Annotated in this window: 221 protein-coding genes, 2 tRNA genes and 1 pseudogene (1 of these 224 cut by a window edge); 124 read left to right on the top strand and 100 right to left on the bottom strand. The window is 68.7% G+C overall.

The window, feature by feature from the left end:
- The 9 genes from LVB77_RS19780 to cyoA form a co-directional block, all read right to left on the bottom strand.
- Positions 1-577, bottom strand: the beginning of a protein-coding gene (locus LVB77_RS19780; protein WP_232907908.1) for a serine/threonine-protein kinase. 1,811 nt of this gene lie to the left of the window's left edge; the window shows 577 of its 2,388 coding nt (coding positions 1-577); the start codon lies at positions 575-577; its stop codon lies beyond the left edge, outside the window.
- A 73-nt stretch (positions 578-650) separates the two neighbouring features.
- Entirely contained in the window at positions 651-1,214 is a 564-nt protein-coding gene (locus LVB77_RS19775; protein WP_232907907.1) for an ECF-type sigma factor, read from the bottom strand.
- A gap of 70 nt (positions 1,215-1,284) precedes the next feature.
- Positions 1,285-1,821: a response regulator transcription factor gene (locus LVB77_RS19770; RefSeq protein WP_232907906.1), complete on the bottom strand. Its 537-nt coding sequence runs from the start codon at positions 1,819-1,821 to the stop codon at positions 1,285-1,287.
- Positions 1,811-3,097, bottom strand: coding sequence for an ATP-binding protein (locus LVB77_RS19765; RefSeq protein ID WP_232907905.1), 1,287 nt, complete (start codon positions 3,095-3,097; stop codon positions 1,811-1,813). Before LVB77_RS19765 ends, LVB77_RS19770 begins: the two co-directional genes overlap by 11 nt.
- Positions 3,098-3,128: 31 nt before the next feature.
- On the bottom strand, positions 3,129-3,929 hold the full coding sequence (locus LVB77_RS19760; protein WP_232907904.1) for an SURF1 family protein: 801 nt from the start codon (positions 3,927-3,929) through the stop codon (positions 3,129-3,131).
- Positions 3,926-4,318: a cytochrome o ubiquinol oxidase subunit IV gene (gene cyoD / locus LVB77_RS19755; RefSeq protein WP_232907903.1), complete on the bottom strand. Its 393-nt coding sequence runs from the start codon at positions 4,316-4,318 to the stop codon at positions 3,926-3,928. The genes LVB77_RS19760 and cyoD overlap by 4 nt, the downstream gene beginning before the upstream one ends.
- Positions 4,315-4,944, bottom strand: a complete 630-nt coding sequence (gene cyoC, locus LVB77_RS19750; protein WP_232907902.1) for a cytochrome o ubiquinol oxidase subunit III — start codon at positions 4,942-4,944, stop codon at positions 4,315-4,317. The genes cyoD and cyoC overlap by 4 nt, the downstream gene beginning before the upstream one ends.
- Positions 4,937-6,916: a cytochrome o ubiquinol oxidase subunit I gene (cyoB, locus tag LVB77_RS19745; RefSeq protein ID WP_232910371.1), complete on the bottom strand. Its 1,980-nt coding sequence runs from the start codon at positions 6,914-6,916 to the stop codon at positions 4,937-4,939. The genes cyoC and cyoB overlap by 8 nt, the downstream gene beginning before the upstream one ends.
- Positions 6,917-6,995: 79 nt before the next feature.
- Positions 6,996-8,048 (bottom strand): ubiquinol oxidase subunit II, encoded by a 1,053-nt coding sequence (gene cyoA / locus LVB77_RS19740; protein WP_232907901.1) that lies wholly within the window; start codon positions 8,046-8,048, stop codon positions 6,996-6,998.
- Between the two features lie 154 nt (positions 8,049-8,202).
- Between cyoA and LVB77_RS19735 the strand changes: the two genes are divergently transcribed.
- Positions 8,203-9,516, top strand: a complete 1,314-nt coding sequence (locus LVB77_RS19735; protein ID WP_232907900.1) for an MFS transporter — start codon at positions 8,203-8,205, stop codon at positions 9,514-9,516.
- 21 nt (positions 9,517-9,537) lie between these two features.
- Here the strand turns inward: LVB77_RS19735 and LVB77_RS19730 are convergent, their stop codons facing one another.
- Together LVB77_RS19730 and LVB77_RS19725 are read right to left on the bottom strand one after the other, a co-directional pair.
- Positions 9,538-9,972, bottom strand: coding sequence for a VOC family protein (locus LVB77_RS19730; protein WP_232907899.1), 435 nt, complete (start codon positions 9,970-9,972; stop codon positions 9,538-9,540).
- A gap of 120 nt (positions 9,973-10,092) precedes the next feature.
- Entirely contained in the window at positions 10,093-11,802 is a 1,710-nt protein-coding gene (locus tag LVB77_RS19725) for a serine hydrolase (RefSeq protein ID WP_232907898.1), read from the bottom strand.
- 173 nt (positions 11,803-11,975) lie between these two features.
- Here LVB77_RS19725 and LVB77_RS19720 point away from each other — a divergent pair, with 173 nt between their 5' ends.
- Positions 11,976-12,323 (top strand): gamma-glutamylcyclotransferase family protein, encoded by a 348-nt coding sequence (locus LVB77_RS19720; RefSeq protein WP_232907897.1) that lies wholly within the window; start codon positions 11,976-11,978, stop codon positions 12,321-12,323.
- 12 nt (positions 12,324-12,335) lie between these two features.
- Here LVB77_RS19720 and LVB77_RS19715 read toward each other — a convergent pair whose 3' ends face one another.
- The 4 genes from LVB77_RS19715 to LVB77_RS19700 form a co-directional block, all read right to left on the bottom strand.
- Positions 12,336-12,629, bottom strand: a complete 294-nt coding sequence (locus LVB77_RS19715; protein ID WP_232907896.1) for a hypothetical protein — start codon at positions 12,627-12,629, stop codon at positions 12,336-12,338.
- Positions 12,630-12,699: 70 nt separating this feature from the next.
- Positions 12,700-13,620 carry a hypothetical protein gene (locus tag LVB77_RS19710; protein WP_232907895.1) on the bottom strand — a complete coding sequence of 307 codons (921 nt, stop codon included), beginning with the start codon at positions 13,618-13,620 and terminating at the stop codon, positions 12,700-12,702.
- 126 nt (positions 13,621-13,746) lie between these two features.
- Entirely contained in the window at positions 13,747-14,298 is a 552-nt protein-coding gene (locus tag LVB77_RS19705; RefSeq protein ID WP_232907894.1) for a hypothetical protein, read from the bottom strand.
- Positions 14,295-15,320, bottom strand: coding sequence for a hypothetical protein (locus tag LVB77_RS19700; RefSeq protein ID WP_232907893.1), 1,026 nt, complete (start codon positions 15,318-15,320; stop codon positions 14,295-14,297). Before LVB77_RS19700 ends, LVB77_RS19705 begins: the two co-directional genes overlap by 4 nt.
- Before the next feature lie 207 nt (positions 15,321-15,527).
- Here LVB77_RS19700 and lexA point away from each other — a divergent pair, with 207 nt between their 5' ends.
- The 6 genes from lexA to LVB77_RS19670 all read left to right on the top strand — a co-directional run bounded on the left by lexA (position 15,528) and on the right by LVB77_RS19670 (position 23,674).
- The gene (gene lexA / locus LVB77_RS19695; protein WP_232907892.1) at positions 15,528-16,136 is read left to right on the top strand and encodes a transcriptional repressor LexA; all 609 of its coding nucleotides are present in this window, start codon (positions 15,528-15,530) and stop codon (positions 16,134-16,136) included.
- Positions 16,137-16,793, top strand: coding sequence for a translesion DNA synthesis-associated protein ImuA (gene imuA, locus LVB77_RS19690; RefSeq protein WP_232907891.1), 657 nt, complete (start codon positions 16,137-16,139; stop codon positions 16,791-16,793).
- A gap of 9 nt (positions 16,794-16,802) precedes the next feature.
- Positions 16,803-18,221 (top strand): DNA polymerase Y family protein, encoded by a 1,419-nt coding sequence (locus tag LVB77_RS19685; protein ID WP_232907890.1) that lies wholly within the window; start codon positions 16,803-16,805, stop codon positions 18,219-18,221.
- Positions 18,218-21,460, top strand: coding sequence for an error-prone DNA polymerase (locus LVB77_RS19680; RefSeq protein ID WP_232907889.1), 3,243 nt, complete (start codon positions 18,218-18,220; stop codon positions 21,458-21,460). Before LVB77_RS19685 ends, LVB77_RS19680 begins: the two co-directional genes overlap by 4 nt.
- A 7-nt stretch (positions 21,461-21,467) precedes the next feature.
- A complete protein-coding gene (locus LVB77_RS19675; protein ID WP_232907888.1) occupies positions 21,468-22,064 on the top strand; it encodes an alpha-ketoglutarate-dependent dioxygenase AlkB in 597 nt (198 codons plus the stop codon).
- A gap of 62 nt (positions 22,065-22,126) precedes the next feature.
- Positions 22,127-23,674 carry a winged helix-turn-helix transcriptional regulator gene (locus LVB77_RS19670; RefSeq protein WP_232907887.1) on the top strand — a complete coding sequence of 516 codons (1,548 nt, stop codon included), beginning with the start codon at positions 22,127-22,129 and terminating at the stop codon, positions 23,672-23,674.
- A gap of 3 nt (positions 23,675-23,677) precedes the next feature.
- Here the strand turns inward: LVB77_RS19670 and LVB77_RS19665 are convergent, their stop codons facing one another.
- The 3 genes from LVB77_RS19665 to LVB77_RS19655 form a co-directional block, all read right to left on the bottom strand.
- Positions 23,678-24,766, bottom strand: a complete 1,089-nt coding sequence (locus tag LVB77_RS19665) for a serine hydrolase (RefSeq protein ID WP_232907886.1) — start codon at positions 24,764-24,766, stop codon at positions 23,678-23,680.
- Positions 24,767-24,925: 159 nt separating this feature from the next.
- Positions 24,926-25,324: a hypothetical protein gene (locus LVB77_RS19660; protein WP_232907885.1), complete on the bottom strand. Its 399-nt coding sequence runs from the start codon at positions 25,322-25,324 to the stop codon at positions 24,926-24,928.
- Between the two features lie 248 nt (positions 25,325-25,572).
- On the bottom strand, positions 25,573-26,487 hold the full coding sequence (locus LVB77_RS19655) for a sterol desaturase family protein (protein ID WP_232907884.1): 915 nt from the start codon (positions 26,485-26,487) through the stop codon (positions 25,573-25,575).
- Positions 26,488-26,672: 185 nt separating this feature from the next.
- Here LVB77_RS19655 and LVB77_RS19650 point away from each other — a divergent pair, with 185 nt between their 5' ends.
- On the top strand, positions 26,673-27,200 hold the full coding sequence (locus tag LVB77_RS19650; protein WP_232907883.1) for a hypothetical protein: 528 nt from the start codon (positions 26,673-26,675) through the stop codon (positions 27,198-27,200).
- A 62-nt stretch (positions 27,201-27,262) separates the two neighbouring features.
- Positions 27,263-28,177 carry a hypothetical protein gene (locus LVB77_RS19645; RefSeq protein ID WP_232907882.1) on the top strand — a complete coding sequence of 305 codons (915 nt, stop codon included), beginning with the start codon at positions 27,263-27,265 and terminating at the stop codon, positions 28,175-28,177.
- 9 nt (positions 28,178-28,186) lie between these two features.
- Here LVB77_RS19645 and LVB77_RS19640 read toward each other — a convergent pair whose 3' ends face one another.
- From LVB77_RS19640 to LVB77_RS19590, 11 genes are all read right to left on the bottom strand, one after another.
- A complete protein-coding gene (locus LVB77_RS19640) occupies positions 28,187-29,200 on the bottom strand; it encodes a saccharopine dehydrogenase NADP-binding domain-containing protein (protein WP_232907881.1) in 1,014 nt (337 codons plus the stop codon).
- Positions 29,197-30,084, bottom strand: coding sequence for an alpha/beta hydrolase (locus LVB77_RS19635; protein ID WP_232907880.1), 888 nt, complete (start codon positions 30,082-30,084; stop codon positions 29,197-29,199). The genes LVB77_RS19640 and LVB77_RS19635 overlap by 4 nt, the downstream gene beginning before the upstream one ends.
- Positions 30,081-30,218 carry a hypothetical protein gene (locus LVB77_RS19630; protein ID WP_232907879.1) on the bottom strand — a complete coding sequence of 46 codons (138 nt, stop codon included), beginning with the start codon at positions 30,216-30,218 and terminating at the stop codon, positions 30,081-30,083. The genes LVB77_RS19635 and LVB77_RS19630 overlap by 4 nt, the downstream gene beginning before the upstream one ends.
- 92 nt (positions 30,219-30,310) lie before the next feature.
- Positions 30,311-31,147, bottom strand: coding sequence for an AraC family transcriptional regulator (locus LVB77_RS19625; RefSeq protein WP_232907878.1), 837 nt, complete (start codon positions 31,145-31,147; stop codon positions 30,311-30,313).
- Between the two features lie 123 nt (positions 31,148-31,270).
- Positions 31,271-31,954, bottom strand: coding sequence for a glutathione S-transferase family protein (locus LVB77_RS19620; RefSeq protein WP_232907877.1), 684 nt, complete (start codon positions 31,952-31,954; stop codon positions 31,271-31,273).
- 69 nt (positions 31,955-32,023) lie between these two features.
- Complete coding sequence (locus tag LVB77_RS19615; protein ID WP_232907876.1) at positions 32,024-33,325, bottom strand: condensation domain-containing protein; 1,302 nt, start codon at positions 33,323-33,325, stop codon at positions 32,024-32,026.
- A complete protein-coding gene (locus tag LVB77_RS19610; protein ID WP_232907875.1) occupies positions 33,322-34,299 on the bottom strand; it encodes a glycosyltransferase in 978 nt (325 codons plus the stop codon). The genes LVB77_RS19615 and LVB77_RS19610 overlap by 4 nt, the downstream gene beginning before the upstream one ends.
- Positions 34,296-35,648 carry a condensation domain-containing protein gene (locus tag LVB77_RS19605; protein ID WP_232907874.1) on the bottom strand — a complete coding sequence of 451 codons (1,353 nt, stop codon included), beginning with the start codon at positions 35,646-35,648 and terminating at the stop codon, positions 34,296-34,298. Before LVB77_RS19605 ends, LVB77_RS19610 begins: the two co-directional genes overlap by 4 nt.
- The gene (locus tag LVB77_RS19600; protein WP_232907873.1) at positions 35,645-37,000 is read right to left on the bottom strand and encodes a glycosyltransferase; all 1,356 of its coding nucleotides are present in this window, start codon (positions 36,998-37,000) and stop codon (positions 35,645-35,647) included. The genes LVB77_RS19605 and LVB77_RS19600 overlap by 4 nt, the downstream gene beginning before the upstream one ends.
- Positions 36,993-40,997: a non-ribosomal peptide synthetase gene (locus LVB77_RS19595; protein ID WP_232907872.1), complete on the bottom strand. Its 4,005-nt coding sequence runs from the start codon at positions 40,995-40,997 to the stop codon at positions 36,993-36,995. The genes LVB77_RS19600 and LVB77_RS19595 overlap by 8 nt, the downstream gene beginning before the upstream one ends.
- Before the next feature lie 333 nt (positions 40,998-41,330).
- Positions 41,331-42,779 (bottom strand): PLP-dependent aminotransferase family protein, encoded by a 1,449-nt coding sequence (locus LVB77_RS19590; protein WP_232907871.1) that lies wholly within the window; start codon positions 42,777-42,779, stop codon positions 41,331-41,333.
- A 110-nt stretch (positions 42,780-42,889) separates the two neighbouring features.
- On the opposite strand from LVB77_RS19590, the gene LVB77_RS19585 reads away from it, so the two are divergent.
- The 4 genes from LVB77_RS19585 (at position 42,890) to LVB77_RS19570 (ending at position 46,699) form a co-directional block, all read left to right on the top strand.
- Entirely contained in the window at positions 42,890-43,324 is a 435-nt protein-coding gene (locus tag LVB77_RS19585) for a GNAT family N-acetyltransferase (RefSeq protein WP_232907870.1), read from the top strand.
- Between the two features lie 117 nt (positions 43,325-43,441).
- Positions 43,442-44,383: an alpha/beta hydrolase gene (locus LVB77_RS19580; RefSeq protein ID WP_232907869.1), complete on the top strand. Its 942-nt coding sequence runs from the start codon at positions 43,442-43,444 to the stop codon at positions 44,381-44,383.
- 51 nt (positions 44,384-44,434) lie between these two features.
- Positions 44,435-45,193: a hypothetical protein gene (locus LVB77_RS19575; protein WP_232907868.1), complete on the top strand. Its 759-nt coding sequence runs from the start codon at positions 44,435-44,437 to the stop codon at positions 45,191-45,193.
- Between the two features lie 135 nt (positions 45,194-45,328).
- Positions 45,329-46,699, top strand: a complete 1,371-nt coding sequence (locus tag LVB77_RS19570; protein WP_232907867.1) for an amino acid permease — start codon at positions 45,329-45,331, stop codon at positions 46,697-46,699.
- Here the strand turns inward: LVB77_RS19570 and LVB77_RS19565 are convergent, their stop codons facing one another.
- From LVB77_RS19565 to LVB77_RS19555, 3 genes are all read right to left on the bottom strand, one after another.
- Positions 46,700-48,232 carry an amidohydrolase family protein gene (locus tag LVB77_RS19565; RefSeq protein ID WP_232907866.1) on the bottom strand — a complete coding sequence of 511 codons (1,533 nt, stop codon included), beginning with the start codon at positions 48,230-48,232 and terminating at the stop codon, positions 46,700-46,702.
- Positions 48,233-48,426: 194 nt separating this feature from the next.
- Positions 48,427-50,133 carry a hypothetical protein gene (locus tag LVB77_RS19560; protein WP_232907865.1) on the bottom strand — a complete coding sequence of 569 codons (1,707 nt, stop codon included), beginning with the start codon at positions 50,131-50,133 and terminating at the stop codon, positions 48,427-48,429.
- Positions 50,134-50,307: 174 nt separating this feature from the next.
- Entirely contained in the window at positions 50,308-50,865 is a 558-nt protein-coding gene (locus tag LVB77_RS19555; protein ID WP_232907864.1) for a TetR/AcrR family transcriptional regulator, read from the bottom strand.
- A 175-nt stretch (positions 50,866-51,040) separates the two neighbouring features.
- Here LVB77_RS19555 and LVB77_RS19550 point away from each other — a divergent pair, with 175 nt between their 5' ends.
- Positions 51,041-52,036 (top strand): alpha/beta hydrolase, encoded by a 996-nt coding sequence (locus LVB77_RS19550; protein ID WP_232907863.1) that lies wholly within the window; start codon positions 51,041-51,043, stop codon positions 52,034-52,036.
- A gap of 61 nt (positions 52,037-52,097) precedes the next feature.
- Positions 52,098-52,577, top strand: coding sequence for a nuclear transport factor 2 family protein (locus tag LVB77_RS19545; RefSeq protein WP_232907862.1), 480 nt, complete (start codon positions 52,098-52,100; stop codon positions 52,575-52,577).
- Positions 52,578-52,638: 61 nt separating this feature from the next.
- On the opposite strand, the gene LVB77_RS19540 is transcribed toward LVB77_RS19545, so the two are convergent.
- Positions 52,639-53,346, bottom strand: coding sequence for a hypothetical protein (locus LVB77_RS19540; RefSeq protein ID WP_232907861.1), 708 nt, complete (start codon positions 53,344-53,346; stop codon positions 52,639-52,641).
- Positions 53,347-53,582: 236 nt separating this feature from the next.
- Between LVB77_RS19540 and LVB77_RS19535 the strand changes: the two genes are divergently transcribed.
- Positions 53,583-54,008, top strand: a complete 426-nt coding sequence (locus LVB77_RS19535) for a RidA family protein (protein ID WP_232907860.1) — start codon at positions 53,583-53,585, stop codon at positions 54,006-54,008.
- A gap of 16 nt (positions 54,009-54,024) precedes the next feature.
- Here the strand turns inward: LVB77_RS19535 and LVB77_RS19530 are convergent, their stop codons facing one another.
- Positions 54,025-54,255: a hypothetical protein gene (locus LVB77_RS19530; protein ID WP_232907859.1), complete on the bottom strand. Its 231-nt coding sequence runs from the start codon at positions 54,253-54,255 to the stop codon at positions 54,025-54,027.
- A 123-nt stretch (positions 54,256-54,378) separates the two neighbouring features.
- Here LVB77_RS19530 and LVB77_RS19525 point away from each other — a divergent pair, with 123 nt between their 5' ends.
- Positions 54,379-54,768: a putative quinol monooxygenase gene (locus LVB77_RS19525; RefSeq protein WP_232907858.1), complete on the top strand. Its 390-nt coding sequence runs from the start codon at positions 54,379-54,381 to the stop codon at positions 54,766-54,768.
- A 16-nt stretch (positions 54,769-54,784) separates the two neighbouring features.
- Here the strand turns inward: LVB77_RS19525 and LVB77_RS19520 are convergent, their stop codons facing one another.
- Positions 54,785-55,153: a GFA family protein gene (locus LVB77_RS19520; protein ID WP_232907857.1), complete on the bottom strand. Its 369-nt coding sequence runs from the start codon at positions 55,151-55,153 to the stop codon at positions 54,785-54,787.
- A gap of 156 nt (positions 55,154-55,309) precedes the next feature.
- On the opposite strand from LVB77_RS19520, the gene gnd reads away from it, so the two are divergent.
- From gnd to LVB77_RS19505, 3 genes are all read left to right on the top strand, one after another.
- Positions 55,310-56,215 carry a phosphogluconate dehydrogenase (NAD(+)-dependent, decarboxylating) gene (gene gnd, locus LVB77_RS19515; protein WP_232907856.1) on the top strand — a complete coding sequence of 302 codons (906 nt, stop codon included), beginning with the start codon at positions 55,310-55,312 and terminating at the stop codon, positions 56,213-56,215.
- Positions 56,216-56,314: 99 nt separating this feature from the next.
- Complete coding sequence (locus tag LVB77_RS19510) at positions 56,315-56,830, top strand: hypothetical protein (protein WP_232907855.1); 516 nt, start codon at positions 56,315-56,317, stop codon at positions 56,828-56,830.
- Between the two features lie 373 nt (positions 56,831-57,203).
- Entirely contained in the window at positions 57,204-57,944 is a 741-nt protein-coding gene (locus tag LVB77_RS19505) for an N-acetylmuramoyl-L-alanine amidase (protein WP_232907854.1), read from the top strand.
- 63 nt (positions 57,945-58,007) lie between these two features.
- Here LVB77_RS19505 and LVB77_RS19500 read toward each other — a convergent pair whose 3' ends face one another.
- On the bottom strand, positions 58,008-58,784 hold the full coding sequence (locus tag LVB77_RS19500) for an NAD(P)H-dependent oxidoreductase (RefSeq protein ID WP_232907853.1): 777 nt from the start codon (positions 58,782-58,784) through the stop codon (positions 58,008-58,010).
- Positions 58,785-58,868: 84 nt separating this feature from the next.
- On the opposite strand from LVB77_RS19500, the gene LVB77_RS19495 reads away from it, so the two are divergent.
- From LVB77_RS19495 to LVB77_RS19485, 3 genes are all read left to right on the top strand, one after another.
- Positions 58,869-59,762: a LysR family transcriptional regulator gene (locus LVB77_RS19495; protein ID WP_232907852.1), complete on the top strand. Its 894-nt coding sequence runs from the start codon at positions 58,869-58,871 to the stop codon at positions 59,760-59,762.
- Between the two features lie 268 nt (positions 59,763-60,030).
- Positions 60,031-61,212 (top strand): MFS transporter, encoded by a 1,182-nt coding sequence (locus LVB77_RS19490; protein ID WP_232907851.1) that lies wholly within the window; start codon positions 60,031-60,033, stop codon positions 61,210-61,212.
- Positions 61,213-61,391: 179 nt separating this feature from the next.
- Positions 61,392-61,880, top strand: a complete 489-nt coding sequence (locus LVB77_RS19485) for a hypothetical protein (RefSeq protein ID WP_232907850.1) — start codon at positions 61,392-61,394, stop codon at positions 61,878-61,880.
- A 67-nt stretch (positions 61,881-61,947) separates the two neighbouring features.
- Here the strand turns inward: LVB77_RS19485 and LVB77_RS19480 are convergent, their stop codons facing one another.
- Both LVB77_RS19480 and LVB77_RS19475 read right to left on the bottom strand, forming a co-directional pair.
- Positions 61,948-63,354, bottom strand: a complete 1,407-nt coding sequence (locus LVB77_RS19480; protein ID WP_232907849.1) for a S8 family peptidase — start codon at positions 63,352-63,354, stop codon at positions 61,948-61,950.
- Positions 63,355-63,563: 209 nt separating this feature from the next.
- Positions 63,564-64,844 (bottom strand): APC family permease, encoded by a 1,281-nt coding sequence (locus LVB77_RS19475; protein ID WP_232910369.1) that lies wholly within the window; start codon positions 64,842-64,844, stop codon positions 63,564-63,566.
- A gap of 246 nt (positions 64,845-65,090) precedes the next feature.
- Here LVB77_RS19475 and LVB77_RS19470 point away from each other — a divergent pair, with 246 nt between their 5' ends.
- Both LVB77_RS19470 and LVB77_RS19465 read left to right on the top strand, forming a co-directional pair.
- On the top strand, positions 65,091-65,696 hold the full coding sequence (locus LVB77_RS19470) for a hypothetical protein (RefSeq protein ID WP_232907848.1): 606 nt from the start codon (positions 65,091-65,093) through the stop codon (positions 65,694-65,696).
- Between the two features lie 13 nt (positions 65,697-65,709).
- A complete protein-coding gene (locus tag LVB77_RS19465) occupies positions 65,710-66,489 on the top strand; it encodes a lytic transglycosylase domain-containing protein (protein WP_232910367.1) in 780 nt (259 codons plus the stop codon).
- Positions 66,490-66,495: 6 nt separating this feature from the next.
- Here LVB77_RS19465 and LVB77_RS19460 read toward each other — a convergent pair whose 3' ends face one another.
- Positions 66,496-66,999, bottom strand: a complete 504-nt coding sequence (locus LVB77_RS19460; protein WP_232907847.1) for a hypothetical protein — start codon at positions 66,997-66,999, stop codon at positions 66,496-66,498.
- Between the two features lie 227 nt (positions 67,000-67,226).
- Between LVB77_RS19460 and LVB77_RS19455 the strand changes: the two genes are divergently transcribed.
- From LVB77_RS19455 to LVB77_RS19410, 10 genes are all read left to right on the top strand, one after another.
- Positions 67,227-67,706 carry a hypothetical protein gene (locus LVB77_RS19455; RefSeq protein WP_232907846.1) on the top strand — a complete coding sequence of 160 codons (480 nt, stop codon included), beginning with the start codon at positions 67,227-67,229 and terminating at the stop codon, positions 67,704-67,706.
- Positions 67,703-68,353 carry a short chain dehydrogenase gene (locus LVB77_RS19450; protein WP_232907845.1) on the top strand — a complete coding sequence of 217 codons (651 nt, stop codon included), beginning with the start codon at positions 67,703-67,705 and terminating at the stop codon, positions 68,351-68,353. The genes LVB77_RS19455 and LVB77_RS19450 overlap by 4 nt, the downstream gene beginning before the upstream one ends.
- A gap of 7 nt (positions 68,354-68,360) precedes the next feature.
- Positions 68,361-68,549: a CPXCG motif-containing cysteine-rich protein gene (locus tag LVB77_RS19445; RefSeq protein WP_232907844.1), complete on the top strand. Its 189-nt coding sequence runs from the start codon at positions 68,361-68,363 to the stop codon at positions 68,547-68,549.
- Positions 68,550-68,683: 134 nt separating this feature from the next.
- Entirely contained in the window at positions 68,684-69,805 is a 1,122-nt protein-coding gene (locus LVB77_RS19440; RefSeq protein WP_232907843.1) for a winged helix DNA-binding domain-containing protein, read from the top strand.
- 348 nt (positions 69,806-70,153) lie between these two features.
- On the top strand, positions 70,154-70,549 hold the full coding sequence (locus tag LVB77_RS19435; RefSeq protein WP_232907841.1) for an EF-hand domain-containing protein: 396 nt from the start codon (positions 70,154-70,156) through the stop codon (positions 70,547-70,549).
- 112 nt (positions 70,550-70,661) lie between these two features.
- Complete coding sequence (locus LVB77_RS19430; RefSeq protein ID WP_232907840.1) at positions 70,662-71,399, top strand: HAD family hydrolase; 738 nt, start codon at positions 70,662-70,664, stop codon at positions 71,397-71,399.
- Positions 71,400-71,531: 132 nt separating this feature from the next.
- Positions 71,532-72,002 (top strand): hypothetical protein, encoded by a 471-nt coding sequence (locus LVB77_RS19425; RefSeq protein ID WP_232907839.1) that lies wholly within the window; start codon positions 71,532-71,534, stop codon positions 72,000-72,002.
- Positions 72,003-72,108: 106 nt separating this feature from the next.
- Positions 72,109-72,549: a hypothetical protein gene (locus tag LVB77_RS19420; RefSeq protein WP_232907837.1), complete on the top strand. Its 441-nt coding sequence runs from the start codon at positions 72,109-72,111 to the stop codon at positions 72,547-72,549.
- Positions 72,550-72,556: 7 nt separating this feature from the next.
- Positions 72,557-73,237 carry a hypothetical protein gene (locus LVB77_RS19415; RefSeq protein WP_232907836.1) on the top strand — a complete coding sequence of 227 codons (681 nt, stop codon included), beginning with the start codon at positions 72,557-72,559 and terminating at the stop codon, positions 73,235-73,237.
- Positions 73,238-73,273: 36 nt separating this feature from the next.
- Entirely contained in the window at positions 73,274-73,765 is a 492-nt protein-coding gene (locus tag LVB77_RS19410; protein WP_232907835.1) for a GNAT family N-acetyltransferase, read from the top strand.
- A 27-nt stretch (positions 73,766-73,792) separates the two neighbouring features.
- Here LVB77_RS19410 and LVB77_RS19405 read toward each other — a convergent pair whose 3' ends face one another.
- A complete protein-coding gene (locus LVB77_RS19405; protein ID WP_232907834.1) occupies positions 73,793-74,128 on the bottom strand; it encodes a hypothetical protein in 336 nt (111 codons plus the stop codon).
- Positions 74,129-74,347: 219 nt separating this feature from the next.
- On the opposite strand from LVB77_RS19405, the gene LVB77_RS19400 reads away from it, so the two are divergent.
- Entirely contained in the window at positions 74,348-74,635 is a 288-nt protein-coding gene (locus LVB77_RS19400; RefSeq protein WP_232907832.1) for a hypothetical protein, read from the top strand.
- 30 nt (positions 74,636-74,665) lie between these two features.
- Here LVB77_RS19400 and LVB77_RS19395 read toward each other — a convergent pair whose 3' ends face one another.
- Positions 74,666-74,938: a hypothetical protein gene (locus tag LVB77_RS19395; RefSeq protein WP_232907831.1), complete on the bottom strand. Its 273-nt coding sequence runs from the start codon at positions 74,936-74,938 to the stop codon at positions 74,666-74,668.
- A gap of 636 nt (positions 74,939-75,574) precedes the next feature.
- On the opposite strand from LVB77_RS19395, the gene LVB77_RS19390 reads away from it, so the two are divergent.
- The 3 genes from LVB77_RS19390 to LVB77_RS19380 are packed head-to-tail and all read left to right on the top strand — an operon-like array spanning position 75,575 to position 77,080.
- Entirely contained in the window at positions 75,575-76,450 is an 876-nt protein-coding gene (locus LVB77_RS19390) for a DUF4760 domain-containing protein (RefSeq protein ID WP_232907830.1), read from the top strand.
- 22 nt (positions 76,451-76,472) lie between these two features.
- Entirely contained in the window at positions 76,473-76,643 is a 171-nt protein-coding gene (locus LVB77_RS19385) for a hypothetical protein (RefSeq protein ID WP_232907828.1), read from the top strand.
- A gap of 11 nt (positions 76,644-76,654) precedes the next feature.
- Positions 76,655-77,080: a hypothetical protein gene (locus tag LVB77_RS19380; protein ID WP_232907827.1), complete on the top strand. Its 426-nt coding sequence runs from the start codon at positions 76,655-76,657 to the stop codon at positions 77,078-77,080.
- A gap of 313 nt (positions 77,081-77,393) precedes the next feature.
- Here LVB77_RS19380 and LVB77_RS19375 read toward each other — a convergent pair whose 3' ends face one another.
- Positions 77,394-77,633, bottom strand: a complete 240-nt coding sequence (locus tag LVB77_RS19375; protein ID WP_232907825.1) for a hypothetical protein — start codon at positions 77,631-77,633, stop codon at positions 77,394-77,396.
- Positions 77,634-78,193: 560 nt separating this feature from the next.
- Here LVB77_RS19375 and dusA point away from each other — a divergent pair.
- The 5 genes from dusA to LVB77_RS19350 all read left to right on the top strand — a co-directional run bounded on the left by dusA (position 78,194) and on the right by LVB77_RS19350 (position 82,998).
- A complete protein-coding gene (gene dusA / locus LVB77_RS19370; RefSeq protein ID WP_232907824.1) occupies positions 78,194-79,201 on the top strand; it encodes a tRNA dihydrouridine(20/20a) synthase DusA in 1,008 nt (335 codons plus the stop codon).
- Positions 79,198-80,109: an arginine deiminase-related protein gene (locus LVB77_RS19365; RefSeq protein ID WP_232907823.1), complete on the top strand. Its 912-nt coding sequence runs from the start codon at positions 79,198-79,200 to the stop codon at positions 80,107-80,109. Before dusA ends, LVB77_RS19365 begins: the two co-directional genes overlap by 4 nt.
- 240 nt (positions 80,110-80,349) lie before the next feature.
- Entirely contained in the window at positions 80,350-80,724 is a 375-nt protein-coding gene (locus LVB77_RS19360; RefSeq protein WP_232907821.1) for a hypothetical protein, read from the top strand.
- A gap of 54 nt (positions 80,725-80,778) precedes the next feature.
- Positions 80,779-81,462: a response regulator transcription factor gene (locus LVB77_RS19355; protein ID WP_055909122.1), complete on the top strand. Its 684-nt coding sequence runs from the start codon at positions 80,779-80,781 to the stop codon at positions 81,460-81,462.
- Positions 81,463-81,600: 138 nt separating this feature from the next.
- Entirely contained in the window at positions 81,601-82,998 is a 1,398-nt protein-coding gene (locus tag LVB77_RS19350; protein WP_232907820.1) for an ATP-binding protein, read from the top strand.
- Between the two features lie 186 nt (positions 82,999-83,184).
- Here the strand turns inward: LVB77_RS19350 and LVB77_RS19345 are convergent, their stop codons facing one another.
- A complete protein-coding gene (locus LVB77_RS19345) occupies positions 83,185-83,931 on the bottom strand; it encodes a M90 family metallopeptidase (protein ID WP_232907819.1) in 747 nt (248 codons plus the stop codon).
- A 140-nt stretch (positions 83,932-84,071) separates the two neighbouring features.
- The gene (locus LVB77_RS19340; protein ID WP_232907814.1) at positions 84,072-84,329 is read right to left on the bottom strand and encodes a hypothetical protein; all 258 of its coding nucleotides are present in this window, start codon (positions 84,327-84,329) and stop codon (positions 84,072-84,074) included.
- Positions 84,330-84,466: 137 nt separating this feature from the next.
- Here LVB77_RS19340 and LVB77_RS19335 point away from each other — a divergent pair, with 137 nt between their 5' ends.
- From LVB77_RS19335 to LVB77_RS19305, 7 genes are all read left to right on the top strand, one after another.
- A complete protein-coding gene (locus LVB77_RS19335; RefSeq protein WP_232907812.1) occupies positions 84,467-86,290 on the top strand; it encodes a DegV family protein in 1,824 nt (607 codons plus the stop codon).
- 213 nt (positions 86,291-86,503) lie between these two features.
- Positions 86,504-87,166, top strand: coding sequence for a glycerol-3-phosphate 1-O-acyltransferase PlsY (plsY, locus tag LVB77_RS19330; protein ID WP_232907811.1), 663 nt, complete (start codon positions 86,504-86,506; stop codon positions 87,164-87,166).
- Positions 87,166-88,167, top strand: coding sequence for a bifunctional biotin--[acetyl-CoA-carboxylase] ligase/biotin operon repressor BirA (birA, locus tag LVB77_RS19325; RefSeq protein ID WP_232907809.1), 1,002 nt, complete (start codon positions 87,166-87,168; stop codon positions 88,165-88,167). The genes plsY and birA overlap by 1 nt, the downstream gene beginning before the upstream one ends.
- A complete protein-coding gene (locus LVB77_RS19320; RefSeq protein ID WP_232907807.1) occupies positions 88,164-88,916 on the top strand; it encodes a type III pantothenate kinase in 753 nt (250 codons plus the stop codon). Before birA ends, LVB77_RS19320 begins: the two co-directional genes overlap by 4 nt.
- Positions 88,917-89,007: 91 nt before the next feature.
- Positions 89,008-89,247 carry a hypothetical protein gene (locus LVB77_RS19315; protein WP_232907805.1) on the top strand — a complete coding sequence of 80 codons (240 nt, stop codon included), beginning with the start codon at positions 89,008-89,010 and terminating at the stop codon, positions 89,245-89,247.
- Positions 89,248-89,432: 185 nt separating this feature from the next.
- Positions 89,433-90,233 carry an SPOR domain-containing protein gene (locus tag LVB77_RS19310; RefSeq protein ID WP_232907804.1) on the top strand — a complete coding sequence of 267 codons (801 nt, stop codon included), beginning with the start codon at positions 89,433-89,435 and terminating at the stop codon, positions 90,231-90,233.
- Between the two features lie 75 nt (positions 90,234-90,308).
- Positions 90,309-90,384, top strand: a tRNA-Thr gene (locus tag LVB77_RS19305).
- A gap of 61 nt (positions 90,385-90,445) precedes the next feature.
- Here the strand turns inward: LVB77_RS19305 and LVB77_RS19300 are convergent.
- On the bottom strand, positions 90,446-91,375 hold the full coding sequence (locus LVB77_RS19300; RefSeq protein ID WP_232907802.1) for a hypothetical protein: 930 nt from the start codon (positions 91,373-91,375) through the stop codon (positions 90,446-90,448).
- Between the two features lie 228 nt (positions 91,376-91,603).
- Here LVB77_RS19300 and rocF point away from each other — a divergent pair, with 228 nt between their 5' ends.
- From rocF to LVB77_RS19285, 3 genes are all read left to right on the top strand, one after another.
- Positions 91,604-92,527 (top strand): arginase, encoded by a 924-nt coding sequence (rocF, locus tag LVB77_RS19295; protein WP_232907800.1) that lies wholly within the window; start codon positions 91,604-91,606, stop codon positions 92,525-92,527.
- Between the two features lie 158 nt (positions 92,528-92,685).
- Positions 92,686-92,835, top strand: a complete 150-nt coding sequence (locus LVB77_RS19290; protein WP_056178681.1) for an entericidin A/B family lipoprotein — start codon at positions 92,686-92,688, stop codon at positions 92,833-92,835.
- 271 nt (positions 92,836-93,106) lie between these two features.
- Positions 93,107-93,307, top strand: coding sequence for a CsbD family protein (locus LVB77_RS19285; RefSeq protein ID WP_232907799.1), 201 nt, complete (start codon positions 93,107-93,109; stop codon positions 93,305-93,307).
- A 123-nt stretch (positions 93,308-93,430) separates the two neighbouring features.
- Here the strand turns inward: LVB77_RS19285 and LVB77_RS19280 are convergent, their stop codons facing one another.
- Complete coding sequence (locus LVB77_RS19280; RefSeq protein ID WP_232907797.1) at positions 93,431-94,243, bottom strand: hypothetical protein; 813 nt, start codon at positions 94,241-94,243, stop codon at positions 93,431-93,433.
- Positions 94,244-94,409: 166 nt separating this feature from the next.
- On the opposite strand from LVB77_RS19280, the pseudogene LVB77_RS19275 reads away from it, so the two are divergent.
- The 4 genes and pseudogenes from LVB77_RS19275 to LVB77_RS19260 form a co-directional block, all read left to right on the top strand.
- Positions 94,410-95,594: pseudogene (locus tag LVB77_RS19275) on the top strand (tryptophan--tRNA ligase); the annotation flags it as partial.
- Between the two features lie 443 nt (positions 95,595-96,037).
- Positions 96,038-96,970: an MBL fold metallo-hydrolase gene (locus tag LVB77_RS19270; protein ID WP_232907795.1), complete on the top strand. Its 933-nt coding sequence runs from the start codon at positions 96,038-96,040 to the stop codon at positions 96,968-96,970.
- 137 nt (positions 96,971-97,107) lie between these two features.
- Positions 97,108-98,211 (top strand): sensor domain-containing diguanylate cyclase, encoded by a 1,104-nt coding sequence (locus LVB77_RS19265; RefSeq protein WP_232907793.1) that lies wholly within the window; start codon positions 97,108-97,110, stop codon positions 98,209-98,211.
- 135 nt (positions 98,212-98,346) lie between these two features.
- A complete protein-coding gene (locus tag LVB77_RS19260) occupies positions 98,347-98,631 on the top strand; it encodes a DUF4242 domain-containing protein (RefSeq protein ID WP_232907792.1) in 285 nt (94 codons plus the stop codon).
- A 58-nt stretch (positions 98,632-98,689) separates the two neighbouring features.
- Here LVB77_RS19260 and LVB77_RS19255 read toward each other — a convergent pair whose 3' ends face one another.
- The 8 genes from LVB77_RS19255 to LVB77_RS19220 all read right to left on the bottom strand — a co-directional run bounded on the left by LVB77_RS19255 (position 98,690) and on the right by LVB77_RS19220 (position 107,451).
- The gene (locus LVB77_RS19255) at positions 98,690-99,073 is read right to left on the bottom strand and encodes a VOC family protein (RefSeq protein WP_232907790.1); all 384 of its coding nucleotides are present in this window, start codon (positions 99,071-99,073) and stop codon (positions 98,690-98,692) included.
- 9 nt (positions 99,074-99,082) lie between these two features.
- Positions 99,083-99,460 (bottom strand): VOC family protein, encoded by a 378-nt coding sequence (locus LVB77_RS19250; RefSeq protein ID WP_232907789.1) that lies wholly within the window; start codon positions 99,458-99,460, stop codon positions 99,083-99,085.
- Between the two features lie 43 nt (positions 99,461-99,503).
- A complete protein-coding gene (locus LVB77_RS19245; protein ID WP_232907787.1) occupies positions 99,504-100,859 on the bottom strand; it encodes a dihydrolipoamide acetyltransferase family protein in 1,356 nt (451 codons plus the stop codon).
- A 60-nt stretch (positions 100,860-100,919) separates the two neighbouring features.
- Positions 100,920-101,309 carry a cupin domain-containing protein gene (locus tag LVB77_RS19240; protein WP_232907785.1) on the bottom strand — a complete coding sequence of 130 codons (390 nt, stop codon included), beginning with the start codon at positions 101,307-101,309 and terminating at the stop codon, positions 100,920-100,922.
- Positions 101,306-101,659, bottom strand: a complete 354-nt coding sequence (locus tag LVB77_RS19235; RefSeq protein ID WP_232907783.1) for an SH3 domain-containing protein — start codon at positions 101,657-101,659, stop codon at positions 101,306-101,308. Before LVB77_RS19235 ends, LVB77_RS19240 begins: the two co-directional genes overlap by 4 nt.
- A gap of 10 nt (positions 101,660-101,669) precedes the next feature.
- Entirely contained in the window at positions 101,670-102,701 is a 1,032-nt protein-coding gene (locus tag LVB77_RS19230) for an alpha-ketoacid dehydrogenase subunit beta (RefSeq protein ID WP_232907782.1), read from the bottom strand.
- Positions 102,698-103,771, bottom strand: coding sequence for a pyruvate dehydrogenase (acetyl-transferring) E1 component subunit alpha (gene pdhA / locus LVB77_RS19225; RefSeq protein ID WP_232907780.1), 1,074 nt, complete (start codon positions 103,769-103,771; stop codon positions 102,698-102,700). Before pdhA ends, LVB77_RS19230 begins: the two co-directional genes overlap by 4 nt.
- Before the next feature lie 461 nt (positions 103,772-104,232).
- Positions 104,233-107,451, bottom strand: coding sequence for a lamin tail domain-containing protein (locus LVB77_RS19220; RefSeq protein ID WP_232907778.1), 3,219 nt, complete (start codon positions 107,449-107,451; stop codon positions 104,233-104,235).
- Between the two features lie 193 nt (positions 107,452-107,644).
- Between LVB77_RS19220 and LVB77_RS19215 the strand changes: the two genes are divergently transcribed.
- From LVB77_RS19215 to LVB77_RS19190, 6 genes are all read left to right on the top strand, one after another.
- On the top strand, positions 107,645-108,520 hold the full coding sequence (locus LVB77_RS19215; protein ID WP_232907777.1) for a tryptophan 2,3-dioxygenase family protein: 876 nt from the start codon (positions 107,645-107,647) through the stop codon (positions 108,518-108,520).
- Entirely contained in the window at positions 108,517-108,933 is a 417-nt protein-coding gene (locus LVB77_RS19210; protein WP_232907775.1) for an NUDIX domain-containing protein, read from the top strand. The genes LVB77_RS19215 and LVB77_RS19210 overlap by 4 nt, the downstream gene beginning before the upstream one ends.
- A 320-nt stretch (positions 108,934-109,253) precedes the next feature.
- Positions 109,254-110,789: an oligopeptide:H+ symporter gene (locus LVB77_RS19205; RefSeq protein WP_232907773.1), complete on the top strand. Its 1,536-nt coding sequence runs from the start codon at positions 109,254-109,256 to the stop codon at positions 110,787-110,789.
- Positions 110,790-110,885: 96 nt separating this feature from the next.
- Positions 110,886-112,364 carry a peptide MFS transporter gene (locus tag LVB77_RS19200; RefSeq protein ID WP_232907772.1) on the top strand — a complete coding sequence of 493 codons (1,479 nt, stop codon included), beginning with the start codon at positions 110,886-110,888 and terminating at the stop codon, positions 112,362-112,364.
- Positions 112,365-112,416: 52 nt separating this feature from the next.
- The gene (locus LVB77_RS19195; RefSeq protein ID WP_232907770.1) at positions 112,417-112,746 is read left to right on the top strand and encodes a hypothetical protein; all 330 of its coding nucleotides are present in this window, start codon (positions 112,417-112,419) and stop codon (positions 112,744-112,746) included.
- A gap of 43 nt (positions 112,747-112,789) precedes the next feature.
- Complete coding sequence (locus LVB77_RS19190) at positions 112,790-113,047, top strand: hypothetical protein (RefSeq protein WP_232907768.1); 258 nt, start codon at positions 112,790-112,792, stop codon at positions 113,045-113,047.
- Between the two features lie 413 nt (positions 113,048-113,460).
- On the opposite strand, the gene LVB77_RS19185 is transcribed toward LVB77_RS19190, so the two are convergent.
- Complete coding sequence (locus LVB77_RS19185) at positions 113,461-114,321, bottom strand: helix-turn-helix transcriptional regulator (RefSeq protein WP_232907767.1); 861 nt, start codon at positions 114,319-114,321, stop codon at positions 113,461-113,463.
- Between the two features lie 94 nt (positions 114,322-114,415).
- Between LVB77_RS19185 and LVB77_RS19180 the strand changes: the two genes are divergently transcribed.
- Complete coding sequence (locus LVB77_RS19180) at positions 114,416-114,883, top strand: DUF6265 family protein (protein ID WP_232907765.1); 468 nt, start codon at positions 114,416-114,418, stop codon at positions 114,881-114,883.
- 221 nt (positions 114,884-115,104) lie between these two features.
- Here the strand turns inward: LVB77_RS19180 and LVB77_RS19175 are convergent, their stop codons facing one another.
- On the bottom strand, positions 115,105-115,587 hold the full coding sequence (locus LVB77_RS19175) for a MarR family transcriptional regulator (RefSeq protein ID WP_232907763.1): 483 nt from the start codon (positions 115,585-115,587) through the stop codon (positions 115,105-115,107).
- A gap of 101 nt (positions 115,588-115,688) precedes the next feature.
- Here LVB77_RS19175 and hppD point away from each other — a divergent pair, with 101 nt between their 5' ends.
- From hppD to LVB77_RS19140, 7 genes are all read left to right on the top strand, one after another.
- Positions 115,689-116,780, top strand: coding sequence for a 4-hydroxyphenylpyruvate dioxygenase (gene hppD / locus LVB77_RS19170; RefSeq protein ID WP_232907761.1), 1,092 nt, complete (start codon positions 115,689-115,691; stop codon positions 116,778-116,780).
- A 58-nt stretch (positions 116,781-116,838) separates the two neighbouring features.
- Positions 116,839-117,237 (top strand): DUF559 domain-containing protein, encoded by a 399-nt coding sequence (locus tag LVB77_RS19165; RefSeq protein WP_232907760.1) that lies wholly within the window; start codon positions 116,839-116,841, stop codon positions 117,235-117,237.
- 51 nt (positions 117,238-117,288) lie between these two features.
- Entirely contained in the window at positions 117,289-118,614 is a 1,326-nt protein-coding gene (gene hmgA / locus LVB77_RS19160) for a homogentisate 1,2-dioxygenase (protein WP_232910365.1), read from the top strand.
- Between the two features lie 88 nt (positions 118,615-118,702).
- Positions 118,703-119,329: a lectin gene (locus tag LVB77_RS19155; protein WP_232907759.1), complete on the top strand. Its 627-nt coding sequence runs from the start codon at positions 118,703-118,705 to the stop codon at positions 119,327-119,329.
- Between the two features lie 191 nt (positions 119,330-119,520).
- Complete coding sequence (locus tag LVB77_RS19150; protein ID WP_232907757.1) at positions 119,521-120,474, top strand: sodium:calcium antiporter; 954 nt, start codon at positions 119,521-119,523, stop codon at positions 120,472-120,474.
- Between the two features lie 40 nt (positions 120,475-120,514).
- Positions 120,515-121,753 carry a Na+/H+ antiporter NhaA gene (gene nhaA / locus LVB77_RS19145; protein WP_232907756.1) on the top strand — a complete coding sequence of 413 codons (1,239 nt, stop codon included), beginning with the start codon at positions 120,515-120,517 and terminating at the stop codon, positions 121,751-121,753.
- Between the two features lie 3 nt (positions 121,754-121,756).
- Positions 121,757-122,617, top strand: a complete 861-nt coding sequence (locus tag LVB77_RS19140; RefSeq protein WP_232907754.1) for a nucleoside-diphosphate sugar epimerase — start codon at positions 121,757-121,759, stop codon at positions 122,615-122,617.
- 10 nt (positions 122,618-122,627) lie between these two features.
- On the opposite strand, the gene LVB77_RS19135 is transcribed toward LVB77_RS19140, so the two are convergent.
- The 7 genes from LVB77_RS19135 to LVB77_RS19105 all read right to left on the bottom strand — a co-directional run bounded on the left by LVB77_RS19135 (position 122,628) and on the right by LVB77_RS19105 (position 127,704).
- Positions 122,628-123,251, bottom strand: a complete 624-nt coding sequence (locus LVB77_RS19135; RefSeq protein ID WP_232907752.1) for a hypothetical protein — start codon at positions 123,249-123,251, stop codon at positions 122,628-122,630.
- Positions 123,252-123,292: 41 nt separating this feature from the next.
- Positions 123,293-124,078, bottom strand: a complete 786-nt coding sequence (locus LVB77_RS19130; protein WP_232907751.1) for a hypothetical protein — start codon at positions 124,076-124,078, stop codon at positions 123,293-123,295.
- A gap of 118 nt (positions 124,079-124,196) precedes the next feature.
- Entirely contained in the window at positions 124,197-125,087 is an 891-nt protein-coding gene (locus tag LVB77_RS19125) for an EamA family transporter (RefSeq protein ID WP_232907742.1), read from the bottom strand.
- Between the two features lie 256 nt (positions 125,088-125,343).
- A complete protein-coding gene (locus LVB77_RS19120; protein WP_232907740.1) occupies positions 125,344-125,853 on the bottom strand; it encodes an Mpo1-like protein in 510 nt (169 codons plus the stop codon).
- Between the two features lie 47 nt (positions 125,854-125,900).
- A complete protein-coding gene (locus tag LVB77_RS19115) occupies positions 125,901-126,236 on the bottom strand; it encodes a multidrug efflux SMR transporter (protein ID WP_232907739.1) in 336 nt (111 codons plus the stop codon).
- Between the two features lie 211 nt (positions 126,237-126,447).
- Entirely contained in the window at positions 126,448-126,759 is a 312-nt protein-coding gene (locus LVB77_RS19110) for a hypothetical protein (protein ID WP_232907737.1), read from the bottom strand.
- Positions 126,760-126,777: 18 nt separating this feature from the next.
- On the bottom strand, positions 126,778-127,704 hold the full coding sequence (locus LVB77_RS19105; RefSeq protein WP_232907736.1) for a phosphoribosylaminoimidazolesuccinocarboxamide synthase: 927 nt from the start codon (positions 127,702-127,704) through the stop codon (positions 126,778-126,780).
- Positions 127,705-127,856: 152 nt separating this feature from the next.
- Here LVB77_RS19105 and LVB77_RS19100 point away from each other — a divergent pair, with 152 nt between their 5' ends.
- The 18 genes from LVB77_RS19100 (at position 127,857) to LVB77_RS19015 (ending at position 146,125) form a co-directional block, all read left to right on the top strand.
- Complete coding sequence (locus LVB77_RS19100; RefSeq protein ID WP_232907734.1) at positions 127,857-128,198, top strand: DnaJ domain-containing protein; 342 nt, start codon at positions 127,857-127,859, stop codon at positions 128,196-128,198.
- 89 nt (positions 128,199-128,287) lie between these two features.
- On the top strand, positions 128,288-128,977 hold the full coding sequence (rpe, locus tag LVB77_RS19095) for a ribulose-phosphate 3-epimerase (RefSeq protein ID WP_232907732.1): 690 nt from the start codon (positions 128,288-128,290) through the stop codon (positions 128,975-128,977).
- On the top strand, positions 128,974-129,447 hold the full coding sequence (gene rraA, locus LVB77_RS19090) for a ribonuclease E activity regulator RraA (protein WP_232907730.1): 474 nt from the start codon (positions 128,974-128,976) through the stop codon (positions 129,445-129,447). Before rpe ends, rraA begins: the two co-directional genes overlap by 4 nt.
- A 222-nt stretch (positions 129,448-129,669) precedes the next feature.
- Entirely contained in the window at positions 129,670-130,620 is a 951-nt protein-coding gene (gene yegS / locus LVB77_RS19085; RefSeq protein WP_232907729.1) for a lipid kinase YegS, read from the top strand.
- Between the two features lie 152 nt (positions 130,621-130,772).
- Positions 130,773-132,263: an anthranilate synthase component I gene (trpE, locus tag LVB77_RS19080; RefSeq protein WP_232907727.1), complete on the top strand. Its 1,491-nt coding sequence runs from the start codon at positions 130,773-130,775 to the stop codon at positions 132,261-132,263.
- A 437-nt stretch (positions 132,264-132,700) separates the two neighbouring features.
- Positions 132,701-132,880 carry a hypothetical protein gene (locus tag LVB77_RS19075; protein ID WP_232907725.1) on the top strand — a complete coding sequence of 60 codons (180 nt, stop codon included), beginning with the start codon at positions 132,701-132,703 and terminating at the stop codon, positions 132,878-132,880.
- Between the two features lie 178 nt (positions 132,881-133,058).
- A complete protein-coding gene (locus tag LVB77_RS19070) occupies positions 133,059-133,733 on the top strand; it encodes a response regulator transcription factor (protein WP_232907724.1) in 675 nt (224 codons plus the stop codon).
- Entirely contained in the window at positions 133,730-135,109 is a 1,380-nt protein-coding gene (locus LVB77_RS19065; protein ID WP_232907722.1) for an ATP-binding protein, read from the top strand. Before LVB77_RS19070 ends, LVB77_RS19065 begins: the two co-directional genes overlap by 4 nt.
- 396 nt (positions 135,110-135,505) lie before the next feature.
- Positions 135,506-136,087, top strand: a complete 582-nt coding sequence (locus LVB77_RS19060; protein WP_232907720.1) for an aminodeoxychorismate/anthranilate synthase component II — start codon at positions 135,506-135,508, stop codon at positions 136,085-136,087.
- Positions 136,088-136,435: a hypothetical protein gene (locus tag LVB77_RS19055; protein ID WP_232907719.1), complete on the top strand. Its 348-nt coding sequence runs from the start codon at positions 136,088-136,090 to the stop codon at positions 136,433-136,435.
- A gap of 12 nt (positions 136,436-136,447) precedes the next feature.
- The gene (gene trpD / locus LVB77_RS19050; RefSeq protein ID WP_232907717.1) at positions 136,448-137,479 is read left to right on the top strand and encodes an anthranilate phosphoribosyltransferase; all 1,032 of its coding nucleotides are present in this window, start codon (positions 136,448-136,450) and stop codon (positions 137,477-137,479) included.
- A gap of 46 nt (positions 137,480-137,525) precedes the next feature.
- Entirely contained in the window at positions 137,526-137,876 is a 351-nt protein-coding gene (locus LVB77_RS19045) for an antibiotic biosynthesis monooxygenase (RefSeq protein ID WP_232907716.1), read from the top strand.
- Entirely contained in the window at positions 137,869-139,068 is a 1,200-nt protein-coding gene (gene iadA / locus LVB77_RS19040; protein WP_232907715.1) for a beta-aspartyl-peptidase, read from the top strand. The genes LVB77_RS19045 and iadA overlap by 8 nt, the downstream gene beginning before the upstream one ends.
- Positions 139,069-139,143: 75 nt before the next feature.
- Positions 139,144-139,986, top strand: a complete 843-nt coding sequence (locus LVB77_RS19035; RefSeq protein ID WP_232907713.1) for a cyanophycinase — start codon at positions 139,144-139,146, stop codon at positions 139,984-139,986.
- Positions 139,987-139,998: 12 nt separating this feature from the next.
- Positions 139,999-142,788, top strand: coding sequence for a cyanophycin synthetase (gene cphA, locus LVB77_RS19030; RefSeq protein ID WP_232907712.1), 2,790 nt, complete (start codon positions 139,999-140,001; stop codon positions 142,786-142,788).
- Positions 142,789-144,600, top strand: a complete 1,812-nt coding sequence (locus tag LVB77_RS19025; RefSeq protein ID WP_232907710.1) for a Mur ligase family protein — start codon at positions 142,789-142,791, stop codon at positions 144,598-144,600. It abuts the gene before it with no gap.
- Positions 144,597-145,388, top strand: a complete 792-nt coding sequence (gene trpC / locus LVB77_RS19020; protein ID WP_343226211.1) for an indole-3-glycerol phosphate synthase TrpC — start codon at positions 144,597-144,599, stop codon at positions 145,386-145,388. Before LVB77_RS19025 ends, trpC begins: the two co-directional genes overlap by 4 nt.
- On the top strand, positions 145,385-146,125 hold the full coding sequence (locus LVB77_RS19015; protein ID WP_232907707.1) for a haloacid dehalogenase-like hydrolase: 741 nt from the start codon (positions 145,385-145,387) through the stop codon (positions 146,123-146,125). Before trpC ends, LVB77_RS19015 begins: the two co-directional genes overlap by 4 nt.
- 449 nt (positions 146,126-146,574) lie before the next feature.
- On the opposite strand, the gene LVB77_RS19010 is transcribed toward LVB77_RS19015, so the two are convergent.
- Together LVB77_RS19010 and crp are read right to left on the bottom strand one after the other, a co-directional pair.
- Positions 146,575-146,997 (bottom strand): GNAT family N-acetyltransferase, encoded by a 423-nt coding sequence (locus tag LVB77_RS19010; protein ID WP_305068912.1) that lies wholly within the window; start codon positions 146,995-146,997, stop codon positions 146,575-146,577.
- A gap of 53 nt (positions 146,998-147,050) precedes the next feature.
- Entirely contained in the window at positions 147,051-147,716 is a 666-nt protein-coding gene (gene crp, locus LVB77_RS19005) for a cAMP-activated global transcriptional regulator CRP (RefSeq protein WP_036148366.1), read from the bottom strand.
- A gap of 243 nt (positions 147,717-147,959) precedes the next feature.
- Between crp and speD the strand changes: the two genes are divergently transcribed.
- On the top strand, positions 147,960-148,751 hold the full coding sequence (gene speD, locus LVB77_RS19000) for an adenosylmethionine decarboxylase (RefSeq protein WP_055908890.1): 792 nt from the start codon (positions 147,960-147,962) through the stop codon (positions 148,749-148,751).
- A 203-nt stretch (positions 148,752-148,954) separates the two neighbouring features.
- On the opposite strand, the gene coq7 is transcribed toward speD, so the two are convergent.
- Complete coding sequence (coq7, locus tag LVB77_RS18995) at positions 148,955-149,599, bottom strand: 2-polyprenyl-3-methyl-6-methoxy-1,4-benzoquinone monooxygenase (protein WP_232907704.1); 645 nt, start codon at positions 149,597-149,599, stop codon at positions 148,955-148,957.
- 9 nt (positions 149,600-149,608) lie between these two features.
- Positions 149,609-150,799 carry a (Fe-S)-binding protein gene (locus LVB77_RS18990; RefSeq protein ID WP_232907702.1) on the bottom strand — a complete coding sequence of 397 codons (1,191 nt, stop codon included), beginning with the start codon at positions 150,797-150,799 and terminating at the stop codon, positions 149,609-149,611.
- A 180-nt stretch (positions 150,800-150,979) separates the two neighbouring features.
- Here LVB77_RS18990 and rplM point away from each other — a divergent pair, with 180 nt between their 5' ends.
- The 6 genes from rplM to LVB77_RS18960 all read left to right on the top strand — a co-directional run bounded on the left by rplM (position 150,980) and on the right by LVB77_RS18960 (position 154,532).
- The gene (rplM, locus tag LVB77_RS18985) at positions 150,980-151,408 is read left to right on the top strand and encodes a 50S ribosomal protein L13 (protein WP_056178849.1); all 429 of its coding nucleotides are present in this window, start codon (positions 150,980-150,982) and stop codon (positions 151,406-151,408) included.
- Between the two features lie 15 nt (positions 151,409-151,423).
- The gene (rpsI, locus tag LVB77_RS18980; protein ID WP_055908877.1) at positions 151,424-151,816 is read left to right on the top strand and encodes a 30S ribosomal protein S9; all 393 of its coding nucleotides are present in this window, start codon (positions 151,424-151,426) and stop codon (positions 151,814-151,816) included.
- 57 nt (positions 151,817-151,873) lie between these two features.
- A tRNA-Gln gene (locus LVB77_RS18975) sits at positions 151,874-151,948 on the top strand.
- 423 nt (positions 151,949-152,371) lie between these two features.
- Positions 152,372-153,361 carry a fumarylacetoacetate hydrolase family protein gene (locus LVB77_RS18970; RefSeq protein ID WP_232907701.1) on the top strand — a complete coding sequence of 330 codons (990 nt, stop codon included), beginning with the start codon at positions 152,372-152,374 and terminating at the stop codon, positions 153,359-153,361.
- 95 nt (positions 153,362-153,456) lie between these two features.
- Entirely contained in the window at positions 153,457-154,119 is a 663-nt protein-coding gene (gene maiA / locus LVB77_RS18965; RefSeq protein ID WP_232907699.1) for a maleylacetoacetate isomerase, read from the top strand.
- A 29-nt stretch (positions 154,120-154,148) separates the two neighbouring features.
- On the top strand, positions 154,149-154,532 hold the full coding sequence (locus LVB77_RS18960; RefSeq protein ID WP_232907698.1) for a hypothetical protein: 384 nt from the start codon (positions 154,149-154,151) through the stop codon (positions 154,530-154,532).
- Between the two features lie 20 nt (positions 154,533-154,552).
- Here LVB77_RS18960 and LVB77_RS18955 read toward each other — a convergent pair whose 3' ends face one another.
- Positions 154,553-154,816 (bottom strand): hypothetical protein, encoded by a 264-nt coding sequence (locus LVB77_RS18955; RefSeq protein WP_232907697.1) that lies wholly within the window; start codon positions 154,814-154,816, stop codon positions 154,553-154,555.
- Positions 154,817-154,843: 27 nt separating this feature from the next.
- Positions 154,844-155,956: a PilT/PilU family type 4a pilus ATPase gene (locus LVB77_RS18950; RefSeq protein WP_056178868.1), complete on the bottom strand. Its 1,113-nt coding sequence runs from the start codon at positions 155,954-155,956 to the stop codon at positions 154,844-154,846.
- A 130-nt stretch (positions 155,957-156,086) separates the two neighbouring features.
- On the opposite strand from LVB77_RS18950, the gene LVB77_RS18945 reads away from it, so the two are divergent.
- From LVB77_RS18945 to LVB77_RS18925, 5 genes are all read left to right on the top strand, one after another.
- Positions 156,087-156,446 (top strand): DUF4398 domain-containing protein, encoded by a 360-nt coding sequence (locus LVB77_RS18945; RefSeq protein WP_232907695.1) that lies wholly within the window; start codon positions 156,087-156,089, stop codon positions 156,444-156,446.
- The gene (locus LVB77_RS18940) at positions 156,443-157,333 is read left to right on the top strand and encodes a hypothetical protein (RefSeq protein ID WP_232907693.1); all 891 of its coding nucleotides are present in this window, start codon (positions 156,443-156,445) and stop codon (positions 157,331-157,333) included. Before LVB77_RS18945 ends, LVB77_RS18940 begins: the two co-directional genes overlap by 4 nt.
- Before the next feature lie 331 nt (positions 157,334-157,664).
- The gene (locus tag LVB77_RS18935; protein WP_232907692.1) at positions 157,665-157,883 is read left to right on the top strand and encodes a YdcH family protein; all 219 of its coding nucleotides are present in this window, start codon (positions 157,665-157,667) and stop codon (positions 157,881-157,883) included.
- A gap of 305 nt (positions 157,884-158,188) precedes the next feature.
- A complete protein-coding gene (locus LVB77_RS18930; protein WP_232907690.1) occupies positions 158,189-159,559 on the top strand; it encodes a pyridoxal-phosphate dependent enzyme in 1,371 nt (456 codons plus the stop codon).
- A complete protein-coding gene (locus LVB77_RS18925) occupies positions 159,556-160,500 on the top strand; it encodes a 2OG-Fe(II) oxygenase (RefSeq protein WP_232907689.1) in 945 nt (314 codons plus the stop codon). The genes LVB77_RS18930 and LVB77_RS18925 overlap by 4 nt, the downstream gene beginning before the upstream one ends.
- A 52-nt stretch (positions 160,501-160,552) precedes the next feature.
- Here LVB77_RS18925 and LVB77_RS21320 read toward each other — a convergent pair whose 3' ends face one another.
- Positions 160,553-161,575: a hypothetical protein gene (locus LVB77_RS21320; protein WP_305068911.1), complete on the bottom strand. Its 1,023-nt coding sequence runs from the start codon at positions 161,573-161,575 to the stop codon at positions 160,553-160,555.
- 52 nt (positions 161,576-161,627) lie between these two features.
- On the opposite strand from LVB77_RS21320, the gene LVB77_RS18915 reads away from it, so the two are divergent.
- The 13 genes from LVB77_RS18915 to LVB77_RS18855 all read left to right on the top strand — a co-directional run bounded on the left by LVB77_RS18915 (position 161,628) and on the right by LVB77_RS18855 (position 179,423).
- A complete protein-coding gene (locus LVB77_RS18915; protein ID WP_232907687.1) occupies positions 161,628-162,809 on the top strand; it encodes a cystathionine gamma-synthase in 1,182 nt (393 codons plus the stop codon).
- Positions 162,806-163,657 (top strand): ABC transporter permease, encoded by an 852-nt coding sequence (locus LVB77_RS18910; RefSeq protein ID WP_232907686.1) that lies wholly within the window; start codon positions 162,806-162,808, stop codon positions 163,655-163,657. The genes LVB77_RS18915 and LVB77_RS18910 overlap by 4 nt, the downstream gene beginning before the upstream one ends.
- On the top strand, positions 163,647-165,104 hold the full coding sequence (locus LVB77_RS18905) for an ABC transporter ATP-binding protein (RefSeq protein ID WP_232907684.1): 1,458 nt from the start codon (positions 163,647-163,649) through the stop codon (positions 165,102-165,104). Before LVB77_RS18910 ends, LVB77_RS18905 begins: the two co-directional genes overlap by 11 nt.
- 204 nt (positions 165,105-165,308) lie before the next feature.
- A complete protein-coding gene (locus tag LVB77_RS18900; protein ID WP_232907682.1) occupies positions 165,309-166,367 on the top strand; it encodes a class I SAM-dependent methyltransferase in 1,059 nt (352 codons plus the stop codon).
- A 2-nt stretch (positions 166,368-166,369) separates the two neighbouring features.
- Positions 166,370-170,095 (top strand): glycoside hydrolase family 99-like domain-containing protein, encoded by a 3,726-nt coding sequence (locus LVB77_RS18895; protein ID WP_232907680.1) that lies wholly within the window; start codon positions 166,370-166,372, stop codon positions 170,093-170,095.
- 1 nt (position 170,096) lies between these two features.
- Positions 170,097-171,002, top strand: coding sequence for an NAD-dependent epimerase/dehydratase family protein (locus LVB77_RS18890; protein WP_232907679.1), 906 nt, complete (start codon positions 170,097-170,099; stop codon positions 171,000-171,002).
- A gap of 336 nt (positions 171,003-171,338) precedes the next feature.
- Entirely contained in the window at positions 171,339-174,602 is a 3,264-nt protein-coding gene (locus LVB77_RS18885) for a glycosyltransferase (RefSeq protein ID WP_232907677.1), read from the top strand.
- 92 nt (positions 174,603-174,694) lie between these two features.
- A complete protein-coding gene (locus LVB77_RS18880; protein WP_232907676.1) occupies positions 174,695-175,741 on the top strand; it encodes an FG-GAP-like repeat-containing protein in 1,047 nt (348 codons plus the stop codon).
- A 63-nt stretch (positions 175,742-175,804) separates the two neighbouring features.
- On the top strand, positions 175,805-176,542 hold the full coding sequence (locus LVB77_RS18875) for a class I SAM-dependent methyltransferase (RefSeq protein ID WP_232907674.1): 738 nt from the start codon (positions 175,805-175,807) through the stop codon (positions 176,540-176,542).
- Positions 176,539-177,579, top strand: coding sequence for a dehydrogenase (locus LVB77_RS18870; protein WP_232907673.1), 1,041 nt, complete (start codon positions 176,539-176,541; stop codon positions 177,577-177,579). The genes LVB77_RS18875 and LVB77_RS18870 overlap by 4 nt, the downstream gene beginning before the upstream one ends.
- Positions 177,576-178,160, top strand: a complete 585-nt coding sequence (locus LVB77_RS18865) for a D-sedoheptulose 7-phosphate isomerase (RefSeq protein ID WP_305068910.1) — start codon at positions 177,576-177,578, stop codon at positions 178,158-178,160. Before LVB77_RS18870 ends, LVB77_RS18865 begins: the two co-directional genes overlap by 4 nt.
- A complete protein-coding gene (locus LVB77_RS18860) occupies positions 178,157-178,855 on the top strand; it encodes a nucleotidyltransferase family protein (protein WP_232907671.1) in 699 nt (232 codons plus the stop codon). The genes LVB77_RS18865 and LVB77_RS18860 overlap by 4 nt, the downstream gene beginning before the upstream one ends.
- Before the next feature lie 4 nt (positions 178,856-178,859).
- The gene (locus LVB77_RS18855) at positions 178,860-179,423 is read left to right on the top strand and encodes an HAD family hydrolase (protein ID WP_232907669.1); all 564 of its coding nucleotides are present in this window, start codon (positions 178,860-178,862) and stop codon (positions 179,421-179,423) included.
- 40 nt (positions 179,424-179,463) lie between these two features.
- On the opposite strand, the gene LVB77_RS18850 is transcribed toward LVB77_RS18855, so the two are convergent.
- From LVB77_RS18850 to LVB77_RS18750, 21 genes are all read right to left on the bottom strand, one after another.
- Positions 179,464-180,612, bottom strand: coding sequence for a VCBS repeat-containing protein (locus tag LVB77_RS18850; protein WP_232907667.1), 1,149 nt, complete (start codon positions 180,610-180,612; stop codon positions 179,464-179,466).
- A 173-nt stretch (positions 180,613-180,785) separates the two neighbouring features.
- Positions 180,786-181,709, bottom strand: coding sequence for a VCBS repeat-containing protein (locus LVB77_RS18845; protein WP_232907665.1), 924 nt, complete (start codon positions 181,707-181,709; stop codon positions 180,786-180,788).
- A gap of 331 nt (positions 181,710-182,040) precedes the next feature.
- Complete coding sequence (locus LVB77_RS18840) at positions 182,041-183,177, bottom strand: VCBS repeat-containing protein (RefSeq protein WP_232907664.1); 1,137 nt, start codon at positions 183,175-183,177, stop codon at positions 182,041-182,043.
- Positions 183,178-183,246: 69 nt separating this feature from the next.
- Positions 183,247-184,377, bottom strand: a complete 1,131-nt coding sequence (locus LVB77_RS18835) for an FG-GAP-like repeat-containing protein (protein WP_232907662.1) — start codon at positions 184,375-184,377, stop codon at positions 183,247-183,249.
- Positions 184,378-184,657: 280 nt separating this feature from the next.
- Entirely contained in the window at positions 184,658-185,842 is a 1,185-nt protein-coding gene (locus LVB77_RS18830; protein WP_232907660.1) for a VCBS repeat-containing protein, read from the bottom strand.
- Between the two features lie 171 nt (positions 185,843-186,013).
- Positions 186,014-187,213, bottom strand: coding sequence for a VCBS repeat-containing protein (locus LVB77_RS18825; RefSeq protein WP_232907658.1), 1,200 nt, complete (start codon positions 187,211-187,213; stop codon positions 186,014-186,016).
- 64 nt (positions 187,214-187,277) lie between these two features.
- Positions 187,278-188,474: a VCBS repeat-containing protein gene (locus LVB77_RS18820; RefSeq protein WP_232907657.1), complete on the bottom strand. Its 1,197-nt coding sequence runs from the start codon at positions 188,472-188,474 to the stop codon at positions 187,278-187,280.
- A gap of 11 nt (positions 188,475-188,485) precedes the next feature.
- On the bottom strand, positions 188,486-188,692 hold the full coding sequence (locus LVB77_RS18815; protein WP_232907655.1) for a hypothetical protein: 207 nt from the start codon (positions 188,690-188,692) through the stop codon (positions 188,486-188,488).
- A 70-nt stretch (positions 188,693-188,762) separates the two neighbouring features.
- The gene (locus LVB77_RS18810; RefSeq protein WP_232907654.1) at positions 188,763-189,956 is read right to left on the bottom strand and encodes a VCBS repeat-containing protein; all 1,194 of its coding nucleotides are present in this window, start codon (positions 189,954-189,956) and stop codon (positions 188,763-188,765) included.
- Positions 189,957-190,437: 481 nt separating this feature from the next.
- Complete coding sequence (locus LVB77_RS18805) at positions 190,438-191,619, bottom strand: VCBS repeat-containing protein (protein ID WP_232907652.1); 1,182 nt, start codon at positions 191,617-191,619, stop codon at positions 190,438-190,440.
- A 147-nt stretch (positions 191,620-191,766) separates the two neighbouring features.
- A complete protein-coding gene (locus tag LVB77_RS18800; protein WP_232907651.1) occupies positions 191,767-192,792 on the bottom strand; it encodes an FG-GAP-like repeat-containing protein in 1,026 nt (341 codons plus the stop codon).
- 791 nt (positions 192,793-193,583) lie between these two features.
- Complete coding sequence (locus LVB77_RS18795) at positions 193,584-195,944, bottom strand: FG-GAP-like repeat-containing protein (protein WP_232907649.1); 2,361 nt, start codon at positions 195,942-195,944, stop codon at positions 193,584-193,586.
- A 254-nt stretch (positions 195,945-196,198) separates the two neighbouring features.
- Positions 196,199-198,508, bottom strand: coding sequence for an FG-GAP-like repeat-containing protein (locus tag LVB77_RS18790; protein ID WP_232907648.1), 2,310 nt, complete (start codon positions 198,506-198,508; stop codon positions 196,199-196,201).
- A gap of 274 nt (positions 198,509-198,782) precedes the next feature.
- The gene (locus LVB77_RS18785; protein ID WP_232907646.1) at positions 198,783-199,721 is read right to left on the bottom strand and encodes an electron transfer flavoprotein subunit alpha/FixB family protein; all 939 of its coding nucleotides are present in this window, start codon (positions 199,719-199,721) and stop codon (positions 198,783-198,785) included.
- Positions 199,721-200,467, bottom strand: a complete 747-nt coding sequence (locus LVB77_RS18780; protein WP_232907644.1) for an electron transfer flavoprotein subunit beta/FixA family protein — start codon at positions 200,465-200,467, stop codon at positions 199,721-199,723. The genes LVB77_RS18785 and LVB77_RS18780 overlap by 1 nt, the downstream gene beginning before the upstream one ends.
- A gap of 271 nt (positions 200,468-200,738) precedes the next feature.
- Positions 200,739-202,289: a glucosyltransferase domain-containing protein gene (locus LVB77_RS18775; protein WP_232907642.1), complete on the bottom strand. Its 1,551-nt coding sequence runs from the start codon at positions 202,287-202,289 to the stop codon at positions 200,739-200,741.
- Complete coding sequence (locus LVB77_RS18770) at positions 202,286-202,705, bottom strand: GtrA family protein (RefSeq protein ID WP_232907641.1); 420 nt, start codon at positions 202,703-202,705, stop codon at positions 202,286-202,288. The genes LVB77_RS18775 and LVB77_RS18770 overlap by 4 nt, the downstream gene beginning before the upstream one ends.
- 3 nt (positions 202,706-202,708) lie before the next feature.
- Positions 202,709-203,647 carry a WxcM-like domain-containing protein gene (locus tag LVB77_RS18765; RefSeq protein ID WP_232907639.1) on the bottom strand — a complete coding sequence of 313 codons (939 nt, stop codon included), beginning with the start codon at positions 203,645-203,647 and terminating at the stop codon, positions 202,709-202,711.
- Entirely contained in the window at positions 203,644-204,603 is a 960-nt protein-coding gene (locus tag LVB77_RS18760) for a glycosyltransferase family 2 protein (RefSeq protein ID WP_232907633.1), read from the bottom strand. The genes LVB77_RS18765 and LVB77_RS18760 overlap by 4 nt, the downstream gene beginning before the upstream one ends.
- On the bottom strand, positions 204,588-205,697 hold the full coding sequence (locus LVB77_RS18755) for a DegT/DnrJ/EryC1/StrS family aminotransferase (RefSeq protein WP_232907632.1): 1,110 nt from the start codon (positions 205,695-205,697) through the stop codon (positions 204,588-204,590). Before LVB77_RS18755 ends, LVB77_RS18760 begins: the two co-directional genes overlap by 16 nt.
- 99 nt (positions 205,698-205,796) lie before the next feature.
- Positions 205,797-206,603 (bottom strand): D-hexose-6-phosphate mutarotase, encoded by an 807-nt coding sequence (locus LVB77_RS18750; protein WP_232907631.1) that lies wholly within the window; start codon positions 206,601-206,603, stop codon positions 205,797-205,799.
- Between the two features lie 134 nt (positions 206,604-206,737).
- Between LVB77_RS18750 and LVB77_RS18745 the strand changes: the two genes are divergently transcribed.
- The 3 genes from LVB77_RS18745 (at position 206,738) to LVB77_RS18735 (ending at position 209,999) form a co-directional block, all read left to right on the top strand.
- A complete protein-coding gene (locus LVB77_RS18745) occupies positions 206,738-208,150 on the top strand; it encodes a mannose-1-phosphate guanylyltransferase/mannose-6-phosphate isomerase (protein ID WP_232907629.1) in 1,413 nt (470 codons plus the stop codon).
- 283 nt (positions 208,151-208,433) lie between these two features.
- Positions 208,434-209,777, top strand: coding sequence for a hypothetical protein (locus tag LVB77_RS18740; RefSeq protein ID WP_232907628.1), 1,344 nt, complete (start codon positions 208,434-208,436; stop codon positions 209,775-209,777).
- Between the two features lie 21 nt (positions 209,778-209,798).
- Entirely contained in the window at positions 209,799-209,999 is a 201-nt protein-coding gene (locus tag LVB77_RS18735) for a hypothetical protein (protein ID WP_232907622.1), read from the top strand.
- Here the strand turns inward: LVB77_RS18735 and LVB77_RS18730 are convergent.
- The gene (locus tag LVB77_RS18730; protein ID WP_232907620.1) at positions 209,993-210,934 is read right to left on the bottom strand and encodes a hypothetical protein; all 942 of its coding nucleotides are present in this window, start codon (positions 210,932-210,934) and stop codon (positions 209,993-209,995) included. The two genes, LVB77_RS18735 and LVB77_RS18730, sit on opposite strands and share 7 nt — an antisense overlap.
- 118 nt (positions 210,935-211,052) lie before the next feature.
- Between LVB77_RS18730 and LVB77_RS18725 the strand changes: the two genes are divergently transcribed.
- Positions 211,053-211,790 (top strand): CoA transferase subunit A, encoded by a 738-nt coding sequence (locus tag LVB77_RS18725; RefSeq protein WP_232907619.1) that lies wholly within the window; start codon positions 211,053-211,055, stop codon positions 211,788-211,790.
- A gap of 56 nt (positions 211,791-211,846) precedes the next feature.
- A complete protein-coding gene (locus tag LVB77_RS18720) occupies positions 211,847-212,482 on the top strand; it encodes a CoA transferase subunit B (protein WP_232907618.1) in 636 nt (211 codons plus the stop codon).
- A 68-nt stretch (positions 212,483-212,550) separates the two neighbouring features.
- Here the strand turns inward: LVB77_RS18720 and LVB77_RS18715 are convergent, their stop codons facing one another.
- Positions 212,551-213,867, bottom strand: coding sequence for an alpha/beta hydrolase (locus LVB77_RS18715; RefSeq protein ID WP_232907617.1), 1,317 nt, complete (start codon positions 213,865-213,867; stop codon positions 212,551-212,553).
- Positions 213,868-213,979: 112 nt separating this feature from the next.
- Between LVB77_RS18715 and LVB77_RS18710 the strand changes: the two genes are divergently transcribed.
- Complete coding sequence (locus tag LVB77_RS18710; protein WP_232907616.1) at positions 213,980-215,344, top strand: PLP-dependent aminotransferase family protein; 1,365 nt, start codon at positions 213,980-213,982, stop codon at positions 215,342-215,344.
- A gap of 120 nt (positions 215,345-215,464) precedes the next feature.
- Here the strand turns inward: LVB77_RS18710 and LVB77_RS18705 are convergent, their stop codons facing one another.
- A complete protein-coding gene (locus tag LVB77_RS18705; protein ID WP_232907614.1) occupies positions 215,465-216,103 on the bottom strand; it encodes a hypothetical protein in 639 nt (212 codons plus the stop codon).
- 12 nt (positions 216,104-216,115) lie between these two features.
- Positions 216,116-217,744 (bottom strand): electron transfer flavoprotein-ubiquinone oxidoreductase, encoded by a 1,629-nt coding sequence (locus LVB77_RS18700; protein WP_232907613.1) that lies wholly within the window; start codon positions 217,742-217,744, stop codon positions 216,116-216,118.
- A 168-nt stretch (positions 217,745-217,912) separates the two neighbouring features.
- Here LVB77_RS18700 and LVB77_RS18695 point away from each other — a divergent pair, with 168 nt between their 5' ends.
- Positions 217,913-218,665, top strand: a complete 753-nt coding sequence (locus LVB77_RS18695; RefSeq protein WP_232907612.1) for a 4'-phosphopantetheinyl transferase superfamily protein — start codon at positions 217,913-217,915, stop codon at positions 218,663-218,665.
- Between the two features lie 32 nt (positions 218,666-218,697).
- On the opposite strand, the gene LVB77_RS18690 is transcribed toward LVB77_RS18695, so the two are convergent.
- From LVB77_RS18690 to LVB77_RS18670, 5 genes are read right to left on the bottom strand one after another with little or no spacing between them, the layout of a single operon-like run.
- Positions 218,698-219,372, bottom strand: coding sequence for an ABC-type transport auxiliary lipoprotein family protein (locus LVB77_RS18690; RefSeq protein ID WP_232907610.1), 675 nt, complete (start codon positions 219,370-219,372; stop codon positions 218,698-218,700).
- A complete protein-coding gene (locus tag LVB77_RS18685) occupies positions 219,369-220,295 on the bottom strand; it encodes an MlaD family protein (RefSeq protein WP_232907609.1) in 927 nt (308 codons plus the stop codon). Before LVB77_RS18685 ends, LVB77_RS18690 begins: the two co-directional genes overlap by 4 nt.
- A gap of 46 nt (positions 220,296-220,341) precedes the next feature.
- The gene (locus tag LVB77_RS18680) at positions 220,342-221,205 is read right to left on the bottom strand and encodes a CPBP family intramembrane glutamic endopeptidase (RefSeq protein ID WP_232907608.1); all 864 of its coding nucleotides are present in this window, start codon (positions 221,203-221,205) and stop codon (positions 220,342-220,344) included.
- A gap of 27 nt (positions 221,206-221,232) precedes the next feature.
- Complete coding sequence (locus LVB77_RS18675; protein ID WP_232907607.1) at positions 221,233-222,072, bottom strand: ABC transporter ATP-binding protein; 840 nt, start codon at positions 222,070-222,072, stop codon at positions 221,233-221,235.
- 2 nt (positions 222,073-222,074) lie between these two features.
- Complete coding sequence (locus LVB77_RS18670; RefSeq protein ID WP_232907605.1) at positions 222,075-223,193, bottom strand: MlaE family lipid ABC transporter permease subunit; 1,119 nt, start codon at positions 223,191-223,193, stop codon at positions 222,075-222,077.
- 102 nt (positions 223,194-223,295) lie between these two features.
- Between LVB77_RS18670 and LVB77_RS18665 the strand changes: the two genes are divergently transcribed.
- The gene (locus tag LVB77_RS18665) at positions 223,296-224,567 is read left to right on the top strand and encodes a threonine/serine exporter family protein (protein WP_232907603.1); all 1,272 of its coding nucleotides are present in this window, start codon (positions 223,296-223,298) and stop codon (positions 224,565-224,567) included.
- The last annotated feature ends 38 nt before the right edge of the window (positions 224,568-224,605 follow it).

Here is a 224,605-nt window from a genome sequence, read left to right as displayed (position 1 = left end):
TGGCGGGTTTGATGTCGCGATGCACGACCAGGTGGCCATGGGCGAACTGCACCGCTGCGCAGACCTGACGGAACAGGGCGATGCGTTGCTCCAGCGTGGCCTTGAGGCGGTCGCACCACTGGGTGATGGTGTCGCCGGGAACGTACTCCATCGCGAACCAGGGATGGCCGCCGTGGGTGAGGCCGCCGTCCAGCAACTGCGCGATATGCGGATGCTGCAGGCGCGCCAATACCTTGCGCTCGCGCAGGAAGCGCTCGGTCAGCGGCGAGAATCCGCCCCAGATCCGCTTCAAGGCCACCTGCCGCTGCCAGGCGCCGTCGGCGCGCTCGGCGAGAAAAACCTCGCCCATGCCGCCTTGGCCGATGCGCCGCAGCAGGCGGTAGGGACCGATTTCCGTTCCGCCGATCTCGTCGGTGCCGGCGTCGCCTTCGTCCAGACGCGATAGCAGCGCGCGAACGCGCTGCGCGAGTTCGGGTTGGGTCGCGCACGCCGCTTCCAGCAATGCTTCGCGCTGGTCGGCGGGGGCGTCCATCAGCCGGCGCAGCAAGGGCAGCGCCGCGGAGTCGAGAGCGTTCATCGGCGCGCGGGTCCGTTCGGTCGGAATGCGGGAGGTTGAAGCGGGTTACGGCTTACGGCCCGCTACCCTGACATCAGGTTTCCAGGCGATCGCGCAGCCAGGCGCGCGCCGCGGCCCAGTCGCGATACACGGTGCGTTCGTCCAGTTCGAGCAGTCGTGCGACCTCGGGCACGCTCAGGCCGACGAAGTAGCGCAGCTCCACCACTTTGGCCATGCGCGCATCGAGCTGTTCCAATGCCACCAGCGCGGCATCGAGGTCCGGCAGATAGGTTTCCTGAGGGATCGGCAGCTGCAGCGCCTCGGTGAAATCGTCGCGTCGCCAGGCGCCGCCGTGTTTCTCGCTGGCCGCCTTGCGCGCGCGATCGACGAGGATCTGGCGCATGATCTTCGCCGCCGCGTTGAACAGATGCGCGACGTTATCGAAGGCGACGCTTTCCTGGCCCAGCAAGCGCACGAACACGTCGTTGACCAGCGCCGTGGGCTGCAAGGTGTCGTGGCCGCGGTGCCCGCGCAACTCGCGCGCGGCGATCGCGCGCAGGTCGGCGTAGATCAGCGGCAGCAGCGATTCCAGCGCGGCCGGGTCGCCGTGGCGCCAACGCTGGATCAGAGGGTGCGGGTCCGTCGCGGGGTCTGACATCGAACTGTCTCCTTAGGCCCGCCATCCTTGTGGCGCCGTCCTCGACAGTCAAGCGGGCGCCCGGCCGCGCTTACTTGATGCGCCGCTTCTCCAGCTTGCGCGCCAGGGTGCGCCGATGCAGGCCCAGCCGGCGCGCGGCCTCGGAGATGTTGAAGTCGCTTTCGGCCAGGACTTCGTGGATGTGCTCCCACTCCAGGGTCTTGATCGAGGTGGTGCGGCCGGTCAGCTCGACCTCGGCGTCGCCGGTGGCGCGCTGGAACGCGGCCTCGATGTCGTCGGTATTCGAAGGCTTGGCCAGGTAGTGGCGCGCGCCCAGCTTGATCGCCTCCACCGCGGTGGCGATGCTGGCGTAGCCGGTCAGCACCACGATCAGCATCTCGGGGTCGAAGGCGTGCAGGTGCTTGACGCAGGACAGGCCCGACGCGTTGGCGGCCAACTTGAGATCGACCACGGCGTGGCTGGGTGCGAACTCCTCCAGCAGCGCCGGCAACCCGGCTTCGCCGGGCAGGTGGCGCACGCTGTAGCCGCGGCGCTCGAACGAGCGCACCAATGTGCGCGCGAAGGTGGTGTCGTCCTCGACGATCAGCAGCCGATGTTCATTCGTCATCGTCGTGCTCCTCGATGGCTATGGCCGACAGCGGCAGGGTCAGGGTGACCACCGCGCCGCCCTGCGGGCGGTTGCGCGCGGTGAGCCTGCCGCCCAGTGTGCGGGCGACGTTGACCGAAAGGAACAAGCCCAGGCCGCCGCCCGGGCGGCCCTTGCTGCTGTTGTAGGGCGTGCCCAGGCGTTCGAGGATCTCGGCGGAGAAGCCCGGGCCGGCATCGCTGACTTCGATCACCAGCTGACCGTCGCGGCAGTCGGCGTCCAGCGCCAGCCACGATGGCGAGGCTTCCAGCGCGTTGTCGAGCACGTTGAACACCATCTGCCGCAGGCCGTCGTCGGAGACGATACGCGGGTCGTCCTCGCAATGGCGCTGGTAGCGGAACGACTCCGGCGCGCGCGCCGCACGCCACTCCGCCGCCAGATCGTCGAGCAACTCGTGCAGCGTGGTTTCGACCGGCGATTCGCCGCGCGTCTCGCCCGCCGACAGCAGGATATGGGTGACGATGGACTTGCAGCGCGCGACCTGGGCCAGCATCTCGGCCACGTCGTGGTGCAGTTCGGTTTCCGAGGCGATGGTGGGCAGGTGCTGCCAGTCGCCTAGGATCACCGACAGCGTGGACAAGGGCGTGCCCAACTCGTGCGCGGCACCGGAGGCGAGCAGGCCCATGCGCACGATGTGCTCTTCCTCGGCGGCGCGCTGGCGCAGCTCGGCCAGGCGCGCGTCGCGCTCGCGCAGAATGCGGCCGATGCGGGTGATGAACACCACCAGCAACGCCGCCACCAACAGGAAGCAGATCAGCAGGCCCTGCACGTAATGGTCGGCCAGGCCGCGGCCGGGTTCGACCGCGATCCGCAGCGGCGTCGGCGACACCGCCAGCGCGGTGAAGCACAGGCCGGCCGCGGCGGCGATGATCCAGTTGGCCGGCGAGCGCAGCAGCACCGTGCCCAGCACCACCTGCAGCAGGTAGAGGAAGACGAAGGGGTTGGTGATGCCGCCGCTGAGGTAGAGCTGGATGCTCAGCGACAGCACGTCCACCAGCAGGCCGACCAGCATGGCGCGGTTGGAGACCTGCGCGCGGCGCTTCCACCACAGCTGGCTGCCGAGATTGAACGCGACCAGTCCCGCCAGCACCGCGCACATCGCCGCCAGCGGCAGGGCGATGCCGATGCCGTAATGGACGACGAAGATGGTGACGACCTGTCCGACCACCGCGATCCAGCGCAGCTGGATCAACTGCTGCATGTTGCGCAGCCCGGTGCGGTCCTGGGAGCCGTTCATGCCGGCGATGCGGGGCGCGTCCGCGGCGGCCTCATGGGCGCTGGATCGGGCTTGCATGACCGTGGGGGCCTCCTCGCTGCGCACGATCTTGCCGCAAACGGCGCTCCGATGCGAACAGGAAGTAGCCCGCCACCAGGGTCAGCGCGGCCAGGCCGAACCAGGTCAGCGCGTAGGACAGGTGATGGTCGCGGAACGCCACCACGGTCATGCCGCCGCGCGGCCAGGCCTGGCTGGGCGGGCCGCGTTCGGCGTCGACGAAGTAGGGCGCGACCGCGTTGGCGGGCAGCTTGCGCGCGCGCGTGATCGCGGCGACGTCGCGCGAGTACCAGCGCGCGTGCGCGGGGTCGTTGCTGCGCAGGAAGCCGCCCTTGGGCTCGCTGATGCGCAGCAGGCCCACGATCTCGACCGGGCCGGTGGGCGCCGCGGACGTGGTGGCCTGTGACGGCACGAAGCCGCGGTTCACCCATACGTAGTCGCCGCCGTCGGTGCGCAGCGGCGTCAGCACCCAGCTGCCGGGGCCCAGCGCGGTCACCGCCTGGGTGCGCGTCTCCAGCGTGGGCAGGAATCGGCCGGACACGCGCACGCGGCGGTAGCCGTCGCGTTCCTCGTCGACCGAAGGCCAGTCCGCGCGCGCGGGCGGCGCAGCGGGAGCGGCATGCACGCGCGCTTCGACGCGCGCGATCAGCGCGTGCTTCCAGCCCATGCGCTGCACTTGCCAAGCGCCCAGCGCCAGGAAGCCCACGAAGGCCACGGCCAGCGCGGCGGCGAACACGGCCAGCAGCACCGGCCGGCGGCCGGGCGCTGCCTGGGTCGCGGGCCGCGTTACGGTCACGGCGCGTTCTTGAGCATGTCCTGCATGTCGTGCAGGCTCGGCATCATGTTGGTATTCATGTGATGCATCACCCACAGCGAACCGGTCAGCACGATCACCACCAGCACCACGGTGAAGATCAGCGCCAGCACGTTCCAACCGCCCTCGGAGCGGGTGTTCATGTGCAGGAAGTAGACCATGTGCACGACCACCTGCACCGCCGCGAACGCCAGCAGCACGATCGCGATCAGGGTGGCGTTGGGAACCACGTTGCCCATCACCAGGCCGAACGGAATCGCGGTCAGCACCACCGACAGCAGGAAACCGGTCAGGTACTCGCGCGCCGAGACGTGCGGGATACCGTCCTCGAGTTGGTCGTCGTGAAGATCGTGCGCGTCGTGCTGGCTCATGGCAGCACTCCCATCAGGTAAACGAAGGTGAAGACGCCGATCCAGACGACGTCGAGGAAGTGCCAGAACATCGAGAGGCAGGCCACGCGCCGGCTGTTGGCGCGGGTCAGGCCGTGGCGCTGCACCTGCACGCACAGCACCGCCAGCCAGATCACGCCGAACAGCACGTGCAGACCGTGGGTGCCGACCAGGGCGAAGAAGGCCGACAGGAAGGCGCTGCGCTGCGGACCCGCACCCAGGTGGATCAGATGCGCGAACTCGTAGATCTCGATGCCCAGGAAGGCCAGGCCCAGTGCGCCGGTCAGCAGCAGCCAGCGGATCATCGCGCGCTTGTTGCGCTTCTGCATCGCGATCATCGCAAAGCCATACGTGATCGACGACAGCAGCAGCACGGCGGTGTTGAGCGCGACCAGCTTCAGGTCGAACAGGTCGGCGCCGGACGGGCCGGCGGCGTAGCTGCGCCCCAGCACGCCGTAGGTGGCGAACAGGCAGGCGAAGATCATCAGGTCGCTGAGCAGGTACAGCCAGAAGCCGAACAGCGTGCCGTTCTGCGGGTGATGGCTGCCGGCCGTGTCCAGGAACACGGGCGAGCCGTCCGCGCGGGTCAGGGCGATGGACTCAGACATAGGTGGCCTTCAACTGTTCGCTGCGCGCGTGCTCGGTCGCGGCGATCTCTTCGGCGGGGATGTGGAAGTCGCGGTCGTAATTGAAGCTGTGATAGATCGCGTAGCCGACGATGCCCAGCAGCGAGACCGCCGCCAGCCACCACACGTGCCAGATCAGGGCGAAGCCGCAGGCCGTGCTCAGCACCGCCAGGACTACGCCGGCGGGGGTGTTGCGCGGCATGTGCACCGGCAGGAAGCCGGTGCTGGGGCGCTGGAAGCCGCGCTGCTTCATGTCCCACCAGGCGTCGTTGTCGTGCACCACCGGGGTGAAGGCGAAGTTGTAGTCCGGCGGCGGCGACGAGGTCGACCATTCCAGGGTGCGGCCGTTCCAGGGATCGCCGCTGACGTCGCGCAGCTGCGCGCGCTTGCGGAAGCTGACGTAGATGCAGATCAGGAACGCGGCGATGCCGATCGCGACCAGCACCGCGCCGAAGGCGGCGATCTGGAACCAGATCTGCAGCGAGGGATCGTCGAAATGGCTCATGCGGCGGGTCACGCCCATCAGGCCCAGCACGTACAGCGGGGTGAACGCGAACCAGTAGCCGGCCAGCCAGAACCAGAACGAGACCTTGCCCCAGAAGTCGTCCAGCTTGAAGCCGAAGGCCTTGGGGAACCAGTGGGTCATGGCCGCGAACAGGCCGAACACCACGCCGCCGATGATCACGTTATGGAAGTGCGCGACCAGGAACAGGCTGTTGTGCAGCACGAAATCCGCCGGCGGCACCGCCAGCAGCACGCCGGTCATGCCGCCGACCACGAAGGTGACCATGAAGCCCATGGTCCACAGCATCGGTACCTCGAAACGGATGCGGCCGCGGTACATGGTGAACAGCCAGTTGAAGATCTTCGCGCCCGTCGGGATCGAGATGATCATGGTGGTGATGCCGAAGAACGAATTGACGCTGGCGCCCGAGCCCATGGTGAAGAAGTGGTGCAGCCACACCAGGTAGGACAGCACGGTGATGCACACCGTGGCGTAGACCATCGACGAGTAACCGAACAGGCGCTTGCCCGAGTAGGTGGACACGATTTCCGAGAACACGCCGAACAGCGGCAGGATCAGGATGTAGACCTCCGGGTGGCCCCAGATCCAGATCAGGTTCACGAACATCATGGCGTTGCCGCCCAGGTCGCTGGTGAAGAAGTTGGTGCCCACGTAGCGGTCCAGGCCCAGCAAGGCCAGCACGGCGGTCAGCACCGGGAACGACACCACGATCAGCACGTTGGTGCACAGCGAGGTCCAGGTGAACACCGGCATCTTCATCAGGCTCATGCCCGGCGCGCGCATCTTGATGATGGTCACCAGCAGGTTCACGCCCGATAGCAAGGTGCCTACGCCGGCTATCTGCAGCGCCCATATGTAGTAGTCCACGCCCACCCATGGACTGAACGCCGCCCCCGACAGCGGCGGATACGCCAGCCAACCGGTGGCGGCGAATTCGCCGAAGAACAGCGACAGCATCACCAGCGCCGCGCCGCTGACGGTCATCCAGAAGCTGAAATTGTTGAGGAACGGGAAGGCGACGTCGCGCGCGCCGATCTGCAGCGGCACCAGGTAGTTCATCAGGCCGGTGACCAGCGGCATGGCCACGAAGAAGATCATGATCACGCCGTGGGCGGTGAAGATCTGGTCGTAGTGGTGCGGCGGCAGATAGCCCGGGTTGTCGCCGAACGCCATCGCCTGCTGCAGGCGCATCATCAGCGCGTCGGCGAAGCCGCGCAGCAGCATCACCAGGCCCAGCACGATGTACATGATGCCGATCTTTTTGTGATCGATGCTGGTGAACCATTCCTTCCACAAGTAGCCCCACAGGCGGTACTTGGTGATCGCCGCCATCAGGGCCAGGCCCAGGATGACGGTGGCGACGAAGGTGGCCGCCACGATGGGTTCGTGCAGCATGGGCACGGCGTCCCATGTCATGCGTCCGAAGATCGGAGAGCTGGGGTAGGTGCCGCTTTCGAGGGACATCGCAGTACTTCCGGAGACGATACGGGGCGTGGCGGGGCGCGCCTTACGGCGCCTTCATGCCGGCCAGCGAGGACGGACGGTTGGCGGGCTCGACGGTGCACACGTCGGCGGACACGTAGGCGCCCAGGCGCGGATCGCCGCGGCGCGGCATGGCCAGCGAGTTCAGGCCGTCCAGGCCCAGGCCGCCGGCGGCGTCCAGCGCCATCATCTGGTCCATGCACAAGCGCTCGGAATCGACGCAGCGGTTGAGGATGGCGTTGTACAGCGTGGCGTCGACGCTGGCGTAGTGGCGCACCGGCTCGCGTTCGCTGGGCTTTTCCAGCTCCAGGTAGGCCGCGCGCGTGAGCGACTGCTTGCTCTGGCGCAGGCCGGCGATCCAGGCCTGGTAGTCGCCGTCGCTAAGGCCGTGGAACTTGAAGCGCATGTGCGAGAAACCGGCGCCGCTGTAGTTGGCGGAGAAGCCCTGGTACTCGCCGGGCGCGTTGATCACCGCGTTGAGCTGCGTCTCCATGCCCGGCATGCCGTAGATCATGCCGGCCAGGTGCGGCACATAGAACGTATTCATCACCGAGGAGGCGGTGATCTTGAAGCGCACCGGGCGGTCGACGGGCACCGCGACTTCGTTGACCGAGGCCACGCCTTCTTCCGGGTACAGGAACAGCCACTTCCAATCCAGCGCGACGACCTGGATTTCCAGCGGTTGCACTTGCGCGGGCACCGGGCGGCCGGCGGCGATGCGATCCAGCGGACGGTAGGGATCGAGCAGATGGGTGCTGATCCAGGTGATCGCGCCCAGCGCGATGATGATCAGCAGCGGCACGCCCCAGATCACCAGCTCCAGCTGCGTGGAGTGGTCCCAGTCCGGCGTGTACTTGGCGTTGCGGTTGGCGGCGCGGTAGCGCCAGGCGAACCAGAACGTCAGCGCGATCACCGGCACGATCACCACCAGCATCAGCGCCGTCGCCACCATGATCAGCTGGCCCTGGCGCGCGGCGACGTCGCCGGCGGGGTCCAGCACCACCAGGTTGCAGCCGGAAAGCAGGCCGACGAGGGCCAGCAGCGCCGCGGTCGGCAGGAGTCTGCGTGCGATGAACATGGGGGGAGGCCGGAACTGAGGCTAGATTGATGGACGCCAATGTAGTGCGCGCGCCCATTCACGAGTATTGGACGTTTTGTCCTATCGCTTCCGGCCCCGGGCTCTGTCAGCCTAGCCTCGCACCTTCCCTGCCCGACGTAGAAAGCTCCCTCCGATGGCTACCGTTCCCGGCCCCACCGCTTCTTCCCACGACCATGGCGTCAAGGCGCATGCCGACGTCGCGCCGGGCGAAATCGCCGTCGGCGTGGTGGTGGGGCGCGCATCGGAATACTTCGACTTCTTCGTCTACGGCATCGCCTCGGCGCTGGTGTTCCCGGCGGTGTTCTTTCCGTTCCTGGACCGTTTGCAGGGCACGCTGTGCGCCTTTGCCGTGTTCGCACTGGCGTTTGTCGCGCGGCCGCTGGGCACTGTGCTGTTCATGTCGATTCAGGCGCGCTGGAGCCGTGGCGTCAAACTGACCGTGGCGCTGTTCCTGCTGGGCACCGCGACCGCGGGCATCGCGTTCCTGCCGGGTTACGGCACGTTGGGCTGGATATCGATCGCGTTGCTGGCGTTTTTCCGGCTGCTGCAGGGCATCGCGCTGGGCGGTTCCTGGGACGGCCTGCCGTCGTTGCTCGCGCTCAATACGCCGAAGGAACGCCGCGGCTGGTACGCGATGCTGGGCCAGCTGGGCGCGCCGGTGGGCTTTATCGTCGCCGCCAGCGTGTTCGCGTTCCTGTACGCCAGCCTGGGCGAGCAGGACCTGCTGAGCTGGGGCTGGCGCTATCCGTTCTTCGTCGCGTTCGCGATCAACGTGGTGGCGCTGTTCGCGCGCCTGCGCCTGGTGGTGGCCGAGGAATACCAGGACAAGATGGGCGAGCTGGAGCTGGAGCCCACGCCGATCCGCGAACTGTTCAGCGCCAAGGGCCAGCACGTGGTGGTCGGCGCGTTCGCGGCGCTGGCCAGCTACGCGCTGTTCCATATCGTGACGATCTTTCCGCTGTCGTGGATCAAGCTGTATTCCGACCAGTCCATCGTCGGCTTCCTGCTGGTGCAGATCCTGGGCGGCTTCATCGCCGCCGGCGCGATCGTGCTGTCGGGCGTGATCGCCGACCGTGTCGGCCGCGCGCGCACGCTGGGCGGCCTGGCGATCGTGATCGCGATGTTCAGCGGTTTTGCGCCAACGCTGATGGCGGCCGGCTCGCTGGGCCAGGACGCCTTCATCCTGATCGGCTTCGCCCTGCTGGGTCTGTCCTACGGCCAGGCGGCGGGCGCGGTCACGGCCAACTTCGGCCGCCGCTACCGTTACTCCGGCGCGGCGTTGACTTCCGATCTGGCCTGGCTGATCGGCGCCGCGTTCGCGCCGCTGGTCGCGCTGGGCCTGTGCTCGCAGTTCGGCCTGGCCTGGCTGGGCGTGTACCTGCTGTCCGGCGCGATCGGCACGCTGGCCGCGCTGGGCATCAACCGCGCGCTGAACTACAAGAGCTGAGTCGCGCGGCCGAGGCCGCGCTCAAGCCGGTATGTCCACGGTGACCGACGCCGCGCTGCGCTTGCCTTCGCCGTGGTACACCGCCTCGATGTTGTTGCCGTCCGGGTCCAGCGCGAACGCCGCGTAGTAGCCCGGGTGATACTTGCGCTCGCCAGGCGCGCCGTTGTCGCGGCCGCCGTGAGCCAGCGCGGCGCGATGGAACGCGTCCACCGCGGCGCGGTCCTTGGCCTGAAAAGCGAAGTGGTGGCGCCCGGTGAGCTTGCCCTGCGCCGCTTCGCTGCCGGCGGTGGAGATGAACAATTCGTCGGCCCAGAAGTAGTCGTCGCCGCTGCCGCTCATCGGTATGTCCAAGGCCTTGAACACGGCTTCGTAGAACCGCTGGCTGGCTTTAAGGTCTTCCACCACCAACTGGATGTGATCGATCAGGCGGCCGCGATGAATCCGCTGCGTGTCCATGCTGCGCTCCCGGATGGATGAGGCGCCGACGCTAGCACCGGTGCGGCCAAGGGCTTGTGTACGCGGATGTGAAAGCGATGTGTCGATCCGCCACCCCGTCTTAACGAGGCCGAATGGCCGTCAACGCTGCGCCGTGGCGCCTGTGGCTTGGCTGGGAAGCGACTGCGCGGTATCGGTCGCGGCGATCCGCAGCGCCTGCAGTCGACGCAGGCGGCGATTGCTGATCGTGAATCCGTCGACGCCGCCGTCGGCATTGCGCACGAACGTGACCAGCCCACGCGAGCCGACGAACCGCTCGCCGCCCACGGCTTCCAGCGCGACCTCGAACTGGCGCGGCCAGGACAGCACCAGCTTGCCGTCGACGGCGCGCACCGTGTAGGTCATGTCGGTGTCCTCGCTGCGGTAGCGTCCCGCGAACGCCGCCAGGGCGGTGGCATCGGGCAGGGCGCTGTCCACGCGTACGAAACTGCGCGCAGTGGGCCAGAAATCCTTGATGTGCAACTGCGCCGGCATGGCGTTGGTGGCGGGCACGAAGCGCCAATGCTGCGCCTGCTCGCCGGGACGGAAATCGTTGCCGCCGATCGGCACGAACGCCGCGGGAACGCCGACCTGGCGCAGGGCCCCGTCCTTGAATTCCAGACGCACCACTTCGTCGGTCTGGCGGCTCCAGTACACGCCGGCCAGGCTGGCCGGATCGGCGTCCGAACGCGCCACCGCGGGCGCCAGCGCGGGCGCGGTCATGCGATCGCCCAGATACAGCTCGGCGATCTTGCGCGTGAGCTGATCCGGCGCGATCGGGCTGCCGTTGCATAGCACCGCGATGGCGACGCGCTGATCCGGAAACAGCAGCATGTCGCTGCGATAACCGCCGTCGGCGCCGTCGTGGCTGATCATGCGCAGCCCGCGGTAGCCGGCCAGACGCAGGCCGGCGCCGTATTGAGTGAGGGTGCCGTCGTCGAGTTTGCCGGAGGTCTGCATCCAGTCGATCAGCGTGCGCCCGCCCACTCGCGCGTCGATCAGGTTCTGCTGCCACTTGAGCAGATCGCCGACGCTGGTATGCAGGCTGGTCGAGCCGTAGTGATCGATGTTGGGCACGCTGATCCGCCAGCCGCCGCCTTCGCGCGGGCTGTAGGCCGACGCGCGTCGCGCCATGACCTGGGTATGGTCGTCGCGGAACTGGGTGTCGGCCATGCCCAGCGGTTGGAAGATGCGCGCATCGGCGAACGCGCGCAGCGACTGGCCCGACACGCGCTGCACCACGATGCCCAACAGGGTGTAGGCGGCATTGCCGTAGACGACCTCGCTGCCGGCGGCGAAGTTGGCCCGCCGTTGCCGGCTCAGCGCCCACAGGATGTCGGCCTCGGTGTAGAGATCGTCGCCGCGCCATCCGGCCAGGTTCAGCAGCTGGCCTTGCTCGCGCAAACCGCCGGTGTGGTGGATCAGGTGCGCGAGGGTGATCGTCTTGCCGTGGTCGGGAATCTCCGGCACGTAGCGGCGGATGTCGTCGTCCAGCGAGAGGCGGCCCTCCTGCGCCAGCAGGCCGATCGCGAACGCGGTGAACTGCTTGGAGATCGAGGCGCTTTGGAACACGCTGTCGGCGGCGATGGGCAGGTCGTATTCGAGGTTGGACATGCCGTAGCCGCGCGCGTAATCGAGCGCACCGTCGCGCGATATGCCCACCGCGCAGCCGGGCGCGCCGGGTTGGCTCCAGGGCGCGAAGATCGCATCGACTTGCCGATGGCGGTCGGCCGGCGCCGGCTGCGCGAGCGCGATGACGGGCGAGGCGGCGGCGATGGACGCGGCCAGGACGAGCGATCGGATGCTGCGCACGAGACGACCCCGACTTGGCGCACGGCGGCGTGAGTGCGGACGCTAGCATGGGCCTAGAGCGCGCGGCATAGGCTGGAAGTCGTGGCCGCATCGAGCCGGTGGCGTCGGGCCAGGCGAAGGCCGGCGGCGAGGTTCTACAATCGGGCGCACGACCATAGACGCGTGAGACGGCGATGATCCAGCGATTGTTCGTATACGGCACCCTCGCGCCGGGGCGCATCAATGCCCATGTGATGGCGGACATTCCTGGGCGTTGGCAGCCGGCCAGCGTCACCGGCACCCTGCTGCAGGAAGGCTGGGGCGCGGCGGTGGGCTTCCCGGGCATCGTGCTGGACGAACACGGCGCGCAGGTGGCGGGCCTGGTGTTCAGTTCGGAGCGGATGGACGAACACTGGCCGCGCCTGGACGAGTTCGAAGGCGACGGCTATCGGCGCGTGCTGACCACGGCCACGCTGGACGACGGCACGCGCGTGCAGGCCTACGTCTACAGCCTGGCCGATCCCGCGCCCGCGTCGGACTGACGGTCGCGGTGGTCAGATCTCTTCGGGCTTGGCTTCGCGCGCGCAGCAGAAGATGGTGAAGCCAGTGTCCATGCCCTTGCTGTAGACCAGGTTGCCGTAGCGCAGGTGGGTTTCGTTCTTGCAGGTGTAGGTGAACTTGGCCAGCACTTCCTTGCCCTCCGCATCCAGCTTGCGGGTCTGATGAAGCTTGTCCAACTGGCAATCCGGATACAGGCGGATCACGTCGGCGGCCACGGTGCCGGAAGTGGGCGCGGAGCAGCCCGTCAGCAGACCGAGGCCGAGCAGCGGCAAGAGAATTCGAGTCACGCCTTCCCCGATGGCCGACGCCTGCGGATGCAGACCGCGGCCAGCATACAGGCGGCGCGCATCGCGGTCCCTACAATCCCAGGCAGGCGCGCAACGCAGGCGGAATCAGCGCGGGTTGGTCGAGTTCGTAGGTATGGCCCTGGTTGAGCGGGCTGGTCGAACCTTCCTGCAGCGTCACCGCGCGCACCACGGTGCCCAATTCGTCCTCGCTCAAGGAACCCAGCGGCGTGTTGCGGGTGTAGGTCTTGCCGGGATTGTCCTTGCGCAGTTCGGCCAGGATCTTGTCGGCGTAGGCGCCCGGATCGTTGCCCTTGTTGAGCGGCGCGCCGTTGTCGGGCGGCGCGTGGGTGGCGGCGAACTGGTAGATGGAGCGGCCGGCGTTGGCGACCAGCCATTGATAGAGCGCGTGCGCGCCGGTCGGCAGGCTGGGGAAGATCGCGAAGCTCTTGCAGGTGCCGTAAGCGCCGTAGTCGGCGCGATCGGCCAGGCAGGTGAGGGCGCCGGGATTGTTGTTGCGCCAGGTCGGCTTGCCGCCGACTTTCAGCACGTCGCCGTACTTGACGTAGTCCTGGCCGTCGCAGCTGCCGACCAGCGGTTCGGGATCGCGCGGCCAGTTGCAGGCCAGGCCGTCGAGCTCTTCGCGGAATTCCTTCAGGCTCCGGTGGCAGGCGCTCTTGTCTGAGACCTTGGGAAAGCGGACGTAGCAGTTGGCGTAGGTGGTCTTGCATACGCCGCTGACGGTTTCGGCCAGTTTGCTGCAGCTGTCCGGACTTTGATGGCAGGGCACGTTGGGGCGGTCCGCGCACCAGGGCAGGTGCGGGTTGCTGTTGTCGGTGGACAGCGCGCAAATGTCCTCGTGCGGCTGTTTGGGCGGCTTGGGCGTGACCGTGGTCTCGCCGGCGCCGGCCATCGACAAGGTCAGCGCGGCCGCCAGGCCGAACCAGAGCTGGATGCGCGGACGCTTGCGGTTCGCGGCGCGGTGTCGATGCATGGCCTGCCCTCCTGGCGTGAGTCTCCTGTTGGCTCGTAACGCAAGGACGCGGGCCTGGAGGACAAGCTTGCCGTGGAGTGCGACGGCCAGGGTGGAGGGCCACCCCGGCCGAAGTCGGCGCGGCGGTCAGCCCGCCTTGCGCGCGCCGCAACCCTTGTTGAGCGTGTTGACCAGTTGCAGGTTGGCGTCGTGCATGCTGTCGGACAGGGACCGATAGGCCTCGTCCTCGCTGCTGTTCCAGTTCATCGATGCGGCCTGGGCGCGGATCACGAACGGTGCGGCGCCGTCGACCTGCACGCTGTACACCGCCACCGGTACTTTGGTGATGGTGTTCTGGCTCAGGTACAGCTGCTTGATCTGCACCGCCACGCGGCGCGCGTCGGCGTCGGCCGGCGCGTCCGCGGCGGTCATGCCCAGGCTCAACAACTGCTTGCGCACCAATGCCGGCGCGTCGTCGAGCAGGAACTGATGCGCGCCCAGGCCGCCGGCGCGATTGCCGGCGGGACGGGCGTCGACCACGTCGGCGAGCTGGTGCGCGCAGGTCAGGCGCGGCGCCTTCTTGCCGGTGGGCGTGGGCTGCAGACGGTCCTCGCGCACCACCACCTTGTGCACCTTGGTGCTGCAGGCGCTCAGCGCGAGCGTCGCGGCGATGCCCAGCGCGATCGCGGCGCGGTTCATCGGCCGCCTGCGCCGGCGTCGGCGGCGGGTGCCGGCGCGGCTTCGGCGGCCGGAGCCGGCTCGGCGGCAGGCGCGGCGGCGGCATCGGCGGGCGCGGCGACAGGCGTTTCGGCGATGCTGGGTGCGGCGACCGGCGCCACCGCGGCGGTCATCTTGCCGGCGTTGAGCGTCGCGTAGCCGGTCACGCTCTGCATCCACTGGTTGCCGCTGCGCACCCACACGTAGTCGGGCGTGCCGCGCAGCGAACGGCCGCGGTAGATGTTGCCGGCGAACGGGATCTTGTCGTTCTTGACCTTGGTCGCCGCTTCGGCGCGGCCGGCGGAGGAAAAGTCGTAGGCCAGCATGTCGGTGACCTGGGCGATGCCCTGATCGATCAGCGCGCCCACGCCGGCCGGGCCCATCGCCAGCCAGCGGCGATCGATCGCGCCTTCTTCGCCGGGATAATCCACGACCGTGTACTGGAAGGTGTAGGGGCGGTTGAAGCGCAGGGTTTCCTTGACCTTGCCGTTGCTCTTGCGCTCGCGATGCACGTAAGCGGCCTGCACGCGCACGGTCAGGCCGCCGAGGTTGTTGCTCATCGAGTAGCGCGGCGTCAGCACCAGCACGTCCTGCGGCAGCTGCGCGCTGTCCTTGGCGCTGGCGGCGTCCCAGGCGGTCGGCATCACCACCACCTGCGGATTGGGCGAGAAGCCTTCGCCGGCCAGCTTGGCGCGCAGCGCCTGTTCCATGCGCTCGTTGAAGCGGTAGTCCAGCAGCAGGTTGCGCATGTCGGCGATGCGCTTCTCGGCGGTCTTGGCCTGCGAGTTCTGCACCGCGCTGCCGATCAGGGCGCCGATCAGGCCGAACTGGGCGCCCATCGCCGAGGCGGTGTTGGGCACATCGACGGCGATTTCCTGCTGGCTCATCACCAGCTCGACCGGCAGATCCTGGGCGATGGGCATGGGCAGCGGCACCGGCTTGGCGGCGACGGCGTTGAACGAAAGGCAAAGCGCGGCGAGGGCCGCCGCGAGACGTGCGAACATGATTTTCCCCTGTATGAGTCCGTGCCGCCCCCCAGGCGGCGGCCACCGTTTCGGTGGCCGAGAGAGTGTTTCACGGGCCGGTTGCGGCCGTAAATGGTGCGCCGCGCGTTCATGCGCCCAGCCGCGGTCCGCTTGCGCCGAGGCGGGCGACGGGCGGCCGTTCCGGGGCTCGCCTCCGGTCGCCAATGAGTGTACAAATGTACACCTATGGACACGCCCGACTCCCTGCCGCCGCAACGTGCCGCCGTGCTGGCCTTCCTGCGCCGCGAACTGGCGGCCGGGCGCGCGCCCAGCCTGGCCGAGATCGCCGCCGCCTTCGGCTTCGCTTCGCGCAACGCCGCCCAGAAGCACGTGCAGGCGCTGGTCGCCGACGGCTGGCTGGCACTGGCGCCGGGCCGCAAGCGCGGGCTGAGCCTGCCGGGCGGCGGCGCCGACGTGCTGCCGCTGGCGGTGCTGGGCCGGGTCGCGGCGGGCGCGCCGATCGGCGCCGACATCGGCCTGGACCAGCAGCTGTGGCTGGACCGCCGGCTGTTTTCGCCGACGCCGGACTATCTGCTGAAGGTGCAGGGCGATTCGATGATCGACGACGGCATCCTCGACGGCGACCTGGTCGGCGTGCACCGCAGCGCCGACGCGCGCGACGGGCAGACCGTGGTCGCGCGCATCGACGGCGAGCTGACGATCAAGCGTTTGCAGCGCACGCGCCGGCAGATCCGCCTGCTGCCGCGCAACAGCGCGCATGCGCCGATCGTGGTGGAGGCGGGGCAGGACTTCGCCATCGAAGGCGTTTACTGCGGCCTGGTGCGGCTGGGCTGAGTGGGCGCCGTGGTCGCCATCGAAAGCCTGCTGGCCGCGCAGACGCTGTGGCATGCCGGGCGCAGCGCCGGCATCGCCGCCGAGGGCGAATCCTCCGGCCATGCCGCGCTGGACGCGTTGTTGCCGCAGCGCGGCTGGCCGCGGCGCGCACTGACCGAACTGCTGCTGCCCGCCGACGGCGTCGGCGAGTTGTCGCTACTCATGCCGACCCTGGTACGCATGACCCGGGCCGGCGGCACGGTGGCGCTGATCGCGCCGCCGTATCTGCCGTACGCGCCGGCGTGGCAGGCGGCCGGCGTGGACCTGGCCTCGCTGCAGATCGTCGACGCCGCGCCACGCGATGCCCTGTGGGCGTTCGAACAATGCCTGCGCAGCGGCGCCTGTGCGGCGGTGATCGGTTGGCCCGCGCAGGCCGATGCGCCGGCGCTGCGCCGGCTGCAGGTGGCCGCCGACAGCGGCGACTGCCTGGGTTTCGCGCTGCGCGACCGCAAGCACGCGGCCAATCCTTCGCCGGCCGCCCTGCGCGTGGAATACGCGCGCGGCGCCTGGCATGTGCGTAAATGCCGCGGCGGTCCCGCGCCGGCGCAATCCTATGTGCCGGGCGCGGCCGTAGCGGACAGCGCTGCATCGCTCACCGCCGTACCGGGCACGGCGTGAGGCGCGCGCATGTTGTGGGCCTGCATACTGCTGCCGCAGCTGGCGCTGGACGCCGTCCTCCGGCGTTTGCCTGATCCCGCCGCGCCGCTGGCGCTGGTGACCGGGCCGGCGCAATTGCGCAGCCTGCATGCGGTCAACGCCAGCGCCGCCGACGCCGGCCTGCGCGCGGGCATGCGCCTGACCGCCGCGCATGCGCTGCTGCCGGAATTTTCGATGGTGGAATACGAGCCGCAGGCCGAAGCGCGCTGGCAGCGCTTCCTGGCGGCGTGGGCGTATCGCCACAGCTCGCTGGTCAGCGCGCAATGGCCGGGCTGCATCGTGCTGGAGGTGCGCGCCAGTTTCCGTCTGCTGGGGCCGTGGCCGCGCATCGAAGCGCGGCTGCGCGAAGAGCTCGCCGCGCTGGGTTTCAGCCACCGCATCGCGCTGGCGCCCACGCCGCGCGCGGCGTATGTGCTGGCCGGGCTGCGCGACGGCCTGGCGCTGCCGTATCCGGGCGCGATGGCCGACTGCCTGGATCGCGTGCCGGTGCGCCGCGCGCGCCTGCCCGAGGGCGACGGCGAGCGCCTGCAACGCATGGGCGTGCGCGACCTGCGCGCGTTGCGCGCGCTGCCGCGCGACGGCCTGCGGCGGCGCTTCGGCCTGCCGCTGCTGGAGCACCTGGACCGGATGTACGGACAGGCCGACGATCCGCTGACGTATTACGCGCCGCCGGACCACTTCGATGCGCGCGTGGAAATGGGCTACGAAGTGGAAAGCCACATGGCGCTGCTGTTTCCGCTGCGGCGTTTGATCGGCGACCTGTGCACCTACCTGTCGATCCGCGACGGCGGCGTGCAGCGTTTCGTGCTGCGCCTGGAGCACGAGGGCGCGCACACCGATGTCGAAGTCGGGCTGCTGGCCGCCGAACGCGAGCCGGCGATGCTGTTCGAACTCACCCGCAATCGCCTGGAGCGCGTGCAGATCGATCAGCCGGTGGTGGCGCTGCGCTTGCTGGCGCGCGAACTACCGCCGTTCGTGCCGGCCTCGCGCGATCTGTTCGATCTGCGCGCGCAGCAGACCCAGCCCTGGCCGCAGCTGCGCGAACGCCTGCGCGCGCGTTTGGGCGACGAGGCGGTGTACCGGGTGGTGCCGGCCGGCGATCCGCGTCCGGAGCGCGCCTGGCGCCGCGTGGAGGGCGACCAGGCGCGCATCGCCGATGCGCCGGCGCGTCCGCCGCGGCCCTTGTGGCTGCTGCCGCAGCCCATGCCGCTGCGCGATGCGCAACCGCGCATCGTGTCCGGCCCCGAGCGCCTGGAAAGCGGCTGGTGGGACGGCGCCGACGCGCGCCGCGACTACTACCTGATCGAGACCGGCCAGGGCCAGCGCGCCTGGGCCTATGCGCCGCCGGGCGAGCGCGAGGGCTGGATGCTGCACGGGTGGTTCGCATGAGCTGGGACGATGCCGTGAACGGGGTCGATCGCGACACGCCCGGCGGCCGCCTGCCGCGCGCCTGGGAGGTCGCGCAGCGATTGCGCCTGCAGGCCGCCAACGACGACGCCGACAGCGGCGACGACCTGCCCGCGTATGCCGAGCTGCATTGCCTGTCCGATTTTTCCTTTCTGCGCGGCGCGTCCAGCGCCGAGGATCTGTTCGCGCGCGCGCTGCATTGCGGCTACGAGGCGCTGGCGATCACCGACGAATGCTCGCTGGCCGGGATCGTGCGTGCGCTGGAGGCCTCGCGCGCGACCGGGCTGCGTCTGGTGGTGGGCAGCGAGTTCGTGCTGGATTGCGGTCTGAAGCTGGTGCTGCTGGTGGAAACCCAGCACGGCTACGCCCAGCTGTGCCGCTTGATTACCCTGGCACGCCGCGCGGCGCCCAAGGGCGCGTACCGCCTGACCCGCGATGATGTACAGCAGGTGCTGGGCGAGGGCGAGGCCGGCGTGTTCGCGCTGTGGTTGCCCGCCTCCATGCCGGACCCGGTGCAGGGGCAGTGGTTGCGCGGCCTGCTCGGCGAGCGCGCCTTCCTGGCCGTGGAACTGCGCCGCGAAGAAGACGACGACCAACGCCTGCGCGTATTGCTGGACCTGGCAGCGCGTCTGGACCTGGTGCCGGTGGCCAGCGGCGACGTGCACATGGACCTGCGCCGGCAGCGCGTGCTGCAGGACACCATGACCGCGATCCGCCACAACACCCCGCTGGCCGACTGCGGCGCGCAGCTGTTCCGCAACGGCGAACGTCACCTGCGCACGCGCCGCGCGCTGGGCAACATCTACCCGCCCGAGCTGCTGGCCGCCGCCGTGCGGCTGGCGCAGCGCTGCCGCTTCCGCATGGACGAGGTGCAATACAAGTACCCGGCCGAGCTGGTGCCCGAGGGGCATACGCCCACCAGTTGGCTGCGCGAACTGACCGAAGCCGGAAAACTCAGGCGCTGGCCCGAGGGCGCGCCGGCCGCCGTGGTGAAACAGATCGACGACGAGTTGGAGCTGATCGCGGAACTCGAGTACGAAGCTTTTTTTCTGACCGTGGAAGACATCGTGCGCTACGCGCGCTCGTTGGACATCCTGTGTCAGGGGCGCGGTTCCTCGGCCAATTCGGCGGTCTGCTTCGCGTTGGGCATCACCGCGGTAAACCCGGCCGAGAGCCGGCTGCTGATGGCGCGCTTCCTGTCCAAAGAGCGCGGCGAGCCGCCCGACATCGACGTCGATTTCGAGCACGAGCGGCGCGAGGAAGTGTTGCAGTACGTGTATGCCAAGTACGGCCGCGAGCGCGCCGCGCTGGCCGCCACCGTGATCCGCTACCGCGGCAAGAGCGCGGTGCGCGACGTGGCCAAGGCCTTCGGCCTGCCGCCGGACCAGATCGCCCTGTTGGCCGAATGCTACGGCTGGGGCAACGGCGAGACGCCGATGGAGCAGCGCCTGCGCGAGTCCGGTTTCGACCCCGACAATCCGCTGATCCGGCGCGTGCTGGCGGTGACTTCGCAATTGCGCGGGCACCCGCGCCACCTCTCGCAGCACGTCGGCGGTTTCGTCATCAACGACACGCCGCTGTACACGGTGGTGCCGGTGGAAAACGCGGCCATGGACGAGCGCACCATCATCCAGTGGGACAAGGACGACCTGGAGACCATGAAGCTGCTCAAGGTCGACTGCCTGGCGCTGGGCATGCTGACCTGCATCCGCAAGGCGGTGGCGCTGATCGAGCGCCATCGCGGTTACACGATCGACATCGCGCAGCTGCCGGCGGGCGATGGGCCGACCTACGAGATGATCCAGGCCGCCGACACCATCGGCGTGTTCCAGATCGAATCGCGCGCGCAGATGAGCATGCTGCCGCGGCTGAAGCCCAAGAACTTCTACGACCTGGTGGTGGAAGTGGCGATCGTGCGGCCCGGGCCGATCCAGGGCGGCATGGTGCATCCGTATCTGCGGCGGCGGCAGGGCAAGGAGCCGGTGGATTATCCGTCCCCGGACATCCAGCACATCCTCGGAAACACTCTGGGTATCCCGTTGTTCCAGGAGCAGGTGATGGAACTGGTGATCCACGCCGGTTACACGCCGTCGGAGGCCGATGGCCTGCGCCGTTCCATGGCGGCCTGGGGGCGCGGCGGCGACATGGAGCCGCATCGCCAGCGCATCCGTCATCTGATGGAGGGAAAAGGGTATTCCTCCGCCTTCATCGATCAGATCTTCGAGCAGATCAAAGGCTTCGGTTCCTACGGTTTCCCGCAAAGCCACGCCGCCTCCTTCGCCAAGCTGGTCTACATCAGCTGCTGGATGAAGCGCCACGAGCCGGCGGCGTTCGCCTGCGCCTTGCTCAACGCGCAACCGATGGGCTTCTATTCGCCCAGCGAAATCGTGCAGGACGCGCGCCGCGGCCGCGGTAACCGCGTCGGTGTGGAAGTGCTGCCGGTGGACGTGAGTTGCAGCGACTGGGACAACACCCTGCAAGGCGGCGCGGTCCGCATCGGCGAGGGCGACGGCGGGCAGGCGGCGATCCGTCTGGGTTTGCGCCAGGTGAGCGGCCTGTCGGAAAACACGGCGCTCGCGCTGGTCGCCGCACGCACGCGCGCCCCGTTCGCCGATGTGCGCGACCTGTGTCTGCGCGCGGGCCTGGACGAGAAGGCCCGTCACGCCCTGGCCGAGGCCGGCGCCTTGCAGAGCCTGGCCGGCCACCGCCACGCCGCGCGCTGGGCGGTGGCCGGCATCGAGCGCCAGCGCCCGCTGCTGCCGGACAGTCCGGACGAGGACGCGATCGAACTGCCCGCACCGACCCAGGGCGAGGACGTGCTGTCCGACTACCGGGCGCTGGGCCTGAGCCTGCGCACGCATCCGCTGGCGCTGTTGCGCAAGCGCCTGCAGCAGCAGCGGGTGCTGGACTCGCGCCAGCTGCGCGAGCAGCCGCACGGGCGCGGCGTGCATGCGGCCGGCATCGTCACCCAGCGCCAGCGTCCGGCCACCGCCGGCGGCACCATCTTCGTCACCCTCGAGGACGAGCACGGCATGGTCAACGTGGTGGTGTGGCAGGACGTCGCTCTGCGCTCGCGCAAAGCCCTGCTCGGCGCGCGCCTGCTGGCGGTGCGCGGCCGCTGGGAGCAGGTCGACGGCGTGCAGCACCTGATCGCGCGCCAGATGCAGGACCTCAGCCATCTGTTGGGTGAGCTGCAGACCAGCTCGCGCGATTTCCACTGAGACCGCGATGAAAGCCTTGTGCGCCCTGGCCGACGATCTGTTCGCGAGCGATTGCCAGACCCTGGTCGACGACGCCGAGGGCGGCGTGCGCTACTGGCCCGGCTTCGCCGACGCCGCGACCGCGCAGGCCTGGTTCGACCTCCTGCACGCGCAGGCCGACTGGACGCACCTGCAGCGGCCGATGTACGACCGCATCGTCGACGTGCCGCGGCTGCTGGCCCATTACGCCTGCGACGAACTGCCCGATACGCTGCCGCTGGCGGACATGCTGCGGCGTGTGCGCGAACGCGCGCCGGCGCCCTACAGCCGCATCGGCATGAACCTCTACCGCGACGGCCGCGACAGCGTGGCCATGCACCACGACAAGCTGCACACCCTGGTGCGCGGCCATCCCATCACCCTGGTCTCGCTGGGCGCGCCGCGACGCATGCTGATCCGCGCTCAGCGCGGCGCGCGCGAGACCCTGGCCGTGGACCTGGCGCCGGGCAGCCTGCTGAGCATGAGCTACGCCTCCCAGCTCAGCCACGAGCACGGCATCCCCAAGACGCGGCGCGCGCAGGGGCCGCGCATCAGCGTGGTGTTCCGGGTGCGCACCGCGGGCTGACGCGTGCCTGCGGCCATGCCGCCCGTGTAGGATCGCGGACGCCGCTCCGCCGCCGGTCGACCGTGTCCCGACTCCAACTGCTAGACCTGCACATCGATCTGCAACGCCAGCGCGTCGAGCGCGCGGGCGCGGCCCTGGACGTGTCGGGTCTGAGCTTCCGCCTGTTCGCCTGCCTGCTCGCGCACGGCGACCGCGTGATGAGCTACGACCGGCTCGCGCAGGAGGTATGGGCGCCGGCGGTGGTCAGCGAGGAAACCATCACCCAGCGCATCAAGCTGCTGCGCCAGGCCCTGGGCGACGACAGCCGCGCGCCGCGCTACATCCGCTCGGTGCGCGGGCAGGGCTACCAGCTGTGCGCAGTGCCGCAGGCGGTGGCCGAGGCCGAGCCTGAGGCGGCCGCAACCGCGCCGCGCTCGCGGCGATGGCGCTGGGCCGGTGCCGCGGCCTTGGTCGCGGCCGCGGTGGTCGCGGCGCTGTGGTGGCGGTACGCGGCGACGCCATCGAAATCGCCGTTGCTGGCGCGTGCGGACTACTACGCCGGCATCGGCCAGGCCGACAACAACGAACGCGCGATCGCGCTGTACCAGCAGGCGCTGGCCGCCAATCCCGACGACGCGGCGGCGCTGATCGGCCTGAGCCGGCTGTCCAGCGCGCGCACCTGTCTTTACAACGGCGGCCGCGACAACGCCGAACGCGGTCTCGCGCTGGCGCGGCAGCTGCTGCGGCGCGACGCCGAAAACGCCAAGGCCTGGTCGGCGCAGGCCTACGCGCACGACTGTCTGGGCGATATCGACGCGGCCGTGAGCGGCTACGAGCGCGCGCTGCGGCTGGACCCGGACGACGACAACACGCGCGCCTCGCTGGCCTATCTGCAGATGGAGCAGGGCCAGGTCGCCGACGCCTTGCGCGGCAACATGCAGCTGCGCGGCGATCCGGCGCGGGTGCGTTTCCGCGATGTACAGGTCGCGCGCGGACTGGAGCTGCTGGGCTTCGCCGAGGCCGCGCGCCGCCGTCATCAGGCCAACTTCCGCCTGTTCCCCGACAACGTGTTCTCCAACATCGCCTGGCCGCGCAGCCTGTTCGGCGCGCGCCGCTACGACGAGGCCACGGCCGCCGTGCGCGAGGCGCTGACGCGCGGCACGCCGCATCCGGATCTGTACCTGCTGCAAGGCGAGCTGGCCTTGCAGCGCGGCGATCGCGCCGGTGCGCGCGCCGCGTTCGCGCAGGCGCTGCGGCTGCGGCCGCAGAGCTCGCTGGGCATCACGGTGAACGCGCTGTACGCCGATACCGCGCCGACGCCGACGTGGATCGCGCAGCGCCTCGCCGAGCTGCGCCCGTCGCCGGCCCAGCCCGCGCCGTGGCCGGGCCTGCATCTGGAACTGGCGATGCTGGAGCTGGCACGGCAGCGACCGGACGCGGCGGTGGCCGCGCTGGATGCGGCGGTCGCGGCCGGCTACCGCGACCGCGCCTACCTGCAAGCCTCGCCCCTGTTCGCCGCGTTGCACGGCGATCCGGCGTTCGCGCGCGTGCTGGCGCGCATCGACACCGACATGGCCCGGCAGCGTGCGCAGGTCGCGTCGGCGGCTTGGAAGCCGGCCGACCTGCCCTGAGTTTCAGCGCAGCGCCGCGAGCAGCTCGCGGAAGATCTCGCGCGAGGCGATATGGCCGTTGCGCTGGTTGTAGGCGGTGCTGGTGATCACCGCTACCAGCTGCCGCTCCGGCACCACCAGCACGTAGTTGCCGCCGTTGCCGGACATGGCCCAGGCGGCGACGTCGCGGCCAGCGACGTCGAAGTGCATGCGCCACCACTGGTAGCCGTATTCGGCCTCGTCGTTTGCCTTGGCTTGCTCGCGGGTCATCGCCGCGATGTAGGACGCCGAGATCACCTGCTTGCCGTGCCAGCGCCCCTGGTCGAGTACCAGCTGGCCGAACTTGGCCAGATCGCGGCTGCGGTAGCGGGTGCCGCCGCCGCCCATGCCGATGCCCTCGGGCGACCGGTTCCACTGACTGCGCACGATCCCCAGCGGGCGTTCCAGCGCGTCGGCGGCGAACTCCGGCAGCGGCTGGCCGACCGCGCGTTCGACCACCGCGCCGGCGACGAAGGAACCGGCCGTGCAGTAAGCGAACGAGCGGCCGTGCGGGCTGTCGGCGGGCTTGCGCATCCACGGCGCATAGCCCTTGACCGGCAGCGCCAGGGCGAAGTCCAGCCAGCGTTCGGTCACGTACATGCGCTCCTCGTTGCCGGTGGAGAACGGGTTTTCGTCGTCGCATTCCCACTGCGAGCTCATGGTCAGCAGGTCGGCCAGGGTGGTGGCGCGCAGGCGCGGGTCGACCGGGTGGCGCGCCAGGAATTCCGGAAACCGGTCGTAGACGCGGTCCTGCACGCCGGGCAGCTTGCCGCGGTCGATCGCCGCGCCGACCAGCAGCGCGGTCACGCTCTTGGTCGCCGAGCGCACGTCGTGCAGGGTGTCGGCGTCGGCGCCGTTGAAGTAGCGCTCGTACACCGGCTGGCCGCGCTGTACCACGAACACGCCGGTTAGCTGTTTGAGGCTGCCGTCGCCCAGGCGCGCGTCCAGGGCGCGCAGCCGCGCTGGGTCGAAGGCGGTATCGCCGGCGCGCGCGGCCGGCCAGCCGTCGTCGGCGGCGTGGGCGGCGGGGCTGAGCAGGGCGAGCAACAGCAGCAGGCGGTGCAGGGCGGGCATGGACGGCGCTCATCGGCGGAAGGAGCCGCGATCACAACCGCAAACCGGATGAAGTGCCTGATCGGCAAGTGAAGAATTATGAAATCGCGCGCCGGGCCGCCCTCGGGACGGTCCCGGCACGCGAATCGGACGGGCCGGCGTCCGGCCGGCCCGTCGAGCTCAGGGCAGGGTGTCGGAGCCGTTGCGCACCCGCAGGCCGTCGCACTGCTGGTCGTAGGTGTTCCATTGGAAGCTGATGTAGGAGTAGGCCGAGACCGACTGCATCATCTTCACCACCTCCTGGCGGTCGCTCCAGCACACGACCGACTCGCCGTCGATGTCGTTGGCGAAGCAGTAGCCGCGCGCATACGGCGTGGCGTTGCCGATGTCGGTGAAGCAGCCGATCGCCTGCATCTTGTCCGCGCTATGGCGGGCGGCGTTCAGCGAGCCGCTGGCCTTGTGCGCATCCATATCCACGACCACTTCCTGTCCGGGCATCACCTTGCCGGCCTGCACCGGGCCCGCCACCGCCAGCGCGGCCAGCACCGCCGCCGCCATCGTCAGACATTGCTTCCTCATCGCGATTCCTCCGTGAAAGTCCGCCCCAAGCCGGGGCGGCGCGATTCTCGGAGCCGCGCCTGCGGAAGGCAACGCGGCGGATGCGGGTTACGGCTACGGGGCCGGAGCCGACCGGGGCCGGCACGGCACGTCGATACGCGCCTCCGCCCTGCGAGGGCGGGTTCGGATCGCATTCGTGGCGCGCTTGGGAGCGCAACGCCGGATGGCGCAAGGCGGCGCGCGCAAATTGCCAGCGGCGGCCCGCGGACTCAGTCGCCGCGCCCGTGCTTGCGCGAGGACACCGTGTCGGCGTCGCCCGGTTCGCGGAACGGCAGCAGGTACATGCGCCACAGACCCGGCTCGCTGGGGCCGATGCCGGTCTGCGCCACCGGGCCCTGGCTGTAGGTGCCGAACAGGCGGTCCCAGACGATGGCGTTGCAGGCGTAGTTGCTGTTGCTTTCGGCGAACACCAACGAGTGATGGCGGCGGTGGTGCTCGCTGCAGGTGATCAGCCAGGACAGGCCGGGCGTGTGCATGCGCAGGTTGGCGTGCGCCAGCACCGCGTTGACCAGCAGCAAGATGCCGGCCGCTTCCACGGCCAGGTCGGAGGCGCCGGTGGCGGCCGCCAGCAGCACCAGCGGCAGGACCAGGAACACCGCCTCGAAGGGATGGTTGGTGCCGACGTTGAGCGCGTGCAGGTTGTGGAAGCCGTGGTGGAAGCCGTGCCCGGTCAAGCGCCACAGCGGGCCCCAGCGGTGGATCGCGCGATGGATCCAGTAATAGATGAGGTCGGAGGCGAAGAACAGCAGCGCCACCTGCAGCGCCAGGGGCCAGCTCTGCGGCCACAGCGCGTCGCCCAGGCCGGCGCGGAATCCGCTCAGGGCGGGGTTGAGCACGGTTTCGTACCCGCCCAGCAACAGCACCGACACGGCCAGCGCCAGGACGTAGACGCCGATCAAGCGCAGTCGCGTGCCCAAGCTTTGCCGCCACTGCGGCATCGCCGGCACGCGCGCTTCCAGCGCCGCGCACAACAGCAGCACCGCGATCAGCGTGATCAGGGTGGCGCCCTCGTCCGGCCGCAACGCCCACCACAGCGCGGTCGCGCCGATCAGGATCGCGGGGTGCGCGTAGCGTTCGACCCAGGCCGCCAGACGCGGTGAAGCAGCGGGAGCGGATGCGGGCATGCAAGACCTCCTGTCGGCGCCAACGGTGCATCGCCGTTTATAGGGGCAGGCGGCCGCGCGGTCCCGTGCCGGAAGGCCCGGATCGGATGCGCGGCCGATCAGGCCGGCCGCGCCGAAGTTCGGGCTCGGCCGCGCATCCGCCGTTGGCCGGGCGCACGCGGCGCCGCCTGGCTTACTCTAGGGCCATGTGCCGCTTCATCACCGCCGCCGTGTCCGCCGAAGCCGATCTGGCCGCGCTGCAGGCGATCGCGCAACGCCATGGGCGCCGCTTGCAGCCCACCTCCAACCCGAGCATCGAGCGCCAACTCGGCCCCGGGCTGCGTTACTGCCTGACCACGCCGGCGCATTGCGACTGCGACACGCCCTTGGGCTGGCGCTTGCGCGATCGCGCCAAGGATCCGGCCGAGGCTGTGCAGCGCATGCGCCGCAAGGGTTGGAGCGAAGCCAAGATCGAGCGCGCGCTGGCGCAACAGCAATCGGCGCGCGAGACGCACGCGCCCTCGCAGGATTCGTGCGCGCCGTGGCTGGAGCTCATCCGCGACCTGTTGGGCCAGCCGCGCAGCACCCGGTTCGGCTTGCTGATGTGCTGGTACAACGGTCAGTTGGACGACGACCTGGTGCTCGCGGATCGTCAAGACGTGCCGCTGGCGTCGTTGGACCTGCAGCTGCTGGCCAGCATGCGCGAGGGCGTGCTTTACGAATTCCGCCGCTGACCCGCGGCGACGATCGCGCGCGACTCGCCTACACTCGCGTCTGCTCCCAGGCTGCGATCGTCATGACCCCGATTGGTTTTCTGTCCGTATTCGCTCCGGTGTTCGCCTTGGGCGGCCCGCTGCTGCTGGGCGCGTACGGCGTTTGGCGCAGCCGCGGCCAGGCGCGGCCGCCGGTCGCGTCCCTGGCCTGGGACTGGACGCTGGTCGTCGCCTCAATGCTGCTGTACGCGCTGTGCTTCAGCCTGATCTTCTTCGTGCAGGAATTGTTCCTGGTGCTGCCCAAGGCGTTCACGCCGGGGCTGCGGCCGACCCTGTTCCACAACAACCACAACTGGGACGGCGACCATCCGCTGGCCAAGCTGTTCCAGGGCACCGGCGCGCTGGCGACGCTGATCGTCGCCGCGGCCTGCGCCTACTGGCTGCGGCGTTGCCCGCCGCGTTCGGCGTTGTGGCGTCTGTTCGCGATCTGGATGGCGTTCCACGGGTGCTATCAGGCGCTGCCGCAGTTCGTGGTGGGTGCGATCTTCCCCGGCAACGACGTCGGCATGGCGATGGAATACCTGCAGTGGAGCGCGCCGACCAAGACGGTCGCCGCGCTGTTGGCGATGGCGGCGATCGTCTGGATCGCCGTACGCCTGCTGCGGCCGCTGCTCACCCTGGCCGCGCAGCCGGAACGGATCGCCTCCGCGGGCCGGCGCAGCGCGTTCGTATTCCAGGTCGCGACGTTGCCGGGCTTGCTGGCGCTGCCGCTGATCATCGCGATGCGCGTGCCAGGCAGCCTGGACCAGGTCGCGATCGTGCCGGTGGCCGAGTACGTGATCGGCCTGTGGTGGATGCAGGCCGCGGCGTGGTTCGCGATCCCCGCGCGCGCGGGCGAGACGACGGCGGTGCGATCGGTCGCCATCCCCTTGCTCGCGTTGATCGCTCTGACCCTGGTCTTCCACCTGCTGCTGCGGCCGGGCATCGCGTTCTATTGAGGCGGCGGCTCACTCAGCCGCCGCCAACGTCCACGTCAGGTCCGGCAGCGCCGACAGAAAGTCGGTGGCGTCGAAGGCCTGGCCCGGTGCGACCACACCCGTCGCATGGCTGCGGCCGTCCAGTATCCGCACCAGCGCCTCGACGATCAGCGGCGCGCTGACCGCATAGATGTCGCGCCCCTGCGCGCTCGCGCTGCGCGTGCGCCCTTGCCGATGCACGCGCACCTCGACCGCGTAGCGTTGCGCCGACAGACCGTCCGCATCCACCGCGCTCGGCACCGGCGTATCGGGATCGCGCACATCCTGCACCGCGGTCAGATTCATGTACGAGTCCGCGCGCGTACAACGCAGGTGGCGCGCGTAACTGGCGATCTCCGAGAACGGCAGGGCCAGGGTCGGTTGCGTGCCGAACGGCGCGGGGAAGGTCCAGTCGCGCGTGGCCGCGGGCAGCGGCAGCAGGGCCAGTTCCGAATTCGCGATCACCAGCCGCGGCCGCTGGTTGCGCTGCCCGGTCAGTCGCGTGCCCATCGTCGGATGCCAGCGGTCCAGCGCCACCGCCGTTTCGATCGCATCGGCCTGCGGCCAATCGCCGAACGCGGCGGTGGCCAGCAGATCGGCCAGGCCGCCGAAGAAGGCCATGGCCGGTATCGCGATCAGGCCCGCGTCGCGCACTTGCCGGTCGTAGCCGGCGACCAGGTCCAGCGCTGCGCCTTGTTCGGCGCACAGGTCCAGGTAGGGCAGGCCGGCGCGCAGGGCCGCTTCCAGCACCGGCGCGGCGGTGTCGAGGAAGGGGCCCGCGCAATTGATCACGGCCGCGCAGCCTTCCAGCATGCGGTCCAGCTGGTGCGGCGCGTCGATCGCGGCCTGCCGGCGATCCAGGTCCGGATAGGCGTCGGCCAGCGTCTGCAGCTTCGCGGCATCGCGGCCGCACAGGCGCGGTGTCAAACCGCGCTTGCGCAACTGCGCGATCACGAAGCGCCCGGTGTGGCCGTAGGCGCCGTAGACGGCGATGGTGGGGCTCATGCCGTGGCCGCCTCGTCCGCGGCCGCGACCGAGTGCGCCTGCCAATGCGCGCGCAGTGCGCGGTTGAATTCCTGCCAACGTTCCTCCGGGAAAAAGATGCGCGCGCCGTCGAACTCGACCCGCCCGGTGGTGCCGGGAATGGTCTGCTGCAGCCAGTGCGACCAGGTCAGCGGGAAATAGACATCGTCGGTGCCCCAGGCGATCAGGGTCGGCGCCTGCAGACGGCGCAGCCCGTCTTCGATTGCCAGCGTGTGGCGGCAGTCGAAGGCGTTGACGAAGCCTTCCAGCGCGCGCAGTCGTTCGGTGTCCAGCAGCGGGCGCAGGTAGGTGTCGATGGTGGCGTCGGCGACCTGCTCGGGACGTTCGTAGGCCGGCGCCAGCGCCTCGCGGAACACCGACTTGTCGGCCAGCATGGCGCGCAGCGTGTCGCCCAGCCCGCCGGCGGCGACCATCGCCACGAACGGCTTGAAGGCTTCCGGCGGCCAATTGTCGTGGGCGTCGCAGTTGCTCAGCACCAGGCTGCGAATGCGCTGCGGGTACAGCGCCGCGAAGATCTGGCAGATGCCGCCGCCGCTGTCGTTGCCGACCAGGTCGACGCGATCGATGCCCAGCGCGTCCAGGAACTGCGCCAGCATGTGCGCGTTCGCGGTCACCGACAGGTCCTGTCCTTCGTTGGCCCGGGTGTAGCCGTGGCCCAGCAGGTCCGGTGCGATGCAACGCCGGGCGTCGCCGAATTCGGCCAGCTGATGACGCCACAGGTAGCCGTTGAGCAGCACGCCGTGCACGAACAGCGCCACCGGGCCCGCGCCGCGTTCGACGTAGCTGATCCGGCCGGCGGGCGTGGCGACGGTGCGCCGGTCGGCGAAATAAGTCTCGCCGTTCATGCGCGCACCTCCGACTCGCGCAGCTTCTGCGCGCATTCTTCGCAGCACACTTCGACGGTGCGGCCGCCCAGGCTGACCGCGATGGCCTGGTCGTCCAGCTCGCAATCGCAAGCGGCGCAGGTGTTCTCGTTCATGACGTTCTCCGTAGTGACCCGTGGATCGGGTGCGCTCAGGAGACCATCGCGGCGGACGCGCCGCTGTCGGAATCTTTAGCGATCCGCGCCGCTCAGGCGCTCTTGGCGTAGGCCGAGCGCCGGAACGCGGTGGGCGTGCGGCCGTAGGCCTGCTTGAACGCGGCGCTGAAATGGCTGTGGCTGGAAAAGCCCAGGTCCAGGGCCAAGGCCGACATGTCCGTTCGATGCGGGATCAGGTCCAGCGCGCGCGCCAGGCGCAGGCGCAGGTGATAGCGGTACAGCGGCAGGCCTTCGACCTGCTGGAAGGCCTGGGTCAGGTACACCGCCGAGCCGCCGATCTCGCCGGCGATCTCCTCCAGGCTCCAGCGCCGGGTCAGGTCCGAGGCCAACAGCACCTTGACCCGGTCGACCAGGCGCCGGCGCGCATGCGTGGCGGCGGTGGCGTGGCTGGTGCGCGGGCCCAGGCTGCGGCAGACCAGGGTCAGGGCCAGGCTTTCGGCTTCCAGCGCTTCGATCCGGCCCAGTTGCAGGCTGTGGCGCAGCAGCGCGACCAGCGCCTGCGCGCGCGCGTCGATGCGCAGCGACTGGCGCCGGAAACCCAGCTCGTCGCGCCGGTGCAGCAGGCTGTTGGGCGCCAGTTCGCGCAGCAGCGGTTGCGAAATCGCCAGCACCAGACTGGCGTCGCCGCCGAGCACGGGATGGCTGACCTGATAACCCTCGCCGGCATTGAACAGCAGCGCGTGGTTGGCATCGGCGACCGATTGGTCCTGGCCGACGTGGCGCAGGTACAGACCGCGATACGGAAAGACCAGGTGAGTCGCCGACGCGCATTCCTCGGCGCTGCGATGACGGCATTGGCCCGAACACAGCACGTCGCGCACCGCCACGGTGCCGCTGTCGAACAAACGGGCGACTGCGAAATCCGACATGGCGTACTGCGGCCTGGAAGCGGGGCGTTCGTCGCGATGATAGGCGCCGGCCTGTCTGCGGGCCATGACCTGCGAGGTCATGCCTGCGAGGTCATACTTACGAAGTCATGGCCCGACGACGCGTCAATCGCCGGTCAGGAACCGCGCCGGCATGCGCTCGTAGTAGGGAAACAGCTGGAAATAGGGCCGTGCCTGCGCCAGCACGCGCCGGTACGAGTCGCGCTGCAGCAGGCGCTCGAAGTAGGCCGACAGCCGCGGATAGGCATCGCCGAACGGGCTCAGGATGCCGGCATAGAACAGGGCCGGCGCGGCCGAGCAGTCGGCCAGGCCGAAGCGGTCGCCGCCGGCCCATTCGCGGTCGGCCAGGCGGCGCTCGATCATGCCGTAGGCGATGCCCAAGCCCGTATAGGCATCGGCCACGCCGCGCGGGTCGCGCTCGTCCTCGCCGCGCAGGCGGTCCAGCACGATCTTCTGCATCGGCACGCTGACGTACAGATCGAAGAAGCGGTCCCACAGCCGCGAGTCGAGATTGGCGTCCGGGTCGACGGGCAGCAACGGCCGCGGCCCCGGGTAGTGACGGTCCAGGTACTCGATGATGATGCTGGTTTCCGGCACCGTGACGTCGCGCGCTTCGTCGCGCAGCACCGGCATCTTGCCGACCGGCCACAGGTCCAGGAAGCGCGCATGTTCGTCGGCCGCGGCGCGTTCGATCAGGCGCGGCTCGAACTCAGTCCCGTTCTCGTACAACGCGATCAGGACCTTGTGGCAGAACGACGCCAGGGGATGCTGGTAGAGCACGAGCGCCATCGTCGCGATCCGTTCCGTGATGGCGACAGCGTAGCGGAACTCGCCCGCGTTCGCGCCTGGACCATGGGCTCAGCCCGCGCAGGTCGCGTCGCCCACCTGCACGAGCGGCACCGCCGCGGCCTGCACCCGCTCCACCTGCGCCGCCAGCACGGCCATGAACGCGTCGCGCAGGGCCTGGATGCGGTCGAACTCGATACAGGAGCGGTCGCCCATGAAGTAGAAGCGGATCTGCCCGTGCAGCGCGTACACCAGCAAGCCCAGCGCGTGTACCGAATGCGAGTGCACGTACAGGCGGAAATCCTCGAGCCGGAACGGCGCCTCGTCGCCGACCAGGTCGATCTGACCCAGGTTGGACAGGGTGATGCGGTTCCAGCTGCCTTTCAGCCCCAGCACATTGCCCAAGCGCACCAGCGCGTTCAACTGCGAGGCCGCAGGCGGCCGGATCAGGTCGCAGAAGTGGTAGCGGCTGGGGATCTCGCGGCTCTCGCGTTCGATCTGGGCCTGCATCGAGTCGTGAGCGCCGCGCACGCGCTCCCAATAATCCCTGCCGTTGTCCTGGCCGGTGCGGAACTTGAGCCCGCCGCCGCCGTAGAACAGGCGGTCGTCGGCCAGTGCCGGCACGCGGCCGCGGCGGCCGTCCATCGGGCTCTCGATCCAGGCCGGCACCTGCTCGCGGCCCAACGCGGTCAGCAACGCCTCGTCCAGCGCGACCAGCAGCGCCGCATGCACCGACACTTGCTCGCGCTTGCAGCGCTGGCGCAATGCGCTGGACAGCACCGGGCCGGCGCTCCATTCCACATGGTGTTCGCGGTTGACCGGCGCGGCCATCGGCGGCAGCAGCCGCAGCAGCAGGCCAATCGCGCGCGCGGTCCAGCGCCGGCGGCGCGGGTGCTCGGGGCGGTAGTCGCCGACGATGTCGCGGGCGGTCAGCGCCGCATACGGCAGCAGCGGCGATGCGTCGTGCAGCGCCTTGAGGGTCTCGCGCGCGACGATCAGCAGGCTCATGCCGTCGCAGATGCGGTGCGAGGCCGCGAACAGCAGTTCGTGGCGGCCCACGCCGTGCAGCCAGACCAGCCGCAATTGCGCGCATCCGCAGGCGAACGGCGTTTCCAGCTCCAGGTCGGCCTCGCGCCGGCTGTCGTCGTCGCCGCGCAGGGGCGCGACGCGCAGCGGAATCGGGCCGGCGCTGTCGTCGACATAGCGCAGCCCCGCGCCGTGCGCCCGCAGGGTGGCGCGCAGGGCCGGATGCTTGGCCTGCACGCGCGCGAGCGCCGCGCGCAGGCGGGTTTCGTCGATCTCGCCCTCCAGCCGGATCGCGTACACGATGCAGCCGTCGATCAGATGCTCGATGGTGGACAGCGGGCGGCTCATGAGGCGTCTCCGGGCAGCGCCTCGGGCTTGACGCCGGACGCGGCGGCGGCGCGCGCCTGGCCGCTGCAATAGGCGTGCAAGCGCGGATGCAATCGCTCGAACCGCCCCAGCCGGCCGCGGCGGCCGTCCCAATAACCGCAAGCGATGGCGAGCAGCTTGCGCCGCTTGTCCGGCTCGAACAGCGCCACGCACAGGCCCTGGTGCAGCGCCAGCGCGGCGCTGAGCCAGTGCAGGCCCCAGTGCGCCTTGTACAGGTGCAGGCAATGCACCGCGTTACGCGCGCCGTAGTAGCGGCGCCAGGCGACGTGGTGGGTGGTGTGGAGTTTGCCGTGACGGCGGATCTGGCCGGTGGTCTGGCGCATGGTCACGTCGGCGTTCACGTATACCGGCACGCCCTGGCTGGATGCGCGCAGGCCGTACTCGATGTCGATGTACTCGATGAAATAGTCCTCGCGAAACGCGCCCAGCCTGCGATAGGCCTGCGCGGAAATCGCCGAGCCGGAAGAGATCACGAACAAGGTGGGGAACAGGCCGCGGTCCGCGTCGGTCATGCGCCTGGGCTTGGGAAAGCGGCGGCCGGGCGGAAACGTCGGCATGTACTTGCCCAGATTGATCTCGTACACGCGCGGGCCCAGCACGAAGCCGTCGCCGTCCAGTCCGGCGCTGGCCTGCATCATCGATTCGAAGAACGAGGCCTCGATCTTGGAATCCTGGTCGAGCAGGAAGATCACCTCGCAGCCGCGCGCCAGCAGCACCTCGGCGCCGCGGTTGTAGGCGCCCGCCAGTCCGCCGCGGTTGCGGTTGACCAGCACGTCGATGCGCTCGGCATGCAGGACGGCGTGCAGGTTCGGGTCGGGATCGGGCGTGTTGTCGACCGCGATCAGATCGCTGCAGATCGCGCGCGCGCGCCGCAGGTTGTCGACGAACTCGGCGTCGGGCTGGTACAGCACGAAGATCAGGCCGTAGCGCTTCATGCGGGGCTCACCGAGGCGGCGGGAACGGAGGGGGCGGCGGTGCCGGGCTGCGGCTGCTCGGCGGTCAGCGCCAGCAGCAGCTCCATGGCGTGCTCGCGGATGCGCTGCGCCTGTGCGCGCGGCAGGGATTCCTCGTCGGAGGCCAGCGCGAAGTCGTAGCGGCCGGCATAGCGCGAGATCACCACCTGGTGCGCGGGCGTGGCGCCGACCACGCCGGAGATGCCGCGCACCGCGCGCAGATGGAAGCCGCGGTAGTCCTGCGCCAGCGACAGCCGGCCCAGGTTGCTCAGCGTGAGCTGGCGACCCTCGCGGCGCGAGCGCGCGTACACGACCATGCGCTCGAACACGTGGTGCAGGCGCTCCAGGCCGAGGAAGTTGCGGTAGACCTTGGGCGGCAGCGCTTCGATCTTGTCCTGCAGGTCGGCCTGCAGCGCGCGTGCGCGTTCCCAGAACGCGGCTGGCGCGGCGGTGCCCGCGTCGGTCTTGCCGGGGCGCAGTTCGACCGTGGGCGCGATGCCGAACAGGTCGCCTTCGCCGATGCCGGTCACCAGGCTGCGCATGTCCACCGGCGCCACGAAGCGCTGGATGCGGCGCGGCCCGCAGACCGATCGGAACGCCAGCACGAAGGCCAGGCTGATGGCGACGTAGGCGCTCACGCGTTGCGCGCGGCACAGCTCGGACAGGCGCCGGGTCGCGGCCTCGTCCAAGGTCCACAGCTCGCGGTAGATCGCGCCGTAGTGCTGCGCCGGCCGGTCGCGCACCAGCCATCGCAGCGCCAGCGACAGCGCCGCGGCGCGCCAGCGGATGCTGCGTTGCAGGCCGGGGTCGGTGCGCACGATCGCCGGCAGCAGTTCGCTGAAGCTGGGCAGGGCGTGACGCGTCTCGACGCTGCGCTCCGGCGCCTCGCACCAATGCAGAAGTTCGCCCAGCAGATGGCTCAGCGCGCGGCCGTCGCAAATCGCGTGATGGCAGACCAGCACCAGTTCGCTGCGCGTCTCGCCGCGCAGCCACAGCAGCCGCGCCAGCGGCTCGCGGCGGCCGTCGAAGCAGCGCTGCAGTTCCTGCGCCGACAGCGCCACCCAATCCTCTTCGCCGCGGCGTTCGAGCACGCGCAGCGGGATCGGCGGCGGCCTGTCCTGCAATTCGAACCACGGCCGCCCCTGGCGTTCCACCACCAGGCAGCGCAGCAGCGGATGGCGCGCCTGCGCCAGCGCCAGCGCGCGCTGCAGGGCCGCGTGCGCGATCGTGCCGTCGATGCAGGCGGTTACGCCGACGTTGCCGGGCCACAGCCCGTCGCCGTACAGCGCGCGCTCGAACAGGGCCAGCGGGCGGCCAGGCGCTACGTTCATGCCACGCTCCACAGCGATCGCGCCCGCGGCCGGACCGGATCGGCGTGCCGGTCGCCGAGCGGCGCCAGCAGGCCCCAGTCCAGCAATTGCGACAGCGCCGCGCCGATGCCGTCTTCGGCGCGCACCGTGCGGCCCAACTGCGCCGCGGCCTCGCGCATCGCCGATGCCTGCGTGGCCACGATGGCGGCGGCCAGGCGCGCGGCATCCAGCGGCTTGCGCGGTACCGCCGGCGGTGCCACACCGCGCGCATGCAGGCAGCGCGCCCAGAACGGCTGGTCGCCGTAGAACGGCACCACCACCGAGGGAATGCCGGCACGCACCGCCGCGGCGGTAGTGCCCGCGCCGCCGTGGTGCACCGCCGCGCACATGTGCGGAAACAAGGCGTCGTGCGGCGCCTGGCGCAACACGTAGCTGCGTTCGTCGCGTTGCCCTTCCTCGCCGTCCAGGCCGCCCCAGCCGGTCGCCAGCACCGCGCGCAAGCCGCTGCGCGCGAGCGCGTCCAGCACGGTGCGGGTGAACGCCGCCGCATCGCCGTTGACCATGCTGCCGAAGCCGACATAGACCGGCTTGTCGCCATCGGCCAGAAAACGGCGCAAGCCCTCGCTGGGCTGCCACGCGCTGGCTTGCGCGAACCAGTAGCCGGTGATCTGCGAACTCGCCGGCCAGTCGGCCGGACGCGGCAGCAGGCTGGGGCTGTAGCCGTTGAGGGTCTTTTCCTGCTGCGCGTTGCGGCCCAGGTGCGGGCCGTGCCAGGGGAAGCGCGCCAGGCCCAGCTGCGGCCGCACCAGATCGTTGATCGCCGGCTTCATCACGTACCAGACCAGCAGATGGATCAGTTTGTACAAGCCCAGGCTGAGCGCGCCTGGCAGCCGCTCGCGCGCGCCGGCCATCACCATCGGCGGCAGGATCCGCGACGGCGTCAGCGGTTGCAGGCGCGCGATCGCGAACGGCAGGCCGCGCGCCTCGGACAAGGCCTTGGCCAACTGGATCGCGTTGCTGACCCCGATCAGCAGGCCGGCGCCGTCGCTGGCGGCCAGGCCTTCGGCGGTCCAGTGGCGGGCCCAGTCGGCATAGCGCGCGCGGAAGGTGCGCGCCATCGCGTACAGGTTGAGGCCGCGGTCGGCGATGCTGCGGTCGGCTTCCAGCATGGCCTGAAAATCCGCGGTCAGCGGGTAATGCTCCAGGCCGGCCTCGCGCACCAGCGGCGCGAAGTTGGCGCTGGTGGCGATGCGCACCGGATAGCCCGCGCGCTGCAGGCCCTGGCCCAGGGCGACGCAGGGCAGTACATCGCCCAGCGTGCCGATGGTGAAGATCGCGATCGGGCGCGTGGCGCTGGAGGCGGCATCAGGCATGTGCGACCGCCCAGCGTTCCAGGTCGTCGTCGGCTGCGCTGACGGACGCGGGCTGCAGCAGGGCCAGGTGCTGTCTGAGCACGCGGCCGATGCGCGCGGCGGGTTGGGCGTCGAGCACTGCCTCGTGATGGCAGTCCAGCGCGTGCAGTTCGAAACGGCCGCCGACGTAGGGTCGCCAGGTTTCGGGATCGTGTTCGATCAGCGCCGAGGGATCGCCCAGGCGCTGGTTGGCGTGGAAATACACCAGGTCCAGGTCCAGCCGCCGCGGCGCGTGCCGGCGCGCGAGCGCGAGGTTGTTGCGCATTACCGCGAAGGCGTGTTCGACGAAGCGCGGATGATCGCGCGCGATTTCGCGCAACAGCGGCATGGAGCGGACGTTGTGGGCGAGCAGCGCCGGCGCGAGTTCGTCCAGGCTGCCCGGCGCCGGGCCGGGGCCGGTGGCGATGCCCAGGAAGTCCAAGGCGGCACGCGCCTCCTGCGCCGGATCGCGGGCGGGCGCTGCGGGCGCGAACAGATAACTGTCGATCATCGCCAGCAGTTCCACGCGTTCGCCCTGCTCGTGCAGCCGCGCGGCGATGGCGTGGCCGATCAGCCCGCCCAGCGAACGCCCGAGCAGGCGGTACGGGCCTTGCGGTTGCAGCCGCCGGATCTGCGCCAGGTAGTCGTCGGCGATGTCGTCGATGCTGTCCGGCAAGCGGTCCAGGCCGCGCAGGCCGCGCGACTGCAGGCCGTACACCGGCAGGGCCGGGTCCAGATGCCGCAGCAGGCCGGAATAGCCCAGGCTGAGTCCGGCGATGGGATGGATGCAAAACAAGGGACGCAGCGGCGCCGCGCGACCGGGCGGCGCCGCGCGAAGGGTCAGCATCGCGCCCAAGGGATCGCCGTGTTCGTGGTCGGTGCGCGCCAGCAGCGCGGCCAGTCCGGCGATGGTCGACGCCTCGAACAGGCTGGCCACCGGCAGGCGCTTGCCGAAGCGTTCGGGCAAACGCGCGATCAGCTGGGCGGCGATCAGGGAATCGCCGCCCAGCTCGAAGAAGTTGTCGTGGACGCCGATGCGCGGCAGCCCCAACAGCTCCTTCCAGATCGCCGCGAGTTTGCGCTCCTCGGCCGTGCGCGGAGCGACGAAACCGTTGCGCTCGCCGCGCTGCGGGGCGGGCAGCGCCTTGCGGTCCAGCTTGCCGCTGGGCGTCAGCGGCAAGGCCGGCAGCGCCATCAGGGCGCTGGGCATCATGTAGTCGGGCAAGGATTGGGCGAGGTGGCGGCGTAGCGCGTCGGTATCGATCGCGGCGCCCGCGCGGGGCACCAGGTAGGCGAGCAGGCGCATGCCGCCCTCGCCGCCGGTCGCCTCGGCGACGACCGCGGCCTCGGCGACCGCCGCGTGCCGCATCAGCTGGCTTTCGATCTCGCCCGGCTCGACGCGGATGCCGCGGATCTTGATCTGCTGATCGTTGCGGCCCAGGTACTCGAGCACGCCGTCCTCGCGCCAGCGCACGCGGTCGCCGCTGCGGTACATGCGGCCGCCCCGTGCGTCGAAGGGGTCGGGCAGGAAGCGCTGCGCGGTGAGCTCGGGCCGGTTGAGATAGCCGCGGGCGACGCCGGCGCCGGCGATGTACAGCTCGCCCGGACAACCGCCGGGCACCAGCCCGCCGCTGTCGTCGAGCACGTACACACGCGTGTTGAGCAGGGGCCGGCCGATCGGCGGCGCCGCCAGGTCCGTCGCCGACAGTTCGATCGCGGTGGAGTAGACGCTGGTCTCGGTGGGGCCGTAGAGATTGCTGACGCGGTCGGCGAGCCCGGCCAGGCGCTGCGCGAGTTCGCCCGGCAAGGCCTCGCCGGCCGCCAGCGCATGCACGCCCGACAGATCGGTGTCGCCGCTGGACAGCAGCATGCGCCATAGCGAGGGCGTGGCCTGCATGTAGCCGATGCCGTGCTCGCGGATCAGCGCGGCCAGGCGCGGCGGATCGCGCACGATGTCGGCGCCGGCGATCACCGTGCGTGCGCCGACGATCAGCGGCAGGAACAGTTCCAGCGCCGCGACGTCGAAGATCACCGTGCTGACCGCGAGGAAGCGGTCGGCGGCCAACGGCCGCAGCTGGCGGCGCATCGCCTCCAGCAGATTGCTCAGGTTGTCGTGACCGACCTCCACGCCCTTGGGCCGTCCGGTGGAACCGGAGGTGTAGAGCACGTACGCGCGCGCCTGCAACGTGGACAAGTCGAAGGCGCGCGGCGCGCTGATCGCATAGGCGCGCGCATCCGGCGCCAGCGTCGTCACCGGCGTGCCCAGTCGCGCCAGGCGCGGTGCCAGTGTGGGCGAGGTCAGCAGCAGGGTCGGCGCGGCGTCCTCCAGCATCTGCGCGATGCGCTCGTCGGGCGCGTCCGGATCCAGGGGCAGGTAGGCCGCGCCCGCGAATCCGATCGCCAGCATCGCCACCAGCAGGTTCTCGTCGCGCGGCAGCGCCATCGCGACGATGCCGCCCGGGGTGACGCCGCACTCGATCAGTCGGTTGGCCTCGTGCAGGCTGCGCACGTGCAGCTCGCGATAGCTCAGGCGGCGTTCGCCGTGGCAGACCGCGATCGCCTCCGGGCTGCGCCAGGCCTGCTCGGCGAACAAGGCCGGCACGGTCGCGGTCGGCAGCGGCGCCGCGGTGCCGTTGCCTTGCCGCAGCAGGCGCCCGCGTTCGTCCTCGCCCAGTACGTCGATGGCGCACAGCCTGGCGGCCGGATCGTCGAGGGCGGCATCGATCAGCCGCTGCAGGCGGCGACAGTGCTCGGCCAGTTCGGCGTCGTCGTACAAGGCCGGGTTGGCATCGAAGTCGAAGCGCAGGCCGCTGTCGTCGCCGCGGTCGTAGACGAACACGGTCAGGTCTTCGGCGGTTCCGTTGGACAGGTTGCGCGGCTCGCCGCTGGCGCCGCCGAAATCCAGCGCGTAGTCGAAGGGTTCGATGTTCACGCCCAGCCAGGCCACGCGCTGGCCCTGGCCGACCAGGCCGAGTTCGCGGCGCAGATCCTCGTAGCGGTAGCGTTGGTGGCGCAGGGCCTGCGCGACCACGCGCGCGACCTGGGCGATGAGTTCGGCAACGGTCTGCGTGGGCGACATGCGCAAACGCAGCAGCACGGCGTTGGCGAGCATGCCCGGCGTATGCCGCAGCTGATGATTGACGCGGCCGCTGACCGGCATGCCTAGCACCAGGTCGGCGGCGCCGGTGGCGCGGTAGTAATAAGCGGCGACCAGCGCGATCAACACCTGCGGCAGACTGGCCGCGCACTGCCTGCCCAGCTCGCGCAGGCGCCGGCTGCTGTCGGCGCTCAGGAATCCGGTGGCGCGCCGCAGGCCGCCGTCGCCGCGCGCGCTGCGCCGCGACAGCGTTACCGGTTCGGGCAGCTCGGCCAGTTGTTCGTGCCAGTACTCGCGGTCGCGCCGGCAGCGGTCGGAGGCGCGGTAGCCGTCCTCGGCTTCCAGCAACGAGGCCAGCGTATGGAAGCCGGCGGGCTCGGGTTCGCGGTTGAGCGCGTAGGCGGAGTAGATCTCGGCCACGCGTCGCGCGATCAGGCCGCCCGCGTAGCCGTCCAGCACGATGTGGTGCGCGCGGTGGTACCAGACGTGGCGTTCGTCGGCGAGCTTGAACAGCGCGCACACCCACAGCGGGCTGTCGTCCAGGTCGGCCTGCGCGCGCAACTCGCTGCGCATCCAGGCCTCGGCGGCGGCGGCGGGATCGGCCTGGTCGCTGTAGTCGAAGTAGGGGAAGGCGTCGATGCGCGTGCCGACCACGCGCTGGCGCGGAACGCCGTCGATGTCGATCAGGCGCACGCGCACCGCATCGGCCTCGGACGACACCTGGCGCAGCGCACGCAGGAACAGGCCCGGGTCGATCCAGCCGTTGATCTCGATGGCTTCGGCGAGATTGAAGTTAGCGCCCGGCCCGGCGATCTTCTGGCTGAACCACAGTCCGAGCTGGGCCACGGACAGCGGCAACGAGACTGCACGCGCATCGTTCATCGCACTGCTCCTTGTGCGCATAGCCGGAGTGGCTGCGGCTGCCTGCCGCCTCCGGTGCAATGGTGTCGTCCGTGTCGGTGAGTTCGCTGCGAACTCGCGCTCAGGTTGCCATCACCGCGAAATTCGAACTGTGATTCCGATTGTGGATTCGTCGTGCATTCGTTTTCGCATCACGCGCTCGTAACGTACGGCTTGCGAAAACCAAGCGCACACGGCGCATGCGAACTACTCCGCCTATCGGTTGCGAAATGCGGAGCGCGTTGTGTCGCCCGCGTTTTACGCTTGAGAATATTCCGAAGTGTCGGCGCAAGGCTTACGCCGGCCGGTGCGGCGTCAGCGGCGCAACGACAACGCCAGGGTGTGCAGCGCGTCGCGTATCGCCTGCGTTTCGATGCCGCCGATGCCGAACACCAGGCCCAGGCCGGGATCGGGGCGCAGCGCGAATTCGCCGATGCCGCAGCTGCCGGGCGCGTGCTGGCGCGCCTTGCTGAGCAGCCAGCCGCCCTGATCCGGATCGCGGAAGCGCGCCGACAGGTGGATGCCGGCCTCCGACGGGATCGGCGCCAGCCACGGCCGCAACTCGCCGGCGAACGCGTCCAGCATGGCGCGCCGGCGTTCGCCATAACGTTTGCGCATGCGCCGCACGTGGCGCACCAGATGGCCGTCCAGGATGAACTGCGCCAGCGCGTCCTGCAGCTGCGCGTTGACCGCGGTGTCCACGCATTGCTTGGCCGCGGCCAGGGCTTCGCGCGCCCAGGGCGGCGCGACGATGTAGCCGATGCGCAGCGCCGGGAACAGGCTCTTGGAGAAGGTGCCCACGTACAGCACGCTGGCATCGCGGTCCAGGGTTTGCAATGCATTGAGCGGCCGCGGACCGTAGCGGAATTCGCCGTCGTAGTCGTCCTCGACGATGGTCGCGCCGTGCCGGCGCGCGTGCGCCAGCAGGGCCGCGCGGCGCGCCATCGACATCGCCACGCCGGTCGGGAACTGGTGCGACGGCGTCACGCAGATCAGCTTCGCGTCCGTGGGCAAGCGGTCCACGCACAGGCCTTCCTCGTCCACCGGCACCGCCGCCAGCTGCGCGCCCGCGGCGAGCAGCGCGGCGCGCAGCGGCGGATAGCCCGGGTCTTCCACCGCGACGCGGGTCTTGCCGGGTGTGACCAGCACGCGCGCGATCAGGTCGAAGGCCTGTTGCGCGCCGGAGGTCACCAGCACGTCGTCGGGCGCGCAGGCCACCGCGCGCGCGAACGACACGTGCTGCGCGATCGCGGCGCGCAGGCGCGGCCGGCCGTAGGGGGCGTGGTAATCGAAGGCGCCGATGTGGCGCGGGTGATAGGCCCGCGACAGCAACCGGCGCCAGATCTCGAACGGAAACTCGCGATGCTCGGGCGTGCCCAGGTGAAAGCCGGGCAGCCAGGTTTCATCGGCATTGCGCGCGCGTGCCGGCGTTTGCCGCCACAGCGGATTGAGGCGGTCCTGGGCGGCGCGCGCCGTCTTGCGCGCGGGCTGGGCGCCGTGAGCGCGATAGTCAGCGACCACCGCCTTGGCGCCGCCGCGCGTGCGCACATAGCCTTCGGCCACCAGCAGGTCGTAGGCGGCAATCACGGTGTTGCGCGCCAGCCCGTAGGCGGCGGCGACGCGCCGGGTCGAGGGCAGTTCCACGCCGGCGCGCAGGCGCTGGTCGAGGATCGCCGCGCGCAGTTGCTCGTGCAGCTGGCGCAGGCGCCCGCCGTCGCCGTCGAGTTCGATCTGGAACTCGAAAACTGGTTCCACTAGGCTCATGGAAACTGGATCGTCGAAGGAACCAGCGCCAGCCTAAGCTATCGGCCGGCGACGCACCAAGCCGGTCCGGCCCGGCGCGGGCTCCCCTTCCCACCACACGAGCGAATCACATGACCGCGATGCAATGGCGACTGGACTGCGAGCTTACCGATTGGGAGGTCTTGTCCGAGCTGTACCGGATCGCGCCACTGGGCGAGAAGCCCGCGCGCGACCTGGCGATCGTGTTCGGCAACAGCCGCTACGTCTGTTTCGTCTACGACGGCGAGCGCCTGGTCGGCGCCGGCCGCGCGCTCGCCGACGGGCTGGACTGCTCCTATCTGTGCGACATCGCCGTGCACCCCGACTATCAGGGCAGCGGGCTGGGCAAGGCCATCATCGAGCGCCTGAAGACGCTGTCGGCCGGCCATCGCAAGATCATCCTGTACGCCAATCCGGGCAAGGAAGGCTTCTACCGCAAGCTCGGTTTCCTGCGCATGCGCACCGCGATGGCGATCTTCCTCAACCGCGAGCGCGCCTTGCAGACGGGGCTGGTCGGGGAGGACTGAGCGGGCCGCGGAAAATTTTTTCGTCGGGCCTGTCGATTCGCGCCGCCCCGGTTCGTCGCTCCAGTGAGACCTAGACTCCGGCGCCACTCCGGCGCCGGACCTCACCGGAGACCGAGCATGAAACTGTTCCATCTGGGCCTGTGGGCCTGCACCGCCGCCGCCGTGCTGCTGCCGCCCGTCGCCACGGCGGCGCAGACCCGTCCCGCCGTCAACATCAACGCCGCCGTCAGCAAGGGCCGGCAGGAGATCAACGGCGTCGACTATTACTACGAGATCCACGGCAAGGGCGAGCCGGTGCTGCTGCTGCACGGCGGCCTGGGTTCGATCGACATGTTCGGCCCGGTGCTGTCGCAACTGGCGGCGCACCGCCAGGTGATCGCGGTCGACTACCAGGGCCACGGCCGCACCCCGCTGGGCAGCCGGCCCTTCAGCTGCCAGGCCAACGGCGACGACATGGCCGCGCTGGTCGCCAAGCTGGGGCATCCGCAGGTCGATGTGGTCGGCTATTCGCTGGGCAGCTGCGTGGGCCTGCGCATGGCGATCCAGAAGCCGGCCAGCGTGCGCCGCCTGGTGCTGGTGTCGGGCTCGTTCTCCGATGCGGGCTATTACTCCGGCATCCGCGAACAACAGAACGGCCTGACCGCGGCGATGGCGCCGATGATGAAGGACACGCCGATGTACCGCAGCTACGCGGCGGTGGCGCCCAACGTGGACGAGTTTCCGCGCCTGCTCGACATGCTGGGCGACTTCATGCGCGGCCACTTCGACTGGTCGGCCGAGGTCAAGCAGATCAAGCTGCCGGTGATGCTGGTCTACGGCGACGGCGACATGCTGCGTCCCGAGCACGTGATCCAGTTCTACCAACTGCTCGGCGGCGGCCTGCAGGACGCCGGCTGGGGCCGCGAGAACCTGTCCAAGAACCGCCTCGCGATCCTGCCCGACCTGACCCATTACGAGATCTTCGCCTCGCCGCGCCTGGTGCCGACGGTGCTGCCGTTCCTGGACGGCACCAGCGATGTGAAGAGTTGGGCGGAGCAGGTGCCGGCTCAGTCACAGTGAGGATAGCGGCCGCCGCTCTCGATGAGGGCTGGCGGCCGCTGGGATTGCGCTATGAACCGCGCTACCCTGCTGCCAGGGGAGGGGAGCGCAGGGACGAGGCGTATGCAGGGCGAGGCGAAAGAGGGCTTCAGCTACGCGGAGTTGGAACGGCGGTTGAGGGCGCTACCCGACGGGCCGGCGAGTGTGCTTGATACGCCGCGGCCGTTCGCCATCGCCAGCATTATCGGCAATTTCGGAATCATCCTCGGCCTGCTGCCGTCGTTGCTGATTACCTTCATGGCCCCGCAAATGTGGATGGTCACGATGGCCAAGATCGGCTTGATGGTGGCGATCATCGGCTCTGCGCCGGAGTTCATCCGCTGCTTATGGGTCATTCCGCGCAGTTTGTGGCGCTGGCGCAACGAGCAAGTGGTCCAACTCGATCACGACATCGTTCAGTTCCGCAAAGTGGTCGTTTGGGTGAGCCGCTATCCGGAGCAAACGCTAAGGGAGTACTTGCACTTTGTGCGACGCACGCAGGCGCGGCTGGCATCCAAGATGGGGCTTCTGGCCGGTGGCGTGGACAAGCTCGGTGTCGCGCCGCTGCTCATAGCGTTGGGCATACAGCTCAAAGCGTTCTTGGAATTGGGGCAAACGCCTTACTGGCAGTTGCTGATCGGCCTGTTTCTGGCGATCGCTTATCTGATCGCCTTCGTAGCTCAGCTGATGCGCTTGCGGATGCAGCTGTACGAATACGTGTTGGATGAAGCGTTGGAAGCAAGCGCCGCCCCGAGTGGATTGCCTAACCCCACGGCCGGCCTGCAGTCCTAAAGCACAGCGCGTGGTTGGGTGCTCCAAGAGCCCCCCAATCCCCCTTTGCCAAAGGGAGAGGCGAAAGCCGAGGCCCCGCAACGCGGCCCGCCCTGCTGTATCGTTCCTCCTTCGTCCGCAGCAGCCGAAGTCCCGATGAACCAGACCGCCCTGTCCGTCTCCGCCGCCGAAACGCCACAAGGCGCTGCGATGAAACCGCGGCAGCTGGTGATGATGGGGCTGGGCAGCGCGATCGGCGCCGGTCTGTTCCTGGGCTCGGGCGTGGGCATCCAGGCGGCCGGTCCGGCGGTGCTGTTGTCCTACCTGATCGCGGGCGTGCTGGTGATCATCGTGATGCGCGCGCTGGGCGAGATGGCCGCGGCCAAGCCGGCCAGCGGCGCGTTTTCGGTCTACGCCGCCGACGCCATGGGCGCGACCGCCGGCGCCACCCTGGGCTGGTTGTGGTGGGCGCAGCTGGTGATCGTGATCGCGGCCGAATCGGTGGGCGCGGCCGGCTTGCTGGCGACGGTGTGGCCGGGTTTGCCGGTGGCGATGATGTCGCTGTTGTTCATGATCGTCTTCACCGCGATCAACCTGCTGGGCGTGCGCAATTTCGGCGCCTTCGAATTCTGGTTCGCGATCCTCAAGGTTGCCGCCATTCTGGCCTTCATCGCGATCGGCGCGGCGCTGCTGTTGGGCTGGCTGCCGGAGGTGAAATCTCCGGGCCTGTCGAACTTCGTCGACCACGGCGGCTTCGCGCCCAAGGGCTGGGCCGGCGTGGGCGCGGCGCTGCTGGTGGTGATCTTCGCCTTCGGCGGCACCGAGATCGTCGCCGTCGCCGCGGCCGAGACCCAGGACCCGGTGCGCAGCATCACCCGCGCCATCCGCACCGTGGCCTGGCGCATCCTGGTGTTCTACATCGGCTCGGTCAGCGTGATCATCGCGGTGGTGCCCTGGACCAGCGACGCGCTGAAGTCGCCGTTCGCGGCGGTGCTGCAGGTCGCCAACATTCCCGGCGCGGCCGCCGCGATCACCCTGGTGGCGGTGATCGCCCTGTTGTCCGCGCTCAACGCCAACCTTTACGGCGCTTCGCGCATGATCCATTCGCTGGCCGAGCGCGGCGAAGCGCCGCGCGTGCTGGCCGGCCTCGACCGCCGCCAGGTGCCGATGGCCGCGGTGCTGGCCAGCGTGGCGTTCGGCTTCTTCGCCGCCCTGCTGGAGCTGTGGTACCCCGAACGCGTGCTGCCGGCGCTGTTGAACGTGGTCGGCTCCACCTGCCTGCTGGTGTGGGGCATGTCGCTGGTCTCGCAGCTGATCCTGCGCCGCCGCGCCGACCGCGCCGGCACCCCGCTGCCGTTCCGGATGAGCGCCTTCCCCTACCTGACCTGGCTGGGCCTGGCCCTGCTGGGCGGCGTGATCGCGCTGGCCCTGCTCACCGAGGGCCCGCGCATGCAGCTGCTGTCCACGATCGCGCTGACCCTGGTCATTGCCGCGATCAGCGAGGTCACGCGGCGCGCGCGCGCCTGATCAAGGCGCCGGCTGCGCGCGCGCGGCTTCGGCCTGCCGCGTCTGGATGCGCTGCGACAGCGCCTGCATCGCCTGATCCGATTCGGCCAGCATCGCCTCGATCCGCGCCGCCGGCAGCCAGCGGCCCTGCACGAACACGCCGTCGATGCGCGCGACGTTGCGGATGTCGGCCAAGGGGTCGGCGTTCAACAGCACCAGATCGGCGCGTTCGCCGCTGCGCACCGCGCCGCTGCCGCCCTGGCGGTCGAACAGGCGGTGCGCGTTGACGGACGCGGCGCGCAGCACTTCCAGCGGCGACAGGCCGACCTCGCGCAGCTCGATCATCTCCTGGTGCACCGATACGCCGAAGGCCAGGCCCGGCAGCGGGGCGTCGGTGCCCACGGTCAGCGGCACGCCGCGCTTCCACAGTTCGCGCGTGAGCAGGCGCGAGAAGTCGTAGCCGGCGGAGAAGGTGTCGGCGCCTTCCTGATTGCGGAAGCGGTCGCTGAGGTAATTGTTGCCGGCCGGCGCCCAATCCAGGCGCGTCACCGGATCGACCAACGCGTCCCAGCCCGCGGGCGTCGGCGGGACTTCGCGCTGCACGTACATGTGCACGATCTGCTTGAGAGTGATCAGGGTCGGGGTGACGCCGATCTTGCGGTCTACGACCAGGTCGGCAAGCGCGTCGATATCGCGCGGCGCCAGATTGCTCTCGCGGCCGTAGCGTCCCAGCTCCTCGCTGTGGGCGATGTTGTCCATCGGATGGGCGAACGCGAACGCGCGGTCGGCGCACACGCCGCAGCCCAGTTCGGGCAGGTGGCCGGACGTCGCCATGCCCAGGCGCCGGCTCTCGTCGATCACGGCCCGATAGGTCTCGCGGTTGAGGAACTGGTAGGGCTTGATGAAGTCGTAGCCGCGCTCGTGCGCGGCGCGCACCGCGGCGATGCCGTCGGCGGCGGTGGTGGGCGCGGCGGGTTTGGACGCCGGCACCTCCGCCGGCCGCGGCGAGGCGACGCCGGCGCGCGGGCCGTTGATGCGCTTGGCCACGTACAGGCGCGGCCCGACGATGCGGCCGGCGGCGATCTCGTCGCGCAGCCACAGCAGGTCCTCGTCGCTTTGCACGCCGCCGCCCAGGTTGGCCGCGCCGGTCACTCCGGCCTTGAGGAAGCTCAGCAGCACGCGCCGGTCGTAGACGTGGTCCGGCCCGGGGTCCAGGCCCGACAGCAGCGGGTTCTTGCTGTCGCGCAACGCGCCTTCGGTGGCGATGTGGACATGGGCGTCGACCAGGCCGGGGATCAGGAACTTGCCGCTGCCGTCGATCACCGCCGTATCGCGCGGGGTCCGCGTCTTGCCGTGCGCGGAGATGGCCGCGATGCGACCGTCGCGCACCAGCACGTCGCGATGGGCGAGCACTTCGTCGTTGTCGGCCGGGATGACGGTCACGTCGCGGATCAGCCAGGCGCCGCGATCGTTACGCTGCGCCGTCGGTTCCGCCGCGATCGCGGGAACCATGGATGCGGCGCTCAGCACCGCCGCCCACCACCAAAGCTTCATTCGCTGCTCCACGCAGGGTCGAGATCATGATACGGCGCGCTGCCGATGCCGGCGCGCGTCCGCAGTCATGCGATGCGTGGATGCGTTGCAGGGTTTAGCCGGCGCGCCCCACGCCGTCCGTGCGGGCGTGGGACGCGCCGCCTGCCGTCACGCCCTGCGGCCCCCCGACCGCGCGGCGTCACTCGAGGCCGGGCTCAGGCGTGAACCCAGAACGCGCTTTCGGCGAAGCGCTCGTCCTTCCACCAGTTCGCGGTGCTGGTGCCATAGCGGAAGTTGCTGGCGCCGGCCTGGCTCTGCAGCGGCCGATCGACCTCGCCCGAGGCGGTGCGGTGCGCGCGCTCGGTCTCGGTCTCCGGCACCACCGGCAGGATGTGGCCGGATTTACCTTCGATCTTGCGCCGCGCCACGATCAGGGCGACGGCACCCTGGTTGGCCTCCTCCTGCAGCCGGGTCGGCGAGGCGATCTGGCGCCAGCCGAACTCGGGACCGAAGTCGCGCAGCCAGCGGAACAGATCGTTGGCGCGCATCTCGAAAATGGTGTTGCCGATCAGCGCCTCCACGGTCTGACCGGCGCGCAGCCGCTCGATCGCGCGCGCGTTCCACCACACCCGCGGCAGGTAGACGCCGGCCAGGTGGCAGTAGTCGTGCGCATAGATGTTGCAGAACGTCAGGCCCGAATGCGGTTGATAACGTTTGTGCGTGGGCTTGTCGACCGCCAGCCAGTCGATGATGCGGCCCAGATCCTCGCGCAGTTCCGGCGCGTTGGCGCCGGAGCGTTCGGGCTGGCCGTCCTCGTTGAGCGAATGCGCGCCGGCGGCGTCGCGGCGCCGCGTCACCGTGCCCGGCCGGCGCGGCATCAACACGGCGACCACACCGGTGCGCGGCGGCGTGCGCGCCGGTTCGATCACCGGGATATCGTCGATGCCGTTGTCGCGCACCAGGAAGTCGGTGGAACAGAAGCCGCGCAGCAGGGCGCCGAACAGGCTGGTCTCCACTTCCATGAAGCCGTTGACGGCGCGGCCGGTGACCGCGCGCACCGGATGGCCGTCGGGCAGTTCGCCCTTGACGTTGGCGGTGGAGGGCCGGCTGATGCGCGGCTCGCTGCGCAGGCGCAGCGTCGATACGCGGGTGTCGACGCGGAAGAACGGCCCGGTGGCGGTCACCGGACTGGGCGGCGGCACCGCGGCCTCGCCGGGTTGCGGCGTCGGCAACGGCGCCGGTGCGTCCGGCGCGGCCACGGTCTGGGCCTGGCGGATGAAGTCGAAGATCGCCTGGCCATAGAAACGCTGGCCGTCGAAATGGCCCTGTCGCAGTCCGCGTTCGGGCTTGAAGCCGCCGGTGTTGTAGACGATGGCGACCGCGGCCAGCTCCATCGTGGTCAGCGACGGGCGGTCCTGCAGGCGCAGCTTGCGCAGTCCGCGCTTGAGCTCGTCCACGCACAGGGCCAGGGTCTGCTCGAATTGTTCGTAGCGGCGTTCGAGGAAGTAGTCCGGATCGTCGCGGAAGAACTGCAGGTCGCGCTGGAACATGCCGAAGCCGTGGCAGAACTTGTTCGGCCGCGATGCCGCGCCCTGGTAGGCCTCGATGTGCGCGGCCATGTCGACCAGCGCCTTGCGCGCGATCGCGAACATCGCTTCGCCGCGCGCCACGCCCAGCAGGTCGGTCTTGGTCTTGGGGAAGGCGCTGCGCCCGGCGTTCGCGTCCAGCGTGTCGCCCACGCACAGAGCGAGTATGCGCTCCTCGCTCATCGACTTGCGCCGCAGGATCGGCCAGACCTCGCCGGTCTCCTGGCAGGCCAGGGCGGTGATCAGGTCCAGGGTGAGCGGGGTGCCGGCCAGCGCGGGCGCGATGCGCGCGGCGAAGCGGGTCTTGAACCACAGCATGTCCGCGGTGCTGGGCATGGCCAACCTCCTTGTCGGGCGACGATCCGATCGATACGAGTCCGTTCGTAGCCGGCGCTCCAGCGGCCGGTACTCATCAGCCAACGACGCGGGGAGGCGCGATCGGCCACGCCACCGACGAACGGTCGGTCGTGCGCACGAATTCTCCGGCGCGGATGCGACGCCCGCGCGCGATCAGGCCAGCAGCTGTTGCGGCAGGGTGCTCAGCATGCGGCGGAACGGCTCCGGATCGTCCAGGCCGCGCGAGAGGATCAGCGCGCCCTGGATGCGCAGCACCGCGTCCTCGGCGCGCCGCTGCGCCTCGCGCGCGGACACGCCCTTCTCGCGCGCGAGGCGCGCAAAGCCGTCGATCAGGCTGCGAAAGGACGCGCCGAGGCGGTCTTGGAACAGCGACTGCGCGTCGCCGACCACCAGGTTGCCGAGCAGGCAGGCCTCGGCGCCGCCGCCGTAAAAGCCGTCCAGCGCGGATGCCACCTTGGCCAGGCGGCGTTCCGGCGTGCCGGCGCCTTGCAGCGGCGCCAGGATCGCCTCGTGCACCCAGGCATCGACGCTGTCCAACACCGCGCGCGCCATTTCTTCCTTACCGCCGGGGAAGTAGTGGTACAGGCTGGACTTGCCCAGTCCGGTGGCCTGCGACAACTGGCCCAGCGATGCGGCGTCGTAGCCGTAGCGGCGGAACGCGCCCAGCAGGCGTTCGATCACGGCATCGCGGGAGAGCAGGGGGGCGGGCATGACGGTCGGGTCGGTTGGAACGATCGGTCCAATATCGTCTCAGAGCGGCGGCCGGTCAATGAACGCATGCGTGCAACGCTGCGTCCGCATCGGCGGCGTTGACGGGTCGGGACGGCGTTTCTATTGTACCGATCGCTCGGTACAAAAACGAACCCACCCTTTACAGGAGCCCGCCATGTCCGCCTCATCCGTCCCCACCTCGCGCTTCCTGCGCGCCGGCGCCTCGCTGCTGCTGGCCGCGACGGCCGCGTTCGCCAGCCCGGCCGTGCTTGCGCAAGACCCGCCTGTCACCGTCGCGACGCATTCGGACGCGACCGCCGTCCACTACCGCAGCGTGCGCGTCGACGGCGTGGACATCTTCTATCGCGAGGCCGGCCGCCGCGATGCGCCCGTGCTGTTGCTGCTGCACGGCTTCCCGACCTCCAGCCAGATGTACCGCGACCTGATCCCGCGCCTGGCCGACCGTTACCGGGTGATCGCGCCGGACTACCCCGGCTTCGGCCAGAGCGCCGCGCCTGCACCCGATCGCTTCGAGTACAGCTTCGATCACTACGCCGCGCTGATGGACCAGTTCGCGCGCCAGCTGGAGCTGCGCCGCTATGCGCTGTACCTGATGGACTACGGCGCGCCGGTCGGCTTCCGGTTGGCCTCGCAGCACCCCGAACGCGTGAGCGCGCTGATCGTGCAGAACGGCAATGCCTACGAGGAAGGCATCGGCAAGTTCTGGGACCCGATCAAGGCCTACTGGAACGACCACAGCGCCGCCAACGGCGAGCATCTGCGCCAGGCCGCGATGACGCTGGAGGGGACGCGCTGGCAGTATCTGCACGGCGAGCCCGACCCCAGCCTGGTCAGCCCTGATGCGTACATGCTCGATCAGGCTTACCTGGACCGCCCCGGCAACACCGACATACAACTGGCGATGATCTACGACTACCGCAACAACCTGCCCAAGTACCCGCAATGGCAGGCCTACTTCCGCAAGCACCGGCCGCCGACCCTGGTGATCTGGGGCAAGAACGACCAGATCTTCCTGGCCGCCGGCGCCGAGCCCTACCGCCGCGACAATCCGGACGCGCAAGTGCACCTGCTCGACGCCGGCCACTTCGCGCTGGAGACCCACGGCGCGCAGATCGCGCAGCTGATCCGCGACTTCCTGGCCAAGCATTGATTCGTCTTGCGGCGCTGCGACGATCCGCAGCGCCGCCTTATCCGCTCTCGAGAGACCTCCTATGGACACCCACGAAACACGCCCGCCGTTGCCGCCCTTCACCCTGGACAGCGCCATCGCCAAAGTGCGCGCCGCCGAGGACGCCTGGAACAGCCGCGACCCGGCCCGCATCGCCCTGGCCTATAGCGAGGACAGCGCGTGGCGCAATCGTTCCGAGTTCTTCAGCGGGCGGCCGGCGATCGTCGATTTCCTGACCCGCAAGTGGGCCAAGGAACTCGACTACCGGCTGATCAAGGAGCTGTGGGCCTACGGCGAGGACCGCATCGCGGTGCGTTTCGCCTACGAATGGCGCGACGAGGGCGACCGCTGGTATCGCGCCTACGGCAACGAGAACTGGGAATTCGACGCGCGCGGATTGATGCGCCAGCGCCATGCCTCGATCAACGATGTGGCGATCGAGGAACGCGATCGCAAGTTCCACTGGGATGCGTCGGCGCGGCGTCCGCTCGATCATCCGGGGCTCAGCGCTTTGGGGCTGTAGGCGTATCGCGATGAAAACGCGCCCGCCCGACCACGGCGGGCGCGATAGCAAGCCTCTGGCATCAGGGGATGTACACCAGCGTGGCCTCGGCGATGGACGGGCACGGCGCCTCGTTGTTGTACAGCGTGTCCAGGCTGGGCGCCGGCGCGGTGGCCAGGGCGGTGGCGATGCAGCCGACTTCCTTGATCACCCGCGAGTTCTCCAGCCAGTCGCACGAGGTGGGTTTGACCGCGCCGAAGCCGTGCTTCTTCCAGATCACGCGCACGCCGCCGCACTGGGTGGCGGCGGGGAAGGAGTACCACTTGCCGCCGCTGTCCTGTTTGACGTTGAAGCCGGTGCCCGTGCAGGCCAGATCGCCGCGACGGCAGACGCGCGAACACTGGTGCAACTGCAAAGGCGGCAGGTTGGACGGACAGCCCTTGCCGCCGTTTTCCAGGTTGCACTCGCAGTAGTCGTTCGGCGGGTCTTCGATGCGGGTGACGTCGTAGCGGATCGCCAACGCCTTGGACTTGGTCTGGCCGGACACCGCGACCTTGAAGGCTTTCTCGTCGGCGCCGTTGGCCTCCTGGATCGAGATCAACGGCCGTCCCGCGGCATCGACCTGGATCGTCGGCCAGGACTGGATCCGATAGACGTGAATGGTTTCGCAGGGGCTGGCGCCCGGGCACGCCGCCTCGGCGCGCGCGCTCCATCCCGCCGCCGCCAGTCCCGCCAGCCAGAACACGGCGGCCAGCGCCGCGTGAGCGTACCGGTGTGTTGCGTTGCTCATCTCGCATCTCCGCGCGTGCAGGGTAGGGTCGGCGGACGCGCACGCACGCCCGCCTGTCGATACCAACGCGGTGGAGCCGCGGCTGTGAGTTCAGGGCTGCGTTTGCCGGGGCCGGCGATGTCACGCCGGCGCGGGCCGGATCGTCGTCCCTGTGTAGTCCGGCCCGCGCGGCGCGCTCGAACGCGTGCTCGCGGTCGCCATACCGGGCCACACCTCCCCACCTCACAGGATGTTCCATGACCACGTTCCGCCAGACTTCGGTACTCACGCTTTCCAATCCCACCGGCCTGTACGACCCCGCACCCAACGGCTATTCGCACCTCGCTCGCGTCGAAGGCGCGGCGCGTTGGCTGCTGGTCGCGGGGCAGGGCGGCGAAACCGCGGACGGCCGCCTGTCGCCGGACTTCCGCGAGCAGGTGCGCCAGGCGCTGAGCAATCTGAAGACCGTACTGGCCTCGGCCGGCGCCGGCACCGTCGACGTGGCCAAGCTCACGGTGTTGATCGTCGATCACGACGAGGCGCGGCTGCAGGTGTTCGGCGCCGAACTCGCGGCCGCATTCGGCGACGGCGCCAAGCCCGCCTGCACGCTGATTCCGGTGCCGCGCCTGGCCCTGGACGGCATGCTGTTCGAAGTCGAGGCGATCGCGGTGCTGGCGGCCTGAGGCCGGCGCGGCGCCGTTAGCCGGCGACGCCGTCGTCCTCCAGCACCCAGCCGCGCGCGGCCAGCATGCCCTGGACGCGGTCCAGCGCGTGTGCGTAATCGTCGGCCGCGGCGGCTTCGAGAATGGGATTGGCGGACTGCGCGAAGCGCGACAGCACGTCGTGACGGTCGGCCTCGTGCTCGATGTCGCGCAGGCGCAGCTCGAGCGCGGCCAGTTCGGCGTCGAGTCGTTCGCGAGTCCAGGGCATACGCGCCTCCCCGTGATGGGCGCGAGCCGATGGAGGCTCGCGCCTGCGCATCATAGCGACGGGCCGTGTAGGCGCCGTCATCCCGCGACCGGCGGCGCCGTTCGGCGCGCTACCATGACCGCCATGGACCGCACCCGACGCGAGTTCGTATCGATCGCCGGCGCGGTGTTGGCCGGCGCCGCCTTCGCGCCGCTGCGCGCGAGTCCTGCAGGAGCGCCGACGATGTACGGATTGATAGGCAAGATGACCGCCACCGCCGGCAAGCGCGACGAGCTGGTCGCGATTCTGCTGGAAGGCGTGCACGACATGCCCGGCTGCCTGAGCTACATCGTCGCCCACGACGCGGGCGACCAGGACACGGTCTGGATCACCGAAGTCTGGGACAGCCAGGCCAGCCATGCCGGCTCCCTGCAATTGCCGGCAGTGCGCGCGGCGATCGCGCGCGCCATGCCGTTGATCGCCGGTTTCGATGCCGGCACGGTCACCGCGCCGGTGGGCGGGCACGGCCTCTAGGGCCGCGCCGCCGAGATCACCACAGGTTCTTGCCGTCGATCACGGTCACCGGCACCGCATCGAGGTCGAACTCGTCGAGCAGGCGGGCGTTGATGCTGATCTTGGGGTTGTCGAAATCGGGCTTGAAGTCCACCCAGCTCGGGCTTTCGCCGTAGGTGGTGCAGCCGCAGGTGGCGCAGAAGTGGTGGGCGACCATGCCGGTGTTCCAGCGGTAGGTGGCCACGTCCTCGATCGGCGTGAGCAGGCGGAACTGGTCGGGCGTGTAATAGGCCCACAAGCCGCCGCGCTTGCTGCAGATCGAACAGGTGCAGCGGACGACCTCGGCCGGGGCCTCGGCGACTTCGAAACGGGTCTTGCCGCAGTGACAGCTGCCTTGCACGGGCATGGGAAGGTCCTTGGTGGGCGTGGGATCATCATCGCGCGGGCGTGCGTCAGTTCCTGTCAGCAGCGGCCGCGCAACGCAGCGGTGCGTGAGGACGGTGTTGCGGGCCCGCCCGGCCGGCCCCATACACTGCGGCAACACTAACACCGGGAGCGCGCGATGGATCTGGGTATGGTCGGTCTGGGCCGGATGGGCGCGAACATGGCGCAGCGCCTGGTGCGCGGCGGGCATCGCGTGACGGGCTACGACCCGGGCGCCGCGGCGCGCGAACAAGCGGCCACGCACGGCATCGGCGCGGCGGCCTCGCTGGCCGAACTGGTGGCCGCCCTGCCGGCACCGCGCGCGGTCTGGCTGATGGTGCCGGCCGGCGCCATCGTCGATCAGACCCTGGCCGAGCTGCTGCCGCTGCTGGCGCCGGGCGACACCGTGATCGACGGCGGCAACTCCAACTACAAGGACACCCAGCGGCGCGCGGCCGAACTGGCCGAACGCGGCCTGCACTACGTCGACTCCGGCACCAGCGGCGGCATCTGGGGCCTGGCCGAGGGCTACAGCCTGATGATCGGCGGCGACGAGGACGCGGTGGAGCGCCTGCGTCCGATCTTCGAGATCCTGGCGCCGGCGCCGGAGCGCGGCTGGGGCCGGGTCGGACCCAGCGGCGCGGGGCACTTCACCAAGATGGTCCACAACGGCATCGAGTACGGTCTGATGCAGGCTTACGCCGAGGGCTTCGCGATCATGCAGCGCAAGCCCGGCTTCGACCTGGACCTGCACCAGATCGCGCAGATCTGGCGCCACGGCAGCGTGGTGCGTTCCTGGCTGCTGGACCTGGGTGCCGATGCACTGGGCAAGAACCCGGCGCTGGACGGCATCGCGCCCTATGTCGAGGACTCCGGCGAGGGCCGCTGGACCGTGGCCGAGGCCATCGACCTGGACGTGGCGGCCCCCGTGATCACCGCGTCCCTGCTGGAGCGCCTGCGCTCGCGCGAGAGCGATTCCTTCGCCGACAAGCTGCTGGCGGCGATGCGCAACGAGTTCGGCGGGCACAAGATCAAGGCCGGCTGAGCGCGTCCGCGGACGCGGTGCCCGCGAGAAAGTGACCTACGGCACCTGACGCCGACGGGCCCGCGGGCGCTAAGGTGCGGCATCGCCGGGAGTGCCGCCATGCAACTGACTTTGCCCGCCCTGACGCCGATCCTCGCCACCGCGGGCGTCGGCTTCATCCTGTACCGTCGTATCCGCCGCCTGTTCGGCCGCCAGCCTTATCGCCCCAAGCGCGCGCTGGCGCGCCTGATCCTGCTGGGCGTGGTGATGCTGGCTCTGATCGTGGCCGCGGTGATGCTGCCGCACGTCTGGCCGGGCATCGCCGCCGGTATCGTGGCCGGCACCGCGATCGGCGTGTTCGCGTTGCGTCATACGCACGTCGAACCCTGTCTGCGCGAGGCCTACTACACACCCAATCCCTGGATCGGCGGCGCGCTGTCGCTGCTGCTGGTCGGGCGGCTGGCCTGGCGTTGGGCCGGCGGCGCGTTCTCCGGCGGCGTGCCGACCGCGCAGGCCAGCCCGCTGACGATGGCGATCGCCGCGACCTTGATCGCGTATTACCTGACCTACGGCATCGGCCTGCGCCGGCAGCTGCGGCGACCGGCATCGCAGGCGGACGCGCCCGCGGGCGAATGAGGCGCGATCGCGCGACGGGTGGCGGTCTCCGGCCCGCCCGCCGCGCGTCCTGGCCGTAGGCCGCGACGGATCGGTGCCGAAGACCGCCGTAGTCGTGAACACCTGCGCGCTCGCCTGTGCGGCCGCCGCATGCGACGATCCGAGGCGACGCGGCTGAAGTCGCGATGCTGCGATGGTGCGATCGATGTCCGGTGGTGAAGTGTCCGCTTGCGGAGCGTGCAGTCACGATGCGCGCGGTTCGGATGCGTTCGACCCTGAAAACGTCGTGCGCGCGCGTGCTGTGAATGCGCTGCGCACGCTGTTCGCCGCTGCGCTGCTGCTGGGGCTGAGCGCATGCGCGAGCCTGCCAGCGCCGACGCCAGTGCCAGCGCCCGTGCCCGTGCCCGTCCCGGAGCCGAAGCCTGAGCGCAATCCGCTGGCGCAGTGGTACGGCTCGCCCAACTACAGCCCGCGGCGGCCGGTGCTGATCGTGCTGCACCACACCGAGATGGACAGCGCCGACGGCGCCTTGTACGTCCTCAGCCGGCCCGCGCCCGAGCGCCAGGTGAGCGCGCACTACCTGATCCACGACGACGGCCGGCTTTATCAGCTGGTGTCCGAGCAGGACCGCGCCTGGCATGCGGGCCTCGCGCGCTGGGGCGGCATCGAGGATCTCAACTCGGCCTCGATCGGCATCGAGCTGGACAACGACGGCAGCGAGCCGTTTTCCGAGGCGCAGATCCAGACCCTGCTGCGCTTGTTGCAGGACATCACCCAACGGCTGTCGATCCCGCCGCAGTTGGTGATCGGCCATGGCGACATCGCGCCCACGCGCAAGCACGATCCCAGCGCGCTGTTTCCCTGGCAGCGTCTGGCCCAGGCCGGATTCGGCCTGTGGCCGCGCGAACAGCGCCTGCCGCCGCCGCCTGGCTTCGATCCCTGGGCAGCGTTGCGCACGATCGGCTACGACCTGCGCGACCCGGCCGCAGCGCAGCGCGCGTTCCACCGTCATTACCGCGGCCAGGAAGCCGAAGGCTGGCTGCCGGGCGACGACGAGCTGCTGTTCGACCTGCAGCAGCAGCTGATGGAGTTGCCGGCCGCTGCGTTGGACGCGCCGACGGAGGACGCGCCCTAAGCTTGCCCGGCCGCAGGCGCGAATCGTCGCGCCGCAGTGGTGCTGCCATGCCGCCGCCCGCGCTCACTCCAGGTGTGCGGCGAACCCCACCCGCTCCGGCGCGATCTCCGGCTTCAGCGTCAGCGCCGGAATCTCGTAGGCGCCGCCGTTCTGGCGACGGAACGGAATCGGCGGCGTGGTCCACAGCGCGTCCAGGCGTTCGCCCAGCGCATCGCGTACCGTCTCGTAGCGGCGCTCGTCCACGCGGCTGGTGCGGTAGACCACGAACGGCGGCAGCACCTCGAAGCCGGGGTAATACAGCACGCCGTGCTGGATCGGGAACAGCACGTCGTCGATCGGTCCGTTGACGCCGCGCGCGCTGTAATGCGATTCCCAGCCGCCGGTGGTGACCACCAGCATCGCGCGCTTGCCGGCCAGCGTGCCTTCGCCGTAGCGGTCGCCCCAGCGCACGTCCGAGTGCTCGCCCACGCCGTAGCCGAAGCCATAGGCGTAGACGCGGTCGATCCAGCCCTTGAGGATCGCCGGCATGGTGAACCACCACAGCGGGAACTGCAGGATCACCGCGTCCGCCCAGCGCAGCTTGTCCTGCTCGGCGGCGATGTCGGCGCTCTGGCTGCCGCCGGCGTAGGCGCGCTTGGAATCCAGCACCGGATCGAAACGCGCGTCGGCCGGCCGGTCCAGTTGGTCGTCGCCGTCGAACGCCGCCTTCCAGCGCATCGCGTACAGGTCCGAGACCTGGACCGTGTGGCCGGCGTCCTGCAGGCGCCGCACCGAAAAATCCTTGAGCGAGCCGTTCAAGGAGCGCGGTTCGGGGTGGGCATAGACGATCAGCACGTTCATGGCGGGCTCTGCGTGAGGGAGATGCGCAGCCTAGGGCGGTACGCGGTATATTTGAAATGAATTCTCGATATTCCAGGTATATCGATGCTTAATTTAAGGCGTCTCGACCTCAACCTGCTGGTGACCCTGGACGCGTTGCTCGCCGAGCACAACGTGACGCGCGCGGCGCAGCGTCTGAATTTCTCCCAGCCCGCGGTCAGCGTGCATCTGGCCAAGTTGCGCGAAGTCTTCGGCGACCCGCTGCTGCTGCCCGGCCCGCGCGGCATGCGCCCGACCGCGCGCGCCGACGCACTGCGCGAACCGCTGCGGCAGGCCCTGGAAGCGGTGCAGCGCGCGGTGTCCTCGCCGCAGCCGTTCGATCCCGCGCGCGCCCAGCGCACCTGGCGCGTGGCCGCGGCCGACTACAGCGAATCGGCGGTGCTGTTGCCGGCCCTGGCCGGCCTGCGCGCGCAAGCGCCGGGCTGCCGTCTGGCGGTGCTGCAGATGCTGCCGCCGCGTATCGTGCGCCAGGCCGAGCAGGGCGATATCGATCTGGCCCTGCACATCACCGAAGGCGCGCCCGAGGAACTGCACCGACGCGCCTTGTTCAAGGAACGCTACGTGCTGGTCGGGCGCGCCGATCACCCGCGTCTGAAACGCCGGCCGACGCTGGCGCAGTTCTGCGCGCTGGACCATGTGCTGGTATCGCCCGACGGTGGCGGTTTCCACGGCGCCACCGATCAGGTGCTGGCGCAGGCCGGCCTGGCGCGCCGCGTGGTGCTGTCGGTGCCGCATTTCCTGTTCGTGAAATCGGTGCTGGCCGGTACCGACCTGGTGGCGATGCTGCCCTCGCGCCTGGTGCGCGGCGCCAGCGGCTTGCGCGTGCACGAAGCGCCGCTGGACATCCCCGGCTTCGAGCTGTCGATGCTGTGGCACGAGCGCTCGCACCGCGATCCCGCGCATCGCTGGCTGCGCGAGCACATCGCCGCTTCGGTGTAAGCGGCGCGGCGGTTTGGGATAATGATTCCCAGAACGCCGAATTCTCGCGAAACCTAAGCGTGGCGCCGCTTGGCGGCGATTGATCCGCTGCTGGAACGCAGACGCCGCGCCGTTCGCGTTTATCGGTACTGCGTCGCCGACTAGATTGCATCCCTGTCCCGCGGATCGCTGCGCGATCCGGTCGCCGCCACTCCCTCCCGATCATCGATCCCGTCCCGGTCGACGGCGTTCGCTGTCGTGCCTTTGTCTGCCCACTTCGGAGCCACACGTGCCGCTCTTGCCCATCTTTCTCCTGTCGGCCGCCGGTTTCACCGTGCTGACCACCGAGTTCATCCTGGTCGGCCTGCTGCCGCCGCTGGCGCGCGACCTGGGCGTCAGCATCCCGCAGGCCGGCCTGCTGGTGACGCTGTTCGCGTTCGCGGTCGCCGCCAGCGGTCCGTTCCTGACCGCCTATTTCTCGCGCTTCGAGCGCAAGCGCTTGTTCGTGATCGTGCTGCTGCTGTTCGGCCTGTCCAACCTGGTCGCCGCATTCGCGCCCAACATCGGCGTGATGGCGTTCGCGCGCCTGATCCCGGCGCTGGGCGTGCCGGTGTTCTGGGCGTTGGCCAGCGAGACCGCGGTCGATCTGGTCGGTCAGGAGCGCGCCGGCCGCGCGATCTCGGTGATTTCCTTCGGCGTGATCTGCGCGACGGTGCTGGGCGTGCCGATCGGAACCCTGGTGTCGGATGCGTTCGGCTGGCGCGTCGCGTTCGGCGCCTTGTCCGCGGTCGCGTTCGGCAAGGCCGCGCTGCTGTACTTTTTCCTGCCCGCCAGCCGCCTGGAGCGGCCGCACGCGCCGCTGGGCGAGCAGTTCCGCGTGCTGCGCGATCCGCTGTTGCTGGGCCACGTGCTGCTGTCGACGCTGCTGTTCACCGGCATGTTCACCGCCTACACCTACTTGGCCGATCTGCTGGAACGGCTGGCCGGCTTCGACGGCAGCTGGATCGGCTGGACCCTGATGGCGTTCGGTGCGGTCGGTCTGATCGGCAACAGCATCGGCGGGCGCTTGGTCGACCGCAATCCGATCGGCGCCTCGCTGTTGTTCAGTGCGCCGATGGCGCTGGGCCTGCTGGCGGTGGTGCCGGCGATCGGTTCGACCTGGGGCCTGGCCCTGGCGCTGACGCTGTGGGGCGTGACCCAGGCGGCGCTGTTCATCGTCAGCCACGTGCGGGTGATGAAGGCGGCGCCGGATGCGTCGGCGTTCGCCGCGTCCTTGAACATCTCCGGCGCCAATCTCGGCATCGGCGTGGGCGCGCTGGTCGGCGGCGGCGTGATCGATGCGATCGGCGTGGGCGCGCTGGGCTACGCGGCGGCGGCGATCGTCGCCGTGGCCATCGCCTTGTCGCTGTGGCTGATGGCGGCGCAGGCGCGTGCGGCGGCCGACAACGCCACCGCCGACGAAGCCGTCTGAGCGACTTGTCCGAATTTGGCGGAATCGCGCGCCGCCGTTTGTGCGCCGGCGCGCTCACTTAGGATCGACCGTGCCGCTGCGTTCATGCGCAGCGGCGCGGGCGACCGGGGACGCGCGCGCCCGCCTAGACACGAGACGGGCGCGACCGGTCGTCCGGCCTCTTTGCAGGCAAGGAAACCATGCGCGTACTAAGTTTGAGTTCGATATTGATCGCGGCTCTGGCCGTGGCCTCGATAGCCTCGGCCCAGGAGGCGACGGCCTTCGACGCCGCCACGACGTTGCAGCAGCAGCGTCAGATCCGCAGCGAGGTCGACGCCGGCAGCGGCCGTTACGGACGCCTGCCGACCGACGTGAAGCGCGAGCTCGTCAAGCGTCAGGACGGCGTGTTCAAAGCCTTGGAAGGGCAGGGCTACGACGGCCTGGACGAGAGCCAGCGCGCGCGGCTCGATGCCGACCTGGCCTGGATCGCCGCCGTGCCCGAGCAGGTGGCCGGCGAACGTCTGGTCTGCGAGCGGGTCAGGTCGATGGGCAGCAACCGCGTCGAGCGGGTCTGCAGGACCGCCGCGCAGCGCCAAGCCGAGCGCGAGTCGGTACGCAACAAGGCCGGCGTGGACCGCACGCTGGAACAGCGCAACGTCTGCGCCAACGATCTGTGCAGTTCGCGTTGATCGGATCGCAACAAGAAAAACCCCGGCACAGGCCGGGGTTTTTTTATGGCCGCGACCCGGCGATCGCTCAGGGCGTCGCGTCCAGCGTCTTCTTGGCGTCGATGATGCCCGTGCCGATCGGTTGCGCCGGCGCGGCGCCGAAGGGTTTGACGTTGGCCTTGAGCAGCGCCTCGACCTGCGCCGGCGTCGGATCGGTGCCGGGCTTGGACAGCATCATCGCCACCAGACCGGCCACGTGCGGCGTCGCCATCGAGGTGCCGCTGTAGGACGCATAACCGGCCGTGGTCGGCCCCTTGGTGCCCAGGTTGACCGTCGACAGGATGCTCACGCCGGGGCCGGACACGTCCACGCCAGCGCCGTAGCTGGAGAAGCTGGCCTTGGCGCCGGCCGAATCGGTCGCGCCCACCACCACGGTGTTGTTGCAGCTGGCCGGCGTCGCGCCCGACACGTTGGCGTTGCTGTTGCCGGCCGCCACCACCACGGTGGTGCCGCGCGAGACCGCGCCGTCGATCGCCGACTGCATCGCCGCGCTGCAGGCGCCGCTGCCGCCCAGGCTCATGTTGATCACGTTGGCCTTGTTGGCGCCGACCGCCGGCACGCCGGTGACCGTGCCGCCCGAAGACCAGACGATGCCGTCGATGATGTCGGCCAGGGTGCCGCCGCAGCGGCCGAGCACGCGCACCGGCAGGATCTTGGTCTGATGCGCCATGCCGGCCACGCCGGTGGCGTTGTTGGTCACCGCCGCGACCGTGCCGGCGACGTGGGTGCCGTGCCAGCTGGAGTTGGTCGGCAACGGATTGGCGAAGCCGCACTGCAGGAAGGTGGTGTAGTCGCCCGGGTCGGAAGGATCGGCGTCGCGGCCGTTGCCGTCGCCGGCGGTGCTGGAACTGCTGATGAAGTCGTAGCCGCCGGCCAGCACGTTGGCGTTGAGGTCGGGGTGCGAGGTGATGCCGGTATCCACCACCGCCACGATCTTGCCCTGGCCCAGGTAGCCGCTGTCCCAGGCGGTGGTGGCGTTGCTGCCGCCGGCGCCGGTGCCGAACCCGTATTGCGTGGAGAACTGCGGATCGTTGGGCGTGAGCACCGGGTACAGGCGGATGTTGGGCTCGATGTATTCCACGTCCGGATTGGTCGCGATCTGGCGCATCAGCGTCGCCGCCTCGACCGCGTCCAGCGCGGTGCTCACGCGCACGAGTTCGGCGCCGATGCCCAGGCTGCGCTCGCGCTGCAGGCTCAGCGGCTTGGCGCGGCCGAACACGGTCGCGGCGTTGTTGAGGCCGCGCTGCAGCGCGCCGGCGTCGGTGCGGCTGGCGCTGCCCTTGCGATAGCCGACGATGAAGCCGTCGACCGGGCCGTTCGATGCCAGGGCGCCGAGGTTCACGCGCTCGGCCGACCAGGCCGGCGCCGACAGGCAGGCGGCGGACAGGGCCAGGGCGAGGGCGGCATAACGGAAGGTGGGTTGCTGCGGGCGCATGGGTCTCTCCTGAGTGCGGAAGCGGAAGCCCGCCGGCGCCGGTGGCGCGCTCGGGCTTCGCAGACGTGGGCGCGCGTGGCGCCCGACGACCGACAGTGCCGGGCGTCGAGAAACAGGGTCAATCGGGGGAAATCCCTATGCCCGCACACGTTCCAACTGCGATTCGCGCATCGGCCGGCGCGGGGCCGCCTACGCCGCCTCGCCAAGCCTCAGGGCGCGGCCTCGGGCTTGCGCCGCAGCAGATAGACCAGCGCGCCCACCGCCAGCGCGATCGCCGCCGCGATCAGGTTCTGCACACTGGCGCTGGCCAGCAGGCCCAACGACAGCAGCGTCGCCAGAATCGGAATCAGCGGGCCGCCGGGCAGCTGCAGCGCCTGCGCGCGGTCGCCGTGGCGGCGCCGCAGCACCAGCACCGACACCGCCGTGCCCAGGTAGGTGCACAGCCGCGACACCACCGACAGCAAGGCCAGCTGCACGAACGAGCCCGACAGCGCCAACACCAGCGACACCGCGCCGATCGCCAGGATCGCGACCGCGGGCGTGCGGAAGCGCGGATGGATCGCGGCCAGCGCGCGCGGGCCGTAGCCGTCCGCGGCCAGCGCCAGCAGGTAGCGCGGCGCCATCATCACGGTGTTGTTGTTGGTGCCCAGGATCGAGACGCTGGCGCCCACGGTGAGGATCAGCGCCAACCACCAGCCGCCGAAGCGCGCCGCGGCCTCGGCCAGCGGCGCCTTGGATTCGGCCAGTCCCGGCAGCGTGCTCAGCGCGACCCATTGCACCGCGACATAGATCGCGGTGACGGTAGCGATCATGGTCAACAACGCGAACGGCACGTCGCGGCGCGGGTTGCGGTACTCGCCCGCGGCCGCGGGCAGGTTCTCGAACCCGGCGTAGGCGAACAGCAGCAGCAAGGCCGCTTCGCCGAGATTGCGCACCGGCAGTTCGCCGCCGGGCAGCGCGCCGGCGCTGTCGGCCAAGCCGGCGTCGAAATGGCCGGCGCCGATCAGCACGAACAGGAACAGCGGCAGCAGCTTGGCGATCGCCAGCACCACGCCCGCGCGCGCCGCGGTGCGCACGCCGACCAGATTGATCGCGACCAGCAGCGCCAGCGAACCCACCACCACCGCGATGCGGCCGGCGCCGTCGGCCGCGGCCGGCCAGAAGTGCGCGACCGCCGCGGCCAAACCGTTGCTGAGCGCGGCGGCGGTGGCGATGCGGGTGAGCAGCAGCATCCAGCCGACCTCGAAACCGATGAACGATCCGAAGGCTTCGCGTGCATACAGATAGCCGCCGCCGGGCTGGTCGAAATAGCTCGCCGCCTGCGCATAGCACAGCACCAGCAGGCTTACCGCGAAACCGGCCAGCAGCACCGCCCACAGGCTGGCCGGGCCCAGCAGCGCGGCTGCGGTCGCCGGCAGCAGGTAGATGCCGCTGCCGACCACGTCGTTGATCGACAGGCCCAGCAGTTGCCAACGGCTGACCGCGCGCAGGGTGGACGGGGCGGTGTCGGCGGACGGCGCGCCGCCGCGGTCGGGCGTGGACGGTTCCAAGGCATCACCGGGCGGGAGCGTGAGCGCCAGAGTGCCCCAGCCGGCGCCCGCGAATCCAGCGGCGGCGTGCCGAACCGCGACCGCCGCGGCGGTCCGGCGTCCGTTAGGCCGCCGATCACGGCGGCGGCGCTACTATCCGCACGCTCCGGCCGCCGCTGCATGGCCGACCCCAAGGAGATCGACCGAATGAGAGCGCTGATCCTGACCGCCGCCGTCGTGGCCGTGCTGGCCGCCTGCAAGCCCGCGCCCGGCGATACCGCGGCGCCCGCAGCCGCGCCGGCAAGCACGGCGGCGCCCGCCAACGCGTCCGAATCGGCGGCGCCCGCACCGGCCAGCGAAACCGCCGCGCCTGCGCAAGCGAGCCCCGCAGTGCCGGCGCCCGCGACCAACGACGAAGGCCGTGCCCAGGTCAACCAATCGATCGAGGAGGTGCTGGGCGATCCGGCCGTGTTCGAACCGGCGATCCTCGCGTTCCAGCAAGCAGTCGCCGCGCACGACGCCGAGGCGGTCGCGCGCATGGCCGCGTATCCCTTCAGCGCCACCATCGACGGCAAGCCGCGCAAGATCCAGGACGCGTCCGCGTTCGCCGCCGCCTACGACCAGATCGTGACCCCGGCGATCGCCAAGATCGTCACTGGGCAGAAATACGCCGAGCTGTTCGTCAACGGCAAGGGCGTGATGTTCGGCAACGGCGAGGTCTGGCTCAACGGCATCTGCCAGGACAAGGCCTGCAAGCAGATGGACGTGCGCGTGATCGCCGTGCAGGCCACCGAAGCGGCGGCCGCCCATTAACACCCGCCTGCCGCTGCCGTGGACGACGCTGCTGATCGCCGCCCTGGCGCTGGGTGCGGCCGGCGACGCGCAGGCGCGCAAGGTCTACCGCTGCGTCGGCCGCGACGGCACGGTGAGTTTGGCGACCGCGCCGGAACCGGGCTCGCGTTGCGAGGCGCGCGAGTTCGACGACAACGTCGCCAAGGTGCCCAACCTGTGGGGCTCGATGGGCGTGATCAACGGCACCCTCTACGAACGCCAGCAGGACGGCCAGACCGTCTACAGCACGCGCAATCTGCCCGGCTCGACCAAGGTGCTGTCGTTCACCGTCGAGACGCCGCCGGGCGAACCCGCGCACACCGGCCTGGGCCAGGTCGGCAAGCCGCAACTGGACAAGTACGCGGCGCAGTTCCGTTCCGCGGCCAAGGCCACCGGCGTCGACGACGCCTGGCTGCGCGCGATCGCCCACGCCGAGAGCGGCTTCAACGCCGCCGCGGTTTCGCCCAAGGGCGCGCAAGGCGTGATGCAGCTGATGCCGGCCACGGCGAAGGAATACGGCGTCGCCGATCCGTTCTCGGCCGAGGATTCGATCAACGGCGGCGCGCGTCATCTCAAGCAGCTGATCCGCCGCTACAAGGGCGACCTGACCCTGGTCGCGGCCGCGTACAACGCCGGCATCGGCGTGGTCACGCGCTACGGCGGCGTGCCGCCCTACCGCGAGACGCAGGCCTACATCGCCAAGGTCCAGGCGCTGCACGAGAACTATCGCGCCGCGCTCGCGCCCAAGCCCAAGCGCGCCGCCAAGAAACGCTGAGCGCGCTCAGGCCACCGCGGCCTTGTGCGCTTCGAACGGCAGCGGCGTGGCGCCGCTTTGGGCGACGATGCGCGGTTCGGCCGCGCTCAGCAGCTCCTTGCTGCCGTCCACCACCACCAGGATGCGGCCGGCCTCGATCTCGTCGTGGAACTTGCGCCGGATCGGATCCGGCAGCGACGAACCCACCAGCGCCGACGCCCAGCAACCGACCATCGCCCCGGCCATGGTCGCCGCCGCTGCGCCGGCCAGGGTCAGCGCGATCGGCGTGGCCGCGACCACCGCCAGGCCCGCGGCCAGTCCGGCCGCGCCGCCGATGCCCGCGCCGCGCAACGCTGCCGGCATCAGGTCGGTGTCGGCTTCCTTGCGTTCGTTGGGGATCGATTCCAGCTCGATGTCCGAGCGTGCGATCAACAGGATGTCGTCGTCGTGCACGCCGGCGTCGCGCGCGGCCGCCATCGCGGCCTGGGCGCTGTCGAGATCGGGCGTGCTGAACACGTGTCGGATTTTCATGCGGCCTCCTGACGAGGGCTCGTCCTGGAGCGGCGCGACGCGCATGGGTCCGGCGCGCGCGATGCGAGTGGCGGTCCGAACACGCGCCGCTAGCGGCGCTGCCCGGCCGTCGCGGCGAGCTTGGGCGCGCCCGGGTTACCGCGACGTGAGGGTGCGCGCCTGCGCCCGCGCTTAACGTCGCGGTGCTACTGTCTGCGCCATTCGATACCGCATTCACGGAGACCGCTATGCGCCGCAGTTCCGCTCATCTGTATCTGTTCGCCGCCGCCGCAGCGCTGAGTCTGGCCGCGTGCAAGCCGGCACCCGCGCCCGCGCCGGACGCGCAGGCGCCCGCGGCCACCACGCCCGCCGCGCCGGCGCCCGAGCAAGCGGCACCGGCCGAAGCGCCCGCCGCCGTCACGCCCGCGCAGTTCGCCGGCAAGGTCTGGGAGGTCAAGGACTCGTCCTCGGTCGAGAAGGGCACCACCTATGCCTTCCTCGACGGCGGCACGCTGATCATCGACGGCCCCGGCGGCACGCCGCTGCAGGCGCAATGGACCTTCGACGCCGGTCAGCTGACGATGATCGAGGAAGGCCAGAAATATCCCACCGACATCCTCAAGCTCGACGCCAACGAGTTCCGCATCCGCAGCCACAACCCCGGCGAACCGGTCGAGGTGCTGCTGGTGCCCGCCGCCGATCAGACCCTGCCCAAGGCGCAACCGTGAGCGAAGCCGCGAGCAACGCAGGCGCACGCCGCCGCGTGCTGCTGGTCGGCGCCGGCGGCGTGATCGGACGCGCGGTGGCGGCGGCGCTGGCCGAACGCCATGAAGTGATCGCGGCCGGGCGCAACTCCGGCGCGCTGCGCATCGACCTTAGCGATCCGGCCAGCATCGAAGCCGCGCTGGACCAGGCGGGGCCGCTGGACGCGGTGGTCTGCGCCGCCGGCAACGTCGCCTTCGTGCCCTTGAGCCAGATCGCGCCGGCGACGATCGAGACCTCGCCGTTCGGCATCGGCCTGCGCGACAAGCTGATGGGGCAGGTCAACCTGGCGCTGGCCGCGCAGACGCGCCTGCGCGACGGCGGTTCGATCACCCTGGTCACCGGCGTGCTCAGCGAGCATCCGATCGCCTCCGGCGCCTGCGCCAGCCTGGTCAACGGCGCGCTGGAAGCCTTCGTGCGTGCGGCCGCGATCGAACTGCCGCGCGGCCTGCGCATCAACGCGGTCAATCCGACCGTGATCGAGGAAGCCATGCCCGACTACGCGCCGTACTTCCGCGGCTTCGAGCCGGTGTCGGCGGCGCGCGCCGCGCTGGCCTTCGTGCGCAGCGTGGAAGGCCTGCAGACCGGCCAGGTCTACCGGGCCGGCTGGTAGCGCAGTCATGCAGCCCTTCGTCGACGTGTCCTGCCCCTACTGCGGGGAAACCATCGGCCTGATGCTGGACGCATCGGCGGGCGAGCAGACCTATATCGAGGACTGCCATGTCTGTTGCCGGCCTATCGTGGTGTCGGTGGGCTTCGACGAGGACGGCGAGCCGCAGGTGTCGGTCCACGCCGAAGACGAGGCCTGAACGCCAGCGGCAAGCGCGCCCGCGGTCCATCGTCCCGCGACCCATCACGGCGCTGCCGGCATCGCATCGTCGGCGCGCGCATCCGAGCCGCCGATCCGGCTATCGTTCGCGCAACGTCTTCCGATCGGCCGCCGATGCCCGCCAGTCAATCTTCCGCCGCCGACCCCTTGAGCAACCGCGCGCTCAACCGCGCGCTGTTGCAGCGGCAGGCGCTGCTGCAGCCGCTGCCGGATTCCGCGCTGGCGATGATCGAACGCCTGGGCGGCCTGCAGGCGCAGGCGCCGAATCCGCCGTACCTGGGGTTGTGGTCGCGCTTGTCGGGCTTCCGTCCCGAGCAGCTCACCGAACTGATGCAAGCGCGTCAGGTGGTGCGCGCGACCATGATGCGCGGCACCTTGCACCTGGTCACTGCGCGCGATTATCTGGCCTGGCGCGCCACCCTGCAGCCGATGCTGCGGCGCTTGTTCCTGCAAAGCGATCAGGGCCGTGCGGTCAAGGACATGGACCTGGACGCATTGAGCGCGGCCGGACGCGAGCTGCTGAGCGCGCAGCCGCTCAACGCCACCGATCTGGGCGCGGCCTTGCAGGCGCACTGGCCGCAACGCGACGCCGGCGCCATGGGGCGCTGGGTGCGCGGTGTCGAGCCCTTGATCCATGTGCCGCCGGCCGGCGTCTGGGATTCGCACCGCGCCGCGAGCTTCGCGCCGGCCGCGCAATGGCTGGGCGCGCCGCTGGCCGGCGACGACGCGTCCGAGGCGATGGTGCTGCGCTATCTGGCCGCGTTCGGACCGGCCTCGGTGCAGGACATCGCCGCGTGGTCGGGCCTGCAGGGCGTGCGCGCGATCGTCGAGCGCCTGCGTCCGCGTCTGCGCAGCTACCGCGATCCCAGCGGCACCGTGCTGTTCGATCCGCTCGACGCACCGTCGCCCGAGCCCGAACGGCCGGCGCCGCCGCGCCTGCTCGCCGATTTCGACAACGTGTTGCTCGCGCACGCCGACCGCAGCCGCATCCTCGACGAACGCCACAAAGCGGCGGTGTTCACGCGTAACGGCATCGTGCGCGCGACGGTGCTGATCGACGGCTTCGTGGCCGGCACCTGGAGCCTGGAGCGCGGCAAGGAGGCGGCGACGCTGACGATCGCGACCTTCGCGCGCGTGTCCAAGGCCGACCGCGTCGCGTTGGAGACCTTGGCGCAGGACTGCCTGGCCACGTTCGCGCCCGGACTGGCCCCCGCGGTGCGTTTCGACATCGCCTGAAACAGCGCGCCCGATCGCGGCGCGACCATCGCGCACTGGCGCATCGCGTGCGCGAACGCACACGTATGCGGCCGGACCACACGCGATTTCGTAAAGGTTGTGTTTTGTTCAGCCAATCCACGCACAGTGCGATCGGCTCGAATGCCGCCGCAGGTCACGTTTTGACGTGTTTTGCGCCTGCGCGGCCGACGCCGCCTAACGTCATTCGCCACGAGTGTGGTTAAGCGAACGTAGCTTTAACGCTTCGCGCGCGCGATCGGTTCAGACGCGCGCCGGCAAGGTGCAGTCGTGCGGTGTCCCCCAGCTTCCACCCTCCGCGCAACACACAATCTCCAGGAGAGAACCCGAATGAATACCCTGTCCCGCAAGTCCCTGATCGGTGCCTTCGCCCTCGTCGCCAGCCTGTCGGCTCCGCTCGCGTTCGCGCAGCAGGCCGAGCAGGCGCCGCCGGCCGAGCAGACCGCTCAGAGCACCGATGCCGCGGCCGCCGCCGCCACCGATGCGACCACGGCCCAGGCCAGCGAGCCGGCAGCCACCGCCGCCGCGCCGCAGAAGAAGAGCTGGAGCGACGTCGACGTGGACAAGGACGGCAACCTCAGCAAGACCGAGGCCTCGTCCGTGCCCGCGCTGGGCCAGGTCTTCGACAAGGCCGACAGCAATGCCGACGGTTCGCTGACCGCCGACGAGTACAAGGCCTATGTGGCCAAGGCCCAGAGCAGCAAGCCGGCCAAGCACGGCGGCTGAGCCCGGCCTTAGTGTGAGTTGAAGAACCCAGGGGTGTGGACTCCCCTGCGGAGGAAGGGCGGCTAGGGCCGCCCTTCCTGTTTATGCGCCGCGCGCGCGGCATAATGCGCGCATGAATCGCACGCACGCGGCCGGCATCCGGCTGGTCGGCTTCGACGCCGACGACACGCTCTGGCGCAGCCAGGATTATTTCGACCAGGCCCAGCTCGATTTCGAGCGCATCGTCGGCGCCTACGTCGACCTGCACGATGCCGGCGTGCACCAGCACCTGTACGAAGTCGAGAAGCGCAACATCGCGCTGTTCGGCTACGGCGTGAAGGGCATGGTGCTGTCGATGATCGAAGCGGCGGTCGAGATCACCGGCGAGCGCATCAGCGCCGCCGACCTGCACCGCATCGTCGCGCTGGGCAAGGATCTGCTGCGGCATCCGGTGGAATTGCTGCCGGGCATCCCCGAAGCCGTGCGCGCGATCGCCGCCGAGTACGACGTGGTGCTGATCACCAAGGGCGACCTGTTCCACCAGGAAGCCAAGGTGCGCCAATGCGGCCTGGCCGACCTGTTCCGCCGCATCGAGATCGTCAGCGAGAAGGATACGGCGACGTATGCGCGCCTGTTCGACGAATTCGGTCTGGCCGCTTCGCAGTTCGTGATGATCGGCAATTCGCTGCGCTCGGACATCGCGCCGATCCTGGAGCTGGGCGGCTGGGGCATCCACATGCCGTACCACGTGACCTGGGCGCACGAGAACGAGGCGCAGGTCGCCGCCGACGCGCCGCGCCTGCGCCGTGTCGACGGCGCGGCCGCGCTGCCGGCCACGGTGCGCGAATTGGCGCTCGCCGCGCTCAGCTGAACGCGCGACGACGGCAGCCCAACGGCGGCTGAGCGGTTCCCGGCCCGGGCAGCGAAATTGCGCGATCGTTCACCGTCGCGGTCGCATCGTCGCAGCGTGCTTGCAATGGTGCAGGCGATGAGGAGAACCGATATGACCGCACTGTCCCGATGGCTCGCCCCGGCGGTAATGACCGCCGGCTTCGGCGTGGTCGCGATGGCGCCGGCTCCGGCGATGGCGCAGAGCGACGACGATCTGGCCCGCGTGATCGTGAACGTGGCCGACGTGATCATGCGCGGCAACACGCCGTATTACCGCTACGGCAACTACGGCTACAACGATCGCCTGATCGTGGTGCGCGACCGCTACGGCCGCCCCACCTACTACCGCAACGTGCCGCGCCACGTTTATTCGCAGCCGCCTTACGGCAACGCCTACGGTTACCGCAACCAGTACAACCGTCCGGGCTACGCCAACTGCAACAAGCACGGCAAGTGCAAGAGCCAGTACTACGATCCGCGTTACGACCGTCGCTACGACGCGCGTTACGACAACCGCTACGACAACCGCTACTACGACGGCCGTTACGACCGCCGCTACGACCGCTGGCGCAACGACGACTAACGCGTCCTCCGACGGCACCGCCCCGCGCGGTGCCGTCGCCGTGTCTGCTGCCGGCCGGCGCGTTCGGTGCTAGCCTGCGGCCCTGTCCGCAAGGAGTCGTTCTCTCATGAAGTCGCTACTGCTGTGCGCCAGCCTCGCCGTCGCCGGTCTTGCCGCCACCTGGGCGCCCTCCGCGCAGGCCGCGGGCAACGTCGATTGCAAGCTGCATTTCAACCTGTCGGGCTGGTCGGTGTTCTACAAGACCTCCTCCGGCAGCGGCACCGTCACCTGCAGCAACGGCCAGAGCATGGCGGTCAAGATCAGCGCCAAGGGCGGCGGCCTGACCGTCGGCAAGTCGAAGATCGAGAACGGCATCGGCGAATTCTCCGGCGTGCACAACATCTCCGAGGTTCTGGGCACCTACGCCACGGCCGAGGCCCATGCCGGCGCGGTCAAGTCCAGCAAGGCCCAGGTGATGACCAAGGGCGAGGTGTCGCTGGCGCTGGCCGGTAAAGGCCAGGGCTGGGACCTGGGCGTGGCCTTCGGCAAGTTCGTGATCTCGCGCTGAGGCCGCGATGGACCGTAGCGCGCTACCGTCGAACCTGCCGACCCGCTCGCGACTGCGCGTGCGGGTGCTGACCCTGCTGGCTTCGGTCGCGGCCATGCTCGGCATCGGTCAAAGCTGGGCGCAGGAGTTCGCATTCGGCTGGGATCCGCGCAGCGGCGACGCCTGGGTCGATACCTGGCTGGACGACATGAACCGCTACGGCGCGCGCTATCGCGAGCCGTTCGTGGACGAGATGGTGCGCAACTACGGCGCTCCGCGCGACCTGGTGTCCGAGCTGCTGGGCGCGCGGCGCTGGGCGCCCGGCGACGTGTATTACGCCTGTGCGATGGCGCAGGTGCTGGGCCGCCCCTGCCGTTACGTGGTCGACGAATGGGAGCGCAGCCACGGCGAGGGCTGGGGCGCGGTCGCGCAGCGTCTGGGCGTGAAGCCCGGCTCGCCCGAGTTCCACCGCCTCAAGCGCGGCTTCATCCCCACCTACGACCGCTGGGGCCGCCCGATCGCGATCGATGCCGAGCTGCGCCGCGATTTCCCGAACCGCCCCAGCGTCAAGAGCAAGCGCCCGGCGCCCACGCCGGCGCAGGTGCGCGCGGCGGGCAAGGGGCATGAGGCCGGCAAGGGGGCCGAGAAGGCCAAGGGCGGCGACAGAGCCAAGGGCGCGGACAAAGGCAAAGGCCCGGGCAAGCACTGATACGCAGCCGCGCCGGCGCCGGCCTATGATGGCCGCATGAGCGAACGCGTCACCCCCGACATCCGCATCGTCGACTTCGCGCCGCGATGGCGCGCCGACTTCGCCCGCCTCAACCTGGAATGGCTGGAACGCTGGTTCGTGGTCGAGCCGATCGACCGCGAAGTGCTGGGCGATCCGGAAACCCACCTGATCGCCAGCGGCGGCCGGGTGCTGTTCGCCGTCGACGGCGACGACCGCGCCGTCGGCACGGTCGCGCTGAAGCACGAAGGCGACGGCGTCTACGAACTGACCAAGATGGCGGTGGACAGCACGCAACGCGGCGGCGGCATCGGCCGACTGCTGATGCTGGGCGTGCTGGAGCGTTTTCAGGCGCTGGGCGGGCGCGAACTGTTCCTGGAATCCAGCACCAAACTGACCCCGGCGCTCACGCTGTACGAAAGCGTCGGCTTCCGCCATTACCCCGCGCCGCGGCCGGGCTCGCACTACGCCCGCGCCGACGTCTACATGGTCTGGCATCCGCCGCAGTAAACGCCGGCGCGATCGGACGGAGCGGGCTCAGTCCTTCTTCTTGTTGTCCATCGGCCGCTCGTTGGGCGGCGCATCGTCGGCATTGGCCTTCGGCGTCGCATTGGCGCTCATCGCCTTGTGCGCGGCATCCATCTCGGCGGCGGTGACCTTGCCGTCGTGGTTGACGTCCATGCGCTCGAACATCACGCGCGCGCCAGTGGCGTGCTCCTCGGCGGTGACGATGCCGTCCTGATTGGTGTCGATCACGGCGATCTTTTCGGCCGAGGTCATCGCCTTGGGCTTGGTGGTCTCCTGCGCCAGTGCCGGCACGGCAGCCAGCGCGGCGGTGAGGCTCAGGGCATAGGCATAGGCTTGCGGTTTCATGGCGGCTTCCTGTGGGGCGGTCCCCTGCAAGCGCCAGCCTCCGCCGCGCGTGGTGATGCGATCGTGGACGCCACCGCATTCAGATGGCCGGGCGGATATTGGTTCAGCCGCGGGCCGGACACCGGTCGGGTCGGGCCGTGGGCAGACCGCGAACGACGCTGCTGCCGGGAGTAGGCTGTGCGCTGAATCCGCATACCAACAACCAACCAGGGGGCTGCAGTGGACGATTCGGACCTGAAGTTTTTGCGCATGGAAATGCACAACATGATCGCGAGCGTGCGCAAGGATTTGGACCACACGACCGGAGAGTTGCTGGCTACCCAGATGGTGCTGCACGCCGTTATCGCGAATCACCCGGACCGGCATCGGCTGTACGACGTCATAGCGAGGTCCGACATGAGGTTCGAAGACCGCGCGGCCAAAAAATCGGACGACTGCAAACGCGCCTTCAGCAGTGCCTGGTACGCGTTCAGAGATTCCTTGATAGCGGCGCCGCGCGAAAGCTGATGGACGGTATCGTCGAAGGCGTAAGGCGAGTCAGGGTTCCAGCGGCGGCGCCAGCGCACGCAGCACCAGCCGGGTCATCGGCACCAGTTGCGACAGCAACAGCAGCGCGCCGGTCCCCAGGGTCCAGTAAGGCCCGTGATTGCTGGGCATCATGTGACTGTTCCAATAGATGCCGGCCGCGCCGATTACGACCAGGATCGCGCCGAAGCCGATGAAGCCCACGCCCAGCAATACCGCCAGCCACACCGGCAAGCGCATGACGGCGAGACCCCAGGCGGCGATTACCAGCACTGCGTAGGCCATGACCGCTCCCCGTCGTGGACGATCAAAGGTATCAGTGCCGTGGCTCGCCAATAGTGCGACTCTTTGGGTCGGTGCCCGTGTCCGCACAACAGCTGACAAGCGCCCCTTCAGGGGCGCCTGCGCCGAAGCCCGCGCCAAGGCTCCGGGCTCAGTTGCCGTCTCAGCAGTTCCCGCGACCGTCCCTACCCCGCCGGCCAACTATACGTGTCTGTCGTCTCGATGATGGATTGGAGATAATTCCTTAATTTTCATGCACTTAAAATGTGTTGGAGACCTGCATGGTGCGTGTGAAGTCCGTAAGTCGCCGATAAACGGGGCGAAAAAGTGCGCTGCAGGCAGTTACGCGTACCCAAGTAGCTTGCTAGGCTGCGCTTGTGGATGAAGCTTGTCCCCCTTCGGAAGGGGAGCTAGGTCGACTTTCACGCTGTCGAAAGCTGTAGGGACGTAAACAGGCTGCACGCGTGGGTTGTCCGGAGTTGAACTGACCATACGTGTGCATAGGAGAAGCCACACAAGCATGGTTGCTTGCACAGCTGTTGGAGCGAACATATGAAGACCGGTGCCGAAGACTAAACTTGGATGAGCAAACGAAGGGCCCTTCCACGAGGGCCCTTCTGCTTTTGGGCAGGGGGCAAAATGGAATTTGTTTTCAAGGATCTGAAGGCATCCCAGTCTTGGGCGTGGCTTTCTCTCATCTTGGCTGGTGTCTTAGTTACGTTCCTTATCTCGTCATCCGCTCTATCTGATGCGGGGCAGGGTGGCATAGCCATAGCCGCTTACGCCGCACTTGCGGTGTACTTTTGGCCTTGCCTTTTGAAGGCCGCTCATGAAGATCACCGTCATCTACTGACCGTGATCATCTGGTCTTTCGTGCTCGTGATCCTCGGGATCGCGCTCTCCTTCTATGCTTTCTTCGCAATCGCGGGCGAAGATCATGTCAAGTACGACAAGTTACTCAACGTCGTCCCCGTCTTTGTCGCGATCTGGGCCGCTGCTGTCGGCTGGCTAATCCATTTCAAGTTGACGACGAAGGCGCATCGCACTAACAATGCCTTCGTGATCATCATGGAAACGCGGAAGAGCGCAGAGTTTCTGAAGCGTGTAGAGACGGTCAGCAGGCACTTCCCGCCTGGCAGCAAATCCATTCCGCCGGAGTACGAGAAATTCTTTAGCAGCCAAGCGGTGAAGGCGATTCTTAACGATCCCACCACAACGGAGGGCGATAAGCTAAAGGCGGAGGCTGTTGTTTCACTGAGATATGTTCTGAACTACTACGAATTCATGGCCGTCGGGATCAAAGCAGGTGATCTTGATGAGACTCTGATCTACGACACGATCCATCCCGCGGTGTGTGCACTCTTCGATCGATCCAAAATTCTGGTGGATTTCATTAGTAATCCAGACAATCCTGGCGGCGATAGAACCCATTTTTGCGAACTGAAGCTCCTCGTGGCGGAGTGGAAGCGGAGGCGTACGGCCGCTGACGCAAGCGCGTTGGCCGCAACCCAATAATGAGTGCAGCCAGGGGCAACATATGTTCATGCTGCTGGCAGTGGCTGGCGACGATGCAGTTGCTTGGAGCTGGGGATGGGACGCGCTCGCGGCTTTGGGAACATTAGGCGCTGTGCTGGTCGCGCTCGGCTTCCCGCTAATCGAATGGGTGCGGAACTTAAGAGAGAGAGACGTCGGCGTCGACAAGTTTTAGCATGTGCGCTAATGCATGCCACGCAGCTAACTCAGAACCACCTGCGCGCTGTGGCGACTCTCCTCAGTGACTTGCGTGCGGCGCGTGGCAGGGCTCGAGAACTGGGGCGCGCAATTGCTATGCAGCACGCAGTTCCGTTTGAGCGCCATGCCTCTCATGTTGCGGCATTACCCGCAAAGGTCGCGGCAAATTTCGCATACTGCCTGTCTTTGAGCGAGGCAATCGGCCACTTCGCGACGTGGCTGCAATCATTGGACGTGGAGCCAGACGACCGTCAATGGAAAGTTATCGACGAGAACGCGACGTTCATGGCGGAGGCTGCACGACAAGCGGCTGAGTCGTTTGCAGCTTTCGAGATTGAGCTAAAGAGGCATCTTCCGGAGGAAATTGCCGCACGCCGCTTCGCTGACTACGCGAAGTCCTCTGGGGGCGCCTAGAGGGCACCGGGTTCAAGGAAGCGCCGGCTGCGCCATAGGGCTTTAAAAGCGCGTTTGCCGCTCCCTTTGCTGCAGAGTAGGAGATGGTGGCTTCGCTCTATGAGCTTCGTAAGTATTCAGGATTCTTCGCTATCGCTTCGGCATAGCGCGCCGCCAAGCCCGCCTTAATAACTCAGACTTTTTTTGTCGACGGAATTTGTGGCAGGGAGCGGCTACCGCGTCGCGCTGCTCCGTATTCGTTCGCGGCTTACGAGCCGACAGAAGGAGCGGCACCTACGACTGCGCACATCGTAGGAGCCGTTCAGCTCTTCTGTTACTTCTTGAACGCGCCGTCGAGGAAGGCGTTCAAGTCATCGCGCTTCCATGGCGCGCGACCGTTGTACGTCTCGAGTTTGGCGCCGACAATGCGACGGTTGCTGTCCGTCACGTCGTAGCTTCGCGTCCTGAGATACGCATCGATGAAGTAACTCATTTCGTACGACTCAGTCGTCGAGACGAACACCCGGTCAATCGGGCCGCGATAGTGCTTGTTGTCATTCTGGTTCCAGCTCACGGGACATTTCTCCTTTCGTTGAGAGCGGTCGACTGACCGCCCACGACGGAAGCTACGCCCACTTTCATCGCAGCGTTGCAGATAAACCTGTGACAAAGCTGTGGATAAGCGATGTATAAAATGCCGAGTTTTCCTTGAATTTCGGAGCTTTCCGGCCGGAACCCCTCTTTTGGCTATTTTTTCACCACCCAGGCTGGCTAGCTCATTCAAGGACTTGCCGTAAGACGGATACCTTTGTAGCTCAGCGTTTCACCTTGTCGCCCAGGTTGCCTAGATCTGGTCCGGGTGGACCAGGGCAATGGTCGTATTCGCCGATCTATGCCGCCTGCGAGCGCTGCCTGTCCCACCAATCTGCTACGCCCCTGGTGTCGAACACCTCACCCGTGCGCGTAGGCTGCTGGCGCGAGGCCAGCTTGTTGCGCATGGTCTTCATGGTGGCGCTGGGATGGAAATGGGGTCAGGTTCGTAATTTTGCGCCGGATCGCTAGACCGCATTTCGCACGCCAAGTGACGAAGCGCCTCGACCCGGCGCTCAGCCCCCACCCCGTACAATGCCCGCCATGACCGCCGCACCGCCCATCCCCGCCGCGCAGCTGCGCCTGTCCGTCGCCCCGATGATGGACTGGACCGATTCCCAGTGCCGGGTCTTCCACCGCGCCCTGGCGCCGCACGCGCGGCTGTACACCGAGATGGTCCACGCCAACGCGGTGATCCACGGCGATCGCGACCGTCTGTTGCAGATGGACCCGGTCGAGCATCCGGTGGCGCTGCAGCTGGGCGGCAGCGAGCCGACGCTGTTGGCGCAGGCGGCGCGGATCGGCGCGGAGCACGGCTTCGACGAGATCAATCTCAACTGCGGCTGCCCCTCCGATCGGGTCCAGGCCGGGCGCTTCGGTGCCTGCCTGATGCGCGAGCCGGGGTTGGTGGCCGATTCGGTGGCGGCGATGGTCGCGGCCTGCGACGTGCCGGTGACGGTGAAGTGCCGGCTGGGCGTGGACGACGATCAGCATTACGAGGTGTTCCTGGCCTTCATCGAGCGGGTGGCCGCGGCCGGTTGCGGGATGTTCGTGGTGCATGCGCGCAACGCCTGGCTCAAGGGGCTGTCGCCGAAGGAGAACCGCGAGGTGCCGCCGCTGCGCTACGACTGGGCCTATCGCCTGAAGCAGGACCGGCCGGACCTGCAGGTGATCGTCAACGGCGGCATCGCCAGCCTGGAAGACGCGACCGCGCACCTGGCCCACGGCGACGGCGCCATGCTCGGCCGCGCCGCGTATCACGATCCTTATCTGCTGCACCGCCTGGACGTGGCCTGGTTCGGCGGCGAGTTGCGCGGCCGCGCGGAGCTGCTGCGTAGCCTGCGACCCTATGTCGAAGGCCAGCTCGCGCGTGGGGTTTACCTCAAGCACATCACCCGCCATCTGCTCGGCCTGTTCCATGGCGAGCGCGGCGGGCGCGCGTTCCGGCAGGTGCTCAGCGAGGGCGCGCACCGGCCAGGCGCGGACTGGTCGCTGATCGAGCGCGCGCTGGCGCTGACCGAGACGCGGGCCGACGCGGCGGACGCGGCATGATCGGGCGCGACTGCGAGGCCTTCCTGGCCTATGCGCGCGGCTGCGCGCCGGATTTCGGCGCGGCCACCGCGCGCGCCGCGTTCCTGGTCGCGCCGGACGGGTTCGCGCGCGCCGAACAGTCGGCCGGCGACAACCGCTACATGGCCGACGCCGAGGGCTTCGACCCCGGCCTGGCCAGCGCCCAGCATCGCGAACTGCAGCGCGCCTTGTCGGCGCTGCTGCCGACGGTCTGCTTCGCCGGCGACCCGGCCACCCCCGACGCGCTGTTCCCCAACAACGTCTACGCGACCGCGCCCGGTCGCACCCTGATCGGACGCATGCGCCATCCGGTGCGCCAGCGCGAGGCCGAGCGCGCCGACATCCGCGGCTTCTTCCGCGACGTGCTGGGCTACGACGAAATCGACCTGTCGACCCAGCCGCATCCCTGCGAGCTCACCGGTGCGCTGGTGATCGACCGCGCCCACGGCTTGGGCTACTGCGGCCTGTCGGAGCGCTGCGACGAGCAAGGCGCGCGCCTGATGCACGAGGCCCTGGGCCTGCGCGCGACCCTGCTGTTCGACCTGGCGCCGGGCGAGTACCACACCAACGTGGTGCTGGCGGTGCTGGCCGGCCGCGCGGCCCTGATCTGTCCGGGCGGCTTCGCCGATCCGGCCGCGGCCGCCGCCATCGCCGCGGTCTACGCACCGCACGCGATCGCGCTGGGGCCGGCCGAGCACGCCGCCTTCGCCGGCAACGCCATCGCGCTGTCGCCGGACCGGGTCTGGATGAGTGCGCGCGCCGCCGCGGCGCTGAGCCCGGCCAGCCGCGAGGGGCTGGAGCGGGCCGGCTTCGCCGTGGCGCAGGTCGCGCTGGACGCCATCGAGGCCGGCGGCGGCTCGCTGCGCTGCTGCGTGGGCGAGATCTATTGAGCCATTGACCACGGTGTCATACGGGCCGTTGCGGGCTGCCATAGGGGTAAGCCCCTACGCCGGCGGCGGGCTTGGGCACGTTCGCGGACGCTCCCTGGCCGTTGGCCGAGGTTGCCGTCCTGAATGGCGGCTGGAAGGTAAAGAAAAAGTTCAGACCGGATTCACCGCTCCATTTCGAGAATGCCACCTCATCCAGCGCCCGTGCGCTATTGTTCCGTCACGTTGTCCCGCCGAGACCCCATGAAGATCCTGTCCGTCCGCCTCATGGCTCCGTTGCTGCTCGCCGCGCTCGCGGTCTGGGCCGGCGATGCCTGGGCGCAGCAGGACCGGGGCGGCCGCGGCCAGGGCCAGGAGCGTCGCGACCGCGACGACGGCCATGACCGCCACGAGGGCCATCGCGCGTTGTCCGATGCTGTGCGCCGTGTCGAACGCGAGAGCGGCGGCGGCCAGGTCCTGAGCGCCGAGCGCGTGCCGTTCGACGGCCGCGACGTCAATCGGGTCAAGGTGGTCGATCCCAGCGGCCGGGTCCGTATCTACATGGACGACCCGCAGCAGGGCCGCGACCGCCGCAACGACGACGGCCGTACACGCCGCGACGACAACGACAACGACTAACCTCTGGCGTAGAGGTCGCGCCGTCCGGCGCGGTCGACTGATAAGGGAGTGCCCATGCGAATTCTGTTGGTCGAAGACGAAGCCCCGTTGCGCGAGACCCTGGCTGCGCGCCTGAAGCGGGAAGGCTTCGCCGTGGACGCCGCCCAGGACGGCGAGGAAGGCCTGTACATGGGCCGCGAAGTCCCGTTCGACCTGGGCATCATCGATCTCGGCCTGCCCAAGATGTCGGGCATGGAGCTGATCAAGGCGCTGCGCGACGAGGGCAAGAAATTCCCGGTGCTGATCCTGACCGCGCGTTCGAGCTGGCAGGACAAGGTCGAGGGCCTCAAGCAGGGCGCCGACGACTACCTGGTCAAGCCCTTCCACGTCGAGGAACTGCTGGCGCGCCTCAACGCGCTGGTGCGCCGCGCCGCCGGCTGGAGCAAGCCGACGCTGGAGTGCGGGCCGGTCATGCTGGACCTGGCCGCGCAGACCGTCAGCGTCGCCGGCACCAACGTCGATCTGACCAGCTACGAGTACAAGGTGCTGGAGTACCTGATGATGCACGCCGGCGAGCTGGTCTCGAAGGCCGACCTCACCGAGCACATCTACCAGCAGGATTTCGACCGCGATTCCAACGTGCTCGAAGTCTTCATCGGTCGCCTGCGCAAGAAGCTGGACCCGGACGGCGCGATGAAGCCGATCGAGACCGTGCGCGGCCGCGGCTACCGCTTCGCCATTCCGCGCAGCGGGGAGTAAGACGGACCTCGTCCGGCCGTGGCCGGGCGGGTACGTCGGGCCGGGCATGCGGGCGGACGGATACGACAACCAACATCAGCGACCGGGCGCGAACGCGATTCGCGCCCGGTTTTCGTTCGTGCGCCCGAGCCGGCCGCGATGAGCTGGGGCCAGCCGCGTTCGCTGCGCGCGCGCCAGCTGCTGGCGGCCAGCCTGGGCCTGCTGGCGTTCCTGGCCCTGGCCGGTTACGCGCTGGACCGCGCCTTCCTCGACACCGCCGAGAACAATCTGCGCGAACGCCTGCACGGTTACGCGCTGGCCTACGCAGCCAAGGGCGATTTCGACCGCAGCGGCGAGTTCGTCGAGCCCTACGAGCCGATCGACCCGCGCTTCGACCAGCCCGGCAGCGGCCTGTACGCCGAACTGGTGCTGCCCAACGGGCATTGGGACTCGCCCTCGGCGCAGGGCCCGCTGCTGCCGGCCGCGTCCATGCTCAAGCCCAGCGAGCGCCGCTTCGAGGGGCCGCTGCCGATCACCGAGATCAACGGCGACGTCGGCGAGGCCTACCGCTACGGCATCGGCCTGACCTGGGCCGCGGGCGGCGATCCGCGCGCGGAGTTCCCGTACACGATCTACATCCTCGAAAACACGACCTCGCTGAGCGGCCAGGTCGCGGTGTTCCGCGGCGCGCTGTGGCGCTACCTCGGCGGCGCCGGTTTCATTTTGCTGCTGCTGCAGGCCTTGATCATGCAGTGGAGCCTGCGCCCGCTGCAGCGCGTGATCGACGAGCTCAAGCGCGTGCAGCGTGGCCTGGCCTCGCGCATGAGCGAGCGCCATCCGCGCGAACTGGAGCCGCTGACCGAAAGCATCAACGCCTTCATCGAAAGCGAGCGCGAGAACCTGGACCGCCAGCGCAACACCCTGGCCGATCTCGCCCACAGCCTGAAGACGCCGCTGGCGGTGCTGCGCGCGCGCCTGGACGACAACGCGCCGGACACCGAGCTGCGCGAGGACGTGGACCTGCAGCTGCGGCGCATGAACGATCTGGTGTCCTACCAGCTCGCGCGCGCGGCTTCGGGCGGCCACGCGCTGTTCGCCGCGCCGGTGGCGATCGAGCCGCATGCCGAGCAGATCGTGCGCGGCCTGGAAAAGGTCTACGCCGCCAAGGGCGTGCTGTGCGAGTTCGACGTGACGCCGGGCGTGCAGTTCCATGGCGAGCCGGGCGATCTGCAGGAGTTGCTGGGCAACCTGCTGGAGAACGCGTTCAAGTGGGCGCATTCGCGCGTGCTGCTGACGGTGACGCCGGGCGAGATCGCGCCCAACCGCCGCCCCGGCCTGCTGCTGGCGGTGGACGACGACGGCCCGGGCATTCCGGCCGAGAAGGTGGCGCTGATCCTGCAGCGCGGCGTGCGCGGCGACGAGCGCGTGCACGGCCACGGCATCGGCCTGGCGATCGTGCAGGATCTGGTGCGCGGCTATCGCGGCACCTTGGACGTGGTGGCCTCGGACGAGTTGGGCGGGGCCCGGTTCGAGGTGAAGCTGCCGCCGGGGTTGTAGGCGCGGCGGCGGCTCGATCTGCTCGCTCTGAGGGGCGGCGCGAAAAGCAAATCCCCCTCAATCCCCCTTTTTCAAAGGGGGAAGACCAGCAGGGGCGTTGATGTTTCCCTTGCGTCCGTTCGAGCCATTCGAGACGGTTCCCCCCTTTGAAAAAGGGGGGCTAGGGGGGATTTGCTTTTGCCTGTCTCAAGCAAACGGCGAAGACCCATAAAAACGCCGCAACTGCGCCGCCACCGCCGGCATCTGCGCCTGCAGCAGTTCCGGATCGCTGAAGTGGTACTCGGTGGCGACCGCGAAGAATTCCTCTGGCGCCTCGGCCGCGTACGGATCGATCGCGGTGTCGTGCCCCGCGTCGACCTGCGCGCAGAAATCGTCGTAGGCCTGCTGGAATTCGCGCGCCCACTCGCGCTGCCATGGGCGCGGCAACGCCGGCGTGCCGTCCAGCAGTCCGTCCAGCGCGTCGAGCTTGTGCGCCATCTCGTGCGCGGCCACGCAGAACCCGGCGCGCGGCTGTTCGCAATCGGCGAGCACGTCGGCCCAGGACAGGATCATCGGTCCGGCCTCCCAGGCTTCGCCGATCAGCTCGTCCTGCCATTCGTGCAGCACGCCGGCCGCGTCGGTGTGGCTGCGGTTCACCCGGAACGCGTCGGGGTAGACGATCAGCTGCGACCAGCCGCGCAGGCCTTCGGCGCCGAACTCCAGCAGCGGCAGGCAACACAGCATGGCGAGCATGCAGCGCTGGCGCGGGTCGAGCGCGAGTTCGCCGATCGGGCTGATGGCCTTCTCGTGCAGGAAGCGCGCGACCAGCTCGCGCAGGCGCGCCTCGCGCGCCGCGTCCAAGGCGCGCGCCCACGGCACCGCGTCGCGCGCGTCGCGCCACAGCGGGTCGGGAATCGGCGGCGGGCGCCGCAGTCGGCGCAGGAATTCGAACACGGTGGGCGAGGGGCGGCGGGTGGTGCGACAGGCTAACCGCTGGATCGCGCACGCGCACGAACCCGCACGATGCGTGCACAGGAAGGCAGTGGAGATCGAAACCGATGCGCGCCCGAACCGCGCGCGTCGTACCGCTCAGCTCAGCGGAACATGCCCGGCAGGAAGCTGTGCCAGCGCGGCGACTGCAAACGGCCGTTGTTGGCGTCGCTGTGCACCGTGGGCTTGGCCTTGGGATCGGTGCGCGCGGGCGCGACCGCGGGACGGTTGCTGGCGCGCACCGTGTCCTTCTTCTGCGAGGCGCTTTCCGGGCAGCTTTCGTTCGGGCTCAGCTTGACCTCGCGCGCGGCGACGCTCGCGCTGGCGAGTGCGATCAGCAGGCAGAAGCAGATCCGTAGCATGGCGGAATCCTCGTGATGCCCAGCCGTGTACCGCCACCGGGCAGATTCGGACTATAGCGCGAATCCGGGCGTGCCGCGGGGGCAAGCCGTGCTGCGCCGCAGCAGCTGCGCCAGGACGGTTCGGGCAGACTCCGCGCATGAGCCCGCCGCGCCCGCCCCTGACCGCTCCGGCCCTGCGCCGGGCCCTGATCGCGGGCGCCCGCCGGGTCATCGCCGGGCGCGACACTTTGAACAAGATCAACGTGTTCCCGGTCGCCGACGGCGACACCGGCAACAATCTGGCGCACACCCTGGGCAGCTTGCTGAATGGGGCTTTGAGCCGGCGCAGCCGTCATATCGGCGAACTGCTGCTGCGCATCGGCAACGACGCCATCGACGGCGCGCGCGGCAATTCCGGGGCGATCCTGGCCCAGTTCCTGCACGGCGTGGCCGAGCACGCGCGCGGCCAGCCGGTGCTGGACGCGGCCGCGCTGGCGGCCTCGGTGCGGCACGGCGCCGACAGCGCGCGCGCGGCGCTGGCGCACCCGGTCGAGGGCACCATCCTGAGCGTGATCGGCGCCTTCGCCGACGCCCTGGACGAGGCCGCGCGCGGCACCCTGGGCGAGGGCGACCCGCGCCCCGGCTTCACCGCCGCCCTGGCCCGCGCGCGCGTCGCCCTGGCGCGCACGCCGCAACAGATGGCGTTGCTGCAGCGCGCGGGCGTGGTCGACGCCGGTGCGCAGGGCTTCGTCGATTTGCTGGAAGGCATCGCCGAGTTCGTCGACGGCGGCCCGCGCGCGCTGCGCATGCACGGCGCGGCCGCGGCCGCCAACGAGGCGCCCAGCGCCAACGAAGGCCACGCGCCGCACGAGGACGTCGATCCGCAACGCCGCTGGTGCGGCGAATGTTTGTTGCTGGGCGAGGGCATCGAGCGCGAGCGTCTGCGCGCTGCGCTGGAGGCGATCGGCGCCGACTCGCTGGTGCTGGCCGGCGGCGCCACGCGCATGCGCGTGCATGCGCATGTGGGCGCGCCGCAACGCCTGTTCGATGCCTGCGCCGCGTTCGGCGCGGTCGAGGGCATGAAGGCCGACGACATGCTGCTGCAGCAGCGCAGCGCCGAATCCGCGCAGCGCGTGGCGGTGGTGACCGACAGCGCCGCCGATCTGCCCGAGGCCGTGCTCGAACGTCACGCGATCCACGTGGTGCCGGTGCGCGTGAGCGTCGACGGGCGCGACTATCTGGACAAGGTCGGCCTGGCCACGGGCGAGTTCTACCGCCGCATGGCCGCGGCCGCCGACCTGCCCAAGACCAGCCAGCCGCCGCCGGGCGATTTCCGCCGGCCCTTCGATTTCTTGCTCGCGCACCACCCCGAGGTGGTCTACGTAGGCTTGTCGCGCGCGGTCTCGGGCACGCTGCAATCCGGCGAGCAGGCCGCCACGCGCGCCGATCCGTTGCGGGTGCGCGTATTCGACAGCGTCAACGCGGCCGGCGGGCAGGGCCTGCTGGCCTGGCGCGCGGCGGAGCTGGCCGAGGCCGGCGCCGACGTGGGCGAAATCGTGGCCGAACTGGAGCGCCTGCGTCCGCTGACCCTGACCTGGGCGATGGCGCGCGACATCTCGCACGCGGTGCGCGGCGGACGCATCCCGGCCTGGGCCGGCCCGGCGGTGCGCTACAGCGGGCTGACGCCGGTGGCGCGCATCAAGGCCGACGGCCGCCTGGGCGTGAGCGGCGGCCTGCTGGCCAGGCGCAGCGCGCCGGAGAAGTTCGCGCGCTATGTCGCGCGCCGCCTGCCGCACGGCGCGCGCTGGCGCGCCATCGTCGGCCACTGCGACGCGCACGACGACGGCGCGCGCCTGCTGGAATGCCTGCGCCGCCGCGTCGATCTGAGCGAAGCGCACCTGGTCGAAACCGGGCCGGCGATCGGCGCGCATGCCGGCCGCGGCGCGCTGCTGGTGTCGGTGCAGCCGGCGCCGGACGGCTGAGCGCGGGTCTGGGTGCGGCAACCGTCTTGCCCGCGTCGCGTTCCGTCCCTGCTTTCTGTGGGAGCGGCGTAAGCCGCGATTTCTCCACTCACGGGTAGGCGCTGCGATACGCGGTGCTGCATCGCGGCTTGCGCCGCGCCCACAGAAGGCGGGCGCGGTCGCGGAGGGCCGGGTCCGGTCGTCGCGCGGGCGGCGCTCGCGCATAATCCGCGCATGTCGCTTCCGTCCCTGTCCGCGATCGCGCCGCTGAGCTATGCGCTGATCCTCGCCGCCTATCTGCTGGGCTCGCTGTCGGGCAGCCTGTTGCTGGGGCGTCTGCGCGGCGTCGATATCCGCCAGCAGGGCAGCGGCAACGCCGGTGGCACCAACGCGTTTCGCACCCAGGGCTGGCGCTTCGCGCTGGGCGTGGTGGCGATCGACATCGGCAAGGGCGCGCTGGCGACCTGGCTGGCGCTGCGCTACGCGCCGGTGGGGACCGGCCTGAGCGTGACCGCGCACGGCTACCTGGCCGCGATGGCGGCGGTGATCGGACATGTTTGGCCGCTGTGGCACGGCTTCCGCGGCGGCAAGGGCGCGGCGACCGCGGTCGGCGGCCTGCTGGTGCTGTGGCCGTTCTGCCTGCCGCTGCTGCTGGCGGTGTGGCTGCTGGTGCTGGTGATCACCGGCTATGTCGGCCTGGCCACGGTCGTCACCGCGATCTGCCTGCCGCTGCTGGCCTGGATGGTCGAGGCCGGTGCGCAGCGGCAGTGGTTCGCGCTGGCGGCGGCGCTGCTGATCGTGTTCACCCATCGCGGCAATCTGCAGCGCCTGCGCGCGGGCACCGAATCGCGCTTCGCGCGCGCGCGCCTACTGCATCGACTGCGCGGCCGCTCGTGATGGACGAGCGCGCCTTGCTGCAACGGCTGATCGACGGGCCCGCTTCGGGCGATGCGCTCGCGCGCGCCTGCGGCCAGACCCGCACGGCGGTGTGGAAACGCATTGAGGCCTTGCGCGAGGCCGGGGTGGCGATCGAGGCCAAGCCCGGACGCGGCTATGCCCTGGCGCAGCCGCTGGATCTGCTGGACGCGCAGGCGATCCGGGCGGCCTTGCCCGCCAGCGAACGCGCGCGCCTGGCGGAACTGGACGTCGCCTGGAGCATCGATTCCACCAACAGCGAACTGCTGCGCCGCGCGACGCCGTCGCACGGCGCGTCGGTGCTGCTGGCCGAGCGTCAGACCGGCGGCCGCGGCCGCCGCGGGCGCGAATGGGCCTCGCCGCTGGCCGCGCATCTGTATCTGTCCCTGTCGCGCCATTTCAGCGGCGGGCTCGCACGCCTGGGTGGCTTGAGCCTGGTCGCCGGCATCGCCGCGGTCGAGGCCCTGCGCGAGCTGGGCTATGACGGCGTCGGCCTGAAATGGCCGAACGATCTGGTCGTGGCCGACGCGCGCGGGCTGCGCAAGCTGGGCGGTCTGCTGGTCGAGGGCGGCGGCGAGCACGCCGGCCCGGCGCGCGCGGTGATCGGACTGGGTCTCAACGTGCGCATGCCGGCCGCGGCCGCGGCGACGATCGACCAACCCTGGTGCGATCTGAGCGCGCTGAGCGACGGTGCGGCGCCCGCGCGCGACGCGGTCGCCGCCGCACTGCTGCGGCGCTTGCTGCCGGCACTGGACGAGTTCGACGCGCAGGGCCTGGCGCCGTTCCTGCCGCGCTACGCGGCGCTGGACGCGCTGGCGGGTGCAGCGATCGCGGTCCACGGCGGCGACGGCCGTCGCCAGGACGGCGTGGCCCTGGGCCTGGCCGAAGACGGCGCGTTGCGCGTGCGCCTGGACGACGGCCGCGAGCAGCGTTTCCATGCCGGCGAAGTCAGCGTGCGACGCGCGCCGGGAGCGCGCGCATGAGCGTCTGGCTGTTCGACCTCGGCAATACCCGTCTCAAGTGCGCGCCCTTGCGGGCCGACGGCCGCGCCGGTGCGACCATGTCCCTGCCGCACCGCGAAGAGGACGTCGCGGAAGCGCTCGCGCAGGCCCTGCCCGAGCGCATCGAGGTCGCCTACCTGGCCAGCGTGGCCGCGCCCGGCCTGCGCCTGGCGGTGCTGGACGCGCTCACCCGGCGCTGCGCGCGGATCGCGATCGCGCGCACCCAGGCGCGCCTGGGCGCGGTGCGCATCGCCTACGCCGATCCGCGCAAGCTCGGCGTGGATCGGTTCCTGGCCCTGCTCGGCGCGCATGCCCGCGGCGAGGGCGCGAGCCTGATCTGCGGCGTCGGCACGGCCCTGACCGTGGACCTGATCGACGCCGACGGCCGCCACCTGGGCGGACGCATCGCGCCGTCGCCGACCCTGATGCGCGAAGCGCTGCACTGGCGCGCCGCACAACTGCCCGAGGAGGGCGGCGACTACGTGGATTTCGCCGTCGACACCGAGGATGCGCTCGCGTCCGGCTGCGACGGCGCCGCGCTGGCACTCATCGAACGCAGCCTCGACGCCGCCGAGCGGCGCCTGGGCCGGCGTCCGCAGCTGCTGCTGCACGGCGGCGGCGCGAACGCGCTGCGGCCGTGGCTGGCCCAGGCCGTATCCGCGCCGAAGCTGGTGCTGGACGGGCTGGCGATCTGGGCGGCGGTCGAGCGCGCGGTGCCCGGCGCCGCCTGACCCCCGCGACGCGCCGTCTGGCGGTCCGGAACGTGTCGAGCAGCACACTTCCTGCCTAGAATCGGTGCGTAATCCGCCCGGAACCCGGCCCATGCTGCTGCGCGCCCTGATCGTCCTGCTGTTGGTGCTGAACCTCGGCGTCGCCGCATGGTGGTGGCAGCGCGATCCCGCGCCGGCCGCCACGCGCGCGGCCGTCGCGCCCGGCGTGGCGCCGTTGCGCCTGCTCGGCGAGGCGCAGCCGCGCACGGCGGTCAAGCCGGCGCTCGCGCAGGCCGCGGCCGCTGCGGTCCCCGCGGCGGCGGATACGACGGCCAGCGTCGCGGCGAACTGAGAGTCGTCGCTCGTCAGCGTGCTGCACCCGATGTGCCGAATCCTCAACTGCGGCGCACTCGTCCGCATGACGGGCGTCACCGCGACGGCGGGCCGCACGCGACGAATATGACGCGCGTCGCAACGCGCGCCTCCAAGTCCGGCCTGCGCTGGGAGCGCGCGCGGCGCAGGGCATAGAATCGCGCCATGCTGGTCCGCGCTTCGCTAGTCCTGTTGTTGATGCTCAACCTCGGCGTGACCGCGTGGTGGGGCTGGCGCACGCCGCCGCCGTCGCCGGCGACCGAATCGCAGCCGTTGGGCATCGCGCGTCTTCAGTTGCTCGAAGAACGCGATGCGCCGCCAGCGCGCGTGCGCGCCGCAGCGGGCGCACCGACTGCCGCGTTGCGCGATGCCACCGTCGCCGCGCCCGCTGTAGCCACGCCAGCCGTGACCGCACCGGTTCCGGCAACGCCCGCACCGACTGTTGCGGTCGCTGAGAAACCCGCACCGGAGCCCGCCGTCGACACCACTGCCGCTGCGCCGACCAAGGGCGAGCGTTGCTACAGCTTCGGCCCGTTCGAGAACGCCAGCCTGGCCGCGTCCGCGCGCCAGTACCTGCAGCCGCTGGCGCAGCGCCTGGCCGTGCGCGAACAGCGCACCGCGCCCGCGCGCGGCTGGCGCGTGCTGCTGCCGCAGCAGCCTTCGCGCGAGCAGGCGCAGGCGGTGGCCCAGCGCATCGCCGCGGCCGGCTTCAACGACTATTTCGTGGTCGCCGACGGCGCCGAGGCCAACGCGATCGCGTTGGGCCGCTATCGCACCGAGGATGCCGCGCGCAAGCGCGCACAAGCGCTGAACGCCGCCGGCTTCGCCGCACAGGCCGAGCCGCTGGGCGACGTTCGCGCCACCACCTGGCTGGACGTGGCCGCGGGCGAAGGCTTCGACCCCGATGCCGCGCAGGCCGCGATCGCGGTCCAGCGGCGCAGCCTGGACTGCGCGAAATGGCGCTGACCGGCGCCGCGCTCGACGTCGTCGCCGTGTCCGGCCGCTCGCGAGGCCCGCGCGCGGGCTAGAATATCCGTCTTCGCCGGCATAGCTCAGTTGGTAGAGCAACCGCCTTGTAAGCGGTAGGTCGTCAGTTCGATTCTGACTGCCGGCACCATCGTCCCGTCGATTCCGCCTGTCGTTGACGCCGCGCCACAGGCCGCAGCCCGATCCCGCGCTTACAAGGCCTGCTCGGGCGCGGTGGACTCGTCGCTCAACTCCAACTCGTCCAGGCTGCCGCGCACTTCGCTCAGCGCCTTGAGCTCGTCGCGGGCCTCGGCGATCTGCGCGTCGATCGCGGCCAGACTCTGCTTGGGACGTTCGATGGTGCCCTGCGGGGTGCTGAACTTCAGCATCCGCACGTTCACCACCAGGTCCAGCGCGGCGGCGTCCTTGAGCGGAAACTGCGCCTGCTTCCAAAGCGGCTGGCTGTGCCGGCGCGCTTCGCCGGGCATGGGATCGCTGGTGCGGTAGTCCTGGCCGGGTGCGATCACGTAATCGTCGGAGAAGGTGCCGCCGATCTGGTTGGAGGACAGCAGTTCGCCGGTGGACTTGGCGGTGATGTCCACGCTGTAGAGATGTTCGCCGACGATGCCGGCCTTGCCGGTATTGCGGAAGGCGATCTCCAGGAACGGAATGTCCTCGCCCATGAAGTCGTCCATGACGATGTCGATGCCGACGGGTTGGAAGGCGGCGAGTTGCCGGTCGATCGCGGCGGTCTGCGCGCGGTCCCGCGCCAGTTCGGCGATCTTGTCGCGCACGCGCGCTTGGTCCTTGCGGTTGGCTGCCTTCAGGTAGTCCTCGGCGATTTCGACGATGTCGTCGTAGCTCTGGCCATCGACCAGTTTCAGCGAGATCGCATTGAACGATTGCTGCCGGTAGCGCTCGGGCTGTTCCATCTTGTCGCTCATCGCCTTGAGCACGACCACACGCAGCGCCTTCTCCAGATCGATCTTCTGCGCCGGCGTGAGCGTGGCTTCCATCTCGGTCTTGGAGGCGTCGAAGGCCTGTTCGTTGGCGCCCGACAGTCGCGGCCCGCACGCGGTCAGCAGGGCGGTGCAGAGCAGGGCGGCAAGCAGAGTAACGGGGGCGGGACGGGCTGGGCTCACGTGTCGGTTCCGGTCTGGGGCGGGTGCGTGCGGCGTTGCACTATAGCCCCGGCCGGTGCCGGCGATGCGGTGCCGAAACCGGCCGCGCGCGGTAAGGATTAGAATGCCCGCATCGTCGGCGGCCGCAGCGGCCCTGTTGCGGCGATCGCGCGGTGCCGCGGGCATCGTCCGCGTTCACCTATCGATGCCGCGCGCTCACCGTCAGCCAGCGCGGCCAGAGGATCTCCTATGAGTCGTAGCTATCCCCCGGTTTCGCTGATCGGCGCCCCCACCGACGTAGGCGCGGGTCATCGCGGCGCGCGCCTTGGGCCGGAAGCGCTGCGCATCGCCGGTCTGGGCGAGGCGCTGGAAAAGCGCGGCGTCGACGTGATCGATCGCGGCAACCTCGACGGTCCGCGCAATCCCTGGCAGAAGCCGGTCGACGGCTACCGCCACCTGCCCGAAGTGGTGGCCTGGAACCGCCTGGTGATGGACGCGGTGGCGGCGGAGCTGCGCGAGGGCCGCATGCCGATCCTGCTGGGCGGCGACCACTGCCTGGGCCTGGGTTCGATCACCGCCGTCGCGCGCCATTGCCGCGAGACCGGCAAGCAGCTGCGCGTGCTGTGGCTGGACGCGCACGCCGATTTCAACACCAGCCGGGTCACGCCCTCGGGCAACGTGCACGGCATGCCGGTCGCCTGCCTGTGCGGCATCGGCCCGGAAGCGCTGACCACGCTGGGCGGCGACGCGCCGGCGATGCGCGCCGAGGACATCCGCCAGATCGGCATCCGCTCGGTCGATCCGGGCGAGAAACAGCTGATCAAGGAGCACGGGCTGGACGTGTACGACATGCGCTATATCGACGAGATCGGCATGAAGCGGGTGATGGAAGAAGCGCTGGAGGGCATGGACGACAACACCCACCTGCACGTGAGCTTCGACGTCGACTTCCTCGACCCCAGCATCGCGCCGGGGGTGGGCACCACCGTGCCGGGCGGTCCGAACTACCGCGAAGCGCAGCTGGTGATGGAAATGATCGCCGACAGCGGCCGTCTGGCGTCGCTGGATATCGTCGAACTCAATCCCGTGCTCGACAAGCGCAACCGCACCGCCAAGCTGTCGGTGGACCTGGTCGAGAGCCTGTTCGGCAAGTCCACGTTGATGCGCGACTGAACGTGGCGTTCATGCCGCAGATGAACCGCGGCGGGGCGAAAGGCAGCGATTCCACACCGGCTTCACATCCGCTCAAGTCTCATTTCTCCAAGGTCGCGCCGCCGGACGACGCGTCCGAACGTCATCAGCGACCGGTTCTACCGACCAAGGAGAATTCAATGAAGCGTCTGACTGCCCTGCTGCTGCTCGCCCTGTTCTCGATGGGCACCCTGACCGCCTGCAACACCGTTGCCGGCGCCGGCAAGGACGTGCAGAAGGCCGGCGAAAAGGTCGAAGAGAAGGCCGAGGAAGTGCGCGACGGCAAGTAATCGCGCCGCGGTTTTCGCCAGGGAAAAAGGCCGGAGCGATCCGGCCTTTTTCTTTTGCCTGCCATTCGTGTCGAATGAATCCGCATGCGTCCGCCGCGTCGTGCATTCAGCGAAACGCGGACGCCGTGCGCTGAAGCGTTCATCGCGTTCACGCACATCAATTCGCAGATAACGCTATCGCGACCTCGCGCGAATGCCGCGTTTGCGAAGCTGCACGGGCGGTACAGACCTCAGCGTGCCGCGCTCCCCCAACGAAATCGAGGACAGACTGATGAACAAAGACATCATCGCGGGCAAGTGGACCCAGCTTAAGGGCAAGGCCCAGGCCAAGTGGGGCGATCTCACCGACGACGTGTTCGACGTGGCGTCGGGCGACTCCAAGTACCTCGCCGGCAAGCTGCAAGAGCGCTACGGCTGGGAACGCGAGCGCGCCGAGAAGGAAGTGCGCGATTTCGAGAAGACCCTGAACTGACGGTCTGATCCCCTTTCGTCCGGGGCACCCTCGGCGCACGATCCGCAAGGAGTCGAGCGCAGGACGATCATGCCAAGGGCCGGGTGCGAACCCGGCCCTTCGCTTTGCCTGCAGCGCCCGCGATCACCAGCGCGGCGGATCGGCGACGAAGCCGTTGGGGAACGCCCGCGGTTCGTTGTTGCGGTAGTCGGGATAGCGCGGGTAGCGCGGCAGCACGCCGCGCGCGACCAGGGTCTGGTAGTCGTCGTAGCGCAGCTGGGTGACCTGCGTCGGCGCGCGCGAGGCGCGGTTGAAACCGGTCTGCGAGACCGGCGACCACTCGCGTTGGCCGTGGCCGGTGCCGATCGATTGCGCGGCCATGTCGGCGGCCCGCGATTCGGCGGCCGCCGGCGCAGCGGCCTTGGCGGCATCGTTGCCGCCGCGGTAGCGGCCGTCGGCCTCGCGTTCGCCGCGCGCGATCGGCGCCGGATAGTCGTAGCGGTAGACCGGTCGCGATTCCTCGAACACCGCCACGCCGATCACGCCGACGTTGTCGGGGCGGCCGGTGCGCGCGGCGTAGCTGTCGGGCAGGTCGGTGAACACGAACTGGGCCACGTCCTCCATCGACTTGCGCCAGCCGTTGATCTCGGTGCTCTGCCAGGGCTCGAGCACGTAGCCGGCCTGCGAGGGATGCGCGTTCTGGCCGGTCACGGCGTTGACGCCGTCCACCGACAGCACCACCAGCACGCGCTGGGCGCTGGTGTTGGTCAGGCGCACGGCGTAGCGATGGCCGGGCGTGCCGGCGATCCATTGCTGGCCGCGGTGCGGGTAGCTGGGCAGCCAGTCGCCGGCGTCGCGATCGATCACCGCGACATCGACCAGGGGACGCGCCGACAGCGGCGCGCAGGCGGTGGAGGCGATCAGGGCGCCGGCCAGCAGTACGAGGGAGCGGAACATGGCGGTTCTCCGGGGTGGGCACTGCTGCGAACGCACCGGCGGCGGCGGCGGGGTTAAGCGCCGGCGCCGGCCGCGGCCTTGTTGGCGGGCGCTCAGCTTCGGCGGCCCGCCACGGGCTCCGGGGTCAACGGGTAAACTGGCCGGCCATGCTCCAGCCTGACCCGCAATGACCTCGACCCGCGTCCTGACCGGCATCACCACCTCCGGCACTCCCCATCTGGGCAACTACGTCGGCGCGATCCGGCCGGCGGTGGCCGCCAGCCGCACGCCGGGCGTGGAGAGCTTCTATTTCCTCGCCGATCTGCACGCGCTGATCAAGGTGCAGGAGCCCGAGCGCGTGCAGCGCTCGACGCTGGAGATCGCCGCGGCCTGGCTGGCCTGCGGGCTGGAGCCGGACAAGGTCTGGTTCTACCGCCAGAGCGAGATCGTCGAGATTCCGGAGCTGGCCTGGTTCCTGACCTGCGTGGCCAGCAAGGGCATCCTCAATCGCGCCCACGCCTACAAGGCGGCGGTCGACCGCAACCGCGCCGACGGCGAGGACGACGATGCGGCGATCACGGCCGGATTGTTCATGTACCCGGTGCTGATGGCCGCCGACATCCTGGTGTTCAACGCCAACAAGGTGCCGGTGGGCCGCGACCAGGTGCAGCACATCGAAATGGCGCGCGATTTCGCCCAGCGCTTCAATCATCTGTACGGCGAGCATTTCGCCCTGCCGGAGGCCGCGATCGAGGAAAACGTGGCGACGCTGCCGGGCCTGGACGGCCGCAAGATGAGCAAGAGCTACGACAACACCATTCCCTTGTTCGCGCCGCGCGAGACGCTGAAGAAGCTGATCTATTCCATCGTCACCGACTCGCGCGCGCCCGGCGAGCCCAAGGACGCCGACGCGTCCAACGTGTTCCAGCTCTATCAGGCCTTCGCCAGCGGCGCGGAGACCGAGCAGATGCGCGCGGCGTTCGCCGACGGTATCGCCTGGGGCGAGGCCAAGCAGGCGCTGTTCGAGCGCATCGACGCCGAGGTGACGCCGCTGCGCGAGAAGTACGAGGCGCTGATGGCCAAGCCGGCCGAGATCGAAGCGATCCTGCGCGACGGCGCGCAGCGCGTGCGCGCGACCCACGGCGTGCCCTTCATGCAATCGCTGCGTGCGGCGGTGGGCCTGCGCGATCTGTCGCAGGCGAGCGCGGGCGAGCGCAAGAAGACGGTCAAGGCCGCCGCGCCCAGCTTCAAGCAGTACCGCGAAGGCGACGGCAAGTTCTACTTCAAGCTGGTCGACGGCGACCGCGTGCTGTTGCAGAGCGTGGGCCACGAGTCGGCGCGCACCGCCGGGCAGCTGATCGGCCGCCTCAAGCTCGAAGGCGGCGCGGCATTGCACCGCGCCGAGCTGGCGGCGGTGCACGCGGGTGAGGAGTTGATCGGGCACCTGCACGAGGGCGTGGAGCTGGCCGAGGTGGTGGAGGCGCTGGCGCAGTTCGCGGTCGAGGAAGGCTGAGACGGCTTCGCTTTGCATAGCACTGACTGCTGTATCGGCGAGTCGGCGCGGTTTGCGCCGCGACTTTCCGCTTCGCGTGCCCTCACCCCAAGCCACACCTCGGCCCGACCGCACAGCGGTCGGGCGTTCGGCGCAGCGCGAGCCAATGGCTCGCAAGCGCTGCCCCTCACCCCGCAAGCGGGAGAGGGGTTGCGGTGAGGGATGAGCGCAAAGCGCGAATGCTCTTGATCCTCGCGTCCTAGCCACGGTCCTACCCCGAGGCGGTGACGTAGACTGCCGAGAACGCAGCGCAAGCCACGCCCATGACCGATCACGGCATCACCACCATCGATACCGGCTTCCACCGGCCGGCGTTCGATGCCGCTTATCTCATCGTCGAGCAAGGGCGCGCCGCGTTCGTCGACTGCGGCACCCAGCATTCCGTGCCGGCGCTGTTGGCGGCGCTGCACGCGCAGGGCCTGGCGCCTGAGCACGTGGACTGGTTGATCCTCACGCATGTGCACCTCGATCACGCCGGGGGCGCCGGCGCCCTGATGCGGCGCCTGCCGAGCGCGCGCCTGGCGGTGCATCCGCGCGGGGCGCCGCACATGATCGATCCTTCGCGCCTGGTCGCCGGCGCGACCGCGGTCTACGGCGCCGAAGAAATCGAGCGCAGCTACGGCGAGATCCTGCCGGTCGATGCGCAGCGCGTGGTGAGCGCGGGCGACGGCCACCGCATCGATCTGGCCGGTCGCATTCTGGAATGCATGGACACGCCCGGACATGCGCGCCATCACCTGTGCCTGTGGGATCCGCGCAGCCGCAGCTGGTTCACCGGCGACACCTTCGGTCTGTCGTACCGCGAATTCGATAGCGCGCGCGGTGCGTTCGCGCTGCCGACCAGCACGCCGGTGCAGTTCGAACCCGAGGCGCTGCAGGACTCGATCCGCAGGCTGCTCGCACGCGACCCCGAGACGATGCGGCTGACCCATTACGGGCCGGTCGGCGACGTCGCGCGGCTGGCCGACGACCTGATCGCGCAGATCGACGCGATGGTGGCGCTGGCGCGCGCGGCCGACGGTCATGCCGACCGCCACGCGCGACTGGTCGCGTCCCTGGGCGAGCTGTACGCGGCGCGCGCCGCCGCGCACGGCAGCGCGCTGGACACCGCACAGACGCTGGACCTGCTGGCCGTGGACATCGAGCTCAACGCCCAGGGTTTGGAGGTTTGGCTGGACCGGGGACGGCCGACTTGACCGGATTTGGCGTCAGTTCATCGGGCTGAGCGCGCCCAGGCTTAACCGGTCCGCTACCGCCCCGGCAGCTGTGAGGTCGGTCACAAGACGGGGCTGCGGCTGGCGGTAGCCTGCAAGGGTCACTCCGGTACCCCCACATGTCTCTCGCCCGCCTGCGCGCCATTCCGGCGCCCACCGACGAGGCCCAGCGCCAGGACGCGCTCGACGCCTACGCGGTGGTAGATACCGTTTCCGAACAAGCCTACGACGACCTCGTGCGGCTGGCGGCGACGCTGTGCGACGCGCCGGCGGCGGCGATTTCGTTGATCGATCGCGACCGCCAATGGTTCAAGGCGCGCATCGGCCTGGACCAGGCGCAGACGCCGCGCGCGCTGGCGATCTGCGATCACGCCATCCGCACGCCGGAACAGACCCTGATCGTGCGCGACGTCGCCGACGATCCGCGCTTCAGCACGCGCGTGGTCAGCATCGAGGGGCGTCCGCTGCGCTTCTACGCCGGCGTGCCGCTGCAAAGTCCGGACGGGCATGCGCTGGGTACGCTGTGCGTGCTCGACAGCCAGCCGCGCGAGTTGCGTCCGGCCCAGCGCGATGGTTTGGAAGTGCTGGCGCGGCAGACCCAGCACCTGCTGGAGCTGCGCCGGTACGCGATGGAACAGCGGCGCCTGCTCAACGAGCGCGAGGCGTTCGCGCGGCGTCTCGAGGATGCGCAGGCCGATCTGCAGCGTCGCCACGACGAACTGCAGTACAGCGCCAGCCACGACGCTTTGACCGGCCTGCTCAACCGCGCCGCGCTGGCGCAGCTGCGCGAAAGCCCGCAGGCCATGCGGCGCCTGGAAAGCGCGCCCTATGCCTTGCTGCTGCTGGACGTGGATCACTTCAAGCAGGTCAACGATCGTTTCGGTCACTTGCTCGGCGATCGCGCATTGCGCGCGGTGGCCGACGCGGTCGCGTCCTCGGTGCGGCAGGGCGACATCGCCGTGCGCTACGGCGGCGAGGAGTTCCTGATCGTGCTGCCGGACGCGCGCCTGGCGCAGTCCTACGAAATCGCCGAACGCATCCGCGGCCGGGTCGCGCGTTCCTCTCTGCCGTTCGCCTTGTCGGTGTCGGTGGGCGTGGCCGCGGGCGAACCGGGCCGGGACACGCCCGAGCGCGTGTTCGATCGCGCCGACCAGGCCCTGTACCGGGCCAAGAACCTGGGCCGCGACCGCGTGGTCGCCGACGACACGCCGCTGCGCGAGTGAGGCTTGCCGGCCTGTGAGAGCGGGCGCAGACTGGGTTTGCGCACAGGCGCAGGCGGCGGCAGGCGGAGCCCGACCGCGATCTCAGTCCGCGTAGCCGGACAACGGACGTCGAGCACGCACTTGCGAGGGCGTGTCATGCCCAGATACATCATCGAACGCGAACTGGCCGGCGCTGGCTCGCTCAGGGGCGCCGAGCTGCAATCGATCGCGCGCAAATCCTGCGAGGTGCTGGATGGCCTGGGGCCGAAAGTGCAGTGGCAGGAATCGTTCGTGACCGACGACAAGATCTACTGCGTCTACATCGCGCCCGACGAGGCCAGCATCCGCCGCCACGGTGAGCTCGGCGGCTTTCCGGTCACGCGTGTGGCACAGGTGAAACAGGTGATCGGTCCGACCACGGCGGAGAGCGCTGCGGCTTGAAGCCGTGCGGTCCGATCTCGCCGCCGGCCTGCGCCGGAGGGGCGATTGCGGCCGTCGATCAGTCCCATACCTTGGGCGGTGCGCCGCGCTCGGGGTGCCTCATGCGCACGACGCAGAAGCGGTGGCCGGTGGGGGCTTCCATCACCCACCAGCGTTTGACGAACTTGATCCGTTTGGCGCCCAGGCGCTCCAGGCGCGTGGCCTCGGCGTCGATGTCGTCGGACTCGATGTCCAGATGCACGCGCGAAGGGTGGTTCACCTTCTGCACTTCCACATTCAGTTCGCCGGGGGCGTTGCGCAGGTCGACGTAGCTGGCGCCGTCCTCGTCGTAGGACTCGCCCAGAGGCAGGCCCAGGGCATTGCTCCAGAAGCCGGCGGCGCGGTCGATGTCGCCGGTTTCGCAGTCGATGATGAAGCCGGCCAGGCGGCTGCGGTGGGTCATGGCGGGTTCCTAGACGGGGTCGAAGGCGGCGATCGGCTGACCGAACTGCAGCAGATAGCCGTTGTTGTCGTAGATGGCGAACTCGCGCATGCCGTAGGCGAAGTCCTCGATCGGGTAGCACACGCGCGCGCGTTCGCGCAGGCGATGCCACCAGCCGTCGACATCGTCGGTGCGCAGGTACAACGAACCGGTGAACGCCGGCGCAACATCGCCCTCGTGCGCGTTGAGGCCGCTGAGCATGAGTTCGACGCCGTCGCGCGCGAGCGAAACCCAGCCGCCGGCGACGTCGCCGGCGCTAAGGCGGAAGTCCAGCGCCTGGGTGTAGAAGGCGACGCTGGCCGCCAGATCCGGCGTGCGCAGCATCGGCGTCAGCGCGCGCAGGCTCACAGCGCGCCCGCGTCCCTGCGTCCGATGCGCGCCGTGGCCGCGATCACATCGGCCGCGCCAGATCGTCCAGCATCGCCTTGAGGAAGCGCGCGACCTCGCCGCCGGTGCAGGCGCGGTGGTCGAAGGTCAGCGACAGCGGGATCACCTTGTGCGATTCGAAGCCGCCCATCACCGGCGTCATCTGGTGGCGGCCCTTGCCGGCGGCGACGATGGCCACGGTCGGCGGCACGATCACCGGAGTCGCATAGCGGCCGGCGAACATGCCGAAGTTGGACAGCGAGATGGTGTAGCCGCTGAGCTCGGAGGCCGGAATGCTGCGGTCCTCGACCTGCGCGCGCAGGCGGTTGACCGCCTCGCGCACGCCGCGCGCGTCCAGCACGTCGGCGTTGCGCAACGCCGGCACGAACAGGCCGTCGTCGGTGTCCACGGCGATGCCGATGTCGACGTGCGGGTGCAGGGTGCGGGTGAGCTTGTCGCCGTCGAACCAGGCGTTGAGCGCGGGCACGGCCTTGCAGCCGGCGACGATGGCGCGCACCAGGCGGCCGGTGATGTCGTTGCCCGGCGCCCAGGCGTGGATGTCGGCGTCGTCGCTGAGCGTGGTCGGCACGACCTTGGCGTGCGCGTCGGCCATCACCCGCGCCATGTTGCGGCGCACGCCCTTGAGCTGCTCCGGCTGGCCGCTGACGCTGACGCCCGGCGGCTGGGTGCGCATCGGCCGGCCGCTGGCCGACAGGGCGCTGCGCGCGGGCGCGGCGGCGGCTGCGGGGGCCGCGACCGGCGCGCGATCTACCGCGCGCGGCGCGGGCTCGGCGCCCGCGACGGCGCTGCCGTCGGCGGCGGCGCGCTTGACGTCGTCGCTGGTGACCACGCCTTCGGCGCCGGTCGCGCGCACGCGCGCCAGGTCGACGCCCAGCTTGCGCGCCAGCGCGCGCACCGCCGGCATCGCCTTGATGCCGCCCACCGCGACCGCCTGCTCGCTGCGCACGGCGTCGGAGGACTGCATGGCGCCGACCACGGTGCCGCTGTCGGCGCGTTCGGTTTCGGCGCTGGCGGCCGCTGCGGGCGCGGGTGCGGGCGCGGCGGCCGCCGGTGCGGCGTGGCCGCCGCCGTGATGATGGCCGGTGTCCTGGCCGTCGGCGCGCTGCGGCTGGCTGGGGTCGATCTCAAACTCGGCCAGCATGGTGCCGGTGATCACGATGTCGCCGGCGGCGCCGGCCAGCTTGAGCACCTTGCCCGAGACCGGCGAGGGCACTTCGACCACGGCTTTGGCGGTTTCCATCGACACCAGGGTGTCGTCGAGGCGGATCGTGTCGCCCACCTTCACCGCCCATTCGACGATGGTCGCGTCGGGCAGTCCTTCGCCGAGGTCGGGGAGCAGGAAGGTTTTGGTGTCGGTCATGGTTCGATCGTCTCGTTGGTTATGCGGTCGCCACCGGACTTGGCCGGCGGCGGTAAAGGTTCAGACCCACACGTCGTTCTTCGCGGTCAGGTCGCCGCCGGCTTCGCCGGTGTTGACCACGCCGCGCGGTTCGATGATCAGGGCATGGCATTCGTGTTCGGCGCGGGTGATGTGCTCGACACCGCGCGGGATCACATACAGCTCGCCGGGGCCCAGCTCGACGTCGCAGTCGCGGAAGCCGATCTGCATGCGGCCCTGCACGACCATGAACACCTCGTCGGTGTGTTCGTGGCTGTGCCAGACGAACTCGCCCTGCAGCTTGACCAGCTTGAACTGGTAGTCGTTCATTTCGGCGATCACGCGCGGCGACCAGTGCTCGCTGAAACGAGCGAGCTTGTCGGCGAGGTTGATCGCTACGGACGCGTGCTGGTTTTCGGCGCTTGCGGTCATGGCGATGCCTCGTCGAAGATCTCCAGCGCGCGCGCCGGAATCCAGCCTTGCTCGCCGCGCGCGTTCTCGGCCCACCACCACTGCGCCAGTTCGTAGTGCAGGGTGAGGATCTCGTCGGCCTGCGCGGCCAGTTCCTGGGTGTCGTAGTCGCTCAGCGCGGTGGCCGGGCCGTGCTCGCTGTCGAACAGCGCGGCCGGCACCCAGCCGTCGTGGCCTTCGGCCAGCACGGTCCAGACGAATTGCGGCCAGTCGCGGTCGCGGTCGCCCAGGGTCACGCGCTGGCCGCGCGCGACCCGGATCGGCGGCCGATCCGGCACGCGGTGGCCGACCACGACGCGGGCGCGGCGCATCGGCCCGCGCTCAGCCCGCCGCCATCGCGCGCTTGGCCGCGGCGACGATGCGCTCCACGCTGGGCAGGTACTTCATTTCCAGGCGGAACAGCGGGATGTGGGTGTCGTAGCCGGTCACGCGTTCGACCGGCGCGAGCAGGTCGTACATCGACTCCTCGGCCAGGCGCGCGGCGATCTCGGCGCCGAAGCCGGCGGTCTTGGGCGCTTCGTGCACGATCACGCAGCGGCCGGTCTTGCCCACCGATTCGGCGATGGTGGCGAAGTCCAGCGGACGCAGCGTGGCGACGTCGATGACCTCGGCGCTGATGCCTTCGCCGGCGAGCTTGTCGGCCGCCTCCAGCGCTTCCTTGACCTGCGCGCCCCAGCTGACCAGGGTCACGTCGCTGCCGTCGCGCAGCACGTAGCACACGTCCAGCGGCAGCGCCTCGCCGTCGTCGGCGACTACTTCCTTATACTGGCGGTAGATGCGCTTGGGCTCCATGAAGATCACCGGATCCGGCTCGCGGATCGCGGCCAGCAGCAGGCCGTAGGCGCGCGCGGGCGAGGACGGCATGACCACGCGCAGGCCGGGCACGTTGGTGAAGATGGCTTCGTTGGCCTCGCTGTGATGCTCGGGCGCGCGGATGCCGCCGCCCCACGGCACGCGCAGCACCATCGGGCAGTGCAGACGGCCGCGCGTGCGGTAACGGAAGCGCGCGGCGTGGCAGATGATGTGGTCCACCATCGGATAGACGAAGCCGTCGAACTGCGATTCGGCGACCGGCTTCATGCCCTGCGCGGCCAGGCCCACGGTGAGGCCGGCGATGGTGGTTTCGTCCAGCGGCGTGTCCAACACGCGCTCGGGGCCGAACTGCTGCTGCAGGCCGGCGGTGGCGCGGAACACGCCGCCGTTCACGCCCACGTCCTCGCCCAGCACCAACACGGTCTGGTCGGCGCGCATCTCGTAGGCCAGGGCCTGGGTGATGGCTTCGATCAGGGTGATGGCCACGGGCGCGGCCGCGGCATTGGCGGTCTCGAGCTTGGCTTTGGTATCGACGTTCATCGGCGACCCTCCAGGGCCAGCGCGGCGGCGCGTTGCGCGAGCAGATCCGGCGGCGGATCGGCGTACAGGTAATCGAACATCGCCTCCACCGGTTGCACCGGCGTTTCCAGATAGGCGTTGATCTCGATGTCGACCTTCTTGCCGCATTCCTCGGCCCAGGCCTTTTCCTCCTCCTCGTTCCACAGGCCCTGCGCGGTCAGGTAGGCGCGCAGGCGCGGCACCGGGTCGCGGGTCCAGGCGTCCTTGACCTCGGCCTCGCCGCGGTAGCGGCGCGCGTCGTCGGCGGTGGTGTGGTCGTGCAGGCGGTAGGTCATGAACTCGATCACGCTGCCGCCTTCGCCGTTGCGCGCGCGCTCGGCGGCGCGGCGCATGCCTTCCATCACCGCGATCAGGTCGTTGCCGTCCACCTGCAGGCAGTGCAGGCCGCCGGCCAGGCCCTTCTGGGCCAGGGTCTTGGCGCCTGTCTGCGCCGAACGCGGCACCGAGATCGCCCAGCCGTTATTGATCACGCACAGGATCAGCGGCAGCTGGTAGGCGCCGGCCGAGTTCAGCGCGGCGTAGAAGTCGGTCTTGGACGAACCGCCGTCGCCGCAGCAGGCCACGGCCAGGTTCTTTTCCTTGCGCAGTTTGAACGCGAGCGCGGCGCCGGCGGCGTGCAGGCACTGGGTCGAGATCGGCACGCACCAGGAGAAATCCTTCTTGGGGCCGGAGAAGTCGTTGCCGCGCTCGTCGCCGCCCCAGTACAGCAGCACTTCGCGTGGCAGCACGCCGCGCATGAACTGCGCGCCGTATTCGCGGTAGCTGGGCGCGAACACGTCGTCCGGCTGCATCGAGGCGCCGATGCCGACGTGGGTGGCCTCGTGGCCCAGGCAGGCGGCGTAGGTGCCGAGCTTGCCGGTGCGCTGCAGGGCGATGGCCTTGGTGTCGAACACGCGCACGAACAGCATCTGCTTGAACAGCGGCAGCAGTTGGCTGGCGTCGCGGAAGGCGGGCGGCAGTTCGGCGACGGGCGTGCCGTCGGGGCCGAGGTATTGCAGGTATTCGATTTCGAACGTCGCGGCGACGGTCATCGCGGGGCAGTCCTGAAGTGGGATGGGGGGATACCCGAACCTCCCCGCCCCGGATCCAGTGCCGGCGCGCGGACCGTTCAGACTGGCTGGACCCGCGGCGGGAATCGCTGGCCGCGGGTCTGGCGCTGTCGCAGCGGCCGTTGCGCTGGCCGTTGCGTGGTGCGGTCGATGATACCGAAACGGGTGTTAAGCGCCGTTGCGCGCTGCGGCATGCAAAAAATCGCGGAAGCGGCTATGCGCGCAGCGGACGCGGGCGTATGGAGGCGGCGGCTCGGATGCGCTTCGGCCTTCTGTGGGAGCGGCGTGAGCCGCGATTAACCCACGCCGGGAGAACGCCGCGAGTGCGCAGCGAATCGCGGCTCACGCCGCTCCCACAGAAAGCGAGACGGGGGCGGCGAGACCACCGCAAACAAAAAGGGCGCGGCTTGCGCCGCGCCCTTTCGTGAACCGTGTTGCCGAGATCAGCGGCGGATCTGCACGCTGATCGTGTCGCTGTTGTTGCCGGCAACCGGGTCCGGGGTCTGCGCGCTGATGTTCGCGTCGAACACCAGGTTGCTGCCCACGGCCGGGCGTTCCGGCACGACCACCGCCAGCGCGAACCACTGGGTACCGCGGTTCAGGTTGCCGTTGCGGCTGCATTCGGCGCGGAAACCGGTCGGCACCGAGGTGCGGGCGCAGGTCCAGCCGGACGGTGCGGCGACCGCCGCGGCCGAGACCGCGACGTTGCCGGTCAGCACCAGCTTGGGCTGGGCCGCGGCGTCCGGGCCGGCGTTGGTCACCGGCACCAGGAAGGTCGCGATCGCGCCCTTGCGCACCGGCAGCGCGCCGCCGGCGATCTGCACCGACAGGTCGGCCAGGGTGGTGACCACGACTTGCGCCGAGGCCTGGTTGTCGCCGTTGGCCGGGTCGCGGGTCTGCGACTGCGCGGCCACCGCCATGCGCAGCGGCGAGCCGCTGGCCAGGGCCGGCAGCACCACGTTGAGCGAGAACGTGGCCGAGCCCTGCGAGGCCAGGCTGGCGGTGGTGCAGGTGACGGTGGTGGTGGTGGCGTCCTGCACCGGCGCGGCGCAGGTCCAGCCGGCCGGGGCGGTCGCGACCGGCGCCACCAGGGCGTCGAACACGAAGGCCACGGCGGCCGAGTCGGCCGCGTTGGGACCGGCGTTGAACACGCCGGCGGTGTAGGTGACGGTCTGGCCGGCACGGGCGCTGGCGGTGCTGGCGGCGGCGCTGACGGCCAGGTCGGCGCTGCGGAAGCCCGGCACGCTCAGGACCAGGCGCACCGGGTCGTGATCGGACACGCGCAGCGGCTGGCTGGCGTCGCCGAAGCGGAACACGCCGAAGTCGGCGTTGATGCGGGCGTGGTCGACCGACAGGCCGACGTTGTCCATCACCAGCGCTTCGTTGACCAGCACGTGGTCCAGGGTCTGCGCGTTGCCTTCGAACACGTACGAGTAGCGCTGGGCCGGATCGGCGATCAGCTGCGAACCGTCGACGAAGATCGAGGTCAGCGGGCTGTCGACGTAGGTCAGCACCTGGTCTTCGGCGGCTTCCTCGCCCTTGATGATGCCCAGCACGTCGGTGTAGCCGTCGTTGAACTCGAACGCGTTGAAGTCGCCGACCAGCACGATCTTTTCGTTCGGGTTGGTCTGCTGCATCTGCTCGATCAGGCCGGCCAGATAGGCCGCCTGCGCGCCGCGCTTGGCGCGCACGCGCGCGCCCTCGGTGGACCAGCCGTTGCCGCCGGCGGCGACGTCGTCGATGCCGTTGAGCGAGCGCAGGTGGTTGGCGATCACCGTGATCGGATACGACGCGCCGTTGTCCTGGTGCACGATCGCGCGCAACAGCAGCGGCGGGCGGTCGTTGAGCAGGGCGGTGCTGCCGTTCGGATTGGCGAAGGTCGCGTCCTTGCCGTACTGCACCACCTCGACCACTTCCACGCGCGGCTGACCGGCGCCGCTGTCGCGGGTGGCGACCAGGAAGCCGACGTTGATGCCGCCCGGATCGTTGCCCGAGACCAGGTAGGGCACGTAGCCCGGCGCGCTGGCGCAGGTGCTGTTGATGCGGTCGGCCAGGCGGCCGAGGATGCTGACGTTCTCGACCTCGACCACGCCCAGGATGTCGGGCGTCTTCAGGTACTGGCAGATCGCCGCCGAAGTCTTGCCCAGACGCTTCTCCACCGCTTCGGGCTTCAGCGTCGGCGCGCCGTTGCTCTCCGGCACTTCGTCGAAGAAGCGCAGCAGGTTGAAGCCGCCGATGGTGATGTCTTCGTAGGCCGCGTCGGCCACCGCTTCGGGCTGCTTGCCGCCGGCGAAGGTCGGCGGGGTCGCGGTGTCGGGCAGCAGCGCCCAGGTGCCGGCGAAGTAGTCGAGCACGCCGAGCAGGCCGGAGATAGCGGCCTGGCCGTCGACCGACAGCGGCAGCGCGCCGATCTGGCCGCGGCTGCGCACCATCAGGCGCTCCTGGTTGGTGTCGAAGCGCGGCGGATTCTTGCCGGCCGGGATCGGGATGGTGTCCATGATGCCGATGCCGGGCTCGCGGAACGGCACCGCCACTTCCGGCAGACGCACGTAGAACACGCCGTCGCTGGAGGAGTTGGCGTCGTCCTCGTCGATGCTGCCGTCGCTGCCGGAGACCGCCACCGACTGGGCCACGCTCACGCGCATCGCTTCCAGGCGTTCCAGCGTGCCCGGAGTGGCGTTGGCGCCGAGTTCGGCGGCGGTCAGTTCGACCGCGGCGGGCAGGGCCACGCCGGTTTCCAGCAGCTCCACGGTCGGCGAGACCAGTTCGGTGATGCTGAGCTGGTTCGGGTTGGACGGCGGCGTGAACTCATCGACCTTGGCGGTCACGCGCACACGGTTGCCGACCGCGGCGCTGGCCGGCGGCGCCGCGCCGGTGAACACGAACACCGCCTCGGAGGTGGCCGGGTTGCCGTCGTCGTTGGCGGCCTGCAGGAAGAAGCCGTTGTTGAACTTGCGCGCGGTGACGATGCCCTCGGTGACCACCAGCTTGTCGTCGTAGGCCGACAGCAGGCCGTCGCCCTGGATCTGGGCGATGGTCAGCGCGACCGGCGGATCCGGCGGGTTCGGCGGCGCGGTGCCGGTGTTGCGCGGCGTCGGCGCGCCGGTGCTGAAGTCGGCGCTGTTGTTGCCGGTGTCGGTGGCGCCGTCGTTCTTGCGCAGCGCCGCGGTGGAGTTGGTCAGCGTCGCGGTGGGCGCGGTCTCCGAGCAGTTGGCGGCGGTGCCGTAACCGACGAAGTCGATCACGGTGGCGCCGCCGACCGGGCAGGCGCCGCTCAGCGAAACGTTGTTGTTGACCAGCGCGACCTTGCCGGCGGTGCCGGCCATGGCCAGCGTGCCGGTCGCGTCGGGCGTGGGCAGGTCGACGGTGCCGCCGGCGCCGTCGGCCTGCTTGATCAGGTAGTAGCCGCCCGCCGGAATCGTGCCGGTCAGCGCGGTGCGCGCCCAGCTGGTGCCGGCGGAGGACGCGTACTGCACGCTCCATCCGCTCAGGTCGACCGGCGAGGTGCCGTTGTTGCGCAATTCGATGAAGTCGCTTTTCAGCGTGGCGCCGGAATTGCCGCCACCGCCGTAGACCTGACTGATCACGACCTGCGCATGCGCGCCGCCGGATATCAGGAACGCCAAAGCCACGGCCGCGCAGCGGCCTAAGAACTTGTCCATGTTTTTCCCCGTTGGATTCCCGCCCGCCTTAGCTTTCCTCAGGAACGCTCCCCTGACGCGGGCAGGCAGATTGTGCCTCAATCGTCACAAAACGGCATTTCAAGCGCATGACGGAATACCATACGGTCATAGGGGTGGACCGTCCGGATAGGGCGCGCTGCGGTACCCTTTGCGCCCCCAAGCGAGAACCGCGATGACCGTCGAGAAGAACCAGCGCGAACTGGAGACCGGTATCCACACCGATCTGCAGGGACGGATCACCTACGGCGGCTACCTGCAGTTGGACCGGCTGTTGTCGGCGCAGCAGGGCCGCGCCGATCCGCCGCACCACGACGAGTTGCTGTTCATCATCCAGCACCAGGTCTCGGAGCTATGGATGAAGCTGATCATCCACGAGCTGAGCGCGGCGCTGGAACATTTGCGCAAGGATCAGGTCTGGCAATGCCAGAAGGTGATCGCGCGTTGCAAGCAGGTGCTGCGCCAGCTGACCGAGCAGTGGTCGGTGCTGGAGACGCTGACGCCGTCGGAGTACATGGGCTTCCGCGACACGCTGGGGCCGTCGTCGGGCTTCCAGTCGCTGCAGTACCGGCGCATCGAGTTCATGCTGGGCAACAAGAACGAAGGCATGCTGCGCGTGTTCGCGCACGATCCGCAGGGCCAGGCGCTGCTGGAAGGCGCGTTGGCCGCGCCCAGCCTGTACGACGAATTCCTGATGTATCTGGCGCGTTTCGGCCATGCGATTCCGGCCGCGCATCTGCAGCGCGACTGGCGCCAGCCGCACGTCGCGGACGCGGCCTTGCAGCCGGTGTTCGAGCGCATCTACGAGAACACCGATCTGTATTGGCGCGAGTACGCGCTGTGCGAAGACTTGGTCGATCTGGAAACGCAGTTCCAGCTGTGGCGTTTCCGCCACATGCGCACCGTGCTGCGCATCATCGGCTTCAAGCGCGGCACCGGCGGTTCCAGCGGCGTGGGCTTCCTCAAGCAGGCGCTGGAGCTGACCTTCTTCCCCGAACTGTTCGAAGTGCGCACCAGCATCGGGCCGGGTGGCACCTACCCGGCGCCGTGAGCGCGCAGGTGCACGAATGCGTCGGCGCGTTCGTGGTCCGCGGCGGTCGTGTGCTCCTTGGCAGGCGCACGGCCACGCGCGAGTTCCTGGCCGGGGCCTGGGATGTGTTCGGCGGCCATGTCGAATCCGGCGAGAGCGAGCTGGACGCGCTGGTGCGCGAACTGGACGAGGAGATCGGCATCCGCGCGTTGCGGCTGCAACGCCTGGAGACCATCGAAGGCGCGCAGCCGGTGCCGTGGCGGTTGCATTTGTACGTAGTCGCCGTCTGGCAGGGCGAGCCGAGCAACCGCCAGCCCGAGGAACACGACGCGCTGCGCTGGTGCGAGCGCGACGAGGCGGTGCGCTGCCTGGGCGCGGCCCATCCCGCGTTCGAGCGTCTGCTGGACCTCGCGCTGGCCGCGGCAGCGGTCTAGGCGGCCGCGCCGATTCGGCGCAAACGCGGCTGCACGCACGCCACTCCCGCACGGGTCGGTTAGCCGGCGTTGCCGTAGCTCGCGGCCGGCGCGATAACGCCTCGTCGGCAGCGACCGGCAAGCCCAGCGTAGGGATTAGGCAAAATCGAGTCCCGTTCAGGCATTTGCGCGCGCCTTCCGCGATGCGTTTGCTGCGTTGCAGCAATACGTGAGCGTCTTCACGAAGGTTTGACGGAACCGGTAGCAGTCGGTAAATCTCCCCGATCCCGTGCCGTCGGCAAGGGCATTCTCATTCAGTTTCGACACACGGGGGACACCGCATGAGCGGAGCCGCAACGACGACGGGCCAAACGCCCATTCCGGAATTCAAGCAGGTCCTGGGGCATCCCAAACCCCTGTGGATGCTGTTCATGTCGGAATTCTGGGAGCGCTTCGCGTTCTACGGCATCCGCTGGGCGATGGTGTTGTACATCGTGGCGCAGTTCCACGGCGGCGACGCCGGCTTCCAGAAGCCGGCCAGCGAGCTCTACGGCGCCTATCTGGCGCTGGTCTACGCCTCGGCCATCTTCGGCGGCTACATCGCCGACAAGCTGATCGGTTACCAACGCTCGATCCTGCTGGGCGCGCTGATCATGGCGACCGGTCTGTTCTTGCTGGCCTCGCCGACCGAGACCATGTTCAAGCTCGGCCTGGCCACGATCATCGTCGGCAACGGCCTGTTCAAGCCGATCATCTCGACCATGGTCGGCAAGCTCTACCTGCAGGGCGACGAGCGCCGCGACTCGGGCTTCACCATTTTCTACATGGGCATCAACCTGGGCGCGTTCCTGGCCCCGCTGCTGACCCAGTACCTGGCGCAGAAGGTGTTTGGCGTCGACGGCACGCCGGCCTACAAGGTGGTGTTCATCGCCTCGGGCGTCGGCATGGTGCTGAGCCTGATCTGGTTCTGGTTCGGCCGCTCGCAGCTCAAGGGCATCGGCCTGCCGCCGCCGGACAAGACCGGCCTGACCCGTAGCGTGCTGGTGCTGGCGGGCGCCGCGCTGATCGCGATCCCGGTGTTCTACTTCCTGCTGACCATCAATGCGCTGGTGCTGCAGTACATCCTGATCGCGCTGCTGATCGTTCCGGCGATCATGTTGGTCGTCGAAGGCATCCGCGAGGGCAAGGTCTCGCGCGACAAGGTGATCGCGATGCTGATCATCCTGACCTTCAACGTGTTCTTCTGGTGCTTCTTCGAGCAGGCCGGCAGTTCCTTCAACTTCCTGGCCGACAACATCGTCGACCGCAACATCGGCTTCGAAGGCCTGTTCATGGCCCTGGCCGGCGAACCCTCGTTCCCGGTGTCGTGGTTCCAGAGCGTGAACTCGGTGGCCATCATCACCCTGGCCCCGATCATCGCCTGGATCTGGATCCGCATGGGCCGCGCCAATCCGTCGATCCCGCGCAAGTTCGGCCTGGGCCTGATCTTCAACGGCCTGGCGTTCCTGCTGCTGATGTTCGCGCTGATCAACCTGATCGCGCCGGACACCGGCAAGATCCCGTTCTGGACGCTGTTCGCGGTGTACTGGATCCAGTCGGTCGGCGAGCTGTGCCTGTCGCCCATCGGCCTGTCGATGGTGACCAAGCTGGCGCCGGTGCGCCTGACCGGTTTCGCCATGGGCGCCTGGTTCCTGTCGATCGCGATCGGCAACAACCTCGCCGGCATCTTCGCCGGTCAGGCCAGCGGCGAGACCGGCATGACCGCGGCCTCGGCGCTCACCGCCTACACCATGGGCTTCTACATCCTGGCCGGCGCGGGTCTGCTGCTGTTCCTGATCGCACCGCTGATCAACCGGCTGATGCACGGCGTCAAGTAAGACGCCGCCATCGGTGTTGCACGCGCGCGCCACGGCCGGCTGTCCCGGCCGTGGCGTCGCCGCATCTGAAGGTCCGAAATCCATGAGCGATCACGCATGAGCACCAGCAAACACGTAGAACCCGAGTTCCTGCCGCCGCCGCCGGGCGAACTGGTCGGCCATCCGCGCGCGCTGTGGATGCTGTTCGGCGCCGAGATGTGGGAACGCTTCGCCTACTACGGCATGCGCGCGCTGCTGGCCGTGTACGTGGCCAGCACCTTCTTCAGCCTGCTGCCGGAAGGCGAGGCGCGCGCCCAGGCCAGCCTGACCTACGGCGCCTACACCGCGCTGATCTACGCCACCGGTCTGTTCGGCGGCTTCGTCGCCGACCGCTATCTGGGTTACCGGCCCTCGATCGTGCTCGGCGGCGTGATCATGGCGGTGGGCCTGTTCCTGCTGATGATTCCGCAGCTGACCTGGTTCCTGCTGGGCCTGGCGATCATCGTGGTCGGCAACGGCCTGTTCAAACCCAACATCTCGGCCATGGTCGGACGCCTGTACGCGCCCGGCGATCCGCGCCGCGACTCGGGCTTCACCATCTTCTACATGGGCATCAACGTCGGCGGCGCGCTGGCGCCGATCGTCTGCGGCGCGATCATCGGAAAGTACTACGGCTACCGCTGGGGCTTCTTCGCCGCCGGCGTGGGCATGATCTTCGGCCTGATGATGTTCCATTGGCTGCGCGGCCAGCTCGGCCGCATCGGCGAATCGCCGGCGCCGCAGCACAACCGCGCGCGCGTGCTGAAGGTGTTGCTGGGCTGCATCGTCTCGGTGCCGCTGGTGTACCTGATGCTCAGCCGCACCCAGATCGTGGGCTACATCCTGCTGGCGATGATGGTCGGACTGACCATCTACTTCGTCGGCGGCAGCCTGCGCAGCGGCGACAAGATCCAGATGCACCGCTACATCGCGATGCTGCTGCTGTTCCTGGCCAAGATCCTGTTCTGGGGCATGTTCGAACAGGCCGGCACCTCGCTGAACTTCTTCGCCAAGGACCACGTCGACGCGCCGTTCGACTTCACCTTGTTCCAGTCGGCGAACTCGGTGTTCATCATCCTGCTGGCGCCGCTGTTCGCCTGGGCCTGGCCGCGCCTGGATGCGCGCAACTGGAACCCGTCGGTGCCGCGCAAGTTCGCGCTGGCGCTGGTGCTGGTGGCGGTGGGTTTCAGCGTGCTGATCGCCGGCATCGCCTACATGGCCGACGGCAACGGCCGCATCCCGTGGGAACTGCTGGTGCTGGCCTACCTGTTCAACACCATGGGCGAGCTGTGTCTGTCGCCGATCGGCCTGTCGATGGTGTCCAAGCTGGCCGCGCCCAAGGACACCGGCATGGCCATGGGCGCCTGGTTCCTGTGCTCGGCCATCGGCAACTACGTGGCCGGCCTGGTCGCGGCGGTAGCCTCCGGCGGCGACCTGGGCGGCCTGGCGCAGTACTCGGCGACCTATACCCATATCGCCTACGCCGGCTTCGGCATGGGCGCGGCGTTCCTGCTGTTCGCGCCGTTCATCAATAAGTTGATGCATGGGGTGAAGTAGGCGGGCGGAGTCGTCTCGCATCCATCCGATCGAATCCAGCCTTGGAGGTCACGTGACGCGCGCTGAATGGTTCGAACCCAAGTGGCTGTGGTTGAAACGTTTCGCGCTGGCGGCGGGCTTGGGGTTGATCCTCATGATCGTCGGCATCGCGACCGATGTGATGGCGCTTACGTTCGTCGGCATCCTGTTGGCCGTGCCCTTGTTCTTTTGGCTCATGTTCATTCCGGTCCTGCATTGGAAGGATCGATACATCGGCGGCGCGAGCAACGTATGGGGCGCGTTCCTGGTGTTCGAGACCTCCGGCTGGTCGAAGCTGTTCTATTGGTTCATTCACGTGCTGCCGGATCGGAGGAGGTCCGCGCAGTACGCGGACGCTCCCTGATATAGGGTCGACTACGTTACCGATGCGCACGGATCTACCCGAGATGCAGGAGCTGTTCGACGCTGCCCGAGCCTATCTGGCGGGCAGCGTCGGACTGACCTGGCTGCATGGCTATATCGGCCAGTGCGAGTCGTCGCCCGCCGTGCAGTCCGACGAGATCGCCCGCGTTGCGATGCTTGAGTGGCGGCAGCGGCTCAGCAGCGCGTGGAACGAGTGGGGCATGAACCCGAACCCGCTGCCCGAAGCAGAGTTCAAACGCTGGTTGCGGGAGCAACTGTCGGGCGCGACGGATTCGCGATAGTCGCCGAACGGCTTGGCCCAAGCCGGGATTGGATGTTCAATGCGAACATGATCGCAGCCCGCTCCGAGGACCGATTGCCGCTATGGCGCGCGTACTCGGAATTCTTCCTCGACACCGAACTCGACGCGCTCAGCTACGCCTATGTGGCGCGGACGGTGCTCGAGTCCGGCTTGGATTTGGCGCAGGCCGCAGCGGTGCTTTGGAACGAGGTGTTCCCGGTGCTGCACGCGAACCTGCGCAATCACTTGGGCGTGTGGGACAGCTGGTCGGACGAATGGCTGCTTGCGCATCTGCGCGTCGCTTCGAGGCCGGTCCGGCGTTCCGGGCTGCGCGCCACGGTCGCCGAGATCGAGCGTTGCTGGGACCGGATGCGCGCGCACTGCCTGAGCCGCCGCACGACTGAGCCGCCGACGCTAGCGGCCCAGCGCCACCGCGCGTACGCCCGAATGCCCGCGCACGAAGGCCGCGGCCAGACGCAGGGTGGCTTCGCCCTCGCGATCGCCGCGCAGCGCGCGCACCAGGCGCGCGGGCGTGGTGCCGGTCCAGCGGCCGAGGTCGTGGGTGGCGTGGGCCTGATCGCTGTAGCCGTGGCGCGCGGCGGCGTCGGCGATGGCGCTGCGTTCCTCGTCCAGGCTGCGCAACAAGCCCTGCAGGCGCCGCACGCGCGCGTACTCCTTCGCGGTCATGCCGACCTCGGCCAGGAAGCGCGTCTGCAGGTTGCGCAGGCCCAGGCCGACGGCGTCGGCGAGGTCGGCGATGCGCAGGTCGCCGTCGGCGTGGTCGAGCAGGGCAACGGCGCGTTCAATGGCGTCGTCGGGTTCGTGTGTGGCGGCGCGCTGCGCGAGCAGGCGCCACAGTTCGTCGGCGCCCTGGTCGGCTAGGCAGGCGCGGGCGGCCTGCGCGAATGCGGCGGCGAAGGCCGGATCTAGTTCGTGCAGATCGGGAATGCGGTCGCGCAGCGGGGCCAGGCGCGCGCCGGCGATCAGGCCGGACCCGGCCGGCGTCAGGCGCAGGCCCAGGCAATGCACGGGGCCGGTCGGCTGCAGCCGGATCGGGCCGCGCTGCTGGGCGGCGAACAGCAGCGGCGCCTGCAACTGCGAGCCGCCGTCCGCGCCGTGCAGGCGCATCGGCGCACCGGTGTGCGCGATCAACTCGCAACGGCCGTCGGCGTAGATCGCCTGCACCTGCGGCGCGGGATCGTCGTCGCGCAGCCGCCACAGGCATTGCACGTGGCGGCTCAGCGACGGCGGGGCGGGCTGTTCGCGGTAGTCCATGCCACCATCAAAGCCCGGTGTTGCGCGTTTTTACAAGCCGCCGCCGGCGAGGGGCGGTTAGCGTGGCGGCGAGTCGACCATGAGGGGGCATACGATGAAGATCGCGGCGAAGGTATGGGGCGTGGTTCTGCTGCTGGCGACGGTGCCGGCGCTGGCCACCGAGCCGGCAGCGGCCGAACTGGGCTGGATGGTTGGGCACTGGTGCAGCCAGGCCGACGGCGAGCGTATCGACGAGACCTGGTTGCCGGCCGTGGGCGGGCGTTTGTACGGGGTGTCGCGCACCGCGCGCGGCGACAAGACCGCGTCCTTCGAGTTCCTGCGCATCGAGCCCGTGGACGGCGTGCCGACCTATCTGGCGCAGCCGGGCGGCGGAGCGGCGACCGCGTTCCGGCTCGCCGAGAGCGGGCCCAACCGGGCCCGGTTCGAGAATCCGGCGCACGACTTTCCGCAGCGCATCGAGTACCGGCGCGAGGGCGAGCGGTTGCATGCGCAGATCGCCGGGCCGGGGCGGGACGGGAAAGAGCTACGGATTCCGTTCGAGTACCGGCGCTGCGGGGAGTAGGGCGGTAGACGTTCCTTCCCTCGCGAGCGGGAGACGGTGCCCGCAGGGCGGATGAGGGCGCACGAATCGCGGCGGCCGGCGCGAGATCGGCAGCTCGCGTGCCCTCACCCCGACCCGCACCCCGGCTCGACCGCACAGCGGTCGGGCGTTCGATGCGGCGCGCGCCAGTGGCTCGCAAACGCCGCCTCTCGCCCCGCAAGCGGGAGAGCGGCTATGGAAGCTCAGCCCGCGACCGGCAACTCCGCCTCGGCGCGGATCTCCAGCTCATCCAGCCGGTCCAGCAAGCGGAACAACAGCTCGCGCTCGGTGCCGTCCATGCCGTCCAGCAGGCGGCGCTCGAAGGCCAGCGCCAGCGGCGCGACCTCGTCGTAGATCTTGTAGCCGTCCGGCGACAGCTGCAGCACCGAGCGGCGGCGGTCGTCGTCGTGGGTCTCGCGCGCCAGGCGGCCGGCTTCGATCAGGCGCGCCACCGCGCGGCTGACGGCGACCTTGTCCATCGCCGTGCGCTGGGCGACCTCGTTCGCCGACAGCCCCGGATAGCGGCCCAGCACCGCCATCACCCGCCACTCGGTCACGCTCAGGGCGAAACGCTCGGAATAGACGCGGGCGATCGCGCTGCTGACCCGGTTGGACAGCACCGACAGGCGGTAGGGCAGGAAATGCTCGAGATCGAGCTCGGCATGGCGGGGGCGGGACTTGTTCATGCTGCGCTGTACCTTGCTTGCATATGGTTTCATATGAAACTATAACGGCTCTTCGCACCAGGCCGTCCCCAGTGGGCCGGCCGCTACCTGAGAACAATGCCATGAATGCGCAGCCCAACCTCGGCATGCAGGTCACCACCTTCGAAAACCCGCTCGGCATCGACGGCTTCGAGTTCGTCGAGTTCGCCGCCCCGGCCGGTCAGGGCGAGTTGCTGCACGACTATTTCCGCAAGCTCGGCTTCACCGCCGTGCTGCACCACAAGACCCGTCCGATCACGGTCTACCGGCAGGGCGGGGTGAACTTCCTGGTCAACGAAGACCCGGACAGCTTCGCCGCCGACTTCGCGCGCGCGCACGGCCCCTGCGCCTGCGGTTTCGCGATCCGCTTCAAGCAGCCCGGCACCACGGTCTACGACGCGGTGCTCGGCAACGGCGGCGAAGCCATCGTCGACAAAGCCGACTCGCGCGCGGTCGACGCGCCGGTGGTCAAGGGCATCGGCGACTGCATGCTGTACCTGGTCGACCGCTACGGCGACAAGGGCGACGTCTACCAGGATTACCTGCCGGTGCAGGGCGCGCCGCAGAATCCGGCCGGTTTCGGTCTGACCTTCATCGACCACCTCACCCACAACCTCTACTTCGGCAACATGCAGAAGTGGTCGGACTATTACGAGCGCTTGTTCAACTTCCGCGAGATCCGCTACTTCGACATCAAGGGCGCCAAGACCGGCCTGGTGTCCAAGGCGATGACCGCGCCGGACGGCGTGGTGCGCATCCCGCTCAACGAATCCAGCGATCCCAAGTCGCAGATCAACGAGTACCTGGACGCCTACAAGGGCGAGGGCATCCAGCACATCGCCTGCTTCACCGACAACATCTACGACACCGTCGAGGCGATGCGCGCGCAGGGCGTGGACTTCCTGGATACGCCGGAGACTTACTTCGACGTGATCGACCAGCGCGTGCCCAACCACGGCGAGGACGTGCCGCGCCTGGCCAAGAACAAGATCCTGATCGACGCAGACCCGGAAACCCATCAGCGCAAGCTGCTGCAGATCTTCACCCAGAACGCGATCGGGCCGATCTTCTTCGAGATCATCCAGCGCAAGGGCAACGAGGGCTTCGGCGAGGGCAACTTCCAGGCCCTGTTCGAGAGCATCGAACGCGACCAGATGCGCCGCGGCGTGCTCTAAGCTCAGCGTTTTGAGCCCCTCTCCCGTCGGGAGAGGGGTTGGGGAGAGGGTCCGGGACATGGCCGAACGCTCAAATCCGCCTCTGCCCACAATCAAGCGAGACCAGGCGCGAGAGCTGCGCACCGCCATGACCGACGCCGAGCGCGAACTCTGGCGACGGCTGAGGGCAGGGCAGCTCGAAGGCTGGAAGTTCCGACGTCAGCACACGGTTCCGCCCTACATCGTCGACTTCGTCTGTCTGTCGGCGAAGCTGATCGTAGAGCTCGACGGTTCGCAACATACGCCGCGGTCCGATGCCGTCAGGACGCGGTTTCTAGTAGCGCAGGGCTTCCGTATCTTGCGCTTCTGGGATAACGATGCATTGTTGAACACCGAAGCGGTGGTCGAGGCGATCTTCAACGCCCTCGGCGACCGGACCCTCACCCCAACCCCTCTCCCGGGGGGAGAGGGGCTCTAGAGCGCAATCGCCATGAACACCGCCGCCAACGACAGCGACAACGTGATCCCGATGCCCGAGCGCGATGCGCAGCGGGTGGCCGCGCGCGGCTATCAGAGTGGTTTCGGCAACGAGTTCGCGACCGAGGTCTACACCGGCGTGCTGCCGCAGGGCCAGAACTCGCCGCAGCAGGTCGCCTACGGCCTGTACGCCGAGCAGTTGTCGGGCACCGCCTTCACCGCGCCGCGCGGCGAGAACCGCCGCAGCTGGCTGTACCGCATTCGCCCGGCGGCGATGCACGGCACGTTCGCGCCTTATTCGCAGCCGCAGCTGCACAACGACTTCGGACACGGCCCGGTGTCGCCGGATCAGCTGCGCTGGGATCCGCTGCCGATGCCGGAGGCGCCGGTGGATTTCGTCGACGGCCTGTACACCATGGCCGGCAACGGTTCGCCGCTGTCGCAGCACGGCGTCGGCGTGCATCTGTACGCCGCGAACCGTTCGATGGATGGGCGTTTCTTCTACGACGCCGACGGCGAACTGCTGATCGTGCCGCAGCACGGTCGCCTGGTTCTGGCCACCGAACTGGGCGTGATCGAGGTAGAGCCGCAGGAAGTCGCGGTGATCCCGCGCGGCGTGCGCTTCCGCGTCGAGCTGCCCGACGGTGTCGCCCGCGGCTACGTGTGCGAGAACTTCGGTGCGCTGATGCGTCTGCCCGATCTGGGGCCGATCGGCGCCAATGGGCTGGCGAATCCGCGCGATTTCCTGACCCCGAACGCCGCCTACGAGGACATCGACGGCGAGTTCGAACTGATCGCGAAATTCCAGGGCCATCTGTGGCGCGCCGACATCGGCCATTCGCCGCTGGACGTGGTCGGCTGGCACGGCAACTACGCGCCGTACAAGTACGACCTGCGCCGCTTCAACACCATCGGCTCGATCAGTTTCGATCATCCGGATCCATCCATCTTTACCGTGCTGACCTCGCCCAGCGACACGCCCGGCACGGCCAATCTGGATTTCGTGATCTTCCCGCCGCGCTGGCTGGTGGCGCAGCACACCTTCCGTCCGCCGTGGTTCCACCGCAACGTCGCCAGCGAGTTCATGGGCCTGATCCACGGCGCCTACGACGCCAAGGCCGAGGGTTTCGTGCCCGGCGGCGCGTCGTTGCACAACTGCATGAGCGGGCACGGTCCGGACGCGGCCACCTTCGACAAGGCCAGCCACGCCGATCTGAGCAAGCCCGATGTGATCGGCGGCACCATGGCTTTCATGTTCGAAACCCGCGCGGTGATCCGCCCGACCGCGCAGGCGTTCGACGCGCAGCACCGCCAGCGCGGCTACCAGGCCTGCTGGGCTGGCCTGCGCCGCAATTTCGAGCCGCCGCGTTCGGCCTGATCCGACGCCATCGCGCGCACGGCGCTTCGCGCGCCGTTCACGCGCGACCGCTAGGCTGCGCGCGTCTTGCGTAGCTGCGGGTGTGCCGATGAAATCGCGTTCCAATCCGATCCTGAGCGGCGCGCTCGCGCTGTGCGTGCTGGGCCTGTCCGCGTGCACGGACCGGCCGAACCCGCAAACCTCCAGCCCGCTGGATCCGCCCGCGCCGATCGATCAGCCCGCCGAAGACGTGCCGCCCGCGACCGCGCCCGCGGCGCCGCCGCCCGCGCAGGATGCGACCGCGCGCATGGACGGTTATGCCGCGCTCAAGCTCGGCATGAGCGCCGAGGATGCGCGCAAGGCGTTGGGTGCCAGCGCGACCGGCAAGGCCGACGAGCCCGGCGGCTGCTATTACCTGGAGCCGCCGACGGCTACGGGCGCACCCAATTACATGATCGAAGGCGACAAGTTCGTCCGCTACGAGAACCACCGCGACGCCGCCATCGCCGCGCCCGGCGGCGGCAAGATCGGCATGAGCGCCGACGAGATCCGCGCCCTCTATCCGGGCCGGATCGAGGAACGGCCGCACAAGTACGTCGACGACGGCCAGTACTGGCGCATCCAGGACGCCGGCGGCGGCAGCGGCGTGCTGCTGTTCGAGGTGATCGCCGGCAAGGTCACCGCCTGGCGCGTGGGCCTGGCGCCGCAGGTGGACTACGTCGAAGGCTGCTCCTGACGTGCAGCCGTAAGGTGCGGTGAGCGCAGCGAACCGCACCGTACGTCACCTCGTCGGCCGCGCCCACGCAGCGGCCTCGCCGTGCGTCCATGCGCCCCGCGAGCGCACTTCAGCGCGGATATCCTCCACCGATAGACGCCGGCCCCCGCGCTCGGCATAGAATCGGGGCAGTGTCCGCGAGGGGAATGGCCATGCTCGAAGCCGTCGGCTTGTTCGTGCTGGGATTGGTGCTGCTGGCCTTGGGCGGCGATTCCATCGTCAAGGGCGCGGCCGGATTGGCCCAGCGCTTCGGCGCCTCGCCGTTCGTGGCCGGACTGGCGCTGGTCGCCTTCGGCACCTCGCTGCCGGAACTGGCGGTCAACCTGCAGGCCGTGGTGCGCGGCGAACAGGGCCTGGCGCTGGGCAACGCGGTCGGCAGCAATATCGTCAATTTCGGCCTGACCCTGGGCATCGCCGCGTTCGCCGCGCCCTTGCTGGTGCGCTGGCGCTCGCTGGCGCCGCTGCTGCTCGTGCTGATCCTGGGCACCGCGGCGGTGATCGTGCTGGGCCTGGACGGTGTGCTCAGTCGCGCCGAGGGCGCCGGCCTGGTGGTGGTGTTCGTCGCCGTGGTCGCCTACGCGATGGCGCGCACGCGCCGCGAAGCGCCGGAGCTGCAGGATGCGATCGCCGCGTTCGCGCGCACGCGCACCGAGCTGGGCTTGAACCTGCTGCGCTTCGCGATCGCCGCGGTGCTGCTGTATTACGGCTCCAAGTTCGTGGTCGGCGCAGCGCCGCAGCTGGGCGCGTCCATGGGCCTGACGCCGCTGCTGACCGGCCTGCTGCCGGTGGCGATCGGCACGGCTCTGCCGGAAGCCGCCGCGGCCATCGCCGCTGCGCGCCGCGGCCAGGGCGATATCGTGGTCGGCCACGTGATCGGCTCCAGCCTGTTCAATCTGCTGATCGTGATCGGCGGCATGGCGGCGTGGAACGCGGTGGCGCTGCCGGCTTCGTTCGTGCGCTTCGAACTGCCCGCGGCGATCGCGTTCGCGCTGATGCTGTATCCGATGCTGCGCGGCGATCTGCGCGTGAGCAAGGGCGAGGGCGCGGTGCTGCTGGTCGCGCTGCTGGCCTGGATCGGCTTCGAGCTGGCGATGCTGCACCGCTGATGCCAAACGGGCGCGCGCGCCGGGTCGATATACTGGCGGCATGAACACGCCCGCCACTCCGCCGCCGGCGCGACCGGTCCCGGCTCGGGCGCTGCGCGCCCTGAGCGAATTCTTCCGTCTCGAGGCCGCCGGCGGCCTGGTCCTGATCGCCGCCGCCGCGCTGGCCTTGATCGCGGCCAATTCGCCGCTGCACGACGCCTACGAATCCTTCCGCCAACTGCCGGTGCAGGTGCGCATCGGCGCGCTCGACATCGCCAAACCGGCGCTGTTGTGGATCAACGACGGCCTGATGGCGGTCTTCTTCCTGCTGGTCGCGCTGGAGATCAAGCGCGAGATGCTCAGCGGCCAATTGGCCGGCCGCGCCCAGCTGATCCTGCCGCTGGCCTGCGCCACCGCGGGCGTGGCGGTGCCGGCGCTGCTGTTCTACGCCATGAACCGCGGCGACGCCGAGGCCATGCGCGGCTGGGCCGTGCCCACCGCGACCGACATCGCCTTCGCGCTGGGCGTGCTGGCCCTGCTGGGCTCGCGCGTGCCGGCGGCGATGAAGCTGCTGCTGTCGACCATCGCGGTGATCGACGACCTGATCGCGATTCTGATCATCGCGCTGTTCTATTCGCACGGCCTGTCGATGACCGCGCTGGCGTGGGCCGGCGCCGCGCTGGCCGGCATGTGGCTGTTGAATCGGCGTGGCGTGACCGCGCTGGCGCCCTACCTGTTGCTGGGCGTGGTGCTGTGGGTATGCGTGCTGAAGTCGGGCGTGCACGCGACCCTGGCCGGCGTCGCCACCGGCCTGATGATTCCGCATGTCGACAAGCACAACGCGGTCGACGACGCGCACGAGCACTCGCCGCTGGAAACCTTGGAGCACGCGCTGCATCCCTGGGTCGCCTACGCGATCCTGCCGCTGTTCGCGTTCGCCAATGCCGGCCTGGTGCTGGGCGGCCTGAGCATGGACGACATGCTGGCCGCGCTGCCGCTGGGCATCGTGCTGGGCCTGGTCGCCGGCAAGCCGATCGGCATCGTCGGCATCGCCTTGCTGCTGCGTGCGCTGGGTTGGGTCAAGCTGCCCGCCGGCATGGACCTGCGCGCGATGCTGGGCCTGGGCCTGATGTGCGGCATCGGCTTCACCATGAGCCTGTTCATCGCGTCGCTGGCGTATCAGAACCCGCTGCACTACGAAGAAGCGGTGCTGGGCGTGCTGGCGGCTTCGGTGATCTCGGCCGTGATCGGCTATCTGTGGTTGCGCGCGGTGCTGCCCGCGCGCGGTGGGCGGAGCTGAGGCGTGCGCCACGCCTTGGTGTTTGGCGCCAGCGGTCAGATCGGACTGCCTCTGCTGGGGTTGCTGCGACGCGACGGCTGGCGTGTCAGCGCGGTCTCGCGCGAGGACCAGCGCGACATCCCCGGATTGCAATGGCTGCGCGGCGATTTCGCCGGCGTCGCCGAGCTGCCGCGCCGCGTCGATGCGATCTTCAGTTGCGGGCCGCTGGACGGTTTCGCGCGTTGGTACGCCGCCTCGCGGATCGAGGCCCCGCGCGTGGTCGCGTTCGGTTCCACCAGCGTGGAGACCAAGCGCGGTTCGGCCGATCCCGACGAGCGCGACGTCGCCGCGCGCCTGCGCGAAGGCGAGGCCACCCTGTATTCGGAAGCCGCCGAACGCGCGGCCGCCGCGACCGTGCTGCGCCCGACCCTGATCTACGGTGCCGGCCGCGATGCCACGCTGACCCGCATCGCCGCGATCGCGCAGCGCTTCGGACGGTTCCCTCTGCCGCGCAACGCCACCGGCCTGCGCCAGCCCGTGCACATCGACGACCTGGCCGCGGCCGCGTTCGCTTGCGTGTCGGCGGCGGCCAGTCACGGCCGCAGCTACGCCCTGCCGGGCGGCGAGACCCTGAGCTATCGCGACATGGTCGCGCGCGTGCTGGCGGTACTGGAGCCGCCGCCGCGGCTGATCGAATTGCCGTCGCCGGTTTTCAACCTGGCCTTGCTGGCCGCGCAGGCCAGCGGCCACGCCACCGGCCTGGGCGAGGCGGCGGTGCGGCGCATGCGCAGCGACCTCACCTTCGATGTCGGCCCGGCGCAGCGCGATTTCGGCTACGCGCCGCGTGCGTTCAAGCCTGAGCGCTCGATGTTCGAGCCGCGCTGAGTCGCCGCGCTCAGAGTTCGAAGTCGCCCGGCTTGGTCTGCACGTTGGGCTGGTAGCTGGCGATGGCGACGTAGATGCGGCCGCCGTCGCTCATCTCGAAACCGTAGCCCACCGGCTTGTCGTTGCCGAACCAGGCCGTGGCGCGCTCGACATCGCTGCCGAACACGCGCGGATCCAGGCGAGCGCCGCGCAAGGGCGAGGATTTTCCGGGATTGAGCTCGCTGAGTTTGACGTAGCGCTTGAGTTCGCCGGCCGTGCCCAATGCGATCAGCGCCAGCGGATCGACGACGTCCTCGGTCTTGGCCTTGCCGGTCGCGCCGGTGGCCTTGTCGCGCCAGCGCGCGATTCCGGCCTGGGCGACGAAGGTGGTCTCGTCCTTGGCGCCGGGGCGCAGCACGAAGCGGAAGCGATCCGGCCGTTCCAGCAGCAGCTCGACGCTGTCGGTGCGTATCAGCGCATGCTCGGTCTTGCCTTTGAGCGGCGGTGCGTAGCGGCTGATGCGGGCGACGACGCGCGCGCTGTAGTGGGTCTGGTCCATGCTCTGCAGCAGCGCGGTCGCGGAGCTGGCGGCGTGCAGGGCCAGCGGCGCGAGGCACAGCAGGCCGACGGCGACGTAGCGCAGGGGAAGTTTCATGGGGGTGGTCCCGTAGTGGTAGGGCGGGGCGAGGCGCTGATTCAGCGGCAGGCCATGCGGGCGACGGTGCGCAGCGGCCGCGGCGGCTGCTGCATGGTCGCCGAGCAACGCGCCGACAGATCGGGTGCGCTGACGCCGATGGTGCGCGCGTTGGCCAGGTCGGCCGGCACGCCATCGACGCCGGGCTGCAGGCAACGGCCCGGCAGTAGGTTGAAGGTCATGCTGCCCGAGGTCGTGCTCACCTCGACCATGATCGGCACGCCGTTGGTGTTGCATAGCTCGGACAGGCGCATGTTCGGCGACAGCCGCGGTGGGCCGGGAATCTCGGCCGGCAGATTGACCGGCGTATTGCCCGAGCACACGCCCTCGTGCAGCAACTCGCTGTCGAGCGTGCCGGTGATGCGGCTGATGGTGTGGGTCTGATCGCGCAGGTTGGTGCGCTGGACGAAGATGCGCGTGCTGCCGTCGAAGCGCGAGGTCGGGATGGTCACCGCGTCGCGATCGATGTCGAAGGTCACCGCGACGCTGTCGGCGCTGGGCGCGAAGGTGAAACTGTCGGCGAAGGCGCGCACCGTGCGCGGTGGGAAGGCTTCCGGCGCGCTGGTGATGTTCATGGTGGGGAAATGCATCGCGCAGTCGACGTCCGCGGGACAGGTCTCCTCGCGCAGCAGGTCGTAGGAGGCGGTGACGGTGTCGCCGGGGCAGTACTGCATCGGCGTCACTTGGCCCATGCCGTTCAAGGCGCTGCGTTCGAGCCGGCAGCCGGCGGCCAGCGCCGCGCAAGCGAGCAGCAGGGCCAGGGCCGTGCGGGAGTTCCGTGTCTTCATGGCGGCGTCCTTGTCGGAGGCGGGGTGGTGCGGCTTGAGTGGCTGACAAGGACGATCAACGGCGCGGCGGCGCGCGAGCGGACACGGCCGCGTCGCGGCCGTGCGCGGTGGAGCCGGTTCAGGGCGTTTCGGCGGGCGCGATCGGGCGTGATTTGGCCAGGGTGCGCAGGGCGATGATGAGCACGCCGCCCAGCACCATCGCGCCGCCCAGCAGCAGGCGCGGTCCCGGGCGGTCGCCCCAGAACGCCACGCCCAGCCCGATCGCCAGCACCGGCACCAGCAGCAGCCAGGGCGTGACCTGCGCGACCGGATGGCGCTGCACCAGCACGTAGTACAGGCCGTGACCGAGCAGCGAGGATATGAACGCGGCATAGATCGCGCCGAACCAGCCCACCCAGCTCACGCCGCCCAGCGCGGCGATGGCGCCGGGCTCCAGCACCGCGCTGATCGCCAGCAGCGGCAGCACGCTGAGCAGCGCGGTCCAGCCCTGCTGGCTGTAGACGTCCAGCCCGCGCAAGCCCTTCATCAGCACCGTGCCCACGGCCAGGAACGCGGCCGAGATCAGCATCAGCACCAGCGACATCGGCTTGTCCAGCACCAGCGGATCGAAGCCCAGCACCAGCACGCCGGCGAAACTCACCGCGATCGCCGCGCCGGTGCGCCAGGCGAAGCGCTCGCCCAGCAGCATCCAGGCCAGCAGGGCCGTCATCGGCACGTAGCTCTGCATCACGATCGCCGGCGAGGACAGGTCGCCGGCCAGCTTGAGCGCGGTGAAGCTCAGGCCGAAGTGCAGCACGCCGATGCACAGGCAGACCGCGATCAGCCGCGGCCACTGCCCGGGCGCGGGCCGCTTGACGAAGAACATCAGCGGCAGGGCCAGCAGGGCGAAGCGCAGGCCGGTGAACAGGAACGGCGGAATCTCGCGCATCGCGAACGCCGAGGTCAGGAAGTTGCCGGCCCAGGCCAGGACGATGAGCAGCAGCAGAACGATGTCGCGGACGGGCAGCATCCGCGTAGTGTCGCCGATCCGGCGTCGTGCGCCCGTTGCGGTGGCGGAACGGGAGGTTCTGCGGGTTGGGGGGCTTGCGAAAGCTGGCGCTGAGGGCTTTACCGAAGCATGGTGCTGAAGTCTCTGCGCTGCACGATCTGCGCGTGGACGGCGACGCTACGGTGGACGCTTAGGGCGAGGAGTGAGTGCGCAAGAGCGAGCAGTGAGCGAAAGCGGCCTTGCTCTTACCCATTTCTCAATCCTCGCGTCTCACTCTTCAATAGCTCCACCCCAACTTGCGGTACAGCTTCGCCAGCACCCAGGCCGGTCCGATCAGCAGGTAGCGCAGGTCGGTGAAGAAGCTCGGGCGCTTGCCTTCGTACAGCTTGCTGTGGCCGATGAACTGGCCGATCCAGGCGACCACGAACACGGCGATGCCCAGGTACAACAGCTGCGTGGTGCCCAGGCGATCGTTGAGGTACTGCGTCAGCCAGCCCGAGAGTACGAACAGCACCAACATGCCCAGGCCGAGCTTGCGCGAGGCGCGGTAATAGAACATCCACGCCGCGAACATCGCCAGCCCGGCCCAGAAGCCGGCGCGGAACCAGGTGCCCGGCGAGGGAATGCACCACAGCAGGGCGATCACGCTCCAGGCGATGGCCGGCACGCAGATCACGTGGATCAGCTGGTTGGCGTGGTTCTGGTGATCGCTGGAGTAGTTGGCGAAGTAGCGATCGATCGGGCGTTGCGGGGCGGCTTGCGATGCAGGGTCGGCGACTGTGCTCATGACGGGCTCCCGGCTGGTCAGGCGTGCGCGGCGGCGGACTGAGCGGTTCAGTGCGCCCCAGTACGGGAGAATAGCTGGATTACCGCCACCCCGGCCACGATCAGGCCGATGCCGATCATGCCGGCCAGGTCCAGCGGCTGCTTCAGCACCAGCCAGCCGATTAGCGCGATCAGGACCACGCCCACGCCGGACCAGATCGCATAGGCGACGCCGACCGGCACGGTCTTGAGCACCAGCGACAGGAAGTAGAACGCCGTCGCATAGCCGGCTGCGACGATCAAAGAGGGGCCGAGGCGGGTGAAGCCGTCGGAGGCCTTGAGGGCGCTGGTGGCCACGACTTCGGCCAGGATCGCGATGGCGAGGTAGAGCAGGCCTTTGGGCATGGCGGGGGCTCCGGTGAGGGGCAGGCAGCGCTGCGAGAGGGCGCGCGCGGCGACCGCATAAGGATCGAGCGCGGAGTGGCGACGATGCGGTTCGCTACGCTCACCGCATCCTACGGCGCTACCGGGCGTTTGATCCGACGCGATGCGATTCGCCAACGACGTCTCGCGACCTGCGGTTTGTGGCCTCACGACCGGATGTGAGTCGAGGGACTCAAAACCAGAGGCAGACGACCGCAATGGAGCCGACATAAGCTACCGCTACAGCGTTGCTGAAGAGGTGGGCCGCACGCAGCTCCCTGACGGTTTTTTCCAACCCGGTAGGAGGCGGCCGGAAGAACAAGACGCTTTGGCGGCACAAGCCCAGGCGGCTGAACATGCGCTGGCTTTGACTGCGAAAAAGCTGCCGCGCGTAGTCGGGCGCCTGCTTGCTGATGCGCGGCGCGGCGGCGTGGGCGTAGAACTCCGACACTGCGGCGCCGACCAGGACGGCCGGCAGCAGATAGAAGATCCAGAGCGCCGACATCCGCGGTTCCGGCCGACCTCAGTCGACCGAAATCCCCGCCAGCTTCTGCAGCGCCTCGGCGTACTTGGCGCGCGTGCGTTCGATCACCTCGGCCGGCAGCGGCGGGCCCGGCGGGGTCTTGTCCCAGCCCAAAGCTTCCAGGTAGTCGCGCACGTACTGCTTGTCGTAGCTGGGCGGGCTGGTGCCGACTTCGTATTCGTCGGCCGGCCAGTAGCGCGAGGAATCGGGCGTGAGCATCTCGTCCATCACGTACAGGCGGCCGTCGGCGTCGGTGCCGAATTCGAACTTGGTGTCGGCCAGCAGGATGCCGCGTTGCGCCGCGTAATCGGCGGCGTAGCGGTACAGGCGCAGGGTGGCGTCGCGCACGGCCTCGGCCAGCTCGGCGCCGACGGTGCGCACCGCGGTGTCGAAGTCGATGTTCTCGTCGTGGTCGCCGACCGCGGCCTTGGTGGACGGGGTGAAGATCGGCTCGGCGAGTTTTTCGGCCTGGCGCAGGCCGTCGGGCAGGGCGATGCCGCTGATCCGGCCGGTGCGCTGGTAGTCCTTCCAGCCGCTGCCGATCACGTAGCCGCGCGCGATGCATTCGATCGGCACCGGCTTCAGGCGCTTGGTCACCACCGCGCGCTGGGCGTAGGGCGCCGGGTCGGTGCCCGCGGGCAGGACCGAGGCGACGTCGATGCCGGTGAGGTGGTTGGCGACGATGTGCGCGGTCTTACCGAACCAGAAATTGCTGATCTGGCACAGCATCTCGCCCTTGCCCGGGATCGGGTCGGGCAGGACCACGTCGAAGGCGCTGAGGCGGTCGGTGGCGACGATCAACAAGTAGTCGCCAGCGGGTGTGCCCGCCGGCAGGCGTTCGGCCGGCAGGTCGAATACGTCGCGGACCTTACCGCGATGGCGCAGCGGCAGGCCGGGCAGGTGGGATTCGGAAAGGGCGGATCGCAAGGTGGTCGACAACGGGTAGTCCCCATGGCGGCGGGCGGAATCCCCAATGTCGGCCGCGTGCGCGGGCGCGACGGGGCCGGGCAGTGTACGCCGGCCGGGCGTCGCGTGCAGGTAGACTGATCGCCGGTTCAGGGCAGGCGATTGCGGCGGCGATGGCGAACAAACGCTGGTACGGCAAATTGCTGGGGTTTTTCGCCGGCGCGGCGCTGCTGCGCGCCAACCCCTTCCTGGGCGCGCTGATCGGCCTGCTGATCGGCCATGCCTTCGACAGCGACTGGTTCCGCCTGGGCCGCGACAACCCCTACGCCGTGCTCGGCCTGACCGCCGAGGCCAGCGACGCCGAGGTCGATCAGGCCTACCGCCGCTTGATTTCCCAGTACCACCCCGACCGCCTCGCCGGCGCCGCGCCGGAGCTGCGCCAGCAGGCCGAGAGCAAGGCGCGCGAGATCAACGGCGCTTACGACCGCATCAAGACCCTGCGCCAGCGGCGCTGAGCACGGCTCCCGGGCGCCCGCCCGCGCCCGCGCTTGGCCCGCCCGCGGCCGGAGGCGACAATGGCGGCCTGTCCGCCCGAGCCCCGCCCATGCAGCCCACCGTGATCGCCCCGTCCATCCTCTCGGCGAACTTCGCCAAGCTCGGCGAGGAGGTCGACGCCGTACTCGGGGCCGGCGCCGACTGGGTTCATTTCGACGTGATGGACAACCATTACGTGCCCAACCTGACCATCGGCCCGCTGGTCTGCGAGGCGCTGCGCAAGCACGGCGTGACCGCGCCGATCGACGTGCACCTGATGGTCGAGCCGGTGGACCGGATCGTGCCCGACTTCGCCAAGGCCGGCGCCAGCATCATCAGCTTCCACCCCGAGGCCAGCGCGCACGTGCACCGCACGATCCAGCTGATCAAGTCGCACGGCTGCCAGGCCGGCCTGGTGCTGAACCCGGCCACGCCGGTGGAGGTGCTGGACTGGGTGCTGGAAGACCTGGACCTGGTGCTGCTGATGTCGGTCAATCCCGGTTTCGGCGGCCAGAGCTTCATCCCCTCGGCGCTGGACAAGCTGCGCCGCGTGCGCGAGCGCATCGACCGCATCGGCAAGCCGATCCGGTTGGAGATCGACGGCGGCGTCAAGGCCGACAACATCGCCGAGATCGCCGCCGCCGGCGCCGACAGCTTCGTCGCCGGTTCGGCGATCTTCAACGCGCCCGGCGGCAACCAGCAGGCCTATGCCGAGGTGATCTCGCGCATGAAGGCGGCTGTGCAGGGCACGCGCGGGTGAACACCTGCGACCTGTGCGACCTGCACGGCGATCGCGTGCGCGTGATCGACCTGCCGCTGCGCGACTACGGCGGTCGGCTCGCGTTCGACGGCCTGGTCAGCACGGTGCAGGCGCACGAGGACAACTCGCGCGTGCGCGAGGCGGTGGCCGAATCCGGCCACGGCCGGGTGCTGGTGATCGACGGCGGCGGCTCGATGCGGCGCGCGATGCTGGGTGACCTGCTCGCGGCCAAGGCGGTGGAAAACGGCTGGGCCGGCGTGGTGGTGGTCGGCGCGATCCGCGACAGCGCCGCGATCGGCGCGCTGGACCTGGGCGTGAAAGCGCTGGGCACCTGCCCGCGCAAGACCGACAAGCACGACCGCGGCGTGCGCGACGTGGCGGTGGAGATTGGCGGCGTGATCGTGCGGCCCGGCGACTGGCTGTGCGCCGACGAGGACGGCGTCGTCCTTTCCGACGCCGTCCTCCGCTGACTACGCCGGGCGTCCTGCCCGGCGTTTGGGAAGGACGCCGCGGCGCCCTTCCGGAATAATTGGAGGCAATCCAGCCTCCGCCCGTCGTCCCTGATATGGCCTTCGATACTCCGGGAAGGCGATGACGCGACGATGACAATGACGCGACCGCGGCGGTCTGCGTTCACCGCGACTTAGCGCCGCGCTGCTAGCCTCGCAGCTCCCGAATCCGAGACTCGCTCGATGCCGCAGCCGCACTGGCGCCTGATCCTCAACGGCAAGTCGGCCGGCGACGACGCCCTGCGCGAGGCGGTCGCGGCGATCCGTGCCGACGGCGTCGACCTGGACGTGCGCGTGACCTGGGAGGGTGGCGATGCCGAACGCTATGTGGCCGAAGCGATCGCCGACGGCGCCGACTGCATCGTTGCGGCCGGCGGCGACGGCACCCTCAGCGAGGTCGCCACCACGCTGGCGCACCGCGACGAAGCCGCAGGCTTGCTGCCCAGCCTGGGCCTGGTCGCACTGGGCACGGCCAACGATTTCGCCAGCGCCGCCGGCCTGCCCACCGACGCGCTGCAAGCGCTGCGCCTGATCCGCGCGCGTCCGGCGCAGCCGATCGACCTGCTGCGCCTGCAGGCCGCCGACGGCACGCATTGGGCGGCCAATCTCGCCAGCGGCGGTTTCGGAACCCAGGTCACGGTCGAGACCGACGCGGGCCTGAAGAAGATGCTCGGCGGCCTGGCCTACCTGATCACCGGCATCGCCAAGCTCGGCCGCATCGATCCGATCCGCGCGCGCCTGCACGGCGAAGGTTTCGCGTGGGAGGGCGACTTCATCGCTCTGGGCGTGGGCAACGGCCGCCAGGCCGGCGGCGGCCAGCCCTTGTGCCCGGAGGCGCTGATCGACGACGGCCTGCTGGACCTGACCATCGTGCCGGAACTCTCCGGCGAGGTCGGCGCCACCGTCGGCACGCTGCTGACCCAGGGCCAGCACGCCGCGCTGGAGCGGGTAGCGGTGCGCGCGCGCCTGCGCTCCGTCGAGATCGACAGCGCGCAGGAACTCACCCTCAACCTGGACGGCGAGCCGGTGCGCTCGCGCCACTTCCGCATCGACTGCGTGCCCGCACGCGTGCGTATGCACCTGCCCGAAGACTGCCCCCTGCTGGCCGGCGCGGTGCCGGCGCCGGCCGCGTAGTCGCGGCCCGTCGCGCGCGCGCGGCGAAGCGGCTACAGTGTCGGCCATGAAAGCCTGGGCGAACCCGCATTCCTTTTGCGCCGACGTGGGTTGGCGATGGTGGCCGTCGGCCATCGTCGCTCCTGCCCACTCGTCCATGAAGGAACCGCCGCGTGATTTCGCCCGAACTCTTCCAGCAACAGGCCGCTAACGGCTACACCCGCATCCCCGTCGTGCGCGAGGTGCTGTCCGACCTCGACACGCCGCTGTCGGTCTACCTCAAGCTCGCCGACGGCCCGCACACCTATCTGTTCGAATCGGTCGAGGGCGGCGAGCGCTTCGGCCGTTATTCCATCATCGGCCTGCCGGCCAAGCGCGTGTACGCCTTCGCCGGCCACACCCTGTTCGTGACCGAGCTGGGCGAGCTGATCGAAAGCCGCACCGTCGAGGATCCGTTCGCCGAAGTCGAACGCCTGCGCGCCGCGCATTCGGTGCCGCGCATCGAAGGCCTGCCGGGCTACACCGGCGGCCTGGTCGGCTGGTTCGGTTTCGAGTGCATCCAGTACATCGAGCCGCGCCTGGCCGCGCCGCAGGCCGACGGCAGCCACAAGCCCGACGAACTGGGCACGCCCGACATCCTGCTGATGCAGAGCGAGGAAGTCGCGGTGTTCGACAACCTCAAGGGCCGGCTGTACCTGATCGTGCACGCCGATCCCAGCGAGCCGCAGGCTTACGCACGCGCCAACCGCCGTCTCGACCAGCTCACCCACCGCTTGCGCCACGCCGGCGCCGGGTATCCGGAAACGCTGGATTCGGTGGGGCTGGAAGAAGACGACTTCGTGTCCGGCTTCACCCGCGAAGGCTTTATCGCCGCGGTCGAGAAGTCCAAGGAGCTGATCCGCGCCGGCGACATTTTCCAGGTGGTGCTGTCGCAGCGCTTGAGCGTGCCGTTCAAGGCGCGCCCGGTCGACGTGTACCGCGCGCTGCGCGCTCTGAATCCCTCGCCCTACATGTATTTCCTCGACGTCGGCGAAACCCAGGTGGTGGGTTCTTCGCCGGAAATCCTGGTGCGTTTGCAGGACGGCGAAATCACCGTGCGCCCGATCGCCGGCACGCGTCCGCGCGGCAAGACGGTCGAAGAAGACAACGCGCTGGAAGCCGAGCTGCTGGCCGATCCCAAGGAGCGCGCCGAGCATCTGATGCTGATCGACCTGGGCCGCAACGACGTCGGCCGCGTGGCCGAGGCCGGCACGGTCGAGGTCGGCGAGCAGTTCGTGATCGAACGCTACAGCCACGTCATGCACATCGTCAGCGAAGTCACCGGCCGCCTCAAGGACGGCCTGAGCTACGCCGAAGTGTTGCGCGCGACCTTCCCGGCCGGCACCGTCAGCGGCGCGCCCAAGATCCGCGCGCTGGAAGTGATCCGCGAGCTGGAACCGATCAAGCGCAACGTCTACTCCGGCGCGGTCGGCTACATCGGCTGGCACGGCGACGCCGACACCGCCATTGCCATCCGCACCGCGGTGATCCAGGACGGCCGCCTGACCGTGCAGGCCGGCGCCGGCATCGTCTACGACTCCGACCCGCAGAAGGAATGGGAAGAGACGATGAACAAGGGCCGCGCGCTGTTCCGCGCGGTGGCCGAGGCGGCGCGCGGGCTTTAAGCGTCGTCGCTAGAGCGCGATGACGCCGCTCCTTGCCCTCGCGGCTCAGGCCGTTCCTTTGGTTGCTCCAACGACGACGTAGCCTTGGGTAGGAGCGGCGTAAGCCGCGACCGCGTCACCGCACCTGCGACGCAAGTTCGCAACCTCGCCGCACACGGAGCCCATCGCGGCTCACGCCGCTGCTACCCCAAAGCGATATCGCGGCGGCGGCCTGGGCGGTGTCCTGCGGGGTTTCCTTCGGTCATAGGCCGCGATGGGCTGCGCATTCGCGTGTAGCCCCAGCGAGCCCGTGCCCGCTTCCCCCGCCGAACATTACGCAAAGTTCATGCGGCGGAAAGCTCGCCGGCAAGGGCCGGCGCGCAATCTGATCCTGCGCTGGGGACAGACCCCACCGGCAAAGACCCGAACTTCCGCAGTCCCTGCCCAGGAGCCACACCATGAACGTCCGCAATGCCCTGTTCGCGCTCGCCCTGACCGCCGTCGCCGGTTCCGCGTTCGCCGCCGCGCCGGCCCCCGCCCCGGGCGCCGCCGCCCCGGCCAAGACCGCCGCCGTCAAGCAGAAGACCCACAAGGCGAAGAAGGCCGACGCCAAGGCCGCCGAGGCCAAGAAGAGCTGATCCCCCCGTTCGGTAAGTCTTCCGTAAGTCCGTAAATCCGCAAGTCTGCGAACCCTCCTTCGTTTCGCCGTTTCCTGCGTCCCCGAAGCCCACCTCGACCCCAGGTGGCTGCCCCGCCGGCTTCCTCCCGGCGGGGTATTCTTTTTGCGGGATTCCTTTGCGGAATCCGGGAGTCGGCATGCGCGTCCTGTTGATCGAAGACGATCCCCACACCGCGGGCTTCATCGCCAAGGGCCTGCGCGAGGACGGGCATACCGTCGATCAGGCCGACAACGGCAAGGACGGCCTGTTCCTGGCCACCACCGAGCGCTACGACGCGATCGTGCTGGACCGCATGCTGCCCGCGCTGGACGGCCTGGTCCTGCTGCAGACCCTGCGCGGCGCCGGCAACCGCACGCCGGTGCTGCTGCTGACCGCGCTGGGCGAGGTGGATCACCGCGTCGAGGGCCTGCGCGCCGGCGCCGACGACTATCTGGTCAAACCCTTCGCCTACGCCGAACTCAGCGCGCGCCTGGACAGCATCCTGCGCCGCGGCCAGGCCGGCGGCAGCGAGCCGACCCGGTTGCACGTGGCCGACCTGGAGCTGGACCTGCTCAGCCGCGAGGCGCGGCGCGGCGGCAAGCGCATCGAGCTGCAGCCGCGCGAGTTCCGCCTGCTCGAATACTTGATGCGCCAGGCCGAACGCGTGGTCACCCGCACCATGCTGCTGGAAGCGGTCTGGGACTATCACTTCGATCCGCAGACCAACGTCATCGACGTGCACATCAGCCGCCTGCGGCAGAAGATCGATCTGGGCTATCCCAAGCCGCTGCTGCACACGGTGCGCGGCGCGGGCTACCGGCTAGGCGGATGAGCCCGATCCTGCGTTCCACCAGCCGCCGTCTGGCGCTGGCGGTCACCGCCTCGTTCCTGATCGCGTTCGTGTTGCTGGGTGCGGGCGTGCACTACGCGGTGTCGGCGCTGTTGGTGGAGGACGCGCGCGAGGTGGTGCGCGCCGACGCCGCCGGCCTGGTCGAGCTGTACCGCGAGCATGGCCGCGCCGCGCTGCAAACCGAACTGCGCGCTCGCCTGGATGCGCAGGACGATCCCGACGCGGTCTACGCCTTGATCGGCGCCGACGGCCGCGTGCTGGCCGGCCGCTACGACGGCCATCCGCTCGCGCACGCGCGCAGCCCGCGCTGGACCGAGTTCGTCGAGCGCGACGGCGACGAGCGCCTGCGCGTGGTCGCGCAGTTGCAGCGCCTGTCCGGCGGCGACACGCTGCTGACGGGCGTGCGCCTGCGCTCGCAAGGTCGCTTCCTGGCGCTGATGCTGCGCACCGCGCTGGCCGCACTGCTGGTCGCGACCACCCTGGGCGCCCTGATCGGCTGGCTGACCCAGCGCTGGGTGTCGCGGCGCCTGCGCAATCTGGACGACACCGCCGAACGCGTCGGCGGCGGCGAGCTGGCCTTGCGCGTGGCATTGGACGGCAGCGACGACGCCTTCGACCGGCTCGCACGCCGCTTCAACGGCATGCTCGACCGGATCGGCGAATTGCTGGGCGGCGTGCGCCACGCCACCGACCACATCGCCCACGACCTGCGCACGCCGCTGACCCGGCTGCGCAACCGCCTGGAAGAATTGCGCGAGCGCCCCGACGGCGCCGGCCGCGAGGCCGAGCTGGACGCGGCCATCGCCGAGACCGACCAGCTGCTGCATTCCTTCGGCGCGCTGCTGCGGCTGGCGCGGATCGAGGCACAGCCGCCGGTGCACGACGAGCCGGCGCTGGACCTGGCCGAGCTCGCGCGCGACGCGGTCGAGCTGTACACGCCCAGCGCCGGCGAGCGCGGCATCGTCCTGCGCGTGCAGGCGCCGCGCGCGGACGAGCCCGCCGCGACCGTGCGCGGCGACGCCGACCAGCTGTTCCAGATGCTGGTCAACCTGCTCGACAACGCGGTCAAGTACGCGCCCGCCGGCAGCGAGGTCGAGGTCGGCCTGCGCCGTGAGCGCGGCCAGGTGGCGCTGCGCATCGGCGACCGCGGCCCGGGCATCCCGGTGGCCGATCGCGAGCGCGTGTTCGACCGCTTCCAGCGCCTGGAAGCGCACCGCGGCTCGCCCGGCACCGGCCTGGGCATGAGCCTGGTGCGCGCGATCGCGCACCGCCACGGCGGCCACGTCAGCCTGGGCGACAACGCGCCCGGGCTGGAGGTGCGTATCGTGCTGGCCGCGGCCGGGCCGGAGCGGGTCTGAGCGCGGGCAGCACGCTCGCCGGCCCTTCGCTTCGCGGCCGCTTAGCGGCTACAGTAGGGCCATGACCGTTCGCGCGAACCCGCAATTCCCGTCCAAGGCCGCTCCGGGCTGGCGATGGTGGCGTGCTGCCTCCGTCTCTGCCTCGTCGACCTTCCGGGACATTCCGCGTGACCTCTGCACCCCCGATCCACAGTTCTTCCGTTCGCCGTCCCGTTCCGCCTGACGGCGCCGCGCGCGTCCCCGCGACGTCCCGCGCGCATCCCCTGCGATGGTTATTTCCCGTGGACCGCCCGCGGCCGGATAATCGCGGGCCGGCGTCCGCATGGCCGTGGCGGACGCAGGATCGCCCGACACGACTTTCCCCCACGCCCCGCTCCCCCGCTTTCGAGACGCGTCATGTCCGTTTTGATGATCGATAACTACGACAGCTTCACCTACAACCTCGTGCAGTACCTGCAGGCGCTGGGGGCGGAGGTGAAGGTGATCCGCAACGACGATCTGAGCGTGGCCCAGATCGCGGCGCTGCGGCCCGAGCGCATCGTGATCTCGCCCGGTCCGTGCACGCCCAACGAGGCCGGCGTGTCGCTGGAACTGATCCGCGAACTCGGCGCGCAGGTGCCGATCCTGGGCGTGTGCCTGGGCCATCAGAGCCTGGGCCAGGCCTACGGCGGCGACGTGGTCCGCGCCCAGACCATCATGCACGGCAAGACCTCGCGCATCCGCCACGAAGGGCGCGGCGTGTTCGCCGGCCTGCCGGACCGCTACGAGGCCACGCGCTATCACTCGTTGGTGGTGTCGCGCGAGACCCTGCCCGACTGCCTGGAAATCACCGCCTGGAGCGAGCACGAGGACGGCAGCTTCGAGGAGATCATGGGCCTGCGCCATCGCGAGCATCCGGTCGAAGGCGTGCAGTTCCATCCCGAATCCATCCTTACCGAGCACGGCCACGCCCTGCTCAAGAATTTCCTGGAGCGCTGAATGAAGCTTTCGCATCGACTCCTCGCCCTGGCGCTGCTGGCCGCGTCGGCCGGCGGCGCGCACGCCGCGACCCAGCCGTCCAGCAAGGCCTGCGCCGCCGACGCGCTGATCCAGGCGCAGAAGCTGCTGGAATTCCACACCGACGGCGACGATCGCGCCAAGGTCTCCGGCCCGGCCAAGCCGCTGCCGTCCATCGTCAATCCGGCCAACAAGCAGCAGCGTTTCGAGGTGCTCGAGGTTTGGGGCTACGTCTACAAGGGCCAGTACCGCATGCGCCTGGAGTATTGGCGCGACGGCAAGGACTGTGTGCTGATGGGACAGGAAATCCTCGAACACGCTTCGCTCTGACCGGACCGCGCCATGCCCATCACGCCCCAAGAAGCCCTGCAGCGCACCATCGAGCATCGCGAGATCTTCCACGACGAGATGGTCGAGCTGATGCGCATGATCATGCGCGGCGAAGTCTCCGACACCATGACCGCGGCCATCCTCACCGGCCTGCGGGTGAAGAAGGAAACCGTGGGCGAGATCGCCGGCGCGGCGACGGTGATGCGCGAGTTCGCGCGCCCTGTCGAGGTCGCCGACCGCAGCGGCCTGGTCGACATCGTCGGCACCGGCGGCGACGGCGCGCATACCTTCAACATTTCCACCGCCAGCATGTTCGTGGTCGCCGCGGCCGGCGCCAAGGTCGCCAAGCACGGCAACCGCAGCGTCTCGTCCAAGTCCGGCAGCGCCGACGTGCTGGAGGCGCTGGGCGCGACCATCGAGCTGCAGCCCGAGCAGGTCGCGCGCTGCATCGACGAGACCGGTATCGGCTTCATGTTCGCGCCCGTGCACCATCCGGCGATGAAGGTGGTGGCGCCGGTGCGGCGCGAGATGGGCGTGCGCACGCTGTTCAACATCCTCGGGCCGCTGACCAATCCGGCCGGCGCGCCCAGCATTCTGATGGGCGTGTTCCATCCCGACCTGGTCGGCATCCAGGTACGCGTGCTGCAGGAGCTGGGCGCGCAGCGCGCGCTGGTGGTCTGGGGCCGCGACGGCATGGACGAGCTGTCGCTGGGCGCCGGATCGCTGGTCGGCGAACTGCGCGACGGCGTGGTGCGCGAGTACGAGGTGCACCCGGAGGACTACGGCATCGCCATGGCCGCCAGCCGCAACCTGCGCGTGGCCGACGCGGCCGAATCCAAGACGATGGTGCTGCAGGCGCTGGAGAACCGCGACGGCCTGCCGCGCGAGATCGTCGCCCTCAATGCCGGCGCGGCGCTGTACGCGGCCGCCGCCGCCGACAGCATCGCCGAGGGCATCGCGCTCGCGCGCGCCGCGCTCGCCTCAGGCGCCGCGCGCGCCAAGCTGGACGAATTCGTCGCCGCGACCCGGCGGCTGGCGTCCTGATGCTTCGCTGATCCCTTATCGCCAGCCTTCGCCAGCGAGTCCGACCATGAGCGACCCCTTCGCCAAACTGCCCGCGCCGCCGTACTACGCGGTGATCTTCAGCTCGCAGCGCACCGATCAGGACGATGCCGGCTACGGCGACGCCGCCGACCGCATGGTCGAACTGGCCGCGCAGCAGCCGGGCTACCTGGGTGTCGAGTCCACGCGCGGCGCCGACGGCTATGGCATCACGGTCAGTTACTGGGCGGACGAGGCCTCGATCGTGGCCTGGAAGCGCAATCTCGAACACGCCGCCACCCGCGAGCGCGGCCGCAAACACTGGTATGGTCGCTACGAACTGCGCGTGGCCAAGGTCGAGCGCGCGTACGGCTGGACCCGGGGACCGCAGGATGAGTAAGACCGCGCCGCACGCCGGACTGCGCCTGCTGCGCAACGCGCAGGTGTACGCGCCGCGGCCGCTGGGCCGCCAGGATGTGTTGCTGGGCGGCGGCAAGATCCTGTGGATGGGCGCGCAGGCGCCCGAGTTGCCCGAGGCGGTGCTGGCCGACAGCATCGACCTGCAGGGCCGGCGCCTGATTCCCGGCCTGATCGACGGCCACGTCCACGTCACCGGCGGTGGCGGCGAAGCCGGCTTCCGCACGCGCGTGCCGGCGCCGATGCTGTCGCGCTACACCCGTGCCGGCGTGACCAGCGTGGTCGGCCTGCTCGGCACCGACGATCTGGCGCGCAGCACCCGCGAGCTGGTCGCGGCGATCTACGCGCTGCGCGAGGAAGGCTTGAGCGCCTGGGGCTACTGCGGCGGCTACCACCTGCCGCCGGCCACCCTGACCGGCAGCGTGCGCGGCGACGTGGTGTTCGTCGAACCGCTGATCGGCGCGGGCGAGGTCGCGATCAGCGATCACCGCTCCAGCCAGCCGACCCTGGACGAACTGCTGCGGCTGGCCTCGGAGGCGCATGTGGCCGGGCTGATGAGCGGCAAGGCCGGCATCGTGCATCTGCACCTGGGCGACGGCGCGCGCGGTCTGGAGCTGGTGCGCCAGGCGCTGGAGCGCAGCGAATTGCCGGCGCGCGTGTTCAACCCGACCCATGTGAACCGGCGCAAGGCGTTGTTCGAGGAAGCGCTGGAACTGGCGCGCCGCGGCTGCTGGATCGACCTGACCGCGTTTCCGGTGGAGGAGGGCGAGGACGCCTGGAGCGCCGACGAGGCGCTGCATCGTTACCTGGACAGCGGCGCGCCGCCGGAGCGGGTGACCGTGAGTTCCGATGCCGGCGGCTGCCTGCCGTGCTTCGACGTCCACGGGCGCGTGTGCGGCATGGACGTGGGCGAGTCGGGCGCGCTGCTGGACAGCCTGAACGCGGTGCTCGCGCGTGGCGTCGCGCTGGAACGCGCGCTGCCGGCCTACACCCTGAACCCCGCGCAGTTGCTGCGCCTGGACGGCAAGGGCCGCATCGAGGTCGGCGCCGACGCCGATCTGGTGAGCCTGGACGAGCAGGGCGCGGCGCACGATGTGTTCATCGGCGGCATCGCCCACCTGCGCGATGGCGCGATCCTGCGCCATGGCCAGTTCGAGACGCCGGCGCGACAATAGCCGCCGCAAATCGATGCCGCCGCAAATTCAAACGCAGCAGTTCACCCGTTCAAGTTAAGCAGAAGCGAGCAATAGATGGCCCCCAGCAGAATCCCCGATGGCGAACAACGGGGTTGGATCGTTCCGATCGGCGGAGCGGAAGACAAAGAGAACGACACCGCGATCCTGCGGCGTTTCCTCAAGCTCAGCGGCGGTTCGTCCGCGGACCTGGTGGTGATCCCCACCGCCAGCCGTCTGGCCGATACCGGCGACCGTTACGAGAAACTGTTCCTGGAGCTGGGCGCGGCGCACGTCGAGGTGATGGACTTCGACACCCGCCGCGACTGCCACGAGCCGGGCCGCGTGGAACGGCTGGAGCGCGCCAGCGGCATCTTCTTCACCGGCGGCAACCAGATCCGCATTTCGACCATGCTCGGCGGCACACCGGTGGCGCAAGCGATCCGCGCGCGCAACGCGCAGGGCGTGACCGTGGGCGGTACCAGCGCCGGCGCCAGTATTCTCAGCGAGCACATGATCGCTTACGGTGTGGAGGGAGCGTCGCCGCGCGCCAACAGCGTGCGGCTAGCGCCCGGCCTGGGTCTGACCAACCGCGTGGTGATCGACCAGCATTTCCGCCAGCGCGACCGTCTCGGCCGCCTGGTGGCGTCGCTGGCCTACAACCCGTTCGCGGTCGGCATCGGGCTGGACGAGGACACCGCCGCCTTCATCTCGCCCGACAACATCATCGAGGTCGAGGGCAGCGGCTCGGTCACCGTGGTCGATGCCGACGAGCTGCAGTTCTCGTCGATGCATCTGGTCGGCGAGAACGAGCCGGTGTGTTTGCTCGGCCTGGGCGTGCATATTCTCACCAAGGGCGCCACGTTCAATCTCAATACCCGCAAGGCATCCGCCGGTTCGCTGGCACCACCCAAGACATGAAGTGAGGTTCACATGCGCATACTCGAACGCACCGTCTACGTCGGCCCTTCGCTGTATGCGCATTTTCCGGTCATACGGCTGGAACTGGACCTGCAGGCGCTGGAGGAATGGCCGACCGCGCGCCTGGGCCCGGCCTTCGTCGACGGCCTGTTGGCGGCGCTGCCCGGCCTGGCCGAGCACGGCTGCTCCTACCGCGCGCCCGGCGGCTTCGTGCGGCGCCTGCGCGAGGACGAAGGCACCTGGCTGGGCCATGTGCTGGAACACGTCGCGATCGAACTGCAGAACGTCGCCGGCGAAAACGTCACCTTCGGCAAGACCCGCAGCATCAGCGACGACCGCCCGGGCGTGTACAGCGTGGTCTACGAATACGCGCAGCGCGAGGAGGGCATCGCCGCCGGCGAACTGGGCCTGAAGCTGCTGTGTTCGCTGCTGCCGGTCGAACTGCGTCCGGCCGGCAGCGTGCCCGAGGATTGGGAGTGGGAATCGGCGCGCGACGACTTCATCCGCTATGCGCAGCGCCGCGCGCTGGGCCCGTCGACCGCGTCGCTGGTGCGCGCCGCCGAGGAGCGCGGGATTCCGTGGCTGCGCCTGAACACCCAGTCGCTGATCCAGTTCGGCCACGGCAAGTACCAGCAGCGGATCCAGGCCACCGTCACCGGCCGCACCCCGCACATCGCGGTGGAGCTGGCCAGCGACAAGGAAGAGACCAACAAGATCCTGGCCTCGCTGGGCCTGCCGGTACCGCGCCAGGAACTGGTGACCGACGCCGCCGGCGCGGTGCGCGCGGCGCGACGGCTGGGCGGGGCGGTGGTGACCAAGCCCTACAACGGCAACCACGGCCGCGGCATCACCATCAACATTTCCGGCGAGGACGAGATCCGCGCCGGCTTCGAGGCCGCGCGCGAGCATTCGCGTTCGGTGATCGTGGAAACCTACGTCGGCGGCGACGACCACCGCCTGCTGGTGATCAACGGCGAATTAATCGCCGCCACCCGACGCACGCCCGGCCACGTGGTCGGCGACGGTAAGCGCAGCATCGCCGAGCTGGTCGAGGCGGTGAACCAGGATCCGCGCCGCGGCGTCGGCCACGAGAAGGTGCTGACCCGGCTCGAACTCGACGCCCAGGCCGTGCTGATGATGGAGCGCGTGGGCTACACCGCCGAATCGGTGCCGGCCGACGACGAGGTCGTCTACCTGCGCTCCACCGCCAACCTGTCCACCGGCGGCACCGCCACCGACGTCACCGACATCATCCACCCCGACAACCGCGACATGGCGGTGCGCGCGGTGCGCGCGATCGGCCTGGACGTGGGCGGCGTGGATTTCATCTCGCCCAACATCGCCGAGAGCTACAAGAATGCCGGCGGCGGCATCTGCGAGATCAACGCCGCGCCGGGTTTCCGCATGCACGTGGCGCCCAGCGAGGGCACGCCGCGCGACGCCGCCGGCCCGGTGATCGACATGCTGTTCTCGCCCGGCACGCCGGCGCGGGTGCCGATCGCCGCGGTCACCGGCACCAACGGCAAGACCACCACCGCGCGCATGCTGGCGCACATCGCCAAGATGGCCGGCTACACGCCGGGCCTGACCACCACCGACGGCGTCTACATCGACGGCCAGCGCACGGTCGAGGGCGACATGACCGGCCCGGTGTCGGCGCGCATGGTGCTGTCCGATCCGCAGATCGACCTGGCGGTGCTGGAAACCGCGCGCGGCGGCCTGCTGCGCGCCGGCATGGGCGTGTCCGAGGTCAACGTCGGCGCGGTCATCAACATCCAGTCCGATCATCTGGGCCTGAAGGGCATCGACACTCTGGAGCAATTGGCCGAGGTCAAGCGCGTGGTGGTGGAGATCGCCAAAGACTGCGCGGTGCTCAACGCCGACGATCCCAACGTGCTGAAGATGTCGGCCTACACCGACGCCAAGGTGATCTGCTACGTCACCATGAACCCCGCGCACGCGCTGGTGCGCGAGCACATCCGCGCCGGCGGCCGCGCCTGCGCGCTGGAGGCCGGCGTCAACGGCCACATGATCACGCTCTATGACAAGGGCAGCCATATCCCGCTGCTGTGGACGCACCTGATCCCCGCGACCATGGAAGGCCGCGCGCTGCACAACGTGCAGAACGCGATGGTCGCCGCGGCGATGGCGTTCTCGATGGGCATCAAGCTGGACGCGATCCGCCACGGCCTGCGCACCTTCGACACCACGTTCTTCCAGGCGCCCGGGCGCATGAACGTCTACAACGAGCATCCGTTCAAGGTGCTGATGGACTACGGCCACAACGCGCACGCGGTCGGAGTGATGGCCGATCTGGCCCAGCGCCTGGACGTGGGCGGGCGCAGGCTGGTGGTGCTGGCCGGCCCCGGCGACCGCCGCGACGAAGACCTGCACGCGATCGCCGAGGCCGTCGCCGGCAAGTTCGACCATTACGTCTGCCGCCGCGACGATTCGCTGCGTGGCCGCGACGGCGACGAGGTGCCGCGCATCATCGCCAAGGCGTTGCAGGCGCGCGGTGTCGCCAGCGAGGCGATCAGCGTCATTCCCGACGAACAGACCGCGATCGACTCGGCGCTGCGCATGGCCCAGCCCGGCGACCTGCTGCTGGTGTTCGCCGACGCGCTGGCGCGCTCGTGGAAGCAGATCATCCACTTCCAACCCGAGGGCGGCGTCGCCGCGGCGACGGCGCGCATCGAACTGCCGCCGCTGGAGCAGACCCTGGACGAGGCGGTGGTCGCGGCCATGGAAGGCGTGGTCCGCGACGAGCGCGGCCTGCGTTTCGAGCGCGAAGAGAGCGATTGAGTGACGGCCGAGTCCAACCCAGCGGCCGCGCTACCGGAGTTCGAGTTCCCGTTCGAGGATTCGCGCCGGCTGACCGGCGCGAATCTGTATTTCGGCCAGGCCGGCGCCGTGCTGGAAACGCGCGGCGCGGCATCGCCGCAGGCCCTGGCGCGTTGGCGCGACAACGTCATGGCCCTGCGCGCGCTGCTGGGCTGGCCGCTGGATGAAGCGATCGTGGTGCGCGAACACGCCAGCGGCGCGTCGCTGGCCTTCGTCGCGCCGATCGACGGCTTGTACGCAGCCACCGAGATCAACGAATGGTCCTGGGCCGAGGGTGTCGCGCCGATAGCGCAAGACGTCCTGCCTCCGCATGCGCCGGGCTACGCGGCGTACTGGGATCGCGACAGCGCGCTGCGCAGCTTGCATGCACTGGCGGCAGCCGAGGCGCGCCCCGATCTGATCGCACTGATCCGGCAGGCGCACGTCCGCGGATTGTCCGCATACAGCGACGACGACGCGCTGTCGATAGGCGAGGGCGAGGGCAGTGCGACCTGGCCGCTGGATGCGCTGCCCGACCAGACGCAGGTGCCGTGGTCGCGGCTGCATGCGATCGCCAAGGCCGTGGTCACCGGTTCCAACGGCAAGACCACCAGCGTGCGCCTGCTCGCGGCGATGGCGCGCGCGCAGGGCTGGGTCACCGCACACAGCAGCACCGACGGGCTCTACGTCGATGGCGAGTGCATCGATGGCGGCGATTATTCCGGCCCGGTCGGCGCGCGCACCCTGTTGCGCCGCGACGAGGTGCAGGCCGCGATCCTGGAAACCGCGCGCGGCGGCATGCTGCGGCGGGGCATTACGCCCGAGGCCGCGCGCGTGGCTCTGGTCACCAACGTCAGCCCCGATCATTTCGGGGAATACGGCATCCACGACCTAGAGGATCTCGCGCAGGTGAAACTCACCGTCGCGCGCAGCCTGGCCGAGGACGGCCTGCTGGTGCTCAACGCGGACGACGAACTGCTGGTGCGGCATGGCGCGGCGCTGCCGCACGCGATCGGCTGGTCCGCTTTGGACGACGCGCATCCGCGTCTGCGCGCTCACCGCGACCGAGGCGGCGCCACCTGCGCCGCGCGCGACGGACGCCTGCACCTGCATTACCAGGGTCGCGACCACGACCTGGGCGAGGTCGCCGCGATGCCGCTGACCCTGAGCGGCCGCGCGCTCTACAACCAGGCCAATCTCAGCGGCGCGGCCCTGGCCGCGGCCGCGCTGGGCGTCGCGCCCGAGCGGATCGCCCAGGTGCTGGCGCGTTTCGGTGCCGCCGCGGCCGACAACCCCGGGCGCCTGCAGCGCTGGGCCTACGGCGACGCCGAGGTCTACCTGGACTACGCCCACAACCCCGACGGCCTGCGCAAATTGCTGGAAGTCGCGGCGCGGCCGGGGCGCCGGCTGGGTCTGCTGCTGGGCCAGGCCGGCAACCGCGAGGACCGCGATATCCGCGAGCTGGCCGCCGTGGCCGCCGACTTCCGCCCCGCGCGGGTGGTGCTTAAGGACTTGGAGGGCTACATGCGCGGCCGCGCGGCCGGCGAGGTGGCGGCGATCCTGCGCGACGAATTGCTGCGCCGCGGCCTGCCGGAAACGGCGCTGGCGGTCTGTCTGGACGAGGTCGAGGCCGCCACCGGCCTGCTGCGCTGGGCCGTGCCGGGCGACGTTCTGGTGCTGCCGGTCCATAACGCGCAGGCCCGCGAGGCGATGCTCGTCTTGCTCGATCGGCTGCAACTGGGACAATGGCGCCCCGGCCGGCCCCTGACGGGCGATGTGGAGATGATGGAATGACCGATGTCCTGCGCACGATCCTCGCCCGCAAGGTGGAGGAGATCGAACAGCGCAGCCGGGTGCGCTCGCTGGACGACCTGCGCGCGCGCGCGGCCCAGCAGGCGCCCACGCGCGGCTTCGTCGACGCGATCAAGCGCAAGCACGCCGCCGGCGAGGCCGCGGTGATCGCCGAGGTCAAGAAGGCCAGTCCGTCCAAGGGCCTGATCCGCGCCGACTTCCAGCCCGCGCAGATCGCGCGCAGCTACGAAGCCGGCGGCGCCGCCTGTTTGTCGGTGCTCACCGACGTCGACTTCTTCCAGGGCAGCAACCTGTACCTGGGCGAGGCGCGCGCGGCCTGCTCGCTGCCGGTGCTGCGCAAGGACTTCACCATCGACCCCTACCAGGTCTACGAAGCGCGCGTGATCGGCGCCGACGCGATCCTGCTGATCGTGGCCGCGCTGGAAGACGGCCCCATGATCGAGATGGCCGGCCTGGCGATGGAGCTGGGCATGGACGTACTGGTCGAGGTCCACGACATCGACGAGCTCGAACGAGCGCTGCAGACCGATTGCGAGTTGATCGGCGTCAACAACCGCAACCTGCGCACCTTCGAGGTCTCGCTGGACACCACCATCGCTCTGCGCGATGCGGTGCCGCGCGACCGCACCCTGGTCACCGAAAGCGGCATCGCCACCGGTGCCGACGTGGCCAAGATGCGCGGCGCCGGCATCGAGACGTTCCTGATCGGCGAAAGCTTCATGCGCGAGCGCGACCCGGGCGCGGCCCTGCAGCGGCTGTTCGCGGCATGAGCGCGGACGGGCGCTTCCCGCCGGCGCGCGACGACGCGCCGCTGGTGGTGTTCGACTTCGACCACACTTTGTACGACGGCGATTCCGGCAGCCATCTGTTCGCCTGGTTGATCAAGCGTTCCTGGTGGCGGCAGTTGCTGGCGCTGCTGATCGCGCCGGTGTTCGGGCCGATGATCGCCTACCTGCCCACGCGCCGGGTCGGCATTTCCGGTTTCGTCTGGGTCGGTTCGGTCGGCATGGGCGGGCGGCGCGAGTTCGACGCCACCATCGACCGCTACGTGGCCGCGCACACCGACGAGATCCGCCGCCGCCTGCTGCCGGTGGCGCTGGACGTGCTGCACCACCACCGCGAACGCGGCGACCGCGTGGTGATCGCCACCGGCGCGCCGCCGGAGCTGGCGCGCGCGATCCTGGCCTTCGTCGCCCACGAGGACGTGCCGGTGGTCGGCACCCTGGTCGGCCCGCGCCTGGGCGCGGTCGGCGCGCTGCGCCACTGCCACGCCGAAATGAAGATGACCATGCTGCGCGAGGCCGGCTACACCGCGCCGGTCGAAGTCGCCTATTCCGACAGCAGCGCCGATCTGCCGCTGCTCAAGGCCGCGCGCCGGCCGGTGGTGGTCAACCCCAAGGCGCGCCGCATCCCGATGTTCCGGCGCGTGCTGCCGGCCGGCACGCCGATCCTCAACTGGGGCTGTCCCGGGCGCGGTGGCGACGCGGTGGCCTCGGCGGCGGGCTGAGGATCGATCCCGAGGTTGCGGATTTGCACTGGCCGTCACGATTTCGCGATCGCGGCTTACGCCCCAAGGGGGTTCCATGGGGCGCCGCTCCCGCAGAAACCCGTAGCGCGGCCGCGCTGTCGCTTTCTGTGGGGGCGGCGTAAGCCGCGATTCGCGCAAATCCAGACGCCCGCGCAATCTTGCGCGCGCTGCGCTCCACCGCCGTGGAGTAGGAGCGGCGCAAACCGCGACTTTGTAGTCGAACGACGACGAAACCATCCCGCAGCCGCAGTTCGCGGTCGCGGCTTGCGCCGCTCCTACCCCAAAGCTTCCGATGGGCGGGGAACGCAAACATCGCCGTAGGATGCGGTGAGCGCAGCGAACCGCATCATCGCCGCGCCGGGCGACGGCGAACGCCTCGACAGACGCGCGGAAAACGAACTCAGGATCGGCCCTGTCGGGCCAGGACGCTAATCGCCCAGCGCCTTCACAAACCGCAGCGACCCATCGCTATACCCGCAATCGCGGTAGAACGCGTGCGCCTCGCTACGGCTCAGATTGCTGGTGATTTCGATGCGCGACACGCCGACACGACGCGAGATCAGCTCGACCTCGCGCAGCAGGCGCCGGCCGATGCCCTGGCGCTGGCTGGCCGGCGACACCACCAGCGCGGTGATCCGCGCCAGCTCGGTGCCGTGCACCACCGAATACAGGGTGTACAGCGAGACCAGGCCGCAGGCGTCGCCGTCGATCTCAGCCAGCAGCAGGTGCTGGCGCGGGTCGTGGCGGACCACCGCGATGCGTTCGGCGGCTTCGTCGCGGTTGCAGGGATAGCCGAGGTCGCCGAGCAGGCGGGCGACGTCGTGGGCGTCGCCCAATTCCGCCGAACGCACGCGGGGTGCGGTTTCGGCGGAGGGGGCGGCGCGACCCATCGTCGGCGGGCGGCTCAGCGCGTCCCGTACAGGACGACGGTCTTGCCGCGGGCGTGCAGCTTGCCGTCGGCCTGCAGCTTCTTGAGCACGCGGCCGGCCATTTCGCGCGAGCAGCCGACCAGGCGCGACAGCTCCTGGCGCGACACCCGCAGCTGGGTGCCCTGCGGATGGCTCATGGCCTCGGGTTCCTTGGCCAGGTCGTGCAGGGCGCGCACGATGCGGTCGGTCACGTCCAGGAAGGCCAGGCGGCCGGCCTTGCGGCTGGTGTCCAGCAGGCGGCGCGAGATCTGCGCGCCGATCGCGTACAGCAGCTTGGGCGCGTCCAGCGACAGGCGGGTCAGCAGCAGGTCGTAGAGGCGCTCGTGACCGATCTCGGCCAGCTCGCAGGTGCTGCGCGTGCGCAGGATCACCTCGCGATGGTCGCTTTCGATGAACAGGCCGAGCTCGCCGACGAATTCGCCGGGGCCGAAGTAGCCGAGCACCAGCTCACGGCCGTCCTCTTCCTCGGTGATGATGCTCACCGAGCCGGAAACGACGTAGTACAGGGTGCTGGCGGGATCTCCCGGGCGGAACACGTCGGTCCGCGACGGGTAGCGTCGGCGGTGGCAGTGCGCCAGGAAGCGTTCGATCGTCGCGCCGTCGGGCAGCAACGGGCTATTGGTTCGGCGCAGGGCAGTCAAGGGGGCTACCGGATTGGCGGACATGGGATTGGGCTTGGGTTATCGAGTGAGCTTAGGACGAACCGGGGGATTGGGCAAATAGCGTCACCCTGCGGCACTCTACGTCACCCCGGCCCGATATGGGCAGTCCCCCGGCCGGCCAGGGGTCCGGCGTATGACGGCCGGGTGACAGCGCGCGTTTCCCCCCGCAGCGGTTTGCCGCATAATTCCCGCCCTCGCCGTCCGACCGGGAATCCCCCTACCGTGGTCAAGCCGTTGCCGCGCCTGAGGTTGCAAGGTTTCAACAACCTCACCAAGGCCCTCTCGTTCAACATCTACGACGTCTGCTACGCGGTCTCGGAAGAGCAGCGCCAGCGGTACATCGAGTACATCGACGAGGCTTACAACGCCGATCGACTGACCCAGATCCTCACGGATGTGGCGGACATCATCGGCGCCAACATCCTCAACATCGCGCGCCAGGACTACGATCCGCAGGGCGCGTCGGTGACGATCCTGATCTCGGAAGAGCCGGTGATCGACAAGTCGGCCGCCAAGGGCGTGATCTCCGACGCCGTCGTCGCGCACATGGACAAGTCGCACATCACGGTGCACACCTATCCGGAAACCCATCCGGACAACGGCATCGCGACCTTCCGCGCCGACATCGACGTGGCGACCTGCGGCGTGATCTCGCCGCTGAAGGCCCTGAACTACCTGATCGAGAGCCTGGAGTCCGACATCGTCGTCATGGACTACCGCGTGCGCGGCTTCACCCGCGACGTGAAGGGCCGCAAGCACTACATCGATCACAAGATCAACTCGATCCAGGATTACCTGGCCAAGAACGTGAAGTCGCGCTACGAGATGCTCGACGTCAACGTCTATCAGGAAAACATCTTCCACACCAAGATGCACCTGAAGGAATTCGACCTCGACAACTACCTGTTCGAGGAGAAGGCCAAGAACCTGTCGTTCAAGGAACGCATGAAGATCGAGGCGCGGCTCAAGCGCGAGATCGAAGAGCTGTTCCACGGCCGCAACCTGGTCGACTGACCGGTTCGGACGCAGCGAAAAGGCCGGCGAAAGCCGGCCTTTTTCGTTTCCGGCCCGTCGCGCACGCGCCTTGGTGGCGGCTTTTGCTTTCTGTGGGAGCGACGTGAGTCGCGATCGCCGCTGGCCCGAGTTGCGTCATCGCGACTCACGTCGCTCCCATAGAAAGCCAAGGCGACAGGCTTGAAGCCGCGCCGCGCAGGCCCTCACACCCGGTACGCCACCGCCTTCATCAGCTTCGACGCCGCCGCCATCAGGGTCGGCACCGGCGGCGGCAGCAGGCGCGCGCCGGCGGCCTCGGCGTTGGCGGCGTGGCGGGCCTCGTCTTCCTTCATCGTGCGCAGGATCGCGCGGCTGCGCGCGTCGGCTTCCGGCAGCGATTCCAGGTGCTCGTCGATGTGCGCCTCGACCTGGTGCTCGGTCTCGACCACGAAGCCCAGGTTCCAGCCGTCGCCGCGCAGGCCGGCGAGGGCGCCGATCGCGTAGCTGCCGGCGTACCACAACGGGTTGAGCAGGCTGGGGCGGCTGTCGAGCTCGTCCAGCCGCTGCGCGCACCAGGCCAGGTGGTCGGTCTCTTCCTGCGCGGCTTCCAGCAGGTGCGCGCGCGTGGCCGCGTCGCGCGCGACCGCGGCCTGGCCGCAGTACAGCGCCTGCGCGCAGACCTCGCCGACGTGGTTGATGCGCATCAGGCCGGCGGCGTGGCGGCGCTCGGCGTCGTCCAGTTCGATCTGGGCGGTGTCGGCGGCCGGATTGGGCCGAGCCGCGTAGGGCGCGCCGAAGACGGTGTCGAGGGCGCGCTGCGCATCGCTGAGCAGGCGGTCCAGGGGAGACAGCTCGCGGATCGTGGTCATGTGCGCAGTTTACGGCGCGGCGGCGTTGCCCGGCAGTGAATCGGCGCCGACCTCGACGCCGTCCAGACACTCGGCCAGGAACGCCAGCGGATGCGCGACCGGCGCGGTCAATGCGGCGCCCAGGTGCAGCCGGCAGCCGATGTTGGCGCTGAGCAGCCGCGTCGCGCCGCTGGCGGTGAACTGCCGCAGCAGCGGTTCGCGGTAGTCGGCGGCGCGTTCGGCTTCGGTCAGCATCTGCGTGCCGGCGGCGCCGCAGCAGCCGTAGCCGGCGTCCAGTTCGATCAGGCTCAGACCCGGCACGCGCGCCAGCAGGCGCCGCAATGCGGGCACCGAGCCGACCACGTTGCGCTGCGTGCAGGGCAGGTGCAGGGCGACGCGCTCTTGGCGGGGGCGCAGCCGCAGCGCGTCGGCATGGCGCTCCAAGAACGCGATCGCGTCCTGCGTGCGCGTGCCTGCATCCAGGGACCGGGCCAGGGACTCGTGGCAGCCGCTGGCCAGGGTCAGTACCGTGTCCACGCCGGCGAAGGCGTCGCGGTTGCGCGCGGCCAGCGCCTGCGCGCGCGCCGTATCGCCGGCGTGCGCGTGCAGGCTGCCGCAACAGGTCTGGTCCGGGGCCGGGCGGACCCGATAGCCGAGTCCGCGGCACAGGCGCGCGACGGCCTCACGCAGCGCCATCTCATAAGGTCCGGCGACGCAGCCGGCGAACACGGCCAGCTCGCCGCGTGCGGTGGCGGGCACGGGAGAGGGCGGGGCGGGGGTTGCGGCCGGCGGGCGCGGCAATGGCCGCCATGACGCGGGCAGCGCCGGGTAAGTCAGGCGGTACAGCCGCAGCAGGACAGCCAGCGCGTGCGGGCGCGCGGCCAGGGCCTCGATCCAGCGCTGGCGCCGGCCAGGCGCGCGCCGCTGGCGCTGGCGTTCGCGCGCCAGGCCCAGCAGTTCGCCATACTGCACGCCGGCCGGGCACACGGCCTCGCAGCTACGACAGCCCAGGCAGTGATCCAGGTGGGTGTCGGCGACCGCGCTGGGCTCGATCGTGCCCAGCGCCCAGGCCCGCGCCACGGCGATGCGGCCGCGCGGGGATTCGGCTTCGAGGCGGTCGTGGCCGTAGGTCGGGCAGGCCGGCAGGCACAGCCCGCACTGGACGCAGCGGTCGGCCAGCGCCACCAGCGGGTCGGCGGAAGGCGGGCGGGCGGCGGACATGAAGGCCGATGCTAGCATGCCGTTCAGCTCGACTTGCAGGGGCGGCACGACCCCGCTATCATTCCGCCTCTTTCGTTCCACATTCACAACGCGAGGCGAAATTCCGCGCCGCGACCGCCCCGATCCGGGGTTGGACGCAAGCGAAATCAGCCCGACCAGGTACCCATAAAGCAGACTTACATGAAGACTTTTACCGCTAAGAACGAGACCGTCCAGCGCGACTGGTACATCGTCGACGCGTCGGGCAAAACGCTCGGCCGCTTGAGCTCCGAACTCGCGCGCCGTCTGCGCGGCAAGCACAAGCCCGTCTACACCCCTCACGTGGATACCGGCGATTACCTGGTGGTGATCAACGCCGAGAAGATCGCTGTCACGGGCAACAAGCTCCAGGACAAGATCTACCACCGCTTCACCGGCTACGTCGGCAACCTCAAGAGCGAGACCCTGGGCCAGGCGCTGGAGCGCCACCCGGAGCGCGTCATCGAGATCGCCGTCAAGGGCATGCTGCCGAAGAATCCGCTCGGCCGCGCCATGTACCGCAAGCTCAAGGTCTACAAGGGCTCCGAGCATCCGCACGCTGCCCAGCAGCCGCAGCCGTTGGACATCTAAGGTAAAGACACGAACATGGCTATCCAGCAGAACTACGGCACCGGCCGCCGCAAGTCTTCCACCGCTCGCGTGTACCTGCGCAAGGGCGACGGCAAGATCACCATCAACCAGCGTTCGATCGAAGAGTTCTTCGGTCGCGAGACGGCGCGCATGATCGTGCGCCAGCCGCTCGAGCTGACCCAGTCCAGCGACAAGTTCGACGTCAACGTGACGGTCGCCGGCGGCGGCATCACCGGCCAGGCCGGTGCGATCCGCCTCGGCATCGCGCGCGCGCTGGTCGAGTACGACGAAACCCTGAAGTCCGAGCTGCGCAAGGCCGGCTTCATGACCCGCGACGCCCGCGAAGTCGAGCGTAAGAAGGTCGGCCTGCACAAGGCACGTCGCGCTACCCAGTTCTCGAAGCGTTAATCGTCCTGGCGAAGAACGCAGCAGTCATCCTGCGTTTTTTGCTAAGATTTGTTTTATAGCCCCGTCGCCAAGCGGTAAGGCACCTGACTCTGACTCAGGCATTCGGTGGTTCGAATCCATCCGGGGCTGCCATACACGATCGACCTCGCCGGAAACGGCGCAGGTCGGCCACACGAAACCCGCCGAGAGGCGGGTTTTTTGTTTTTTGGGTTTCGTCCTGGTGACCGCTGCCCGGTCCAAGCCTCAACGCGTCATTCCCCCTCGTCATTCCGGCGAAAGCCGGAACCCATGTTGCTGTTGCCGCTGCCACCTACAGCGCCCAGGGGGGCAAAATGGGTTCCGGCTTTCGCCGGAATGACGGGTGGTGGTGGGGCGGTTGGGTGACCAGCGCTGCGCTTGCGCGGGCCTGGAATGCCCCGTGGTCACGGGATCTCTCCCGCTACGCAGCCACCCCCGTTTGCGCCATCCTGTGCCTTCACGCCCGGGTGGTGTCCGCGGCAATTCGGTTACAATTGAAACCATTGCGCTGCGGCGCGCCCCGCGATTGAGGTCTGGATGAAGCTCGGTTCCCTGAAGGAAGGCGGCCGCGACGGCACGCTGATCGTCGTCTCCCGCGATCTGACCCGCGCCGTGCGCGCCAGCGGCATCGCCGACACCCTGCAGCGCGCGCTCGAGGATTGGTCGAATACCGCGCCGCGTCTGAACGCGTTGTCCGACGCGCTCAACAGCGGCCAGGCCGAGGGCGCGTTCGATCTCGATCCGGCCGCGCTGGCCGCGCCGCTGCCGCGCGCCTACGAATTCGTCGACGGCAGCGCCTATCTGCCGCACGTCGAGCGCGTGCGCCGCGCGCGCGGCGCCGAGGTGCCGGAAAGCTTCTACGTCGACCCGCTGATGTACCAGGCGGTCAGCGCCGGCTTCTACGGCCCGCGCGATCCGGTGCGCGTGGTCAGCGAGGACTACGGCATCGACCTGGAAGCCGAGGTGGTGATCGTGACCGACGACGTGCCGATGGCGGCCACGCCGGAGCAGGCCGCCGCGCACATCCAACTGGTCGGCCTGGTCAACGACGTCTCGCTGCGCAACCTGATCCCCAACGAGCTGGCCAAGGGCTTCGGCTTCCTGCAGTCCAAGCCGCGTTCGGCGCTGAGCCCGGTGTTCGTGACGCCGGACGAGCTGGGCGAGGCCTGGCAGGACAGCAAGGTGCATCGTCCGCTGCTGACCCATATCAACGGCGAGTGGTTCGGCGCGCCCGAGGCCGGCGTCGACATGCAGTTCAACTTCGCCCAACTGGTCGCGCATGCGGCCAAGACGCGGCCGCTGTCGGCCGGCACCATCGTCGGCTCGGGCACGGTCGCCAACGAGGACACCTCGCTGGGCGCGTCCTGCTTCGCCGAGCGCCGCACGGTCGAGACGCTGGAACTGGGCAAGCCGCAGACCCCGTTCATGAAGTTCGGCGACACCGTGCGCATCGAAATGCTGGATGCGCAAGGCGTCAGTATTTTCGGTGCAATCGAGCAACGCATCGAGCATCAGGCTTCCGCCTGACGGCAGCGGCGCGCCGGACGAGAGGTATGCACGGCGCGCCGGCCACCGGCTAAGGTGGCGTAGAACAGGCACGACGGCAGATCCAGGGACAGGCAGTGGGCGAGCAACTAAGGCTGTATTCGTACTGGCGTTCGAGCGCGGCCTACCGCGTGCGCATCGGCCTCAACCTCAAGGGCCTGGCCTACGAGATCGTGCCGGTGCACCTGGTCCGCAACGGCGGCGAGCAGCACAGCGACACCTATCGCGAGGTCAATCCGCTGGGCCTGGTGCCGGTGCTGGAGCACGGTAGCCGCAAGCTGCGGCAGTCGATCGCGATCCTGGAATACCTGGACGAGACCTGGCCGCAGCCGGCGCTGCTGCCGGCCACCGCGCGCGACCGCCAGCGCGTGCGCGCCCTGGCCCAGACCGTGGCCTGCGACATCCATCCGCTCAACAACCTGCGCGTGCTGCAGTACTTCGACAAGACCTGGAACGTGCCGCATCCGGAGCGCGAGGACTGGGTCAAGCACTGGGTCGGCGAAGGCTTCCGCGCCATCGAGGCGATGCTGACCGATCACCCGTCCACGGGCCGCTACTGCGAGGGCGACACGCCCAGCCTCGCCGACTGCTGCCTGATCCCGCAGGTCTACAACGCGCGCCGCTTCGGCGTGCCGCTGGACGAGTTCCCGACCATCGTGCGCATCGAACAGGCCTGCCTGGAGCTGCCGGCGTTCGACGCGGCACGGCCGGAGAATCAGCCGGACCGGCCGCCGGAGTGAGTTCCGGCCGGCGCTACCAACCCCAGCCCATGAGCTTGGAGGATGCGCTGCGTTACCGCTCGATGCTGGTTGAACATCTGGAATTGCTGAGCTCGGCCCATGCGCAGCGCGAGTACCAGCGCACCGTTCCGATCGCCTCCGTCAGTGCGGAGTTGTTCTGCATTTGGTACGACCATGTGGCCGACGAGGCCGCCATCGCGCGCTTCGTCCCGCCTGCATTTTCGCCCGACGAGCAGACGGCGGTGCGTCGGATGCATGCGGTCCTGGAAGGAGAAACCAGCCGGGGCGACCAAAGTCTGCCCTGCCTGGAGGACTTCATCGACACGCCCTCCTGGCGTCGCTTGCATGACGAGGCGGTGGTGGCCCTGGCGGTGTTTCAGCAGCGGGGCGCGGCACCGGCCGACCTGGCCTGAGGGGCGGCGTCCGCGTCCGCTCAGGCGCCCACCGACGGAACATTCGGATACCAGACGCCGCGCACGCTGCACACACCGATGTTCGGGAGCACGTGTCCCGGATCCAGATCGCGGATATCGATGTCGACGATAGGCGGGCCCAGGGCGGCCATGTCGATATGCGGCACGGCCGATCGCAGGAGCGTGCGCGCGTCTTCCTCGGTCCATGCGGTCGCGCCGAAACCGATGCCGAGACCGACACGGGTGGGAAACCAGTATCGGTGCAGCCGGATACCGCTGCTCATCGGAACGGTGACGAATGGCAGCCGCGCTCAATGCGCGGCGTTGGCGTCGTACATGTCCGCGTAAGGATCGTGCTCGGCGCCGCCCTCGGACAGGCGGAACTTCAGCGCCAGGCCATCGCGCGAGTCGGCCGCCTTGAGCGCTTCCTCCATCTCGATGCGGCCTTCCTTGTAGAGCCGGAACAGGCATTGGTCGAACGACTCCATGCCTTCCTCCAGCGACTCCTCCATCGCCTGCTTGATCTCGTGCACCTGGCCACGGCGCATCAGGTCGCGCACGTGCGGGGTGTTGATCAGGATCTCGGCCGCGGGCAGTCGGCGGCCATCGGTGCCGACCACCAGGCGCTGCGACACCACCGCCTTGAGGTTCAGGGCGAGGTTCATCAGCACGTTCTTGTGCGCCGACTCGTTGAAGAAGTTGAGGATGCGTTCCAGCGTCTGGTCGGCGTTGTTGGAGTGCAGCGTCGCCAGGCACAGGTGGCCGGTTTCGGCGAAGGCGATCGCCGCCTCCATCGTGGTCGCGTCGAGGATTTCGCCGATCAGGATCACGTCCGGCGCTTCGCGCATCGCGTTCTTCAGCGCGTTGTGGAAGGCGTGCGTGTCCAGGCCGACCTCGCGCTGGTTCACGATCGATTTCTTATGCTTGTGCAGATACTCGATCGGGTCCTCGATGGTGAGGATGTGACCGGAGGTATTGCTGTTGCGATGATCGATCATCGACGCCAGCGTCGTCGACTTGCCCGAGCCGGTGCTGCCCACGATCAGCACCAGGCCGCGCGGGGCCATGATGATCTCCTTGAGCACCTGCGGCAGCTGCAGTTCCTCGATGCTGGGAATGATGCTGCGGATGGCGCGGATCACCATGCCGACTTCGCCGCGCTGCTTGAATACGTTGATGCGGAAGCGGCCGGCATCGGGCAGCGCCAGGGCCATGTTCAGCTCCAGGTCGCGCTCGAACTGCGGCACCTGGCCTTCGTCCATCAGCGAATAGGCGATCTTCTTGACCATGCCCGGGGGCAACCCGGTGTTGCCGAGCGGGTACAGTCTGCCCTCGACCTTGATGTAAACCGGCGCCCCGGTGGTCAGGAACATGTCCGACGCGTTTTTTTCCGTCATCAGCTTCAGGAAATAGCCGATGTCCATGCACACACCCCTTATTAGCGACTTCGTACCGTTGCAAGCACGTCGCCGGCTTCCGACAATGGCCGAGCGCACTCCTTACGCAACGGCATCCCCTATGACCGCAAGCTTCGCACGAATCAGCTTCTCACAGATGCGCACCGCGCTGCTGGCACTAGTTCTCGCTTCCACGCTCAGCGCATGCGCCTCGCTGCCGCCGCCGACGGCGGAGCTGGCGGCCGCCCAGCAGGCGGTCAACCGCGCCGACGGCGCCGATGCCGACCAGTACGCGCCGCAGGATCTGGCCGCCGCACGCAGCGCGCTGGGTCAGGCTCAGGGCGCGATGTCGCGCGGCCGCGAGGACGACGCCCGTCGCCTGGCCGCCGCCGCGGCGGTGGACGGCGACCTGGCCACCGCCAAGAGCCGCGACGCGGTGATCAACGCCGAACTGGCCCAGCGCCGCGCCGAGATCGCCGAGTTGCGCCGCCGCCTGCAGACCGGAGACGACCGATGAGCCCGCGCCACCTGCTTTGCAGCGCCTTGCTGGCCACCGCCTTGGCCGCCGCCGTGCCGGTCGCGCACGCCGCCGACGATCCGGATGTGGCGCGGCTGTCGCGGCGCCTGACCGCGGTCGACGCCGATCCCGGCCTCAGCGGCTTCGGCGCCTACGAACGCCTGCAGGCGCGCCAAGCTGTGCAGGCCCTGGCCGAAGCGCCGCGCCGCGATCGCGACGCGGCTTTCTACGTCGCCGAACGCCGGGTCCAGATCGCCGAGATCGCCGCCCGCAGCCAGGCCGCGCAGCGCGAGGTCGACCGTCTCGACCGCGAGCGCAGCGACCTGCTGGTCGAGGCCAGCCGCCGCGACGCCGAACGCGCGCGCGCCGAGGCCGAACGCCTGCGCCTGCAGGCGCAGATGCAAGCCGAGGAGGCCGAACGCCTGCGCGCCCAGGCCGCCGCCGACGCGCTGACGATCCAGGACGCCGATGCGGCCCTGGCCACGGTCGGCGACGCCCAGACCGCCAAGCTCAACGCCGCGCGCGAACGCGAGGCGGCGCTGGCGCGGCAGGAGGCCGAGCTCATGGCCGGCGGCAAGCTGCCGGCGTCCAAGCGCGATGCGCGCGGCGAGGTGTTCGGCTTGAACCGCGACGCCTTCGGCGCCGGCAAGGCCGCCCTGGGCGGCACCGCGGCCGGCCAGGTGCGGACCCTGGCCGCCTATGTCCAGGCCGGCCCCTCGGGTTCGGTCAAGGTCGAGGCCCAGGCCGGCGACGCCAAGCTGGCCCAGCGCCGCGCCGATGCGGTGCGCGATGCGCTGGTCGCCGGCGGTGTGGCCCGCAACAAGATCCAGAGCAGCGGCCGCAGCGGCAAGGGCGACCGCGTCGACGTCGTGGTGGCGGACAAATAAGTTTAAAAATCAGTTATTTGTGACTTGAGTCCGCGCCAGGCGCACCGTCCTGGCGCGGATAGCATGCCGATGCCGGGCAATGCGACCGCCGGCCTTGCCGACCCCGAAAAGGAGGAGTAGGGTCGAATACCCAAGCGGCCTTATTTCCGCTTGGCGAAGAGCCAGGCCGATGACGCAAGACCACCTTCTGCAGGACCCCGCCACCGCAAGCGAGTCGGTGGCCGGCCTGTATGAGGCCGGTCGCGCGCTCCGCCTCGCGCCCCTCACGGACCCCCCGCGACGCCCTGGTCATTAGGCCGGGGCGTTTGCTTTTCTGATGAAGGAGGCTTTCATGTTCGAAGAACGTCCGCAGCCCGAAATCGACGCCCTGATCAAGAGCAGCCCCGAGTTCAAGCAGCTCTACCAGCGGCATAAGGAGCTGGACAAGAAAGTGATGGACGCGGAGCTCGGCGTGCTGCCGATCGACGACGTCACCCTGGCGCAGATGAAGCGCGAGAAGCTGGCTGCGAAAGACCGATTGACGCACCTGTACGACATGCAACCGCACTGAATCTTCTTCAGCGCGGGCGGTGGCGGCCATCCTCGTCGGCCGCCACCGCCCGCGGCTACCGGACGGACCGTGTGCATCGCCGGTCCGCGCCAGCCGCTTGGTCCCCCTGTTTTTCAGTCATCGCGCCGGTCATCGCGCCCGGTGCGCGTTCGACCTGCGCCGGGTCCGGCCCGCGGCCGCTGTGAGGCCGATCGCGAAAGCGCGATTGCCGGCCGGGGGAGGGCGCGCTCGCGGCGCGCGAGGCCCCGCTAGAATGACCGGGTCCCGCCGCGCCGAACGCGGCCCCGCAGAAGCCGCGTAACCGCATGGCCATCCACCAATCCGTACTCGAACTGATCGGGCAGACCCCGATCGTCAAAGCCCAACGCCTGGACACCGGCGTGTGCGAGCTCTACCTCAAGCTGGAATCGCAGAACCCCGGCGGCTCGATCAAGGACCGCATCGGCCTGTCGATGATCGAAGCGGCCGAGAAGGCCGGCAAGATCAAGCCCGGCGATACCCTGGTCGAAGGCACCGCCGGCAACACCGGCATCGGCCTGGCCCTGGTCGCGCAGCAGAAGGGCTACAAGCTGCTGCTGGTGGTGCCGGACAAGATGAGCCGCGAGAAGATCTTCAACCTCAAGGCGATGGGCGCGCAGGTGGTGCTGACGCGTTCTGACGTGGCCAAGGGCCATCCCGACTACTACCAGGACCTGGCCGAGCGCATCGCGCGCGAAACCCCGGGCGCCTACTTCATCAACCAGTTCGGCAATCCCGACAATCCGGCCGCGCACGAGTTCGGCACCGCGCCGGAAATCCTGCGGCAGATGGACGGCAAGCTCGACGCGATCGTGTTCGGCTGCGGCAGCTCGGGCACCATGACCGGCCTGTCGCGCGCGTTCGCCACGCTCTCGCCCGGCACCGAGCTGGTGCTGGCCGATCCGGTCGGCTCCATCCTGGAGGAGTACATCAACCGCGGCACGCTGTCGGACAAGTCGGCCAGCTGGATGGTCGAAGGCATCGGCGAGGATTTCCTGCCGCCGATCTCCGACTTCACCCGCGTCAAGCAGGCCTACGCGATCAGCGACAAGGAAAGCTTCCTGACCGCGCGCGAACTGCTGGAAAAGGAAGGCATCCTCGGCGGCTCCTCCACCGGCACTCTGCTGGCCGCGGCGCTGAAGTACTGCCGCGAACAGACCGAACCCAAGCGCGTGCTGGTGTTCGTCTGCGACACCGGCAACAAGTACCTGTCGAAGATGTACAACGACTACTGGATGCTGGACAACGGCTTCATCGAGCGCGAACGCCACGACGACCTGCGCGACCTGATCCTGCGCCCGTACTCGCAGCGCGACACGGTGGTGGTGGGGCCCAACGACCTGCTGGTCACCGCCTACCAGCGCATGAAGCTGTACGACGTCTCGCAGCTGCCGGTGATGGACGGCGAGCACATCGTCGGCATCGTCGACGAGAGCGACGTGCTGCTGCACGTCTACGGCGACGAGTCGCGCTTCCGCGACCCGGTGTCCACCGCGATGGTCAGCAAGCTCGACAAGATCCCGGTGGCCGATCCGATCGAATCGCTGCTGCCGGTGTTCGACCGCGGCCACGTCGCCATCGTCATGGACGGCGAGCGTTTCCTGGGCCTGATCACCCGTATCGACCTGCTCAACTACCTGCGGCGGCGCGTGCAGTGAGCGTGGCGGCGGCCGAACGCTGGCTGCCGGGCGACCGCCTGCCCGATGTGCGCCTGCGCGACGGCGCGGGCGCGGCGCTGACCCTGCATGCGGAGTTCGCCGGTCGGCCGCTGTGGCTGGCCGTGCCCTCGGACGAGGTCGCGGCCGAGGCCTTGCCGGCGCCTCCGGCCGAGGTGCTGGCCCTGTGCCTGGGGCCGGCCGCCTATCCGAACACGCCCGCGGGCTGGCAGGCCTTGGCGGCCGAGCCGCGCTGGCTGGCCGGCCTGGGCCGCGACGTGCTGTGGCTGGCCGACGCCAATCTGCGCCTGCTCAACGCGAGCGCGCTGCCGGTGGCGAGCGCGCCGCTGCCTCCGGCCGACGAGGCCGCGCTGGCGCCCGCGCAGATCCGCCGCATCGCACCGGTGCTGCAGATCCCGAACGTGTTCGAGGCCGAGTTCTGCGCCGAGCTGATCCGTCACCTCGACGTCGACTGCCAAGGCGGCGACGCATCCGGCGTGCTGGTGCTGGAGGGCGGCGAACAGCGCTTCCAGCTCGATCCCACGGTCAAGCAGCGCCGCGAAAGTTTCCCGCGCGATCCGGCGCTGGACGCGCGCATGCACGAACGCCTGCTGCGCCGCGCGCTGCCGGAGATCGCGCGCGTCTATCAGTTCAACGTCGCCCGGCGCGATCCGTTCAAGCTGCTGGCCTATCCGCAGGACGCGGGCTACTTCCGCGCCCATCGCGACAACGAGACGCCGGACGTGGCCTATCGCCGCTTCGCGCTGTCGGTGAACCTCAACGCGGGCGACTACGAGGGCGGCGAGTTCCGTTATCCCGAATTCGGTCCGCACCGGTTTTCGCCGGCCACGGGTTCGGCGCTGGTGTTCTCGTGTTCTCTGCTGCACGAGGTGCTGCCGGTGCGCAGCGGCACGCGCTACGCGATGACGACCTTCCTCGCCTGAGCGCGCCACGCGCGCGGGCCTGCGCGGTGCCGCGGCCCGTTTCGTCCAGGCGCTAGTCCGGCCAGCCCAATCGCGGCCGCAGCGCCTGCGCGTCCAGCGCCGGCAATGCCGCCGCCGCCCACGCCAGACCGGCCTCGATCTGCGCCGCATGCGTTCGTGCCGCCGCCGCCAGCTCGCGCTCGCGCGCGTTCGCGTCGTAGGCCTGGCTGGGATCCTTCGCGTAGCGCTGCAGCAGCCCGGAACCGGCGACCCGCGCCGCCCAGTCGTCGGGCAGGGGCAGGCCGTAATGCGCGATCAGGCCCGCGCTGGCGCCGGCCGGATCGGCCAGCACCTGGGCGAAATCCAGATCGATCAGGCGCCCGGCCAGCGCCGGGTCGGCGGCCAGCCGGCGCCAGCGCAACTGCTCGGCCAGCCACAGCCGGGCCAGGCGGGCGCCGTCGCCGCTGGCCGCGGGCAGGCCGTCCGGGCCGAATTGAGCCAGGCGTCGCGCTTCGCCGGCCAGGCTGTCGCCGATCAAGTCCGCGTCGCGCAGCATCGTCGCCAGCCAGCTGCGCAGGTCGATCCACAGTAGGCAGGCGCGGCCCGGGCTGCGCTCCAGCAGCGATCCGGCGATCGCGGTCACCGCGGCGGTGGGTTTGACCACCACTGCGCGGGTGTCAGGGTAGCCGCGCGCCAGCAACCGCAGCACCGTGCCCTGCCAACGCCGCGTGGCCGGATCGTCGGTGCCCTGAGCCAGGGCCAGCAGCGGCAGCGGCTCGCGCAGGCCCAGCACGCCGTTTGCCAGATCGATAAACTTACTGACCAGGGTCGAGCCGCAATGTCCTATATGGAAAATCCAGTGCAGGGGCGGCACGGGGTCCGAATCGGCCAGCGCCGCCTCGATCTCGTCCAGCGACAGCTCCCAGCCGTGGATCTGGCGATGGTGCAGCGCGCGCTGGTCCAGGAAGCTCGCGCGGCGGTAGTCCTCCGGCTCGAAATGCAGCACCCAGCCGCGCTGCGCCGAGGCGTCGAAAGCGAACAACGGAAAGGCTGCACTGTGACTGAAGTCGGGCGGCAGGCGCCGGGTCGGACTCATGGGCGATGGTAGAATTAACGTTTGCGCATGCTAGCCGAAGCGGAAGAATGCAATGACCGAACCTAAGCAGGATGGCGGGGCGCACAAGCCCGGATTGGGCACGTTGGCGATCCACGCCGGGCAGTCTCCGGACCCGACCACGGGCGCCGTGATGACCCCGATCTACGCCACCTCGACCTACGCCCAGAGCAGCCCCGGCGTGCACCAGGGCTTCGAGTACTCGCGCAGCCACAACCCGACCCGGTTCGCCTACGAGCGCTGCGTCGCCGGCCTGGAAGGCGGCAGCCACGGTTACGCCTTCGCCTCCGGCCTGGCCGCGACCTCGACGATCCTGGAACTGCTGGATTCGGGCAGCCACGTGATCGCCATGGACGACGTCTACGGCGGCACCTACCGCCTGTTCGAGCGCGTGCGCCGCCGCTCGGCCGGCCTGGACTTCAGCTGGGTCGACCTCAGCGACACCGCCGCCTTCGAGGCCGCGATCCGTCCCGAGACCAAGCTGGTCTGGATCGAAACCCCGACCAATCCGCTGCTCAAGCTGGTCGACGTGGCCCGCATCGCGCAGATCGCGCGCAAGCGCGGCCTGATCGTGGTGGTCGACAACACCTTCAGTTCGCCGATCCTGCAGCGCCCGCTGGAACTGGGCGCGCACATGGTCATGCACTCGGCGACCAAGTACCTCAACGGCCACTCCGACATCGTCGGCGGCATGGTCGTGGTCGGCGACGACGCCGGCATCGCCGAGCAGATGACGTTCCTGCAGAACGCCGTCGGCGGCGTGCAGGGCCCGTTCGACAGCTTCCTCGCGCTGCGCGGCCTCAAGACCCTGCACCTGCGCATGAAGGCGCACTGCGAGAACGCGCAGGCGCTGGCCGAATGGCTGCAGTCGCATCCTTCGGTGGAGAAGGTGATCTATCCCGGTCTGGCCTCGCATCCGCAGCACGCGCTGGCCAAGCGCCAGATGCACGGGTTCGGCGGCATGGTCAGCATCCTGGTGAAGGGCGGCATGGACGGCGCGCGCCGGATGATGGAGCGCTGCGAACTGTTCGCCATCGCCGAATCGCTGGGCGGCGTGGAAAGCCTGATCAACCACCCGGCGGTGATGACCCACGCCTCGATCCCGCCCGACCGCCGCGCGGCCCTGGGCATCGCCGACAACCTGGTGCGCCTGAGCGTGGGCGTCGAGGATCTGGCGGATCTGCGCGCCGAACTCGAAGGCGCGTTGGCGCAATGAGTCACGGCCAGTTGATCAATGCGCACCTGCCGCCGCCGGCGGGGCCGCGCAGCATGTTCGCCGGCTTCTGGCGCGAGCGCCGCCTGATCGCGCAGCTGATCCGGCGCGACGTGCTGGGGCGCTACCGCGGCTCGATCATGGGCGTGGCCTGGTCGTTCCTGTATCCGGTGCTGATGCTGGCCGTCTACACCTTCGTGTTCTCGGTGGTGTTCGAAGCCAAGTGGCCGGGCTCGCTCGCCGGGCAGGGCAAGGCGCGCTTCGCGCTGCTGTTGTTCATCGGCGTGATCGCGCACGGTCTGATCGCCGAGGCGCTGATCAAGGCGCCCAGTTTGATCGTCGGCAACACCAACTACGTCAAGAAAGTGGTGTTTCCGCTGGAAACGCTGGCTTGGAGCCTGATGGGCTCGGCGGTGTTCCATGCGCTGGCCAGCCTGACGATCCTGATGGTGGCCAAGCTGCTGCTTGAGGGCTCGATTCCGCTGACCGCGTTGTGGCTGCCGGTGATCCTGTTGCCGCTGGTGCTGTTCGCGTTGGGCATTTCCTGGCTGCTCGCGTCGCTGGGCGTGTTCATTCGCGATATCGGCCAGATGACCGGCGTGGTGTCGACGGTGTTGATGTTCCTCGCGCCGGTGTTCTATCCGATCGCCTCGCTGCCGGAGAAGTATCGCGCCTGGGTCTACGCCAACCCGATCACCGTGGCCATCGAGGAAAGCCGGGCGGCCCTGTTCACCGAGATCGCTCCCGATCCGGCCATGCTGATCCGCTACTACGCGTTCGCGCTGGTGTTCATGGCGTTCGGCTACTGGTGGTTCCAGAAATCGCGCCGGGGGTTCGCCGATGTCCTCTGAATCGCTACAGGCGCAGGCAGCGGGCGCGACCGACCGGGCGATCGTGGTCGATGGCGTCAGCAAGTGCTACCAGATCTACGAACGTCCGCAGGACCGCTTGAAGCAGGCCTTGCTGCCGCGCCTGGACCGGATGGCCGGCCTGAAGCCGCGGGCCTACTTCCGCGAGTTCTGGGCGCTGCGCGACGTGTCCATGACGGTGGCGCGCGGCGAGACCGTCGGCATCGTCGGCCGCAACGGTTCCGGCAAGTCGACCCTGCTGCAGATCGTGTGCGGCACCCTGTCGCCGACCGGCGGCAGCGCGGCCATCTCGGGGCGCGTGGGCGCGCTGCTCGAGTTGGGCAGCGGCTTCAATCCCGAATTCACCGGGCGCGAGAACGTGTACATGAACGGCGCGATCCTAGGCATGAGCCAGGACGAGATCGCCGCCAAGTACAACGACATCGTCGCCTTCGCCGATATCGGCGACTTCATCGATCAGCCGGTGAAGACGTATTCCAGCGGCATGTACGTGCGCCTGGCGTTCGCCGTGATCGCGCACGCCGACGCCGAAATCCTGATCATCGACGAGGCGCTGTCGGTCGGCGACGTGTTCTTCGGCCAGAAGTGCATGCGTTTCCTGCGCGATTTCCAGAAGCGCGGCACGGTGCTGTTCGTGAGCCACGATGCAGGCGCGGTAACCAACCTGTGCGATCGCGTGCTGTGGCTGGACGGCGGCCGCGTGGTGATGGACGGACCGGCCAAGGAAGTCTGCGAAGCGTATAGCGCCAGCGTCTACGGGCATCCGGCTGGGCCGACGCCCAAGCTGGTCCAGGAGCCGTCGCAGCTCGCCGCGACCGCTGGCGCGGACGAGGCGGTCGCCGACGAGTCGCCGGCGGCGACGATCGATTCGGACCCCGACGCCTACGATCCCAGCCTGGATCACAGCCGCATGCGCGTGTTCCGTTTCGATCCCAACGCCGAGGGTTTCGGCGACGGCGGCGCCAGCATCACCTCGATACGTCTGGAAAACGAAGAGGGCCGCACCCTGACGCTGCTGGAAGGCGGCCGGGTCGTGCGCCTGGTGGTGGATGCCGTCGCGCATCGCCCTATCGCCAGCCCGATCATCGGCTTCTTCCTCAAAGATCGCCTGGGCCAGCGCTTGTTCGGCATCCACAGTTACCGCGATCACGAGGCGCCCAAGCCGGCCGAACCAGGACAACGTGTCAGCGCGATGTTCGAGTTCCGGATGCCGTATTTGACGGCCGGCCGATACACGATCGACGCGGCGCTTGCGGACGGCACCTACCTCAGTCATGTCCAGGCAGCCTGGGTCTATGATGGTTTGGTGTTGGACGCCATGGCCCAAACCCGTTCGGTCGGATTGGTGGGCATCCCGTTCCGCGCGGTCGAATTGAAGGTCGCCGACCCGGCCGAATCCGCCCCACAAGCCCGCGGTGCCTCGGCCTGATAGGGATGCCGGCCATCGTCAGCCGCGTATCGGCGGTGCCTTGCCGCCATCGGTGCGTCGCGTCGATCGGCCGTCATTCCCAGGTCACTAATTCCGGAGTTAGAAAGTGAGTCTGCGTCCCCCTATGCATAAGCCCCGCTTTGTTGGCCCGCTCGCAACGATCGCCCGTGGCGTTTCGTATTCCGCGAAGGTGGAGGGCGAGGTATGAACGTCGGAACGCCGCAGCTGAAGCTCAATGCCGCCATGTCGCTGCCGGCCGCGCACGTGCCGCCGAGTGCGTGGATCGGACATATCCCGTTCGCGTTCTGGCTGATCGAAGAAGCCAAGCCGCGCATGCTGGTCGAGCTGGGCAGCCATCATGGCGCCTCCTACCTCGGGTTCTGCCAGGCCGTGCGCCATTGCGCGCTGGACACGCGCTGTTTCGCCGTGGATATGTGGACCGGCGACGAGCATTCCGGCTTCTACGGCGACGAAGTTTTCAACACGCTGTGGCAGTACAACCAAGAGCAGTACGGCGGCTTCTCGGCGCTGATGCGCATGACCTTCGACGAGGCGCGCGATTATTTCGCCGACGGCAGCATCGACGTGCTGCACATCGACGGCCTGCACACCTATGAAGCGGTGCTGCAGGACTTCGAGACCTGGTTGCCGAAAATGTCCAGCCGCGGCGTCGTGCTGTTCCACGACACCATGGTGCGCGAGCGCAATTTCGGCGTCTGGAAGCTGTGGGCCGAGTTGATCCAGCGCTATCCCGGTTTCGAGTTCCAGCACACCCATGGGCTGGGCGTGCTGCTGGTCGGTCCCGACCAGCCGCAGTCGCTGCTCGACTTGGCCGCGCTGCGCGACAGCGAGAGCGAAGCCACGGTGTTGCGTCTGTTCGATGCGTTGGGCAGCCGCATCTACGCCGATCGTCGCGTCGCGGCCGCCGAGGCGCGCGCCGACAACGCGCTGGAACAAGCCCGGCAGCAGCTGTCGGCGGTCGGCGCGACCGACGCCAGTCAGTCGGACGTGGATCTGGTGGCCGCAAGGGCGCAGGTTGCGCAGCTGAGTTCCGAATTGGAGGCGATGCGCGCGCGCATCGCGGCTGCGGCGCAGTCCAGCAACGCCACCCATGGCGATCTGGTCGCGTTGCAGGCGGCTTTGAGCGAGCGCGACGAGCGGCTGCAAGCGCAGGACGAGCGCATTCGATCGCTGCTGGCGTCGCGCAGTTGGAAGTTGACCGCGCCCGTGCGCTGGCTGTCGGCGGCGTTCAAGGGTAAGTAAGCATGGCCTCGCTCAAGGCGCTGATCGGACGCTCGCTGCGCGACGTTTACCACGCCTTGCCGGTGTCGTGGTCGACCCGTCTGTCGTTAAAGCAGTTCATCTTCCGCGGGCTTGCCCCGGTGTTGTCGCGAACCGGCTCGTACCGTCGCTGGGACGAGCACGACCCCACCCAGATGCCGGCGCCGACGCCGGGCATCGACCCCCGCGAGTTCGCCCGGCTGGCGGAGCGTCTGGCGCTGCAGCAGCGCTACGTCCGGCAGGTGCTCGCGACGGCACGATCGGGGCGCAGCCTCGATTTCGTGGCCGCGCCCGCGACCACCGGGCCGGCGGCATTGCGGGCCAAGGCCATCGCCTTGTACCTGCCGCGGAACTCGCGCGGCGATGGCGTGCAGTCGTCGGACACCTGGGTCGATATCGCGGCCGCCGCGCCGAAGTTCGTGGGGCACGAGCAGCCGCGCCTGCCTGGCGAACTGGGTTATTACGATCCGCTGCTGGGCGAAGTCATGCGCCGCCAGGTGGAATTGGCGCGCTTGCACGGGCTGCACGGTTTTTGCTTTCTGCTGGGCGACGATCCCAAGTTGAACCCTTTGTCGCGCTATGTGGCCGACACCGCGATCGATTTCCCGTTCTGCGTGTGCTGGCCGGCGATGGGCGCTGCCGAGGGCGACAAGGGCAGGGATAACGACAGCGACAGCGACAAGGACAAGATCGTCGGCACTAACGACGCCAGCAGCGACGATGCCGGCAGCGACGACAGCGGCGACGACGACGGCGACAGCGGCGATGCGCAACCGCAGGACGACGGCGCCCGTTTCGTTGCCGATCTGGCCTCGTACCTGGCGGATCCGCGCTACATCCGCATCGCCGGCCGGCCGCTGGTGGTAGTGCGCGGATCCGATTCGTCGCCGATCGATGCCGCCATACCGCAGCGTTGGAGGGATGCCTGTCGCGAGGCGGGGCTCGGCGATCTGTTCCTGGCCGCGCTGCAGTCCTTCGCGCCCGCGACGGAACCAGGTCTTGCCGCGGAGACCGCACACGACGACGCTGTTCCTGCTGTCGAAGCTGTCGAAGCTGTCGAAGCTGTCGAAGCTGTCGAAGCTGTCGAAGCTGTCGAAGCTGTCGAAGCTGTCGAAGCTGTCGAAGCTGTCGAAGCTGTCGAAGCTGTCGAAGCTGTCGAAGCTGTCGAAGCTATCGAAGCTATCGAAGCGGTCGAAGCGGTCGAAGCGGTCGAAGCGGTCGAAGCGGTCGAAGCGGTCGAAGCGGTCGAAGCGGTCGAAGCGACCGGCGAGGGTGCGGATTCCGACTCCGGCGCGCCGATCGACTACGGGCACTGCGTTGCGGCCGGGTTCGATGTCGAGCTGGAATGGCCGCCGCACGCGCCCAACCACGACCTGGTCCCCATCGATTCGCAGTTCGGTATCGTCGACCCGGATTGGGCGGCGGAGATCGTCGATTACCGCGAGCTGGTCGCGCGCTCGCTGCAGGCGCCGACGCCGGACGGGTTGCTGATCCGCGGCGTGATGCCGGGTTGGGACGACGAGGCCGGGCAAGGCGGGCAGGGGCGCGTGTTCGCCAATGCCAGTCCCGAAGCCTATCGGCAGTGGCTGTCGGCCGCGGCCGACGATGCGGCGGCGAACCCGGTGGCCGGCGAACGCCTGGTGTTCGTCAACGCCTGGAACGACTGGCTGCGCGGCGCGTATCTGGAACCCGACCGCCGCCACGGCTACGCCTATCTGCATGCCACGCGCGCGGCCCTGGCGATGCCGTTGCCGCGCGCGAAACTGGCTTTGCTGTCGCACGACGCGCATCCGCATGGCGCTCAGTACCTCGCCCTGAATCTGGTGCGCGAACTCAAGCGCATGGGGCAGGACGTCGAAGTGCTGATGCAGGGCGAGGGACTGCTCGAGCCCGAGTTCGAAGCGCTGACGCCCGTGCATCGGCTGTATCGGATGGACGAAGCGGAACTGCTGGCGTTCGCGCAGGGCTTGCGCCACAGCGGCGTCGACGCGGTGATCGCCAACACCACCGTATCGGGGCGCATGATCGTGCCGTTCCGCGAGGCGGGGCTGCGCGTGGTCTCGTTGATACACGAATTGCCAGGCCTGATCGCTCAGTACTGCCTGGAGTCCGCGCTGTACGAGTTGGTCCGCGCCAGCGACCATGTCGTGATTTCCTCGCAGGCCGTGCGCGAAGGCATGGCCACGCTGCTGCCTCCCGAAGCGCTGGCGGGGAAGCTGGTGATGCGGCCGCAGGGCCTGTTCACGCGCAGCCGTTACCGGGGCATGCGGGATCTGTCGGTGCCCAGGGCCGAGCTTCGCCGCAAGCTGGGCTTGGCCGACAGCGCGCTGATCGTGCTGTCGGTCGGTTATGCGGACCGGCGCAAAGGTCTGGATCTGCTGGCCCACGCCGCCGCGATCGCATGCGCGAGCGAACCCGAGTTGCATGTGGTCTGGGTCGGTCATGACGACGCGGAAGTGAGGCGGGAGGTGGACGCCTTCCTGCAAGAGGCCGGCATCGCCGATCGCTTCCACTACGCGGGCCTGGATTTCGATACCGACGATTACTACGCGGGCGCCGACGTGTACGCGCTGGCGTCGCGCGAAGACCCGTTCCCGTCGGTGGTGCTGGAGAGCCTGTCGGTGGGTACGCCGGTGGTGGCGTTCGCCGGCACCGGCGGCGGCGCGGATCTGATCGAAGCGCGCGCGGGCATCGCCGTGCCCGCTTTCGATGTCGAAGCGTATGCGAATGCGCTGTTGAGTCTGTGCAGGGACGAAGCGCTGCGCACGCAATACGGCGAGGTCGGACGCGCGACGGTGGACAGCGAGTACTCGTTCCGCGGCTACGCGCTGGACCTGCTGGACTTGCTGGGGCGGGACTTGCCGCGCGTGTCGGCGATCGTGCCGAACTACAACTACGCGCATTACCTGCGCGAACGCTTGAGCGGGCTGTCCGCGCAAACCCTGCCGCTGGCCGAGATCCTGGTGCTGGACGATGCGTCCACCGACGACAGCGTGGAAGTGCTGTACGGTCTGCGCGGCGAATGCCATCCGGAGCCCGTGCTATTGCGCAATGAGCGCAATTCCGGCTCGGTGTTCCGGCAATGGCTGGCCGGCGCGCGCAGGGCCAGCGGCGAGTTCGTCTGGATCGCGGAAGCCGACGACGACGTCAAGCCCGAGATGATCGAGGTGCTGGCCCAGGCGATGAGAGCCGACGCCAGCGTGGTGATGGCGTACTGCCAGTCCGAGCAGATCGACGCGGACGGCAACGTGCTGTCCGAGGACTACACCGCCTATACCGACGAACTGTCCGCCGAACGCTGGCTGTCGGCGTACACCGCCACGGGCGCCGAGGAAGCCATCCACGGCCTGGCGGTCAAGAACACCGTGCCCAACGTCAGCGCGGTGCTGTTCCGCCGCGATGCGCTGCTGCGCGTGCTGGAGGAGCACCAAGAGGAGATCGCCTCCTATCGCGTCGCCGGCGACTGGATCGTGTACCTGCGCCTGCTGACGCTGGGGCGCATCCATTTCGATCCGCGCACGCTCAACCGGCACCGGCGCCATGCGAGCAGCGTCACCGCCGAATTGGATCTGCAGCGCCACCACGACGAGGTCGTGGCCGCGCAGACCCTCGCGCGCGAGCTGTACCCGCTGGAGCCCGAGACGGTCGCGGCGGCAGCCGACTACGCGGTGCGGTTGTCGGCCTACTTCGGTTTGCGGAACGAGGAGTGAGATGCGAGTCCTGCTGATCGGCGGTAACGGCTTTATCGGCTCGCATCTGGTCGACGGCCTGCGCGCCGCCGGACATACGGTGTCGGTGCTGGACCCGCGTGCGCCGCGCGCCGATGCGGATTGGCGCGGCGTGGAGTATCGGCAGGCCGCGTATTCCGACCGCGCCGCGATCGACGCCATGCTCGATGGCTGCGATGTCGTCCTGCACCTGGCCAGCACGACCGTGCCGTCCACCTCCAACCTCGACCCTGTCCGCGACGTATCGACCAACCTGGTCGACACACTGGGCCTGATCGCTTCGATGCGGGAGCGCGGGCTGCGGCGCATCGTGTTCTTCTCGTCCGGCGGAACCGTTTACGGCAACCCCGATCGTTTGCCGGTGGACGAGACTCATCCGTTACGGCCGATCTCTTCCTACGGCGTGGTCAAGGTCGCGATCGAGCACTACCTGCTGATGTATCACGCTTTAGGTGATCTCGATCCACTAATTTTGCGCCCATCCAATCCCTACGGACCGCGCCAGATCGCGTCCGGGCAGCAGGGCTTCATCGCCACGGCGCTGGCATGCGCGCACCAGGGGCTGCCGCTGCGGATCTGGGGTGGCGGCAACACCGTGCGCGATTACCTCTACATCGACGATCTCACCGACCTGGTGGTGCGCGCTGTAAACGGTTCCTCGAGCGGCGTGTACAACGTCGGCAGTGGCGCCGGTCACAGTCTCAACGCGGTTCTGGCCGCGGTCGAGCGCGTGACCGGCCGGACGATTCGCGTCGAGCATCTGCCGGAACGGGGCTTCGACGTGCGCGAGGTCGTGCTGGATATCGCCGCCGCGAGCGCTCGTTTCGGCTGGCGGCCGCAAGTGGAGCTCGAGCAGGGCATAGCCCTCACCTGGCATCGCGATGGCTGAACCGGCCAAGCCCGCCGGTTCAGGTGGGTTTGCATGCCGGGGCGATACGTCGGGGGCGGTGGCGAATGTCTACGAAAACGGCTCAATATCGGTGATAAAATTTAAAATGGACTCAAGGAAACAGCGCATGAAGCAGCATTCGAACCGCACCCGCGACCGCGCATGGAACGCTCGGACTTTCCGGGTGGCCGGCGGCGCGATTGGCCGTCAGATCGGCCGGGCCGCGCTCCGGTAGACGCGGCGAGGCCGGATCGCCCGCGACCGCCTCCCTCGAACCCCGCCCTCGTGCCCCCGCCGACGCGCCGGGATTTTCGCTCTGGACTTGATGCTGACCCAATGAACGACTCCGCACCGCTTTCCTTCTTCACGATCTGCTCGAAGAACTTCCTCGCCTACGCGCGCACCTTGTTCGACTCCGTGCGCGAGCACCATCCGGGCGCGAACTTCTACGTGGCGCTGTGCGATCGCATGGACGGCATGCTCGATCGCTCCGCCGAGCCGTTCGAGATCCTCGAACTGGACCAGCTGAACATTCCGGGCCTGCCCGGGATGATCGAGCGTTACAACATCACCGAGCTGAACACGTCGATCAAACCGTACGTGTTCGACTACCTGTTCACCCAGCGCGACGAGCAGCACGTCGCCTACCTGGACCCCGACATCCTGGTGGTGAGCCCGCTCAAGGAAGTGCAGGATGCGCTGGCGGCCGGCGCCGACGCGGTGCTGACGCCGCACGTGCTCGATCCGGCCGAAGGCGTCGAGATCGACGACATCAAGATGCTGCAGCTGGGCATTTACAACCTGGGCTTCGTCGCGTTCAAGCGCAGCCCGCGCGTGATCGACATCGTGCGCTGGTGGTCGCGCCGGCTCGAGCACCAGTGCACGATCGATCTTCCGAACGGCTTGTTCGTCGACCAGAAGTGGGCGGATCTGCTGCCTTCGTTCCTGTCCGCCCGCATCCTGCATCACCCCGGCTACAACGTCGCTTACTGGAATCTGCAGCAGCGCAAGGTCGAGCAGACGGCGCGCGGCTGGGTCGCCAACGGCCAGCCGCTGCGCTTCGTCCACTTCAGCGGTAACAACCTCAACGACGAAGCCGTGTTCTCGCGTCACAGCTGGCAGCTCAACGCGGCCAACGTCGGGCCGATCAACGACCTGCTCAAGCAGTACCGCGCGCTGGTGTTCGGCAACGGACACGCGCATTACTCGAAGCTGCCTTATGCGTTCAGCTGGAGCGGCGCCAAGGGCGTCAACCTGCATACGCCGGAGCAAGCGGCCGCGGCGGCTGTGCCCGTTGCGAACGCGGCGGGCGATCACCGCGTCGCCGCCGTCGCCCCGAGCGCCGGCGTGATGGGCCGCGCTTCCAATCTGATGACCACGCTGCGTCGCGCACGCGACCATTCCGGCGGCTGGTGGGCCATGGCCTCCAAGGGCGCGTCGATTTACCGCCGCGGCGGCCTGCGCCTGGTCCGCGACACCGTGCGTCAGCTCAACGTCATCTACCCGATCCTGCATCGCAACGGCATCAGCCGCCCGGTGCAGGTGGCGTCCTACCTCGAGCCCGAACTCGAACTCGATGCGGTCAGCCAGACCGGCGGCGAGCGCGGCAAGCTGTTGTTCATCGACTGGTCCACGCCGCGTCCGGACTGCGACGCCGGTTCGATCACCGCGTTCTATCTGATGAAGATCCTGGTCGACATCGGCTACGAGGTGATCTTCATTCCCAGCGATCTGATGCACCTGGGGCACTACACGCAGGCGCTGCAGAGCGTCGGCGTGACCTGCCTCAACCAGGACGACGTCGGCACCATCGAGTCGCACCTGGCCAGCGTCGGCCACCAGTACGACGTGGCGTTCCTCTGCCGTGCGCCGGTCGCCGAGCTGTACATCGATCAGATCCGTCGCTACGCCGGCCGGGCCAAGATCGTGCTCAACACCTCCGACCTGCATTACCTGCGCGATATCCGTCAGGCCGAGATCGAAGGCTCCGAGGAAAAGATGCAGGCCGCGCTGCGCTGGAAGGAGCAGGAGCTGGACGTCATCCGCCGCTGCGACCACAGCATCGTGATGAGCGACCACGAGTTGGACATCCTGACCAAGGAACTGCCGAACTCGAATATCCACCTGGTGCCCTTGATGTTCGTCGACATCCCGGGCCGCACCGGCGATTACGCCTCTCGCAAGGATTTGCTGTTTATCGGCGGCTTCCCGCATCCGCCGAACGTGGACGCCGTGGTCTACTTCTGCGAGCAGATCTGGCCGTCGGTGCGTGCGCGCATTCCGGATGCCAAGGTTCATCTGATCGGCAATTCGCCCACCGACGAAGTGCACGCGCTGGCCGCGATCGACGGCGTCAACGTCGTGGGCTACGTCGAGAACCTCAAGCCGTGGTTCGACGGCATCCGCATGAGCATCGCGCCGCTGCGTTATGGCGCCGGCATCAAGGGCAAACTGGGCACCAGCTTGAGCTTCGGCGTGCCCTCGGTGGCGACGTCGATGGCCGTCGAAGGCATGCGCGTGGGCGACGATCACGTGCTGGTGGCGGACGAACCCGAGGATTTCGCCGACCAGGTCGTGCGCCTGTACACCGACGAAGCCCTATGGGACCGTCTCAGCCTGGCCGGCCTGGACTTCGTCGCAGACACCTACTCCTTGGACGCCGGTTTGCGCCGCATCGACGCCTTCATGTCGATGGTGGAAAGCGAGGTGCCCGCGTTCGAAGCCACGGTCGTTTCCACCGCGGAGCAGTATCGCGCCCACCACGCCAAGGCCCTGCCGCAGTATCCCAAGCGCAAGGCCTACGAAGAGGCGTTGATTCCCGAGGGCGTGGAATCGTTCCTGGTCGACGGCCATTGCGCGGTGTGCGACCGCCCGTCCGCGTTCAACGTCAGCTTCATGTACAGCTGCTCGACCCGGTCCGACGGCGGTCCGATGCCGAACTGGCGCGAACACCTGGATTGCGCCAAGTGCGGTTTCATCAATCGCATTCGCGCGGCGATCCACGCCTTCCAGTCCGAACTCAAGCCGACGGCCGACTCGCGCATCTACATCACCGAGCAGACCACGCCGCTGTACCGCTGGATCCGCGAGCACTATCCGCACACGCAGGGCAGCGAGTATCTGGCCGATAAGGTGGCACCGGGCCAGGAACTGGCGGGCTTGCGCAACGAGAACGTCATGGACCTGACGTTCGCGGACGAAAGCTTCGACTACGTGCTGTCGTTCGACGTGCTGGAACACGTGCCGGAACCTGAAAAGGCGTTCGCCGAGTGCTTCCGCGTGCTGCGGCCGGGCGGCGCCATGCTGTGGGCCGCGCCGTTCGCGTTCGAGAACGACAGCCGCCTGGCCGAGAAGAACGTGATTCGCGCTTACATCGATCCGGCCGGCGAACTCGTGCACCTGATGGAGCCCGAATACCACGGCAATCCGGTCGATCCCGAGGGCGGCGCGCTGTGCTTCCAGTATTTCAGCCAGCAGACCCTGCAACAGATGCGCGACGCCGGTTTCTCCGACGCGCGCCTGCTGTTCTACTGGTCGCCGAAATTCGCCTACCTGGGCGGCGAACAAATGCTGTGCATCGCGATCAAGGGCGGGCGCTGACCGCCGCCGCCGGCGATCGGCCGCGCAGACGCGCCGATCACGTGCGGATGCGACCATGCCCGACGGCCTCGTATTCGAAGGAGTAGGTCTCAATGAAGAAAGCGATACTCGTGGTGGCGCTGACCGCCGCTGCATTGGGCGCGGTGTGGTGGCTGACCGAGCCCAAAACCGGCGCGCCGAAAGGCACCGCGCTGCCTGACGTGCCGGCGCAACCGCAGACTGCGACTGGCGAGGCCGCGCCGCAATCCGCCGGCGCCGCTTCGTCCCTGCTTTGGCGCAATGCCGCTAGCGGCGACAACCTGGTCTGGCGCTTCGCCGACAAGGGCGCCGTGGCGCCGGTCGCGCTGTGGGCAGTCGGGGCCGATTGGCATGCACTGGCGCACGTGCCGGCGGGCTGGTCGGGCAGCGATCTGGTGGCTTGGCGCAATCCCGCCGACGGTGAAATCCGTCTGTGGAAGCTGGGCGCGGGCGCGGCCGACCCCACGGTGGAGCTGCTGCCGCCGGCCGGCCCGGAATGGGGCGTGGCGGCATTCGCCGACGCCAACGCGGACGGTAACGCGGACGTCGTATGGACCAGTAAGACCGGCGGCGTAGCGCTGTGGCTGTTGCGCGACGGCAAGGTTACGGAACAGGCCATCGTCGGAGACACCGGCGGCGACTGGACCCTGGCCCAGGTCGGCGATTTCGACGGCGACGGTCGCGGCGATCTGTTCTGGCGCAAGAACGACGGCTCGTCCGCCAGCATCTGGTCGCTCGACGGCGGCAAGCTCAAGACCTCCCGCGGCCTCGCCGATCCGGGCTCGGCCTGGACCTTGCTGGCGGTCGGCAAGTTCGACGGCGAGCCGGGCGACGATCTGTTGTGGAAGGACCAGGCCGGCAATCTGCTGGCCTGGAGCGGCGGCGATGCGGCCAAGCCGATCTCGTTCGCACGCCAGTCCACCGCGGATTGGCAGTTCGTCGCGGCTGTGGACGTCGACGGCAACGGACGCACCGATCTGATCTGGCGCAATCCGTCGACCACGCAAACCGGTGCCTGGCTGTTCGGCGCATCCGGCGAGATCACCGACCTTTCGCTGTCGCCGGTGGGCGCGGAGTGGTCCCCGGTGTCGTCGGCGCTGGTCGCCCAGGTCGGCCGCTGACACCCCACTACATTCAGCTCGCGACGGCATGTGCGAGCCAACCTGCGTGACTAGGATTGCACCATGAAAGAATGCAGCAAATCGATCGCACGTCGCCTGGCGGACCCGAACTTCAGCAATCGCTACTTCGTCGGCAGCGGCATCGATATCGGCGGCAAGCCCGATCCGCTGGCGTTGTACGTGGGCATGTTCTCGCGCATGACCGGCGTCAAGACCTGGGACTGGGAAGACGGCGACGCGCAGTACCTGCAAAGCGCGGTCGACGGCAGCTTCGACTTCGTGCACAGCAGCCACTGCCTGGAGCATCTGGTGGATCCGCGCGAAGGCCTGAAGCATTGGTTCCGCGTGCTCAAGCCGGGCGGCTACCTGGTGCTCACCGTTCCCGATGAGGACCTGTACGAGCAGGGCGTGTTCCCCAGCACCTTCAACCGCGACCACAAGTGGACCTTCACGGTCTACAAGCCCGAGTCGTGGAGCGATCGCTCCATCAATCTGCTGGACCTGGCGCGCGAGCTGGGCGCCGACGCCGAAGTCGTGCGCATCGAGCAGCTGTCGTCGACCTACCGCTTCGACCTGCCGCGCTTCGACCAGACGCTGACGCCGGTGGGCGAGTGCGGCATCGAGATGGTGGTGCGCAAGCGCCCGACGGCCGAGGTGGAGGCGCGCGGTCGCTGGCAGCGCCCCGCGGCGCTGGACGACCGCGAACTGCGCATTCACTTCAATCAGTACCGGCAAGACATGCAGTCGATGAAGAGCTCGAACCAGGACGCCGTCCCCTTCCAGAACGACTCGCCGCTGTGAACCACAATGCGATCATCCGTGCCCGCGCACCGCTGAGGCTAGGCCTGGCCGGCGGCGGCACGGACGTGTCGCCGTACTGCGATACCTACGGCGGTTACGTGCTCAACGCGACCATCGACCGTTACGCCTACGCGGTGATCAAACCCACCGAAGGCGGCAGCGTGCGCTTCGTCGCCAGCGATCAGGAGCAGGCGGCGGAACTGCCGCTGCAGGCGAGTTATCCGCTGGAAGGCGACTTGTTGCTGCACAAGGCCGTCTACAACGAAATCGTCGCCAACCATAACGGCGGCGTGCCGCTGGCAGTGGAGCTGACCACGTTCTGCGACTCGCCGATCGGCTCGGGGCTGGGCTCCTCGTCGACGGTCGTGGTGGTGATGATCCGCGCCTTCGCAGAATTGCTAGGGCTGCCGCTGGACGATTACGCCATCGCCCACATGGCCTACAAGATCGAACGCGTCGATTGCGGCCTCAAGGGCGGCAAGCAGGATCAGTACTCGGCGACGTTCGGCGGCTTCAATTTCATGGAGTTCTACGACAACGACCGCGTGATCGTGAACCCGCTGCGCATCAAGAACTGGGTGCTGTGCGAGCTGGAGGCATCGTTGTTGCTGTACTACTCCGGCGTTTCGCGCGAGTCGGCCAAGATCATCGCCGACCAGAGCGACAACGTGCGTCATAAGGACTCCGGCACCATCGAGGCGATGCATCGTCTGAAGGACGAAGCCCAGAGCATGAAGGTCGCCCTGTTGAAGGGCAGCTTCGGCGACATGGTCAGCTCGATGCGCCTGGGCTGGGAAAGCAAGAAGAGCACGGCCAGTTCCGTGTCCACGCCCAAGATCGAGGCGATCTACGAAGCGGCCATCGGCGCGGGCGCGCTGGCCGGAAAGGTTTCAGGCGCGGGCGGCGGCGGTTTCATGATGTTCTTCGTCAAGCCGGATCGACGCATGGAAGTGATCCGCGCGCTGAAGGCCTTCGACGGCCAAGTCAGCAATTGCCATTTCACCAAGAACGGTACGCAAGCCTGGAGGATCGAGTGAAACAGCACATCATCGAGAAGCTCGAGCGGGCGGTGCAGGTCATGCGCGCCCTCGCCGACGACCAGACCATGCAGCAGCAGCTGGAAGCCTGCGCGGCCAAGTGCATCGAGACGCTGAACTCGGGCGGCAAGCTCCTGCTGGCCGGCAATGGCGGCAGCGCCGCCGACGCCCAGCACATCGCGGCCGAATTCGTCAGCCGTTTCGCCTTCGACCGTCCGGGCCTGCCGGCGATCGCGCTGACCACCGACACCTCGATCCTGACCGCGATCGGCAACGACTACGGTTACGAAAAGCTGTTCTCGCGCCAGATCCAGGCGCTGGGCCGCAGCGGCGACGTGTTCATCGCTTACTCGACCTCGGGCCGCTCGCCGAACATCCTGGCCGGCTTGCGCGAGGCGCGCGAACGCGGGCTGTTCTGCATCGGCCTGACCGGCAGCGGCGGCGGCGACATGCCGGCGCTGTGCGACATCCTGCTGCGCACGCCGTCCACGGATACCGCGGAGATCCAGCAGGGTCATGCCGTGTTGGGCCACATCGTGACCGGCCTGGTGGAAGACGCGATCTTCGGTAAGGCGGCGTGAAGCAAGCGATCGTACTGGCTGGCGGTTTCGGCACCCGCCTGCGCAGCGTCGTCAGCGACGTGCCCAAACCGATGGCCAGCATCGCCGGCCGGCCGTTCCTGGAACTGTTGCTGGGCCATCTGGTGAGCAACGGCTTCGAGCGCATCGTGCTGTCGGTGGGCTATCTGTCCGAAGCGATCGTGGCGCACTTCGGCGACGCGTTCCGCGGCGTGCCGATCGCCTACGCGGTCGAGAGCGAGCCGCTGGGCACGGGCGGCGCCATCCGCGCCGCGCTGGCGCATTGCGAACGCGGCCACGTTTACGTGTTGAACGGCGATACCTATCTGGCCGTCGATACCGCCGCCACGGACGCGCTGTGGGCCGAACGCGGTTTGCCGATCATCGTGGCCCGCGCGGTGGACGACACCGCGCGCTACGGCAAGCTGGAGGTCGATGCCTCCGGCCGTATCCGCGGCTTCCTCGAAAAGGACGCCAGCGGCGGTCCCGGCCTGATCAACGCGGGCTGCTACGTGCTGCCGACGGACATCGCCGACGAGTTCCCCGCGTCCGAGCGCTTCTCGTTCGAAACCGAATACCTGCGCGACGCCGTAGGCCGCCGCGAGTTCCTGGCCCTGCCGACGGATGCCGAGTTCATCGACATCGGCACGCCCGAGGACTACGCGCGCGCGCAGATCCTGTTGTCGGCCCACGGTTGAGCCCATGACCGCAGTCGCGCGCGCGCTGTTCCTGGATCGCGACGGCGTGATCAACCTGGACGACGGCTACACCTACCGCTGGGACAGTTTCGTCTTCGTCGACGGCATCTTCGACCTGGCGCGCGCCGCGCACGCCAAGGGCTATCGGCTGTTCGTGGTCACCAACCAGGCCGGCATCGGCCGCGGCCTGTACACCGAACAGGACTTCCTCGTCCTGACCGAACGCATGTGCGAGGCGTTCGCGCGCGAGGGCGCGCCGATCGACAAGGTCTACTTCGACCCCACTCACCCGGTCCACGGCATCGGCGAGTACCGGCGCGAGTCGCCGATGCGCAAGCCCAATCCGGGCATGCTGTTGGCCGCGGCCGAGGAGTTCGGGGTGTCGCTGGCGGATAGCGTGTTGGTGGGCGACAAGGACTCGGACATCGTCGCGGGCCAGCGCGCCGGCGTGGGGGTCACGCTGCTCTACGCGCCGGCGAGCCCGACGATCGACGCGCCAGGCGAAACAGTGGATCGGCGGCCGACGGCAGTGGTCACGCACCTGCGGCAGGCTCAAGCCTGGCTATAGCTGGACCGCGCGGCCCTCAATGGCGAGGCGCCGCGACTTTTTACATGAATGTCCAAGCGCTGGCGGTCTCGCCCAGCAGGGTGGTGTCGAAGTTGCCGTCGCCCCGACTGCGCCAGAGCAGTACATACGGGTAATACCCGCCACCGGCCAAAGACACGATATCGCCAAGCCCATCGCCGTCGAAGTCGCCGGTCGCGACCGTATTGGCCATCGAGCCGACCCAGCGAGTGTCTTCACGCAGCACCGTCGCGCCGTTCATCCACCAGAACGCGATCATCGATAGCCGGCTGTTGAACCAGACGATGTCCGCACGCCCATCGCCGTTCAAGTCGGGATTGCCCACCATATACCAGTTCGGATCGTAGGCTTTCACCATCGATAGGCCGAACTGGCCGTCGCCCGAGTTGCGCATGAAGAACAATAGGCCACGCATCCGATCGTTGCAGAGCAGGTCGTCTCTTCCGTCTCCGTCGAAATCGCCGGCGCCATTGACTATGCAGTCGGGGTGCAGCTGGAACACGGACGAACCCAGCACGGTCGTTCCGTCCATGAGCCAATAGGCAGCCTGTCCCGACGTTTGGTTCTGCCAGATGATGTCGTCCCGTCCGTCGCCATTGATGTCGGCGCTAGAGCCCATCTGGGCCAAGTTCCATCGCTTGGGAACGCTGGCAACGTAGGGCGCATCGAAGGTTGCGTCGCCGCGGCTGCGCCACATGAATATGCGTGTATCCGGCAAGTCGAAATCATACGCAAACCAGAGGATGTCGGCACGGCCGTCTCCATCGAAGTCGCCAGTGACTTCGTTCCTGAACGCCGTGCTGGCTCGGTAGGTGTGCTTGGATACAACGCTCGTGCCATCCATGCGCCAATAGGCCAGATCAAAGACGCTGGAGGGATAATGAAAATGCCATGTGCTAAGCCAGATGAGATCGGAGCGTCCGTTACCATCGATGTCGTTGCGTGCGCGGGACGTCATGGAAACCGCTGGGGCGGCTGCATAGAACAGGGGCAACGCCGTATCGGGCTGTAGGGGCAGTGGGTCGATCGTGGCCGGTGCTTGCCCCTGCGTAGCAGGATTCCACGGCGCAGGGCGCGCGCGCAGATCCGTCGCTGTCAGTTCGTGGGAGGCGAAGAGCAAGGTCGTGGCAGTCAGCCAGAAGTAACGGTTCATGGTCAGATACGATTTCATGGTCGTGTAGGCGAAAAGCGCTTTAGTCCGATCGATTCCGAGTGCATGTGGTTGGCATCGTGCTTGTCCCTCCACCGGCATGCATCTGCAACAGGGGGCACGAATTATTTGCTCAGGGCATGAAGGACAGCAAAGCAGAGCAGAACGCCTTTGACCAGAACGCCCGGCTACGCTCAACGCATACTAGTCCAGAACTCGGTGACCTGGCCCAGCAAGTGGGCGTTGAACTCACCGTCGCCGCGGCTGCGCCACAGGAACGAGTAGTTTGGGTAGGCTGGCTGGGTCCAGACCACGTCTCCCAGCCCATCACCGTCGAAGTCGCCGGTGGAGACGTGGGGAGTGGGTCCGGCCCAGCGCGTGTCGGCCCGCAACACCGATGCGCCGTCCAGCCACCAGAACGCCAGCATACTGAGCTGTCCATTGCTCCAAACGATGTCGGCACGTCTATCGCCGTTGAGGTCTGGATTGCCGGTGACGATCCAACTCCGGTCGTAGACCGCGATCAGCGAAACATCGAATCCGCCGTCGCCGCGGTTACGCCAGAAGAACAGGTGGCCCAGCGCGGTATCGCTGCACAGCAGGTCGTCGCGACCGTCGCCGTCGAAGTCGCCGGCGCCGACGATGCTGTAGGGCAGCACCAAGTCGAAGTCGGTGCCACCGGCGATTGCCGCATTGGACATCAACCAATAAGCGCCCCTGCCACTGATCGGATTGTGCAGCAGTACGTCGCCCGTCCCATCGGAATTCAGGTCCACGCCGTTGGGCAGCGGGGTGATGTGCCAATTGGGCTGCAGCACGAGCGGTCCGGCGGGCGAGAACTGCCCGCTGCCTGTACTGCGCCAGATGTGGTTGTAGCGAAGCTGGCTGGCGGCCTGCGTGCTGACGAACAGGATATCGGCGCGGCCGTCGCCATCGTAGTCGCCGGTGTTGAGGTTGTAATAGCCCAGGCCGACCTGAAAGTTGTGCATCGACGCGCGTGCGAGGCCGTCCATGCGCCAGTAGCTGAGCAGGTAGTAGTCCGTGCCGCGGGTAAAGGTCGTGTTCCAGATCAGATCGGACTTGCCGTCGCCGTCCAGGTCGTTGTGGAGCGCGGGCACCGAAGCCACGCTGATGAGTTGAGCCGATGAGATAGAGGCCCACCGGTAAGGAAGGATGGAACGGGCTGCCTCGGCGTGTGCAAGTTGCGGCAACTGCCAGAGGTGATAGCTATCGGCCGATCGCAGTGGCGCCGAACTCGCCGTGTTGGGCTGCAGCAGGATTGCGCATAGTGCCAGGGCAAGGAGCGCTGGCATTGGAGAATCCTCTCTCGTGCGGTGCCGCGGCGATATCGAAGAGAACGAAATCATCTGACACGGCCCATATGGATGAACGGGCGAGCCGGTGCTGCAAACGTGCTGAAGTCAGTGCACTCCTAACACGATGTCTTGCTCATAAGCGCTGTAGCACGTACGAGGTCTGCATATCCCAGTAGAGGTTGAACTGGCCCAGCAGGTAGCTATCGAACTCGCCATCGCCGCGGCTACGCCAAAGGAATGCGTAGGCCGTGCTCGCTTGCGTCCAGGCCACATCTTCCAGTCCGTCGCCGTCGAAGTCGCCGGTGGCGACATCACGCGAGCCCGCCCATTTGGTGTCGGCACGGATGATGGAGCTGCCGTCCAGCCACCAGAACGCGAGCATGCCGTTCGGTCCCCGCCAGACTATGTCGGCGCGCCCGTCTCCATTCAGGTCGGGGTTGCCCACGACGGACCAATTCGGGTCGTAGACGGCGATCAGCGATACATCGAATCCACCGTCTCCGCGATTGCGCCACAAGTAGAGATGGCCGGCGTCGTAGGCGCACAGAAGGTCGTCGAGACCGTCGCCGTCGAAGTCGCCCGCGCCGTTGAGGGAGTAGCCCGACGCGAGGTCGAAGCTTACGGCGCCCAGGGCGGTCGGGCCGTCCATCAACACGTACCCCGCCCGTTGCAAATCCCTGTTCACCACCAACACGTCGTCGCGCCCATCTCCATTCAGGTCGACGCTCTCGGGCACGCGAGTGCGCTTCCAGCGGATTTCCGGTGGTAGGTTGGGACCCGTAACGTAACGAACGTCGAATCCTCCATCGCCTCGGCCCAGCCAAAGACCTCCCGGCCAGTCCAGGGCGCTGAACAAAACATCGGCGCGGCCATCGCCGTTGAAGTCGCCGACGGAGCCGGGAGGAACCCTGGCTTGGTGAGCGAAGTTATGCGCGGAGAAAATCTGCGGCCCGTTCATTCGCCAGTACGACATGTAGTCCCTGTCCCTGGGCGACTTGCTGTAGGTCTGTGTCCACAGCAGGTCCGAGCGTCCATCGCCATCGAAGTCGCTTTGCGCCGTACGCATGAGCGAGGCGGCTTGGCTCGGCACGGTTGGAGCCGGTTGCGCGTGCCACTGCAACTTGCGCGGTACGACAGGTGCCGATTCGGTCGAACGGGGCAGCGATAGCCGCCATGGCGTATAGCCCGCGTCCGGCGAGCGTGCGGACGAATCGGCGCATGCGGCGACTAAGGACATCGCTATTACGGTTTGCAGGAGTGGCTTCTTCATCTTCAACGTCCTTTCCGCTACACCTCAAAAGATCCGCCGTCGCATGGCTCCGTTCGCGCTTGCGTCGTTTCAGTAGGCGGAGCGCCAGTACTCGTTTACTTGAGCCAACAAGTGAGCGTCGAACTCGCCATCACCTCGACTGCGCCACAGGAAGGAATAGTAGGGGCTGACCTGCTGCGTCCAGACGACGTCTCCGATGCCGTCGCCATCGAAGTCGCCCGTAGCAACCCGGGGACGGGGGCCGGCCCACTTGGAGTCCATGCGGATGACGGATCCGCCGTCCATCCACCAGAACCCGAGCATGTTCAGGGCTTGCTGGCTCCAGACTATGTCTGCGTGCCCATCTCCGTTGAGATCGGGGTTTCCGACGATTGCCCAGCCTGGGGCGTAGGCAGCGATGAACGACACATCGAAGCCGCCGTCGCCGCGATTGCGCCAAAGGAACAGATAACCCAATCCAGCATGGCTGCACAGTAAGTCGTCGAGTCCATCACCGTCGAAATCGCCGCCACCGCTGATGGCATAGCCGGGGCTCAGATCGAATGTGATTGATTCCAGGACCGAGGGGCCATCCATCAGCACATACGCTCCTTTGCCGGCGCTCGTATTGTATATAAGCAGATCGTCTCGACCGTCCGCATTGAGGTCGACGTCGTTCGGTAGATAGGTCAGCTTCCAGCCATTGCCCGCAGGCATGCCGATATTGCTCACGGGTCGGGTATCAAAACTTCCATCCGAACGGCTCAACCACATCGAATAGAGAGGGTATGGGCCGGGAAACAGTAAGTCGGAGCGGCCATTGCCGTCGAAATCGCCTGGAAACGGAACATCGAGGCTCGAACTCCACAGGAAGTTGTGCGCCCACGGCACGGACGCACCATCCATTTGCCAGTAGGACAGGTACCAGTAGGCCGGGATCGTATGTGGCGAGAAGTAGGTGTACCAGATCAGGTCGGAGCGGCCGTCACCGTTGATATCGTTGTGCTTGCCGGGCGAAGTCAGTTGGATGCCCGCCTTTGCGGTCGAAGCGGGCTGCCTTAACGGCGGGCGCACAAACGGGACGGACGATGCCGGGCTGGCCAGTGGCCGAGCGAAAAACCGCCATGGCGTATAACCGGCAGGTGCCTGTGCCGCGGTCGCGGTGACGGAACAGCACAGCAGTGTCAGCGCCGTTGCAATAACCAACGTGGCGTTGCGCATGCGAGATCCCTCCCTGGGGTAGCCGCCGCCATTGCCAGCGGGCCTGCGTCTCATCGGCAGTGCGGCCGCGCGTAAGTCTGATGCCTCCCGAACAACCCCCTTGGTCGGCGGACGGGCCAACGCGTCACGGACGGGTCGATACTAGACCCACCGCTTTCCCGTGTCGAACGCGTTTACCGCCGTTGGTCGGCCAGCGCAGGCCGTCGCGGCTGCCGTGCCAAGCGGCATGGACCTCGCCATCTCACCGGGATGCGATCCGTGGAGGGTCGAGGCGGTCATCTCACTCGTAGCGGTTCAGCGTCTGCCACGTGCCGTGGTCGTAGTAGGCGACGAACAGCGAGTCGAAGCTTCCATCGCCGCGTCCGCGCCACTGATACAGGGACGCGGTTTCGAAGCGCGATTTCGTGGTCCACATGATGTCGCCTTTGCCATCGCCGTCGTAGTCGCCGGTGGCCGCGATCTCGTAGCGGTCGCGGTCGATCGGTATCACGCCGCCGCTTTGCACGCTCGCACCGTTCATCATCCAATACGAGAACGTGCGATTGGTATAGCTGGTGAAGACCAAGTCCGAGCGGCCGTCCCCGTTCAGATCGGGCGTGCCTTGGATCTCGAACGCGATGCTGAGGTCGCCCACCAGCAACTGATCGAAGTTGCCATCGGCGCGGCCGCGCCAGATGTACAGGGGGCCGTTGGTACGGTGCCCGAGCCAGAGCAGGTCGCCGCGGCCGTCGCCGTCGAAGTCGCCGGTGCCGAGGAAGTCGTAGTTGTTGGTGTCCACCGTGTACAGCCGGGTGCCCAGCACGGTGGTGCCGCTCATCAGCCAGTAGGCGATCAGGCCGCGCGCGCGGTCCAGCCAGACCAAGTCGCTCTTGCCGTCGGCGTTGAGGTCCTCGGCCGCGCTGGGGAACCAGCCGTCGCCGATGCTGGCGACATAGGCCAGCTCGAAGCCGCCGCTCGCGTTCTGTCGGGCCAGGGTGAGCTGGCGGTTGCCGGCGGCGGAGTTGAACCAGGTCTGGTCGACGCGACGGTCGCCATCGAAATCGCCGTTGAGGATGCCGTTGGTTCCCAGCTTGACCTCGGTGGGGCCGGTCGTTTGCAGCACCGCGGCGCCGTTCATCCGCCAATGCGCGATGTCGCGCCTGTCGCCGCGGATGCGGTACCAGGTGAGGTCGGAGCGGCCATCGGCATTGGCATCGTCGGTGGGCAGTCGCGCGGCGGTCGCGAGCGGCGCCGCGGCCAGCGCGTCGGACGGCCCGGTCCTCTGCGGGGTTACCACGCCGCCGTGCGCGGCGCCGGGTCCGTGAGCTGGAACCGGTGCCGTTACCCGGCCGGTGCCCGCGCGCGCGCTCGACGCGTCCCTGGCCGCGACGTTGCCGCCGCTGGACACGCTGGTGGTGTCGTCATGCTCTTGCGGGCAGCCGCTCAACAACGCAGCGGCAAGGATGGCTGGAATGAGTTTGCGCATGGCGACACTCCTGAGGGGCGGCATAGTCCGAATGGGGCGGAGGGGAACGAGTCGGCGGGAAGCTAGGCTCGGCATCGCGCGTGCGCGACGCCGAGCTTCCGTCATCCGACCCGAGTCGATAAGCCTGATGCGTGGGTCGCGCGGGCTATAAGATCGCGACCCCGACCGGGGCTATCGAGTCGGAATCGGAAACGGCCGCCATGTGCTGTGATCGTAGTAGGCCACGAACCGTGGGTCGAAGGCGCCATTGCCGAGACTGCGCCACAAGTACAAGGCTTCGGACGAACTGCCCGAGCGCCCGGTCCACAGCACGTCGCCCTTGCCGTCGCCGTCGTAGTCGCCCAAGCCCGCGACTTCGTATTTGTCGATATCGACGCCCATCACGCCGGTCTGCTGGACGGTAGGGCCGTTCATCAGCCAATAGGCGAACAACCGCTGCACGAAGCTGGTGAAGACCAGATCCGATCGGCCGTCCCCGTTCAGATCGGTGGTGCCCTGGAACTGGAAGGAGATGCTGAGGTCGCCGACGCGCTGCTGATCGAAGTGACCATCCGTTCGGCTGCGCCAGATGAACAAAGGCCCGTCGGTTCTCTTACCCATCCACAGCAGGTCGCCGCGACCGTCGCCGTCGAAATCGCCGCTGCCGAAGAAGTTGAAGTTGGCTGCATCGTAGCTATAGAGCCTGCTGCCCAGTACCGAGGGTCCGCTCATGAGCCAGTAGGCCATCAGCCCGCGCGCCCTATCCACCCACACGATGTCGCTCTTTCCGTCGCCGTTGAGGTCCACGGTCTCGTTGACGACCCAGCCGGCACCGATGGTGGCCACGTAGCTTTGGTCGAAGCCGCCGCTTTCGTTCTGGCGGGCCAGGGTGAGTTGGCGACTGGCATCGCTGCTGTTGAACCAAAGCTGGTCGACGCGCTGATCGCCATCGAAGTCGCCTTGGGCGACAACCGTGTTTCCAGCCCAAACACGGGTCGGCCCGGTCGATTGCAGTATCCCGGTCCCGTTCATCCGCCAATGCGCGGTGTCGGTGTCGCTGACGCGAGTGCGGAGCCAGGTGACATCGGAGCGCCCGTCCGCGTTCGCGTCATTCTGCGCACGCCCGACCGCTAGCGGCGTTGCGGCCGCGGCGGCTGACAGCGCTACCGCATCGGACGGCCCGAAGGCGATCGCCTTCACTACGCCACCCCGCACTGCGCTGGGCATGCGCGACGCCGCGGTCGCCGGCGTCTGGGCCGCTGGTGCGCGCGCGGCGGTAACGTCCCTGTCGGCGACGCCGCCGTCGTTCGCGCTTGTCTGGCTTTCGGCTTTCTCCTGCGGGCAGCCGGTCAACAGTGCGGCTGCGATAGCGGCTGAGATCAAGTTGCGCATGATTCTGCTCCTGGCGCTGGGTGCCAATTCTGAGAGGTGAGTCCGACAATGCCGGAACGCGCGTTCAAGCGTCCCCATACGGCGGCATCAGCAGCCAGTTGCCGGCGTCGAAGTTCGCGATGTAGACCGATTCGAAGCTGCCGTCGCCGCGACCGCGCCACAGGAACAGCGGCGCACTCGGGCCGTCTTCAGGGCCACGCATCCAAACCAGATCGCCCTTGCCGTCGCCGTCGAAGTCGCCCCAGCCGCTCAGCCTATAATTCACCGTGTCGACATTCAGCACACCGGTACGCAGCGTGGTTGCACCGTTCATCCACCAGTACGCCAGCAGGTGCTGATCCTGGCTGACCCAAACCAGATCGGTGCGCCCGTCGCCATTGAGATCCGGATACGCATCGACGCTCCAATCGGCGCCGACCGTGCTGACGTACTGCTGATCGAAATGGCCGTCGCTGCGGCTGCGCCACAGGTACAGGGCCTGGCTTTGCCGGCCGCGCCACAGCAGATCCTCGCGGCCGTCGCCATCGAAATCGCCGACGGCGGCCAAGGTGTAATTGATCACGTCTAGCGGATACAAGCCGGTGCGCAGGATTGTCGCGCCGTCCATCAGCCAGTACGCCATCTGGGCTTTCGAGCGATTTCTCCAGATGACGTCGCTCTTGCCGTCGCCGTTGAGATCGGCGGATCTGTCGATCAGCCAGCCGTCCGCGGCCTGGCCGATGTACTTGTGTTCGTACCATCCCGCCTGGTTGAGCCGCCCCAACGTCAGCGTGCCGTTGTTCCGCAGCCAGAGTTGGTCGACCCGCTTGTCGCCGTCGAAATCGCCGGATACGAACACGATCGCATCGCCATCGAGCGTGGCGGGGCCGGTGCTGCGCACGACCTGCGCGCCTTGCATGTACCAATGCGCGCCATAGATCGAGCCGTCGACCAGCCCGAGCCAGACCAGGTCCGAACGCCCATCGGCATTGGCGTCGTTATAGGCGCCGCGCACGGACGCCAGCGTTTGCGCGGATGTGGCCCGCAGCGGGGACGCGACGAGGTCGCGGTGCGAGCCCACCGGTGTTGCGGCAGACAGCAGCGGACCACTGGCGGATGCGAGCGGGCCCACGAAACCGGCGGTGACGGTATCCGGCGCGACGGCCCGGGCGAGGACGGGCGAGGCGCCAGCCTGCGATGGGGTGGCGGCGACTTCGTTCGAATCTTGCGGGCAACCCGACAGCGATAGAACGGCGATCCCTGCTAGAACCATGTTGCGCATTGCTGACTCCTTCAAATTGAGCTGCCGCCTGCGCGGAAAGGCAGCAGCTCCGTGCGTGCCGTCGCGATGGCCGGCGCCCGGCCGGTCGACGCGCTCGCGGTCGGTACATCCTTGGCTGCGAGGCTGCCGGCATTCGAACTCGCCGGGTTCTCAGTGTGCTCCTGCGAGCATCCGGCCAGCAGCGCGGCGGCGATGGCGGCTGAAATGAAATAACGCACGGTTGGACTCCTGGTGCGGGGTGAAACTGCGGGGGAATGGACGGGGCCGACGATTCGCGATCAAGTGCGGTCAAGCATCCGCGTAGGCCGGCATCAATTGCCAAGTGCCTGCGTCGTAGCCGGCGATGTAGATCGAGTCGAAGTTTCCATCGCCTCGGCCGCGCCAGAGGTAAAGCGGGGCGTCGTTGCCGTTGGGCCGTCCCACCCAAACCAGGTCGCCCTTGCCGTCGCCGTCGAAGTCGCCCCACGCGCCCAGGGCGAAATTTCGGGTGTCTGCCGAGAGCACGCCGGTGCGCTGGATCGTGGCGCCGTTCATCCACCAGTACGCCACTTGATCCTCCTCCAGATTGATCCAGACCAGATCCGAGCGCGAGTCGCCGTTGAGATCGGGGGTCGCGTCCAGTCGCCAGATGCCGCTGACCGTGCCGACGTACTGCTGATCGAAATGGCCGTCGCTGCGGCTGCGCCACTGGTACAGCACATGATTGCGTTGGTGGCGCCATAGCAGGTCTTCGCGACCGTCGCCGTCGAAGTCGCCAACGCCGGCCAGCGTGTAGTTGGCGGCGTCGAAGTCGTACACGCCGGTACGCAGGACGCGGGTGCCGTCCATGACCCAATAGGCCATCTTGCGCTGCGAGCGATTGATCCAGACGATGTCGCTCTTGCCGTCGCCGTTGAGGTCGGCGGAGCGGTGGGGTAGCCAAACGCCATCGGTGTGAGCGATGAACTTCGACTCGTACCAGCCGGCTTCGTTGAGCCGGCCCAGGCTCAGGTTGCCACTATTCGTCAGCCATAACTGGTCGACGCGTCTGTCGCCATCGAAATCGCCCGTGCTCATTACGATGGCGTCGCCGTCCAGGGTGGTCGGACCGGACGTGCGCGTGATTTGCGCGCCTTGCATGTACCAATGCGCACCTACGAGGGAACCGCTGGCCTCCCCGATCCAAACCAGATCAGAACGGCCATCGGCGTTGGCGTCGTTATAGGCGCCGCGCACGGACGCCAGCGTTTGCGCGGATGCGGCTCGGAGCGAGGACGCGACGAGGTCGCGGTGCGGGCCCACCGGTGTCGCGGCAGCCAGCTGCGGGCCACCAGCGGATGCGAGCGGGGCCACGAAACGGGCGGTGACGGTATCCGGCGCGACAGCCCGTGCGACGACGGGCGAGGCGCCAGCCTGCGATTGGCTGGCGGCGACTTCGTTCGAATCTTGCGGGCAACCCGACAGCGTTAGAACGGCGATCCCTGCTAGAACCATGTTGCGCATTGCTGACTCCTTCAGATTGAGCTGCCGCCTGTTCGGGAAGGCGGCCGTACCGGTATTGCGAACGCAAGAAAAATTCGACTGCGGATCAAGCTCCCTGTGCGACATCGAATCGAAATTGCAAACCTAGGATACGGATGTACGCACCGGTTTCGCATGCGCGGCGTGAAGCCGATTTTTCGTTATCGGTACCAATGCAATAGCAATGTGCATGATCTCCACATTGCTTGTTGACCAAGTCCTGATTTGATGTGTGCTTGATCAGGGTTGAGCGCCTCTGTGCAAGGTCCGCCGCGTAAAAAGCACGGCGAGGGGCAGCGCAGTCATCGTACGGATGCTTCGTCATCGAATCTGAAGGGCGGGCTGTCGTGAGCGCCGGGCCTAAGGTCGCGGATCGCTCCCGCGCCCACACAAGTACCATGCGCGACTTTTACTCAAACAACGTGAATCGCCGAAGTGGCGGGAGCCGGTACCGCCGGGCTGCCTATGGATTCGGTATGACGCGCCATATCGTGTTGTCGTAATGAGCGACGTACCGCGATTCGAACGTTCCGTTGCCGAGACTGCGCCACAGGTACAGGGGTTCGGTGTTTCCCTCCGACGACCAACCGCTCCACATGACATCGCCCTTCCCATCGCCATCGAAGTCGCCCAGTGTCGCGACCTGGTAATGCTGCATGTCGGCGTCGATGCTGCCGCGCTGCAGGACGCTGGCGCCGTTCATCAGCCAATAGGAGAACTGTTTCCGGGAGAACGCGGTGAAGATCAGATCGGATTTTCCATCCCCGTTGAGATCGGTGGTGCCACGTAAATGATGCTCGATGGTCTGGTTGCCCACATACAGCTGATCGAAGTGGCCGTCCGTCCGGCCGCGCCACATGTAGATGGGGCCCCTTATGTCGTTGCCGTACCACAGCAGGTCGCCACGGCCATCGCCGTCGAAATCGCCGCTGCCCGCGGCCAGGAAGACGTAGTTTTCGGTATCGAAGGAATAGAGCCTGCTGCCCAGCACCGTGGGCCCGCTCATGAGCCAGTAGGCCATCAGCCCGCGCGCCTTATCTACCCACACGATGTCGCTCTTGCCGTCGCCGTTGAGGTCCACGGCCGCTCTGGGCGTCCAGCCCTCGCCGACGGTGGCGATGTAGGTTTGCTCGAAGCCGCCGGTCTCGTTCTGTCGGGCCAGGACGAGTTGGCGGCCGGGGTCGCTGGCATTGAACCAGAGCTGGTCCACGCGTCGGTCGCCATCGAAATCGGCATTGAGCACGGGGGCGGTTTGCTCCCAGACGACCCGGGTCGGTCCGGTGTACTGCTGCACGGTGGCTCCGTTCATTCGCCAATGCGCCGTGTCGTAGTGGAAACCGTTGAGGCGGACCCAGGTGAGGTCGGAGCGGCCATCGGCGTTGGCGTCGCCCTGGGCAGGCCGCGTGATCGCGAGCGGCGAGGCGGCCGGTGCGGCCGATATCGCCAGCGTGTCGGATGGGCCGATACCGATAGCCCTTACCACTCCATTGCGCGTGGAGCCGGGTGCGCGAATGGACGGACGAACGGCCGGCGTGACCTCGGCGTCGGCGTCGGCGTTATTCGATTCCGCGCTGTCCGTCTTTTGTTCGAGCGGGCATCCGGTCAACAACGCGGCAGCGAAGGCGGCTGAGAGAAGATTGCGCACGCAAAGTCTCCTTGCGATGGGTGTGACGGCGAGCGATGGAGGTCCACATGGGGCGCAGATGGCCGCGAGTCCGTGTGCGAAGGCGCAATGCCGATACGCCTGTCTCCATGAATGAATTCGGTGCGATGGATCTTGTTCTCGAAGGTCTCAGCGCTTGGGGTAGCGGTCCGGCAGCGACAGCCAGGTGGAGCGGTTGTAGGCGGCTACGTAAGACGCGTCGAAACGACCGTCGCCACGGCCGCGCCACAGGAACAGCAGCGCCTGTTCATCGCGATCCTGTGTGGTCCACAGGATGTCGCCTTTGCCGTCGCCGTCGAAATCGCCGGTGGCTGCAATCTCGTAGTTGCCGAGATCGGCCGGGAGGGTGCCGCGGCCTTGTACGCTGGCGCCGTTCATCCACCAATACGCCACCAGGTTGTCGCGGTTCGTCCAGATCAAGTCGGTCCGGCCGTCGCCGTTGAGGTCGGACGTCCATTCCAGTTCCCAGTCGTAGTCGATGCTGCCCACGTAGACCTGATCGAAATTTCCATCGGCTCTGCCGCGCCAGAGGTACACGTGCGGCCCGCCGGCGCCTCCAGTCCACAGCAGGTCGCCACGACCGTCTCCATCGAAGTCGCCGCTGGCGTTGAGCATGAAGTTCGCGCGGTCGTAGGTGTAGACACGGCTGCCGGACACCGTCGCTCCGTTCATCAGCCAATAGGCGATCAAGCCGCGCGTCCGGTCTATCCAGACGATGTCGCTTTTGCCGTCGCCATTGAGGTCCACGATTTCGCCCGGCAGCCAGCCGTCGCCAATGGTCGCGATGTGGGTCGGCTGAACGCCGCCGTCGACTTGTCTGGCCCATATCAAGCTGCGCTTGCCCGCGCTGCTGTCGAACCAGAGCTGATCGGTCCTGCGGTCGCCGTCGAGGTCGCCTTTCCAGACGCCGTTGGTGCCCGCCGGAGGTTGGCTAGGGCTGGTGGTGCCGATAACGCTGGCGCCGTTCATCATCCAATGCGCGACCGCCTGGACGCTTACGGCGGACCTGACCCAGAACACGTCGGAGCGGCCATCGGCGTTGACGTCGTTGTGCGAGCCGGGGGCGACGGCCAAGGTGGCGTGCGTGCGAGCGGTGGAGTCGCTTTGCGGAGCCGTGCGAAGCGGGCCGCTATGAACTTGCCAGCGGGCGTCCAACGGCTGCACCGAGTGAGGCGAGTGCGTCGGCTGCTGCGCTACGCTCGCTAGAGCGGCGACGGTGGCGGCTGATAGGAGCAAGTGCATGCTGCGTCTCCAGAGGGTGGCTGCGATACGGAGAGTGAAGGGAGCATGTCGGTGGCGGCGGATGGTCACGAGACCAAATGCGAAGGCGGCGGCAACCCGTGCGGCCGTCGGCAGGTGTCATGACGATCGATCCGAGTGCCCCTCGCCACGGCCGTCGCGGTGTGTTGGCTCCGCGTTTTCCGACATGCGCGATCGCATCCACGTCTAATTCCTGAGCGCATGTTGCATTGGATTTGCATGCGCTGCGTGAAGCCGGATCCGGTAGCCGATGCGGGTGCGGGATAAGTGCGCATCCTTCGCGCGCTGTTAGTTGATCGAGTGCTGACCTTATGTGCCTTTGTTGAGCCATCGTGCGTTTCAAGTGCGATCATTCCGCAGGCGGAGGTGCGTCCATATGCGGGCAACCAGCGAAGGCGCATCGCACTTGAGTTCCGCGCGTTTCATGCGATATGCGATATGTGAGAAGGCAATTCTACGATCGGGCGAAGTCGCCAGCTCGAGGTTGCGCAATGCGTGCGCCGCCGAAGATTTGCGCCGAACCGTTTTCCTGTATACGAAGAGTGGATGTTATTGAATGATCTTCAGTGCCGTGGCGTCCGATGTGCTCACAATTGATTCGCCTGTGCGCAAGAAATCGCTTGTGGCATGGACAAAAAAAACCCCGTCGGTCGGACGGGGCTTTCGCTCGCGATGACGCCGATGGCTTAGGGAATCGGAGACCACGCCGTCGAGTAGCTGGCTAGATACGGCGTGTCGAACTCGCCGTTGCCGCGACTGAGCCACAAGAAGATGAGTCCGGTGGATGCATTGGTCCACAGGATGTCGCCGCGGCCATCACCGTTGTAGTCGCCGGTCGCGGCGATCCGGTAGGCCGGATCGATGGATTTCACGACCGACGATTGGATGGCGGCGCGGTTCATTTGCCAGTACGCCATCAACCCAAGATTGTGGTTTTCCCAAATCAGGTCGGACATCCCGTCGCCGTTCAGGTCGGCGACGCCAGCGAGTGTCCACGAGGGGTCGTAGCGCGTGATTCCCTCGGTTTCGTAATGAAGGCCGTCGCCGAAGGGGTTGCGCGACAGATATAGGTAGTTGTCGACAGGGTTGATCTGGATCAGGTCTCCGTTGCCGTCGCCATCGAAATCGCCGCTGCCGAACATTTCAAGGCGAGGAATGGCGGTAGCGCGTCTCACGTAGGACGAAACGACCTTGCCCCCGTCCATGAACCAGTAGTAAGCGGTGCGCTTGGTGCTGTCCTGCCAAATGATGTCGTCCTTGCCGTCTTCATTGAGGTCGTGCCCGGACGAAACAACCCGCCAGCCGGTGCCCCAGGTGGCGAACGGCGAGTAGGGGGCACTCACGTATTGCGTATCGAACTGGCCGTCGCCGCGGCTGCGCCATAGGTAGGCGATGTTGTCGGCATCGTTCATCCACAGCAGGTCGGCAAGGCCGTCGCCATCGAAATCCCCCGTGGCAGCGATGCGATAACGAGGATCGACTGGAAAGCTGCCGCTGCCAGGTACGCTGGCCTGATCGATCCACCAGTAGGCCATCAGCGCTTGACCCGGGTGATACCAGAACAGATCAGACTTGCCATCGCCATTCAGATCGTTGCGTACGCTGCGTTTGGGATAGGGCACGACAGCGGCGCGGAACCGAGCGACCATTGGCATCATCAAGTTGAGGCTTTGAGCGTTGTCACTGGTGCCGTGTTTGCCTAAGGGGCGGTTGTTATAGGGATAGACCCATCTGGGATTGCTGAAGTACGGAACGGAAAACTGGGAGCTTCCGGCCTTCGGAATGGCCATAATCGTGTAGAAGCCGTCGGCCTCGTCTTCGCGATAACCCTGTGAATAGTAGTGGGCGCCCCATCCGCCAATGGGAATGTCTTCGACGTTGTGCGCTTGTCCGAGGTTGTGGCCGATTTCGTGAGCCAGGGTTTCCTCTGGGCAGTGGGCGGTTTTACCTACGCTTTCGTCGAAGTCGACGCCGTCGCCGATTACCGAGTAGCCGAATTTCTCGTCGGCGCTATTGAGGGGCATGCCTTCTTGCGGAGGGCGGATGATCCATGCCGTGCCGCAGCTCGCCTGTTGAGGCAGCGATAATGGACGAACCAGGGAAACCAGGTCGGCGCCATAGATTTCGCGCGCATCGCGGAGAGGTTGCAGACCTGTCGGAACGGGTCGGCTCTCGCAGCTCGATGCGCTGCACGCCTGGCCGCTCAACTCGCCAAGCGCGGCGGCGTTGGCATTGGCGTCGGTATACGCGACGCGCATCGAATGCACCAGGCGAAGGCGGTGATAGATTCCGCTGCTTCGAAAGGCTTGATTGGTCAGCGCGACCAAGTGGCTCAGGCGCGTGTTGACCTGGGAATCTCCACCGTAGCGGACGGCCAATCCGTCGGTATAGCCCAGCGCCAGGTCGACGACGCCGTTCGGTTTCGCCAGTGGTTCGATCGCCGCAGCGCTGGCGGCCTGGTCCAGCTGGGGCACGATCAGCGCATCGGATTCGCTGGATACGTGGAGTCGTCCGTCGAACAACTTCGACGGATCGGCTACGGCGAGCCAGCCGCGGCCGCCGAAGGTCGTGATCCGTAATGCTGTGCCCGTTCGCTGTTCGATCCTGCCGAACACCGCTTTTTCGCCAAACGTAATCACCGCTTGCGCGCCCTCTGCGGTCTGGCCGATCCAAGTCCAGTTGCCGTCCGGGCTTTCTTCGTGACGCTGATAGGTCAGGCGGACTGGACGGCCATCGGGTGCGGTCAGCGACAGGCTGCGGCCGGGCGTTGCCGCGTTCAGTGCGTGCGTTTCGCTCAGTTCGATCGGGTGATAGGTGTAGGCGCCGCGGCTTTGGCTGGCGGTTGAGCGGTCGTAGCGGACCAAGGCGCCGTGATCTGGCAGGCCGGCGATACCCGGGCGGTCGCGGATCCGTGGCGCGGCCGCGATGGCCGCGGAAGCTGTACTTAGGTCTGGCGAAGCGCCGGAGGGGGCGCTGCCGGTTTGTGGCGCAGGGCTGCAGCCCGCCATCAGCAACATGACGGACACAGCAAAAATCGAACGACGCATTGCTACTTCCTGCCGGCGCAAAATGGCCGACTCCCCTGGCCTATAGCTTAAGAGGAAGCGCTGCGTATCCGTGCGGTTTGCGGTGAGCCGGTTGCATGAGGCCCTGGAAGGGGCGTTTGGACGGGGTATCCGACACCCACGGCAGGGGGAGCATGCGCTGCACCGGCGATCCGGTCGCCAGGTTGGGGGGCTTTGATGAACAAAAAAAGCCCCGCGGGTTGCGCGGGGCTTTTCGTGTACGACGTGCGGGCGGATCAGGGAATCAGCGACCACGCCGTCGAGTAGCTGGCCAGGAACGGCGTGTCGAACTCGCCGTCGCCGCGGCTGCGCCACAGGTACATCAGGCCGGTCGAGGCGTTGGCCCAGATGATGTCGCCGCGGGTGTCGCCGTTGAGGTCGCCGGTGGTCGCGATGCGGTAGGCGGTGCCCACCGACTTCGCGCTGGAGTATTGGATGTTGGCGCCGTTCATCCACCACTGCGCCATCATGCCCTGAGTCGGTTCTTCCCACACCAAGTCCGACTTGCCGTCGCCGTTGAGATCGGTGACGCCGGCGATGTTCCAGCTGGTGCCGTAGGCGGCCAGGAACGGCGTGTCGAAGTTGCCGTCGGGGCGGCTGCGCCACAGATAGAGGTAGCCCTGGCTGGCGTTGGCCCAAATCAGATCGCCGCGGCCGTCGCCATCGAAGTCGCCGCTGGCGACCACGCGATACGCCGTGCCGACCGTGTACACGCGGGTGGACACGGTGGTCGAGCCGTTCATGATCCAGTACGCCATCGTGCCCGTGGCGGTGTTCTCCCAGACGATGTCGCTCTTGCCGTCGCCGTTGAGGTCCGGCGTTTCGGCGACCGCCCAGCCGGCGCCGATGGCACCGACGAAGGACGAGCTGAACTGGCCGTTGCCCAGGCTGCGCCACTGGTGCAGCTGATTGTTGGAGCTGTTGAACCACAGCAGGTCGGTGCGGTTGTCGCCGTCGAAATCGCCGGTGCCGACGATGCGGAAGGCGGTGCCGACCGAGAAGCTGCCGCTGCTCACCACCGAGGTGTTGTTCATGAACCAATACGCCATCGAACCCGCGCCGGCGTTGTACCAGATCAGGTCGGAGTTGCCGTCGCCGTTGATGTCGTTACGGACCTTGGTCGGGTCCGGAATCAGCGACGCGCGGAACTGCGCGATCAAGGGCATGGTCTGGTTGAGGCTGCGCGCGTTGTCGGCGGTGGCCGAACCCGTCGGGCGGCCGGTGCCCGGGTGGATGACGCTGGGGTTGCCGAAGTACGGGATCGAGAACTGGGTGCTGCTGCCCAGGCGGTAGGCCATCACGGTGTAGAAACCGTTGGTGGCCGCTTCGCGGTAGCCGTAGGAGTAGCTGTGCGCGCCCTGGCCGCTGCTGTCTTCCGGATTGTGCGCCTGGCCCATGTTGTGGCCCAGTTCGTGCGCCAGCGTCTCTTCGCGGCAGAAGTAGGTCTTGCCGTCGCCTTCGTCCTTGTCCTGGCCGTCGCTGACCACCGAGTAGCCGAAGCCCGCATCGCTGTTGTCGATGGTCGAGCCGCCGCCGCCGAGCAGCCAGGCGATGCCGCAGCCGTCGTGTTCCGGGGTGTTGAACGGACGCACCAGCGAGACCAGGTCGGCGCCGACCGCGTCGCGCGCGGCGCGCAGGCCCTGCAGGCCCACCGGCACCGGCTGCTGGGTGCAGCCGGAGGTGGTGCAGGTGTAGCCGGTCAGGGCTTCCAGCGCGGTGTCGTTGGAGTTGGTGTCGGTGTAGTCGACCTGCATCGTGTGCACCAGGCGCACGCGCGGGGTGATCTGGCTGTCCTGGTAGGCCTGGTTGGTGATCGCCATCAGGTTGACCAGGCGGGTGTTGACCTGGGTCGCGCCGCCGTAGCGCGCGATCATGCCGGCGGTGTAGCCCAGCGCCACGTCGACGGTGTTGGCGGCGTTGGCCAGGGTGCCGACCTGGGCCGAGGCGGCGCCGGCGGCGGTCTTGGCCGGAATCAGGGTGTCGGACTCGGCGTCGCGGCGCAGGTTGCCGTCGAGCAGCTTGCTCGGATCGGCTTGCATGATCCAGGTGCGGCCGTTGAGCGTGGTGATGCGCAGGGCCTCGGTGGCCTTCTGCTCGATCTTGCCGAACACGGCCTTCTCGCCGAAGGTGATCACGGCGCGCAGGCCGTCCTGGGTTTCGCCGATCCAGGTCCAGTTGCCGTCGAGGCTTTCCTCGTGGCGCTGGTAGGCGATGCGCATCGGCTGGCCGTCCGGCGTGGTCAGCGAGATCGCGCGACCCGGCACGGTGGCATTGAGGATGTGGGCTTCGCTGAGCTCGGCCGGCAGATAGGTGAACGCGCCGCGCTGCTGCGGCGCCTGGCTGCGCTCGTACTTGATCAGCGCGCCGCGGTCGGGCAGCGATGCGAAGCCGTGGCCGGCCGGCAACTTGACCGAGGTGGCGCTAGCGGCTTGCGCGATGGCGCCGGCGGTGGTCGCCGTCGTTGCGGCCTGCTTGCCCGGATCCGACTCCGAAGCGCAGCCGGCCATGAACAGGGTGACGGTCAAAGCTAATAGTGAATAACGCATCGTTGCCTCAGCTGGCTGGATCGTAGGTGGCGCCCGGCTGCAAGCATAGCGCCTTCAGCTGGCCCGTCGCATGACCATGCGCCCGGCGGGTGGGGTGCTATTTGCTACGCCTATTCCAGTTCTGGATGGGCATGAATGGGGGCGTTTGCGTGCCAGACGCGCTTGGCGACGTCGCGCCCCTTTTGCGATAGGAACGCAGCCCGCGCACGAGCGCGGCCCCAGAACGGGAAAGGCCGCCCGGAGGCGGCCTTTCGAGTGCGCTATGGGCGCAACTTCAAAGTGCCTTTTCCAGCTCCGGCAGCAGCGCGAACAGATCGCCCACCAGGCCGATGTCGGCGATCTCGAAGATCGGCGCGTCGCCGTCCTTGTTGATCGCGACGATGGTGCCGGCGTCCTTGATGCCGGTCAGGTGCTGGATCGCGCCGCTGATGCCGATGGCGACGTACAGCTCCGGCGCGATGATCTTGCCGGTCTGGCCGACCTGCAGTTCGTTGGGTACGTAGCCGGCGTCGACCGCCGCGCGCGAGGCGCCGACCGCCGCGCCGAGCTTGTCGGCGAAGTCGTAGATGATCTTGAAGTTGTCGGCCGAGCCCACGCCGCGGCCGCCGGAGACCACGCGCTTGGCGCTCTGCAGGTCGGGGCGGTCGGACTTGCCGGCGGCCAGGCCCACGTAGCGCGTGTGGCTGGGCAGGCTGGCGTCGACCGCCGCGGCTTCGACCGCCGCGCTGCCGCCCTGGCCGGCCTCGGGCCACGAAGCGGTGCGCACGGTCGCGACCACGGTGTGGTCGGCCGGCGCCTCGACGGTGACGATGGCGTTGCCGGCGTAGATCGGGCGCTTGAAGCTGTGGCTGCCTTCCACCGCCATCACGTCCGACACCTGGGCCACGCCCAGCAGGGCCGCGACGCAGGGCATCAAGTCCTTGCCGAAGGTGGTCGAGGGGCCGAACACGTGGCTGTAGCCCTGCGCGATCGCGGCGATCTGCGGGGCCTGCACCTGCGCGATCGCGTTGGCGTTGGCGGCGTTGGCCACGGTCAGCACCTTGGCCACGCCGGCGATCTGCGCGGCCTGGCTTGCGACGTCGGCCGGATCGGCGGCCAGCACCACCACGTCGATGCTGTCGGGCTTGAGCGCCTGCGCGGCGGACACGCACTTGGCGGTGGAGGCGTTGAGCTTGCCGTTCAAATGTTCGGCGACGATAAGAACCTTGCTCATCACAGCAACCCCTTCTGCTTCAGTGCGGCGACCAGTTCGGCCGCGTCCTTGACCATCACGCCCTTGCTGCGTTTCGGCGGCGGTGCGTAATGGGTGGTCTTGAGGGTGTCGCCGGTGTCCACGCCCAGGTCGGCGAAGGCGATCGACTCCAGCGGCTTGCTCTTGGCCTTCATGATGTCGGGCAGCTTGATGAAGCGCGGCTCGTTGAGGCGCAGATCGGTGGTGACCACGGCCGGCAGATCGACTTCCAGCGTTTCCAGGCCGGCGTCGACTTCGCGCGTGACCGTGGCCTTGCCGTCGGCGACATCGAGCTTGGAAGCGAAAGTGGCCTGCGGGCGCGCCCACAGCGTCGCCAGCATCTGACCGGTCTGGTTGGCGTCGTCGTCGATCGCCTGCTTGCCCAGGATCACCAGGTCCGGCTGTTCCTTCTCGATCAGCTTGAGCAGGGTCCGCGCGGCGGTGAGCGGCTGGATCGGCTGGTCGCTGACCACGTGGATGGCGCGGTTGGCGCCCATCGCCAGGCCGTTGCGCAGATGCGCCTGGGCGTCGGCGGGGCCGATGGTGGCGACCACGACTTCGGTCGCGATGCCCTTGTCGCGCAGCCGCAGGGCTTCTTCCAGGGCGATTTCGTCGAAGGGGTTGGCCGACAGCTTGACGCCGTCGGTGACCACGCCGGAGCCGTCCGGCTTGACCTGAATGCGGACGTTGTAGTCCACCACGCGCTTGTAGCCGACGAGGATCTTCATCGTGCGGGGATTCCTTGGGGGTGCCCGAATGGGAGGTGCGCGGCCCGGGGGCCGGGAACCGCCAATTCTAGCGGAGACCGTCCGCCCGCGCAGGGGGCAGGGGGTGGCCCACGGCCGCCGCGCCCGCCGAAATGCGCCCAGCATGCAGGCAACGTGCGCTCATCCGCGCGACCAGGCGCGGATGCGCGTCCAGGTGCAGCCGCCCTGCGTCGGTACGTGGGCGGTCGTCGTCGCCCACGCGGGCCCGCCCCGAACTGCCTCGCCGGGGGTGTCAGCTCTTGACCAACTGCCGCGGCGTCGGCGGCCCCAGCTTGACGATGACCACGCCGTTGACCCGCCGCACCGAACCCGGCGCGGGCCAGGTCGGCATGGATTGGGCGGCAGGAATCAGGTCCGGACGGTTTCCCAGCCAGACCGGATCGAGGCCGTTGAACCCCTGCAGCTTCATGTACAGCGCGACCCGGCGCACATTGCCGCCGTCGTGTTCGTAGAACGAGGTGCCGAATACCTCGGCGCGTTTCATCTGGCCGTCGACAGGGAGATAAAACTGACCGGACAGGGCGAACGGGATGGTGCCGTTGGTCCCGGCGCCCGCGGCCTCGACGATGGCGGGCGCCAGGCGCTGGGTCAGCGCGGCGTCGGCCGCGCGCGCCAGTTGCTCGGTATAGAACAGGGACGAACCGATGGACGCGACGACCACCGAGTAGTACGCCAACACCAGCGCATAGGCGGTGGGCAGGCGCGGGATCGCGATCGGAACGCTGCGCGTCGCCAGCCAGGCGGCGAGCAGGGGCCATGCGATGTGCGCGCGTGCGGGCAAGGTGCCGACGGAGAGCACGAACGGGGCGGCGACCAGCGCGACACCAAGGATCGCCACCAGCCAGGTCGACGTCCATTGCTGCAGCCCGTTGCCGCCGCCACCGCGCAACAGCCGCCACAAGGGCAGCAAGCCCAGCCAGGACAGCGCGAGCACCGCAGCGCCCCAGCCCAGGTAGATCGGGTGGGTTCCGCACAGGTAGGCGGACAGCGCCTGAGCAGCCACGGTCAGGGAGCCCGCGGGATCGGCGCGCAGACGATCCCACTGCAGGTACATGTCGACGTAGGCCATCTGAATGCCGGTGACCCGCAACGCGATTCGCTGGACCATCCAACAGGCGATGAAAGCACCGACGAACACGCCTGCCGATACGAGGGTCTTGCCGACCAGCTCGCGCGTCCGCGCGCTCGCGGAGCCGTCCGGATCGGCCTCGAACTCGGCGTGTACGGTCAGAAGGATGTACAGCACGATGTAGATCGCCAGCGTCTGGTAGATCGACACCGCAAAGGCGAGCAGTGCGATCGCCGCGATCCGGTCGCGCCAGGTCCGGCTGCGCACCGCCAGCCCGCCGCCTAACGCGGCCGCTGCGAGTCCGAAGCCGAAGCCGGCGGCGAAGGTGTTGAACTCGGCGATGTGCAGCCACAGCGGGAAACCGGTGTGGACGATCGCGTAAACGTACGCGCGCGGCGTGCTCAGGCGGAAATCGTCGATGGCACGCGAGGCGGCGAAAATCAGGCCGGTGCCGAACAACGCCGTAGACAGCAGCGGAATGGCTTCGAAGTTGGGCAGCAGCCAGGTCAGCAGGCTCATGCCCCAGCGGCCTTGGCTCAGCCAGGTCAGTGCCGTGTCTGTAGCGAAGCTGGCCACTTCTTCGTCTTTGGACAGCGTGAAATGCGACAGCTCGACGCCGTAGACCAGCAGGAACACCACCGCGGCGGCCAACACGGGCCCGTTCCAGGCCTGCGGCTGGGCGAAGGCGGTCGAGGCGCGGGGCGATGCGGTCATGGCTGCCTGTCTTGATCGGAGGGTGCGGGGCGTGAGGTGTGGCGCACGATCTTGCGGCCCAGAGCGTAATTGATCGGCAGCATCAGCACGATGGTCACCAGCGGCGCCACCACCGCGGGCAGCTGGAACCGCTGGAGCAATACCGAGAAGATCGCGAACGAAACGATGGCCTGGATCAGGTACACCAGCGGATACGCCGCCAGCCCCGACCAGGTCCAGCGGCCGCGGAATACCCAGATGCTGTTGACGGAGTACGCCCACACGATGCCGGCGACGTACGACACCGCGTAGGCGGGCGTGGGCGCGATCCACAGCAACAGCAGCAGGTACAGCAGGTAGGAGAAGGCGGTGGTGGTCGCGCCGGCGATCAGGAAACGGAACTTCTCGTTCCGCAGCAGGCCGGCCAGCGCGCGCACCGCTCAGCCTCGCGCCAGGGCGAGGAACTCGTCGTAGCTGCGGATGTAGTCGTCCGCCCGGTAGGGCTCGGAAGCGAACACCAGCAGCACCGCGTCGGACGAGTAGCGGTACTGCGTGCCCCAGATCATCGGCGGCAGATGGATGCCCAGGCTGGGCGCGTCCAGCACGAACTCCTGGCGGCGCATGCCGTCGTCGGCCAGCACCTGGACCGAGCCGTGCACGCAGATCAGGAACTGGTGGCAGTGCTTGTGCGCATGCTCGCCGCGAATCTCCTGCGTGGGCACGTCGTAGATCACGAAATGGCGCTGCGGCCGGAACGGCAGGTCGCGTTCGAACTCGCTGGCCGAGAGCGAGCCTCGCATGTCGAAGAACTGCGGCAGGCGGTGCAGGTTCACGCCCCGGACGGTGGTCGCGCTGACGCCGGGCGCGGCATCGCCCGCCGTTTCGGTTTCGGTTTTCGCAGCGGCGACGGCGTGATCGCTGACATAGCCGACGATGCGCGCCGGATTGCCCGCCACGATCGCGTTGGCCGGCACCGAGCGGGTGATCACCGATCCGGCGCCGACCATCGCGCCGCTGCCGATACGCAGGCCCGGCAGGATCGTCGCGTTGGCACCGATGGAAGCGCCGGCTTCGACGACGGTTTCGAGGAAGCGGTCGGGGTATTGCCGGCTGCGCGGGAACAGGTCGTTGGTGAAGGTGGCGTTGGGCCCGACGAAGACGTCGTCGTGCAGGCGCACGCCGTTCCAAAGCTGCACGCCGCATTTCACCGTGACGCGATCGCCCACGGTCACGTCGCCTTCGACGAACACCCCGTCGCAGATATTGCAGTCGCGCCCGATGCGCGCGCCCGCCAGCACGTGGGCGAAGGCCCAGATGCGCGTGCCTTCGCCCACCGCGTCGGTCTCGCACAGCGCGTTGGGGTGGACGAAATGGCTCATGGCGGTCCCTCGTTGAAGGTCTCTTCCGACTGGATCACTGCCAGCGGCCGGCCCTTGGTGTTCTCGAACGCGCGCCAGGCATAGGTGCCGACCACGCCCAGCGCCAGCGAATTGAAGGCGCCGAAGAACAGCACGGTCAGCATGGTGCCGGTGTAGCCCGGCACCGGCACCAGGCCGGACAGCTTCGCCGCCAGGGTGACGATGCTGAGCACGATCGCCAGCAACATCGCGATCGCGCCCAACGCGATCAGCAGGCGCACCGGCAGGTCGGTGAAGGCGAAGATGCTGTCGGACAGGTAGCGCAGCTTCTTGCGCAGGGTCCACGCGCTCTTGCCGTGTTCGCGCGACCTGCGTTCGTAACCGATGAAGCTGCGGCGGCCGCCCAGCCAGAACAGCTGCGCCAGCAGGCTGGTGTTGGATTCGCCCAATGCGAGCAGACGGTCGCGGAAGCGCGCGGTGACCGCGAATATGTCGACACCGCCCTTGGGAATGTCGCGCATGACCAGACGCCGGTACAGCGACCAGAACGCATTGGAGGCGAGTTTGCTCGGCCAGGGATCGGAGCGGCCCTCGCGCACGCCGAAGGCGACGTCGTGGCCCTGGTTCTTGAGCGCGTCGTAGAAGCCCAGCACCAGTTCCGGCGGCTCCTGCAGGTCCGCGGCCATCACCGCGATCACGCTGCCGCGGGCTTTTTCCAGGCCGACCCGGATCGCGGAAAACGCGCCGAAGTTGCGCGACAGGCTGATCAGCTGCGACGGAAATCCCGCTTGCGGCAGGCGCTCGTGCAACAGCGCATAGCTGCGGTCCGGGCTGCCGTCGACCACGAACACCGCTTCGAACCCGCCCGCGCACTGTTGCCGGATCGAGGCGATGGCCTTGAGCAGGGCGTCGATGGACGCTTCGTTCCCATACACGGGAACGACCAGCGACAGGCTGTCGTTCAGAACCGGTTGCATGCTTGGATCACTCCGGCGACCTCGTCGTCCGTCATCTCCGGAAAACACGGCAGCGTCAGCACCCGTGCGGCATCGCGCTGCGTATGCGGCAGGTCGATGTCCGCATAGCGGCCGCCGTGGCAGGGCTGGCGATGGTCCGGGGTCGGGTAATGGATGTCGGTCTGCACGCCGGCTGCGGCGAGGTGTTCGCGCAGCTCGTCGCGGCGGTCGCTGCGGATTACGTACAAGTGGGCGACGTAGTCGTCGCCGGCTACGGGCGACGTGGCGATCGAGGCGTTGCGGATCTGCTCGGAATAGCGATTGGCGATGGCGCGCCGGCGTCGGTTCCAGCCGTCCAGCAGCGGCAGCATGGCCGACAGCATGGCCGCCTGGATCTCGTCGAGCCGGCTGTTGCGGCCGCCGGCCAGCGCGTTGGTGTACTTGCCCGTCCAGCCGTACTGGCGCAACTGGCGCACGCGCGCGGCGAGCGCGTCGTCGCCGCAGACCACCGCACCGCCGTCGCCGAGGGCGCCGAGGTTCTTGGTCGGATAGAAGCTGAAGCTGGCGATGTCGCCCAGCGCGCCGGCACGAACGCCGTCCGCGTCGCGCGCGCCGTGCGCCTGTGCGCAGTCCTCGACCACGGCCACGCCGTGGGCGCGGCACAGCGCGAGCAGTTCGCGCATGCGCGCGAGCCGGCCGTACAGATGGGTGGCGACCAGCGCTTTCGCGGCGGGCTGCGTGCGCAGCACCGCCTCGACCGCCGCCGGGTCCAGCGTGGCCTCGTCGGGCAGGATGTCGGCGAACACGGGTTCGGCGCCGCAGGCCAGCACCGCCGAGGTCGCGTACATGGCGGCGTTGGCCGCGACGATCACGCGGTCGCCGGGCGCCACGCCCATGCCCTTCAAGGCCAGTTCCAGCGCATCGGTGCCGTTGGCCACGCCGATGCAGTGGCCGCTGCCGCAATAGGCGGCGAACTCGGCCTCGAACGCGGCGACGCGGCGGCCGAGCACGAAATGGCCGCTGCCGATGACGTCGTTGGCGGCCTGCGCCAGCGCGGCTTGCAGCGGTTCGATATGCCGCAGTAGCGAGTTGATCGGGATGCTGTGCGAGGTCATGGAGGCCGCCGGACGCTGGCCGGTAGTTTGCCAGACGGCGGCAGGACCAGCGCCGTCGCCACCGCGCCGCCCGCAACGGCTCGCGTCGGGCGTGGCGGCTCAGTGCGGGTCCTGGACGGTGAGGGTCTGCGATCCCTGCCAGCGCTGGCCAGGCTCCAGCCGCAGCGGCGCGGCCGCGGCGGCGGCTTCGACGCAGACGAAGCGACGGTGTTCGCCGGCGCCCAGGTCGGCCAGGTCCGCGGCCAGGCGTTCGCCGGGGTTCCAGACCACGGTGTCGGGGAAGCCGTCGCTGCGGATCGCCAGGCGGCGGCCGTCCTCGTGCAGCGTCAGACCGCCGGCGGCGTCGGGATAGAGGCGGTCGACCTCGCCGGCGAAGCTGAGCTGCGCTTCGTGCTGCACGCCGGGCGCGTCGTGCCGGGTCGCATCCAGGTAGCGGCGGCCGCCCAGGCCGATCAGCCCCGCCCGCGCCAGCTCGTCCAGACGCAGATAGGTGTGCAGGGCGGCGCCGAACTCGAAAGCCTCGTGGCCGGTGTTGGCGATACGCAGCGACATCGCCAACGAGTCCCGTCCCAGTTCGGCGGACAGCTCGGCTTCGAACCGATGCGGCCACAACGTGCGGGTGGCATCGTCGTCGCGCAGCAGGAACCGGCCTGCGCCGGCGTGCGTCCACAGCTGCGTGCGCGCGAAACCGTGGCGCGGGCCGGGGCCGCGGTCGGAGAACTGCGGAAAGATCACCGGTACGCCGCCGCGGATCGCCTGGCCCGGCGCGTAGCGCGCGTGCGGGCTGAGGTACAGGCGTTCGCGACCGGCGCAGATCCAGGACAGCACCTGTCCGCCCTGCAGCGACACCCACGCCTGTGCGCCGTCCGGCCCCTGCAGGCGCACCCGCGCCGGATTGCCGCTCATGCCGCCTCCCGGACGTGGCGCAGAGCCCGGGTGACTGGCGCCTGAGCGGCGGCCCCGGCCGGCGGGCCGCAAATCCGGCGGCGCGAGGTCGCGATCCGGTACCCTTCACGGCGTAACCCCAGTGCGGAGTCGAAATGCTTCACCCGGTCATCCTCAGCGGCGGTAGCGGAACCCGATTGTGGCCGCTTTCGCGACAGAACCAACCCAAGCAGTTCCTGTCGCTGATCGGGGACCATTCGCTGTTCCAGGAAACCGTGCTGCGCGCGAGCAAGCTGCCGCAGGCGCAGGCGCCGATCACGGTCTGCGCCGACGACCACCGTTTCATGGTCGGCGAGCAGTTGCAGGCGATCGGCGTGCGCAGCGGCGGCATCCTGCTGGAGCCGGTCGCGCGCAGCACCGCGCCGGCGATCGCGGCCGCGGCGCTGCATGCGCTGGCCGGCGACGCCGAGGCGCTGTTGCTGGTGATGCCGGCCGACCATCTGATCGACGACGAGGCCGCGTTCCGCGACGCCGTCGCCGCCGCGATGCGGCTGGGGCGCGAGGACTGGTTGGTCGCGTTCGGCATCCGTCCCGACTATGCCGAGACTGGCTACGGCTACATCCTGCGCGGCGACGCCTTGGGCGAGGACGGGTACCGCATCCAGCGCTTCGTCGAGAAGCCCGATCAGGCCACCGCCGAGCGCTACCTGGCCGAGGGCACCTACGCCTGGAACTCGGGCATGTTCCTGTTCCGCGCGCGCAGCTACCTGGACGAGCTGGCGCGGCTGGCGCCGGCGATCCACGCCGCCGCTCAGGCCGCGTTCGACAGCGCCGGCACCGATCTGGATTTCCTGCGCCTGGGCCAGGAGGCGTTCGCCGCCAGCCCCAGCGATTCCATCGACTACGCGGTGATGGAAAAGACCGATCGCGCCGCGGTGGTGCCGGTGAGCTGCGGTTGGAGCGACATCGGCTCGTGGTCCTCGCTGTGGTCGGTGGCCGAACGCGATGCCGACGGCAACCGTCACGAGGGCGACGTGATCTCGGTCGACACCCGCGACAGCCTGGTGCGCGCCTCCGACCGGCGCATGATCGCCACGCTCGGCGTCGAGGATCTGGTGATCGTCGACACCGCCGACGCGACCCTGGTCGCGCGCAAGGACCGGGTCCAGGACGTCAAGGTCATCGTCGACCGGCTCAAGGCCGCCGGCCGCCAGGAGCATCTTTTCCACCGCAAGGTCTACCGGCCCTGGGGCAGCTACGATTCCATCGGCGTGGGCGAGCGCTTCCAGGTCAAGAAGATCGTGGTCAAGCCGGGCGCCGCGCTCAGCCTGCAGAAGCACCAGCATCGCGCCGAGCATTGGATCGTGGTGTCCGGCGTGGCCGAGGTCACCTGCGACGACAAGGTGTTCGAGCTGCGCGAGAACGAAAGCACCTACATCCCGCGCGGCAGCGTGCACCGCCTGCGCAACCGCGGCAGCGAGCCGGTCGAGCTGATCGAAGTGCAGTCCGGCGGTTACCTGGGCGAGGACGACATCGTCCGGCTTGAGGATGTGTACGGGCGTAGTTGACGGAGTCGCTGGACGACGCAATTTCCGTGCCGGACTGCCTCGCTTCGCATGCCGTGCGCGCGGCAGTGGAAAATATGCCGATATTGAGTAGTAAGCGCATGCTTCTTCAGCCTGCACCGCTACCGTTCGTCGAATAGCGCTTGGCAAAGCCATGCGCCTGGAGTACTCCATGCCTGGGGGTCGATACGGGCGAACGCGAATTCGTGCAGTCCTGAGCGGTAACTGACGAATCCCGTCCCTGGTCGGTCATGGAAGACACCGCTGCCAGCGCAAGGGGAAGGCTATGGACGGCCGTCGGCGTATCGCCGCTATTCGCGTTTCGATCGTGTTCTTGCTGTCGTGCGCCCTGCTGGGGTGCGCGACGTCGATTCACCGCACGTCGTCGCCTTGGGGTTACAAGGCGCACATCCTCAGCATCGACGCCAAGCAACGTAACGTCATCAGTGCGGTGGGCGCGCCCAGTGCGGTGGATGGTCGCCTCTATCGACGCTTCTGTTCGGAGCCGCCGCCGGACGTTTTTACTGCTCTTGCCACCAGCCTGTCGGCAGAGGCCGAAGCAAGCTTCACCGCCAAGAAAGCAGACGCGGTCAGCACGGCGCTCAGGCATACACTGTCCGAAAACGCGGCCACGATCGAACGCACTCAAACAGTCAACATCCTGCGCGAAGCGATGTTCCGCAATTGCGAGCGCTACCTCAGCGGTGCGGTGAGCACCGACGAGTTCATCGTGCAGGCGGCGCGTGACCAGCGCGCCATGGTCCATATTCTAGCGATCGAACAAATCACCGGGGTTGCCCGGGCGCAGTCCACGGCGCTGACCACGCTGGCCAAGGCGACGGACACCGGGACTACAGAGGAAACCATCAAGTTGCTCGATGCCGCGAGGCAGCGTGAGGCCGACGCCAAAAAGGCCAGTGCGACCGCCGCCAAGGCCGCCTACGATCAAACGCCCGAAGGCGACTGCGCCAGCGCGCCGAAAGCGCCCAACGACAAGGTCACCGAGGCGCAACTCAAGGACAAGAAAGCCAAGTGCGATGCAGCGGACACCGCGGCGGACGCGCACAAGCAGGCAACCGCCTATCAGGCGACGCTGGCCGCCGCGCTGCAGCGACAAGGCGACGCCCTGGTCACGGCTTGGGGGTCGGCGAGCTCGGCGCAGCAGCAGGGGTTGGCGGCGAACAAGGACATCGCACAAGTCGTGCTGGAGATCGTGAAGCAGAGCGACAACTTCAATGAAATCGAGATGGCCTGCGTGGTGCGGTTTCGCAATGGACCAACCAGTGGCGGTGCGGATCAGGGCTTTTATGACGCCTGTAAGGGACTGGTCGAACAGTTGGTGCTGACGCGTAAGGCCGAGCTCAAAAGCGAGGAAGCTGAGTACTTGGCGCTTCAGCAGAAAGCTGAGGGCGATACTCGCAGTTGGGTCGGCGCATTGTGGACTTATTTCGCACAGGGAAAAAGCTTGAATGCTGCGACCTTGGATGCCTTGACGCAGAAGGCAGGTGTGAAATTGCCGAAGGAGCGCCGCAGACAAATCCTGGTCGCGAAGACCGTCGATGATTTCGAGAAACAGATTAGGCGCATAGATCCTGGTCTTGTGCGTCTACTGGTTAACGCCACGCAATAGTTCTGTAGGGGGAGCAACGCCATGTCTGAACTGATGGTCTTGACGGGAAGCCAGATGAAAGTCGAAGTTCGTTTCGACAATCTGGCATTGAAAAAGGACGAGTACCGCATCCTGCGCCGCGGATTGTTCAGCCAGTTTCAGGTGGAGAACGTCGACAAGCCGGGAGATTCCTGGGCGACCGAGGCCGAGGAGCCATACTGTTTGGTCTTGGAGATCTACTGATCTTGCGACGGTTTTGCGCGTTCGTTCCTGAGCTTGGATAGCGCGCGCCGTAACACCGCCACAAACCGATCCGCGCTGCCCTCGGCATATGGGAAGAACAGCGACGGCTCGCACAGTTCCAGCTCCAGCAATCGGGGCGTACCGTCGCCGTCGCGGATCAGGTCGACGCGCGCGTAGGCGAGCGGCGCGTCCAGCCTCAGCGCGTCGTGCGCGGCCGCGAGCACGGCTTGCGCCAGCGCATGTTCGTCGGCGGCCGGTTCGCGCGCCACGATCTGCTCGGGCGCGAACAAGGCCTCGGTGGCGCCGGTGTCCGGGCGCAGCAGCGCGCCCTTGCGGATCGCGTGGCTGTAGTCGCCGTCGAAGTACAGCAGCGCGGTTTCGCCGTCGCGATCGACCGAGGCCAGATAAGGCTGCAGCAGCACGCTGCGGCCGGCGTCGAGCAGGCGCGCGATGTGATTGGCGGCGGCGAATTCCTGCGCGCGCGCATACCGTTGCGTATCGCGCGAGCCGGCGCTGACCGTGGGCTTGACCACGAACTCGCCGGCTTCGGCGTGGTCGGCCAGGAAGGCCTGCAGCGCCGGCAGCGGATCGGCGTCGGGTTCGACGTAGGCGCTGGGCACCACCGCCACGCCGCGTGCGGCCAGGTCGGCCAGGTAGTGCTTGTCGGTGTTCCAGCGCACCACCGGCAGCGGATTGAGCAATTGCGATCGTGCGGCGACGCGTTCGCACCAGGCCAGGAACTCCGGCAGGCGCTCGGTGTAGTCCCAGGGCGAGCGCAGCAGTACGGCGTCGTATCGTGACCAGGTCACGGTGGGGTCGTCCCAGGCGCGCACGTCCGCAGGCCAGCCGGCGCGGGCGCAGGCTTCGAGCAGCGGCACCATATCGGTGTCGGTTCCGGTGGCGGCGATGGCGGTGACCAGGGCGAGGGTGCGCATGGATCGAGTCTAACGTCGGCGCGCGTCCCCGCACGAGTGACCATTGCCCTAATGTCCGGTGGGGCGGGGCGGCCCGGCACGGTAAACTGCGCCCATCCCGCACAGGAGTTCCCCCACCATGGCCGAGGCCATTGCCGCGACGCGCAGCGCCGGCGCCGCGAAGAACAAAGTGTTCCCCAATGCCCACGAAGCGCTGCGCGGACTGGTTGCCGACGGCCAGACCCTGGCGGTCGGCGGCTTCGGCCTGTGCGGCATTCCCGAGGCCCTGATCGCCGCCTTGCGCGACAGCGGCGTCAAGGGGCTGACCGCGATCTCCAACAACGCCGGCGTCGACGGTTTCGGCCTGGGCCTGCTGCTGGAAACGCGGCAGATCCGCAAGATGATTTCGTCCTACGTCGGCGAGAACAAGGAGTTCGAGCGCCAGTTCCTGTCCGGCGAGCTCGATCTGGAATTCAACCCGCAGGGCACGCTGGCCGAGCGCCTGCGCGCCGGCGGCGCCGGCATTCCGGCCTTCTACACGCGCACCGGCTACGGCACCGTGGTCGCCGACGGCAAGGAAACGCGCGAGTTCGACGGCCACCACTACGTGATGGAAACCGCGCTCAAGGCCGACGTCTCGCTGGTCAAGGCCTGGAAGGCCGACACCGCCGGCAACCTGGTGTTCCGCAAGACCGCGCGCAACTTCAATCCGGCCTGCGCCATGGCCGGCAAGGTCTGCGTGGCCGAAGTCGAGCAGATCGTCGAGGTCGGCGCGATCGATCCCGACCACGTCCACCTGCCCGGCATCTACGTCGATCGCATCGTGCTCAACGCCGCGCCCGAGAAGCGCATCGAGCAGCGCACCGTGCGCGCCTGAGGCGCGCAGCGCTCACCGACGACTCGACGCTCACGACACTTCTTAAGGAATTCGACATGGCTTGGACCCGCGATCAAATGGCGCAGCGCGCCGCGCAGGAACTCACCGACGGCGCCTACGTCAACCTCGGCATCGGCCTGCCGACGCTGGTGGCCAACTTCATCCCCGACGGCATGGACGTGTGGCTGCAGTCCGAAAACGGCCTGCTCGGCATCGGCCCGTTCCCGACCGAGGCCGAGGTCGACGCCGACCTCATCAACGCCGGCAAGCAGACCGTGACCGCGCGCGACGGCGCCAGCTACTTCGGCAGCCACGACAGCTTCGCGATGATCCGCGGCGGCCACATCGATCTGGCGATCCTGGGCGCGATGCAGGTCACCGACAAGGGCGACCTGGCCAACTGGATGGTGCCCGGCAAGATGGTCAAGGGCATGGGCGGCGCGATGGACCTGGTGGCCGGCGTCAAGCGCGTGGTGGTGCTGATGGAGCACAGCGCCAAGAACGGCGAACACAAGATCCTGCCCGAATGCACGCTGCCGCTGACCGGGCTGGGCGTGGTCAACCGCATCATCACCGAACTGGCGGTGATGGACGTGACCGACGAGGGCCTGGTGCTGGTGGAAACCGCGCCCGGCGTGGGCGAGGACGAGCTGCGCGAGAAGACCGGCGTGGCGTTCAAGCGCGCCGCCTGAGCGCATAACGGCAAAGGTGCGCCGCTCGCGCACCTTCGCCAACCGCCGCCGCGGCTACTCGATCTGCTTCACCGTGGCTGGACCGAGCCGCTCTTGATGAAGTCGCGCATCTGCGGGAAATAGTCCGCGGGCTGGCGCGTCGACAGGCGGCTGCCGTCGGCGCCGACTTCGAACTCGTACATGCCGTGCTCGGCATGCGGAAACACGGTGTGGCGGATGGGTGCGCCGGCCTGGGCCAGCCCGGTCAGGCGCCGCACGGTTTCCGCGCTGGGCGCGTCGATGTCCTCGCCGCCCAACAGCCACAGCTGCGGCACGCGCAGGTTGCGCAGCACCGGCATGGCGTCGTAATCCAGCGGCGTGCCCGGAAACAGCGTCGGTCCGACCGTGCGCAGTTCCGCTTCTGGTTTTTCCAGGATGAAGAAGCTCACATTGCCGCGCACGAACTTGAACCAGGGTTCGGCGCCGTAACGCTGCTTGATCTTCGCCAGGCCGTCGTAGCCTTCGCGGAAATCGCTTTGCAGGACCACAGCGGTGGCATCGGCCACCTCCATAGCCTTGGCGACCACGTCGGGGCCGTAGCCGCGGCGGCTCATGTCCAGCGCGATCGCCTCGCGGTCTTCGTCCAGCGGCGATACGGCCAGGCCGAAGCTGACGATCACGAAGTCCGCCGGTTCGATCCGCGCCGCCAGCGGCGCGACCCAGCCGCCCTGGCTGCCGGCCTGATAGCCCATGCGTCCGGCGCGCGTGCCGGCCAGGCGCCGCGCCTCGCGCAGCGCCGCGATCGCGTCGTTGGCCAGGGTCAGGAAGTTCTGCGTGTAGCGGCCGGTGGACGCGCCGGTGCCGCGCTTGTCGTAGACGAAAGCGCCGATGCCCTCGGACGGGAACTGCCGCTGCAGCGCGTAGTAGTCGCGTGCGGAGTCGCGCTCCGAGCCGTGCACCAACACCACGATCGGCACGGCGTCGTCGCCGGCCGGCAGCACCAGGCGGCCGGCCAGCGTTGCATCGCCGGCCTGGAAGCTGGTTTCGACGACCTCGAACTTCAGGCGCTCGCCGGCGATGCGGTCGAACGCGATGCGGCCGCGCGCGCAATCGCGCAGGTCGACGCGATGGCCGTCGGCGCGGTCGGTCCAGCCCAGCGTGCTCACCCATGCGCCGCGCGCGGCCCCGCTCAGCTTGCCGCTGGTGCCGTCCTTCATGCGCCAGCGGTAGTGGCTTTCGTCGGACACGGCCAGATCGACATCGCGTCCGTCGCTAAGGCGGTAGCTGCCGATGCAGGCGCGGTCGGTGGGCTCGGCGGCGGACGCATCGCGCGGCCACAGGCTGCCTGAGGCCAGCAGCGCGCACAGGGCGATGCCTTGGATGAGGGGCGGAAGCGGTCTGATCATGGTCGGGCCGGAGGAGGGAAGGGGCGGCGCGCTGCGCCGTGGATACTTTTTAGCCCGGCCGACCAGTACAGTACCGATACACTTTCCGATCTTTCCACCGATACGGTGAAGCATGCCGCCCGAACGTCGCCATCCGGGGCTCAGCCTGGTCGAGGACTGCGTGCGCTGGGCGCGCCGGCGCATCGAAGGTCAGGTGCTGCGGCCGGGAATGCGCCTGCCTTCCGTGCGCGCGCTCGCGCGCCAGCGCGGCGTGTCGCCGTTCACCGTGGTCGAGGCCTACGAGCGCCTGGTTGCGGACGGCTATCTGGAGGCGCGCCGGGGTTCGGGTTTTTACGTGCGCGGGCGCGCGGCCGAGGCGCCGGCGCCTATGGCCGTGCCGGCACCGACGATCGACCTGGACTGGCTGATGCAGAACATGCTCGCCAGCGGCACCGCGCGCGGACCCGGGCTGGGCGTGCTGCCGCCGTCGTGGCTGGACGGCGCGCAACTGGGCGCGGCGATCCGTGCGCTGGGGCGCGAGGGGCGCTGGCTGGAAAGCGGCAAACCACACGGCTACGCGCCCTTGCGTGCGCTGCTGCAGCAACGCCTGGCGGCGCTCGACATCTTGGCCCAGCAGGATCAGATCGTGCTGACCACCGGTGTCGCGCATGCGCTGAATCTGGTGCTGGCGGCGCTGGTCCAGCGTGGCGACGCGGTGCTCACGCTGGACCCGTGCTGGTTCGGCGCGCTCGGCATCGCGTCCGCGCACGGCGCGCGCGTGATCGGCATCGCCTGCGGCGCGCAGGGGCCGGACCTGGGCGAGTTGGAACGCGCGATGGCGCAGGAGCGACCGCGTCTGATGGTGCTCAGCTGCGCCGCGCGCAATCCCACCGGGCTGTCGCTGCCGGAGCCGGTGGTGGCGCGTATCCTCGCGCTGGCCGCGCACCACGGCGTGACCGTTTTCGAGGACGACGTCTACGCCGATCTGTGCGGCACCCCGGTGACGCGCGCGGCCGCGTTGGACCGCTTGCAGCAGGTGATCTACGCCGGCAGCTTCTCCAAGACGCTGGCCGCCAACGTGCGCGTCGGTTATCTGGCGGCCAACGCGGAGCTGGCGCGCAAGCTGACCAACGCCAAGATCCTCACCGGCTTCACCACGCCCGAACTCAACGAACGGCTGGTGCACAAGCTGCTGGCCGAACGCCGTTACGACAAGCACGTCGAAGGCCTGCGCGAACGCCTGGCCCCGCAGCGCGATCAGGCGCAGCGGATGTTCGCGGCGGAAGGGCGGGAGGTGTTGGGGGCGCCCAGCGACGGCATGTTCCTGTGGGTGAACATGCGCACCGACACCAACGGCTTGGCTATGCGCGCCCGTGAGCAGAACATCCTGATCGCGCCAGGCAGCCTGTTCACCGCGCAGCAGGCGCGCAGCGAGTGGATGCGGTTCAACGTCACTACTCAGGTGGACAGGCAGATGCGCGGCCTGCTGTTTACCTGACAGGCCCCTGCGAACGGAAATGCACGCAGGGCCCGCCGTGCTCGCCAATGCGGCAACTCACGCCGATGTAGGTGTCGACCACGACGTCGCTTCTAGGGTCAGCGTGAATCCGATCGCGACTCAGCGGTCGGGTAGGGGCAGCGGAAACTTCGACTGGATCGCGGCCTTGAGCGCCTCGGTAGCAGGCGTTCCGGAGCAATGTTGTACCGACAGCGTATAGCGGCCTTGCACGCACGACTGCAGGATGGTGCCGCCGCTGCTCACGCATAGAAACAATGGCTCTGGAGGCGCTTGCCATAGAGTGGGCTCGCTCCAGGCGCGCTGGATCGCCAGCAACTCCTTCGTGTCCGCATGGAACACCCTGCGGGTGTGCAGCCGTGGATACGCCCCTTCACCGGATGCACGGGATGCGAGATCGACTTCGACCGACGCCTTCGCGTCCCGAATGTCGAAGTCGGCCCGATAGAAAGTGTCGAATGCGCCGTTGTCGAAGATGGCCACATAGCGCTGTTCGATCCGTGGCTGGTCGGAGCGCCCGCAAGCGTCGGGCAGGTCGCCCAGCAGCGGCCCTGTACGCAGTAGTGTGATTCTGGCGTTTGCGCCCGCATCGAATTCGCTTTCGGGCGGCACGGAAATCCATGGTGCCGCAGGCTGCCAGGCCGGGACAGTTTGGCGACTGGCCCAGATGGCGGTCGCCAGAATACCGGCGACCAGGAGCGCGCCCGTTGTCACCAGGATGCGCTCGAGCTGGGTCGCCAAGGGCCTTACGCCTCAGAGATTCTGATAATTCGGCCCCGCGCCGCCTTCCGGCGTGACCCAGGTGATGATCTCGTACGGGTCCTTGATGTCGCAGGTCTTGCAGTGCACGCAGTTGGCGGCGTTGATCTGCAGGCGCTTGCCTTGCGCTTCCTCGACGATCTCGTAGACGCCGGCCGGGCAGAAGCGGGTGCAGGGGTTGTCGTATTCCTCGACGCAGCGGGTCACGCAGATCGAGGTGTCGGCGACCTTGAGGTGCACCGGCTGGTCTTCGTCGTGCTCGGTGGCGGCGAAGTAGACGCCGGCCAGACGGTCGCGCGGCACCAGGGTGCGTTCGACGTAGTCGCGCTTGGGGCGCTCAGAATCCTTGAGCTTGTCCAGCGACGACCAGTCGGGCTTGTTCTTCAGCGTCCACGGCGACAGACCGCCGGTGACGGTTTCCCAGGCGGCGTTGAGCATGCCGAACCACAGGCCGCGCTTGAAGCCGGGCTTGATGTTGCGGACCTTCTTCAATTCGTCCATCGCCGGCGAGGCGCGCAGCTTGGCGTCGAAGCCTTCGGGTGCGAGTTCCGAGGCGGCCAGGTGTTCGGCGGCGAGCATGCCGCTGCGGATCGCCTGATGGGTGCCCTTGATCTTGGGCACGTTGAGCAGGCCGGCGGTGTCGCCGATCAGCAGCGCGCCGGGCATCTCGACCTTGGGCAGCGACTGCCAGCCGCCGGTGACGATGGCGCGCGCGCCGGCCGAGACCAGGTTGCCGCCTTCCAGCAACGGCTTGACCGAGGGGTGGTTCTTCCATTGCTGGAACGCTTCCCAAGGCTTGTACTCGGGATCGGCGTAATCCAGTCCGCTGACGTAGCCCAGTGCGATGCGGCCCTTGTCCAGGTGATACAGGAAGCTGCCGCCGTAGGTGCGGTTGTCGGCCGGCCAGCCGAAGCTGTGCACGACCTTGCCCGGCGTGACGCGGTCTTCCGGCACCTGCCACAGTTCCTTGATGCCGATCGAATAGCCCTGCGGGTCGCTGTTGGCGTCCAGGCCGAAACGCTTGACCAATCGCTTGGTGAGGTGGCCGCGCGCGCCCTCGGCGAACACGGTGACCTTGGCGCGGATGTCGATGCCGGCGGTGTAGCCGGGCTTGTGCGATCCGTCCTTGGCCACGCCCATGTCGCCGATGCGCACGCCCAGCACGCGGCCGTCGGCGTCGTGCAGAGTCTCGGAGGCGGCGAAGCCGGGGTAGATCTCCACGCCCAGCGCCTCGGCCTGCGGCGCCAGCCAGGCGCACATCGCGCCCAGGCTGACGATCACGTTGCCGTGGTTGTTCATGCCCGGAGGCACCGGCAGTTTGCGGCCGCCGTCCTTGTTGAGCAGCCAGAACTCGTCGTGGGTCACCGGCACGCAGATCGGCGGCGGGTTGTCGCGCCAGTTCGGCAGCAGCGCGTCCAGCGGGCCGGTCTCGATGACCGCGCCGGACAGGATGTGCGCGCCGATGGTGCTGGACTTCTCGATCACGCAGACCGAGAGGTCCGGGTTGAGCTGCTTGAGGCGGATCGCGAACGACAGGCCGGCCGGACCGGCGCCGACGGTGACGACGTCGTACTCCATGACGTCGCGCTCGACCTCGGCGGGGGTGGGGCTGTGTTCGCTCATGCTGGCTCTCCGCTTGCTGAGGCTGGAATTGTCGCGGGTTTGGGCCTCCAGCTCAAAGCCGGGCGACGCCTGCCGCCGTAAATGCGGCCGCGACGGTATGCTCGACGCGCCCCGATCCGAGCCCTGCGCATGCCCGGCCCCGCCACTCCACCCGCGAAGGACGCGCGCTTGCCCGCCGGCGCCGCCGAGCCGCGCCTGTTCCTGGCCGAGGTGGACGCCGACCACGACGCCGTCTACGAGGCCCAGTTGGGGTTGCTGGACGAGGACGAGCGCGCGCGGCTGGCGCGCCTGCGGCTGGCGGCGGTGCGGCGCGAGGCCCTGGCCGCGCGGCTGCTGCTGCGCCACGCGCTGTCGGCCTGTTGGCCGCGGCCGCCGCAGGACTGGCGCTACCGGCGCGGGATCTACGGGCGTCCGCAGGTGCTGGATGCGCCGGAGCTGAGCTTCAGCCTGTCGCACTGCGCGGGCCTGGTCGGTTGCCTGGTCGCGCCGGGTGGGCGCGTGGGCTTGGACCTGGAGCCTGCTGAGCGCGACACCGCCGAGCTGTGGAACGCGCGCACCCTGGCGCCGCAGGAGCTGGCCGAGTTGTGGGCGCAGGCGCCGGAACTGCGTGGACAGGCGTTCCTGCGCAGTTGGACCTTGAAGGAGGCCTACGCCAAGGCCAGCGGGCGCGGGTTACGGCTGCCGTTCGACCGCATCGCGTTCGCGCGCGACGGCGACGGCGTGCCGCATCTGCAGCGTGCCGGCGCCCCGTCGCCGGCGTGGCGCCTGTGGAGTTTCCGTCTGGGGCCGACGCATCTAGGCGCGATCGCCGTGCGCCGCGCGCGCGTCGGGCAGGACGCGATCGCGATCGAGACCGTAGCGGCCTTGCCGTATCGCGGCGCCGAGAGCGGCCGCGTGCTGCGGCCGGCCGATCCGTTCTAGCGCGGCCCGCGCCGGGCCGGCGTCGTAGGTCTTTAGCGCTGCGTGCCGCGCGGGTGTTCGGCCTGCTCGTGGGCGTTGCCGCTGGTCAGGATCCAGCCGCCCATCTCGCGCGTGAGCGAGGCCAGCGCGCCGTCGAAGGCCGCGACCACGTCCGGCACCGCGGTGGTGGACGCGGCCTGGCGCTGCACGAAGGTGCGTTGCGCGGCGATCTTCTGATCGCGGTTGTGCAGCAGCTTGGCGCTGACCTCGATGGTCGCCGACGGCAGCGCCTCGCCGTTGCCGTAGTCGGATTCGAAGCGGCGCAGGTCCAGCACCAGCTTGTAGTCGGCGGCCACGCCGCTGCCCTGGCGCGCCACCGCGTCGATGCGGCCGGAATCCTCCAGCGCGCGCAGCAGCGCGTCCTGCAGCATCTCGCCCGGCGGCTTGGCCCAGCTGGCGCCCTTGTAGACCTGCATCTCGTTGGGCGCCGGCCGCACCGCGATGCGCAGACTGTCGATCACGCGCGCCGCGGTCGGCGGCGTCAGCGACAGCTGCCAGTCGGCGTTGGGCCAGGACGCGTCGGCCTGCACGCGCGGGTCGGGCGCGTACTGGGTGGCGCGTTCCTTGGGCTTCTGCTCGAGGATGGAGCAGCCGGCCAGCGCCAGCAGCAGGCCGGCGCCGAGCAGGCGGCGCAGTCGCGCGGAAGAGGGGGACGAAGGGCGGGTCATTGCGGCTCGAACTCCTTCTGTGCGTCGCGGCCGAGCAGGTAACGGGTCGGATTGCTGTCGAGGCGGTCGCTGATGCGGCGCAGGTCGCGCACCAGGCTGCGCAGTTCGCTCAGGGTCGGGCCGAGCTGGGCCAGGCCGTCGTTGGCGAAGCTGTTGATGGCGGCGCGGTTGTCGTTGAGGATGCCGTTGGCGCCGTTGGCGGCCGAGTCCAGGCGCCCCAGGGTGCTGTCTAGCTTGGCGATCAGGCCGGGCAGCTTGGCGACCAGTTCGCGGTCGACGTTTTCCACCGCGCGGTTGGTGGTGTTCAAGGTCGCGGTCAGCTGCTCGCTGGATTTGCGCGCATTGACGATCAGGGCGCGCAGGTCCTCGCGCTGGTCGGCGATCGAGCCGGTCATGGATTCGATGTTGGCCAGCGTGTTCGACACGCGCTTGACGTTGTCGTCGCTGAGCACCTGGTCCAGGCGCGCGACCAGCCGGTTGGCGGTGTCGGCGATGTTCTGCAGCGCCGAGGCCTCGGTCTGGATCACCGGAATCTCGCGCCGGTCGACGTCGGCCAGCGCCGGGCTGCCGGGGCTGCCGCCGGTGAGCTGGATGATCGGGCTGCCGGTGATGCCGGTCATCGACAGTTTGGCGCGGGTGTCGGCCTTGATCGGCGCGTCGGCCTGCAGGCGCAGCTGCGCGATCACCCGGCGCGGGTCGTCCGGCGCCAGCCGCAGCAGTTTCACCGTGCCCACCGAAATGCCGTTGTATTGCACGGTGCTGCCTTCCGACAGGCCGGTGACCGGCTCGTTGAAGATCACCGCGTACTCGCGCCAGCTCTTCTCCGACGAGTACTTGGCGGCCCACAGCGCGAACAGCAGCAGGAACAGCGTCGCGATGATCGTGAACGCGCCGATGAGGACGTAATTGGCCTTGGTTTCCATCAGGCACCTGAGACGATGAGGCCCGGCGGGCGGTCTGTGACGGACATCATGCCAGCACGGGGTAAGTGAACGCGGTGAAGTGCAGCAGGTTGAGTCCGAAATGGGTCAGCATCGCGGCCTGCAGTCCGCCGCGGCGATAGGCCAGGCCGTAGCCGATGCCGGCCAACACGGCCAGCGACGCCGACAGCCAGCCGCCGGCGAAGTGGACCAGGCCGAACGCGAGCGCGGCCACCGCGATCGCGGCCGCGTCGCCCCAGCGGCGCTCGCGCCAGCGGCGCATCAGGCCTTCCTGCAGATAGCCGCGGAACAGGGCCTCCTCGGCCAGGGTCACCAGCAGCAGATTGTTGACCGCCCACAGCCAGCCCCAGGTCGGCCATTTCGGCGCCCATGCGATCTGGCCCAGGGCGAAGGCCACACCCAGGCACACGATGGACACGCCCAGGCAGGCCGGTAGCGCGGCCTTGAACCAATCGGCCCACGGACGCTCCCGCTGCACCCCGGCCCAGACCAGCACCAGCCAGAAACCGACCAGAGGCTTGTCGAGGTTGAGGTACATGTCGAACTCGATCGCATCCGGGGTGATCCGGGTCGGCGCGATCGCGAGCAGGTTGTGGAACCCCGGCATCGCGTGGAAGCCCAGCGCCAACGCGACCAGCACGAACAACACGTGCCCGGCGATCCGCCACGGCCGCTTGCGGGCCGGCGCGATCAGCCAGCCGGCCAGCGCCAGCAGCGCCAGCGCGATCGCGGCGCGCGCGTCGAGCTGGCCGTGCAGGGCCGCGGCGATGCCCGCCACAGCCAACAGCGCCAGGCTGGCCTTGCGCAAACGCGGCCACCACAACAGCAGCGAAGCCAAGCCCAGTGCGAGGTAGGGCAGGTGGTACTGGATCAGGGTGAGGGCGGGGTTCAAGCGCGGGCGTCCTTGCGTGCGGCGGCGTCAGCGTTCGGCCGCCGCGTGCTGGTCGCGCGCGACCTGGGCGGCGCGCGCGCGCGGGCCATGGAAATACTCGTGCGCCCAGGGATGGTCGAGTTTTTCGATCTCCGCCATCGGCGCGCAGGCGATCACCTTGCGGTCGGCGAGCACGGCGATGCGGTCGCAGATCGCGTACAGGGTGTCGAGGTCGTGGGTGATCAGGAACACGGTCAGCCCCAGCGCCTGCTGCAGGGTGCGGATCAAACGGTCGAACGCGGCCGCGCCGATCGGGTCCAGGCCGGCGGTGGGTTCGTCCAGGAACAGCAGCGGCGGATCCAGCGCCAGCGCGCGCGCCAGACCGGCGCGCTTGCGCATGCCGCCGGACAGCTGCGAGGGCAGCTTGTTGATCGCGTCGGCGGGCAGGCCGGCCAGCTTGACCTTAAGCAGCGACAGTTCGTAGCGCAGCGTATCGGGCAGGTCGCCGTGGTACTCCTTCAACGGCACCTGCACGTTCTCGCCCACGGTCAGCGAAGAGAACAGCGCACCGTCCTGGAACAGCACGCCGGTGTTGCGCTCGATCTCGCGCCGGCGCAGCGGATCCTCGCTGCGCGCGTCGATGCCCAGCACTTCGATGCGGCCTTCGTCGGGACGGCGCAGGCCCAGGATGGAGCGCATCAGCACCGACTTGCCGGTGCCCGAGCCGCCGACCACGCCCAGGATCTCGCCGGGTTTCACGTCCAGGTCCAGGCCGTCGTGCACGGTCTGCTCGCCGAACCGGTTGACCAGTCCGCGCACGCGGATGATCGGCGTGCCGGCGCCGATAGGATCGCGCGGGTCGTCGATGGACGCTTCTGCGGACGGCATGCTCAAAACCCGACCTCCATGAACCAGATCGCGGCGAAGGCGTCGATCACGATCACCAGCGAGATCGCCTGCACCACGCTGGAAGTGGTGCGTTCGCCCACCGACTGCGCGGTGCCCTCGACCTGCAGGCCTTCCAGGCAGCCGATCAGGCTGATCAGCAGCGCGAATACCGGCGCCTTGCACAGGCCGACCAGGAAATGGCGCAGTTCCATCGTCTCGTGCATGCGCGCCAGGTACTGCTGCGGCGGAATGTCGAGGTTGTAGGCGCCCACGGTCAGGCCGCCGAGCAGGCCGAAGATCATCGCCACGAAGGTCAGCAGCGGCAGCATCACCAGCAGCGCCAGCACGCGCGGGATCACCAGCAGGTCGATCGGGTCCATGCCCAGGGTGCGGATCGCGTCGACTTCCTCGCGGCTGACCATGGCGCCGATCTGCGCGGTGAAGGCGCTGGCGGTGCGGCCGGCCAGCACGATCGCGGTCAGCAGCACGCCGAACTCGCGCAGGAACGAAATGCTGACCAGCTCGACCACGAAGATGGTGGCGCCGAAGTCGCGCAGGATGGTCGCGCCCAGGAACGCCACCACCGCGCCGACCAGGAAGCACAGCAGCGCGATCAGCGGCACCGCGTCCAGGCCGACCTGCTCCATGTGGTGCACGGTGGCGGTGGGACGGAAACGGCCCGGGTCCTTGAACAGGCGCAGGATCTTGACCAGCGTTTCGCCGAAAAAGGCGACCAGCGCCAGCACTTCCTTCCAGTTGTCGGTGACCGCGTAGCCCAGGCGCGCCAGCGCGGCGTACACGCCGTACTCGCGTTTCTTCTTAGGACGCTCGTCGGAGACGTCCTCGATCGCGCTGACCAGCGCGCGGTGGTTGTCGTGGAAGTCGAAACCGTCGAAATCGAGCTCGCGCCGGCGCGCGAAGCGCATCAGCTGCAGCACGCCGACCGAGTCCAGGCGTTCGACGCCGCTGGCGTCGATCGTGGTGGCGTCCTTGGGCGCGCCGTGCAGCGCGGCCGAGATCGCGTTGGCGTTCTCCAGCGTCCAGCGCCCGGATAGCCGCAGCCGCGACGGCGTCTGGGCGTCGGCGGCGATCTGCGGCGTGTGCGAGGACGATGGGGTCATAGGCTCTCCGGCGCAGGATACAGGCTAGTCATGACGACGTGAGCGCTTTGTCGGCTCGATCGTTCTGCCCAAGTCGGGTGTCCGCATGCGATGCTTTCGCGCATGTCGACCCCCGTTTCCGCAAGCGCGCCCCCCGCCCCCTTGAGCGCGACCAGCTACGCCGCACGCATCGGCTTCGTGGTCGAGCTGGCCGAACGTCTGCACGCGTATGGCACCACCGCGCAGCGCCTGGAGGGCGCGGTGTCGGCGGTCGCGCAACGGCTGCGCCTGGAATGTGAGCCCTGGTCCAATCCGACCGGGCTGATCCTGACCTTCAGCGATCCGCACCGGGCGCCCGGCGAAAGCGACACCACGCGCGTGATCCGCCTGCCGCCGGGCGAGAACGATCTGTACAAGCTCAGCGAAACCGACCGCATCGCCGAGGACGTGATGGCCGGGCGCCTGGACCTGGCCGCCGGCCACGCCGCGCTGGAGGCGCTGGACCGGCCGCGCACGCGGCGTTGGCGCGCGATGCAGGTGCTGGCCTTCGGCCTGGCCGCGTCGGCGGTCGGCGGTTTGCTGCGCCTGCCCTGGCCCGATATCGCGGTGGCCGGCGTCAACGGCCTGCTGATCGGTCTGCTGATCGACTGGTCGGGTGCGCGCCCGCGTTTCAAGGAAGCGCTGGAAGCGGTGGCGGGCATGGTCGCGGCCATGCTGGCGGTGCTGGTGGCGAGTTTTCTGGTGCCGCTCAACCAGAACACGGTGATCATCGCCTCGTTGATCGTGCTGCTGCCCGGCATGGCGCTGACCAACGCGGTCAACGAACTCACCAGCCAGCACCTGGTCTCGGGCACGGCGCGTTTCGCCGGTGCGCTGACCACGGTGGTCAAGCTGGCGGTGGGCACCATCATCGCCTTGTACCTGGCCGACCTGGTCGGGCTGAAGCCGGCCATCCAGGCCTCGCGTCCGCAGCCGGCGTGGGTGGAGTGGTGCGGATTGGCGGTGGCCTCGTATGCGTTCGCGGTGCTGTTCCGCGCCCACCGCAGCGATTATCCGAAGGTGATGGCCGCGGCCGCCTGCGGTTACCTGATTTCGCGCTTCGCCGGCGAAGCCTGGGGCAGTCCGGCCGGCATCTTCCTGGCCGCGCTGGCGCTGACCGCGGCCGGCAACGCCTACGCGCGCTGGGGCAACCGGCCCGGCGCCATCGTGCGCGTGCCCGGCATCATCATGCTGGTGCCCGGCAGCGTCAGCCTGCGCGGCCTGCTGACGCTGATCCAGCAGCAGGACATGGAGGTCGGCCAGGATGCGGTGCTGGCGGTGATCAACATCCTGCTGGCGCTGATTGCCGGTTTGCTGTTCGGCAATCTGCTGTTGCCGGCGCGGCGCAATCTGTAGCCGAATGCGCTGCGATTCGCTAGCGCATCGCCTGCGTG

Source organism: Lysobacter sp. 5GHs7-4 (assembly GCF_021284765.1).
In the GTDB taxonomy this organism is placed as follows: Bacteria; Pseudomonadota; Gammaproteobacteria; order Xanthomonadales; family Xanthomonadaceae; genus Lysobacter.
This window is presented reverse-complemented; position numbering and strand designations above follow the sequence as displayed.

Bases quoted from the DNA above. Each gene is read 5' to 3' on its own strand.
- LVB77_RS19775 (WP_232907907.1), bottom strand. From the start codon at position 1,214: ATGTCAGACCCCGCGACGGACCCGCACCCTCTGATCCAGCGTTGGCGC.
- LVB77_RS19770 (WP_232907906.1), bottom strand. From the start codon at position 1,821: ATGACGAATGAACATCGGCTGCTGATCGTCGAGGACGACACCACCTTC.
- LVB77_RS19765 (WP_232907905.1), bottom strand. From the start codon at position 3,097: ATGAACGGCTCCCAGGACCGCACCGGGCTGCGCAACATGCAGCAGTTG.
- cyoD (WP_232907903.1), bottom strand. From the start codon at position 4,318: ATGAGCCAGCACGACGCGCACGATCTTCACGACGACCAACTCGAGGAC.
- cyoC (WP_232907902.1), bottom strand. From the start codon at position 4,944: ATGTCTGAGTCCATCGCCCTGACCCGCGCGGACGGCTCGCCCGTGTTC.
- cyoA (WP_232907901.1), bottom strand. From the start codon at position 8,048: ATGTTCATCGCACGCAGACTCCTGCCGACCGCGGCGCTGCTGGCCCTC.
- LVB77_RS19735 (WP_232907900.1), top strand. From the start codon at position 8,203: ATGGCTACCGTTCCCGGCCCCACCGCTTCTTCCCACGACCATGGCGTC.
- LVB77_RS19730 (WP_232907899.1), bottom strand. From the start codon at position 9,972: ATGGACACGCAGCGGATTCATCGCGGCCGCCTGATCGATCACATCCAG.
- LVB77_RS19720 (WP_232907897.1), top strand. From the start codon at position 11,976: ATGATCCAGCGATTGTTCGTATACGGCACCCTCGCGCCGGGGCGCATC.
- LVB77_RS19710 (WP_232907895.1), bottom strand. From the start codon at position 13,620: ATGCATCGACACCGCGCCGCGAACCGCAAGCGTCCGCGCATCCAGCTC.
- LVB77_RS19705 (WP_232907894.1), bottom strand. From the start codon at position 14,298: ATGAACCGCGCCGCGATCGCGCTGGGCATCGCCGCGACGCTCGCGCTG.
- LVB77_RS19700 (WP_232907893.1), bottom strand. From the start codon at position 15,320: ATGTTCGCACGTCTCGCGGCGGCCCTCGCCGCGCTTTGCCTTTCGTTC.
- lexA (WP_232907892.1), top strand. From the start codon at position 15,528: ATGGACACGCCCGACTCCCTGCCGCCGCAACGTGCCGCCGTGCTGGCC.
- LVB77_RS19685 (WP_232907890.1), top strand. From the start codon at position 16,803: ATGTTGTGGGCCTGCATACTGCTGCCGCAGCTGGCGCTGGACGCCGTC.
- LVB77_RS19680 (WP_232907889.1), top strand. From the start codon at position 18,218: ATGAGCTGGGACGATGCCGTGAACGGGGTCGATCGCGACACGCCCGGC.
- LVB77_RS19675 (WP_232907888.1), top strand. From the start codon at position 21,468: ATGAAAGCCTTGTGCGCCCTGGCCGACGATCTGTTCGCGAGCGATTGC.
- LVB77_RS19665 (WP_232907886.1), bottom strand. From the start codon at position 24,766: ATGCCCGCCCTGCACCGCCTGCTGCTGTTGCTCGCCCTGCTCAGCCCC.
- LVB77_RS19660 (WP_232907885.1), bottom strand. From the start codon at position 25,324: ATGAGGAAGCAATGTCTGACGATGGCGGCGGCGGTGCTGGCCGCGCTG.
- LVB77_RS19655 (WP_232907884.1), bottom strand. From the start codon at position 26,487: ATGCCCGCATCCGCTCCCGCTGCTTCACCGCGTCTGGCGGCCTGGGTC.
- LVB77_RS19650 (WP_232907883.1), top strand. From the start codon at position 26,673: ATGTGCCGCTTCATCACCGCCGCCGTGTCCGCCGAAGCCGATCTGGCC.
- LVB77_RS19645 (WP_232907882.1), top strand. From the start codon at position 27,263: ATGACCCCGATTGGTTTTCTGTCCGTATTCGCTCCGGTGTTCGCCTTG.
- LVB77_RS19640 (WP_232907881.1), bottom strand. From the start codon at position 29,200: ATGAGCCCCACCATCGCCGTCTACGGCGCCTACGGCCACACCGGGCGC.
- LVB77_RS19635 (WP_232907880.1), bottom strand. From the start codon at position 30,084: ATGAACGGCGAGACTTATTTCGCCGACCGGCGCACCGTCGCCACGCCC.
- LVB77_RS19630 (WP_232907879.1), bottom strand. From the start codon at position 30,218: ATGAACGAGAACACCTGCGCCGCTTGCGATTGCGAGCTGGACGACCAG.
- LVB77_RS19625 (WP_232907878.1), bottom strand. From the start codon at position 31,147: ATGTCGGATTTCGCAGTCGCCCGTTTGTTCGACAGCGGCACCGTGGCG.
- LVB77_RS19620 (WP_232907877.1), bottom strand. From the start codon at position 31,954: ATGGCGCTCGTGCTCTACCAGCATCCCCTGGCGTCGTTCTGCCACAAG.
- LVB77_RS19615 (WP_232907876.1), bottom strand. From the start codon at position 33,325: ATGAGCCGCCCGCTGTCCACCATCGAGCATCTGATCGACGGCTGCATC.
- LVB77_RS19610 (WP_232907875.1), bottom strand. From the start codon at position 34,299: ATGAAGCGCTACGGCCTGATCTTCGTGCTGTACCAGCCCGACGCCGAG.
- LVB77_RS19605 (WP_232907874.1), bottom strand. From the start codon at position 35,648: ATGAACGTAGCGCCTGGCCGCCCGCTGGCCCTGTTCGAGCGCGCGCTG.
- LVB77_RS19600 (WP_232907873.1), bottom strand. From the start codon at position 37,000: ATGCCTGATGCCGCCTCCAGCGCCACGCGCCCGATCGCGATCTTCACC.
- LVB77_RS19595 (WP_232907872.1), bottom strand. From the start codon at position 40,997: ATGAACGATGCGCGTGCAGTCTCGTTGCCGCTGTCCGTGGCCCAGCTC.
- LVB77_RS19590 (WP_232907871.1), bottom strand. From the start codon at position 42,779: ATGAGCCTAGTGGAACCAGTTTTCGAGTTCCAGATCGAACTCGACGGC.
- LVB77_RS19585 (WP_232907870.1), top strand. From the start codon at position 42,890: ATGACCGCGATGCAATGGCGACTGGACTGCGAGCTTACCGATTGGGAG.
- LVB77_RS19580 (WP_232907869.1), top strand. From the start codon at position 43,442: ATGAAACTGTTCCATCTGGGCCTGTGGGCCTGCACCGCCGCCGCCGTG.
- LVB77_RS19575 (WP_232907868.1), top strand. From the start codon at position 44,435: ATGAACCGCGCTACCCTGCTGCCAGGGGAGGGGAGCGCAGGGACGAGG.
- LVB77_RS19570 (WP_232907867.1), top strand. From the start codon at position 45,329: ATGAACCAGACCGCCCTGTCCGTCTCCGCCGCCGAAACGCCACAAGGC.
- LVB77_RS19565 (WP_232907866.1), bottom strand. From the start codon at position 48,232: ATGAAGCTTTGGTGGTGGGCGGCGGTGCTGAGCGCCGCATCCATGGTT.
- LVB77_RS19560 (WP_232907865.1), bottom strand. From the start codon at position 50,133: ATGCCCAGCACCGCGGACATGCTGTGGTTCAAGACCCGCTTCGCCGCG.
- LVB77_RS19555 (WP_232907864.1), bottom strand. From the start codon at position 50,865: ATGCCCGCCCCCCTGCTCTCCCGCGATGCCGTGATCGAACGCCTGCTG.
- LVB77_RS19550 (WP_232907863.1), top strand. From the start codon at position 51,041: ATGTCCGCCTCATCCGTCCCCACCTCGCGCTTCCTGCGCGCCGGCGCC.
- LVB77_RS19545 (WP_232907862.1), top strand. From the start codon at position 52,098: ATGGACACCCACGAAACACGCCCGCCGTTGCCGCCCTTCACCCTGGAC.
- LVB77_RS19540 (WP_232907861.1), bottom strand. From the start codon at position 53,346: ATGAGCAACGCAACACACCGGTACGCTCACGCGGCGCTGGCCGCCGTG.
- LVB77_RS19535 (WP_232907860.1), top strand. From the start codon at position 53,583: ATGACCACGTTCCGCCAGACTTCGGTACTCACGCTTTCCAATCCCACC.
- LVB77_RS19530 (WP_232907859.1), bottom strand. From the start codon at position 54,255: ATGCCCTGGACTCGCGAACGACTCGACGCCGAACTGGCCGCGCTCGAG.
- LVB77_RS19525 (WP_232907858.1), top strand. From the start codon at position 54,379: ATGGACCGCACCCGACGCGAGTTCGTATCGATCGCCGGCGCGGTGTTG.
- LVB77_RS19520 (WP_232907857.1), bottom strand. From the start codon at position 55,153: ATGCCCGTGCAAGGCAGCTGTCACTGCGGCAAGACCCGTTTCGAAGTC.
- gnd (WP_232907856.1), top strand. From the start codon at position 55,310: ATGGATCTGGGTATGGTCGGTCTGGGCCGGATGGGCGCGAACATGGCG.
- LVB77_RS19510 (WP_232907855.1), top strand. From the start codon at position 56,315: ATGCAACTGACTTTGCCCGCCCTGACGCCGATCCTCGCCACCGCGGGC.
- LVB77_RS19500 (WP_232907853.1), bottom strand. From the start codon at position 58,784: ATGAACGTGCTGATCGTCTATGCCCACCCCGAACCGCGCTCCTTGAAC.
- LVB77_RS19495 (WP_232907852.1), top strand. From the start codon at position 58,869: ATGCTTAATTTAAGGCGTCTCGACCTCAACCTGCTGGTGACCCTGGAC.
- LVB77_RS19485 (WP_232907850.1), top strand. From the start codon at position 61,392: ATGCGCGTACTAAGTTTGAGTTCGATATTGATCGCGGCTCTGGCCGTG.
- LVB77_RS19480 (WP_232907849.1), bottom strand. From the start codon at position 63,354: ATGCGCCCGCAGCAACCCACCTTCCGTTATGCCGCCCTCGCCCTGGCC.
- LVB77_RS19470 (WP_232907848.1), top strand. From the start codon at position 65,091: ATGAGAGCGCTGATCCTGACCGCCGCCGTCGTGGCCGTGCTGGCCGCC.
- LVB77_RS19460 (WP_232907847.1), bottom strand. From the start codon at position 66,999: ATGAAAATCCGACACGTGTTCAGCACGCCCGATCTCGACAGCGCCCAG.
- LVB77_RS19455 (WP_232907846.1), top strand. From the start codon at position 67,227: ATGCGCCGCAGTTCCGCTCATCTGTATCTGTTCGCCGCCGCCGCAGCG.
- LVB77_RS19445 (WP_232907844.1), top strand. From the start codon at position 68,361: ATGCAGCCCTTCGTCGACGTGTCCTGCCCCTACTGCGGGGAAACCATC.
- LVB77_RS19440 (WP_232907843.1), top strand. From the start codon at position 68,684: ATGCCCGCCAGTCAATCTTCCGCCGCCGACCCCTTGAGCAACCGCGCG.
- LVB77_RS19435 (WP_232907841.1), top strand. From the start codon at position 70,154: ATGAATACCCTGTCCCGCAAGTCCCTGATCGGTGCCTTCGCCCTCGTC.
- LVB77_RS19430 (WP_232907840.1), top strand. From the start codon at position 70,662: ATGAATCGCACGCACGCGGCCGGCATCCGGCTGGTCGGCTTCGACGCC.
- LVB77_RS19425 (WP_232907839.1), top strand. From the start codon at position 71,532: ATGACCGCACTGTCCCGATGGCTCGCCCCGGCGGTAATGACCGCCGGC.
- LVB77_RS19420 (WP_232907837.1), top strand. From the start codon at position 72,109: ATGAAGTCGCTACTGCTGTGCGCCAGCCTCGCCGTCGCCGGTCTTGCC.
- LVB77_RS19415 (WP_232907836.1), top strand. From the start codon at position 72,557: ATGGACCGTAGCGCGCTACCGTCGAACCTGCCGACCCGCTCGCGACTG.
- LVB77_RS19410 (WP_232907835.1), top strand. From the start codon at position 73,274: ATGAGCGAACGCGTCACCCCCGACATCCGCATCGTCGACTTCGCGCCG.
- LVB77_RS19405 (WP_232907834.1), bottom strand. From the start codon at position 74,128: ATGAAACCGCAAGCCTATGCCTATGCCCTGAGCCTCACCGCCGCGCTG.
- LVB77_RS19395 (WP_232907831.1), bottom strand. From the start codon at position 74,938: ATGGCCTACGCAGTGCTGGTAATCGCCGCCTGGGGTCTCGCCGTCATG.
- LVB77_RS19390 (WP_232907830.1), top strand. From the start codon at position 75,575: ATGGAATTTGTTTTCAAGGATCTGAAGGCATCCCAGTCTTGGGCGTGG.
- LVB77_RS19385 (WP_232907828.1), top strand. From the start codon at position 76,473: ATGTTCATGCTGCTGGCAGTGGCTGGCGACGATGCAGTTGCTTGGAGC.
- LVB77_RS19380 (WP_232907827.1), top strand. From the start codon at position 76,655: ATGCATGCCACGCAGCTAACTCAGAACCACCTGCGCGCTGTGGCGACT.
- dusA (WP_232907824.1), top strand. From the start codon at position 78,194: ATGACCGCCGCACCGCCCATCCCCGCCGCGCAGCTGCGCCTGTCCGTC.
- LVB77_RS19365 (WP_232907823.1), top strand. From the start codon at position 79,198: ATGATCGGGCGCGACTGCGAGGCCTTCCTGGCCTATGCGCGCGGCTGC.
- LVB77_RS19360 (WP_232907821.1), top strand. From the start codon at position 80,350: ATGAAGATCCTGTCCGTCCGCCTCATGGCTCCGTTGCTGCTCGCCGCG.
- LVB77_RS19355 (WP_055909122.1), top strand. From the start codon at position 80,779: ATGCGAATTCTGTTGGTCGAAGACGAAGCCCCGTTGCGCGAGACCCTG.
- LVB77_RS19350 (WP_232907820.1), top strand. From the start codon at position 81,601: ATGAGCTGGGGCCAGCCGCGTTCGCTGCGCGCGCGCCAGCTGCTGGCG.
- LVB77_RS19340 (WP_232907814.1), bottom strand. From the start codon at position 84,329: ATGCTACGGATCTGCTTCTGCCTGCTGATCGCACTCGCCAGCGCGAGC.
- LVB77_RS19335 (WP_232907812.1), top strand. From the start codon at position 84,467: ATGAGCCCGCCGCGCCCGCCCCTGACCGCTCCGGCCCTGCGCCGGGCC.
- plsY (WP_232907811.1), top strand. From the start codon at position 86,504: ATGTCGCTTCCGTCCCTGTCCGCGATCGCGCCGCTGAGCTATGCGCTG.
- birA (WP_232907809.1), top strand. From the start codon at position 87,166: ATGGACGAGCGCGCCTTGCTGCAACGGCTGATCGACGGGCCCGCTTCG.
- LVB77_RS19320 (WP_232907807.1), top strand. From the start codon at position 88,164: ATGAGCGTCTGGCTGTTCGACCTCGGCAATACCCGTCTCAAGTGCGCG.
- LVB77_RS19315 (WP_232907805.1), top strand. From the start codon at position 89,008: ATGCTGCTGCGCGCCCTGATCGTCCTGCTGTTGGTGCTGAACCTCGGC.
- LVB77_RS19310 (WP_232907804.1), top strand. From the start codon at position 89,433: ATGCTGGTCCGCGCTTCGCTAGTCCTGTTGTTGATGCTCAACCTCGGC.
- rocF (WP_232907800.1), top strand. From the start codon at position 91,604: ATGAGTCGTAGCTATCCCCCGGTTTCGCTGATCGGCGCCCCCACCGAC.
- LVB77_RS19290 (WP_056178681.1), top strand. From the start codon at position 92,686: ATGAAGCGTCTGACTGCCCTGCTGCTGCTCGCCCTGTTCTCGATGGGC.
- LVB77_RS19285 (WP_232907799.1), top strand. From the start codon at position 93,107: ATGAACAAAGACATCATCGCGGGCAAGTGGACCCAGCTTAAGGGCAAG.
- LVB77_RS19280 (WP_232907797.1), bottom strand. From the start codon at position 94,243: ATGTTCCGCTCCCTCGTACTGCTGGCCGGCGCCCTGATCGCCTCCACC.
- LVB77_RS19270 (WP_232907795.1), top strand. From the start codon at position 96,038: ATGACCGATCACGGCATCACCACCATCGATACCGGCTTCCACCGGCCG.
- LVB77_RS19265 (WP_232907793.1), top strand. From the start codon at position 97,108: ATGTCTCTCGCCCGCCTGCGCGCCATTCCGGCGCCCACCGACGAGGCC.
- LVB77_RS19260 (WP_232907792.1), top strand. From the start codon at position 98,347: ATGCCCAGATACATCATCGAACGCGAACTGGCCGGCGCTGGCTCGCTC.
- LVB77_RS19255 (WP_232907790.1), bottom strand. From the start codon at position 99,073: ATGACCCACCGCAGCCGCCTGGCCGGCTTCATCATCGACTGCGAAACC.
- LVB77_RS19245 (WP_232907787.1), bottom strand. From the start codon at position 100,859: ATGACCGACACCAAAACCTTCCTGCTCCCCGACCTCGGCGAAGGACTG.
- LVB77_RS19240 (WP_232907785.1), bottom strand. From the start codon at position 101,309: ATGACCGCAAGCGCCGAAAACCAGCACGCGTCCGTAGCGATCAACCTC.
- LVB77_RS19235 (WP_232907783.1), bottom strand. From the start codon at position 101,659: ATGCGCCGCGCCCGCGTCGTGGTCGGCCACCGCGTGCCGGATCGGCCG.
- LVB77_RS19230 (WP_232907782.1), bottom strand. From the start codon at position 102,701: ATGAACGTCGATACCAAAGCCAAGCTCGAGACCGCCAATGCCGCGGCC.
- pdhA (WP_232907780.1), bottom strand. From the start codon at position 103,771: ATGACCGTCGCCGCGACGTTCGAAATCGAATACCTGCAATACCTCGGC.
- LVB77_RS19220 (WP_232907778.1), bottom strand. From the start codon at position 107,451: ATGGACAAGTTCTTAGGCCGCTGCGCGGCCGTGGCTTTGGCGTTCCTG.
- LVB77_RS19215 (WP_232907777.1), top strand. From the start codon at position 107,645: ATGACCGTCGAGAAGAACCAGCGCGAACTGGAGACCGGTATCCACACC.
- LVB77_RS19205 (WP_232907773.1), top strand. From the start codon at position 109,254: ATGAGCGGAGCCGCAACGACGACGGGCCAAACGCCCATTCCGGAATTC.
- LVB77_RS19200 (WP_232907772.1), top strand. From the start codon at position 110,886: ATGAGCACCAGCAAACACGTAGAACCCGAGTTCCTGCCGCCGCCGCCG.
- LVB77_RS19190 (WP_232907768.1), top strand. From the start codon at position 112,790: ATGCAGGAGCTGTTCGACGCTGCCCGAGCCTATCTGGCGGGCAGCGTC.
- LVB77_RS19185 (WP_232907767.1), bottom strand. From the start codon at position 114,321: ATGGACTACCGCGAACAGCCCGCCCCGCCGTCGCTGAGCCGCCACGTG.
- LVB77_RS19180 (WP_232907765.1), top strand. From the start codon at position 114,416: ATGAAGATCGCGGCGAAGGTATGGGGCGTGGTTCTGCTGCTGGCGACG.
- LVB77_RS19175 (WP_232907763.1), bottom strand. From the start codon at position 115,587: ATGAACAAGTCCCGCCCCCGCCATGCCGAGCTCGATCTCGAGCATTTC.
- hppD (WP_232907761.1), top strand. From the start codon at position 115,689: ATGAATGCGCAGCCCAACCTCGGCATGCAGGTCACCACCTTCGAAAAC.
- LVB77_RS19165 (WP_232907760.1), top strand. From the start codon at position 116,839: ATGGCCGAACGCTCAAATCCGCCTCTGCCCACAATCAAGCGAGACCAG.
- hmgA (WP_232910365.1), top strand. From the start codon at position 117,289: ATGCCCGAGCGCGATGCGCAGCGGGTGGCCGCGCGCGGCTATCAGAGT.
- LVB77_RS19155 (WP_232907759.1), top strand. From the start codon at position 118,703: ATGAAATCGCGTTCCAATCCGATCCTGAGCGGCGCGCTCGCGCTGTGC.
- LVB77_RS19150 (WP_232907757.1), top strand. From the start codon at position 119,521: ATGCTCGAAGCCGTCGGCTTGTTCGTGCTGGGATTGGTGCTGCTGGCC.
- nhaA (WP_232907756.1), top strand. From the start codon at position 120,515: ATGAACACGCCCGCCACTCCGCCGCCGGCGCGACCGGTCCCGGCTCGG.
- LVB77_RS19135 (WP_232907752.1), bottom strand. From the start codon at position 123,251: ATGAAACTTCCCCTGCGCTACGTCGCCGTCGGCCTGCTGTGCCTCGCG.
- LVB77_RS19130 (WP_232907751.1), bottom strand. From the start codon at position 124,078: ATGAAGACACGGAACTCCCGCACGGCCCTGGCCCTGCTGCTCGCTTGC.
- LVB77_RS19125 (WP_232907742.1), bottom strand. From the start codon at position 125,087: ATGCTGCCCGTCCGCGACATCGTTCTGCTGCTGCTCATCGTCCTGGCC.
- LVB77_RS19120 (WP_232907740.1), bottom strand. From the start codon at position 125,853: ATGAGCACAGTCGCCGACCCTGCATCGCAAGCCGCCCCGCAACGCCCG.
- LVB77_RS19115 (WP_232907739.1), bottom strand. From the start codon at position 126,236: ATGCCCAAAGGCCTGCTCTACCTCGCCATCGCGATCCTGGCCGAAGTC.
- LVB77_RS19110 (WP_232907737.1), bottom strand. From the start codon at position 126,759: ATGTCGGCGCTCTGGATCTTCTATCTGCTGCCGGCCGTCCTGGTCGGC.
- LVB77_RS19100 (WP_232907734.1), top strand. From the start codon at position 127,857: ATGGCGAACAAACGCTGGTACGGCAAATTGCTGGGGTTTTTCGCCGGC.
- rpe (WP_232907732.1), top strand. From the start codon at position 128,288: ATGCAGCCCACCGTGATCGCCCCGTCCATCCTCTCGGCGAACTTCGCC.
- yegS (WP_232907729.1), top strand. From the start codon at position 129,670: ATGCCGCAGCCGCACTGGCGCCTGATCCTCAACGGCAAGTCGGCCGGC.
- LVB77_RS19075 (WP_232907725.1), top strand. From the start codon at position 132,701: ATGAACGTCCGCAATGCCCTGTTCGCGCTCGCCCTGACCGCCGTCGCC.
- LVB77_RS19070 (WP_232907724.1), top strand. From the start codon at position 133,059: ATGCGCGTCCTGTTGATCGAAGACGATCCCCACACCGCGGGCTTCATC.
- LVB77_RS19065 (WP_232907722.1), top strand. From the start codon at position 133,730: ATGAGCCCGATCCTGCGTTCCACCAGCCGCCGTCTGGCGCTGGCGGTC.
- LVB77_RS19060 (WP_232907720.1), top strand. From the start codon at position 135,506: ATGTCCGTTTTGATGATCGATAACTACGACAGCTTCACCTACAACCTC.
- LVB77_RS19055 (WP_232907719.1), top strand. From the start codon at position 136,088: ATGAAGCTTTCGCATCGACTCCTCGCCCTGGCGCTGCTGGCCGCGTCG.
- trpD (WP_232907717.1), top strand. From the start codon at position 136,448: ATGCCCATCACGCCCCAAGAAGCCCTGCAGCGCACCATCGAGCATCGC.
- LVB77_RS19045 (WP_232907716.1), top strand. From the start codon at position 137,526: ATGAGCGACCCCTTCGCCAAACTGCCCGCGCCGCCGTACTACGCGGTG.
- iadA (WP_232907715.1), top strand. From the start codon at position 137,869: ATGAGTAAGACCGCGCCGCACGCCGGACTGCGCCTGCTGCGCAACGCG.
- LVB77_RS19035 (WP_232907713.1), top strand. From the start codon at position 139,144: ATGGCCCCCAGCAGAATCCCCGATGGCGAACAACGGGGTTGGATCGTT.
- cphA (WP_232907712.1), top strand. From the start codon at position 139,999: ATGCGCATACTCGAACGCACCGTCTACGTCGGCCCTTCGCTGTATGCG.
- trpC (WP_343226211.1), top strand. From the start codon at position 144,597: ATGACCGATGTCCTGCGCACGATCCTCGCCCGCAAGGTGGAGGAGATC.
- LVB77_RS19015 (WP_232907707.1), top strand. From the start codon at position 145,385: ATGAGCGCGGACGGGCGCTTCCCGCCGGCGCGCGACGACGCGCCGCTG.
- coq7 (WP_232907704.1), bottom strand. From the start codon at position 149,599: ATGACCACGATCCGCGAGCTGTCTCCCCTGGACCGCCTGCTCAGCGAT.
- LVB77_RS18990 (WP_232907702.1), bottom strand. From the start codon at position 150,799: ATGTCCGCCGCCCGCCCGCCTTCCGCCGACCCGCTGGTGGCGCTGGCC.
- rplM (WP_056178849.1), top strand. From the start codon at position 150,980: ATGAAGACTTTTACCGCTAAGAACGAGACCGTCCAGCGCGACTGGTAC.
- rpsI (WP_055908877.1), top strand. From the start codon at position 151,424: ATGGCTATCCAGCAGAACTACGGCACCGGCCGCCGCAAGTCTTCCACC.
- LVB77_RS18970 (WP_232907701.1), top strand. From the start codon at position 152,372: ATGAAGCTCGGTTCCCTGAAGGAAGGCGGCCGCGACGGCACGCTGATC.
- LVB77_RS18960 (WP_232907698.1), top strand. From the start codon at position 154,149: ATGAGCTTGGAGGATGCGCTGCGTTACCGCTCGATGCTGGTTGAACAT.
- LVB77_RS18955 (WP_232907697.1), bottom strand. From the start codon at position 154,816: ATGAGCAGCGGTATCCGGCTGCACCGATACTGGTTTCCCACCCGTGTC.
- LVB77_RS18950 (WP_056178868.1), bottom strand. From the start codon at position 155,956: ATGGACATCGGCTATTTCCTGAAGCTGATGACGGAAAAAAACGCGTCG.
- LVB77_RS18945 (WP_232907695.1), top strand. From the start codon at position 156,087: ATGCGCACCGCGCTGCTGGCACTAGTTCTCGCTTCCACGCTCAGCGCA.
- LVB77_RS18940 (WP_232907693.1), top strand. From the start codon at position 156,443: ATGAGCCCGCGCCACCTGCTTTGCAGCGCCTTGCTGGCCACCGCCTTG.
- LVB77_RS18935 (WP_232907692.1), top strand. From the start codon at position 157,665: ATGTTCGAAGAACGTCCGCAGCCCGAAATCGACGCCCTGATCAAGAGC.
- LVB77_RS18930 (WP_232907690.1), top strand. From the start codon at position 158,189: ATGGCCATCCACCAATCCGTACTCGAACTGATCGGGCAGACCCCGATC.
- LVB77_RS21320 (WP_305068911.1), bottom strand. From the start codon at position 161,575: ATGAGTCCGACCCGGCGCCTGCCGCCCGACTTCAGTCACAGTGCAGCC.
- LVB77_RS18915 (WP_232907687.1), top strand. From the start codon at position 161,628: ATGACCGAACCTAAGCAGGATGGCGGGGCGCACAAGCCCGGATTGGGC.
- LVB77_RS18910 (WP_232907686.1), top strand. From the start codon at position 162,806: ATGAGTCACGGCCAGTTGATCAATGCGCACCTGCCGCCGCCGGCGGGG.
- LVB77_RS18905 (WP_232907684.1), top strand. From the start codon at position 163,647: ATGTCCTCTGAATCGCTACAGGCGCAGGCAGCGGGCGCGACCGACCGG.
- LVB77_RS18900 (WP_232907682.1), top strand. From the start codon at position 165,309: ATGAACGTCGGAACGCCGCAGCTGAAGCTCAATGCCGCCATGTCGCTG.
- LVB77_RS18895 (WP_232907680.1), top strand. From the start codon at position 166,370: ATGGCCTCGCTCAAGGCGCTGATCGGACGCTCGCTGCGCGACGTTTAC.
- LVB77_RS18890 (WP_232907679.1), top strand. From the start codon at position 170,097: ATGCGAGTCCTGCTGATCGGCGGTAACGGCTTTATCGGCTCGCATCTG.
- LVB77_RS18885 (WP_232907677.1), top strand. From the start codon at position 171,339: ATGAACGACTCCGCACCGCTTTCCTTCTTCACGATCTGCTCGAAGAAC.
- LVB77_RS18880 (WP_232907676.1), top strand. From the start codon at position 174,695: ATGAAGAAAGCGATACTCGTGGTGGCGCTGACCGCCGCTGCATTGGGC.
- LVB77_RS18875 (WP_232907674.1), top strand. From the start codon at position 175,805: ATGAAAGAATGCAGCAAATCGATCGCACGTCGCCTGGCGGACCCGAAC.
- LVB77_RS18855 (WP_232907669.1), top strand. From the start codon at position 178,860: ATGACCGCAGTCGCGCGCGCGCTGTTCCTGGATCGCGACGGCGTGATC.
- LVB77_RS18850 (WP_232907667.1), bottom strand. From the start codon at position 180,612: ATGAAATCGTATCTGACCATGAACCGTTACTTCTGGCTGACTGCCACG.
- LVB77_RS18840 (WP_232907664.1), bottom strand. From the start codon at position 183,177: ATGAAGAAGCCACTCCTGCAAACCGTAATAGCGATGTCCTTAGTCGCC.
- LVB77_RS18835 (WP_232907662.1), bottom strand. From the start codon at position 184,377: ATGCGCAACGCCACGTTGGTTATTGCAACGGCGCTGACACTGCTGTGC.
- LVB77_RS18830 (WP_232907660.1), bottom strand. From the start codon at position 185,842: ATGCGCAAACTCATTCCAGCCATCCTTGCCGCTGCGTTGTTGAGCGGC.
- LVB77_RS18825 (WP_232907658.1), bottom strand. From the start codon at position 187,213: ATGCGCAACTTGATCTCAGCCGCTATCGCAGCCGCACTGTTGACCGGC.
- LVB77_RS18820 (WP_232907657.1), bottom strand. From the start codon at position 188,474: ATGCGCAACATGGTTCTAGCAGGGATCGCCGTTCTATCGCTGTCGGGT.
- LVB77_RS18810 (WP_232907654.1), bottom strand. From the start codon at position 189,956: ATGCGCAACATGGTTCTAGCAGGGATCGCCGTTCTAACGCTGTCGGGT.
- LVB77_RS18795 (WP_232907649.1), bottom strand. From the start codon at position 195,944: ATGCGTCGTTCGATTTTTGCTGTGTCCGTCATGTTGCTGATGGCGGGC.
- LVB77_RS18790 (WP_232907648.1), bottom strand. From the start codon at position 198,508: ATGCGTTATTCACTATTAGCTTTGACCGTCACCCTGTTCATGGCCGGC.
- LVB77_RS18785 (WP_232907646.1), bottom strand. From the start codon at position 199,721: ATGAGCAAGGTTCTTATCGTCGCCGAACATTTGAACGGCAAGCTCAAC.
- LVB77_RS18780 (WP_232907644.1), bottom strand. From the start codon at position 200,467: ATGAAGATCCTCGTCGGCTACAAGCGCGTGGTGGACTACAACGTCCGC.
- LVB77_RS18775 (WP_232907642.1), bottom strand. From the start codon at position 202,289: ATGACCGCATCGCCCCGCGCCTCGACCGCCTTCGCCCAGCCGCAGGCC.
- LVB77_RS18765 (WP_232907639.1), bottom strand. From the start codon at position 203,647: ATGAGCCATTTCGTCCACCCCAACGCGCTGTGCGAGACCGACGCGGTG.
- LVB77_RS18760 (WP_232907633.1), bottom strand. From the start codon at position 204,603: ATGCAACCGGTTCTGAACGACAGCCTGTCGCTGGTCGTTCCCGTGTAT.
- LVB77_RS18755 (WP_232907632.1), bottom strand. From the start codon at position 205,697: ATGACCTCGCACAGCATCCCGATCAACTCGCTACTGCGGCATATCGAA.
- LVB77_RS18750 (WP_232907631.1), bottom strand. From the start codon at position 206,603: ATGAGCGGCAATCCGGCGCGGGTGCGCCTGCAGGGGCCGGACGGCGCA.
- LVB77_RS18745 (WP_232907629.1), top strand. From the start codon at position 206,738: ATGCTTCACCCGGTCATCCTCAGCGGCGGTAGCGGAACCCGATTGTGG.
- LVB77_RS18740 (WP_232907628.1), top strand. From the start codon at position 208,434: ATGGACGGCCGTCGGCGTATCGCCGCTATTCGCGTTTCGATCGTGTTC.
- LVB77_RS18735 (WP_232907622.1), top strand. From the start codon at position 209,799: ATGTCTGAACTGATGGTCTTGACGGGAAGCCAGATGAAAGTCGAAGTT.
- LVB77_RS18730 (WP_232907620.1), bottom strand. From the start codon at position 210,934: ATGCGCACCCTCGCCCTGGTCACCGCCATCGCCGCCACCGGAACCGAC.
- LVB77_RS18725 (WP_232907619.1), top strand. From the start codon at position 211,053: ATGGCCGAGGCCATTGCCGCGACGCGCAGCGCCGGCGCCGCGAAGAAC.
- LVB77_RS18720 (WP_232907618.1), top strand. From the start codon at position 211,847: ATGGCTTGGACCCGCGATCAAATGGCGCAGCGCGCCGCGCAGGAACTC.
- LVB77_RS18715 (WP_232907617.1), bottom strand. From the start codon at position 213,867: ATGATCAGACCGCTTCCGCCCCTCATCCAAGGCATCGCCCTGTGCGCG.
- LVB77_RS18710 (WP_232907616.1), top strand. From the start codon at position 213,980: ATGCCGCCCGAACGTCGCCATCCGGGGCTCAGCCTGGTCGAGGACTGC.
- LVB77_RS18700 (WP_232907613.1), bottom strand. From the start codon at position 217,744: ATGAGCGAACACAGCCCCACCCCCGCCGAGGTCGAGCGCGACGTCATG.
- LVB77_RS18690 (WP_232907610.1), bottom strand. From the start codon at position 219,372: ATGACCCGCCCTTCGTCCCCCTCTTCCGCGCGACTGCGCCGCCTGCTC.
- LVB77_RS18685 (WP_232907609.1), bottom strand. From the start codon at position 220,295: ATGGAAACCAAGGCCAATTACGTCCTCATCGGCGCGTTCACGATCATC.
- LVB77_RS18675 (WP_232907607.1), bottom strand. From the start codon at position 222,072: ATGCCGTCCGCAGAAGCGTCCATCGACGACCCGCGCGATCCTATCGGC.
- LVB77_RS18670 (WP_232907605.1), bottom strand. From the start codon at position 223,193: ATGACCCCATCGTCCTCGCACACGCCGCAGATCGCCGCCGACGCCCAG.
- LVB77_RS18665 (WP_232907603.1), top strand. From the start codon at position 223,296: ATGTCGACCCCCGTTTCCGCAAGCGCGCCCCCCGCCCCCTTGAGCGCG.